At 73.6% G+C, this 230686-nt stretch carries 198 protein-coding genes and 2 pseudogenes (2 of these 200 running past the window's edge); 109 read left to right on the top strand and 91 right to left on the bottom strand.

Annotated elements, in window-relative coordinates; translation table 11 throughout:
- On the bottom strand, window positions 1-12090 hold the 5' portion of the coding sequence (locus tag ACWCXH_RS08560; RefSeq protein ID WP_449800613.1) for a type I polyketide synthase. It extends 15990 nt beyond the left edge of the window; only the first 12090 of its 28080 coding nucleotides appear in the window; the start codon lies at window positions 12088-12090; its stop codon lies off the left edge, out of view.
- 281 nt (window positions 12091-12371) lie between these two features.
- Here ACWCXH_RS08560 and ACWCXH_RS08555 point away from each other — a divergent pair, with 281 nt between their 5' ends.
- The gene (locus tag ACWCXH_RS08555) at window positions 12372-12686 is read left to right on the top strand and encodes a hypothetical protein (RefSeq protein ID WP_449800600.1); all 315 of its coding nucleotides are present in this window, start codon (window positions 12372-12374) and stop codon (window positions 12684-12686) included.
- 53 nt (window positions 12687-12739) lie between these two features.
- On the opposite strand, the gene ACWCXH_RS08550 is transcribed toward ACWCXH_RS08555, so the two are convergent.
- Both ACWCXH_RS08550 and ACWCXH_RS08545 read right to left on the bottom strand, forming a co-directional pair.
- Complete coding sequence (locus tag ACWCXH_RS08550; protein ID WP_449800599.1) at window positions 12740-13777, bottom strand: GDP-mannose 4,6-dehydratase; 1038 nt, start codon at window positions 13775-13777, stop codon at window positions 12740-12742.
- 63 nt (window positions 13778-13840) lie between these two features.
- Window positions 13841-16930, bottom strand: a complete 3090-nt coding sequence (locus ACWCXH_RS08545) for an amino acid adenylation domain-containing protein (RefSeq protein ID WP_449800598.1) — start codon at window positions 16928-16930, stop codon at window positions 13841-13843.
- A gap of 235 nt (window positions 16931-17165) precedes the next feature.
- Here ACWCXH_RS08545 and ACWCXH_RS08540 point away from each other — a divergent pair, with 235 nt between their 5' ends.
- From ACWCXH_RS08540 to ACWCXH_RS08530, 3 genes are all read left to right on the top strand, one after another.
- Entirely contained in the window at window positions 17166-18014 is an 849-nt protein-coding gene (locus ACWCXH_RS08540; RefSeq protein WP_449800597.1) for an AfsR/SARP family transcriptional regulator, read from the top strand.
- 47 nt (window positions 18015-18061) lie between these two features.
- Window positions 18062-18850, top strand: a complete 789-nt coding sequence (locus ACWCXH_RS08535) for an SDR family NAD(P)-dependent oxidoreductase (protein ID WP_449800596.1) — start codon at window positions 18062-18064, stop codon at window positions 18848-18850.
- 117 nt (window positions 18851-18967) lie between these two features.
- Window positions 18968-21295, top strand: a complete 2328-nt coding sequence (locus tag ACWCXH_RS08530) for a condensation domain-containing protein (protein ID WP_449800595.1) — start codon at window positions 18968-18970, stop codon at window positions 21293-21295.
- Window positions 21296-21399: 104 nt separating this feature from the next.
- On the opposite strand, the gene ACWCXH_RS08525 is transcribed toward ACWCXH_RS08530, so the two are convergent.
- Both ACWCXH_RS08525 and ACWCXH_RS08520 read right to left on the bottom strand, forming a co-directional pair.
- A complete protein-coding gene (locus ACWCXH_RS08525; protein WP_449800594.1) occupies window positions 21400-21792 on the bottom strand; it encodes a ribonuclease domain-containing protein in 393 nt (130 codons plus the stop codon).
- Window positions 21793-22053: 261 nt separating this feature from the next.
- The gene (locus ACWCXH_RS08520; protein ID WP_449800593.1) at window positions 22054-22347 is read right to left on the bottom strand and encodes a helix-turn-helix transcriptional regulator; all 294 of its coding nucleotides are present in this window, start codon (window positions 22345-22347) and stop codon (window positions 22054-22056) included.
- Between the two features lie 173 nt (window positions 22348-22520).
- Here ACWCXH_RS08520 and ACWCXH_RS08515 point away from each other — a divergent pair, with 173 nt between their 5' ends.
- The 3 genes from ACWCXH_RS08515 to ACWCXH_RS08505 are packed head-to-tail and all read left to right on the top strand — an operon-like array spanning window position 22521 to window position 23545.
- Entirely contained in the window at window positions 22521-22829 is a 309-nt protein-coding gene (locus ACWCXH_RS08515) for a hypothetical protein (RefSeq protein ID WP_449800592.1), read from the top strand.
- A 10-nt stretch (window positions 22830-22839) separates the two neighbouring features.
- Window positions 22840-23304 carry an STAS domain-containing protein gene (locus tag ACWCXH_RS08510; protein ID WP_449800591.1) on the top strand — a complete coding sequence of 155 codons (465 nt, stop codon included), beginning with the start codon at window positions 22840-22842 and terminating at the stop codon, window positions 23302-23304.
- A 7-nt stretch (window positions 23305-23311) separates the two neighbouring features.
- Entirely contained in the window at window positions 23312-23545 is a 234-nt protein-coding gene (locus ACWCXH_RS08505) for a DUF6296 family protein (protein WP_449800590.1), read from the top strand.
- Window positions 23546-23766: 221 nt separating this feature from the next.
- Here ACWCXH_RS08505 and ACWCXH_RS08500 read toward each other — a convergent pair whose 3' ends face one another.
- A complete protein-coding gene (locus tag ACWCXH_RS08500; protein ID WP_449800589.1) occupies window positions 23767-24357 on the bottom strand; it encodes a cation transporter in 591 nt (196 codons plus the stop codon).
- A 430-nt stretch (window positions 24358-24787) separates the two neighbouring features.
- On the opposite strand from ACWCXH_RS08500, the gene ACWCXH_RS08495 reads away from it, so the two are divergent.
- The 3 genes from ACWCXH_RS08495 to ACWCXH_RS08485 all read left to right on the top strand — a co-directional run bounded on the left by ACWCXH_RS08495 (window position 24788) and on the right by ACWCXH_RS08485 (window position 25783).
- A complete protein-coding gene (locus tag ACWCXH_RS08495) occupies window positions 24788-24943 on the top strand; it encodes a hydrophobic protein (RefSeq protein ID WP_449800588.1) in 156 nt (51 codons plus the stop codon).
- 93 nt (window positions 24944-25036) lie between these two features.
- Window positions 25037-25210, top strand: a complete 174-nt coding sequence (locus tag ACWCXH_RS08490; protein WP_449800587.1) for a CsbD family protein — start codon at window positions 25037-25039, stop codon at window positions 25208-25210.
- A 114-nt stretch (window positions 25211-25324) separates the two neighbouring features.
- Window positions 25325-25783 carry an SRPBCC family protein gene (locus tag ACWCXH_RS08485; RefSeq protein ID WP_449800586.1) on the top strand — a complete coding sequence of 153 codons (459 nt, stop codon included), beginning with the start codon at window positions 25325-25327 and terminating at the stop codon, window positions 25781-25783.
- A 227-nt stretch (window positions 25784-26010) separates the two neighbouring features.
- Here ACWCXH_RS08485 and ACWCXH_RS08480 read toward each other — a convergent pair whose 3' ends face one another.
- Both ACWCXH_RS08480 and ACWCXH_RS08475 read right to left on the bottom strand, forming a co-directional pair.
- Window positions 26011-26586, bottom strand: coding sequence for a hypothetical protein (locus ACWCXH_RS08480; protein WP_449800585.1), 576 nt, complete (start codon window positions 26584-26586; stop codon window positions 26011-26013).
- 53 nt (window positions 26587-26639) lie between these two features.
- Window positions 26640-27200, bottom strand: a complete 561-nt coding sequence (locus ACWCXH_RS08475; protein WP_449800584.1) for a hypothetical protein — start codon at window positions 27198-27200, stop codon at window positions 26640-26642.
- Window positions 27201-27767: 567 nt separating this feature from the next.
- On the opposite strand from ACWCXH_RS08475, the gene ACWCXH_RS08470 reads away from it, so the two are divergent.
- The 5 genes from ACWCXH_RS08470 (at window position 27768) to ACWCXH_RS08450 (ending at window position 36245) form a co-directional block, all read left to right on the top strand.
- Complete coding sequence (locus tag ACWCXH_RS08470) at window positions 27768-29555, top strand: thiamine pyrophosphate-requiring protein (protein ID WP_449800583.1); 1788 nt, start codon at window positions 27768-27770, stop codon at window positions 29553-29555.
- Between the two features lie 3 nt (window positions 29556-29558).
- Entirely contained in the window at window positions 29559-32651 is a 3093-nt protein-coding gene (locus ACWCXH_RS08465) for an FAD-binding and (Fe-S)-binding domain-containing protein (protein ID WP_449800582.1), read from the top strand.
- Window positions 32648-33163: a DUF1360 domain-containing protein gene (locus ACWCXH_RS08460; protein ID WP_449800581.1), complete on the top strand. Its 516-nt coding sequence runs from the start codon at window positions 32648-32650 to the stop codon at window positions 33161-33163. Before ACWCXH_RS08465 ends, ACWCXH_RS08460 begins: the two co-directional genes overlap by 4 nt.
- On the top strand, window positions 33160-34269 hold the full coding sequence (locus tag ACWCXH_RS08455) for an enolase C-terminal domain-like protein (protein ID WP_449800580.1): 1110 nt from the start codon (window positions 33160-33162) through the stop codon (window positions 34267-34269). The genes ACWCXH_RS08460 and ACWCXH_RS08455 overlap by 4 nt, the downstream gene beginning before the upstream one ends.
- Window positions 34270-34490: 221 nt before the next feature.
- Window positions 34491-36245: a glycoside hydrolase family 15 protein gene (locus ACWCXH_RS08450; RefSeq protein ID WP_449800612.1), complete on the top strand. Its 1755-nt coding sequence runs from the start codon at window positions 34491-34493 to the stop codon at window positions 36243-36245.
- Window positions 36246-36348: 103 nt separating this feature from the next.
- Here ACWCXH_RS08450 and ACWCXH_RS08445 read toward each other — a convergent pair whose 3' ends face one another.
- The 5 genes and pseudogenes from ACWCXH_RS08445 to ACWCXH_RS08425 form a co-directional block, all read right to left on the bottom strand.
- The gene (locus ACWCXH_RS08445) at window positions 36349-36864 is read right to left on the bottom strand and encodes a hypothetical protein (protein ID WP_449800579.1); all 516 of its coding nucleotides are present in this window, start codon (window positions 36862-36864) and stop codon (window positions 36349-36351) included.
- 586 nt (window positions 36865-37450) lie between these two features.
- On the bottom strand, window positions 37451-37849 hold the full coding sequence (locus tag ACWCXH_RS08440; protein WP_449800578.1) for a hypothetical protein: 399 nt from the start codon (window positions 37847-37849) through the stop codon (window positions 37451-37453).
- Between the two features lie 67 nt (window positions 37850-37916).
- Window positions 37917-38669 carry a metallophosphoesterase family protein gene (locus ACWCXH_RS08435; protein ID WP_449800577.1) on the bottom strand — a complete coding sequence of 251 codons (753 nt, stop codon included), beginning with the start codon at window positions 38667-38669 and terminating at the stop codon, window positions 37917-37919.
- A complete protein-coding gene (locus ACWCXH_RS08430; protein ID WP_449800576.1) occupies window positions 38666-38920 on the bottom strand; it encodes a hypothetical protein in 255 nt (84 codons plus the stop codon). The genes ACWCXH_RS08435 and ACWCXH_RS08430 overlap by 4 nt, the downstream gene beginning before the upstream one ends.
- Window positions 38917-39219, bottom strand: a pseudogene (locus tag ACWCXH_RS08425) (hypothetical protein); the annotation flags it as partial. The gene ACWCXH_RS08430 and the pseudogene ACWCXH_RS08425, both read right to left, overlap by 4 nt.
- Here ACWCXH_RS08425 and ACWCXH_RS08420 point away from each other — a divergent pair.
- The gene (locus ACWCXH_RS08420; protein ID WP_449800575.1) at window positions 39200-39595 is read left to right on the top strand and encodes a DUF5709 domain-containing protein; all 396 of its coding nucleotides are present in this window, start codon (window positions 39200-39202) and stop codon (window positions 39593-39595) included. The pseudogene ACWCXH_RS08425 and the gene ACWCXH_RS08420 overlap by 20 nt on opposite strands.
- Window positions 39596-39762: 167 nt before the next feature.
- Here ACWCXH_RS08420 and ACWCXH_RS08415 read toward each other — a convergent pair whose 3' ends face one another.
- Both ACWCXH_RS08415 and ACWCXH_RS08410 read right to left on the bottom strand, forming a co-directional pair.
- Window positions 39763-40683 (bottom strand): SigB/SigF/SigG family RNA polymerase sigma factor, encoded by a 921-nt coding sequence (locus tag ACWCXH_RS08415; protein WP_449800574.1) that lies wholly within the window; start codon window positions 40681-40683, stop codon window positions 39763-39765.
- Window positions 40684-41281: 598 nt separating this feature from the next.
- The gene (locus tag ACWCXH_RS08410) at window positions 41282-41755 is read right to left on the bottom strand and encodes an ATP-binding protein (RefSeq protein ID WP_449800573.1); all 474 of its coding nucleotides are present in this window, start codon (window positions 41753-41755) and stop codon (window positions 41282-41284) included.
- A 328-nt stretch (window positions 41756-42083) separates the two neighbouring features.
- On the opposite strand from ACWCXH_RS08410, the gene ACWCXH_RS08405 reads away from it, so the two are divergent.
- From ACWCXH_RS08405 to ACWCXH_RS08350, 12 genes are all read left to right on the top strand, one after another.
- Window positions 42084-42632, top strand: a complete 549-nt coding sequence (locus tag ACWCXH_RS08405) for a DUF6328 family protein (protein WP_449800572.1) — start codon at window positions 42084-42086, stop codon at window positions 42630-42632.
- Between the two features lie 55 nt (window positions 42633-42687).
- Window positions 42688-43704, top strand: coding sequence for an SDR family oxidoreductase (locus tag ACWCXH_RS08400; protein ID WP_449800571.1), 1017 nt, complete (start codon window positions 42688-42690; stop codon window positions 43702-43704).
- A 93-nt stretch (window positions 43705-43797) separates the two neighbouring features.
- Entirely contained in the window at window positions 43798-43971 is a 174-nt protein-coding gene (locus ACWCXH_RS08395; RefSeq protein WP_387622113.1) for a CsbD family protein, read from the top strand.
- 73 nt (window positions 43972-44044) lie between these two features.
- Window positions 44045-44293 carry a hypothetical protein gene (locus tag ACWCXH_RS08390; RefSeq protein WP_449800570.1) on the top strand — a complete coding sequence of 83 codons (249 nt, stop codon included), beginning with the start codon at window positions 44045-44047 and terminating at the stop codon, window positions 44291-44293.
- 176 nt (window positions 44294-44469) lie between these two features.
- Entirely contained in the window at window positions 44470-44961 is a 492-nt protein-coding gene (locus tag ACWCXH_RS08385; protein WP_449800569.1) for a hypothetical protein, read from the top strand.
- Window positions 44958-45215 carry a monovalent cation/H+ antiporter complex subunit F gene (locus ACWCXH_RS08380; protein ID WP_449800568.1) on the top strand — a complete coding sequence of 86 codons (258 nt, stop codon included), beginning with the start codon at window positions 44958-44960 and terminating at the stop codon, window positions 45213-45215. The genes ACWCXH_RS08385 and ACWCXH_RS08380 overlap by 4 nt, the downstream gene beginning before the upstream one ends.
- Window positions 45212-45505 carry a monovalent cation/H(+) antiporter subunit G gene (locus tag ACWCXH_RS08375; protein WP_449800567.1) on the top strand — a complete coding sequence of 98 codons (294 nt, stop codon included), beginning with the start codon at window positions 45212-45214 and terminating at the stop codon, window positions 45503-45505. The genes ACWCXH_RS08380 and ACWCXH_RS08375 overlap by 4 nt, the downstream gene beginning before the upstream one ends.
- The gene (locus tag ACWCXH_RS08370) at window positions 45502-45771 is read left to right on the top strand and encodes a Na(+)/H(+) antiporter subunit B (RefSeq protein ID WP_449800566.1); all 270 of its coding nucleotides are present in this window, start codon (window positions 45502-45504) and stop codon (window positions 45769-45771) included. The genes ACWCXH_RS08375 and ACWCXH_RS08370 overlap by 4 nt, the downstream gene beginning before the upstream one ends.
- The gene (locus tag ACWCXH_RS08365) at window positions 45768-46514 is read left to right on the top strand and encodes an MnhB domain-containing protein (RefSeq protein WP_449800565.1); all 747 of its coding nucleotides are present in this window, start codon (window positions 45768-45770) and stop codon (window positions 46512-46514) included. Before ACWCXH_RS08370 ends, ACWCXH_RS08365 begins: the two co-directional genes overlap by 4 nt.
- Window positions 46511-46855, top strand: a complete 345-nt coding sequence (locus ACWCXH_RS08360; RefSeq protein ID WP_449800564.1) for a sodium:proton antiporter — start codon at window positions 46511-46513, stop codon at window positions 46853-46855. The genes ACWCXH_RS08365 and ACWCXH_RS08360 overlap by 4 nt, the downstream gene beginning before the upstream one ends.
- Window positions 46856-46860: 5 nt before the next feature.
- Window positions 46861-48705 carry a complex I subunit 5 family protein gene (locus tag ACWCXH_RS08355; RefSeq protein WP_449800611.1) on the top strand — a complete coding sequence of 615 codons (1845 nt, stop codon included), beginning with the start codon at window positions 46861-46863 and terminating at the stop codon, window positions 48703-48705.
- 79 nt (window positions 48706-48784) lie between these two features.
- Window positions 48785-50014 carry an AI-2E family transporter gene (locus ACWCXH_RS08350; protein WP_449800563.1) on the top strand — a complete coding sequence of 410 codons (1230 nt, stop codon included), beginning with the start codon at window positions 48785-48787 and terminating at the stop codon, window positions 50012-50014.
- 226 nt (window positions 50015-50240) lie between these two features.
- Here the strand turns inward: ACWCXH_RS08350 and ligD are convergent, their stop codons facing one another.
- The 5 genes from ligD to ACWCXH_RS08325 form a co-directional block, all read right to left on the bottom strand.
- On the bottom strand, window positions 50241-51146 hold the full coding sequence (gene ligD / locus ACWCXH_RS08345; RefSeq protein ID WP_449800562.1) for a non-homologous end-joining DNA ligase: 906 nt from the start codon (window positions 51144-51146) through the stop codon (window positions 50241-50243).
- Window positions 51147-51174: 28 nt separating this feature from the next.
- Entirely contained in the window at window positions 51175-51309 is a 135-nt protein-coding gene (locus tag ACWCXH_RS08340; RefSeq protein ID WP_449800561.1) for an ATP dependent DNA ligase, read from the bottom strand.
- A 306-nt stretch (window positions 51310-51615) separates the two neighbouring features.
- A complete protein-coding gene (locus tag ACWCXH_RS08335) occupies window positions 51616-52224 on the bottom strand; it encodes a DNA polymerase ligase N-terminal domain-containing protein (protein ID WP_449800560.1) in 609 nt (202 codons plus the stop codon).
- On the bottom strand, window positions 52221-56771 hold the full coding sequence (locus ACWCXH_RS08330; protein WP_449800559.1) for an HAD-IC family P-type ATPase: 4551 nt from the start codon (window positions 56769-56771) through the stop codon (window positions 52221-52223). The genes ACWCXH_RS08335 and ACWCXH_RS08330 overlap by 4 nt, the downstream gene beginning before the upstream one ends.
- 25 nt (window positions 56772-56796) lie before the next feature.
- Window positions 56797-57225, bottom strand: a complete 429-nt coding sequence (locus tag ACWCXH_RS08325) for a hypothetical protein (protein WP_449800558.1) — start codon at window positions 57223-57225, stop codon at window positions 56797-56799.
- On the opposite strand from ACWCXH_RS08325, the gene ACWCXH_RS08320 reads away from it, so the two are divergent.
- Window positions 57214-57735, top strand: coding sequence for a hypothetical protein (locus tag ACWCXH_RS08320; protein ID WP_449800557.1), 522 nt, complete (start codon window positions 57214-57216; stop codon window positions 57733-57735). The two genes, ACWCXH_RS08325 and ACWCXH_RS08320, sit on opposite strands and share 12 nt — an antisense overlap.
- Here ACWCXH_RS08320 and ACWCXH_RS08315 read toward each other — a convergent pair.
- The 3 genes from ACWCXH_RS08315 to ACWCXH_RS08305 form a co-directional block, all read right to left on the bottom strand.
- Entirely contained in the window at window positions 57629-58969 is a 1341-nt protein-coding gene (locus ACWCXH_RS08315) for an NADH-quinone oxidoreductase subunit D (protein ID WP_449800556.1), read from the bottom strand. The two genes, ACWCXH_RS08320 and ACWCXH_RS08315, sit on opposite strands and share 107 nt — an antisense overlap.
- Window positions 58970-59401: 432 nt before the next feature.
- Window positions 59402-60787, bottom strand: a complete 1386-nt coding sequence (locus ACWCXH_RS08310; RefSeq protein WP_449800555.1) for a rhodanese-like domain-containing protein — start codon at window positions 60785-60787, stop codon at window positions 59402-59404.
- 197 nt (window positions 60788-60984) lie between these two features.
- Window positions 60985-62934: an Ig domain-containing protein gene (locus ACWCXH_RS08305; protein WP_449800554.1), complete on the bottom strand. Its 1950-nt coding sequence runs from the start codon at window positions 62932-62934 to the stop codon at window positions 60985-60987.
- A 227-nt stretch (window positions 62935-63161) separates the two neighbouring features.
- Here ACWCXH_RS08305 and ACWCXH_RS08300 point away from each other — a divergent pair, with 227 nt between their 5' ends.
- From ACWCXH_RS08300 to ACWCXH_RS08270, 7 genes are all read left to right on the top strand, one after another.
- On the top strand, window positions 63162-65501 hold the full coding sequence (locus ACWCXH_RS08300) for an RICIN domain-containing protein (protein WP_449800553.1): 2340 nt from the start codon (window positions 63162-63164) through the stop codon (window positions 65499-65501).
- Between the two features lie 100 nt (window positions 65502-65601).
- Complete coding sequence (locus ACWCXH_RS08295) at window positions 65602-66345, top strand: SOS response-associated peptidase (RefSeq protein ID WP_449800552.1); 744 nt, start codon at window positions 65602-65604, stop codon at window positions 66343-66345.
- Window positions 66346-66446: 101 nt separating this feature from the next.
- Window positions 66447-72314 (top strand): FxSxx-COOH system tetratricopeptide repeat protein, encoded by a 5868-nt coding sequence (gene fxsT / locus ACWCXH_RS08290; protein ID WP_449800551.1) that lies wholly within the window; start codon window positions 66447-66449, stop codon window positions 72312-72314.
- 17 nt (window positions 72315-72331) lie between these two features.
- Entirely contained in the window at window positions 72332-73612 is a 1281-nt protein-coding gene (locus ACWCXH_RS08285) for a CHAT domain-containing protein (protein WP_449800550.1), read from the top strand.
- Complete coding sequence (locus ACWCXH_RS08280; RefSeq protein ID WP_449800549.1) at window positions 73609-74679, top strand: hypothetical protein; 1071 nt, start codon at window positions 73609-73611, stop codon at window positions 74677-74679. Before ACWCXH_RS08285 ends, ACWCXH_RS08280 begins: the two co-directional genes overlap by 4 nt.
- 261 nt (window positions 74680-74940) lie before the next feature.
- The gene (locus ACWCXH_RS08275) at window positions 74941-75891 is read left to right on the top strand and encodes a hypothetical protein (RefSeq protein ID WP_449800548.1); all 951 of its coding nucleotides are present in this window, start codon (window positions 74941-74943) and stop codon (window positions 75889-75891) included.
- 290 nt (window positions 75892-76181) lie between these two features.
- Window positions 76182-77546 carry a sugar porter family MFS transporter gene (locus ACWCXH_RS08270; RefSeq protein ID WP_449800547.1) on the top strand — a complete coding sequence of 455 codons (1365 nt, stop codon included), beginning with the start codon at window positions 76182-76184 and terminating at the stop codon, window positions 77544-77546.
- 95 nt (window positions 77547-77641) lie between these two features.
- Here ACWCXH_RS08270 and ACWCXH_RS08265 read toward each other — a convergent pair whose 3' ends face one another.
- Window positions 77642-78445 carry an NAD-dependent epimerase/dehydratase family protein gene (locus ACWCXH_RS08265; RefSeq protein WP_449800546.1) on the bottom strand — a complete coding sequence of 268 codons (804 nt, stop codon included), beginning with the start codon at window positions 78443-78445 and terminating at the stop codon, window positions 77642-77644.
- A gap of 179 nt (window positions 78446-78624) precedes the next feature.
- Here ACWCXH_RS08265 and ACWCXH_RS08260 point away from each other — a divergent pair, with 179 nt between their 5' ends.
- The 4 genes from ACWCXH_RS08260 (at window position 78625) to ACWCXH_RS08245 (ending at window position 81900) form a co-directional block, all read left to right on the top strand.
- Window positions 78625-79548: a 5-dehydro-4-deoxyglucarate dehydratase gene (locus ACWCXH_RS08260; protein WP_449800545.1), complete on the top strand. Its 924-nt coding sequence runs from the start codon at window positions 78625-78627 to the stop codon at window positions 79546-79548.
- Window positions 79545-80720, top strand: a complete 1176-nt coding sequence (locus ACWCXH_RS08255) for a hypothetical protein (protein ID WP_449800544.1) — start codon at window positions 79545-79547, stop codon at window positions 80718-80720. Before ACWCXH_RS08260 ends, ACWCXH_RS08255 begins: the two co-directional genes overlap by 4 nt.
- Before the next feature lie 288 nt (window positions 80721-81008).
- Window positions 81009-81221, top strand: coding sequence for a DUF397 domain-containing protein (locus ACWCXH_RS08250; RefSeq protein ID WP_449800543.1), 213 nt, complete (start codon window positions 81009-81011; stop codon window positions 81219-81221).
- 121 nt (window positions 81222-81342) lie between these two features.
- Complete coding sequence (locus tag ACWCXH_RS08245) at window positions 81343-81900, top strand: HAD domain-containing protein (RefSeq protein ID WP_449800542.1); 558 nt, start codon at window positions 81343-81345, stop codon at window positions 81898-81900.
- Here ACWCXH_RS08245 and ACWCXH_RS08240 read toward each other — a convergent pair.
- Window positions 81884-82663, bottom strand: a complete 780-nt coding sequence (locus ACWCXH_RS08240; RefSeq protein ID WP_449800541.1) for an IclR family transcriptional regulator — start codon at window positions 82661-82663, stop codon at window positions 81884-81886. The genes ACWCXH_RS08245 and ACWCXH_RS08240 overlap by 17 nt on opposite strands.
- Window positions 82664-82857: 194 nt before the next feature.
- Here ACWCXH_RS08240 and ACWCXH_RS08235 point away from each other — a divergent pair, with 194 nt between their 5' ends.
- The gene (locus ACWCXH_RS08235) at window positions 82858-83718 is read left to right on the top strand and encodes a polysaccharide lyase (RefSeq protein WP_449800540.1); all 861 of its coding nucleotides are present in this window, start codon (window positions 82858-82860) and stop codon (window positions 83716-83718) included.
- Between the two features lie 158 nt (window positions 83719-83876).
- Here the strand turns inward: ACWCXH_RS08235 and ACWCXH_RS08230 are convergent, their stop codons facing one another.
- Window positions 83877-85100 (bottom strand): eCIS core domain-containing protein, encoded by a 1224-nt coding sequence (locus tag ACWCXH_RS08230; RefSeq protein ID WP_449800539.1) that lies wholly within the window; start codon window positions 85098-85100, stop codon window positions 83877-83879.
- Window positions 85101-85257: 157 nt separating this feature from the next.
- Window positions 85258-86496, bottom strand: coding sequence for a styrene monooxygenase/indole monooxygenase family protein (locus ACWCXH_RS08225; RefSeq protein WP_449800538.1), 1239 nt, complete (start codon window positions 86494-86496; stop codon window positions 85258-85260).
- Between the two features lie 288 nt (window positions 86497-86784).
- Here ACWCXH_RS08225 and ACWCXH_RS08220 point away from each other — a divergent pair, with 288 nt between their 5' ends.
- Window positions 86785-89145 carry a hypothetical protein gene (locus tag ACWCXH_RS08220; RefSeq protein WP_449800537.1) on the top strand — a complete coding sequence of 787 codons (2361 nt, stop codon included), beginning with the start codon at window positions 86785-86787 and terminating at the stop codon, window positions 89143-89145.
- A gap of 49 nt (window positions 89146-89194) precedes the next feature.
- Here the strand turns inward: ACWCXH_RS08220 and ACWCXH_RS08215 are convergent, their stop codons facing one another.
- Together ACWCXH_RS08215 and ACWCXH_RS08210 are read right to left on the bottom strand one after the other, a co-directional pair.
- Complete coding sequence (locus ACWCXH_RS08215; protein WP_449800536.1) at window positions 89195-89380, bottom strand: hypothetical protein; 186 nt, start codon at window positions 89378-89380, stop codon at window positions 89195-89197.
- A complete protein-coding gene (locus ACWCXH_RS08210) occupies window positions 89377-90039 on the bottom strand; it encodes a pyridoxamine 5'-phosphate oxidase family protein (RefSeq protein ID WP_449800535.1) in 663 nt (220 codons plus the stop codon). The genes ACWCXH_RS08215 and ACWCXH_RS08210 overlap by 4 nt, the downstream gene beginning before the upstream one ends.
- Window positions 90040-90297: 258 nt before the next feature.
- On the opposite strand from ACWCXH_RS08210, the gene ACWCXH_RS08205 reads away from it, so the two are divergent.
- Complete coding sequence (locus tag ACWCXH_RS08205) at window positions 90298-91158, top strand: NAD(P)H-binding protein (protein WP_449800534.1); 861 nt, start codon at window positions 90298-90300, stop codon at window positions 91156-91158.
- A 261-nt stretch (window positions 91159-91419) separates the two neighbouring features.
- A complete protein-coding gene (gene pstS / locus ACWCXH_RS08200; RefSeq protein WP_449800533.1) occupies window positions 91420-92544 on the top strand; it encodes a phosphate ABC transporter substrate-binding protein PstS in 1125 nt (374 codons plus the stop codon).
- A 466-nt stretch (window positions 92545-93010) separates the two neighbouring features.
- On the opposite strand, the gene ACWCXH_RS08195 is transcribed toward pstS, so the two are convergent.
- Entirely contained in the window at window positions 93011-94003 is a 993-nt protein-coding gene (locus ACWCXH_RS08195) for an alpha/beta fold hydrolase (RefSeq protein WP_449800532.1), read from the bottom strand.
- Window positions 94004-94478: 475 nt separating this feature from the next.
- On the opposite strand from ACWCXH_RS08195, the gene ACWCXH_RS08190 reads away from it, so the two are divergent.
- Window positions 94479-95246, top strand: a complete 768-nt coding sequence (locus ACWCXH_RS08190; protein WP_449800531.1) for an SPFH domain-containing protein — start codon at window positions 94479-94481, stop codon at window positions 95244-95246.
- 16 nt (window positions 95247-95262) lie between these two features.
- Here the strand turns inward: ACWCXH_RS08190 and ACWCXH_RS08185 are convergent, their stop codons facing one another.
- On the bottom strand, window positions 95263-95898 hold the full coding sequence (locus tag ACWCXH_RS08185; RefSeq protein WP_449800530.1) for a TetR/AcrR family transcriptional regulator C-terminal ligand-binding domain-containing protein: 636 nt from the start codon (window positions 95896-95898) through the stop codon (window positions 95263-95265).
- 133 nt (window positions 95899-96031) lie between these two features.
- On the opposite strand from ACWCXH_RS08185, the gene ACWCXH_RS08180 reads away from it, so the two are divergent.
- Together ACWCXH_RS08180 and ACWCXH_RS08175 are read left to right on the top strand one after the other, a co-directional pair.
- On the top strand, window positions 96032-96967 hold the full coding sequence (locus tag ACWCXH_RS08180; protein ID WP_449800529.1) for a carbohydrate kinase family protein: 936 nt from the start codon (window positions 96032-96034) through the stop codon (window positions 96965-96967).
- A gap of 54 nt (window positions 96968-97021) precedes the next feature.
- Window positions 97022-99124: an HAD-IIB family hydrolase gene (locus tag ACWCXH_RS08175; RefSeq protein WP_449800528.1), complete on the top strand. Its 2103-nt coding sequence runs from the start codon at window positions 97022-97024 to the stop codon at window positions 99122-99124.
- Here the strand turns inward: ACWCXH_RS08175 and ACWCXH_RS08170 are convergent.
- Together ACWCXH_RS08170 and ACWCXH_RS08165 are read right to left on the bottom strand one after the other, a co-directional pair.
- Window positions 99117-99644 carry a hypothetical protein gene (locus ACWCXH_RS08170; RefSeq protein ID WP_449800527.1) on the bottom strand — a complete coding sequence of 176 codons (528 nt, stop codon included), beginning with the start codon at window positions 99642-99644 and terminating at the stop codon, window positions 99117-99119. The genes ACWCXH_RS08175 and ACWCXH_RS08170 overlap by 8 nt on opposite strands.
- 130 nt (window positions 99645-99774) lie before the next feature.
- Window positions 99775-100785, bottom strand: coding sequence for a substrate-binding domain-containing protein (locus tag ACWCXH_RS08165; RefSeq protein WP_449800526.1), 1011 nt, complete (start codon window positions 100783-100785; stop codon window positions 99775-99777).
- A 309-nt stretch (window positions 100786-101094) separates the two neighbouring features.
- Between ACWCXH_RS08165 and ACWCXH_RS08160 the strand changes: the two genes are divergently transcribed.
- From ACWCXH_RS08160 to ACWCXH_RS08130, 7 genes are all read left to right on the top strand, one after another.
- Complete coding sequence (locus ACWCXH_RS08160; protein ID WP_449800525.1) at window positions 101095-103179, top strand: glycoside hydrolase family 27 protein; 2085 nt, start codon at window positions 101095-101097, stop codon at window positions 103177-103179.
- 82 nt (window positions 103180-103261) lie between these two features.
- Window positions 103262-104068: a DeoR/GlpR family DNA-binding transcription regulator gene (locus ACWCXH_RS08155; RefSeq protein WP_449800524.1), complete on the top strand. Its 807-nt coding sequence runs from the start codon at window positions 103262-103264 to the stop codon at window positions 104066-104068.
- Between the two features lie 284 nt (window positions 104069-104352).
- Window positions 104353-105393, top strand: a complete 1041-nt coding sequence (locus tag ACWCXH_RS08150; RefSeq protein ID WP_449800523.1) for a substrate-binding domain-containing protein — start codon at window positions 104353-104355, stop codon at window positions 105391-105393.
- A gap of 67 nt (window positions 105394-105460) precedes the next feature.
- Window positions 105461-107047, top strand: a complete 1587-nt coding sequence (locus ACWCXH_RS08145) for a sugar ABC transporter ATP-binding protein (protein ID WP_449800522.1) — start codon at window positions 105461-105463, stop codon at window positions 107045-107047.
- Entirely contained in the window at window positions 107044-108084 is a 1041-nt protein-coding gene (locus ACWCXH_RS08140) for an ABC transporter permease (RefSeq protein ID WP_449800521.1), read from the top strand. Before ACWCXH_RS08145 ends, ACWCXH_RS08140 begins: the two co-directional genes overlap by 4 nt.
- A gap of 263 nt (window positions 108085-108347) precedes the next feature.
- Window positions 108348-109508, top strand: coding sequence for an FAD-dependent oxidoreductase (locus ACWCXH_RS08135; RefSeq protein ID WP_449800520.1), 1161 nt, complete (start codon window positions 108348-108350; stop codon window positions 109506-109508).
- A gap of 53 nt (window positions 109509-109561) precedes the next feature.
- Entirely contained in the window at window positions 109562-110182 is a 621-nt protein-coding gene (locus ACWCXH_RS08130) for an L-threonylcarbamoyladenylate synthase (RefSeq protein ID WP_449800519.1), read from the top strand.
- 135 nt (window positions 110183-110317) lie between these two features.
- On the opposite strand, the gene ACWCXH_RS08125 is transcribed toward ACWCXH_RS08130, so the two are convergent.
- On the bottom strand, window positions 110318-111388 hold the full coding sequence (locus tag ACWCXH_RS08125) for a C40 family peptidase (protein ID WP_449800518.1): 1071 nt from the start codon (window positions 111386-111388) through the stop codon (window positions 110318-110320).
- A gap of 348 nt (window positions 111389-111736) precedes the next feature.
- Between ACWCXH_RS08125 and ACWCXH_RS08120 the strand changes: the two genes are divergently transcribed.
- From ACWCXH_RS08120 to ACWCXH_RS08110, 3 genes are all read left to right on the top strand, one after another.
- On the top strand, window positions 111737-112939 hold the full coding sequence (locus ACWCXH_RS08120) for an MAB_1171c family putative transporter (protein ID WP_449800517.1): 1203 nt from the start codon (window positions 111737-111739) through the stop codon (window positions 112937-112939).
- A gap of 121 nt (window positions 112940-113060) precedes the next feature.
- Entirely contained in the window at window positions 113061-113687 is a 627-nt protein-coding gene (locus tag ACWCXH_RS08115) for a hypothetical protein (RefSeq protein ID WP_449800516.1), read from the top strand.
- A 34-nt stretch (window positions 113688-113721) separates the two neighbouring features.
- Window positions 113722-113904, top strand: a complete 183-nt coding sequence (locus tag ACWCXH_RS08110) for a hypothetical protein (protein WP_449800515.1) — start codon at window positions 113722-113724, stop codon at window positions 113902-113904.
- 72 nt (window positions 113905-113976) lie between these two features.
- Here the strand turns inward: ACWCXH_RS08110 and ACWCXH_RS08105 are convergent, their stop codons facing one another.
- From ACWCXH_RS08105 to ACWCXH_RS08095, 3 genes are all read right to left on the bottom strand, one after another.
- Window positions 113977-114627: a hypothetical protein gene (locus tag ACWCXH_RS08105; RefSeq protein WP_449800514.1), complete on the bottom strand. Its 651-nt coding sequence runs from the start codon at window positions 114625-114627 to the stop codon at window positions 113977-113979.
- Window positions 114628-114948: 321 nt separating this feature from the next.
- Complete coding sequence (locus ACWCXH_RS08100; RefSeq protein ID WP_449800513.1) at window positions 114949-115587, bottom strand: DUF4360 domain-containing protein; 639 nt, start codon at window positions 115585-115587, stop codon at window positions 114949-114951.
- Window positions 115588-116112: 525 nt separating this feature from the next.
- Window positions 116113-116499, bottom strand: coding sequence for a nuclear transport factor 2 family protein (locus tag ACWCXH_RS08095; RefSeq protein ID WP_449800512.1), 387 nt, complete (start codon window positions 116497-116499; stop codon window positions 116113-116115).
- A gap of 170 nt (window positions 116500-116669) precedes the next feature.
- On the opposite strand from ACWCXH_RS08095, the gene ACWCXH_RS08090 reads away from it, so the two are divergent.
- The 3 genes from ACWCXH_RS08090 to ACWCXH_RS08080 all read left to right on the top strand — a co-directional run bounded on the left by ACWCXH_RS08090 (window position 116670) and on the right by ACWCXH_RS08080 (window position 119538).
- Entirely contained in the window at window positions 116670-117389 is a 720-nt protein-coding gene (locus ACWCXH_RS08090; RefSeq protein WP_449800511.1) for a hypothetical protein, read from the top strand.
- Between the two features lie 77 nt (window positions 117390-117466).
- On the top strand, window positions 117467-118156 hold the full coding sequence (locus ACWCXH_RS08085; RefSeq protein WP_449800510.1) for a response regulator transcription factor: 690 nt from the start codon (window positions 117467-117469) through the stop codon (window positions 118154-118156).
- Complete coding sequence (locus tag ACWCXH_RS08080; protein WP_449800509.1) at window positions 118153-119538, top strand: sensor histidine kinase; 1386 nt, start codon at window positions 118153-118155, stop codon at window positions 119536-119538. The genes ACWCXH_RS08085 and ACWCXH_RS08080 overlap by 4 nt, the downstream gene beginning before the upstream one ends.
- A gap of 162 nt (window positions 119539-119700) precedes the next feature.
- Here ACWCXH_RS08080 and ACWCXH_RS08075 read toward each other — a convergent pair whose 3' ends face one another.
- Window positions 119701-120393: a GntR family transcriptional regulator gene (locus tag ACWCXH_RS08075; RefSeq protein ID WP_449800508.1), complete on the bottom strand. Its 693-nt coding sequence runs from the start codon at window positions 120391-120393 to the stop codon at window positions 119701-119703.
- A 45-nt stretch (window positions 120394-120438) separates the two neighbouring features.
- Here ACWCXH_RS08075 and ACWCXH_RS08070 point away from each other — a divergent pair, with 45 nt between their 5' ends.
- The 3 genes from ACWCXH_RS08070 (at window position 120439) to ACWCXH_RS08060 (ending at window position 122829) form a co-directional block, all read left to right on the top strand.
- Window positions 120439-120861: a VOC family protein gene (locus ACWCXH_RS08070; protein WP_449800507.1), complete on the top strand. Its 423-nt coding sequence runs from the start codon at window positions 120439-120441 to the stop codon at window positions 120859-120861.
- Window positions 120858-121700 carry an SDR family NAD(P)-dependent oxidoreductase gene (locus tag ACWCXH_RS08065; protein WP_449800506.1) on the top strand — a complete coding sequence of 281 codons (843 nt, stop codon included), beginning with the start codon at window positions 120858-120860 and terminating at the stop codon, window positions 121698-121700. The genes ACWCXH_RS08070 and ACWCXH_RS08065 overlap by 4 nt, the downstream gene beginning before the upstream one ends.
- 469 nt (window positions 121701-122169) lie before the next feature.
- Window positions 122170-122829, top strand: a complete 660-nt coding sequence (locus ACWCXH_RS08060) for an isochorismatase family protein (protein ID WP_449800505.1) — start codon at window positions 122170-122172, stop codon at window positions 122827-122829.
- 277 nt (window positions 122830-123106) lie between these two features.
- Here ACWCXH_RS08060 and ACWCXH_RS08055 read toward each other — a convergent pair whose 3' ends face one another.
- From ACWCXH_RS08055 to ACWCXH_RS07975, 17 genes are all read right to left on the bottom strand, one after another.
- Complete coding sequence (locus tag ACWCXH_RS08055) at window positions 123107-124261, bottom strand: NADase-type glycan-binding domain-containing protein (RefSeq protein WP_449800504.1); 1155 nt, start codon at window positions 124259-124261, stop codon at window positions 123107-123109.
- Between the two features lie 3 nt (window positions 124262-124264).
- The gene (locus tag ACWCXH_RS08050; protein ID WP_449800503.1) at window positions 124265-124837 is read right to left on the bottom strand and encodes a phage tail protein I; all 573 of its coding nucleotides are present in this window, start codon (window positions 124835-124837) and stop codon (window positions 124265-124267) included.
- A 130-nt stretch (window positions 124838-124967) separates the two neighbouring features.
- Window positions 124968-126947: a putative baseplate assembly protein gene (locus tag ACWCXH_RS08045; RefSeq protein ID WP_449800502.1), complete on the bottom strand. Its 1980-nt coding sequence runs from the start codon at window positions 126945-126947 to the stop codon at window positions 124968-124970.
- Complete coding sequence (locus ACWCXH_RS08040; protein ID WP_449800501.1) at window positions 126947-127384, bottom strand: GPW/gp25 family protein; 438 nt, start codon at window positions 127382-127384, stop codon at window positions 126947-126949. The genes ACWCXH_RS08045 and ACWCXH_RS08040 overlap by 1 nt, the downstream gene beginning before the upstream one ends.
- Window positions 127381-127692, bottom strand: coding sequence for a PAAR domain-containing protein (locus ACWCXH_RS08035; RefSeq protein WP_449800500.1), 312 nt, complete (start codon window positions 127690-127692; stop codon window positions 127381-127383). Before ACWCXH_RS08035 ends, ACWCXH_RS08040 begins: the two co-directional genes overlap by 4 nt.
- A 63-nt stretch (window positions 127693-127755) precedes the next feature.
- A complete protein-coding gene (locus ACWCXH_RS08030; RefSeq protein WP_449800499.1) occupies window positions 127756-129534 on the bottom strand; it encodes a VgrG-related protein in 1779 nt (592 codons plus the stop codon).
- A complete protein-coding gene (locus ACWCXH_RS08025) occupies window positions 129531-130253 on the bottom strand; it encodes a CIS tube protein (RefSeq protein WP_449800498.1) in 723 nt (240 codons plus the stop codon). Before ACWCXH_RS08025 ends, ACWCXH_RS08030 begins: the two co-directional genes overlap by 4 nt.
- Window positions 130254-130304: 51 nt before the next feature.
- Window positions 130305-130730, bottom strand: coding sequence for a phage tail protein (locus ACWCXH_RS08020; RefSeq protein ID WP_449800497.1), 426 nt, complete (start codon window positions 130728-130730; stop codon window positions 130305-130307).
- Between the two features lie 40 nt (window positions 130731-130770).
- Complete coding sequence (locus ACWCXH_RS08015) at window positions 130771-131238, bottom strand: hypothetical protein (RefSeq protein WP_449800496.1); 468 nt, start codon at window positions 131236-131238, stop codon at window positions 130771-130773.
- A gap of 2634 nt (window positions 131239-133872) precedes the next feature.
- On the bottom strand, window positions 133873-134031 hold the full coding sequence (locus tag ACWCXH_RS08010) for a DUF6760 family protein (RefSeq protein ID WP_359971796.1): 159 nt from the start codon (window positions 134029-134031) through the stop codon (window positions 133873-133875).
- A complete protein-coding gene (locus tag ACWCXH_RS08005) occupies window positions 134028-134510 on the bottom strand; it encodes a hypothetical protein (protein ID WP_449800495.1) in 483 nt (160 codons plus the stop codon). Before ACWCXH_RS08005 ends, ACWCXH_RS08010 begins: the two co-directional genes overlap by 4 nt.
- Window positions 134507-134947, bottom strand: a complete 441-nt coding sequence (locus ACWCXH_RS08000) for a phage tail protein (protein WP_449800494.1) — start codon at window positions 134945-134947, stop codon at window positions 134507-134509. Before ACWCXH_RS08000 ends, ACWCXH_RS08005 begins: the two co-directional genes overlap by 4 nt.
- A gap of 45 nt (window positions 134948-134992) precedes the next feature.
- The gene (locus ACWCXH_RS07995) at window positions 134993-136525 is read right to left on the bottom strand and encodes a phage tail sheath family protein (RefSeq protein WP_449800493.1); all 1533 of its coding nucleotides are present in this window, start codon (window positions 136523-136525) and stop codon (window positions 134993-134995) included.
- A gap of 172 nt (window positions 136526-136697) precedes the next feature.
- Window positions 136698-138785 carry an ATP-binding protein gene (locus ACWCXH_RS07990; protein WP_449800492.1) on the bottom strand — a complete coding sequence of 696 codons (2088 nt, stop codon included), beginning with the start codon at window positions 138783-138785 and terminating at the stop codon, window positions 136698-136700.
- Window positions 138782-139495 carry a DUF4255 domain-containing protein gene (locus ACWCXH_RS07985; RefSeq protein ID WP_449800491.1) on the bottom strand — a complete coding sequence of 238 codons (714 nt, stop codon included), beginning with the start codon at window positions 139493-139495 and terminating at the stop codon, window positions 138782-138784. Before ACWCXH_RS07985 ends, ACWCXH_RS07990 begins: the two co-directional genes overlap by 4 nt.
- Window positions 139492-142773 (bottom strand): hypothetical protein, encoded by a 3282-nt coding sequence (locus ACWCXH_RS07980; protein WP_449800490.1) that lies wholly within the window; start codon window positions 142771-142773, stop codon window positions 139492-139494. Before ACWCXH_RS07980 ends, ACWCXH_RS07985 begins: the two co-directional genes overlap by 4 nt.
- 161 nt (window positions 142774-142934) lie before the next feature.
- Complete coding sequence (locus tag ACWCXH_RS07975) at window positions 142935-143687, bottom strand: response regulator transcription factor (RefSeq protein ID WP_449800489.1); 753 nt, start codon at window positions 143685-143687, stop codon at window positions 142935-142937.
- Window positions 143688-143899: 212 nt separating this feature from the next.
- Between ACWCXH_RS07975 and ACWCXH_RS07970 the strand changes: the two genes are divergently transcribed.
- Entirely contained in the window at window positions 143900-145267 is a 1368-nt protein-coding gene (locus tag ACWCXH_RS07970) for a COG1470 family protein (protein ID WP_449800488.1), read from the top strand.
- Between the two features lie 437 nt (window positions 145268-145704).
- A complete protein-coding gene (locus ACWCXH_RS07965) occupies window positions 145705-146994 on the top strand; it encodes an eCIS core domain-containing protein (protein WP_449800487.1) in 1290 nt (429 codons plus the stop codon).
- Between the two features lie 265 nt (window positions 146995-147259).
- Here the strand turns inward: ACWCXH_RS07965 and ACWCXH_RS07960 are convergent, their stop codons facing one another.
- From ACWCXH_RS07960 to ACWCXH_RS07920, 9 genes are all read right to left on the bottom strand, one after another.
- A complete protein-coding gene (locus tag ACWCXH_RS07960; RefSeq protein ID WP_449800486.1) occupies window positions 147260-148222 on the bottom strand; it encodes a phosphotransferase family protein in 963 nt (320 codons plus the stop codon).
- 84 nt (window positions 148223-148306) lie between these two features.
- Complete coding sequence (locus ACWCXH_RS07955) at window positions 148307-148771, bottom strand: hypothetical protein (protein ID WP_449800485.1); 465 nt, start codon at window positions 148769-148771, stop codon at window positions 148307-148309.
- Between the two features lie 382 nt (window positions 148772-149153).
- The gene (locus ACWCXH_RS07950; RefSeq protein WP_449800484.1) at window positions 149154-149345 is read right to left on the bottom strand and encodes a nuclear transport factor 2 family protein; all 192 of its coding nucleotides are present in this window, start codon (window positions 149343-149345) and stop codon (window positions 149154-149156) included.
- 78 nt (window positions 149346-149423) lie between these two features.
- Window positions 149424-149783, bottom strand: a complete 360-nt coding sequence (locus ACWCXH_RS07945) for a zinc ribbon domain-containing protein YjdM (protein ID WP_449800483.1) — start codon at window positions 149781-149783, stop codon at window positions 149424-149426.
- Window positions 149784-149825: 42 nt separating this feature from the next.
- A complete protein-coding gene (locus ACWCXH_RS07940) occupies window positions 149826-150020 on the bottom strand; it encodes a hypothetical protein (protein WP_449800482.1) in 195 nt (64 codons plus the stop codon).
- Window positions 150021-150028: 8 nt separating this feature from the next.
- A complete protein-coding gene (locus ACWCXH_RS07935; protein ID WP_449800481.1) occupies window positions 150029-150514 on the bottom strand; it encodes an ATP-binding protein in 486 nt (161 codons plus the stop codon).
- A gap of 22 nt (window positions 150515-150536) precedes the next feature.
- On the bottom strand, window positions 150537-152240 hold the full coding sequence (locus ACWCXH_RS07930) for a SulP family inorganic anion transporter (RefSeq protein ID WP_449800610.1): 1704 nt from the start codon (window positions 152238-152240) through the stop codon (window positions 150537-150539).
- A 56-nt stretch (window positions 152241-152296) separates the two neighbouring features.
- A complete protein-coding gene (locus ACWCXH_RS07925; protein WP_449800480.1) occupies window positions 152297-152491 on the bottom strand; it encodes a hypothetical protein in 195 nt (64 codons plus the stop codon).
- A gap of 288 nt (window positions 152492-152779) precedes the next feature.
- The gene (locus ACWCXH_RS07920; RefSeq protein ID WP_449800479.1) at window positions 152780-153877 is read right to left on the bottom strand and encodes an AAA family ATPase; all 1098 of its coding nucleotides are present in this window, start codon (window positions 153875-153877) and stop codon (window positions 152780-152782) included.
- A 127-nt stretch (window positions 153878-154004) separates the two neighbouring features.
- Between ACWCXH_RS07920 and ACWCXH_RS07915 the strand changes: the two genes are divergently transcribed.
- From ACWCXH_RS07915 to ACWCXH_RS07900, 4 genes are all read left to right on the top strand, one after another.
- Complete coding sequence (locus tag ACWCXH_RS07915; RefSeq protein WP_449800478.1) at window positions 154005-154241, top strand: hypothetical protein; 237 nt, start codon at window positions 154005-154007, stop codon at window positions 154239-154241.
- Window positions 154242-154361: 120 nt separating this feature from the next.
- Window positions 154362-157058: a glycosyl hydrolase gene (locus ACWCXH_RS07910; protein ID WP_449800609.1), complete on the top strand. Its 2697-nt coding sequence runs from the start codon at window positions 154362-154364 to the stop codon at window positions 157056-157058.
- A 137-nt stretch (window positions 157059-157195) separates the two neighbouring features.
- On the top strand, window positions 157196-157600 hold the full coding sequence (locus ACWCXH_RS07905; RefSeq protein WP_449800477.1) for a hypothetical protein: 405 nt from the start codon (window positions 157196-157198) through the stop codon (window positions 157598-157600).
- 245 nt (window positions 157601-157845) lie between these two features.
- A complete protein-coding gene (locus ACWCXH_RS07900) occupies window positions 157846-158235 on the top strand; it encodes an SCO5389 family protein (protein WP_449800476.1) in 390 nt (129 codons plus the stop codon).
- Between the two features lie 154 nt (window positions 158236-158389).
- Here the strand turns inward: ACWCXH_RS07900 and ACWCXH_RS07895 are convergent, their stop codons facing one another.
- A complete protein-coding gene (locus ACWCXH_RS07895; protein ID WP_449800475.1) occupies window positions 158390-158959 on the bottom strand; it encodes a Uma2 family endonuclease in 570 nt (189 codons plus the stop codon).
- A gap of 186 nt (window positions 158960-159145) precedes the next feature.
- Between ACWCXH_RS07895 and ACWCXH_RS07890 the strand changes: the two genes are divergently transcribed.
- Together ACWCXH_RS07890 and ACWCXH_RS07885 are read left to right on the top strand one after the other, a co-directional pair.
- Window positions 159146-160153, top strand: a complete 1008-nt coding sequence (locus tag ACWCXH_RS07890) for an NADP-dependent oxidoreductase (RefSeq protein WP_449800474.1) — start codon at window positions 159146-159148, stop codon at window positions 160151-160153.
- A 184-nt stretch (window positions 160154-160337) separates the two neighbouring features.
- Complete coding sequence (locus tag ACWCXH_RS07885) at window positions 160338-161720, top strand: amino acid permease (RefSeq protein ID WP_449800473.1); 1383 nt, start codon at window positions 160338-160340, stop codon at window positions 161718-161720.
- Window positions 161721-161819: 99 nt separating this feature from the next.
- Here ACWCXH_RS07885 and ACWCXH_RS07880 read toward each other — a convergent pair whose 3' ends face one another.
- Entirely contained in the window at window positions 161820-163400 is a 1581-nt protein-coding gene (locus ACWCXH_RS07880) for an ATP-binding SpoIIE family protein phosphatase (protein ID WP_449800472.1), read from the bottom strand.
- A gap of 304 nt (window positions 163401-163704) precedes the next feature.
- Here ACWCXH_RS07880 and ACWCXH_RS07875 point away from each other — a divergent pair, with 304 nt between their 5' ends.
- Window positions 163705-164304 carry a hypothetical protein gene (locus tag ACWCXH_RS07875; protein ID WP_449800471.1) on the top strand — a complete coding sequence of 200 codons (600 nt, stop codon included), beginning with the start codon at window positions 163705-163707 and terminating at the stop codon, window positions 164302-164304.
- A gap of 80 nt (window positions 164305-164384) precedes the next feature.
- Here ACWCXH_RS07875 and ACWCXH_RS07870 read toward each other — a convergent pair.
- The 3 genes and pseudogenes from ACWCXH_RS07870 to ACWCXH_RS07860 all read right to left on the bottom strand — a co-directional run.
- Window positions 164385-164564: pseudogene (locus ACWCXH_RS07870) on the bottom strand (hypothetical protein); the annotation flags it as partial.
- Between the two features lie 100 nt (window positions 164565-164664).
- Window positions 164665-166242 (bottom strand): LCP family protein, encoded by a 1578-nt coding sequence (locus ACWCXH_RS07865; RefSeq protein ID WP_449800470.1) that lies wholly within the window; start codon window positions 166240-166242, stop codon window positions 164665-164667.
- 382 nt (window positions 166243-166624) lie between these two features.
- Entirely contained in the window at window positions 166625-167563 is a 939-nt protein-coding gene (locus ACWCXH_RS07860; protein WP_449800469.1) for a class I SAM-dependent methyltransferase, read from the bottom strand.
- A 477-nt stretch (window positions 167564-168040) separates the two neighbouring features.
- On the opposite strand from ACWCXH_RS07860, the gene ACWCXH_RS07855 reads away from it, so the two are divergent.
- From ACWCXH_RS07855 to ACWCXH_RS07835, 5 genes are read left to right on the top strand one after another with little or no spacing between them, the layout of a single operon-like run.
- Entirely contained in the window at window positions 168041-169714 is a 1674-nt protein-coding gene (locus ACWCXH_RS07855; protein WP_449800468.1) for an ATP-binding protein, read from the top strand.
- Window positions 169711-170118 carry a roadblock/LC7 domain-containing protein gene (locus ACWCXH_RS07850; protein WP_449800467.1) on the top strand — a complete coding sequence of 136 codons (408 nt, stop codon included), beginning with the start codon at window positions 169711-169713 and terminating at the stop codon, window positions 170116-170118. Before ACWCXH_RS07855 ends, ACWCXH_RS07850 begins: the two co-directional genes overlap by 4 nt.
- A 19-nt stretch (window positions 170119-170137) precedes the next feature.
- A complete protein-coding gene (locus ACWCXH_RS07845; protein WP_449800466.1) occupies window positions 170138-170503 on the top strand; it encodes a DUF742 domain-containing protein in 366 nt (121 codons plus the stop codon).
- The gene (locus ACWCXH_RS07840) at window positions 170484-171098 is read left to right on the top strand and encodes a GTP-binding protein (RefSeq protein ID WP_449800465.1); all 615 of its coding nucleotides are present in this window, start codon (window positions 170484-170486) and stop codon (window positions 171096-171098) included. Before ACWCXH_RS07845 ends, ACWCXH_RS07840 begins: the two co-directional genes overlap by 20 nt.
- Before the next feature lie 58 nt (window positions 171099-171156).
- On the top strand, window positions 171157-172593 hold the full coding sequence (locus ACWCXH_RS07835; RefSeq protein ID WP_449800464.1) for a cytochrome P450: 1437 nt from the start codon (window positions 171157-171159) through the stop codon (window positions 172591-172593).
- Between the two features lie 146 nt (window positions 172594-172739).
- Here the strand turns inward: ACWCXH_RS07835 and ACWCXH_RS07830 are convergent, their stop codons facing one another.
- The 3 genes from ACWCXH_RS07830 to ACWCXH_RS07820 are packed head-to-tail and all read right to left on the bottom strand — an operon-like array spanning window position 172740 to window position 176721.
- Window positions 172740-174410 (bottom strand): purple acid phosphatase family protein, encoded by a 1671-nt coding sequence (locus tag ACWCXH_RS07830; RefSeq protein ID WP_449800463.1) that lies wholly within the window; start codon window positions 174408-174410, stop codon window positions 172740-172742.
- Window positions 174411-174458: 48 nt separating this feature from the next.
- Window positions 174459-175307, bottom strand: coding sequence for an SAM-dependent methyltransferase (locus tag ACWCXH_RS07825; protein WP_449800462.1), 849 nt, complete (start codon window positions 175305-175307; stop codon window positions 174459-174461).
- A gap of 55 nt (window positions 175308-175362) precedes the next feature.
- Window positions 175363-176721 carry an MFS transporter gene (locus ACWCXH_RS07820; RefSeq protein ID WP_449800461.1) on the bottom strand — a complete coding sequence of 453 codons (1359 nt, stop codon included), beginning with the start codon at window positions 176719-176721 and terminating at the stop codon, window positions 175363-175365.
- Between the two features lie 186 nt (window positions 176722-176907).
- On the opposite strand from ACWCXH_RS07820, the gene ACWCXH_RS07815 reads away from it, so the two are divergent.
- Together ACWCXH_RS07815 and ACWCXH_RS07810 are read left to right on the top strand one after the other, a co-directional pair.
- Entirely contained in the window at window positions 176908-178542 is a 1635-nt protein-coding gene (locus ACWCXH_RS07815) for an alpha/beta hydrolase (RefSeq protein WP_449800460.1), read from the top strand.
- A gap of 186 nt (window positions 178543-178728) precedes the next feature.
- Complete coding sequence (locus ACWCXH_RS07810; protein ID WP_449800459.1) at window positions 178729-179748, top strand: AraC family transcriptional regulator; 1020 nt, start codon at window positions 178729-178731, stop codon at window positions 179746-179748.
- A 340-nt stretch (window positions 179749-180088) separates the two neighbouring features.
- On the opposite strand, the gene ACWCXH_RS07805 is transcribed toward ACWCXH_RS07810, so the two are convergent.
- Window positions 180089-180763: a hypothetical protein gene (locus ACWCXH_RS07805; protein WP_449800458.1), complete on the bottom strand. Its 675-nt coding sequence runs from the start codon at window positions 180761-180763 to the stop codon at window positions 180089-180091.
- On the bottom strand, window positions 180760-181338 hold the full coding sequence (locus ACWCXH_RS07800; protein WP_449800457.1) for a sigma factor-like helix-turn-helix DNA-binding protein: 579 nt from the start codon (window positions 181336-181338) through the stop codon (window positions 180760-180762). The genes ACWCXH_RS07805 and ACWCXH_RS07800 overlap by 4 nt, the downstream gene beginning before the upstream one ends.
- 216 nt (window positions 181339-181554) lie before the next feature.
- Between ACWCXH_RS07800 and ACWCXH_RS07795 the strand changes: the two genes are divergently transcribed.
- Complete coding sequence (locus ACWCXH_RS07795; RefSeq protein ID WP_449800456.1) at window positions 181555-182361, top strand: SAM-dependent methyltransferase; 807 nt, start codon at window positions 181555-181557, stop codon at window positions 182359-182361.
- Window positions 182362-182373: 12 nt separating this feature from the next.
- On the opposite strand, the gene ACWCXH_RS07790 is transcribed toward ACWCXH_RS07795, so the two are convergent.
- Entirely contained in the window at window positions 182374-183492 is a 1119-nt protein-coding gene (locus ACWCXH_RS07790) for an alpha/beta hydrolase (RefSeq protein WP_449800455.1), read from the bottom strand.
- A gap of 119 nt (window positions 183493-183611) precedes the next feature.
- Between ACWCXH_RS07790 and ACWCXH_RS07785 the strand changes: the two genes are divergently transcribed.
- Window positions 183612-184049 (top strand): SSI family serine proteinase inhibitor, encoded by a 438-nt coding sequence (locus tag ACWCXH_RS07785; protein WP_449800454.1) that lies wholly within the window; start codon window positions 183612-183614, stop codon window positions 184047-184049.
- 8 nt (window positions 184050-184057) lie between these two features.
- Window positions 184058-184204 (top strand): hypothetical protein, encoded by a 147-nt coding sequence (locus ACWCXH_RS07780; protein ID WP_449800453.1) that lies wholly within the window; start codon window positions 184058-184060, stop codon window positions 184202-184204.
- A gap of 90 nt (window positions 184205-184294) precedes the next feature.
- On the opposite strand, the gene ACWCXH_RS07775 is transcribed toward ACWCXH_RS07780, so the two are convergent.
- The 4 genes from ACWCXH_RS07775 to ACWCXH_RS07760 all read right to left on the bottom strand — a co-directional run bounded on the left by ACWCXH_RS07775 (window position 184295) and on the right by ACWCXH_RS07760 (window position 189572).
- Complete coding sequence (locus ACWCXH_RS07775; protein WP_449800452.1) at window positions 184295-184750, bottom strand: hypothetical protein; 456 nt, start codon at window positions 184748-184750, stop codon at window positions 184295-184297.
- Between the two features lie 177 nt (window positions 184751-184927).
- Window positions 184928-186826, bottom strand: coding sequence for a putative Ig domain-containing protein (locus ACWCXH_RS07770; protein WP_449800451.1), 1899 nt, complete (start codon window positions 186824-186826; stop codon window positions 184928-184930).
- Window positions 186827-187244: 418 nt separating this feature from the next.
- The gene (locus ACWCXH_RS07765) at window positions 187245-188126 is read right to left on the bottom strand and encodes a geranyl diphosphate 2-C-methyltransferase (protein WP_449800450.1); all 882 of its coding nucleotides are present in this window, start codon (window positions 188124-188126) and stop codon (window positions 187245-187247) included.
- A 93-nt stretch (window positions 188127-188219) separates the two neighbouring features.
- Entirely contained in the window at window positions 188220-189572 is a 1353-nt protein-coding gene (locus tag ACWCXH_RS07760) for a family 2 encapsulin nanocompartment cargo protein terpene cyclase (protein ID WP_449800449.1), read from the bottom strand.
- A 399-nt stretch (window positions 189573-189971) separates the two neighbouring features.
- Between ACWCXH_RS07760 and ACWCXH_RS07755 the strand changes: the two genes are divergently transcribed.
- The gene (locus ACWCXH_RS07755; RefSeq protein WP_449800448.1) at window positions 189972-190463 is read left to right on the top strand and encodes a flavodoxin family protein; all 492 of its coding nucleotides are present in this window, start codon (window positions 189972-189974) and stop codon (window positions 190461-190463) included.
- A 188-nt stretch (window positions 190464-190651) separates the two neighbouring features.
- Here the strand turns inward: ACWCXH_RS07755 and ACWCXH_RS07750 are convergent, their stop codons facing one another.
- Window positions 190652-191041, bottom strand: coding sequence for a hypothetical protein (locus ACWCXH_RS07750; RefSeq protein ID WP_449800447.1), 390 nt, complete (start codon window positions 191039-191041; stop codon window positions 190652-190654).
- 200 nt (window positions 191042-191241) lie between these two features.
- On the bottom strand, window positions 191242-191784 hold the full coding sequence (locus ACWCXH_RS07745; protein WP_449800446.1) for a nucleotidyltransferase domain-containing protein: 543 nt from the start codon (window positions 191782-191784) through the stop codon (window positions 191242-191244).
- 231 nt (window positions 191785-192015) lie between these two features.
- On the opposite strand from ACWCXH_RS07745, the gene ACWCXH_RS07740 reads away from it, so the two are divergent.
- Window positions 192016-192486, top strand: a complete 471-nt coding sequence (locus tag ACWCXH_RS07740; RefSeq protein WP_449800445.1) for a GreA/GreB family elongation factor — start codon at window positions 192016-192018, stop codon at window positions 192484-192486.
- Window positions 192487-192957: 471 nt separating this feature from the next.
- Here the strand turns inward: ACWCXH_RS07740 and ACWCXH_RS07735 are convergent, their stop codons facing one another.
- Window positions 192958-193419 carry an ATP-binding protein gene (locus tag ACWCXH_RS07735; RefSeq protein WP_449800444.1) on the bottom strand — a complete coding sequence of 154 codons (462 nt, stop codon included), beginning with the start codon at window positions 193417-193419 and terminating at the stop codon, window positions 192958-192960.
- On the opposite strand from ACWCXH_RS07735, the gene ACWCXH_RS07730 reads away from it, so the two are divergent.
- The 3 genes from ACWCXH_RS07730 to ACWCXH_RS07720 all read left to right on the top strand — a co-directional run bounded on the left by ACWCXH_RS07730 (window position 193418) and on the right by ACWCXH_RS07720 (window position 194864).
- Window positions 193418-194434: a helix-turn-helix domain-containing protein gene (locus ACWCXH_RS07730; protein WP_449800443.1), complete on the top strand. Its 1017-nt coding sequence runs from the start codon at window positions 193418-193420 to the stop codon at window positions 194432-194434. The two genes, ACWCXH_RS07735 and ACWCXH_RS07730, sit on opposite strands and share 2 nt — an antisense overlap.
- Before the next feature lie 2 nt (window positions 194435-194436).
- Complete coding sequence (locus tag ACWCXH_RS07725) at window positions 194437-194622, top strand: DUF397 domain-containing protein (protein WP_449800442.1); 186 nt, start codon at window positions 194437-194439, stop codon at window positions 194620-194622.
- 62 nt (window positions 194623-194684) lie between these two features.
- The gene (locus ACWCXH_RS07720; protein ID WP_449800441.1) at window positions 194685-194864 is read left to right on the top strand and encodes a DUF397 domain-containing protein; all 180 of its coding nucleotides are present in this window, start codon (window positions 194685-194687) and stop codon (window positions 194862-194864) included.
- A gap of 34 nt (window positions 194865-194898) precedes the next feature.
- On the opposite strand, the gene ACWCXH_RS07715 is transcribed toward ACWCXH_RS07720, so the two are convergent.
- The 3 genes from ACWCXH_RS07715 to ACWCXH_RS07705 all read right to left on the bottom strand — a co-directional run bounded on the left by ACWCXH_RS07715 (window position 194899) and on the right by ACWCXH_RS07705 (window position 197632).
- The gene (locus tag ACWCXH_RS07715; protein ID WP_449800440.1) at window positions 194899-195645 is read right to left on the bottom strand and encodes a hypothetical protein; all 747 of its coding nucleotides are present in this window, start codon (window positions 195643-195645) and stop codon (window positions 194899-194901) included.
- Window positions 195646-195678: 33 nt separating this feature from the next.
- On the bottom strand, window positions 195679-196773 hold the full coding sequence (locus tag ACWCXH_RS07710; RefSeq protein WP_449800439.1) for a hypothetical protein: 1095 nt from the start codon (window positions 196771-196773) through the stop codon (window positions 195679-195681).
- A 166-nt stretch (window positions 196774-196939) separates the two neighbouring features.
- A complete protein-coding gene (locus tag ACWCXH_RS07705) occupies window positions 196940-197632 on the bottom strand; it encodes a ribonuclease H family protein (protein ID WP_449800438.1) in 693 nt (230 codons plus the stop codon).
- 162 nt (window positions 197633-197794) lie between these two features.
- On the opposite strand from ACWCXH_RS07705, the gene ACWCXH_RS07700 reads away from it, so the two are divergent.
- Window positions 197795-198697: a hypothetical protein gene (locus ACWCXH_RS07700; protein WP_449800437.1), complete on the top strand. Its 903-nt coding sequence runs from the start codon at window positions 197795-197797 to the stop codon at window positions 198695-198697.
- Between the two features lie 271 nt (window positions 198698-198968).
- Window positions 198969-199865, top strand: a complete 897-nt coding sequence (locus tag ACWCXH_RS07695) for a universal stress protein (RefSeq protein WP_449800436.1) — start codon at window positions 198969-198971, stop codon at window positions 199863-199865.
- A 92-nt stretch (window positions 199866-199957) separates the two neighbouring features.
- Here the strand turns inward: ACWCXH_RS07695 and ACWCXH_RS07690 are convergent, their stop codons facing one another.
- The gene (locus tag ACWCXH_RS07690; RefSeq protein WP_449800435.1) at window positions 199958-203149 is read right to left on the bottom strand and encodes a bifunctional cytochrome P450/NADPH--P450 reductase; all 3192 of its coding nucleotides are present in this window, start codon (window positions 203147-203149) and stop codon (window positions 199958-199960) included.
- 188 nt (window positions 203150-203337) lie between these two features.
- Between ACWCXH_RS07690 and ACWCXH_RS07685 the strand changes: the two genes are divergently transcribed.
- Window positions 203338-203991, top strand: coding sequence for a helix-turn-helix transcriptional regulator (locus ACWCXH_RS07685; protein WP_449800434.1), 654 nt, complete (start codon window positions 203338-203340; stop codon window positions 203989-203991).
- Between the two features lie 52 nt (window positions 203992-204043).
- On the opposite strand, the gene ACWCXH_RS07680 is transcribed toward ACWCXH_RS07685, so the two are convergent.
- Complete coding sequence (locus ACWCXH_RS07680) at window positions 204044-204940, bottom strand: alpha/beta hydrolase (protein WP_449800433.1); 897 nt, start codon at window positions 204938-204940, stop codon at window positions 204044-204046.
- A 118-nt stretch (window positions 204941-205058) separates the two neighbouring features.
- Between ACWCXH_RS07680 and ACWCXH_RS07675 the strand changes: the two genes are divergently transcribed.
- Both ACWCXH_RS07675 and ACWCXH_RS07670 read left to right on the top strand, forming a co-directional pair.
- Window positions 205059-206093, top strand: coding sequence for a helix-turn-helix domain-containing protein (locus ACWCXH_RS07675; RefSeq protein ID WP_449800432.1), 1035 nt, complete (start codon window positions 205059-205061; stop codon window positions 206091-206093).
- A 119-nt stretch (window positions 206094-206212) separates the two neighbouring features.
- Window positions 206213-206716: a hypothetical protein gene (locus ACWCXH_RS07670; RefSeq protein WP_449800431.1), complete on the top strand. Its 504-nt coding sequence runs from the start codon at window positions 206213-206215 to the stop codon at window positions 206714-206716.
- Between the two features lie 49 nt (window positions 206717-206765).
- On the opposite strand, the gene ACWCXH_RS07665 is transcribed toward ACWCXH_RS07670, so the two are convergent.
- The 4 genes from ACWCXH_RS07665 to ACWCXH_RS07650 all read right to left on the bottom strand — a co-directional run bounded on the left by ACWCXH_RS07665 (window position 206766) and on the right by ACWCXH_RS07650 (window position 210414).
- Window positions 206766-207383: a cytochrome b/b6 domain-containing protein gene (locus ACWCXH_RS07665; protein WP_449800430.1), complete on the bottom strand. Its 618-nt coding sequence runs from the start codon at window positions 207381-207383 to the stop codon at window positions 206766-206768.
- Window positions 207367-208089: a molybdopterin-dependent oxidoreductase gene (locus tag ACWCXH_RS07660; RefSeq protein ID WP_449800608.1), complete on the bottom strand. Its 723-nt coding sequence runs from the start codon at window positions 208087-208089 to the stop codon at window positions 207367-207369. The genes ACWCXH_RS07665 and ACWCXH_RS07660 overlap by 17 nt, the downstream gene beginning before the upstream one ends.
- A gap of 68 nt (window positions 208090-208157) precedes the next feature.
- Window positions 208158-209057 carry an endo alpha-1,4 polygalactosaminidase gene (locus ACWCXH_RS07655; RefSeq protein WP_449800429.1) on the bottom strand — a complete coding sequence of 300 codons (900 nt, stop codon included), beginning with the start codon at window positions 209055-209057 and terminating at the stop codon, window positions 208158-208160.
- 157 nt (window positions 209058-209214) lie between these two features.
- Window positions 209215-210414, bottom strand: coding sequence for a cytochrome P450 (locus ACWCXH_RS07650; protein ID WP_449800428.1), 1200 nt, complete (start codon window positions 210412-210414; stop codon window positions 209215-209217).
- Between the two features lie 172 nt (window positions 210415-210586).
- On the opposite strand from ACWCXH_RS07650, the gene ACWCXH_RS07645 reads away from it, so the two are divergent.
- The 17 genes in view from ACWCXH_RS07645 to ACWCXH_RS07565 are tightly spaced (at most 48 nt apart) and all read left to right on the top strand, a layout consistent with a single transcriptional unit that may run on beyond the window.
- Entirely contained in the window at window positions 210587-212239 is a 1653-nt protein-coding gene (locus tag ACWCXH_RS07645; protein ID WP_449800427.1) for a phage tail sheath family protein, read from the top strand.
- Window positions 212240-212268: 29 nt separating this feature from the next.
- Window positions 212269-212793: a phage tail protein gene (locus ACWCXH_RS07640; RefSeq protein ID WP_449800426.1), complete on the top strand. Its 525-nt coding sequence runs from the start codon at window positions 212269-212271 to the stop codon at window positions 212791-212793.
- A complete protein-coding gene (locus ACWCXH_RS07635; RefSeq protein WP_449800425.1) occupies window positions 212790-213530 on the top strand; it encodes a hypothetical protein in 741 nt (246 codons plus the stop codon). Before ACWCXH_RS07640 ends, ACWCXH_RS07635 begins: the two co-directional genes overlap by 4 nt.
- A complete protein-coding gene (locus ACWCXH_RS07630; RefSeq protein WP_449800424.1) occupies window positions 213527-214279 on the top strand; it encodes a hypothetical protein in 753 nt (250 codons plus the stop codon). The genes ACWCXH_RS07635 and ACWCXH_RS07630 overlap by 4 nt, the downstream gene beginning before the upstream one ends.
- Window positions 214276-215475, top strand: coding sequence for a DUF4255 domain-containing protein (locus tag ACWCXH_RS07625; protein ID WP_449800423.1), 1200 nt, complete (start codon window positions 214276-214278; stop codon window positions 215473-215475). The genes ACWCXH_RS07630 and ACWCXH_RS07625 overlap by 4 nt, the downstream gene beginning before the upstream one ends.
- Window positions 215472-217463 (top strand): ATP-binding protein, encoded by a 1992-nt coding sequence (locus ACWCXH_RS07620; protein ID WP_449800422.1) that lies wholly within the window; start codon window positions 215472-215474, stop codon window positions 217461-217463. Before ACWCXH_RS07625 ends, ACWCXH_RS07620 begins: the two co-directional genes overlap by 4 nt.
- The gene (locus ACWCXH_RS07615) at window positions 217460-217699 is read left to right on the top strand and encodes a hypothetical protein (RefSeq protein WP_449800421.1); all 240 of its coding nucleotides are present in this window, start codon (window positions 217460-217462) and stop codon (window positions 217697-217699) included. Before ACWCXH_RS07620 ends, ACWCXH_RS07615 begins: the two co-directional genes overlap by 4 nt.
- Window positions 217689-219695 carry an eCIS core domain-containing protein gene (locus tag ACWCXH_RS07610; protein WP_449800420.1) on the top strand — a complete coding sequence of 669 codons (2007 nt, stop codon included), beginning with the start codon at window positions 217689-217691 and terminating at the stop codon, window positions 219693-219695. Before ACWCXH_RS07615 ends, ACWCXH_RS07610 begins: the two co-directional genes overlap by 11 nt.
- Window positions 219692-220324, top strand: coding sequence for a hypothetical protein (locus ACWCXH_RS07605; protein WP_449800419.1), 633 nt, complete (start codon window positions 219692-219694; stop codon window positions 220322-220324). The genes ACWCXH_RS07610 and ACWCXH_RS07605 overlap by 4 nt, the downstream gene beginning before the upstream one ends.
- 24 nt (window positions 220325-220348) lie before the next feature.
- Window positions 220349-220663: a hypothetical protein gene (locus ACWCXH_RS07600; RefSeq protein WP_449800418.1), complete on the top strand. Its 315-nt coding sequence runs from the start codon at window positions 220349-220351 to the stop codon at window positions 220661-220663.
- Window positions 220656-221777, top strand: coding sequence for a hypothetical protein (locus ACWCXH_RS07595; protein WP_449800417.1), 1122 nt, complete (start codon window positions 220656-220658; stop codon window positions 221775-221777). Before ACWCXH_RS07600 ends, ACWCXH_RS07595 begins: the two co-directional genes overlap by 8 nt.
- The gene (locus ACWCXH_RS07590) at window positions 221774-222304 is read left to right on the top strand and encodes a phage baseplate assembly protein V (protein ID WP_449800416.1); all 531 of its coding nucleotides are present in this window, start codon (window positions 221774-221776) and stop codon (window positions 222302-222304) included. The genes ACWCXH_RS07595 and ACWCXH_RS07590 overlap by 4 nt, the downstream gene beginning before the upstream one ends.
- 48 nt (window positions 222305-222352) lie before the next feature.
- Window positions 222353-222658 carry a hypothetical protein gene (locus tag ACWCXH_RS07585; RefSeq protein ID WP_449800415.1) on the top strand — a complete coding sequence of 102 codons (306 nt, stop codon included), beginning with the start codon at window positions 222353-222355 and terminating at the stop codon, window positions 222656-222658.
- 16 nt (window positions 222659-222674) lie between these two features.
- Window positions 222675-223037: a GPW/gp25 family protein gene (locus tag ACWCXH_RS07580; protein ID WP_449800414.1), complete on the top strand. Its 363-nt coding sequence runs from the start codon at window positions 222675-222677 to the stop codon at window positions 223035-223037.
- The gene (locus tag ACWCXH_RS07575) at window positions 223034-225982 is read left to right on the top strand and encodes a putative baseplate assembly protein (protein ID WP_449800413.1); all 2949 of its coding nucleotides are present in this window, start codon (window positions 223034-223036) and stop codon (window positions 225980-225982) included. The genes ACWCXH_RS07580 and ACWCXH_RS07575 overlap by 4 nt, the downstream gene beginning before the upstream one ends.
- Window positions 225979-229260, top strand: a complete 3282-nt coding sequence (locus ACWCXH_RS07570; RefSeq protein WP_449800412.1) for a putative baseplate assembly protein — start codon at window positions 225979-225981, stop codon at window positions 229258-229260. The genes ACWCXH_RS07575 and ACWCXH_RS07570 overlap by 4 nt, the downstream gene beginning before the upstream one ends.
- On the top strand, window positions 229257-230686 hold the 5' portion of the coding sequence (locus ACWCXH_RS07565) for a hypothetical protein (RefSeq protein ID WP_449800411.1). It continues 673 nt past the right edge of the window; only the first 1430 of its 2103 coding nucleotides appear in the window; its start codon is at window positions 229257-229259; its stop codon lies beyond the right edge, outside the window. Before ACWCXH_RS07570 ends, ACWCXH_RS07565 begins: the two co-directional genes overlap by 4 nt.

Below are 230686 nucleotides of genomic sequence, written 5' to 3'. Positions count from 1 at the left end.
GGCGGTGCGCGGGCGCACGGTGGCGAGGGCCGTGAGCAGGTCGTCCTTGAGGAGTTCGACCTGGGCGGAGTGCGAGCCGTAGTCCACGCTGATCCGCCGGGCCCGCAGGCCCTCGGCCTCGAACTCGGCCATCAGCTCGTCGAGTTCACCGGCCGGACCGGCGACGACGACGGTCCGCGGCCCGTTCACGGCGGCGACGGCCAGCCCGCCGCCGCGCGAGCGCAGCCGCTCCTCGGCCTCGTCGGCCGGCAGCGGCACGGAGACCATCCCGCCGGAGCCCGCGAGGACGCGGCCGATCAGCCGGCTGCGCAGCGCGGCCACGCGGGCGCCGTCCTCCAGGGAGAGCGCCCCGGCGACGACGGCCGCGGCGATCTCGCCCTGCGAGTGGCCCACCACGGCGTCCGGGTGGATCCCGTGCGCGCGCCACAGCTCGGCGAGGGCCACCATGACGGCGAAGGTCGCGGGCTGGACGACGTCGACGCGGTCCAGCGCGGGCGCGCCCTCGGCCTGGCGCAGCACGTCGAGCAGCGACCAGTCGACGTGCGCCGACAGGGCCGCCGCGCACTCGGCGATGCGCTCGGCGAACACCGGCGACTCGTCGAGCAGTCGGGCGCCCATGCCGGCCCACTGCGAGCCCTGGCCGGGGAAGACGAAGACCGTCCGGCCGCCGTCCTCGGCGAGGCCGTGGACGGCGTTCGGCGCGGAGGTGCCGGTGGCGAGCGCGGCGAGGCCCTCGCGCAGTTCGGCGGCGTCGGCGCCGAGCACGACGGCCCGGTGCTCGAACAGGGCGCGGGTGGTCAGCAGGGTGTGCGCGACGTCGCGCGGGCTCGGGTCGTGCTCGGTGCCGAGGTGGTCGGCGAGGCGCGCGGCCTGGGCGCGCAGGGCGCCGGGGGTGCGGGCGGAGAGCACCCAGGGCACGACGCCGCCTGGCGCTTCCACGACCGGAGCCTCGACGGCGGCGGGCGCCTCCTCCAGCACGACGTGCGCGTTGGTGCCGCTGATGCCGAAGGAGGACACCGCGCAGCGGCGGACGCGCTCGCCGGCCGGCCACGGCGTCGGCTCGGTGAGCAGGGTGACGGTGCCCGGCGTCCAGTCGATGTGCGAGGACGGCTCGTCGGCGTGCAGGGTGGCCGGCAGCACGCCGTGGCGCAGCGCCTGGACCATCTTGATCACACCGGCGACGCCGGCCGCCGACTGGGTGTGGCCGATGTTGGACTTGACCGAGCCGAGCAGCAGCGGGCGCCGCGGGTCGCGGTCGCGCCCGTACGCGGCCTGGAGCGCCTGGGCCTCGATCGGGTCGCCGAGGGCGGTGCCGGTGCCGTGCGCCTCGATGGCGTCGACGTCGTCGGGGGTGAGGCCCGCGTTGTGCAGGGCCTGGCGGATGACGCGCTGCTGGGACGGCCCGTTGGGCGCGGTGAGCCCGTTGGAGGCGCCGTCCTGGTTGATCGCGGAGCCGCGGATGACGGCGAGCACCTGGTGGCCGTTGCGCTCGGCGTCGGAGAGCCGCTCCAGGACGACGACGCCGACGCCCTCGGCGAGGGTCATGCCGTCGGCGGCCTCGGAGAAGGCCTTGCAGCGGCCGTCGGCGGCGAGCGCGCGCTGGCGGCTGAAGGCGATGAAGGCGTTCGGGTTGGTCATGACGGTGGCGCCGCCGGCGAGCGCGAGGGAGCTCTCGCCGCCGCGCAGCGACTGGCAGGCCAGGTGCAGCGCGACGAGCGACGAGGAGCAGGCGGTGTCGACGGTGACGGCCGGGCCCTCCAGGCCGAACAGGTAGGCGAGGCGGCCGGAGAGCACGCTCGGGCTGGTGCCGGTGACGGCGTGCCCGGCGGAGCTGTCGTCCATGCCGAGCCCGTACTCCTGGTACGTGGACCCGATGAAGGTGCCGGTCGCGCTGCCGTGCACGGAGGTCGGGTCGATGCCCGCGGATTCGAGGGCCTCCCAGGTGGTCTCCAGCAGCAGGCGCTGCTGCGGGTCCATGGCGAGGGCCTCGCGCGGGGAGATGCCGAAGAACGCGGCGTCGAACTCGCCGGCCTCGTGGAGGAAGCCGCCCCGGGTGGAGTAGGTGCGGCCGGGGGTGTCCGGGTCGGGGTCGTAGAGGCCGGTGTCCCAGCCGCGGTTGTCCGGGAACTCGGAGATGGCGTCGGTGCGCTCCGCGACGAGCCGCCACAGCTGCTCGGGGTCGGCCGCGCCGCCGGGGAACCGGCATCCCATGCCGACGATGGCGATCGGCTCGTCCGGGTCGACGGCGGTGACCGGCGGCGCCGTCACGTCCTGCGGGCCGTCGAGCAGTTCGCCGCGCAGGAAGGCGGCGAGCGCGACGGGCGTCGGGTGGTCGAAGGCCATCGTGCTGGGCAGCGGCAGGCCGGTCAGCGCGGCGAGGCGCTTGCGCAGCTCGACGGCGGTGAGCGAGTCGAAGCCGGCGTCGCGGAAGGCGCGCTTCTCGGGCACCCCGTCGACGGAGCCGTGGCCGAGGACGGCGGCGGCCTCGCGGCGCACCAGGTCGACGAGCAGGCGGTCGCGCTCGGCCTCGGGCAGGCCGCGCAGGCGGCGGACGAGGTCGGAGGCGGCGCCGGCGTCGGCCGCGGCGCCGCGGGCGAGGGCGCGCACCTCGGGCAGCTCGTCGAACAGGACGCTCGGCCGGGCGGCGGTGAAGACGGGGGCGTAGCGCTCCCAGTCGACGTCCGCGACGGTCACGGCGACGTCCTCGTGGACGATCGCGCGGCGCAGCTCGGTGAGCGCGGTCTCCGGGGCGAGGAAGCGCAGGCCCTGGCGGCGCAGGCCGTCGGAGACGGCCTCGTGGGCGGCCATGCCGGCGCCGGCCCACGGGCCCCAGGCGATCGAGGTGGCGGTCAGGCCGCGGGCGCGGCGGTTCTCGGCGAGGGCGTCGAGGTAGGCGTTGGCGGCGGCGTAGGCGCTCTGGCCGGCGCTGCCCCAGATGCCGGCGACGGAGGAGAACAGGACGAGGAAGTCGAGGTCGTGGTCGGCGAGGAGGGCGTCGAGGTGGGCGGCGCCGTGCAGCTTGGCGGCGGTGAGCGCGGCGACCTCGGCGACCGGGGTGTCGGCGAGCGGGGCGGCCTGGCCGACGCCGGCGGCGTGCACGACGCCGGTCAGCGGGTGCTCGGCCGGGATCGCGGCGAGGACGGCGGCGAGCGCGTCGCGGTCGGCGACGTCGCAGGCGACGACGGTGGCGGTGGCGCCGTGCTCGGCGAGTTCGGCGACCAGCTCGGCGGCGCCGGGGGCGTCCGGGCCGCGGCGGCCGGTGAGCACGAGGTGCCGGGCGCCGCCGCGGGCCAGCCAGCGGGCCACCTCGGCGCCGAGCGCACCGGTGCCGCCGGTGACGAGGACGGTGCCGTCGGCGGTGAACTCCTCGGCGCGGGGCAGCTCGTCGACGGCGTACCGCACCAGGCGGCGGCCGTACGCGGCGGTGCCGCGCAGCGCGACCTGGTCTTCCCCGCCTCGGCCCCCACCCGCGAGGACGCCGACCAGGCCCTGCACGGTCGGCGCGTCCAGCACCGGCGGCAGGTCGACCAGCCCGCCCGGCGCCTGCGGGCGCTCCAGGGCGGCGACCCGGCCGAGGCCCCACGCGGCGGCCTGGACGGGGTTGGTGAGCGGGTCGGCGGGCCCGGTGGAGACGGCGCCGCGGGTGACCGTCCACAGCGGCGCGGCCGAGCGCAGGTCGCCGAGGGCCTGGGCGAGGACGACGCCGAGCGCGACGCCCTCCGGCAGGCCGGGCCCGGGGGTGGGCCGGTCGGCCAGCGGGAGCAGCGACAGGATGCCCGCGAGGTCGCCGAACCCGGCCATGCGGCGGGCGAGTTCGGCGCGGTCGCGGCAGTCCTCGTCGAGCGCCAGCCGCTCCAGGCGGGCGCCGTGGCCGCGCAGGGCGTCGAGGAGCTCGGCGTCGTCGACGGCGTCGGTGGTGACGACCAGCCAGGTGCCGTCCAGCACGGGCGCGGCCGCCGGGCGGACGGGCCGCCAGTGGACGCGGTAGCGGACGGCGTCGAGCTGCGCCTTCTCGTGCCGGGTGCGGCGCCAGTCGGCGAGGGCGGGCAGGAGGGCGTAGAGGCCGGCGTGCTGTTCGTCGCGCAGGCCGAGCAGGTCGGCGAGTTCGGCGGCGCTGCCGCGCTCGACGGCGCCCCACAGGGCGGAGTCGGCGGGGTCGGCGGCCGGGGCGGCGGTGCCGGCCTCGGCCTCGGGCCAGTAGCGCTCGTGCTGGAAGGCGTAGGTGGGCAGGTCGGTGCGGCGGGCACCGGTGCCCGCGTACAGCGCGGCCCAGTCGAGGGCGTGGCCGCGCACGTGCAGCGCGGCCAGGGCCAGGGCGGCGGTCCGCTCCTCGGACCGTGCGGCGCGCAGCAGCGGGACGGCCGTCACGGCGGCGTCCGCCAGGACGTCCTCGGCCGGGCCCTCCCCGGTCAGAACTTCCTCGGTGAGCGCGGACAGCACGCCGTCGGGGCCGAGTTCGAGGAAGGTGACGGCGCCGGCCGCGCGGGCGGTGCGGACGCCGTCGGCGAAGCGCACGGCGCGGCGGACGTGCTCGACCCAGTACTCCGGGGAGCACAGCTCGGCCCCGTCGGCGAGCTCGCCGGTGGTGTCGGAGACGATCGGGACGGCCGGCGCGCGGAACTCCAGCTCCGCGACGGTGCGCCGGAACTCCTCCAGCATCGGGTCCATCAGCGGCGAGTGGAAGGCGTGCGAGACGCGCAGCCGCTTGGTCCGGCGGCCCTCGGCCGCGAACTCCCCGGCGATGCGCAGGACTTCGTCCTCCAGGCCGGAGACGACCACGGCCCGGGGCCCGTTGACGGCCGCGACGGAGACGCCGGGCACCAGGCGCGGCAGCACCTCGTCCTCGGCGGCCTCGACGGAGACCATGGCGCCCCCCTCGGGCAGCGCGTCCATCAGCCGGGCCCGCGCGGCGACGAGCGCGCAGGCGTCGGCGAGCGAGAGCACCCCGGCGCAGTGCGCGGCGGCGATCTCGCCGACGGAGTGGCCGAGCAGCACGTCGGGCCGCACGCCGAGCGAGACGACCAGGCGGAACAGCGCGACCTCGACGGCGAAGATCGCGGGCTGCGCCCAGCCGGTGCGGTTCAGCAGCTCCTCGTCCTCGCCCCACAGCACGTCGCGCAGCGGGCGGTCCAGGCGGGGGCCGAACTCGCGCAGCACCTCCTCCAGCGCCTCGGCGAACACCGGGAAGCGCCCGGCGAGTTCGCGTCCGGTGCCGAGGCGCTGGGCGCCCTGGCCGGCGAACAGCACGGCGAGCCTCCCGGCGCCGGTCTCGCCCGCGACCAGCCCGGCGGCGGGCTCGCCCGCGGCGAGGGCGGTCAGGGCCGCGAGCAGCTCGTCGCGGTCGCCGCCGACGGCCACCGCGCGGTGGTCGAAGCCGGAGCGGGTGGTGGCGAGCGAGAGGCCGACGTCCGCGAGGCTCGGCTCGGGGCTCGCGGCGGCGAACGTGCGCAGGCGGGCCGCCTGGTCGCGCAGCGCGGCCTGGCTGCGGCCGGCCAGCGGCCAGAGCAGGACGGGCTCCGCGAGGGCCGGAGCGGGGCCGGCGGAGACGACGGCAGGAGCCTGTTCGAGGATGACGTGGGCGTTGGTGCCGCTGAAGCCGAAGGAGGACACGCCGGCGCGGCGCGCCCGGCCGGTCTCCGGCCAGTCCGCCTCCTCGGTCAGCAGCTCCACCGCGCCCTCGTCCCAGTCCACGTGAGAGGACGGCTCGGCCGCGTGCAGGGTGCGGGGCACGATGCCGTGCCGCATCGCCAGCACCATCTTGATCACGCCCGCGACGCCCGCGGCGGCCTGGGTGTGGCCGAGGTTGGACTTCACCGAGCCGAGCAGCAGCGGGAGTTCGCGGTCCTGACCGTAGGTGGCGAGGAGGGCCTGGGCCTCGATCGGGTCGCCCAGGGAGGTGCCGGTGCCGTGCGCCTCGACGACGTCGACGTCGGCCGTCGCGAGCCCGGCGCTCGCCAGGGCCTGGCGGATGACGCGCTGCTGGGACGGCCCGTTCGGGGCGGTGAGCCCGTTGGAGGCGCCGTCCTGGTTGACGGCGGAGCCGCGTACGACCGCCAGCACCGGGTGCCCGTTGCGGCGCGCGTCGGAGAGTCGCTCCAGGGCGATCACGCCGACGCCCTCGGCCCAGCCGACCCCGTCGGCCCGGTCGGAGAACGCCTTGCAGCGCCCGTCCGGGGCGAGGCCGCGCTGGCGGGAGAACTCGATCAGCGAGGTCGGGGTGGACATCACGGTGACGCCGCCGGCCAGCGCGAGCGTGCACTCGCCGGCGCGCAGGGCCTGCATCGCCCAGTGCATGGCGACGAGCGACGAGGAGCACGCGGTGTCGACGGTGACGGCCGGGCCTTCCAGGCCGAGCGTGTAGGAGACGCGGCCGGAGGCGATGCTCGGCGAGGTGCCGCTGCCCTGGTGGCCCTCGAAGCGGCCGTCGGCCAGCAGCGCGGAGTAGTCGTTGTACATCACGCCGGCGAACACGCCGGTGCGGCTGCCGCGCAGCGACACCGGGTCGATCCCGGCCCGCTCGACCGCCTCCCAGCAGGCCTCCAGCAGCAGGCGCTGCTGGGCGTCGGTGGCCAGCGCCTCGCGCGGGCTCATGCCGAAGAAGCCCGGGTCGAAGTCGGCGGCCCGGTGCAGGAAGCCGCCGAAGCGGGTGTAGCTGGTGCCGAGGTGGTCCGGGTCCGGGTGGTAGAGCGCGTCGACGTCCCAGCCGCGGTCGGTGGGCAGGCCCGAGATGGCGTCGGTGCCCTCCCGCAGCAGGCGCCACAGGTCCTCGGGCGAGGCGACGCCACCGGGGTAGCGGCAGCTCATGCCGACGATCACGATCGGGTCGTCGTCGGCCGCCGCACGCACGGGGGCCGCGGCGGCGGGCGCCTGGGCGCCCGTCAGGCCGTCCAGGACGTGCCCGGCCAGGGCGGTGACGGTCGGGTAGTCGAAGACGACGGTCGCGGAGGTGCGCAGGCCGGTGGCGGCGCTCAGGCGGCCCCGCAGCTCGACGGCGGTGAGCGAGTCGAAGCCGAGGTCCTGGAACGGGCGGTGCGGGTCGACCTCGGACGCGTCGGCGTGCCGCAGCACGGCGGCCACCTGGGCGCGGACCAGCTCGACGACGGCCTCGGTGCGGCCGCGCTCGTCCAGCCCGGCCAGCCGGCGGGTGAGGGCGCCCGCCGCCTCGGAGGCGGTCACGGCGGCGCGCCGGGCGGGGGTGCGGATCAGGCCGCGCAGCAGCGGCGGCACCTCGCCCCGGGCGCGCAGCACCGGGAGGTCGAGGCGGACGGGCAGCAGGACGGCCTCGGGGCGGGCGAGGGCGGCGTCGAACAGCGCGGTGCCCTCGGCCTCGGCGAGGGCCGGGGTGCCGAGCCGGGCGAGCCGGTCGAGGTCGGCATCGGTGAGCCCGCCGGCCATACCGCCGGTCGGGCCGCCCACCGGCATCCACGGACCCCAGCCGAGCGACTGTCCGGGCAGCCCGGCGGCACGGCGGGTGCGCACGAGCGCGTCCGCGAAGGCGTTGCCGGCGGCGTAGTTGCCCTGGCCGGCCGCGCCGGCCGTGCCGGAGAAGGACGAGAAGACGAGAAAGGCGGCGAGGTCGAGGGCCCGGGTGGCCTCGTGCAGGTGCCACAGGGCGTCGGCCTTGGGCCGCAGCACGGCGGCGAGCCGCTCGGGGGTGAGCTGCTCGACGACGCCGTCGTCGAGCACGCCGGCGGCGTGCACCACGGCGGTCAGCGGGTGTTCGGCCGGCACGCCCGCGATCAGGCGTCCCACGGCGGCGCGGTCGGTGAGGTCGCACGCCTCGACGGCGACCTCGGCGCCCGCCTCGGCGAGCTGCGCGGCCAGGTCGGCGGCGCCCTCGGCCGCGGCGCCGCGGCGGCTCGCGAGCAGCAGGCGCCGGACGCCGTGCCCGGCGACCAGGTGCCGGGCGAGGACGGCGCCGAGGCCGCCGGTGCCGCCGGTGATCAGGACGGTGCCGTCCGCGTCCCACGCGGTACCGGTGGCGGCCACCGCACCGGCGCGGGCCAGCCGGGCCGCGAGCACGGTGCCGCCGCGCACGGCCAGTTGCGGCTCGTCGCCGCCGAGCGCACGCTCGGGCAGCGGGCCGCCGGCCGGGTCGAGGTCGACCAGGCCGAACCGGCCCGGGTGCTCGGCCTGCGCGGAGCGCACCAGGCCCCACACGGCGGCCGCGGCCGGGTCGGTGACCTCGTCGTCCGCGGCGGTGGCGACGGCGCCGCGGGTCACGAAGACCAGCCGACCGTCGTTCGTGTCGTCGGCGAGCCACTCCTGGAGCCGGGCCAGGGCCCGGGCCGTCAGTGCGTGGGCCGAGCCGACCGGATCGGCCGGGTCGCCCGCGAGCGGCACGAGCACCACCTCGGCAGCTCCGCCTCCCGCAGGGCCCTCGCCCGCCGTCGGCAGCACGCCGAGGCCGAGCGGGTCCGCGTCCGGGACGGCCACCGAGGCCGGCGCCTGCGCGCCGCCGCGCGGGCGGGACCAGCGCAGCTCGAACATCGCGTCCCGGACCAGCCCTGCGCCCGCGCCGGCCAGTGCCGGGAGCGCCCGCAGCAGCAGCGAGCCGATCGAGGCGACCGGGCCGCCCGCCGCGTCGGCGACCTCGACGGAAACCGAGTCGTCGCCGGTCGCGGACAGCCGCACCCGCACCACCGACGCCCCGGCGGCGTGCAGGCTGACGTCCTGCCAGGAGAACGGCACCCCGCCGAGCCCGAGGAACGCCGTCGCGTGCAGCGCCGCGTCCAGCAGCGCCGGGTGGATCCCGAACGCGCCCGCCTCGCCGCTCGCGCCCTCGTCCAGCGCGACCTCGGCGAACACGTCCTCGCCGCGCCGCCAGGCCGCGCGCAGCCCGCGGAACGCCGGGCCGTAGCGGAAGCCGGCGCCGGCCAGCCGCTCGTCCAGGCCGTCCAGGTCCAGCCCCTCGGAGCCGGCCGGCGGCCACGCGGTGAACTCCTCGGCGGCGGCGCGGTGTTCGCCCGCCGTTTCGCCGGCCGCGAGGATGCCGTCGGCGTGCTGTGTCCACGGGGCGTCCTCGTCACCCTCGGGGCGGGCGTAGACGCCGACGGTGCGCCGCCCGCTCGCGTCGGCCCGCCCGGCCCACACCTGCACCTGCACGCCGCCCTGCTCGGGCAGCGGCAGCGGCGCGGTGAGCGTCAGCTCCTCGACGCGCTCGCAGCCGACCTCGTCGCCCGCGCGCACGGCGAGCTCCAGGAAGGCCGTGCCGGGCAGCAGCACGGTGCCGTCCACGGCGTGGTCGGCCAGCCACGGGTGGGTGCGCAGCGAGAGCCGGCCGGTCAGCAGCAGGCCGTCGGTGTTGGCGAGCGAGACGGCGGCGGCGAGCAGCGGGTGGTTGGCCGAGCCGAGCCCGGCGGCGCGCACGTCGCCGGTGCGGGAGAGCGCGCTCTTCGGCCAGTAGCGCTTGTGCTGGAAGGCGTACGTGGGCAGGTCGACGCGGCGGGCGCCGGTGCCCGCGAAGTAGGCGTCCCAGCGCACCGGGACGCCGCGCACGTGCAGGCCGGCGACGGCCTCGGTGAGCGCCTCGGTCTCGGCGCGGCCGGGGCGCAGCGCGGCGAGGGCGGTGCAGCCTTCGCCGGCCGACTCGTCGAGGCCGCCCTGGGCGAGCGCGGCGAGGGCGCCGTCGGGGCCGAGTTCGAGGAACAGCGTGGCGCCGTGGCCGCCGAGCCACCCGACGGCGTCGGCGAAGCGGACGGCCCGGCGGGCCTGGTCGGCCCAGTGGTCGGCGGAGGTGAGCTGCTCGACGGTGGCGAGCGTGCCGGTGAGGGTCGAGACGAGCGGGATCGCGGGCGCCTGCGGGTCCAGCCCGGCGACGACCGCGCGGAACTCGTCGAGCATCGGGTCCATGAGCGGCGAGTGGAAGGCGTGCGAGACGCGCAACCGCCTCACCTTGCGGCCGAGTTCGGCGAAGTGCGCGCCGAGGGCCTCGGCCGCGGCGCTCTCGCCCGCGACGACGACGGCCTGCGGGCCGTTGACGGCGGCCAGCGACACGCCGTCGCCGAGCAGCGGGAGGACCTCGTCCTCGCTCGCCTGCAGCGCGACCATGGCGCCGCCCTCCGGCAGCGCCTGCATCAGCCGGGCCCGGGCGGCGACCAGCGCGCACGCGTCGGCCAGCGAGAACACCCCGGCGACGTGGGCGGCGGCGATCTCGCCGACCGAGTGGCCGGCCAGGAAGTCCGGCCGCACACCCCACGACTCCAGCAGCCGGTAGAGCGCGACCTCGACGGCGAACAGCGCGGGCTGCGCGTGGCCGGTGCGGTTCAGCAGTTCCCCGTCGGCGCCCCACAGCACGTCGCGCAACGGGGTGTCGAGCCGCCCGTCGAGCTCGGCGAGCACCTCGTCCAGCGCGGCGGCGAACACCGGGAAGCGGTCGGCCAGTTCGCGGCCCATGCCGAGGCGCTGCGAGCCCTGCCCGGCGAACAGGAAGGCGAGCTTGCCACGGCCCTGGGTGGTACCCAGCACGGCCTGGCCTTCGCCGCGCCCGTCCGCGAGCGCGGCGAGCGCGGCAGCGGCCTCGGCGCGGCCGGGCGCGGTCACCACGGCGCGGTGCTCCAGGGCCGCCCGGGTGGTGGCGAGCGAGTGGGCGAGGTCGGCGTCGTCGCCCTCGGCGTCCGCCGCCAGGAAGGCGACCAGCCGCTGCGCCTGGGCCCGCAGCGCCTCGGGGGTGCGGCCGGAGACCAGCCAGGGCAGTGCCCCCGGCACGGTCTCCCCAGCCGCGGGGGTCTCCTCGGCTGCCGGGGCCTCCTCGATGATGGTGTGCGCGTTGGTGCCGCTGAGGCCGAAGGACGAGACACCGGCCCGGCGCGGCTCGGCGCCCTGCGGCCACGGCGTCGCCTCGGTCAGCAGCCGGACGGCGCCGGACTCCCAGTCGACGTGCGTGGACGGCTCGTCCACGTGCAGGGTCCGCGGCAACAGCTCGTGCCGCAGCGCGAGCACGGTCTTGATCACCCCGGCCATGCCGGCCGCGGCCTGGGTGTGGCTCAGGTTCGACTTCACCGAGCCGAGCAGCAGCGGGCGCTGCGGGTCGCGTCCGCGCCCGTAGGTGGCGAGCAGCGCCTGGGCCTCGACCGGGTCCCCGAGGACGGTGCCGGTGCCGTGCGCCTCGACCGCGTCGACCTGGTCGGCGGAGAGCCGGGCGTTGCGCAGCGCCTGCTCGATGACGCGCTGCTGGGACGGACCGTTCGGGGCGGTGAGCCCGTTGGAGGCGCCGTCCTGGTTGACGGCGGTGCCGCGCACGACGGCCAGCACCCGGTGCCCGTTGCGCCGGGCCACCGACAGCCGCTCCAGGACGAGCACGCCGACGCCCTCGGCCCACCCGGTGCCGTCAGCGGAGTCGGCGAAGGAGCGGCAACGGCCGTCCGAGGCCAGGCCGCCCTGGCGGGCGAACTCGACGAACGTGGTGGGGGTCGACATGACGGTGACGCCCGCGGCGAGCGCCATGCCGCACTCCCCCGCGCGCAGTGACTGCGCGGCCAGGTGGAGCGCGACGAGCGACGACGAGCACGCGGTGTCCACGGTGACGGCCGGGCCCACGGCGCCGAGGACGTAGGAGAGCCGGCCGGAGATCACGCTGGTGGCGTTGCCGGTCAGCACGAAGCCCTGGACGTCGTCGTCCGGTCCGGTGCGGTAGTCCTGCGGCATCGCGCCGACGAAGACCCCGGTGCGAGTGCCGCGGACGCCGCTGGGGTCGATGCCCGCACGCTCGATCGCCTCCCACGACGCCTCCAGCAGGACGCGCTGCTGGGGGTCCATGGAGAGCGCCTCGCGCGGCGAGATGCCGAAGAAGCCCGGGTCGAAGTCGGCGGCGCCCTGCAGGAACCCGCCCCGGACGTCGACCGGCCCGTCCGCCGGGTCCAGCTCCCATCCGCGGTCGGCCGGCAGGCCGGTGATGCCGTCCTCGCCGGCGACGAGCATCGCCCAGAGGTCCTCCGGGCCCGCGACCCCGCCGGGGAAGCGGCAGCTCATCCCCACGATGGCGATCGGCTCCCGGGCGGCCGCCTCCAGCTCGTCCACCCGCTGCCGGGAGCGCTGGAGGTCCGCGCTGGCCCGCTTGAGGTAGTCCCGGAGCTTCTGTTCCTTGTCCATCATCGACGCAACCCATCTGGAAGACCGGCGAACGGCAGGGATCCGCTGTGGACGGCCCGCGTGCCCGGCACGCGCGGCGCTCGCATTCCCGCACTCCAGCGCCCAGTCTCGATCGGGGCCGCGCCGAATTTCCCTAGGGTCTGTCGATCTTCGGCGAACGGCCGCCGGACTCTAGGGAATTGCCGGGCCGTTCGGCTGGATCGTCAGTTGCGCGAGCCCTGGGTTGGGCCCGACCGGGCCTTTCGGCACCCGGGCCCTTGACGTCGAGAAGGATCACCGCCATGCCCGACCCCTTCCCGCACGGCGACGCACCGAGACCGCCGCGGCCCCCCGCCGAGGGCGCCGCGGACTCGGCGGCGGCCGAGCTCAGCGAGCTCGACGAGCAGCTGATCGCCCAGCTGGTCCAGCGGATCCGGCTGGCCCGCGGCCACCAGCTCAGCCGCCGCGCCGCCGGATTGCCGACCACCAGCCTCGCCCAGGAGAACGCGATGCTGCGCCGCTACGCCGCCCGGCTCGGCGATCAGGGCGCCGGGATCGCGCTGGCGATCCTGGAACTCTCCCGCCCGCCCAGCGGGCCCGTCTCCGAACGGCGGTAGGGCGGTGGGGACTTCGCGTCCCCACCGCCCTACCGCCCTTTCCGGCCCGGGTGTCACCAGCGGGCGCCGGCCAGCACCTCGCCGTAGTCGCGGGCGAGGCGCGCCTGTTCCAGGTCGGACTCGACCATCATCCGCATCAGCTCCGGGAAGTCGACCTTCGGCTCCCAGCCGAGCTTGCCGCGCGCGTTGTCCGCGTCCGCGCAGAGCGTCTCCACCTCGGCCGGCCGAACCAGCGCGGGGTCGACGGAGACGTGGTCCTCCCAGTTGAGCCCCACGCACTCGAAGGCGATCCGGGCCGCGTCGCGCACCGAGTGCATCTGCCCGGTGCCGATCACGTAGTCGCCCGGCACGTCCTGCTGGAGCATCAGGTGCATCGCCCGGACGTAGTCCCCGGCGAAGCCCCAGTCGCGGACGGCGTCGAGGTTGCCGAGCAGCAGCCGGTCCTGCAGGCCGAGCTTGATCTGCGCGACCGCGAGGGAGATCTTCCGCGTCACGAACTCGGCCCCGCGGCGTGGCGACTCGTGGTTGAACAGGATCCCCGAGACGCCGTACATCCCGTAGGACTCACGGTAGTTGCGGGTGATGTAGTGCCCGTACGTCTTCACCACCCCGTACGGGCTGCGCGGGTGGAACGTGGTCCGCTCGTTCTGCGGGGTCTCCGCCACCATGCCGAACATCTCGGAGCTGGAGGCCTGGTAGAACCGGATCCGGCCGGGGCCGCCGGCGGCGCCGGCCGGCTTGTTGATCCCGCTCACCATCCGGATCGCCTCCAGCACCCGCAGTACGCCGGTGCCGTTGACCTCGGTGACGAGTTCCGGCTGGCGCCAGGACATCGGCACGAACGAGATCGCCCCGAGGTTGTAGACCTCGTCGGGCTGGATCGAGTCGACGGCGGAGACCAGGCTGCCCTGGTCCATCAGGTCGCCGTCGACGAACCGCAGGTCCGGGATCAGCCTGCTGACCCGGTCCTTCCGCGGATTCGCCTGTCCCCGGGTGAGGCCCCAGACCTCGTACCCGAGGGAGATGAGGTGTTCGGCCAGGTACGACCCGTCCTGGCCGGTCACCCCGGTGATCAGTGCACGCTTGGACATCCGTTCCCCTTCAGCCACTGCTCGCGGGCCGTTCTCGGCACAGCCAGCGAACCAGAGGCACCGCTAAGGAATTTGCGAGACTTCCGGCCCGATGTGCCCGGGCCCGCCGCGCTCCGGCCCGGCTTCCGCGCGCCGCGCGGCTTCGGCGAGCGCCGCGACCCGGGCCAGCGTCGGCCGGGTGACGACCTCCCGCAGCCGGGCGGCCAGGCGTGCCTCGCCGTCCGGTCCGGCGACCTCGCGGGCCACGTCGGCCAGCATGGCGATCATGGCCGGGGAGTCGCCGCCGAGGTCGTGGAAGTCGCTGTCCGGGCCCAGCTCCCCGGCGTCGACGCCGAGCACCCGCGCCCAGATCCGCGCGACCTCCCGCTCCGCCGGGCCCAGCGCGACGGCCTCCGGCGGGGCGTCCGCCCCCGGCCCGCCGAACGGGTCGGGCAGCGCGTCCACGGCGACCTTGCCGTTGACGGTGCGCGGGATCCGGTCGACGAGCGTGAGCGCGGCGGGCACGAGGTAGGCGGGCACGCGCGCGAGCAGGTGGCGCGCCAGGTCGGCGGCGTCCGGCGGGCGGGCGCCGGAGCGGGGCAGCACGTAGCCGCACAACGCCTTGCCGGGGCGCCCGGGCCGGCTCCTGGCCACGACCACGGCCGCCGCCACGTCCGGGTGCTCCTCCAGTGTCCGGGCGATCTCGGCGGGCTCGATCCGATGCCCGTTCACCTTGACCTGGTCGTCGATCCGGCCGAGCAACTCCAGTTCCCCGGAGGGCAGTCGGCGGGCGAGGTCGCCGGTGCGGTAGATCCGGGTGCCGTCGGCGAGGTGGACGAAGCGCTCCCGGGTGAGGTCCGGACGGCCGCGGTAGCCGCGGGCGAGCTGGCGTCCGCCGAGGTACAGCTCGCCGGTCGCGCCGGGGGCGACGAAGCGCCGCTCGGCGTCCAGCAGGTACATCGCGACGCCGTCGCCCGGCAGCCCGACCGGAACGCTCGCGCCGTCGTCGCGCGTCTCGTCGAAGACGTGGTGGCTGACACCGACGGTGGCCTCCGCGGGCCCGTACAGGTTGACGATCCGGCAGTCCGGGCCGAAGCGCTCCCGGGCGCGCAGCGCGAGCGCGCGCGTGAACTGCTCCCCGATCACGAGCAGGGTGCGGACGTCCCCCGGGCCGAGGTCCAGCCGAGTGATCAGGTCGAGGTGGGTCGGGGTGAGCGCGAGCGTCGTGGCGCCGGCGGCCAGCACCTCGCGCAGCGACACGTGGGTGAGCTCCTCGCCCATCACCAGCAGGGTGCCGCCGGCGAGGAAGGGCAGGATGAGCGAGATCTCCGCGACGTCGAAGGAGAGCGAGCACAGCAGCGGGATCCGGGTCTCGTGGCCGATGCCGTGCTCGCGGACCGCCCAGGACGCGTAGCCGGCGAGGGCTCCGTGCTCGATCTCCACGCCCTTGGGCTTGCCGGTCGAGCCCGAGGTGTAGACGACGTACGCGAGGTCGGCCGGGTCGGGCCCGCCCGGGGGCAGCTCCGGGGCGGGCCGGCCCGGCAGTTCGTCCAGTGGTTCGTCCAGCCGCAGCCGCGCGCAGCCCGGGGGCAGGAAGTCCCGTTCCGCGTACGGCCGGTGGGTCAGGCAGAGCGGCGCTCCGGCGTCGGCGAGCAGTTCGCGGATTCGGGTGTCCGGGTGCTTCGGGCCCATCGGCAGGTAGGCCGCGCCGGCCAGCAGGGCGCCCCACGCGCCGGCCGCGGCGGCGGCCGAGCGGTCGGCGAGCAGGCCGACGACGGTGTCGCGGCCGACGCCGCGCTCACGGAGCCGGGCTGCCACCACTCGTGCCCTGCGGTCGAGTTCGGCGTAGGTCACGTCGCCGTCCGGGCCGCTGATCGCCACGGCGGCGGGCCGGGCTGCCACCTGGGCGCGGAAGCGCTCCACGACCGTCCGGGCGTCCGAGGGTCTGTCCGGCGCCGCGGGCAGCAGTGTCGCGCATCTACGGGCCTCGGCCGGGGAGAGCGCCTCGCACAGCCCGTCGAGCAGGTCCTCGGCCTGGGCCGCGCACGCCGGGTCGGACCACCAGGCGAGGGTCAGTTCGGTGCGTCCGTCGTACTCGACCACGCTGAGGCCGGGCGGGCTCGCGGGTTCCCTCGGGCACAGCAGGTACACCGCCGTCGGCCGGTGGCCGGGGGTGGCGAACTCCCCGGGGTCGACGCGGCCCAGACTGGTCACCGACCCGACCGAGGCGAACCGGCCGGTGCGGCGCGTCCCGTGGTCGAGCCTGCGGACGATCATCCGCAGCAGCCCGAGCGGCGCCCGCAGGATCTCGGGGCCGGGGGTGCGGACCACGCCCCGGCGCTCCGCCAGGACGCCCAGCAGCTGCCGCTGGGTCTCCTGCCACTCCTGCCCGGCGGGGATGTCGAGGCTGACGGTCAGCGCCAGGTTGCCCGTCGACTCCACGCCGGGGTGGAACTGCCGCAGGTCGACGGGGATCCCGACGGTCGCCACGGGCTCGCCGGAGCGGCGGGCCAGTTCGGTGGCCAGCCGGGCCGCGACGGCCGGGTAGGTGCCGTCCACCGTCCGGCGCCACCAGCGCTGCCCGTGCCGGCCGGCGCCGCTCGGCACGTCCAGCACCGGGCGCAGCGCGAACTCACCGTCCACCGCGCCGCCTTGGCGCAGCAGCGGTTCGTCCAGCTCCGTGACGGCGGTCGTGGACCGGGCGCCGAGCGGCTCCTCGCCGCGCAGCGCCCGGAAGACGTCGGCGGCCCAGCGGCGCAGCCCGCGCGCGTCCATCACCGCGTGCGAGGCGCGGAAGGCCACGGCCGGGCGCGGGCCGTCGAACAGCACCGCCTCGCAGTGGGCGCCGCGCACCGGGAGCGGACGGCGCAGCTCGGCCGATCCGTCGGGGGCGTCGTGGCCGGGCACGACACGGACGGGCGGCGCCTGGCGGCCGTCCACCCAGCGCGTGCCGCGGCGGGTCAGCCGGGCGCCCGGGCAGGCCCCGGAGGCTGCTGCGACTGCCCGGCGCAGCTCCGCCTCCGTGATCCCGCCGACGCCCTCGACGACCAGGTTGAGCACCGGGGACAGCACCCTCGGGAACCCCGAGTACCAGTGTTCCAAGGGCGCGACGGCCCGTTCGAACCGCCCGGCGGCGCCCGGGCGCCGCCGGGTCGAACTCCTGATCCAATTCATTCCCGGATCGAACTACCGCGCACCCTGGGAGAACCCCTAGAAACCGGCCGCCCGGCACGCCCCACAGCGGGCCCGGAAACAGGCTCGACGCGGACTAGAGAAAACCCGCCGTCCCGGCGGCGCGGGCTTAGGGTGCGGACGAATCCGCACACGCCTTCGACACCGACACCGACACCGTCGTCACCGCCGGCGCCACCACCGACCGGACGCCATCGCCACCAGGGGGAGAACCGCCATGCGCATCAAGGTCCTCGGCCCACTCACCGCCGACCTCAACGGCATCTCGATCGTCCCCACCGCCGCCAAGCAACGGCAGATCCTCGCCCTGCTCGCGCTCTACCCGAACCGGATCCTCCCCACCAGCACGCTCATCCACGAGATATGGGGCGACCACCCACCGCGGCGGGCCCTGACCACCCTTCAGACCTACATCCTCCAGCTGCGCCGCCGCATCACCCACGCCCTCGCCGGGGCGTCACCGGCCGGCCCGGACACCACCGCCAAGGACGTCCTCACCACCAGACACTGCGGCTACCAGCTCACCGTCCCGCCCGTCGGCCTCGACCGCCCCGCCCTCGACCTCCAGGCGTACAACGACCTCACCACGCGCGGCCAGGAGGCCTTCAACCGCGGCCACGACCTCGACGCCAGCGCCCACTTCCACCACGCGCTCGCCCTGTGGAACGGCCCCGCGCTCGTCGACATCAGCCCCGGCCCGATCCTCAGCACCGAGATCATCCGGCTGGAGGAGAGCCGCCTGGTCACCCTCGAACGCCGCATCGACACCGACCTGCGCCTCGGCCGGCACAACGAGCTGATCCCCGAACTCACCCACCTCACCCACCAGCACCCGCACCACGAAGGCCTGCACGCCCAGGCGATGGTGGCGCTCTACCGAGCCGGGCGGCAGACCACCGCCCTCACCACGTACCACCACCTGCGGCACCGCCTCACGGCCGAGCTGGGCATCCAGCCCTCGCCCCACCTCCAGCACCTGCACCACGCGATCCTCACCCTCGACCCCACCCTCAACACGCCCGCCACCAGCCTCCACCCGACCACCTACAACCTGTATCCGGCCTGAGCACCCAAGCCCTGACGGAATCGCCCTCACCCCACCCAGGACCCGCCATGACGCCCACATCCGACACACCCCTCGCCCTCATCACCGGCGGGACGCGCGGAATCGGTCTCGCCATCGCCCGCGAGCTGGGCAACCGCGGTCACCGCGTCTTCATCTGCGCCCGCACGGCCCAGGACATCACCGACACCCTCGACACGCTCCGCGAGGAGGGCATCCAGGCCGACGGCGCCCCCTGCGACGTCCGCGACCCGGCCCAGGTCACCAGACTCGTCCAGGACGCCGTCAGCCGCCACGGGCCCATCACCGTCCTCGTCAACAACGCGGGCCGCACCGGCGGCGGTCCCACCGCGACGACCACCGACGACCTCTGGTACGACGTCATCGACACCAATCTGAACGCCGTCTTCCTCGTCACCCGCGAGACCCTCAGACACGGGCACATCACCGGCACGGCCCACCCGCGCATCATCAACATCGCCTCCACCGCCGGGAAGCAGCCCGTCACCCTCGGCGCGCCCTACACCGCGAGCAAGCACGCCGTCATCGGCTTCACCAAGGCCCTCGCCAAGGAGCTCGCCCCCACCGGCACCACCGTCAACGCGATCTGCCCCGGCTACGTGCACACCCCGAACACCACGCGCATCCACCACGAGTACGCCACCGCCTACAACACCACGCCCGAGACGATCCACCAGCACTTCCAGACCCAGATCCCACTCGGCCGCTACACCACCCCCGAGGAGGTCGCCGCCCTGGCCGGGTACCTCACCACCGCCACGGCCGCGAGCATCACGGCCCAGGCCCTCAACGTCTGCGGCGGCCTCGCCACCCAGTGAGGCCACCAGGCCTCCCCTCCCTCTCCCGGCCCCCAGCACGGCCACCGCCCTGGACGGCCGCCGCCCAGCACGGCCACCGACGGAAAGGAACCCGGGCCCGGTGCCCGCTGATCAGCGATGACGATCCGTCAGTTCTCCAGCGCGCCCGTCACCTTGCTCGTCGCCGACGCCCCGGCGCCGTCCCCCTGCCTGCCCGCCCGGCGCCCGCCGCGGCGCCTCGACGCCGGGTCCGTCAGCGCCGCGCTGGCACGCACCGCCACCCGCCAGTGGTGCCCGCCGACCGCCGAGGAGCGGCAACCGCCGCGAAGGGCGGCCGAGTTCCTTCTCGTCGAGCTCTACCAGGCCTACGACAGCACCGTGCTGCGCACGGCCCTGCGCGCGGTCGAACCCGGCGCGGGGCCGGACGTCCTGTGGGAACGCGAGACCCAAGGCCCGGACGGGCTCGACGGCGTCCTCGCCGAGCTCGGCCGCAGCCTCGCGTACGGCCCGCGCGTGCGCGCCGTCGCGGTCGGCCGGCCCGGCGCGGCGCGCCGGCTCTTCGTCGGGATCGCCGCCGGGCCGCTCGCGCGCACCCTCGGCGTCCTGGAGGAGCTGCGCTCCGCGCTCTCCCACCCGCCGGCGCCGGTCACCGTCCCCACCAGCGCCCTCCAGCGCGAGCTGCTGCGCGAGGTGACCGGCCGCGCCGACCACGGCGGGCGGCACGTCGAGCAGCTGTCCTGGAACTGGCACGGACCGCTCGACACCGAACGGTTCACCGCCGCCTGGCAGTCCGTCTTCGACCACGAGCTCGTCCTGCGGGCCGCCTTCGACTGGACGGAGGACGGGCACGACGACCCGTGGATCGTCCTCCACGACCGCGCCGTCCCCGAGGTGACCCGCCACCCGGACGGCGCGGGCGCACCCGGCTGGGACGAACTCCTCGAAGCCGACCGGCGGCGCGGCTTCGACCTGCGCCGGCCCGCACTGCTGCGTGCGACGCTCGTCGACACCCGGCCGCCCGCCGGCCGTCCCGCCGAGGCCGACGCCGCCGAGGGCCCCGTCACCCGCGTGCTGCTCACCTACCACCACGCCATGCTCGACGGCTGGAGCGTCCGCCTGCTCCTCCGGTCCTTCTACCGCGCCTACCTCACCGGCGGATCCCTCCCCGGCGGCGAGCGCCGCCCCGACCTGCGCGACCACGCCCGCTGGCTCGGCGCCCAGGACACCGACCCCGCCCGCCAGTTCTGGTCCACCCGGCCCGCCGCCACCGGCACCCGCCCCGCCGCCACCGCCGTCCTCCCGGCCGGCCTCGCCGCGGACGGCCACGGCAGCGGGCGGGCCCGGCGCCGGCTCACCCCGTACGAGGCCGTGCGGCTGCGCGGCTGGGCCGCCGCGTGGGGCGCCGGCGAGAGCAGCGCGCTCCAGGCGGCGTGGGCCCTCCTGCTGTACCGGGCGGCGCAGGCCCCCGACCCGCGCCTGGCGCCGCGGGCCGTCCGGGTCGGGTTCGCCGTCACGGTGTCCGGCCGCGGGATCCCGCTGGACGGCATCGACCGGCTGCCCGGCGCCCTGCGCAACCCGCTGCCGATCACCGTCCGGGTGCACCCGGGCACGACGGTCCCCCAGCTCCTCGCGGCGCTGCGCGACGGGGTGCTCGACCTCTCCGCCTACGAGTGGGTCTCCGCCGGCCAGGCGCACCGGTGGAACGGCACACCGCACGGCAAGCGCCCGCAGAGCCTCGTCGTCCTCGAACACCTGCCGCTCACGCCGCACCACCCGCGCCTGGACACCGACCTGGCCGCCCACGGCATCCACGTCGAGGCCCCGACCCCCGCCGGCACCTTCACCTCGTACCCGATCACGCTCACCGCGCACTACGACGCGACGGGCGGGCTGGTGCTCACCACCGTCCACGACCGCGCGCTGCTCGCCGACCGGGACGCGACCGAACTCCTCAGCCAGAGCGCCCACCTGCTGCGCAGCTTCCCCGACCTGCCGAGCGGCCTCGGCACCACCGAGGTCCTCCGCACCACCCTCGCCGGCCACCCGGCCCCGCACCCGGGCGGCGGTGACACGGCGAGCCCGCCGAACGCGCCGGACGCCGACCCCGCCGTCCGCCTGGACGTCCTGCGCCGGGCCACCCGCCCCGGCGCCGGCTGGGTGCTCCTGCTGCCCCCGCCCGGCGCGCCGGACACCGGCTTCCCCGCCACCGCCCGCGGCTGGCCCGGCCCGCAGGCCCTCGGGGTGCTGCGCCCGCTGCTCGGCGACCCGCCACCCGCCGCCTACCGCCCGCTGCTCACCCCGCTGCTGAAGTCGCGGGCACCCGTCACCCTGGTCGCCGCCACCGGCAGCGGCGTCACCGCCTACGAGATCGCCCGCCTCGGGCCGCCCGCGGCCACCCCCCTGGTCGTCCTCCTGGCCGACGACACCAGCCTGCCCGCCCTCGCCACAACCGTCACCCGCACCTGAGCCCCACGGCGGCGCACCGCCTACGAGACCACCCCGCCCGTCCCCACGCGCGAACGGCCCCGGCGGACGGGTCGCCGCGCCGGGGCCGTGAGCCGATTCCTCTGTCAGCAGCCGAAGTTGATCAGCCGGAACGTCGCGTAGTGGTCACTGGTGTAGTAGTCCTCGTGGTACCGCTTGCCGGTGACGATCCGACGGGCGCCGCGGGTCGGGGCGCCCGGGGTCACCACGGTGTACTCGTGGTAGTAGCCGTACGACCGGCTCGGCAGCACGCCGCCGTTGTTCTGGAAGACGATCCCGTCCTGCCGGTACGGGAACGGCCCGTTGGACGCGATCAGGTCGAGCGTGGTTCTGGCCTGGGGCGGCAGGGCGGAGAGGCACACGTTGCCGCTCACGGCGGCGTTCGCCTCGGTGGCGACGGCGACGGGGGCGAGGGCGATCAGGGCGACGGTGGCGGCGGAGGCGGCAGTCATCTTCCACGCGCGTAGAGTGCTGGTCATGCCCATGAGTGTGCGAGCCCCGGAGCCGCACGGGAAGCCCTCCGACAAGTCTTCATTTCCGGGTAACTCCCGGTACGTCCGGGCGACTTGAGCACGTCGGCACCGATCCGCCGGCCCCCTGCCCGCCCCGGCCGACGGCCACCGCGGCCCTGTCGCCCACGAGACGGCACTCAACGCAACATCAACCACCCTGACCGAAGCCGCGTAGCTCGTGTCCCGCGTTCGAGGTCAAGGCCGGGTCCCGCTGTTCGTCGGCGGGTGTCAGCGCAGGAGGGCGGCGAGGAGTTCGGCGACGGTGGGGCCGGCGTCGGCGGGATGGCGCAGCTGTTTGCTGGCGATGACGCTGTAGTGGTTGGTGCGGCCGCGGCGTTCGTGGCTGAGGTACCCGGCGTGTTCGAGGTCGGTGATGATGCGCTGGACGGCGCGTTCGGTGAGCAGGCAGCAGGTGGCGATGTCGCGCACGCGGATGCCGGGGTCGCGGGCGATCTGGACCAGGACGCGGGCATGGTTGGTCAGGAAGGTCCACTGCCGCTCGGTGGTCGTGCCGTTGTCCATAGTCTCCACGATAGGACGAAGTTTCACGGTTGCCGAAACACGACAGCGAATTCGCGCATTGGTTGACATGTCGGGCGAACAGGCGAACAGTGGAGGAACAGCTCCCGCATCGCGTTCGCGGCGGATTCGTGCGGTGGCTCCACGTACGTCTGGAGGTGGTTCGCATGGACCCAATGAGCAGGGAGGGACTGGAGCAGCTCAGGTCCATGCTGGCCGAGCGGATCGGCGCGCCCTGCGAGCACGGTGCGGACGCGGGCCGGGTGGAGCCTTTGCGTCGGCAGGTGCGCCACGCGGTCACCGGCATAGACGCCTATCTCAGCGCGGTCGAGGCGGGCAGCCGCACCACCATGGGGCTGCGCGAGCAGGCTCTGGACCTGTGGCAGGGCCTGGGGCGGATCGCGTCCGCGTGGCCCGGACACGACACCGCCGTCACGGTCGACGACGTCGTCCGGGTGCCGACGCAGGCCGATCCCGTGGTCTGAGGAGAGGACCGTGTTGCCCTGCCTGAATTCGGAGACCGTCCGGGTCGGGCACGCGCTGGTGTGCTCCTTCGCCGGGGACATGATCCTGGACAGCGAACCGGTCGCCGTCCGGGCCCTGAACGCCGCCCTCGACCAGCGCCCGGCCCTGCTCGCCGTGGACCTGGCCGGTGTGGAGCTGTTCACCTCCACCGGCCTCAACCTGCTCCTGACCGCCCGGCGGCGCGCCATGGCGGAGGGCGTCACGCTGGTGCTGGTGGGCCCCTCGCAGCAGACGCTGCGGGTGCTGGAGCTCACGGAGACCGCGGTCCTGTTCGTGGTCTGCGCCACCGCCGAGGACGCCCTGCTGAACCATCCGCCGCGCAGGCCGCCCGTCTGGGGGCATGGTCCCGGCGCGCCATTGGGTAGCCGTCCCGGAACGAGAGCACCGGAGCAGCATCTGGGCTCGCCATGCACACCGCCACCGACAGCCGAGTGAGACGACCATGGGCCTTCCGCAGCGGTACGCGGTCACCTTGCCCGGCACCCCCGGCGGGCACGCGCCGCCGGAAGTCGTCGTCGTCCACGCCACCGGCGAGACGACCGCCGATGGCGTCCCCGTCTACGCGGACGCGGACAGCGTGTTCCTGGTGGAGATCCAGGACGACGTGGCCCGGCCGCTGGACGCGGTGTCGGGGCCAGGCCGGCACACCTGCCTCCACGCCACGCCGCTGCCCTGAGCCCGGGCCGACGGGCAGGCGCACGTCCGTCGGCCCAGCACCGGGTGCGGGACGCCCGTGCGGCGGCGAGTTCCGCACCCGCTGGGGCGCCCACAACGTCCGCCACCAGGCCCAGCTCAGCCCCGCAACACCAACGGCTTGGTCGGCTCTTTGTGACCGGTGCGAAGTTTCACCAGTCTCAGCGGAGTTTGGCTGACGGCGGTCTGTCTCATCGAAGTCGATCAATGCTCGCCGAAGAAGATCTCGTGGACCTCGCGGGCGGCGTAGTAGACCAGCACGTAGCCGGCGACCGGGTCGGCCCACCACCAGCCGAGGGTGCTGTTGAGGACCAGGCCGAGCAGGACGGCTGCGGCGAGCAGGCCGTCGATCAGGGTGACTCGGCCCTCCGTCTTGAGGACGGGGTTGTTGAGGGCGGCGCCGGTGCGGGCCTTGCCGAAGGCGAGGGTGAACATCACGGCGGCGGTGATGGCGGTCCAGGTGATGCCGAGCGGGGAGTGGTGTGGGTGGAAGCCGCTGATCAGGACGATCGTGGACTGAGCGAGCAGGTAGAGGCCGAGCAGTCCGAAGCCGGCGCCGATCAGCCTCATTGCTCGCTTTTGGCGCTCCTCGCCGGTGCCGGAAAGCTCCCAGATCACGACGGTGGAGGCGCCGATCTCGATCAGGGAGTCCAGGCCGAAGCCGGCCAGCGCGACCGAGCGGGCGCTGATCGCGGCGATCGCGAGGACCACGATGCCGATCACGTTCCAGCCCAGGGTGGCGTATTCGAGGGCGAAGCCCCAGCGGAGCAGGGTCTGGCGGGAGATCTCGTTCACCGGCGGATTCTCCCAGCTTTCCGTTCACGGTTCAGACCCGCCGTCGGCCCGACGGCCTCGGTGACGTCCTGCTCGCCCTGCTCGCCGAACCCGCCGTCCGGGCGGCGACCGACCTTGCTGGCTCGCCCCCCTTGCCCGCCTGACCAGGTCATCAACACCTCTCACCCGGCGGACAGCGCAACGAGCTCCGACGGACCAGCCCTCAGGGCGCGCGACGTCAACCATGTCGCCGCACACTGGAGGGAGGCACTGAACCAGTTGTCCCTGTTCTTCGAGGGCCGGCCCAGCATCCAATGGCTGACGGAGACTTACACGGAGTCAATAGATCGTTCCAGCGCCCGGTCTGACCGCCTCCCGCCGTACGACCGGGGCGGTGTAAGCCCCGTTGTACGGGGCAGGCGCGGTGGGTGATGAAAGGAGGTTGTGGATCATGTTGCTCCTGGTTCTGGTCCTGCTGCTGGCTCTCGTGCTTGGGGGTGCGGGATTCGCGGTCCATGTGCTGTGGTGGGTCGCCCTCGCCGTACTGGTGCTGTGGATCCTGGGCTTTGCTCTGCACGGGGCCGACCGCCGTTGGTACCGCTGGTGACGAGCGGCTGTGAGACCGACTGGTTGACACGGATGCGTTCACGCCGGGACCTGCAAGCCGTACGGCTGCGCGAGGACGAGGAGGGCGGTGCTCATGGGCACGAAACGCAAGGCGGAGAACGCCAGCGAAGCGCTGAAGGGGAAGGCGAAGGAGACCGTCGGCAAGGCCGTCGGTGACCGACGGATGACCGCCGAAGGGAAGGCCCAGCAGAGCATGGCCGCCGCCAGGCAGGCGATGGAGAAAATCAAGGATGCCGCAAGGCATTGACACCGAGCAGCGCGGCCCGGGTCATCCGGGCGCCCGTCAGGGGTGCTCGGGCCGGGCCTCGCCGGCTTCCACCGGACTGCCGAGGCGGTGGTCCCCGTTTCCCGGAGGTGTCCCATGAGCATGGTGACGCAGTCGATCGACGTCGAGGTGCCGCTGCACACGGCGTACAACCAGTGGACCCAGTTCGAGGAGTTCCCGCAGTTCATGGAAGGCGTGGAGGAGGTCCGTCAGATCGACGACCGCCACAGCCACTGGAAGACGAGCATCGCCGGTGTGGAGCGCGAGTTCGACACCGAGATCGTCGACCAGCTGCCCGACGAGCGGGTGGCGTGGCGCACCGTGTCCGGTGAGGTCACGCAGATGGGCGTGGTGACGTTCCAGCGCCTGGACGCGGATCACACGCGGGTCAAGGTGGCCATGGACTTCGAGCCGGAGGGGATCGCGGAAAGGAGTGCGGACGCGCTCGGTGTGCTCGATCGCCGCGTGAAGAGCGACCTGAAGCGCTTCAAGGGGTTCATCGAGGAACGCGGCCTCGAGAGCGGCGGGTGGCGCGGCCGGATCTCTCCGGGATGAGGGGCGGATCACGGGCAGTCGGCCGAAAATCCTTCCCCTGGGGACGATGATGGCCGCGCACCGCGGGGGCGGAGGCTACGCGGTCGGCGTGGCCCAGGCCCTCTCCTGCGTGGCCGTCGGCCGAGGGAGGTGACCCAGAGGGCTTGGCAGCGCGGCCGGGAGGAGTCGCAAACCGCTGCTGCGCTGGCCGATGTCGGTCAGCGCAGCAGCGGGGTGCCGCCGGTGGCTCAGCTGCTGAGCAGCCGGTTGAAGAAGGAGCGATACTGCTGGAGTGCCAGCCGCAGGTCCTCGGTCTGCACCTCGCCCCCACGGTTCCACTGCTGCTCCAGGCCTCGCTTGTGGTCCGAGAAGGAGGCGGCCAGGCGCTGCATCAAATCGGCGACCAGTGCATCCGCCGAGCGCACCGCCTTCTGGGGATCGTCGACGAACTGGCTCTGGATCTCCTGCCAGCGGGACCTGAACTCATGCTCGTCCTCCGGGGCGAACAGCGGTTCCTCACCAGCGTCCCGCGAGCTCTCGCTCGGCTGTTCCGCGTTCTCCCGTTCCCCAGCGGTTCCGCCCGCGTCGGCGGTTTCCCGGCCCTCGGGCTCCCCCTCCGCCGGTCCGGCTTCCTCCTCGGCGCCCACACCGGCAAGTCCACCGGTCGCCTCGCCCGGGTACACCGGCCTCTCCTCCGCCGTTTCCGTCTCCTGCCGGTCCTGGTCCACAGGTTCCTTCCCCGTCTCGGGGGAACGGGCCAGATCCTCGGTGGTCAGGGGCTCTTCATCATTCCTGGCGCTGCCCTCGTGCTTCATCTGCTTCATTCGCTTTCATGGTATTGGTGACCATCGTCTCTTTACGCGGTTCGGACGTCGTCTCACCTCCGGCCGCTGGCCGACCCGCGATGACCGTTACCGAGCAAGTCGTCGAAGAGCTCGCGATAGTGCACCATCGCGCCGCGGAGTTCCTCGGTGGTCGCATCGTGGTCACGGACGTGCTCGTTCACCGCGTGGGCGGCCCGGAAGTGCTCCAAAGTACGTCCATGCTCCACGGACAGGTCGCGGAGCTTCTGCTCGTAGCCCTCCGTTGGGTATCCGCGCTCGTGCATGAGCACAGTGACGAGCCGGTCGGCCTGCTGCACCGCCTCGCCCGGCCGGTCCACGAACTGCCGCTGCACCCGTGTCCAGTCCTCGGCGTACCGGTCCCGCGCCGCGTCCGGCAGCGGCTTGATATCCAGGTGGTCGTGGCGCTGCTCGCGGGCACGCAGTTCCCGCTCCGCGGCGAACCTGCTCTTTGAGCGCTGGACGGTCCGGTCGTATTCGGGTCCGAAGCGCTCCTGGAGCCGGCGGTGCCGGATGAGGTACCACGTCGCGACGGCCAGCAGAATGAGAACAACCGCGATGGGAACGAAAATCGCAATAAGCGTCCCTGTGGACATCGGGTCCTCCCTGAGGCTCTGATGGCCAGCGGCTGCCCGGAATCGGCCACTCAAAACTCGGTTACCGGGCCTGCCGCGGTGGCGAGGGTGCCCGCTCCGGCGTGGCGCTGCCCGGGGCCGGCCGGCCACCCCAAGGCGTGGGATCGAACGCTTCCGCAGCTGCCGGCCGTTCACCCGGTCGGACGATCCCATCCGGGGCCTCGGCCGCGCGCGTGCATATGCTCGATGAACGGCAGCCGACTTTCCCCACCGCCCGGAGGCGGTGGCCGGGCCCGACTGCCGGGCCGCAGAGGGGAGCCGGTCGTGTACGACATGCATGCCGAGCCCGTGTTCGACGGCCCGGCGCTCGCCCTGCGCAGGCACGCGGTCCGGACCGGTGACACGCTGGTCGCGGTCTGCGGGTACCGCCCGCTGCCCCTCGTCCGGCCCCAGGACCCGGGCAACCCTGACCCTCTGCCACCCCGCTTCGCACCGGGCGGGTTTCACACCAGCGCCGACGGGTTACCCGCGCACACGGGCCCCACCCCGGTGCCCAGGGCCAGAACCGCGCTGTGGAGGAGTTGCGTGATGAAGGTTTCCGACTACGTGCTCGAGCGGCTGCGCGACTGGGAGGTCGACTACGTCTTCGCCTACCCTGGCGACGGCATCAACGGGCTGCTGGCCGCCTGGGGCCGCGCCGAGGACCGGCCGCGGTTCATCCAAGCGAGGCACGAGGAGATGGCCGCCTTCCAGGCTGTCGGATACGCCAAGTTCTCCGGCCGCACTGGTGTCTGCGCCGCTACCTCCGGTCCGGGCGCGATCCACCTCCTCAATGGCCTGTACGACGCCAAGCTCGACCACGTCCCGGTGGTCGCGATCGTCGGGCAGACCGACCGTAGTGCCATGGGCGGCTCCTACCAGCAGGAAGTCGACCTCATGACCTTGTACAAGGATGTGGCCTCGGAGTTCTGCGAGATGGTCACCGTCCCCGCCCAGCTGCCCAACGTCCTCGACCGGGCCATGCGCATCGCCGCGACACGCCGCGCGGTCACCGCGGTGATCATCCCCGCCGACGTGCAGGAACTCGACTACGAGCCGCCGACGCACGCCTTCAAGCAGGTTCCCTCCAGTCTCGGCATCCCGCACTACGCCCCGGTACCGGCCGACGCGGATCTGGCGAAGGCGGCGGAGATCCTGAACGCCGGCGAGAAGGTGGCGATGCTGATCGGGCAGGGCGCCCGGCACGCCCGCCCCGAGGTCGAGCAGGTCGCCGACCTGCTCGGCGCCGGCGTGGCGAAGGCACTGCTGGGCAAGGACGCGCTGCCCGACACCCTGCCGTACGTGACCGGCTCTATCGGCCTGCTCGGCACCCGGGCCTCCTACGAGATGATGCGCGACTGCGACACCCTCCTCGTGGTGGGCTCCAGCTTCCCCTACACCCAGTTCCTGCCCGAATTCGACCAGGCGCGGGCGGTGCAGATCGACCTCGACCCGTCCATGGTGGGCCTGCGCTACCCGTTCGAGGTCAACCTCGTCGGCGACGCCGCCGAGGCCCTGCGCCGGCTGATCCCGCTGCTGGAGCGCAAGGCGGACGGCAGCTGGCGCAAGACGGTGGAGGACAACGCGGCGCGCTGGTGGGAGGTCATGCAGCGCCGGGCCGAGGTCACCGCGGACCCGGTCAACCCGGAGTACGTCGTCCACGCGCTGGACGCGCTGCTTCCCGAGAACGTGATCGTGGCCGCGGACTCCGGCTCGGCCGCCAACTGGTACGCCCGCCACCTGCGCTTCCGCGACGGTATGCGCGGCTCCCTCTCCGGCACCCTCGCGACCATGGGGCCGGGGGTGCCGTACGTGATCGGCGCGAAGTTCGCCCACCCGGACCGGCCGGCGATCGCGATCGTCGGCGACGGCGCCATGCAGATGAACGGCCTCGCTGAACTGATCACCGCCGCCAAGTACTACCAGGAGTGGGCCGATCCACGCATGGTCGTGGCGGTGCTGAACAACCACGACCTGAACCAGGTCACCTGGGAGATGCGCGCCATGCAGGGCGCACCGCAGTTCGAGCCCTCGCAGAGCCTGCCCGACGTGCGCTATGCCGACATCGCCCGCACGTTCGGCTTGGACGGGGTCCGGGTCGAGACGCCCGACCGGGTGGAGGCGGCGTGGCGTCAGGCGCTCGCCGCGGACCGGCCGTTCGTCATCGACTTCCGCACCGACCCCGCGGTGCCGCCCATCCCGCCCCACGCCACCTGGGACCAGATCAAGGCCGCCGCCTCCGCCGTTCTGCACGGCGACAGCGACCGGGCCTCCGTGGTCCAGCAGGGTGTGAAAGCCAAGATCCAGGATTTCCTGCCCGGCAGCGGGCGGAGCTGACCGATGCCCGACCGTGGGAAGGGAGACCTCGCCGGTCAGGAGGTGGACCTCGGCGCACTGGAGCGCGCGCTGCGCGCGGAGGTGGACGGCGAGGTCCGGTTCGACGCGGGCAGCCGCGGCGCGTACGCGACCGACGGCTCGAACTACCGCCAGGTCCCGCTCGGCGTCGTGGTGCCCCGCACGGTGGAGGCCGGAGCCGTCGCGGTCGCCGTGTGCTCCCGGTTCGCCGCCCCGGTGCTCTCGCGCGGCGGGGGCACCAGCCTCGGCGGGCAGTGCACCAACACCGCCGTGGTCATCGACTGGACCAAGTACTGCCACCGGCTGGTCTCGGTCGACCCGCGGGCGCGGACCTGCGTGGTCGAACCCGGCATCGTCCTCGACGAGCTCAACCGCCGGCTCGCCCCGCACGGGCTGATGTTCGGGCCGAAGCCCTCCACGCACAGTCACTGCGCGCTGGGCGGGATGATCGGCAACAACAGCTGCGGCGCCTCCGCCCAGGCGTACGGCAAGACCGCCGACAACGTCCGCCGCCTGGAGGTCCTCACGTACGAGGGCGCCCGGTTCTGGGCCGGTCCCACGAGCGACGAGGAGCACGCACGGATCGTGGCCGCCGGCGGGCCGCAGGCACGCCTGTACCGGGGGCTGCACGACCTCACCGCCCGCCACATGGCGGAGATCCGCCGCGGCTACCCGAAGATCCCGCGCCGCGTCTCCGGCTACAACCTCGACGCCCTGCTGCCGGAGAACGGCTTCAACCTGGCCCGCGCCCTGGTGGGCAGCGAAGGCACCCTGGTGACCGTCCTGCACGCCGAACTGGAACTGGTCGACGTGCCCGCCGCCGAGGCGCTGCTCGTCCTCGGCTTCGACGACATCTACGCCGCCGCCGACGCCGTCCCCACCCTGCTCGAACACAGCAGCCCCGCACAACTGGAGGCCATCGATGGGCGCATGGCGCAGCTGATGCGCGAGGAGCACGCCTACCTGGACTCCCTGGAACGCCTGCCCGCGGGCGACAGCTGGCTGATGGTGCAGTTCACCGGCGACACGAAGGAGCAGGCGGACGCCCAGGCGTACGAACTGCTGCGGGCGATCGGCCGGGACGAGGACGATGCGTCGGTGGCGCTGTCCGACGATCCCCCGCGCGAGCACGAGATGCTCAAGGCCCGCGAGGCGGGCCTGGGGGTGACCGCACGGCCGCCCGACGGGTCCGAGACGTGGGAGGGCTGGGAGGACTCCGCGGTGGCCCCGGAGAAGCTGGGCGTCTACCTGCGCGATCTGGAGCGGCTCTTCGACCGCTACGGCTACCAGCAGGCTTCCCTGTATGGGCATTTCGGGCAGGGATGCGTGCACACCCGCATCCCGTTCGCCCTGCGCGAGGGCAAGGGCATCGAGGCGTTCAGGGCGTTCCTGTTCGACGCGGCCGATCTGGTCGCCTCCTACGGCGGCTCGCTGTCGGGCGAGCACGGCGACGGGCAGGCCCGCGGCGAACTGCTGCCCCGCATGTTCACCCCCCAGCTTGTCGAGGCGATGGGCGAGGTCAAGGCACTGTTCGACCCAGGCAACCGGATGAACCCCGGCAAGGTCGTCCACCCCCACCGCGTCGATGCCGATCTGCGCCTGGGCGCCGACTGGCGCCCCGCACCCCGGCAGACGCACTTCGCCTTCGCCGACGACCGGCACGACTTCTCCCAGGCGGTGCTGCGTTGTGTGGGCATCGGCAACTGCCGCACCCACCGGGGCGGAGTGATGTGTCCCTCCTACCGCGCCACCGGGGAGGAGGAACACTCCACCCGCGGCCGGGCCCGGCTGCTGTTCGAGATGCTCGGCGGCCACGACGACTCCCCGGTCACCGCCGGGTGGCGCTCCACCGAGGTCCGCGACGCCCTCGACCTGTGTCTGGCCTGCAAGGGCTGCAAGTCCGACTGCCCGGTCGGCGTCGACATGGCCACCTACAAGGCCGAATTCCTCGCCCACCACTACGAGGGCCGGCTGCGCCCGGCCGCTCACTACGCGATGGGCTGGCTTCCCCTGTGGGCACGGCTGGCGCGCACGGCTCCAGGCCTGGCGAATGCCGTCCTCCAGGCCCCCGGCCTGGGGCGTGTCGGGAAGATGCTCGCCGGCGTCGACCCGCGCCGCACCGCACCGCTGTTCGCCGACCGGTCGTTCCAGCAGGACTGGCGCCGTTCGGGCAGGCCGCAGCCGGATCCGCACGATCCGCACACCGTGTTGCTGTGGCCGGACACCTTCACCAACAACTTCCACCCGCACATCGCCCAGGCGGCCGTCCGGGTCCTCAAGGACGCCGGCTTCCAGGTCGCCGTCCCTGACGGGCCGGTGTGCTGCGGCCTGACCTGGATCTCCACCGGCCAGCTCGTCACCGCCCGCCGCGTCCTGCAGCGGACCGCCCGGATCCTGCGACCGTGGCTGGAGGCCGGAACACCGATCATCGGCCTCGAGCCCTCCTGCACCGCGATCTTCCGCGACGACGCCCCCGACCTGCTCGCCGGCGACCAGGACATCCGGCGCCTGGCCACGCAGATGCGCACCTTCGCCGAACACCTCGTCCACCACGCCCCGGACGGCTGGCGTCGCCCGCAAGCCGGCCGGGCGGCGACCGTGCAAACGCACTGCCACCAGCACGCCGTCCTCGGCACCGGTGCCGACCGCGAACTGATGCGCCGCGCCGGCATCGCCGCGAACGTCCTCGACGAGGGTTGCTGCGGCCTGGCCGGGAACTTCGGCTTCGAACAGGGACACTACGACCTCTCGCAGGCCATCGCCGAACAGGGCGTCCTGCCCGCAGTGCGCGACACCGCCCCCGACGCCTTCGTCCTGGCCGACGGCTTCAGCTGCCGCACCCAGATCGACCAGGCCGACACCGGACGGCAGGCCCTGCATCTGGCCGAAGCCCTCGCCCTGGCCCTGGACGGAGAGCTGCCCGACGGCCACCCCGAGCAGACGGTCCCCCGGCCGCAGCCTCATCCCGCAGCAGCCCGCCTGCTGAGCGCAGGGGTCGTCGGCGCCGCGGTCGGCCTGGCCGCGGGAGGAGTGCTCGCGGCCCGCCACCGCCGCCACACCCGGAAGGCGACACGATGAGATCCCTGCACGAGCGGCTGCACCGCGAGGCCCGCGCCTACAGCGGCGATGACGACCGCCCCCTCGCCTCCTACGCCGGTCTCATGGGCCTCTACGCCACCGCCACCGCCGGCGTTGTCGCTGCCGCCCGGGCCACCGGCCGTGCACTACCGGATCCGACCCCGTGGGACGTCACGCTCACCGCGCTGGCCACGCACCAGCTGTCCCGCCTGATCGCCAAGGATCCGGTCACCAGCCCGCTGCGCGCACCGTTCACCCGTTTCGAAGGCACCACCGGGCCGGCCGAACTGGCGGAGGACGTGCGCGGCACCGGCGCCCGCAAAGCGGTCGGCGAGCTGCTGACCTGCCCGTTCTGCACCGGCCTGTGGGTCACCACCGCCTGCACCGCCGGGTCGATCTTCGCGCCGCGCGCCACCAGACTCGCCACCGCCGCACTCGCCACCCTGGCGGCGGCCGACTTCCTGCAGTTCGCCCGCACGGCGGCCCAACACGCAGCTGACGACGCGTCATGACCACCGATGCCACCGCGACCGTCGAGGATCTGCGCGCGCAGGTCCTCGAATTCCCCACCGACGCCCCGGAGGCCGACGGCACACTCACCTGGGAATCGACCACCATGGTCCTGGTCCACGCCCGCAGTGGGGACACCCTCGGCCTGGGCTGGACCTACGGCGCTCCCGCCACCGCCCAGGTGATCACCGGTCAGCTGCGCGACCTCGTCGTCGGCCGTCCGGCCTTCGACATCCCGGCCGCCAACGAGGCGATGAGCCGCGCCGTACGCAACACCGGCCGCCCCGGCCTGGTCGCCGGTGCCATCTCCGCCGTCGACATCGCCCTGTGGGACCTCAAGGCCCGCCTCCTCGACATGCCACTGGTCGACCTGCTCGGCGCCGCCCAGCGCGAGGTGCCCGTCTACGGCAGCGGCGGTTTCACCACCTACGACCACCGCCGGCTGGCCGAGCAGCTGCGGGGCTGGGCAGGGCAGGGCTTCACCCGCTTCAAGATCAAGATCGGTGAGGGGTGGGGCGCCCAGGAACGGCGGGACCTGGAGCGTACCGAGCAGGCCCGACAGCTGATCGGCGACGACGCCGATCTCTACGTGGACGCCAACGGCGCCTACACCCGTAAACAGGCCGTCCGTCTCGCACGCTCGCTCGCCGGGTGGGGGGTGAGCTGGTTCGAGGAGCCCGTCTCCTCCGACGACCTGGCCGGTCTCGCCCTCGTCCGCGACGCGGTCGCTGCCGACGTCGCGGCCGGCGAGTACGGCTACGACCTGCCCTACTTCGCCCGCATGGCCCCGGTCGTGGACTGCCTGCAGGCCGATGCCACCCGCTGCGGCGGCATCACCGTGTGGCTGCGTGCCGCCGCCCTCGCTCAGGCCCACAATCTCCAGCTGTCGGGGCACTGCGCCCCGCACGTCCACGCCCATGCCGCCGCCGCGGCGCCGAACCTGCGCCACCTGGAATGGTTCCACGACCACGTCCGCATCGAAAACCTGCTGTTCGACGGCGCCCTCAGCCCCGACGGAGGCATCCTGCGCCCGGGACGGGAAGGCCGGCCCGGCCTCGGGCTGATCCTGCGCGGCAAGGTTGCCGAGCGATTCCGTGCCCCGGGCTGAAGCGGACCGGCGTGCCCTGGAGCGGGCTCGCTCAGTACGGCAACGGACGGCCCGAGGGGGTCCGCAGGTCGAGCGGAGGCCTCGGGCGCTGCGGGGCGGGACGCTTGACCACCCTGATCCCGGCCATCTCCGTCACCTCCTTGAGCACCGAGCGTGTGCCCACCCGGGACCGCTTCCACGCCTGCCACCGACCATCCGTCGCCTTCGAGGGAGATGAGCCGTTGACCGCCCCCACCGCAGGCCCGCCCGCTCCCCATGTCCTGCGCGACTACGTGCTGCTCGCCGACGGCCAGCGTGGAGCCTTGGTGGGGCCGCGGGGCGACATCGCGTGGATGTGCGCACCCGGCTGGGACAGCGACGCCGTCTTCGCCGCCCTGATCGGCGGTGACGGCTGGTTCACCGTCGCCCCCACTCAGTCGTACGTGTGGGGGGGCTACTACGAACCGGGCAGCCTGATCTGGCGCCGCCGGTGGACTACCACCGGCGGCATCGTCGAGTGCCGCGAGGCCCTCGCGTACCCCGGGGACGCGCACCGGGCGGTGGTGCTGCGCAGGATCATGGCCGTCGACGGTGACGCCGACCTCGACGTGCAGCTGAACCTCGCCGCGGGCTTCGGCGCGCACCCGCTGCGGGGGATCAGGCGAGACGAGGCCGGTTACTGGACGGCGCGGGCCGGCGATCTGCACGTGCGCCTGCGGGGCTGCCCTGACGCCCGGGCCGACGGCTCGCTGTTGCGCAGCGGTGTGCGTGTGGAGGCCGGCAGGTCTCGCGACCTGGTGCTGGAGGTCTCCGACCGGCGGCTGCAGGACCCCGAGCCGGCCGGAGCGCTGTGGCGGTCCACCGAGGCCGAGTGGGCCGCGCGCGTCCCCGGCCTGCACGGCGTGCTGGGGCAGCGGGACGCCCGGCACGCCTACGCGGTCCTCACGGGGCTGACCGGCCTTGACGGCGGGACGGTCGCCGCGGCCACCACCAGCCTGCCGGAGCGGGCGGAGCAGGGCCGCAACTACGACTACCGGTACGTGTGGATCCGCGATCAGGCCTACATCGGCCAGGCCGCCGCCGCGAACGGCCTGCGCCCGCTGCTTGCGGACTCGCTGCGGTTCGTCGCCGCCCGCCTCCTCGACCACGGCCCCGACCTCGCCCCCGCCTACACCACCACGGGCGGCCCGGTTCCCGACCCGCGGAGGCTGGACCTTCCCGGTTACCCGGGCGGCTTCGACGTGGTCGGCAATCGAGTCAACCGCCAGTTCCAGCTCGACGTGTTCGGCGAGAGCCTGCTCCTGCTCGCCGGGGCCGCCCGCCACGACCTGCTGGATGCCGACGGGTGGCGCGCCGCCCGGATCGCCGCCGACGCGATCACCATCCGCCATGGCGATGAAGACGCCGGGATCTGGGAACTCCATCCGGACCGGTGGGCGCACAGCCGGTTGACCTGCGCGGCCGGGCTGCGCGCCATCGCCACCGCCCACCCCGCACAGGGCCGGGGCCTCGCGGCCCGCTGGGAGGCGCTCGCCGACCGTCTCATCGCCGACACCGGCGCCGACTGCCTGCACCCCAGCGGCCGCTGGCAGCGCTCGCCCACCGATCCGGGGGTGGACGCGTCGCTGCTGTTGCCCGCCGTGCGCGGCGCCCTGCCCGCCGACGACCCGCGCAGCCGCGCCACCCTGGATGCCGTCCTCTCCGACCTCGCCCAGGACCACTACTGCTACCGCTTCCGCCACGACCGCCGCCCCCTGGAAGACGCCGAGGGCGCGTTCCTGCTGTGCGGATTCCTCGTCGCCCTCGCCCACCACCAGCAGGGCAACCAAGCCGAGGCGGTGCGTTGGTTCGAACGCAACCGCGGCGCCTGCGGACCGCCCGGCCTGTACGCCGAGGAGTTCGACGTCGCCCAGCGCCAGCTGCGCGGCAACCTGCCCCAGGCCTTCGTCCACGCGCTTCTTTTGGAGGCAGCCGCCACGCTGGCCCGCACCCGGTGACCGTGGCGCCGCGTCACCGCCCGGCCGTGTCGCCCGCCGGCAGGCCACCAGGGCTCGGCAAACCCGGCCGGACGGATGGCGTATCGCGAACGGCAGGTGTGTGTCAGGGCAGCGCGGCGCTGTCGGCGTCCAGGAGCGCAAGGAGCGTGTCCCGGTGGAGGCCGGCGATGCCTTCGAGGAGATCGGGATGGCGCAGCAGGGCGGCAGCTTCGCTGTCGCGGGGGCCGGGGACGGTCAGGCGGCGTAGACCGCCGGCCTCATCGCGGTGCTCGGTGCGCTGAAGCGCCTGGTGAGCGCGACCGCTCAGGGAGGGGTCAGCCAGGAGGCACGCCGCCCAACTGACCACGGTCTCGTCGACCCAGGTACGCCACGCCATGCCGTCGTCGTCACCGAGGTCGGCCGCAGTGAGCCAGTCGAGCCTGCCGGTGCCGCCCGGGCCGAGGAGGTCGAGCAGCTGCACGTCCAGGGCGGTGGGGTGGCGCAGATGGGCGGCGAGGGTGGCGGCCTGGCGGGCCTGAGCCTCGGCCAGGGCGTAATTGAGCGCGCCTGCGGGCGGCGGGTAGGCGGCCAGGAGCCAGCGGGTGCAGGCGGCTATGACGGGTGTCAGATCGGCGGGCACGGCGGTCGGTCCCTCGGAAACGTGCTCGCCTTCCCGGCGGATCGGGTGCGCGAGCTGGTGCGCGGGGGCGGCACTGCCACCGCTTCGTAGGCGACCAGTGTAGGCCGGGCCTGGCAGGGGCCGGCATGCGGCCCGCGGTGTCCGGTCAGGGGTGAGATCTACGGTCGGCGGTCCGGGCTGCGGGCCCGGCAGGACCGGCCTGGGCTCCGAGCCGGGTGGCCGTGCGGGTCTGCCCTTTTCGCCGGGCAGGCAGCCGCCCCGGCATCCCCCGCCGAGCAGACAGTTCTCGGCTGCCGGAGTCGGTCCCAGGACGGGGAGCGCGCTCAGATGACGACCAATACGACCGCCCGAAGGACGCCCGCACACGCTGGTGGTCACCGAGGCCCCGCGCGACCCCGGACCTCCCGCCGGCGGACGCGACGCCAAGGGCATCGCGCGGCTCCGGGCCTGGCCGAGAGTGGCGGCCATCACGCCCAGGTCCGAGCAGGGGGCGGCTGCACAAAGGAGCTCCGGGTCCGGCCAGGTGTTTGCGCCTCCCTCACCTCTTAGGTGTGCATGATCGCCCTATGTCCCGCGCGCGGCGCCGTCAGTGTCCGAACAGGTGCCGGATCCGGCCGCTCCGCGGGGGCTGGACCGGTGCGCCGACGGCCCGGTCGCCTTGTTGGGCGGCCCGTTCCTCCGGCGGCGCCGCCTCGTCGGCCTCCGACGCCGCGGGGCGTGCGGACACCGGCGGCACGGTTCCGGCCCTGGTCGGCCGCGTGCCCACGAGCCAGGCGTGCCGAGCCAGCGACATCAGGGCCACGCCCAGGCAGAAGATCAGCGCGAGTGCCACACCAGACAGGAAGACGCCCAGGGTGTTGAGCGTCACCAGGTGGTTGCCCAGGATCGTCACCTGGTACTCGGGCCCACCGGCGAGGTTGTCCGCGATCAGCAGCCCGACGAAGGCGCCGGATGCCGCCATCAGCAGGAGTCCTAGCAGCAACATGGTGGAGTCCTTTCCGTTCCGGTTCGGTCGCCCCCGCCGTCTCGCGCGTACCCGGACCGGTCCACCCCTAACGCGTTCCGCCGCCGGACCGCTCGCCCGGTCCGTGTAGCCGGTAGACCGCGAACGCGCGGCCGATGACCGGCTGGGCCACGTTGCGCACGCGCACGCCGCACGCAGTGAGGCCGTGCTCCGTACCGAAGTGCGCGTGGCCGTGCACGACCAGATCGGCCCCGGCCTCGTCGATCGCCTCGGCGAGGAGGTAGCTGCCGAGGAACGGGTATATCTCGGGCGGCTCCCCGGCCAGCGTGTCCGGCACCGGGGCGAAGTGCGTCAGCGCGATCCTCACGTCGCAGCCCTCGGCCGCCAGCCGTTCCAGCGCGCTCCGCAGACCGTCCGCACACCGCCGGGTGTGCCGGATGAAGGCCTTCATCTCGGGCTCGCCGAACTCGCCGCCGCTCCGGCCGGCGAACCCACCGCCGAAGCCCTTCGTACCGGCCACGCCGACCAGACGCCGGTCCACCCGGACCACGGTCGCAGTGCGTTCCAGCACCCGGACCCCGTGAGCGGCAAGGATCCGCGTGACCTCGTCCGTCCGGTCGGCGTCGTAGTCGTGGTTGCCGAGGACGGCGATCACCGGAACGGGCAGACCGGCGACCTCCTGCGCCACCACCGCCGCCTCCTCGGGGGTCCCGTGCCGGGTGAGGTCGCCGGCCAGCAGCAAGAGGTCGGCCCGGTCGGCGAGGGTGGCGAAGGCGGGCCGCAGGAGTCCTCGGCCGTCGGGGCCGAGGTGGATGTCCCCCACGGCGGCCACCCGGATCACGGCAGGTCCTCCGCGCCGACCGGGGGACGGTCGTCGGCCAGGGCGATGTCGGTGTACACCGTCAGGTCCGCCAGGGCGTCGGCCACGATGCGCCCGACGGCCGCCCGACGTTCCTCGGTCGGCACGGTGCCGCGCACGGTGACGTGGGCGCCGTGCAGTTCGATCCGCAGGCCGAGTTCGCCGGCCTCGTCGTCGGCGAGGCGCTCGCGCAGGTGGGCGAGCCGGTACTCAGTGGCGTCGGCGCCGGTCATCGGTCGGCCTCCTCGGGTTCGATCACCTGGAGCCGTTCCAGGAGGTACAGGAAGGCGGCCGGCATCGGCGCGTCGCCCTGCTCGGCGCGCACCTGGCGCCAGTCGATCTTCTCCCGCAGGGGTCGGACCACCGAGAGCACCGCACCGAAGTCGCAGTGGTGCTCGGAGAAGGCCGCGAGCAGGCCGCTGACCAGGTCGGTTGCGGAGAGCACCGGCATCTGCACGGAGTCCACCGGCAATGCCTCGGCGCGGTCCAGCAGCTCCGAGGTGACCGGCCCCGTGGCGAGTTCGAGGATCAGATGCAGCTACGACGACCTGCTGGACGAGGGCTATTCGCCGCCGGAGAAGCCGCTGGGCGTCGACCGGGTGGGTGTGACCGCAGCCGAGCAGCGTGACGGCGAGACGCTGGATCAGCGGATCGCCCAGGAAGAGCCCGACATCACGCCTGTCGAAGGGGACGGGACCGGCGATCTGTCCGGCGGAGAGGGAGAGCCTATTGATCCGCAAGCGGGCGGTCGGCCGACCGGGCGGCTGGTGGCTCCCGAGGAAGGCGCCGGCTCGGACACGGAGAAGGGGCTCGTCGCATCCGACGTCGGCGTCGATGGCGGTGCCGCGAGCGCGGAGGAAGCGGCTGTGCACCTCATTCCGGAAGACGACGGCGACACGTCCCGCTGAATTCCCGCTCTCTCGCGCCCGCGGACAGGAGCGGACGATCGCGGGTTATTCGCACCCGCGGTGCGCCACAGCGGAGTACGCGGTCAGGTGACTCAGCGCAAGAGAGCGGACGGGAGTTAAGCGGGACTCGCCTCCAGGCGGTGCCGGATCGGCGGCCCGTATCCGTGTCAGCCCGACCCCTCTGGACCGTCGTCGTGCCAGCCGCGGGCCTCGCGGTCCTCCAGACGCTCGCGCAGCCGGGCCAGAATGGCGCTCAGCAAGCGGGAGACGTGCATCTGGGAGACGCCGATCCGCGCGGCGATCTCCGATTGCGTCCAGCCGTCCCAGAAGCGGAGCTTGAGCACGGTCTGTTCGCGCTCCGGCAGTTCCGCCAGCAGCGGGCGGACGGCGGTGCGGAAGTCGGCGAGTTCGATGCCGGGGTCGCAGCAGCCGAGCCGGTCGACCATCGCGCTGCCGGTCTCGTCGGTGTCCTGGTCGCGCAGCGCGTCAAGGGAGTTGGGGCGGTAGACGCGGCCGGCGACCAGTCCCTCGGTGGCCTCCTCGACGGTGATGTGGAGGTCCTCGGCGATCTCCTCGGGGTGTGGGAGGCGGGCGAGTTCCTGTTCCAGCCGGTCGGAGCCGCGGGCCACCGTCAGGTAGAGCTCCTGCATGCTGCGCGGGACGCGGACGGGCCACGAGGTGTCGCGGAAGAAGCGCTTGATCTCGCCGGTAATGGTGGGGATGGCGTAGGTGACGAACTCGACGCCGCGGTGCGGGTCGTAGCCGTCGACGGCCTTGATCAGGCCGATCGTGCCGACCTGGAGGATGTCGTCCATGTCCTCGGCGCGGTGGCGGAAGCGGGCCGCGATGAAGCGGACCAGCGGCATGTTGAGTTCGATGATCGTGCCGCGGACGTAGCTGTAGGCGTAGGTCTCGCGGGCGAGCCCGGCCAGGCGCTCGAACAGCGCGTCACTGAGTTCACGTGCCTCGGCCTTGCTCATCGCCCGCAGTTCGGCCTCGGTGAGGCGCGGTGGCAGATCGGACAGGAGGCCGGAGGGCGGGCCGACCGTCTGCTCGGCACGGCCGGCGGTTTCGATTGGGGTGAACACTTACTTCTCCTGGGGTTCGGGTGAACGCCCGGCGTCATCCGCCGGCTTCTTCCCCTGGGACCTGTGCCGGCTTCTTCAAGCGACGGTCCGGGTGGCACCCGATGGGTGCGGATGCGGCCGGTCGAGAACAGCCGCTCCACCAGCCTTTTACCCGTCATCGAATACATGAATCATGTTTCGGGTGATTTATGGGTTTTCTCCGGGTACACGCGCCCGTGCAACGACCTCCGTGGGAAGAAAGGAGCGTTGGGGTCCAGCCCCAAGCGCAAGCGCGTGCGAGCACATCAAGCCGTGCGAGCACATCAAGCAGAGCGCGCTCCACCGGGACCGTTCGAAGTGAACAAGCGCGAGCCGGCGAATGCGCTCGGTCGCTGAGCGTGCTCTCCGCGCCTCCGATGAAGGTGCCACCATGACGATTCCGACACCCCCCGACCCGGACACCGGGCCGATCCCGCACCCCAATCCCGCACCGCGGCCGGGCGAACCCCACCCGGCACCGCCGCCCGTTCCTCCGTTCCCTTCTCCGGAGCCGTACCCGGATCCCGATCCGGCGCCACCTCCGGAGCCGCACCCCGGACAGCAGTGACGCCGCCGGCCGTCAGTCCCGGCGGACGTGCAGTGGGGACGGAACCTCCAGCCAGACCAGCTTCCCGTCCCCCTCTGGCAGCGAGCCCCAGGCGCGGGCGAGCCAGTCCACCACATGCAGTCCGTGCCCGCCCGGCCGCGCCGGGTCGGTGTGCAAGCGCAGCTGCGGCGGCACGGGGCTTGAGTCCGAGACTTCCACCCGCAGTCGCGTGCCGTTCCAGTTCAGCCGCAGCTCGCGGGGGCCTCCGGGGGCGTGCAGGCAGGCGTTGGTGACCAGTTCCGAGACCATCAGCAGGACGTCCTCGGTGACGGCCTGCTGATGGTCATCCACGGTGGGCAGCCAGTGCCAACGTTCCAGGGCCTGCCGACTGAACTCACGGCTGCGCTGCACGGGGCCCTCGCTGCCGCTGAGCGCGAGCCGTCTGGTCTGTCCGGCCCCCGACACCCGGTCGGGGCCCGGCAGCGGGCCGTCCCCGGAGCAGTACATGACCGGCCTCCTCAATTCGGACTCGGACGAAGGACCACCGCCGGCGGCTTCAGCGCCGGATCCCGGCAGTCTCGGCGTCCAGGCAGCGTGCAGGAGGAGGTTCAGTCCCGTCGAGTCTCAGAACCGCAGCTCCGCGAGATCGAGATCGGGACGGCAGGGGCCGTCGCCGTCATCCCGCGCGGCACCGCGGACCGCGCGGACGACCGGCGCCTGCGGCGCTGTCCCGGGTGCGGCCCGGCACTCCGTCTGCTGGTCGTCCATACCGCGCGTTTGCCCACCCCCAGTGCGGCTACACGCACGGACGGAGTGGAAGGCGGAGGCGATGACCATGACGAGGCCGGATACCGGGCGCGACCCTTCCGTGCACCGGACCGGCCGGCGGGAGTCGCCCGACGAGCGGGCGGACCGGCGCTGGGGCGACCTGCTTCAGGAGGTGCGGGTCGCGCAGACCGGCTCGCAGATCCTTTTCGGGTTCCTGCTGAGCGTGGTCTTCATGCCGCGCTTCGCCGAACTCGGCGGCTTCGACCGGGGACTGTACGTGGCCACGGTCGTCCTCGGGGCACTCGCCACCGGAGCGCTGACCTCCCCGGTCGCCTACCACCGGATCTTCGCCGGGCACCGCCTCAAGCCCCAACTGGTGGACGCGGCAGCCCGGTTGGTGGCCATCGGCTTGGTGCTGCTGGCGCTCACCGTAGGCTCGGCCCTGCTGCTCCTGCTGCGGGTGGCCGTCGGATCGACGGTCTCCGGCTGGATCACCTCGGCCGTCATGCTCTGGTTCGTGTCGTGCTGGCTGCTGCTACCCGTCTGGCGCCTGCACCGGAACAACGGCAAGTGCACGCGGCCACCGGCCGACGCCGATCCGCGCCCTCGCGCGTGACGGTCCGGGCCCCTCCGTGACGTTTCGGCGGCGCCCGCCCGGCAAGACGCCCGCCATGACGATCAACCTGTGTTCGAAGCCCCGCACCGTGGTCATCACCGGCGCCACCGCGGGAGTCGGCCGGGCCTGTGTACGGGCCTTCGCCGCCAGGGGCGACCGACTGGTGCTGGTCGCCCGGGGCGCGGCCGGGCTGCGCGCCGCATCCGCCGAGGCGGAGGCCGCCGGCTCGCCGGTGCGCACCATCCTGGCGGACGTGGCCGACCCGGCGGCCTGCGAAGCGGCGGCCGCCCGGGCCGAGGCGGAGTTCGGCCCGATCGACGTCTGGGTCAACGACGCCTTCGTCTCGGTGTTCGCGCCCTTCACCGAGATCAGCGCCACGGAGTTCCGCCGGGTCACCGAGGTCACCTACCTCGGCTACGTCAACGCCACCCGGGCCGCGCTGCGCCGGATGCTGCCGCGCGACCACGGCACCATCGTGCAGGTCGGCTCGGCGATCGCCTACCGGGGAATCCCGTTGCAGAGCGCCTACAGCGGCGCCAAGCACGCCCTCCAGGGCTGGCACGAGGCGCTGCGCTGTGAGCTGCTGGCGAGCGGATCGGGCGTGCGTGTGACCATGGTGCAGCTGCCCGCGGTCAACACCCCGCAGTTCGACTGGGTGCTCAACCGGCTGCGCGGCCGCGCCCGGCCCGTCCCGCCGGTCCACCAGCCCGAGCTGGCCGCCCGCGCCGTCCGCTACGCCGCCGACCACCCCGGGCGCCGGGAGTACTGGGTGGGCGCCGGCACAGCGGCCACCCTGATCGCCAATGCGATCGCCCCCGGCCTGCTCGACCGCTACCTCGCCCGGACCGGGATCGACGCCCAGCAGGAGGCCGGGACGAGCAGCGCGCAGGACCGGGCCAACCTCTGGACACCGGGCGACGCCGTCGAGGACCACGGTGCCCACGGCCGCTTCGACGACGAGGCCCGCGAGCACAGTGCCCAGCTGTGGGCCTCCCAGCACCACGGCCTGCTCGCCACCGGCGGGGCGGTGCTCCTCGGGGCCGCCGCCCGCGCGCTCGCCCGGGGGCGGTGAGCGGCGATGCCCGTGACGTGGTGTGGAACCGCCGGCCCTGGGCAGGCGCGGCGCGGAGCGGATGTCGCCCCCATCACGAGAGGAATGCACGCCATGGGTACCGAGGAGAAGCTGCGCAACGCGGCGCAGAAGGCCCACGGCAAGGCCAAGGAGGCCGCCGGAAAGGCCATGGGCGACCGGGTCGTCGAGGCCGAGGGCCGCGGCAAGCAGATCAAGAGCGACCTGAAACAGGCCGCCGAGAAGGTCAAGGACGCCGGGAAGGACTGAACCGCGAGCGAACAGGACGGCACGGTCAAGGTGCGCTTCCGGCCCTGACCGGCCGCCCCAGGAGGTGGATGCGATGAGCCGCCCGGGAAAGCCCGTCCCGAAGGACCCGCCTGTGCCGGTCGAGACACCGGAGTCCCGGATGACCGGTGAGGGCGGACCGCCACCCGTGCCGGAGGAGGGGAAGCGGCCGAAGGACGGCCCGGAGTACGACGCCACGGAGACGGCCCACATGCTGGAGCCGCAGGAGGTGACGGAGCCGTCTCAGGAGCCGGAGGCGACCGGGCCCGCCCACGAGCCGGAGCCGCACGAGTCGCCCGACTGAACCGGCCGGGCGGATCATCGGAAGGTTCGGCTCTGCCGTCCGGCGAACGGGTGGTCCGGTACGGCGATCGCGCGTCCGGCGGCGTTGCGCGCGCCACGCGTCCGCCGACCGGGCGGTAGACCTGGGGCGCCCGCCACGGCGGCGGGTGGCCCGGGGCCTGTCTTGAGGGTGGTGCGATGCGGACGGCGGTCGAACTCCTGCTCTGGTGGGGAGTGTTGCTGCTACTGAACACTGTACTGATCAGCTCGGTGACACCACTGGAAATGGCGGTCGGCGGCGGCATCGCGCTCCTCGCGGCCGTGGGTGCCGTCGCGGTCCGGCATGCCTCGGGGGCAGCACCGGGCGGACCGACGCGGCTGGCCCGGACGCTCTGGGCGTTCCCGTTGACCCTGCTGGCCGACACCGGCCGGCTCGCGCTCGCCGTGCTCGCGCCGCGGTACCGGCGGGGCGGATTCCGGACCGTCCGGCTCGCCCCCGGCGCCGGACCGGCCTGGGCCGCGGCGCTCCTGTCCGCGACGCCCGGAGCGTACGTCGTGGACGTCGCGGACGTCGCGGACGTCGCGGACGTCGCGGACGCGAAGAAGGGCGCGGCCGGCAGCCTGACCGTGCACGCACTCGGCGGTGAAGTCTCCGCGCTGGAGCGGGCGTTGACCGGAGACGCCCGGTGAACGCCTGGCTGCTGGCGGCCGCCCTCCTCGCCGCCGGCGGGATCGGACCCTGCCTCTCGCTCGGGTTGCGCGGCGCGCCGCAGCAGCGGCTGGCCGCGCTCAACCTCGCCGCGACGGTGACGTCGGTCGTCCTGCTGCTCCTCGCCCAGGGGTTCAGCCGCACCTCGTACACCGACCTGGCGCTGGACCTCGCCGTCCTCGCCCCCGCCGGGACGCTGGTGTTCACCCGCCTCCTGGCCGGGAGGCAGCGGTGACGGGCCGGCACGCCGTCGCGCTGGTCCTGCTGTGTGCGGGCACCGCCGCCCTGCTGCTCTCCACCCTCGCCCTCATCGTGCTGCCGGGCCCGTACCTGCGGCTGCACGCCCTCTCCCCCGCCGCCGCCCTGGGCGCGCCGCTGGTCGCCCTCGCCCTCGCGGTGGACACCGGGCCGGGCCGGGCTGCCGCCAAGCTGCTGGTGATCGGCCTGCTGCTGGCGGTCGGCGGCACCGTCACGACGATGGCCGTCGCGCGGACGACCGTCCTCGCCGAGCAGGAGGCGAAGTGAACAACGCCCTGATCGTGATCACGCTGCTGCTCACCGCCGTCACCGCGACCGCCGCCGCGCTCACCCGCGACCCGGTCCGGCAGGCCGCCGTCCTCGCCCTGCTCGGGTTCTGCCTCGCGCTGCTGTTCACCGTGCTCCAGGCCCCGGACGTCGCGCTCTCCCAGCTCGGCGTGGGCAGCGCGATCACCCCGCTGCTGATCCTGCTGACCGTCCGCCGGGTGCGCCGCGAGGAACACTCCGACAACCGCCAGGACCGCACCGAGTGAGCCGCACCGCCCGGCTGCGGCTCTTCCTGACCGCCGCCGCCGTCCTCGGCGCCGCCCTGATCGCCGCCGCGACCGAGCTGCCAGGCTTCGGCGGTGTCCGACACCCGTACGGTGAGCGGGCGGTGACCGCCGGACTGGCCCGGCGCACGGCCAACATCGTCTCTTCGGTCAATTTCGACCAGCGGGCCTTCGACACCCTCGGCGAGGAGTCGATCCTGTTCGGCTCGGTGCTCGGCGCCGGCATACTGCTACGCCTCGCCCGGGACGAGCACAAGCACCGGGCAGCCGCCGAACCCGTCCTGCCCACGACCCGGCTGTTCGGGGCCACCCTGCTGCCGGTCACCCTGCTGACCGGCGGATACCTGGTCGCGCACGGCCAGTTGAGCCCCGGCGGTGGGTTCCAGGGCGGCGTCGTACTGGCCACCGCACTGCACCTGGCCTACGTCGCCGCCGACTACCTGGTGCTCAAGCGGATCCGCCCGCTCGCGGTGCTGGACGTGGCGGACGCCCTGGCCGCCGGGGCCTTCGCCGCACTCGGTCTGATCGGCCTGGCGCATGGTGTCGGCTACCTCGCCAACACCCTGCCGCTCGGGAGCTTCAACCAGCTCTCCTCCAGCGGGCTGGTGGCCGTGGTGAACGCCGTCGTCGGCGTGGAGGTCGGCTCGGGCGTGGTGGTGCTGCTGGCGCACTTCCTGGACCAGGCGGTGGAGGTCGTCCCCCGGACCCCGAGGAGAGACCGTTGAACGTCTTCCCCTATCTGGTCGCCGGGTGGATCCTGCTCGCCGGCCTGTACGGCCTCGTCACCAGCCGCAACCTGGTGCAGGCGGTCGGCTGCCTGGCCGTCGCGCAGTCCTCGACCTATGTGCTGCTGCTCGCGGTCGGCTACCGCCGGGGCGCCACCGCCCCCGTCTTCTCCGACCTGCCCACCGACGCTCCGGTGGTGGACCCGGTGGTCCAGGCACTTGCGCTCACCGACATCGTGGTCGGCGCGACGGTCACCGCGCTGCTGCTGGCCCTGGTGATCCAACTGCGCAAGCGGCACGGCACGGTGGACCCTGAGGAACTCACCGGGCTGCGGGGGTGACAGGCCTGAACGTCTCCGACCTCCTCCCCCTGGCCGTCGCCATCCCACTGCTGGGCGCCGCCGTCCTGGCCGTGGCCGGCCGATGGCTGCCGCGCCTGGGCCGCGACGTGCTCGCCACCGCCTGGGCCGCCGTGGACGTCGTCTGCCTAGCGCTGCTGTGGGCCCGGACGAGCCCGGACGGGCGGGAGGTGGCCTGGCTCGGCGGCTGGAGCCCGCACGGCGGCCACAGCGTCGGCATCGTCCTGGTCGCCGACCGGCTCGGCAGCGGCCTGGCGCTCCTCGTCGCCGTCCTGGTGCTCGCCGTGATCTGCTACGCCTGGCGGTACTTCGACGAACCCTCCGGCGAGCACGGCGGGATGTTCCCCGCCCTGCTGCTCCTCTTCGAGGCCGGGATGTGCGGCTTCGCTCTCACCGGAGACCTCTTCGACGCCTTCGTGTTCTTCGAGCTGATGGGCGCCGTCGCCTACGCGCTGACCGGCTACCGGATCGAGGACCCGCGCCCGCTGCACGGCGCCCTCGCCTTCGGCCTGGTCAACTCGGCCGCCGCGTACCTCTCGCTGCTCGGCATCGGCCTGCTGTACGCCCGCACCGGTGAGCTCGGTCTCGCCCAGATCGGCGCGGCGCTCGACGAACGGGCCGCGGCGGGGCACGGGCGGGACGCCCTGGTCGTCGTCGCGTTCGTCCTGGTGCTGGCCGGTCCGCTGGTGAAGGCCGCGACGGCGCCCTTCCACTTCTGGCTGCCGGACGCGCACGCGGTGGCGCCGAGCCCGGTGTGCATGCTGCTGTCCGCGGTGATGGTCGAACTAGGCGTCTACGGCGTCGCGAGGATCCACCGGGTGGTGTTCGGCGGCGTCGGCGGTCTGCCGGAGGCCGTCGTCCGGGACACGCTGCTCGCCGCCGGTGTGCTGACCGCACTGGTCGGTGCCGTCATGTGCTGGCAGCAGCGGCACCTGAAGCGGATGCTGGCCTTCTCCACGGTCGGGCACGTCGGTCTGTTCCTGGTCGGCGCGGCGCTGCTGACCCCGGCCGGACTGGCCGGAGCCGCGGTGTACGTGGCCGGCCACGCAGGCGCCAAGGCCGCCCTGTTCGGCCTCACCGGCGTCCTGCTCGACCGCTACGGCTCCGTGGACGAACACGGACTGCACGGCCGGGCCCGCGAACTCAAACTGCCCGGGCTGCTGTTCCTCCTCGGCGGGCTGACCCTGGCCGGGCTGCCGCCATTCGGCACCGGACTCGGCAAGGCCGTCACCGAGGAGGCCGCCGGACGCGAACACGGCTGGCTGCCGGCCGTGTTCGTCCTCGTGTCCGCACTCACCGGCGGTGCGGTGCTGCGCGCGGGCCTGCGGGTCTTCGGCGGCGTCGGCGCCCCGCCCTCCGAACGCCCGGAGGTGGCCGCGACCACCGGCGAGGGCGAGGAACCCGAGATCCGTTCCCCCGACCGCCGACTGCCCCCGCCGATGCTCGTCGTGCCGGGGCTGCTGCTCGCCGGCTGCCTGGCCGTCGGCATCCTGCCCGGCATCGGCCGGGCGCTCGCGGCGGGAGCGTCGGCCTTCGCCGACCGCGCCGGCTACCTCGCCGATGTCGTCGGACAGCCGGGAGCACCCGTCGCTTCCGCCCCCGACGCGTCGTGGACCGCTTCCGGGGTAGCCCTCGGCCTGCTGTCCGCCCTGCTGGCCGTCGGCTTCGCCACCGTCGCCGTCCGCCGCACCCCCGGGCGCGGCACCGGCAGGCTGTACCAGGCGGCGGTTTTGCCGCTGCGCCGCCTGCACTCCGGGCTGCTCGGCGACTACGTGGCCTGGCTGGCCGTGGGCCTGGCCACGCTGCTGGTCGCAGTGGCGGCGCAACTGTGAGCACACCCGTTTCCCGCACACCCGCCCGGGTAGCCGCAGGACACCGGACGGAATCCGGCCGAGTACGAGGAGGCGGCCCGTGCGAGTGAACGGCACCGGACCGGACCGGCGCCCCCCGCCGCTCGGCAGCCGCCGCCCCCGGGTGGCCTCGCCTCGGACCCGGCCTGCGGCACCTGGGGACCGGGTGCCGCGCGGGCTGCGGACGGCCGCCGGGTACACGTGGCGCCTGCTCCTGCTCGGCGTGGCCGCCTACCTGACCGTCACCGTGCTCGCCCGGCTCGAACTGCCGGTCATCGCGGTGTTCCTGGCGCTGGTCATCACCTCCGTCCTGCGGCCGCTCGTCGACCTGCTGGCCCTGGTGCTGCCCCGCTCGCTCGCCGTCCTGCTCGCCTTCGTCCTCACCGTCGTGGTCCTCGGCGGGGTCCTCACACTGGTGGGGACGACCGTCGCCGGCGAGTGGAACGGGCTGGGCGCCGAGCTGCACGGCGGCCTCGGCCGGATCGACCACTGGCTGACCGGTGCGCCCTTCCACCTGCGGGCAGGCACCGTCACCGGCCTCCGGGCGAGGATCGAGGAGTTCGTCAGCAGCCACCGCTCGGCGCTGCTCAGCACCGCGTTCAATGAGGCGAGCCGGGCTGTCGAACTGCTCACCGCGCTGGCCCTCGCGGTCTTCTGCTCGGTGTTCTTCCTGCACTCCGGCGACCGGATGTGGTGCTGGGCGCAGCGCCAACTCCCGGCCCGGGCGCGTCCGGTGTGCGACCTGGCGGGGCGCGCCGCCTGGCGTACGTTCGCCGGTTACACGCGTGGAGTGCTGATCGTGGCGGCAACCAACGCCGCGCTGGTGGGCATCGCGCTCGCCGTCCTGGGGGTGCCGCTGGTCCTGCCGCTGATGGTGCTGGAGTTCGTCGCCGCCCTCATCCCACTGGTCGGCTCCCCGATCGCCCTGGCCGTCGCCGCACTGGTCGCCCTGGCCGCCCGCGGACCGGTGGTCGCCCTGCTCGTACTCGCCCTGATCGTGGTCATCGGCCAGATCGAGGGCCATCTGCTGCACCCGCTGGTGCTCGGTTGGTCCGTACGGATCCACCCGGTGGTCATCGCCCTGTCCGTGATCGGCGGCGCCGTCCTGGCCGGGGTGCTGGGTGCGCTGGTGGCCGTGCCGGTGGTGTCGGTCACCTGGGCGGTCCTCGGCGAGCTGCGGGACCACGGCCGGTCACCGTCGGATTCCAATCCAGCGGGCGATCAGCCGCGCGCCCGCCAGGACGAACGGCGGCACCCGCACCGGGCTGAAGACGACGAGCACGGCAGGTGAGTGGCGTCGGACCTGACCGGCAGAAGGCCTCCCGAGGGGGCCGTCGGCCCCGACGGCCGTCGCCGCGTTTGCGCGCCGGATGCTGAAACGTCATCCCCTCACGCCTCACCATCCGGTATCCCCGCCCCACCGGCCCCGCCCTCGGAGCCGGAGGGCCTCGTCGGCCTGTGCCGCAGCTCCCGGTGTGCCTGCGGCTCTAGCGTGCCCCAGCCGGGCCGGGGGCGCGTCATCCCCGCAGGGCGGCGAGGCGGCGGCGGGCCGGGTCGAGGGAGCGGCCGCGGCGCGAGGCGTCCCGCCAGGGGTCGTCCTTGAGGAGCCCGTCGACGGTGGCCAGGGTCCAGCGCTGCGGGGTGAGGTCCGGGTCGTCCACGTCGGCCCAGCTGATCGGCGCGGCGACGGGGGCGCACGGCCGGGCCCGTACGGCGTAGGGGGTGACGGCGGTCTGCGCGTAGGCGTTGCGCTGGACGTCCAGGTAGAGCCGGCCTCGGCGGGCCTGCTTCCGGGTCTCGGTGGTGAGTCGGTCGGGGTGGCGGGCGACCAGGAGATCAGCCAGGTCGCGGGCGAAGGCGCGGACGTCGTCGAAGGCGGCGCGCCGGTCCAGGGGCACGAGGACGTGCAGGCCGCGGGAGCCGGTCGTCATGACGGTGGACGGCAGCCGGAGCTCGTCGAGGAGTTCGTGGAGCAGGCGGGCGGCCCCGCGGACCGGGGCGAAGTCTTCGTCGGGAGGGTCCAGGTCGAAGACCAGCCGGTCGGGATGGTCCGCCTCGTCGGCGCGGGAGAGGAACCGGTGCGGGGTGATGCACGCCTGGTCGGCCAGGTAGAGCAGGGTGGCGGTGTCGTCGCAGACGGCGTACGTCACCGTGCCGTCCTCCTTGGGCAGTTCGACCCGGTGGACCCACCCGGGGAAGTGGTCGGGGACGTCCTTCTGCATGAAGCCGTGGTCGTCGATGCCGTCGGGGTGGCGTTCGAGCATCAGCGGACGGCAGCGCAGGTGCGGCAGCATCCGGCGGGCGACGGCCCGGTAGTAGTCGGCCAGTTCGGCCTTGGTGATGCCGTCCTCGGGGAACAGCACCTTGTCGGGGCGGCTGAGTTCGACGGTCCGGCCGCCGACGCGCAGCTTCCTGGTGGTCATCGTTCCTCCCTGGATGGCTGCTCACGGATCACCTCGCGGGCGGGCTTGTCGTCGCGCTGCCGGGGTAGCGGGGGTGGCGCAGCCTGCCCGCGCGGGTCCATTCGGCGAAGCCGATCTGGGCGACCAGTTCGGGGCGCACCCAGTGGACGGTGCGTTCGCGCACCTCGTCGGCGAACGGCGAGCGGCGCCGTTCGAGGCCGTCGAGCCGTTCGCGCAGGCCTGATCGGCGATAACGTCGACGATCTCCGGGTAGGTGGCGTTCAGGTGCTTCCCGTTGCGGGAGAGCAGGAGGGTGTCCCGGCCTTGACGGGTGGCGAGGACGCGGATGCCGTCCGGTTTGCGTTCGAAGATCCAGCTGTCGTCGAAGTCCCGGCGGTCGGAGAGCACCGCCGGCATGGGGGTGCCCGGCGAGGCCCGGGCCGGGGGGTCCGGCGCTGTTGGCGGCCCAGAAGGCGGTCGAGCGGATTCGTCATGGCGCGCCGCCGACCGTCTGGGCGGTCTGCTTCAGGGTGTGCCCGGAGCGCACCGAGCGTGCCCGGGTCGGGTCGGGCGTGCCGTCGGTGGCGGCGCCGGCGTCCGCGTGCTTGACCAGGAGCCAGGCCTCCCGGCCGTCCGAACGCTTCGTGCGGATGCGGGTGAGGGAGTAGCCGCCGTGGAGCTTGTGCCCGTACAGACGGAAGGAGGCGTGTCCGCGCTCCAGCGCGTCGGCGAGCGGGAGGTCGTGGCCGGCCCGGTCGGTGGAGAGGTTGCGGTAGCTGCCCTCGTCCCAGACGATCACGGTGCCCGCGCCGTACTCGCCCTCGGCGATGACACCCTCGAACTCGCGGTACTCCAGCGGGTGGTCCTCGGTGGGCATGGCGAGGCGCTTGTCGTGCGGGTCGCGGGACGGGCCCTTGGGCACGGCCCAGGACCTCAGGACGCCGTCGACCTCCAGGCGGACGTCGAAGTGCATGGCCGTCGCGTCGTGGATCTGTACGACGAACGAGGGGCGCGCGCCTGGATCGGTCCGGCCTCCTTCGGGCTCGGCGGTCTTCGAGAAGTCCCGGCGCCGGTGGTACTCGGCGAGGGTGTCCTTCATGGCGTGCTCCTTCGACCGGACGACCGCGGACCGGCCCTCCGCACCTCCGCCACGGCCCGGGCGAGGGCCAGCAGCAACAACCGCTCGATCTGCGGGATGAGCGGCGGCGCCGCCACGGCGACGGCGATCGACGCTGCGACGCCCGCCCAGGCCACCGGGCCGAGCGGGGTGCAGCCGAAGAACCGGCTGACGCCCGGCGTCTGGATGACGGCCGCGAGCGCGGCGGCGGAGCCCAGGACGGTCGCCAGGACCAGGGGGCTGCGCCGCCGTCCGGTCAGGGTCTGGGCGAGCTGGGCGCCGACGACGCCGCACAGGGCCATGGTGCTGGTGCGCCGGGCGGAGCCGGGGGTGGCGGTGCCGATGAGCCACGCGGTGGTCGCGCCGAGGGCGGTCACCAGGCCCCGGTGCCGGATCTGCCGGGCCAGCGGCGCGTCGAGGGGCGCGGTGCCCGCGCGCGGGGCGCTCTCCCCCGTCGGCTGGTCGTCCCGTGGCGTGACGGCGACGGCCATCGCCGGGAACATGTCGGTGAGCAGGTTGACGAGCAGGATCTGGCGGGTGGACATCGGGGCGCGCCCCGACAGCAGGGTGCCGAGCAGGGAGAAGCCGATCTCGCCGGCGTTGCCCCCGATCAGGATGGTGATCGCGTCCGCCACGCTGCGCCACAGGGCGCGGCCCTCGTCGACGGCGTCGGTCAGGACGGTCAGCTCGTCGTCGGTGATCACCAGGTCCGCCGCGTTGCGGGCCGCCGCCGAGCCGCGGGCGGCGATGCCGATCCCGATGTCGGCGGAGCGGATGGCGGCGGCGTCGTTGGCCCCGTCGCCCACCATCGCCACGACCCGTCCCGCCTCCCGCAGCGCCTCGACGACCAGCACCTTCTGCTCCGGCGCGACCCGGGCGACGACGTCGCAGCCGCGCAGCCGGCGGGCTCGGCCCGTCCGGTCGAGGCCGGCCAGGTCGTCGCCGGTGGCCAGTTCGAGGTCCTCGGGCCAGCCCAGCGCGACGGCCACCGCGCGGGCCGTGGCCGGGTGGTCGCCGGTGAGCATGACCGGCCGCACCCCGGCCCGCCGCAGTCCCTCGACCAGCGCGGCGGACCCGGCGCGCGGAGTGTCCGCCAGGGCGACGAAGCCGACGAGCTCCAACCGCTCCAGCGGCCGGTCGACCGTCTCGTCACCGTCGACGAGGGGCCGGTTGGCGACGGCGAGGACCCGCAGGCCCTCCGCGCCCAGGGCGGCCACGGTCGCGGCCTGCTCCTTCCCTGCGCCGGGGCAGGCCGGCAGGACGCTCTCGGGTGCGCCCTTCACCACGAGCAGTTCGCGGCCCTCCTCGTCGGCCCCGGTCGCGGCGGCGTAGCCGCGGCTGGCCTCGAACGGGAGCACCTGGTCGGGCGCCCAGCCGAGTTCGTCCGGCGCGGCGGTGAGAACCGCCTCGTCGGTGGAGTGGGCGTGCACGGCCGTGCGGTCGTCGGCGGGCGGGCAGGCGCGGGCCGCCATCCGCAGGACGGGCGTCGCGGCCGGGTCGTCGGCGGGGTGCAGGGTGCCGTCGGCCGCGCCGACGCGGGTCAGCCGCAGGCGGTTCTCGGTGAGGGTGCCGGTCTTGTCGAAGCAGACGGTGTCCATCCGGCCGAGCGCCTCCAGGGCGCGCGGGGTGCGAACCAGGACGCCGTGCCGGCTGAGCCGGCGGGCCGCGGCCAGCTGGGCGACCGTCGCCACCAGCGGCAGGCCCTCCGGCACGGCGGCCACCGCGACCGCCAGCCCGCCCCGGACGGCCTGGCGCACCGGGCGCCCGCGCAGCACGGCCAGGCCGGCGACGGCGGCTCCGCCCAGCAGGGTGAACGGCAGGCTGCGGTTGGTCAGTTCGCGCAGCCGGGCCTGGACGCCGGCCGCCGGCGGGGTGCGGGCGGCGAGGTGCGCGGCCCGTCCGGCCTCGGTGTCGTCCCCTGTGCCGACGACGGCGGCACGGGCGTGGCCGGCCACGACGGTGGTGCCCTCGAAGACCATGCAGCGGCGGTCGGCGACCGGGGCCTCGGGGGTCGCGTCCACCTGTTTCGCGGCGGGGAGGGACTCGCCGGTCAACGAGGACTCGTCGACCTCCAGGTCGTGGACGTCGAGCAGCCGGGCGTCGGCGGGCACCACGTCGCCCGTGTTGAGATCGATCACCTGGCCGGGCGCCAGATCGGTGGACCTGACCCTGCGGGTCCGGCTCCCGTCGACCACCCTAATTTTCTGATGTTGCGTCACTTCCAGGGCAGCGAGCGCGTGTTCGGCACGCAGTCGCTGCACCGAGCCGATCAGCGCGTTCACCGCCAGCGCTCCGGCGACCAGCAGTGCGTCCACGGTCGAGCCCAGCAGGGCGGAGGCGGTCGCCCCGACCAGCAGGACCGGCGTCAGCGGATCGTCGAGTTCGGAGCGCATCGCGCCGATCAGGCGGCCCGCCAGACGCACGGGGGCGAACGCCGGCAGCCGCTGCACCCGGCGGAGGGCGTCCGACGGTGCCCGCAGGCCCTCGGGGCGCGCCGAGCGGCGGATGGAATCGAGCCGGGCCAGCGCCTCCCGGGGCCCGAGGGCGTGCCACGGGGTGCGCGGCGGCGGGTGGGGCGCGCTCCGCGTGCTGACGCGCAGCGCGGCGCGCCAGCCCGAGACGAGGGCCGCGGCGGTCGCGGCGTTGACGGGCGAGAGGCGGATGCCGACCGGGAGGGTGCCGTGCGGCCGCCGGCCCCGGGTCACGACCAGGAGCCCGGACAGCGCGGCACTCGCCTCGGCCAGGATCCTGGAATGCCGGGCGACGGCGCGGGCGGCGGGAATCGCGGCCAGCAGCCGCCAGGCGGATTCGAGACCGTTCAGCAGGAGGAGGTCCGCGCCCCACACCACCGCGCTGTCGCCGTCGGTGACCGCGACCGCGAGGTCGCTGCGCAGCAGTCCGGCGAGCAGCTCCTGGGCACTGTCCGTCAACTCGGAATCATCGCCGGCCGGAACACGCGCCACCGTGAACACCACCCGCCCGCTGCGCTGGAGTTGACGCACGACCTCGATCAACGGCCGTTCAGCGCCGACCAGTTCATCGGCGAGCGCGCAGAAGTCGCCGAGCGTGCCGTCGTCGGCCACCACGACATGCAGCCCGGCGCGCCGGGCGGCGTCCAGCGCGGCCTCCGCGAGCGGGGCGATCTCCCGGCCCACCAGGACCGTACCGACGTCCTCACCGTCGGCAGCGGCGACCATCAGACCCGTCTCTGATCCCAACTGGTCCGGCACCGGGCGAAGTTCAAGGCCAGATTCAGCCGTTGAAGGATCCAGGGCAGCGGCGGCGGCCTGCCACAGCCGGTCGTGGTCCCAGCCGGGTGCGTTGGGGTGGGCCTCAAGGACCGTTCTCGCCGTGCCGCGCAGTGAGTCAGGGTGCAGGACAACGGTGTCGACCAGCTCCAGTCGGCGCAGCCGCTCCGGGCTGCGGACCAGGACGCCTTCGCGGGCGAGCTCGGTGCCCAGCGCGGCGGTGAACGCGGCCGGGCCGTAGCGCGCGGCCTTCGGGTTTCCCGCCACCAGCCCCTCGGCCGCCTCCGCGAGGTTGCGGGTGAACAGCAGGGCCGCGGCGGAGCCGAGCAGGGTGCCGCCCACCGCCTGGTCCTCGTACTCATCGCAGGGCAGCGGACGCAGCGCCGGGCGACGGATCCCCTCGCCTGCCACGCTCAGCCGTTCGGGCGCGCAGACCGTGTCGTGCGCGGAGTCGAAGGCGGCGGCACCGGCGATCGTCTCCATCAGCCGGCCGGTGCGCAGCACCGCGTCCAGGGCCAACGCGGTGGGCGACTGCCCCACCCCGTAGGCCGCCGCTCCGGCGGCAGCCAGCACCAGGTCGGCGGCGGTGTCGCCGAGTCGGCGGCGGAGCCGTGTGCGGACCTCCGGGTCCTCACGGAGCAGGGCGAGCATGGCCGTGGCCGGCCGTGGCGCGGTCCTCAGCGAAATCGCCCGCGCTCCCATGGCGGTCGCGAAGCCCACCACGTCGCAGCCGAGGGCGATCGCCTGCGCGCGCACGCTGCCGGTCCGGCCGGGGTGCGCGCTCTCCAGGACCTCCTCGTCCACCCGCTCCAGGCGCTGATCGGCGGCGAGTTCGGTGGCGCGGTCCACGACGCGCTCGGTGACGGCGTCCTGGGTCAGCTGCACCACCAGCCGGGCGAGGCCGCCGTCCCAGTAGGCGGCGACCACGTCCGGCCGCTTGGCCAGCCCGAGCGCCACCTTCCGCGCCGCCGCCTCCAGGTTCCGCGCTCTGCTGGCGGCTGCGCCCGCGCGCGGGCGCAGCGGTAGCTGAACCCGGGATCCGGCCTGCCAGTAGCCCCGGCCCGCCTCAGCCGCGTTACGGGTCACCCGCCCCACGCGGCGCGCCGTCGCAGCGGCCGCGGTGGCGGTGTACGCGGTTGTGCGGACCCCGGCCCCGGCGGCCTCGACCGCCACCCGGGCGGCGGCCCGGGCCGTGGGAACCGCCGAGCGCGCGACGGCCACCGGCACGGCTACGGTCAGTCCGAGACCGGCCGCCGACAGTCGGGTCAGGAGGCGCAGCACCGTGGCTCATCCTCGGGCGACCGCGTCACGCGGCCTTTCGTCCGGGGGACCGGGCCGAGGCAGTCGTACGGCGTTTGCTCGACGTCCTGCGCCTCGTACCGGCGCTCGGTTTGCCGGCCGGCTTACGCCGTGCGGACTTCGGTGCCGGCGTCGGAGCCACTGTGCGCGTCGGTCGCGACTGGGTCAGCCACACGGCCGCCGCGCCGGCCGCCGCGACCGGCCAGTCGACCGCCCCCAGCGCACCGAGCAACCCGGCGCCGGTGTAGGCGGCGATACGGCGCGCCTGCGGCGACACGAGTCCCACGGTGTCGAGCACGCCGTCGACCACTCCCCCGACGGTCCTGGCACCCGGCGCGCGGCGCACGACGGACGCCGCCGTGTCGACCGGCCGAAGCAACAACGCACCCGGCGAAGAGGCGGATGATCCGGCTGAGGTGGATGCGTGCTCGTTCATGGTGGTTTTCCGATCAGCTCTCGAACGCACAGGCCGACCCTGGAGGTCTACCAGCGCGTTTGTCCTACCAGCGTCTACCCAACGACACCCGGACAAACAGGCGGATCACGCACCGGCCGTTGGACCTGGCCCGGACCGGGCAGGCGCGCCATCCTCGGCACCCCGGGGCCGGAAGCCGACTACCGCGCTGTACCCCGGGTCGCTTTCACCGACCCCGAGATCGGCGCCGTGGGCCTGACCAAGGGGACCGCCTGCCGGCAGGGCCTGCGAATCCGCACCGGCACCGCCTTCCTGCTCGGCGCGCGGCTGGATCCACAAGGCGGGCAACGAGGGCCTGATCGAGCTGATCGAGGACATCGACCGCGGCGTCCTCGTAGGCGCCACCTCCGCGGTGCGGCGGCTCTCACCGGTCCACGCCCCCCATCACCGGGTCGATGCTCGCCACCGCGACGACGACGTCCGCGACCTGCCCGCCCTCGCACATCGCGGCCATCGTCTGCAGGTTGGTGAAGCTCGGGTCGCGGAAGTGCACCCGGTACGGCCGCGTGCCGCCATCGGAGACGACATGCACGCCCAGCTCACCCCTGGCGGACTCGACCGCCGCATAGGCCTGCCCCGGCGGGACGCGGAAGCCCTCCGTCACCAGCTTGAAGTGGTGGATCAGCGCCTCCATGGACTCTCCCATGATCTTCCGGATGTGGTGGAGCGAGTTGCCCAACCCGTCAGGGCCGACGGCCAGTTGGGCGGGCCAGGCGATCTTCTTGTCGCCCACCATGACCGGGCCCGGACGCAGCCGCTCCAGGCACTGCTCGACGATCCGCAGCGACTGGCGCATCTCCTCCAGCCGGATCAGGAACCGACCGTAGGAGTCCGCGGTGCAGGCCACCGCGACGTCGAACTCGTAGTTCTCGTAGCCGCAGTAGGGGTCGGTCTTGCGCAGGTCGTGCGGCAGGCCGGTGGCCCGCAGGATCGGCCCGGTGGCGCCGAGCGCCAGGCAGCCGGCCAGGTCCAGGTGGCCGACGTCGACCAGTCGGGCCTTGAAGGCCGGATTGTTGGTCGCCAGCTTGTCGTACTCGTGCATCCGGGAGCGCAGCAGCTTCACGCCTTCGCGGATCTGATCCGGTGCACCCGGGGGCAGGTCCTGCGCCAGGCCGCCCGGCCGGACGTAGCCGTGGTTCATGCGCAGGCCCGTCACCAGCTCGAAGATGTCGAGGATGACCTCGCGGTCCCGGAAGCCGTAGACCATCAGCGTGGTGGAGCCGATCTCCATCCCGCCGGCGGCCAGCGCCACCAGGTGCGAGGAGATCCGGTTGAGCTCCATCATCAGCACCCGGATCACGCTCGCCCGGTCCGGAACCTGCTCGGTGATCCCGAGCAGCTTCTCCACCGCGAGGCAGTAGGCGGTCTCGTTGAACAGCGGGGTCAGGTAGTCCATGCGGGTCACGAAGGTCGTGCCCTGGACCCAGTTGCGGAACTCCATGTTCTTCTCGATGCCGGTGTGCAGGTAGCCGATGCCGCAGCGGGCCTGTCTCACCGTCTCGCCGTCGATCTCCAGGACCAGGCGCAGCACGCCGTGCGTGGACGGGTGCTGCGGACCCATGTTGACGATGATCCGCTCGTCGTCCGCCCGTTCTCGTCGCTGCGCGTCACCGGCGACCTCGTCCCAGTCGCCGCCGGTGACGGTGTAAACGCGGCCCTCGGTCGTGTCCCGCGCTCCTGCCGACTCGTGCTCGATGCCGCTCATCAGCCGCTTGGCCTCCGCTCGGGTCGCCGGTCGCGTCTGTGTGTCCGTGTCGCGGCGCGCGATCGGGCGCGACGTGCCGTAGCCCGTCTCGGCCGGCCGGGCCTCGCGCCAGCCGCACGGGCACGACTTGGCGGCATGGGCTGCTCAAATCCAGGATCGCGCACATCTGCCATGAACACCCGGCCGGACCGGCAGCGCACCAGCCACGGCCATACCGCGGAACAGTCAGGGGGTTCCGGGCCGGGCAGACCGTTTTCGTGATCGGCACGCACCACGCCGAAGGCCCGACGGGACGGCCCGCTCAGCCGGGACGCAACGGCTTGCCGCCTGCGGCGTGAAGGGCGGGCACATGGACTGGCTGCCGCTGGATCGGCCGCGGGATCGGCGATTCATCACGTCCCGCGGCCCGGTGGTGGGCCGGGACGGCTGGGTTCAGGCGCGGTCGGGGTGGGTGAGGGTGTGCCAGGCGTTGTAGCCGCCGAGGAGGTCGGAGACGTCGGTGTGGCCGTGGTGGCGCAGCAGGCTGGCGGCGATGGAGGAGCGGTGGCCGCTGGCGCAGTGGACGACCAGGGGGCGGTCGGTGGGGATCTCGTTCAGGCGGCGGGGGAGTTCGGCCAGGGCGATGTGCAGGGATCCTTCGATGAATCCTGTTTCGCGTTCGCCGCAGGTGCGCACGTCCAGGACGGTGGGGGGCTGCTCGCCGGCGAGTGCGGTGCGGAGCTGGTCGGCGGTGAGGCGGCTGGCGGCGGTGACCTCGTCGGCGAGGGCGGGCAGGGCGTTGCCGGGGTTGCGCAGGTAGCCGGCGATGTGATCGAAGCCGATGCGGGCGAGGCGGGTGACGACCTCGTCCTCGCGGTCCTGCGGGGCGATGATCGCGATGGTGCTGTCGGGGGTGAGGACGGTGCCGGCCTGTTCGGCGAAGCGGCCGTCGACGGGGACGTTGATGGCCCCGCGGACGTGTCCCGCGCCGAAGTCCTGGGGGCTGCGGGCGTCGAGGACGACGGCGCCTGCGGTGCGGACCTCCTTGAAGCTTTCGGGGCACAGGGGGCGGGCGGCGTTCGTGCGGTCGAGCAGCGGGTGGTCCTGCCGGTTGAGGGCGGCGTCGTGGCCGAAGTAGGCGGGGGTGGCGGACTGGCCGGCGGTGACGATGCGGACGAAGGCGTCCTGGTCCATGGGCTGGCAGGCGTAGTTGGTCAGGCGCTGCGTGCCGATGGTGGACTGCTTCTCGGTGGAGAGGTTCTTGCCGCAGGCGGAGCCGGCGCCGTGAGCGGGGAAGACGCGGACCTGGTCGGGCAGGGCCATGAGCTTGTGGTGGACGCTGTCGTAGAGCATGGCGCCGAGATCCTCGGCGGTGACGCCGGCGGAGGCGAGCAGGTCGGGGCGGCCGACGTCGCCGACGAACAGGGCGTCGCCGGTGAGTACGCCGTAAGGGGATTCGTCGGTGGCGTGCTCGTAGACGAGGATGCTGATCGACTCGGGGGTGTGTCCGGGGGTCTCCATGATCTGGAGGGTGACGTCGCCGAGGGAGATGCGTTCGCCGTCGGTGAGGTGGCGGATGGGGTACTCGGTCTCGGCACGGTGGCCGTAGCCGATCCAGGCGCCGGTGCGGTCGGCGAGTTCGAGGTGGCCGGCCAGGAAGTCGGCGTGGAAGTGGGTGTTGATCACGGCCTCGACGGTGAAGCCGCGGGCCTCGGCGTCGGCGACGTACTCGTCGACGTCCCGGCGCGGGTCGACGACGACGGCTCGGCCGGTGCTCTCGTCGGCGATCAGGTACGAGGCCTGGGAGAGGCAGTCGAGGTAGAACTGGGCGAAGTACACGTGGACCTCCTGGGCGGTGCACTGCGGCGCCGCGAGATGATCTCGATACCCCTCTCGGTATGTCTACCAGCATACGACCGCCACGGCCGAATACCAGCGGGGGTATAGTCGAACGATTTCGACAACACCCCCGGGGGGTACTATGCCGTTGCGCGTTCCGGGGCCCCGCCCACATCGACGGGACCCCGGAACCCGGCTCAGGTCAGCTTCACCGACGCGTCGTCGACCAGGAACGCGGTCTTCCCGCTCGGCGAGTGCGCGACCAGCTTGATCCCCACCGTCGACCCGAACTCGGCCGTCACGTACGGCGTCAGGTCGAAGGACTGCCACTGGTAGCCGTTGGTCGCGTCCAGGTTGGTCCACGTCTTGACGGTCGCCATGTACTTGCCGCTCCACTGGTCGTACAGCTCCAGCGAGAGCGTGTCCGCCGCCGAACCGCCGGGCGCGGAGGCGCCTTGGGCACTACCCGTGATGTTCAGCCAGAAGGAGAGGAACTCCCTGCTGTACCCGGGGGTGGTCTCCACCCACTGGGTGATCGAGTCGTCCGTCGCGGTGTTCTGCCCGAGCCACGCGTACGTCGCGCCGCCGTGCGCCTGGTGCGCGGTGGACGGCGTGATGATGTTGTAGCCGGACGGGTTCCAGACGCTGTGGTCGGCGGTGCCGTTCTCGAAGCCCGGGTCGTTGAGCTGCTCGATCGCGGCGCAGCCGTACTGCGGGCCCTTGAAGAACCCGGCCCAGAAGGTCTGGCTCTGGGTGTTCCCCCGGTCGTCCTGGCCGGTCACCGTGACGCTCTTCCAGCCGGTCGCGTGCGTGGTGCCGGTGATGTGGCCGGCGGCCGGGTCGATCCGCAGGCCGGCGGGCAGGCCCTTGGCGCTGTAGGTGATCGGGCGCCCGGCGCGGTCGGAGGCGAGGACGGGGATGTCGACGGGCTTTCCGCTCTCGATCGTCTGCGTGCAGGGCTGGGTGACGAGGAGCTGCGCGTTCGCGAACACCGGGTCGTCACCCATGCACAGGTGGTCGTAGTTGGACCACGTGGTCTGGACGGGGAACGCACCGGTGGACAACTGGAGGTTGAACATCCCGCCGTTGCGGCCGACCGGGATCCAGGAGCACTTGTCGCCGTTCTCCTGGCCGGTCGCGTCCGTCCAGGCGCCGGAGGCGTTCTGGTCGGTGATGGTCTCGGCGTACTCGTGGCCGCCGATGATGCCGTAGCCGTCGAGCCGGCCGCGCGCGCCCGGGTTGATCCAGTTGGTGCCGCAGGCGGGCACGTCGGTCAGGTACGGCATGAGGGTGTAGGCGAGGGTGCCGGCCGAGCTGCGCATGAAGGTGTGCCAGGCGCAGTAGCCGAGCTCCTTCCACTTGTCGGAGTCCAGGCCCTGCCCGGTGTTGATGATGTACTGCACGTCCCGGTTCCGGTTCGGGTCCGTGTTGCCGAAGTGCTTGGCGGCGGCGACGACTTCGGCCGCGATCTCCGGCTCGGTGGCGGCCTTCGGCGCGGGCGCCGCGTTGTCCACCCACACGCCCGCGAGGGTCTGGCCGGCCACCGGCATGCCGACGTGGTTGGCGTCGGACGGGCAGTAGGACGAGCCGGGGGCGATGCCCTCGCAGTACTGGGTCATCACGCGGGACCACGTGTCGGTGCTGCTGCCCAGTCCCTTGAAGAAGTCCTGCTGGTAGGGCGCGGCGCTGTCGGGGTCGCCGGAGAGCGTGACGTTGCCGGTGGCCGCGTCGGTGCCCGGGGTGCCCCACTGGCTGCCCCAGTAGATCAGGTAGACCTTCGGCTGGCCGGTGGTGACGCCGATGGAGTCCTGACCTCCGCGGTAGGTCATCTGCAGGTCGTAGTTGTTGCGCGGGGCGGCGGTGGCGCGGGTGGCGGCGGTGGCATTGGCCGCCTGGCGCTGGGCGAAGGTCGTGGCGTTGGGCATCACGTGCGGCCGGGTGGCGCCGACCTGCACCCAGGTGCCGTCGATCTGCCGCCAGCCCTCGGCGGCCGGGTGCGGGTCCGCGGGCACGGGCGCCGGGGTCGGCGACGGCTCCGACCGGGCGAAGGCCGTACCGGCGGTACCGGTGCCGACGAGGCCGAGGACGAGCGCCCCGAGCAGGAGTTTCCGGAGCGATCCGGCGAGACGTGAGCGTGCGGTAGGCACAGGGAGGTCCTGACTCTCGGTCGAAGGGAGCGGGAACGGACGGCCGCCCGGACGCACCCGTTGACGGGGCTCGGCGACGGCATGTGAAATGACACATGTCACCGGTCACATGGGTCAAGACCTGCGGGCCGAGGTTCGCGCCCGTACTTGTCCCGGCGGGATTTGAACGTTCAACACCGTTCCCCGCCACCCACCGCCCACCCCCGTCGGACGCCCAGGAGCCCCACATGCCCCCCGCACTGCCTCCCCTACGCGGCACCCTGTCGTCGGGCCTCGCCGCCCTGGCCGTCCTCGCCGCCACCGCGGCCCCGGCCCGGGCGACCGGCGAGGAGCCGGTGGACGGCGGAACCTACGTCATATCGGCTTCTTCGGACCGAAGTTGCCTCGGGCCGCGATTCGCCCGGTCCGCCGTCGGCACCCCGGCCGTCACCGCAGCCTGCCAGGGCCTGCTCAGCCAGCGCTGGCAGCTGCGCCGCAGCGCCGACGGCCACCTCCTCGTCAACGCCGCGAGCGGAGCCTGCCTGGCCGCCGACCTCACCGCCGCCGACTGCACCGGCGCCGCGCGCTTCACCGTCTCCCCCGCCCCGGGCGGCTACACCCTCGCCACCGACGGCCGCTGCCTCACCGCCCGCCACGACGGCCCGGTCCGCGCCCAGCCCTGCACACCGAGACCCGCCCAGCGCTGGACACTCACCCGCACCGAGCCGCTCGTCCTCACCGACCCCGGCTTCGAACAGGGTACCGACGGCTGGACGTTCACCGAGCACACCGGCGTCGCCACCAACAACCCGCACACCGGCACCCGCCTCGCCTACCTCGACGCGGGCACCGGATACCGCGTCAGCCAGGAGGTCAGCGCCGTCACCGACGGAACGTACGACCTGTCCGCGTGGATCGCCGGCGGCGCGGCGGGCGGCACGTTCTCCGTCGCCGTCAACGGCGCCGTCGTCCGCTCCCTCACCCTCCCCGACCAGCCCGTCTACGCCAAGTACACCCTCCCCCGCGTGCACGTCGTGCCCGGCGACCGGCTGACACTCGCGATCGGCTCCTCCCCCACCGGCTGGGTCAACGTCGACGAGGCCTCGGTGGCCCCCTCCGCCCCCAACGACCCGCTCATCAGCTCCTCCGACCCCGAGGTCGTCGCCCTCTTCGACTGGGCCAAGACCAAGGCCAACAGCTGGGTCCAGCAGGCCGGGGCACCCGGCGTCCTCAACCTGGACGAGAACGATCCCGGTGGCACCGGCACCGCGTCCTACGACACCACCTACTGGGCCGGGTACCCGTTCCGCTCCGACTTCTACAGCCGCGACTTCGCCCACCAGCTCGCCGGTGCCCACCTGCTGGGGCTCGACGCCCAGAACAAGACCATGCTGCGCGCCTTCGCCGCCTCAGCGACCGACGCGAACGGACTGTACCCGGTGTGGTCCGTCAACTTCGACGCCAAGACCCCCGGCAGCATCGACTACCGCAGCCCCAGCAGCTTCGTCCGGGAACTCCCCGCTCCCTTCGAACTCGTGGAGAAGACCGGCGAGGCCTACCGCTGGACCGGCGACCGCGACTACACCGACGACCCCGCGCTCACCCGCTACGTCCGCAACACCCTCGGCCCGTTCATCGCCCGCCACCCCGGCCCGATCGACAACGGCGGCCTGCCGATCCCGCAGGCCACCAGCCGCAACATCTTCAAGGGCACCGCGAGCTACGCCGAGAACGCCACCACCACCTACGCCGAGGCCGGCGACGCCCTCGCCGCCCAGTACCAGGCCTACCTCGCCGCCGCGACCCTCGCCGACGCCCGCGGCGACCACCCCGCGGCCACCACCTACCGCCGGGCCGCCGAAACGCTCCGCGAGTACGCCAACTCCACCTGGACGGTGGACCCGCAGCACCCCGACGCCGTCGTCCACGGCTACGACACCACCGGCCGCCCGCTCACCGACTGGGGCTACGAGGCGAGCATCCTGATGCCCGCGAAGCGCCTCCTCGACCCGGGCCCACGCCGGGACGCCCACCTCGCCGCCATCGACGCCCAGGACTCCGGCCCGCAGCGCTCCGACAACCTGGAGGCCTACACCTACCTCCCCGACGCCTTCTTCGCCGCCCAGGACGGCGACACGGCGTGGAAGTGGATGCGCACCATCTACGAGGCCGTGCCCCAGGTCCACACCAGCGGCCGCATGCTGAACGGCGACTACCCCGAGATCCCGTTCACCCTCCTCTCCCAGACCGTCCAAGGCCTCCTGGGCCTCACCCCGAACGCCTCCACCGGCTCCGTCGTGACGACCCCCCACCTCCCCGCGTCCATGGGCTGGCTCCAGGTCACCGACATCCCGATCGGCGACACCCACATCACCCTCCGCCAGGACGCCCACCACAGCACGACCCTCACCAACACCGGCCGCACACCGCTGACTTGGGAGGCCCGTCTCCCCGGCGCGCACCCCGCCCTCACCATCGACGGCACTGCGCACCCGGCCCGGACCACGACGGCCGACGGCACCACCTACACCACCATCACGCTCCACGTAGTCCCCGGCCGGAGCACGACCGTGGCCGTCTCGGACTGAGGCACGACGAGCCGGTCACTCCCCGACGGGCCCGACGGTGGAGACCGGGGCCGGTGCGGGAGGTGAGCGTTTGCCGGTCGGGAGTGGCAGGGTGGGGAGCATGTGCGGCCGTTTCGTCTCCACCACCACTCCCCAGGACCTCGTCAGCCTCCTCGGCGAGCTCCGCTGGGACCCCGCCGAGGCCCTCGCCCCGAGCTGGAACGTCGCCCCGACCGACCCCGTCCCGGCGGTGCTCGAACGGGTCGACCGGGAGACCGGCGAGCTGCTGCGGCAGTTCCGCCCGCTGCGCTGGGGACTCGTCCCGTCCTGGTCCAAGGACCCGTCCGGCGGCGCCCGCATGATCAACGCGCGCTCGGAGACCGTCCACGAGAAGCCCGCCTTCCGCAAGGCCTTCGCCACCCGGCGCTGTGTGGTCCCCGCCGACGGCTACTTCGAGTGGCGCGAGGTCCCGGCGGAGGCCGACCGCAAGAAGTACAAGCAGCCGTACTTCCTCAGCACCGGCTCGGTGATGCTGATGGCCGGCCTGTACGAGTTCTGGCGCGACCGCACCCGCGACGAGGACGACCCCGCCGCCTGGCTCGCCACCACGACCATCATCACCACCGACGCGACGGACACCGCCGGGCGCGTGCACGACCGCATGCCGCTCACCATCGCCCCGGACGACGTGGCCACCTGGCTCGCCCCCGACGTCACCGACCCCACCGAGCTCCACCACCTGCTCCGCCGCCCCGCCGACGGCGCCCTGCGCGTGCGGGCCGTCTCGACGGCCGTCAACAGCGTCCGCTCCAACGGCCCGCAGCTGCTCGACACCGCCGAGGACCCGCTGGGGCTGGCGGACTAGCAGTGGATCTGCCTGGGCAATTTCGCTGACAGCCCGCTGATCCCCCGTTACGGTTGGCGAGCAAGCCGACAACAGGGGGTGGCGTCACAGTGATCACGTCGATGACGACGCACGCCCGACCCGAGGGCGGCCTGCCCGACCAGGAGGCGTTCGAGCAGCGCCGCCGCCCGTCCGCGCCCTCCGCCACCGCCGTCAACCCGCACACCGAGCAGCGCAGCGTCGTCCTGCCGCCCGCCGCCGCGCGGGCCGCGCTCAGCGTCGAGGCCACCCCGCCCTGGCACAACCTCCCGCCCCGCTCCGGCGGCGGCTTCGTCGGGCGCGACGCCGCGCTCCAGGCCATCGGCGAGGCGCTCGCCGACGGCGACGGCAGCGGGCTCGTCACCCAGGCCACCACGCTGCACGGCCTCGGCGGCGTCGGGAAGACCACCCTCGCCCTGCACTACGCCTACGACCACGTCGACGACTACCGGATCATCTGGTGGATCACCGCCGAGTCCGAGGAACAGCTCGCCGAGGCCTTCGCCGACCTCGCCGTCCACCTGTACCCGTCCTGGGCGCTCACCGCCTCCCCGGGCCAGCAGGTCGAGTGGGCGCTGGCCTGGCTGCGGGCGCACGACCGCTGGCTGCTCGTCTTCGACAACGCCGAGGACCCGCTCCACCTCACGCCCTACCTCGGCCGCCTCCTCGGCTGCGGCCACCAGCTCGTCACCAGCCGCCGCGCGAGCGGCTGGCACCCGGGCATCCGGCGCGTCCGGATCGACGTGCTCGACGCGCCCGAGGCCGCCCGGCTGCTGTGCGACACCGCCTACCCGGGCGCCACCGTGGACGCGGCCGAGCAGGCCGAGGCCCGGTCGCTCGCCGACGAGCTCGGCCACCTCCCGCTCGCCCTCGCCCACGCCGGGGCGTTCGTCCAGCAGACCCGCACCACCTTCGCCGCCTGCCGACGCCGCCTGCTGCGCTCCGCGAGCCCCGGTGGGACCGCGCGGCCGACCACCCTCGACACGGTCGCCCGGCTGTGGCAGACCACGCTGCACACCGTCCAGAGCACCGCGCCGTTCGCCGTCGAGCTGCTGCGCACACTCGCCTGGTACGCCCCCGAGGCGCTGCCGCGCGAGGCCCTGGTGCCGTTCGGCGCGCGCCGGCCGGAGGAGGTGGACGCCGCGCTCCAGCTGCTCGCCGACTACAACCTGATCACCCTCGGCCGGTCGACGGTCGCCGTGCACCGGCTGCTGCAGAACGTGCTGCGCGGCGCGGACGGCGGACGGAAGGTGCGCGGGCGGGCCGAGCAGCAGCTCGCCGAGGCGGCGGTGCGGCTGTGGCCGGAGGCCGACCTGCGGATCCGCCGGGCGCTGCTGCCGCACATCCGGGAGCTGGCCGCCACCGGCCCGTCCGAGCGGCCGACGGCGGAGACGGTCGCGCTCTACCGGCTGGCGGCCGAGGAGTTCACCGACAAGGCGCAGCGGGTGTTCGCGATCCCGCTGGTGACGGCACTGGCGGACGGTCAGGCGCGGCTGCTGGGCGCCTACCACCCCGACACCGTCACCACCCGCGGGCGGCTCGCCGAACTGCACGCCCGCACCGGCGACCCGGCCCGGGCGATCGCCATGACCCGGTCCGTGATCGCCGACCGCGTCCACCTCCTCGGCCCGGACCACCCGGCCGTCCTCGGCGACCGCAACACGCTCGGCCACGCGTACCGGAGGTCGGGCCAGCACTCCCTCGCCGTCGACGAGTTCACCTCGGTGGTGGCCGACCGGAGCAGGGTGCTCGGCGCCGACCACCGCGACACCCTGTCGAGCCGGGCCGGCCTCGCGTACGCGCTCCAGACGGCCGGGCGCCACGCGGAGGCGGTGGCCGAGTTCGAGCGCGTGCTGGCCGACGCGGCCCGGGTGCTCGGGCCCGACCACCCGGACACGCTGACCCGCCGGATCGGCCTGGCCTTCGCCCAACTCACGGCGGGCGAGCACCGGTTGGCCGTCGCCCTGTACGAGGAAGCGGTGGCCGACCGCACCCGCGTGCTCGGCGCCGACCACCCCGACACCCTCACCAGCCGCGGCTGGCTGGCCGCCGCCCACGCCGTCGCCGGCGGCCACCCGGCGGCGGTCGCGGGCTACGAGGCGGTCGTCCGCGACCGCACCCGCGTCCAGGGCCCGGACCACCCGCAGACCCTCGCCGCCCGGTGCCGCCTCGCGCTCGCGCGCAGCGACGCGGGCAGCCCGGCGGTGGCCGTGGCCGAGTACGCGGAGGTGGTCGACGACTACACCCGCGCCCTCGGCCCCGACCACCCCGAGACCCTCGCCGCCCGCACCGGCCTCGCCCGCGCCCACCGCGAGGCCGGCCGGTACCGCCGCGCGGTCGAGCTGCATCGTGCTCTGGTGCAGGACCGGGCCCGCGTCCAGGGGCCCGACCACCCCGACACCCTGGAGGAGCGCGGCGACCTCGCGTACGCCCTGCGCCTCGCCGGGCCGGCGGCGCGCGAACTGCCGGAGCGGGAGCGGCTGGTGGCGGACCGGATCCGGGTCCACGGCCCGGACCACCCGCACACCCTGGCGGAGCGGGCCCACCTGGCGTGGGCGCTCCAGGCCGCCGGGCGCCCGCGCGCGGCGCTCGCGGAGTGGGAGCGGCTGGTCCAGGAGCGCACCCGGGTCCACGGCCCCGACCACGTGGAGACGCTGAACGCCCGGTCGGGACTCGCGCAGGGGTGCGGTGAAGCCGGCGACCAGCTTCGCAGGGTCGAGCTGTGCGACGCGCTGGTCGCGGACCGGCTACGGATCCAGGGGGCCGACCATCCCGACACCCTCGGTGCCCGTCGCTGGCAGGCGCTGGCCCACGGGGACGCCGGGGACCACCGCCACGCGCTGAGCCTGTTCGAGGCGCTCGCCGCCGATACGGCCCGGGTCCAGGGCAGGGACCACCCGGACACCCTCAACTGCCGCTCCTGGCTGGCCGCCGCCCACCATCGCGTGAGCGACCACCGAGGGGCGCTGGCGCTGTACGCCATGCTCGTGGCCGACCGCACCCGGGTACTGGGCCCGGACCACCCCGACACCCTGGACGCCCGGTTCTGGCTCGCCGCCACGCACCGGGACAACGGCGACCCCCGGCGGGCCGTCGTCCTGCACGAGGAACTGGCCGCCGACCGGACCCGCGTCGAAGGTCCGCACCACCCGGAGGTCCTGACCGACCGCCTGGCGGTGGCCCGCTCGCTGACAGCCGCGGGCGAGCACGTCCGGGCGCTCGGCCGCTACCCGGCCCTGATCACCGACAGCTCGCGCGTGCTCGGCCCCGACCACCACGACACGCTCAACACCCGCTGGTGGCAGGCCCTCGCGCACCGGGACGCCGGCGGCCACGCCCGCGCGCTCGAACTCCTCGACGCCCTCGTGGCCGACTGCACCCGGGTGTACGGACCCGACCACCGCACCACGCTCAACAACCGCTGGTGGCAGGCCCTCACACACCGCGGCACCGATGACCACGCCGGCGCGCTCGAACGCTTCGACGCCCTCGTCACCGACAACACCCGGGTGCACGGCCCCGACCACCCCGACACCCTCCAAGCCCGCGACGGGCTGCTCTGGACCTGCTGGGCCGCCCGCGACCTGCGGCGTGCGCTGGACCTCGCCGGTGCGCTCGTGGCTGACCGGACCCGAGTCCTCGGCCCCGATCATCCGGAGACCCTCGGCACCCGGTTCACGTTCGCCTGGATCGTCCGCGAGACGGGCGACCACCGGCGGACGGTCGCACTGTTCGAGGCGTTGGTGCCCGACCGCACACGCGCGCTCGGCGCCGACCATCCCGCGGTACTCGGCGACCGGGGGTGGCTCGCGGCCGGGTATCGGGAGGTGAACGACTTCCCACGGGCGACGGAACTGTGCGAGGCCCTGCTCCCGGACCAGCTGCGCCTGCTGGGACCGGACCACTCCGGCACCTTCAACACCAGGTCCGTCCTCGCCTCGATCCACCAGATGGCGGGCCGGCCCGGGCTCGCGGTCACGCTCGTCGAGGAACTGCTCCGGGACCGTGTCCGGGTCCAGGGCCCCGACCACCCGGCCACCCTCGCCGAGCGCGCCGCCCTCGCCACCGCCCGGGAGCTGGCGGGCCTGCTCCACCAGGCGCTGGCGGACCGCGAGCTGCTGCTCGCCGACCGGATCCGCATCCAGGGCCCGGAGCACGTGGACACCCTCGGCCAGCGTTCCGCCGTGGCTGCCACGTACCGGGAGCTCGGCGAGGCCGAACGGGCCGTCGAACTGTACGAGGCGCTGGTCGCCGACCGCGTCCGCATCCAGGGCCCGGACCACCCGGACACCCTCCACGAGCGCTGCGGCCTCGCGACCGCCCTGGCCCGGACCGGCCGGACGCGTTCGGCGATCGCCGAACGCGAAGCCGTCGCCGCCGACCGCGCCCGTGTGCTCGGCCCCGACCACCTGGACACCCTCACTGCCGCCGCCTCGCTCGGCCACGAACTCCGCCGGTACTGGCAACACGGCCGCGCTGCCGCGGTCTACGAGCGTGTCCGGTCCGGCCGCACCCGGGCCCTGGGCGCCGAGCACCCCCTGACGCTCGACGCCTGGGACGAGATCGCGCGCAATCACTACACCGCGGGCCACCGCGACGAGGCCGTCTCCTGCTACCAGGAAGTCCTGGCCGCGAGGGCGGCGGCCCTCGGGGAGAGCAACCGCCAGGTACTGCTGGCGCGCCACAACCTCGCCAACGCCCGGCTGCTGGCCGGGGACCACGACACCGCCGTCGCCGACTGCACCGCCCTGGTCGCCGACGCGTTCCGGTTCGTCGGCGCCGCCCATCCCATGGCCGTCCGGAGCGAGGTCGGCCTCGCGCTCGCGCACCGGGCGAGCGGGGACCAGGAGGCCGCCACGCGTCTGGCGGCCGAGCTCGCTGCCAGGACCCGCGAGACCATGGACACGGCCGACCACCGGTCCCTCATCGCCCGTGAGGTCCACGGCCTCGTGCTGGCCGACGGCCCCCGCCCGCTGCGGGCCGTCGTCCTCCTGGAGGAACTCGCCACTGACGCCACCGAGGCGCACGGCCCACGCCACTGCGGCACCCTGAGCATCCGCCAGAGCCTCGCGTACGCCCGCCTCCGCGCAGGGGATCACGCCGGGGCCGTCCGGATCTACACAGGCATCGTCGCCGACCGGCTTCCGCTCGCGGGATCGAGTGCCGCCGCGCTGCTGGCTGTCGGGCACCGGAGGCTCGACGATCGGGCGCTGTCCGTCGGCGCCGAGCAGCCTCGTGTCATCAGCCTGTACCCCACCCTCGCCGTCGGCCTCGGGCAGGCGCTCGCCGGGGCGGGGCGCCAGGAGGCCGCCCGGGACCTGCTCGCCGCCGTGTGCGCCGGGCGGGACGTCGTCATGGGGGCCGGGCATCCGCTGGCCGTGGAAAGCCGGGCGGCCCTCGACGGGTTAGCGGAGCTGCCCGCCGCCGCCGTCCTGCCGGCCGCACCGGACCTGCCCCTGCCCGCGCGGCGGGCGCGGCGAACGGCCGTGACGGTGTCCCGCACGGCGTGGCGCCCCCGGCTCACCCTGCTCGACGAGCCCGCGCCCGGAACCACCCTGCGGCTCGAACTGCGGCTGGAGCCCGACGCGCCCGGCGCCGACCCCCGCGAGCTGCCGGACCTGCGGCTCGTCGCCGCCGTCGCCTCGGACGCCGCGCTCGAACCGCCCGTCGCCGCCTACACGCCCGGTCGCGAGCCGGCCGTACTCGCGCTGACGCCCGCCGTGCCGGGGCGGCACCGGGTGCGGATCACCGTGTACGACGCCGGCCACGGCGCCGCCCTCCAGGACCTCACCGCCGTCGTGGACGTGCCGCCGGCGCCTCGGCGCGGCGACCACCGGACGGGCGGCCACCAATCGGGCGGCCACGAGATCGCCGGCCAGGTGACCATGAACACGGGCCCCTCCTTCGGGCTCGCCGCCCGCGCGAACCCCGACCTGAACCCCCGGATCTGACCGCAGGAGTGACCCACGTGCCCCAGGAGCTCCTCGTCGAGATCCGGCAGAACCCGTCCGCCGACTACACCCGGCTGCCCCGCCAGGCCGACCCCCGGGACCCGAAGGACCCGCTCCCCCTCGACCTCATCGTCTCGCTGCGCCGCCAGCGCGACGACACCCTGCACATCTCCGCGTTCCGGCCCGGCGAGCGCACCCCGCGCACCCGCCCGCACCGTGCGGACCTCGCGATCACGGGCACGAGGCTCCTCGCCAAGGCCGCCCGGCTGCGCACGACCTGGCGCGACCAGCTGGTCCGCTACGCGACGGTCGACGACTTCGGCATGCCGGACGACTACCCGTTCGCCTCCGCGGTCGACGTCTCCCACCTGCGGCCGGTCGCCGAGGGCCGGGCGGCCGAACTCGCCGAGGAGGGGCGGTACTTCCTGGAGACGATGCTCGAAGGGCCGGGCCGGGAGCTGGCGGTGTTCCGGGAGTACCTCAACCGGACGCTCACCGAGCACGGCCCGCTCCGGGTCAGCTTCGACTCCGACCTGCACCTGCCGTGGCCGATGCTCGCCGTCGACGGCGGCCCGGGCCACGACGGCCACCCGGCCCCCTGGGCGGACTTCCTCGGCCACCGCCACCAGGTCGAGCAGACCGGCACCGCCTACCCGCCGATCCAGCCGCCCCACCCGGCCCGCCCCCGGCCGGTCACCAGCCTCAACACCGACGACACCCTCGAATCCATCGGCCGCGCCCCCGACGTCCGCAAGCTGCTGGAGGACCGCTCGCACCTCACCGTCCGCACCGAGTCCCGCGGCCTGCTCGACGCGCTGTCGCGCGCGGTGCTGGACGAGGACGTCATGTACTTCTGGTGCCACGGCCAGTTCGTCGCCGACGGCTCCGCCTTCAAGCAGCTCGCCGTCCGGCTCTCCGACGACCGGCACATCGACGCCGACCTCGTGCGCCGCCACCGGCGCCGGCACCTGGACGCGCCGGAGGCGATGTTCCGGCCCTTCGTGCTGCTGAACGCCTGCCACACCGGGCAGTCCACGGAAGGCGAACTCGAACACCTGGGGCGGGCGTTGGTCGACCTCGGGGCGGAGGGCGTGCTCGGGCCGCAGATCGAGATCCCGCAGGTGTTCGCCGCCGAGTACGCGTTCGCCTTCCTCGACCTCTACCTGACCGGCGGGCTGACGGCGGGCGAGATCACCCAGACCCTCGTGCGGCGCTTCGCCCGCGAGCACGGCAACCCGCTCGCGCTCACCTACTCCCTGCACTGTGGCATCGACAGCATCCTGGAGCTCACGCCTTGACCCGCCCCGCACGGACCCTGCCGACGCGAACCGCGCCCGCCGTCCGTCCCGCCACCGTGGACCTCGACGAGGACGGCCGACTGCTCGTCCCGGGCACCCGGACCCCGGTGCCCGAGGCACGCGTCGCCGACCACCTCGCCCGGCACCTGCGCGTGCCGGAGCGGGCCACCGACATCTACGTGTACGTCCACGGCTGGCAGACCAGCGCCGCGGCTGCCGACCGTGCTGCTGCGGCGCTGCTCTCGCGCGCCGCCGACCTGCACCGGGCCCGCCCGGGCGCCTACCCGGGTCTGGCGCGCGGGTACCGGCCGTGGTGCGTCGTGGTGCGCTGGCCCTCGTCCAGCCTCCCCTCGCTCGGCGGGTACCGGCGCATCCGCGAACGGGCGCACGCGATGAGCGCGCCGGGACGCGGCCAGGCCGGGTACGTGCTCGGCCACCTGCTCGGGTACCTCGACGCCGGCCGCGGCCACCCGGCCGACCCCGCGGTGCTGGCCAACCGCAACGGCCAGTACCTGCACCTGGTCGGGCACTCCTTCGGCGGGCGGTTCCTGTGCGAGGCCGTCCAGTACGCGGCCGAGCGGCCCGCCGGGCCCCGGGTGCTGAGCTGGAGCCGGCCGGGCGATCCCGCGCGGCCGTTCACCGTGGACAGCGCGCTGCTCTTCCAGATGGCCGCGCCCCGGGACGCCTTCGACCGGCTCTTCCCCCGGCTGTTCCCCGAGTCCGCGGTCGGCTCCCGGCGCGCCGCGCCGCTGCGCGGGCCGCTCGTGCTGACGCACTCCCGCTGGGACCGCGCCACCGGCTTCTGGCACCTGCGGGCCGAGGGCCGGCCGGGCATCGGGCACTCGGGCACGGGCGTCGCGCCGGTCCACCAGTTCTCCACACCGCTGCGCCCGACCGGTTCGCCGTACCCGCACGAGGTGCTGGACCACCCGATCGTGAACGTCGACGCGAGCGAGGTGTACCGGGGCGGCCCGGCCACCCGGCTGGCACCGGCGGGCGCGCACTCGGACTTCCAGCACCCGGAGTCGGCGCACCTGGTGCTGAGCCTGGCGTCGCATTCGCGCTGACAACCCGTTCGGGGGCGTCCGGCAGGGCGGCGAATCGTTTCTCCGACTGGCCGGGATCCCCGAGGCCTTCGTGGCACCGGGCACCTTCGTCGCGCCTTGGGAGTGCTACGACTTCTCGGACTGACGGTGCCTTCGGAGGCCGGGTCCTTCGCCTACCGAAGATCTCGGGAAAGCGGCAGTCTGATCATCGGCTATATTCGCCGGGCGGCCCGCCGGGAGCGGGCCCTTCGCCCACCGAACACCCCGGGGAAAGCAGCCACCGTGTCACGGCCCATTGACGACCCGTCCGCCGAACCCGCCACCGGTCCGTCGGCCGACCAGCCGGCCCCCGACGTCGTGCCGAAGCCGAGCGCCGAGCCGAAGCCGCAGGACGCTCGGCCTGCCGCTGCACCCCCCGCTCCGGACGTCAACTCCAACCCGTACGCCACCGGCCCGGCCGGCGCCGGACTCGCCGCCGGGCGGCAGTTCGGGCCGGTCGCCGGGCACCAGGCCTGGCCGCCGTACGTGCCCGGCGTGCCCGGTGCCCCCGTCCCGCCGCCCGTCGCCCCGCAGCCGAAGGCCAAGGTCAGCGGGATGGCCGTCACCTCCTTCATCCTCGGGCTCATCGGGTTCCTGCCGCCGATGTCGCTGGTGTCGGTCGGCCTCGCCGTCGGCTCGTTCCGCCGGATCTTCCGCCGCCGCCAGGGCGGTTTCGGCTTCGCCGCCGCCGGCCTGGTGCTCTCCGTCACCTGGACCCTCGTCCTCGCCATGGTCGGCGGCATCATGGCCTTCGCCTACCGCGACCTGACGTCGGGCCCGACGCGCGGCGCCGACGGCCACCCGGTCGTGGCGGGGCGGGCCGGCTCCTGGTACCTGAAGGCGGGCGACTGCGCCGCCGACGACATCCACGCGTACCGGAGCGGGTCGGACCACTACCAGGTCGTCCCGTGCGCCCAGCCGCACCGGCTGGAGGTCTACGCCGCGGTGACGCTCCCCGGCGGCGGCTCCTACCCCGGAATGGCGAGCGTCGAGGAGAGTGCGCGCCGGCTGTGCCAGGCCCGGACGAACTCCGCTGACGTCCCGGAGGGCGGCGCGATCGGGTACTTCTACCCGAGCCAGGGCCGCTGGTGGCTGTTCGACGACCGCGAGGCGCTGTGCGTCTACACCTCCCTCACCCCGTGGTCGGGCCTGGTGAAGCCCAGCGACTCCGCCAAGCCCGGCAGTCCGGTCTAGGCGACGACCGAGCCCTCGACGGCCTCTGCCCGCACCCGGGCAGGGGCCATCGTCGTTTCCGCGCATCCCGAGCGCCCCAGCGTTCCGAATCCGGTTTGCAGTTCATTCATTTGAACGGGCGAATCGCCAAATACCGACCCACACAATCATATTCAGCGCCATGAATATTCGCGGATGTGGACAAGAGGTCTTGACCTGTCCCCCGCCGCCCGCTTCACTCCGGGGGTACCGCACCTCCCTCGCACGGCACCCACCACTCGCACGCCACCCCCGAGACGAGGCGATCCCCCATGAGTCGGCCCGACCCCACTCCCCGCAGGATCCATCCCGTCACGCTGTACGCCTTCGGCGCACTCGGCGGCATCCTCTTCGGCTACGACCTCGGTGTGATCGCCGGCATCCTCGTCGTGATCGCCAAGTCCTGGCAGCTGTCCGGCTTCCAACAGGGCGTCCTGACGGCCTCCCTGTCCGCCGGCGCCGTGCTCGGCGCGGGCCTGGCCGCGCGGCTGACCGGGCGGATCGGCCGCCGGCGCACGATCACGGCGGCCGGCGGCGTGGTGATCGTCGGCACGCTCGCGTGCGCCCTCGCACCCGGCTTCGGTGCGCTGGTGGGCTTCCGGACGGTGCTCGGCCTGGGGGTCGGGCTCTCCTCGGCCACCGTGCCGACGTACCTGTCCGAGCTCGCGCCCGCGCGGATCCGGGGCGCGATGGGCTCGCTCAACCAGATCTTCATCGTCAACGGCATCCTGATCGCGTTCCTGGTCGACTACTGGCTCCAGCCGCACCGCCTGTGGCGCTGGATGTTCGCCGGCGCGCTGGTGCCCGCCGTGATCCTGGTCGCCGGGCTCGCGTTCCTGCCCGAGACACCGCGCTGGCTGGTCAACCTGGGCCGGGAGGACGAGGCCCGGGCCGTCCTCGCGGCCACCCACCCGGCCGGGGAGATCGAGGCCGAACTCGCCTCCATCCGCGAGGTGATCCGCCTCGACGCCGCGCAGACCATCTACCGCGTAAGGGAGTTGTGGGCGCCCTGGATGCGACCGATGCTGCTGGTGGCCCTGCTGCTGGCGGTCGGGCAGCAGTTCAGCGGCGTCAACGCGATCAACGCCTACTTCCCCACGATGCTCGTCTCGCTCGGGCTCACCACCAACACCGCGCTGTTCTCGGCGATCATCCTCGGCATCACCAAGCTCGCGTTCACCGCGTGGGTGGTGTTCGTCGTGGACCGCTGGGGCCGCAAGCCGCTGCTGCTGATCGGCAGCGCCGTGATGGTGGTGACGCTGGGCCTGACCGGCTGGGTCGTCACGCACGTCCACGACAAGGGCACCCTCGGCACGCTGACCGTCGTGCTGCTCGTCCTCTACCTCGCCGGGTACGAGCTGGGCTGGGGCGCCGTCGTGTGGGTGATGATGGCGGAGGTGTTCCCGCTCAAAGCGCGCGGCGCCGGGATGGGCGTCGGGGCGGTGGTGCTCTGGGCGGCGACCGGCGTGGTCACCGCCGTCTACCCGATCATGTCCGACCACGACCACCTCGGGACCGGCACCTCGATGTACGTCTTCTCCGGGGTCAACGCGGTGCTGCTGGTGCTGACCCTCCGCCTCGTGCCGGAGACGAAGGGCCGCACGCTGGAGCAGATCGAACTCGGCCTGCGCGCCTGACCCTTGCCCACCCCCTTGCGGGATCACCGCAGGTCCGGCGGACGGAGCGCGGGCGGGCAGTCCTGGGCGGCGGCGTACGTGGTCACTACGGGTCCTCACAGGTGGTCGGCGTCGAGGTCGGGGAAGGTGAAGTGCCCGCCCAGGTGGGCGAAGACGGGGTCGTCGTGGGCGGGCTGCCCGTGCGCGGCGTGCACGGCCCCGGCGTGGACCTCGGCGTCGTCGGCCGGGGCGTAGCCGAGCGCGCGGGCCTCGTCGAGGGAGACCCAGCCGCCGCGCGTGTTCGGCGAGACGCCGTAGACGATGCGGTAGCCGGGCTTCTCGACGGCCAGGCAGGCCTCCAGGAGGCGGGCGCAGTCGTCCGGGGAGAGCCAGGTGGAGAGGGCGCGGGGGTTCGGCGGTTCGGCGAAGCAGGTCATGATGCGGACACAGACGACGTCGAGGCCGTACCGGTGGTGGTAGAGCGCGCCGAGGGCCTCGCCGGCCGCCTTGGAGACGCCGTAGTAGGTGTCGGGCAGCGGCGGGGTGTCGGCCGTGAGCGGGTACTCGGCGGGCGTGCGGTAGCCGACGACGTGGTTGGAGGAGGCGAAAACGACGCGCGGCACGCCGGCGCGGCGGGCGGCCTCGAAGACGGTGTAGGTGCCGTGGATGTTGACGTCGAGGATCCGCTCCCAGGGGGCTTCGAGGGAGATCCCGCCGAGGTGGATCACGGCGTCGACGCCCTCGCAGGCCGCGCGCATCGCGTCGGCGTCGGTGACGGAGGCCTGGACGGCCTCCTCGCCCTCGCCGGGGTCGAGGGGCACGAGGTCGAGCAGCCGCAGGATGCGGCCGGAGCGGGCGAGCCGGGGTCGGATGAGGGTACCGACGGCGCCTGCCGCGCCGGTGACGAGGATGCGGGGCACGGTGACTCCCTTGGCCGGGGACGGGTGTCCGGGTCCATGGTCACAGAGGTTGAATATAGTTCACAAGAATGACTGTCATTCAGATATGAGAACGCCGATCCCTTGACCTCCGCGTGCGGGCCCTCCTACGCTCCTCGGTGTTCCCACCGCTGGACGCTCTCCACGAAGGGACCCACCCCGTGCCCGCACGCACCGGCCCGCCCCCGCTCGACGGGCTCCTCTTCTTCCCCGTCACCGCCTTCGGCGCCGACGGCTCCTTCGACCCCGGCGCCTACCGCGCCCACCTCGACGCGCGCCTCGACGACGGTCCCGCCGCCGTGTTCGCCGCCTGCGGCACCGGCGAGTTCCCCGCCCTCGCCCCCGCCGAGTACGAACGCTGCGTCTCCGTCGCCGTCGACGCGGCCGGCGCACGCGTGCCCGTCGTGTCCGGCACCGGCTACGGGACCGCGATCGCCGTCGAGTACGCCCACGCCGCGCAGGACGCGGGCGCCGACGCCCTGCTCGTCCTGCCGCCGTACGGCCCCGACGGCGGCCAGGACGGCCTCGTCCGCCACATCACCGCACTCGCCGAGGCCACACCGCTCGACCTGATCCTCTACCAGCGCGACCGGACGGCGTACGAACCCGACACCGTCGCCCGCCTGGCCGAACTGCCCGGCGTCATCGGCTTCAAGGACGGGCTCGGCGACCTCGACCGGATGCTGCGCACCGTCAGCGCCGTCCGCGCCGCCGGGCACCCGGACTTCCTGTTCTTCAACGGCATGCCGACCGCCGAGATGACCCAGCTCGCCTACCGGGCCATCGGCGTGCCGCTCTACTCCTCCGCCGTCTTCTGCTTCGCCCCGGACGTCGCGCTCGCCTTCCACCGCGCCTTCGCCGAGGACGACCGGGCCTCGCTGACGACGCTGATCGAGGTCTTCCTGCGCCCCTACGTCGGGCTGCGCAACCTGCGGCCCGGCTACGCGGTGTCCCTGGTCAAGGCCGCGACGCGGGCGGTGGGACACCCGGTCGGAGGCGTGCGCGCGCCGCTGACGGAACCGGCGCCGGAGCACGTAAGGGCACTGCTGGACCTCGTCGACCGCACGCGGGAGGCGCTGGCGTGACCGGAGCCGGGCGCGGGCCCGTCGAGGTAGGCGCGTACCTCTACCCCTGGGACGCGGACGGGGACCCGGCCTGCGGCGAGCGCCTCACCGGGCTCGGCATCCGCCGGGCCGCCGTCGCCGCCGCGTACCACAGCGTGCGCGCACTGACGCCCCGCCACCCGCGCCACAAAGTCGTCACCGCGGAGCACGCCGCCGTCTACTACCGCCCCGACCAGGACCGCTGGTCCGGCGCCGGGCGGCCCCGGCCCGCGGAGGCGCCGTGGTCGCCGCGCTCCTTCGGCCGGGCCGCGAAGTCGCTGGCCGAGGCCGGGGTGGAGGTGTACGCCTGGGCGGTCCTCGCGCACGGGCAGCGCCTCGGCGTACGCCACCCCGGGGTGGCGGTGCTCAACGCCTACGGCGACCGCTATCCGTGGGCGCTGTGCGTCTCCTCCCCCGCCGTGCGGCTCTACTGCGCCACGCTGGCCGCCGAGGTCGCCGCCCAACCCGGTCTGGCCGGGCTGGAGTTGGAGTCCTGCGGCTGGTACGGCTTCGACCACCTGCACGCGCACGACAAGGTCGCGGGGGTGACTCTGCCGCAGTCGGCCCGGCTGCTGTTCTCACTCTGCTTCTGCCGGCACTGCCGGGACGGCTACCAGGCGGAGGGCGCCGAGCCGTGGGCCCTGCGCGCGAAGGTGCGGGACGCGCTCGACCCGGTCTTCGCCGGCACCGCCCAGGACGCGGCGCTCGACCCCGAGGCGGCCGCGGCCGTGGCCCGGATGCGGGTGCGCGCGGCAGCCGAGCTGCGACGGTCCGTCCTCGCGGCCGTAGCGGCCGAGCGCCCGGGCCTCCCCGTCCTCCTGCACGCCCAACCGGACCCACTCGGCTTCGGCCCCTCCCCCGGCCTGCCCCCCGAGGACGCCCACGCCGCCGCACCCGTCCTGCTCACCCCCACCCGCTCACCGGCCGCTCTCGACGCCGTCCGCGCCTACGCCGCCCCCGGCCGACGAGTAGCGGCCACCGTCGGCGCCGTCGCCGGCCTCGGCGGCGACCCCGCCGACCTGCCCGCCTGGTGCACCGACCTGGCGGAAGCCGGCGCGACCGAACTGCGCTTCTACCACCTCGGCCTGGCCTCCCACCGGGACCTCACCGCCATCCGCACCGCCGTCGAGAAGGTAGGTTCAGGCATGCCATAACACCCGTCATGGTGACGCGAGTTGACGGATGCAGAAGTCACCCTCGCCAACCCCGGACCGCCCTTGCCGAGCTTCACGTCCAGTTGGCCACACCAAATGCCGAGCAGGCCGTCTGGCCGAACGTGAAGGAGCTCCTCCCCCGATCCGGAGGAGGAGCTCCTTCGCATTTCAGGCCGGACGAGACCGCTCGGGCCTGGGAGCGGGACTACCATCAGCTTCAGGTGGAAGCGCTGCCCAAGGCCGCATCACTGGAGATAATCCGCAAGTACAAGGCGTGAGAGGAATGTCATGATCCCCCCTGTAAGCCTGGTTGACGCCGCGTGGTTCAAGAGCAGCTACAGCAACAACGGCGGTACCTGCGTCGAGGTGACAGCAGACTTTCCCGGCCTCGCTCCCGTCCGTGACTCCAAGGACCCCCAGGGCCCCGCCCTCGTCTTCCCGGTGGAGGCCTGGCGGTCGTTCGTCGCCGGTGTCCGGGCCGGCGAGTTCGGCGAGGTCTGAACCGACCCGAGCACCGAGACGCGCTCGGCCGGGCTCCCCGGCCGAGCGTCTCGTAATTCCCTCGCCACCAGCGGCCCAACACGGCTACCGTCCCTGAAAGATCACGGAGGGGGGTAGGCCGATGCGGCCGCTGCTGCTACTGGACGTCGACGGACCGCTCAACCCGGCCGCCCGCAAGCCGCACCGGCGGCCGGCGGGTTACGAGACGCACCGGATCCTCACCCCTCGCTGGGAAGCCGCCGAACGGCGGCGGCTCACCGAGTGGGGGCTGCCGAACAAGCCCCCGAAGCCGCTGCGGGTCTGGTTCAATCCCGAGCACGGCGCGGAGCTCGCCGCGCTCCCCTTCGATCTCGTGTGGGCGACGACGTGGGAGGACGAGGCCAACGACTTCATCGCGCCCCTCCTCGGGCTGCCCGCGCTGCCCGTCATCACCTGGTCCGAACCGCGGCCCGAACCACCAAACGGCGTGTTCTGGAAGACGCCCGAGATCGTCGCCTGGGCCAAGGGCCGCCCGTTCGCATGGGTCGACGACCAGATCACCGACGCCGACCGCGCCTGGACGCACGCCCACCACGGCGGCCCGGCCCTCCTCCACCGGGTGGACGACCGGACCGGGCTGACGGCCGACGACTTCGCCGCCCTGCGGCGATGGGCCGACGATCTCAGAGGTGACGCGTAGCCAGCCCCAGCCGCTCGCGGGCCTCGAACAGCGCGTCGCGGATCATCTGCTCGCGCCCCGGCGTGAGCCGCGCGACCGGGACGGAGCAGCTGACCGCGTCCCGGGCCGGCGTGCGGTAGGGCACGGCGACGGCGTAGCAGCACAGGCCGAGCGTGTTCTCCTCCCGGTCGGTCGCGTAGCCGCGCTCGCGGATGGCGCGGAGGTCGTCGAGGAGGGCGGCCCGGGAGGTGTGGGTGTGGTCGGTCAGCGGCTCAAGGCGCTCGGGCAGCAGGCGTTCGATCTCGTCGTCCGGGAGCGTCGCCAGCAGCGCCTTGCCGAGGGCCGTCGCGTGGGCGGGCAGCCGCCGGCCGACCCGGGTGAACGGGCGCAGGTAGTGCTGGGAGGCGCGGGTGGCGAGGTAGACCACGTCGGCGCCGTCGAGGCGGGCGAGGTGGATGGTTTCGGTGGTGTCGTCGGCGAGCCGGTCGAGCGCCGGGCGGGTGGCGGCGACGGCCTCGTCGCCGTCGATGTAGGCGGTGCCGACCAGCAGCGCCCGCACGCCGATGCCGTACCGGGTGCCCGTCAGGTCGGTCTCCACCCAGCCGAGGTCGACGAGGGTGCGCAGCAGCATGTACAGGCTGCTCTTCGGGTAGCCGAGGGCCTCCTGGACGTCGGCGAGGCTGTGCAGTCCGGGGCGCTCGGCGAAGTACTCCAGCACCTCGATCGTGCGGACGGCGGACTTCACGCCCGCTGCGGCGGTGGCGGCGGGGCTCGGCTGCGCCATCGGAGGCCTCCCTGTTCACGTGCGCGGCGTTGGCTGCGAGCAATATAGCCGGGCCGTCGGCACCGAAACCCCGAAAGTGTTCACATTCTTGAACTTCGTCCAGACTCTTGACTGGAACACGTCCACGGTCGTGTCATGGTGAGCGGCCCCTGCACGACGCAGCACGACTCCCCGCCGTCAGCCAAAGGATCGTCATGAAGCGCTTGCTCACCGCCCTGTGCACCTCCCTCGCCCTCCTCGCCGCCGCTCCCCTTCAGACCGCCACCGCCGTAGAGGCAAAGACCACCGACGCACCCGCCTGGACCGGCGACTTCACCGGCTACGGCACCGACACCTGGACCTCCGCCTGGGGCACCCTGGGCACGGGCCAGTGGGGTCAGCAGAACCTCAGCCTCGTCAACGACCCGGCGGCCCCCGGCGACGGCTCCGCGCTCCAGGTGTTCTACGGCGCCGGCTCCTCCGCCAACTCCTGCTCGGACTGCCCCTCCAGCGGCGGCGGCCAGTTCTACACCGACCTCCCGGCCCTCGGCCTGGGCGACCTCGCCAACTCCACCACCTTGGACCTGAAGTACAGCCTCAAGCTGCCCTCCGGTTTCGACTTCGGCAAGGCCGGCAAGCTCCCGGGCCTCTACGGCGGCTCCCCCGGCGAGGCCTCCGGCGGCAACCACGGCAACGCCTGGTCCACCCGCTACATGTGGCGCAACCCCGGCTCCGGGATCGGCAACGGCGAGGTGTACCTCTACACCCCGACCAACTCCGGCCCCACCGGCTACGGCGTCGACCTCGGCCTCGGCTCCTGGCAGTGGCCCGCCGACGGCGCCTGGCACAGCGTCGAGCAGCTGGTCGACCGCAACAGCGGCGACATCACCGTCTGGCTCGACGGCAGCCAGGTGTTCACCCAGCCCGGCGCGGGCGCCCCGGACCTCGCCTCGATCCCGTTCAGCGGCGTCTTCTTCTCCACCTTCTACGGCGGCCACGACACCTCCTGGGGGCCGTCCACCGACCAGTACGCCTACTTCGCGCACTTCAGCCTCTCCACCGGCGTCCAGCACTGACGGCGCCGACGCCCGGTCCGCGACCACGGAGGCCGAGTTGAGAACGTCGTGGCGCGACCGCCTCGCTCTGCTCGCCGCCGCCGGCGTCACGGCGGCCGCATCCGTCACCGGTGCGGCCGCCGTGTGGCATCCGGGTGACGACCGGGATCGAGGACGGCTCAGGGCACGACGTCGACCAGATCGCCGTCCTTCAGATAGTTGAAGAACTGTTCCGCGGCCTCCATCGACAGGTGTACGCACCCGTGCGACCGGGTCGACAGCGAGCCGGCGTGGAAGCCCACCTTGTCGGTGAAGTTGACGTAGTACGGCATCTTTGCGTGGTACAGGCTGCTGACATGGTGCTTGTCATGGAAGTGGACCTTGAACTTGCCGACCGGCGTCGGGTGGCCCTCCCGCCCGCCGAGCGCCGGTACCGACGACACCACCTGCCGGCCCGGCTTCAGCAGCCAGGCCCTGCGCCGACTGATCGAGAAGCAGGCCTTCGCGCTGTCCCGGCACTCCTTCGGCACCGTCGACTCGGGTGCCTTGTGGCCGGTCTTCGGCTTCCGCCGCAGCACGGGTGCGGTACCGCCCTCCGCCAGTCCCTTGCGGTACTGGGCCACGTGAACCAGCTCATGGGCGAGCAGTTCCCGCCTCCCCGCGGTGCCGGTCGCGTGAGAGCTGCCCAGAACCACATGCTCGCCGAGGGTGAACGCTCTGGCGTCAACCGCCTCGGCGGCCCGCTCGGCGGACGGGCCGGAGTGGACGCGCACCTGGGACAGGTCCGTCCCGAGCCTGGGCCCGAAGTACGCTCGCTCCGGCGCCGCGAGCGGCGTCCCTCCCTGGCCGAGCACCTGCGTCGCGGTCACCGGCACCGGCCCCCCACCCCTGCCCTGCTCCGCCTTGCGCAGGAGCAGGGCGTCCTCGGACCGCCCGTCGCCCGCCTCCGAGAAGCGCCGGAGCGTGCCCGGCCCGGCCGACGCGCCGGGATCCGGTCCCGGCGCCACGGGTGCCGCCGAGACGGCGAGGCGGGTGGCCAGCCGGGCCGCCTCGTGCTCCAGCGGGTCGTCGACCGAACCGACCCGGGCCTGCGCACGGGCCGGGACGAGACTGAAGTCCGCTCCGAACCGGCCGACCGGAGCAGTCTGCGCCTCGGCGTGTTCAGCAGCGTCAGCGGACCGACCGCGCTGCGTGAGTGCCGCTGCGGGAACAGCGATGCCCGATGTGCGCTCGACCCGTGCATGGACGTGACTCGAGTAGTCCATCGGCTCCTCCCGATCCACTCGGCACTGATTCCGATTGTCCTCGCGTCGGGGGCACTCCGCCCGCCGCTCGCAGCTCCCGCATCGGGACGGCGCGGTGGCTCTGTCCCGTAATCGGCGGTAGCGCTGTGTGGTGACCACCGGGGGAGGGTGCGGTGGCGGAGCAAGGGGAACCCGGCTCGGCTGTGCATCTGCCTCCTGATCCGCCTTTGTGCTGGGCGGTGTGCATCGCGCTCTTCGACCTCACCACCGGGTGAGTCGCCGCTGGCGAACCGCCGCCGACTCACCGACTCGCCGCTCAGCCCTGCGGGGTGACGGTCGCCAGGTAGGCCGCGGCCTTGTCCGGGTCGAGGAGCCAGCGCTCCCAGTCCCCGGGGTCGTTGAAGCCGTTGGCGAACCGGTCGGCCACGGCGGGCAGTCGGCCGGCCATGGCGATGACGTTCGCGACGTACTCGGGCGCCGGGTCGAGCATCGCGTTGGTCCACTCGGTGACGGCGCGGGCGTCCTGCCAGAAGCGGTCGAATGCGGCCTGCATGAACGCGCGGTCGAAGGGCCGGTCGCCGTGGGCGAGGATCGCGTCGAGGTAGACGGCGGCGCACTTGGCGGCGTTGTTGGAGCCCTGGCCGGTGATCGGGTCGTTGGTGACGACGGCATCGGCGACGCCCAACACCGCGCCACCACCCGGCAGTTCGCCGATCGGCCGGCGGACCACCGGGGTGACCCGGCCGACCAGCGTGCCGCCGGCGTCGGTCACCTCGACGCCGCCCCGGGTGCGCTCGTACTCGCCGGGTGCGAAGGTCCGCATCAGGTCGACGATCCCCCGCAGGACCTCGTCCGGGTCCGTGACCCCTCCGAGGACGTCCGCCGGTCCGCCCGGGAGCGCCTCCCAGAGCAGGACGTCGCAGGGCCCGGCGGCGGTCAGCGCGGGCAGGACGAAGAACTCGCCGACCTCGGGCACGAGGTTGAAGCCGACGACGGGGACGTCGCGCCCCGGGCGCGGGCCGAGCCCGTCCACGTACGCGGCGGCCAGGGCGCGCCGGGGCCGGTCGAACGGGGAGCGGGCGGCGTCGCGCTCGAACAGCGAGGCAGGCTCGCCCTTGCCGACGGCGACGAGCACCAGGTCGTACTCCGGCGCGAGCCGGTCGAGGTCGGCGACGGTGGCCTGCCGCACCTCCACCCGGCCGCCGCGCGAGGCGAAGGTCTCCAGCCAGGTGGACATCTTGAGCCGCTGGTCGACGGACTGCGCGCTGCCGTCCAGGCGGCCCACCCAGTCGATCGCCCGCGCACCGTCCGGACCGAGCACGGTGACGCCGATGCCCTCGATCTGCGGCGCGTCGTCCGCCCACAGGTCGAGCCCGAGGGCGCGCTCGGTGCGCAGCGCCGCGTCGAACATGCACTGGGAGGACATCACCCGGCCGTCGCGGATCGCCTCCGCCGGGCGGTCGGTCATCACGGTCACGTCGTAGCCGTGGGCCTGGAGGCCCAGGGCGAGCTGGAGGCCGGCCTGGCCGGCGCCGACGATCAGGATCCTGCGCATGCTCCCCGCTTCCCGGTTGTCCTTCTGCGCTTCGTGAGTCGTGCACGTGCGTGTGCCTGCCGGTGCCTGGATACCAGTCGGCCGACCCGGCGTCCACGGTCCCGGCACACTCCGTGCGACTCGGTTGACGCCCCGCCACTCCGGCGCGCTCCTGAACGCCCGTGCACGAACGGGATGTTCACGACGGGTCATCCGCAATGGGAACCGTTTCCAAACAATCACCCATCAGTTGGTCAATCTCTCGTGCAACCGGTGAGTAAGACGTCCCAGGTCAGGCAGGGTATGCACATGAAACGCAAGAACTCCTCCGCCGCAGTGCGCATGCCAAGGAAGACGTCCCGCCGGACGCCCTTCCGCGCCCTGCCGCTGGTCGCGCTGGCCACCGCCGGCGTGGTGATATCCCTCGGCACGGTCGTGCCCGCCTCGGCCGCGACCTCCCGGGTGGACCTCGACGTCCTCGTCGTCACGGACGGCAACCCGTGGGTCGAGGGCATCCGCAGGCAGTTGGTCTCCGAGGGCGTCCCGACCACCGTGGTCGACCTCACGAGCTCCAACCGCGCGACCATCACGTCGGCCTTCCTCGCCGACACCCTGGCCGACGGCACCCCGCACGGCCATTTCGAGGGCGTCGTCCTGCCCAGCGACTCCCCCGGCCAGCTCTCCGCCGCCGAACTCTCCGCCCTCACCGGCTACGAGACGGCGTACCACGTCCGCCAGGTCGACTCGTACGTGTGGCCCGGCGCCAACACCGGCCTGAGCGCGCCCACCTGGACCGGCTCGCTCGACGCCACCACCGCCACCGCGACGGCCTCCGCCCGCGGCGACGCCTTCCGCTACCTCAACGGTCCCGTGCAGTTCGAGGGCACCGCCGGCGGCAGCGGCTCGTACGGCGCGCTGCCCACCGCGCTGCCCGACGACCCGGCCACCGGCTCGCACTTCGAGCCATACGTCACCGAGACCATCCCCGGCACGTCCACACAGGGCGTCGTCGCGGGCGTGTACACGAGCGGCGGCCGCCAGCAGCTCGTCCTCACGTTCGCGTACAACTACTACCAGCAGCAGTTCCAGCTGCTCGCCCACGGCATCGTCGACTGGGTGACGCGGGGCGTGCACCTCGGCTACTGGCGCAACTACTTCTCGGCGCACATCGACGACCTGTTCAATGCCAACGCCCGCTGGAGCCAGAGCGGCAAGTGCACCCCCGGCGAGGGCGACTGCGCCGCCGGCGTGCCGGCCACCAACCCGATCCGGATGACGGCCGCGGACGTCTCCACCGTGGTGAACTGGCAGCAGCAGAACAACTACACGCTGGACTTCCTGTTCAACGCCGGCCCCGGCATCGAGTACGCGCAGGCACAGGGCGGCACCGACCCGCTCAGCAACGCGCTCCTCGCGAACAAGAACAGCTTCATGTGGGTCAACCACACCTATGACCACCCGTTCCTCGGCTGCGTGCAGGACTTCTCGGTCATCCCGTGGCGGTGCCAGACCGACGCCTCCGGCAACATCCAGTACGTCGACCAGGCGTACATCAGCTCCGAGATCGCCCAGAACATCCAGTTCGGCCAGGCCAACGGCCTGCCGTTCCGGCCCAACGAGCTGATCGCGGGCGAGCACTCGGGCACGGTCATGCTCCCGCAGCAGCCCAACGACAACCCCAACTTCCTGGCGGCGCTGAGCGCCAACAACATCCAGTGGCTGGGCGTCGACGCCTCCCGCGAGACCGGCCAGCGCCAGATCGCCTCCGCGCTGGGCACCCCGCGCCACCCGATCAACGTGTTCTACAACCTCTCCACCCAGTCCGACGAGGTGAGCGAGTACAACTGGCTCTACACCTCCAAGGCCAACGGCGGCAGCGGCAACTGCGAGGCCAACCCGGCCACCACGACCTGCATCTCGCCGCTGGACCTGAACACCGGCTGGTCGAACTACGTCCTGCCGCTGCAGGCCAAGATCACCCTCGGGTACGTGCTGTCCAACGACCCGCGGCCGTTCTTCATGCACCAGTCCAACCTGACCGACGACCAACTGGCGCTGCAGACCCTCACCAGCATCCTGTCGACCTACCGCACCTGGTTCACCGCGGACACCCCGGTCGTCGACCAGACCCTCACCGACTCCGGGACGGTCCTGAAGAACCAGGCCGCCTGGCAGCAGACCCAGAACGCCGGCTCGGTCACCGGCTACGTCCAGGGCGGCGTCGTCACCGTCAACGGCCCGGCCGGCACCAACGTCCCGGTCACCGTCCCGGCCGGCACCACCGTCACCGGCGGCGCCACCTTCGGCGCGGCGTACGGCGGCGAGCAGTCCGCGTACACCTCGCTCGGCGCGACGGCCACCGGGCTGACGCTGCCCACCAGCGTGTTCGGCACGGTCGCCGACTCCACCCCGACCGGCCTGGGCGCGGAGCTCGCCTCCTACGCCAAGGGCTCGCCGCACGACGTGCGCCGCAACGGCGACGCCGTCGTGATCACCGACCCCACCGGCACCCACGTGCTGCCGAAGCTCGCCGGCAAGCCGGAGGAGCAGCTGACCATCGGCGCCCACCACCACAACCCGTACAACGTCCTGCCGCCGAGCCTCGCCGCGAAGGCCGCGAACGTGAAGAACCCGAGCACCGCGAGCACCACGAACACCGCCAAGAAGTAACACCTCGGCCCGGCAAGCTGCGGCCCGCGTTCGCGCGGGCCGCAGTGTTTCAGCTCGCGGCGCGTCGGCCCGCGGCCGTCGCCGCCCCGGCCACCACGGCGCGGGCCCCGAGCGAGGCGAGCAGCGGTCCGGTGGCCGAACGGGCGCCCTCGTACACGTGGTCCGCCGGGGGACTGACGATGCCGAACCGGACGACGAACCGCCACGGGCTCGTGGACGGCACTCCCCTGCTCACCCGCTGACGATGCGCCGTCCGCTGATCCGGTCGGGCCGGATCCGCACCCACAGCGGCCGGTCGCCGCCCGCCCACGGTGTCGAGCCGGGCAGGCCCGCGAGATGGCGGACCTCGTCCTCGTCCCCGACGTGGTGCGCGGTGCCGAGGACGAGGACGGTCCAGCCCCGGCCCAGGTACTCGTCGAGGTGGTCGACCTGAAAGGACGCCTCCGCGCCCTCCTCCGGGTCGGTCGCGCTGCCGACGGCCGTGCGGTACGCGAACGAGCCCGCGTCCACCACGTAGTTGACCGGGAACACCACCGGGCCCGGCCGCACCGGCAGGCCGACCCGGCCCACCCCGCGGGTGCCGACCAGTGCCCAGCACTCGGGCTCGCTGAGGCTGAGCAGCCGCGGGCGCGGCCCGGGCCCGCCCTGCCCGTGCGGGGCGTCGGCCCGGCCCTCCACGAGGGCCGCCCGGGTGGTCCCGAGCGCGGCGGCGATGCGGACGAAGCCGCCCGGGTCGAAGCCGGGGCCGGCCGTCAGCAGGTGGCGCAGGTAGTTCGGCGCCATCGCCGCACGCTGCGCCAACTCCTCCTCGGTTAGGCCGAGTTGCTCACGCCGCTCGGTGATCCGGCGGGCCGCGGCGGCGGGGTCGGGTTCGGCGGCGGGGGTGTCGGTCACGGTGGCGGCTCCTCGGCTGGGCTGTTCCGGCTGGGCTGTTCCGACTGGGCCCCTCGGCACTGGCGCGGGCCCATCCAAGCGCTCGGCCGCCGCCAAGTCGAGGAACGAGGGGCGCCGTGCGTGTCGCCGCCCGGGGCGCCGCAGGTGCCGACCACCCGTCGGACCCGCCTTGATCCGATTCCCGTCGAACTGCAATCATCGGGTCCGCTGTCTGACGCGGAATCAGGTACGCGTCGGGAACGGGGAGGAGAGACATCCATGATCGTTGTGACGGGTGCCACCGGTACGGTCGGGTCGAAGATCGTCGTGGGGCTGCGGGAGCGCGGTGAGAGCGTCCGCGCGCTGGTCCGCAACCCGGCCGAGGCGCCGGCGGAGTGGGACGGCGCGGTCGAGAAGGTCGCCGCCGACTTCTCCGACCCGGCCTCGCTGGACGCCGCGCTGGCGGGCGCCGACGTGATCTACCTGCTGGTCGCCGTCCACCCGGAGATGGCCGGCCACGAGCGGAACGTGATCGACGCGGCGGTGCGCACCGGCCGCCGCCCGCGCATCGTGCTGCACGCCGCCGCGGGCGTCGAGCAGCGCCCGGACGGCATCCGGTTCGTGGCCTCGCACGTCGCGGGCCTGGACCACCTGCGGGAGAGCGGCCTGCCCTGGACGGTCATCGCGCCGAACGGCTTCTACCAGAACTTCCTGGGCATGGCGCAGGGCGTGCGGGACGGCCGGCTGGCCGTGCCGGGCGGTGAGGGCGCGGTGTCGTACGTCGACGCGCGCGACGTCGCCGCGGCGGCCGTCGAGGCGCTGGCGACGGAGGGCCACGAGGGCGCCGTCTACACCCTGACGGGCCCGGCGGCGCTCTCCCACGACGCCGTCGCCGAGCAGCTGGGCACCGTCGCCGGCCAGACGGTGGAGTACACCGCCGTCGCCCCCGAGGCCGCCCTCGCCGGCATGCTCGACGCCGGCTGGGACCCGTGGCGCGCCGAGGGCATGGTCGAGCTCTACGGCCTGTACGCGGCCGGGTACGCCTCGGCCGTGAGCCCGGACGTCGAGAAGCTGACCGGCCGCCCGGCCCGCTCCTTCGCCGAGTTCGCCGCCGAGCACGCCGCGGTCTTCACCGCCTGAGCACCGCGACCCCGACCACGTCAGCGGCCGGCCGCCGCCGTCACCCGGACGGCGGTGGCCGGCCCCCGCGATCACCGCCCCATCGGACCGCGCCGCTTAACCTTGGATTCAGAACAGGCGGAAGAACCGTTCACCTCCTCCGCCTACGTTCGTCATCGTTCTTCATCCCGGGGATCACCGGACCCCCGGATCCCACAGCCGCGTCCCTGCGGCCGGGACCCGCGTCGAGCGCGGGCCGTGAAAACGAGGGGAAACAAACAGATGCTCCAGCGGAACCGCCGGTCCAGCAGCATTGCCCTGAGCGCGGTGGCACTGGTCGGCGCCCTGTCGCTCACGGCGTGCGGCAGCGACGACAACAACGGGTCCAGCGCTGCGAGCGGCTCCGCGGCCGCCGGCCCCTCCGCCAAGTGCGGCAAGAACGGCTCGCTCCTCGGCGCCGGCTCCACCGCCCAGGCCCCTGCGATCGACGTGTGGAAGAACACCTACAGCGCCTCCTGTTCGGGCACCACCGTCAACTACAGCGGCGGCGGCTCCGGCGCGGGCGTCCAGCAGTTCAACCAGGGCAAGGTCCAGTTCGCCGGCTCCGACTTCGCGCTCAAGCCCGCCGACGTCGACGCCTCCAAGGCCGTCTGCACCGGCGGCAAGGCGATCGACCTGCCGATGGTCCCCGGCCTCGTCTCGCTGGTCTACAACGTCGACGACGTCGACAGCCTGGTGCTCGACGGCCCGACCGCCGCCAAGATCTTCGACTCGCAGATCACCAAGTGGAACGACCCGGCGATCGCCGCCCTCAACCCGGGCGCCAAGCTGCCGGACGCCGACATCCAGTCCTTCCACCGCTCGGACGACTCCGGCACCACCTACAACCTGACCTCCTACTTCGCCAAGACCTCCGGCGGCGCGTGGAGCGCCGCGCCGGACAAGGCGTGGAAGGGCAAGGGCGGCCAGTCCGCCAACGGCAGCGCCGGCGTCTCCGCCCAGATCAAGCAGGTCAGGAACTCCATCGGCTACGCCGAGCTGTCCTACGCCCGGACCAACAACCTGAAGAGCGCCCAGATCGCCACCGGCGCCGCCAAGCCCGTCGAGGCGACCGCCGCCAACGCCGCGCTCACCCTCTCCACGTCCACCGTCGCGGGCGCCGACGGCGACCTCGCCCTCTCCCTGGACTACGGCACCAAGGCCGACAACGCCTACCCGATCGTCCTGGTCACCTACGAGATCGTCTGCGACAAGGGCAACAAGGCGGACACCCTCGACACCCTCAAGTCCTTCCTGGCCTACACCGTCAGCGACGCCGCCCAGCAGACCATCGGCGAGAAGGGCTACGTCCCGATGCCGGCCGCCATCGGCGACAAGGTCAAGGCCGCCGTCACCAACCTGGCCTGACCCGCGCTCCGCGCGCACCCGACCCGCACCGCCGGCACCGACACCCGGGGCCGGCGGTGCAGTCGTCCTCCCTCGACGGGAGATCGGCGGGACACCGGCCCCGGGAGGGAGACATGATGTGGATCGGACCTGGTACCGCCCCCGAGGTGACGATGCCCGACGTGGTCGGGCTGCTCGTGCCGCACGCGCGGAAGGTCGCGTGGGAGGCCGGCCCTGGTCATCGCGAGTGACGACCCGGACGGCCCGCCGGTCCGGGCGCTGACCTGGCCCGGGGTCCGGGTGGTCACCGCCCAGCACCCCGCCCCCGGCTCCCGGATGCGCCGCCGGGGCTCCCTCGTGATCGAGTTCGAGGAACTGCCCGGCGGCAGCGGCCCACAGCCGCCGCAGTAGTGCGGGCGGCCAGGCGAAGCCCCTTCCTCCCTCGGGGGTCCCACGGGGAGGAAGGGGGAGTCCGGGGCGCGGACGGTCAGGCGCGTCCGCGTGTCGTGCCCGGCGACACGGGTGCGGTGACGGCCCAGCCGGCGGCCAGGGAGTCGACGAACTCCCCCAGCAGCTGGCCGACGTGCTGCGCCACCGCCCAGTGGGTCACCAACTGGTTTCGCGGGGCGTCGAGTTCGCGGTGCACGGCGGTCGGCGCGGCCTCGCAGTACTCGCGCTGGAGGCGCAGCCGGTCGCGCAGGTCCTTCGAGCGCCTGCCGGTGATCACGATCGTGGGCACGTCGGCGCGGGGCAGCCGGCCCTCGTGCCGCAGGAACCGCGCGCGGGCGCCGCGCCACTCGCGCCGGACCGCCGCGCACGTACGGGCGTCGGCGTCGAGGCGCAGGATCACGCCGTCCGGGGCCGCGCTCTCGCCGTCGGCCTCGTCACGACTCAGGGGCTCGCCCGGGTGGGAGGGGTCGACGAGCCCGAGGGCGAGCACGTGGCCGGGCAGGCGGCGGGCGGCGGTGGCGGCGAGGTAGCCGCCGAGGGCGTGGCCGACGAGCACCACGGGCCGGTCGCCGGCCACGTGCCGGACGAGGTCGGCGAGGTCGGCGGCGGCCGCGTCGATGTCGAAGTGCCGGCCGCCGGTGTAGCTGCTGCGGCCGTAGCCGGCGCGGTGGTACGTCACGACCGGCCCGGTGGCGGCGAGTTCGCGCAGCAGCCACCCGGCGTGCTCGGCCCCGTCGCCGAGCGCGCCGTCGAAGACGACGACCGGCGCGAGCAGGTCCGCCGGGACGTCGTCCGACGACTGGATCACGCGGTACGCGAGCACGTTGCCCGCCGTGGTGGTCATCGTCCGCTCGTCGCCGGCCGCGGCCGGGACCGGCCCGACGCCCGGCACGGCGCGGCGCCGCCGCACGGCCTCGACGGCGCCGCCCGCCAGCACCCCGGCGAGCACGGCTGCGGCCAGGGCGGCGGAGCGGCCCACCGCGGGGGGTAAGGAGGCGGCAGGCCGGAGGCGGAGCGGCAGACGGGCCATGGCGAGGGTCCCTTTCCCGGTGCTGGCGGAGCGGAGGTGGTACCGGCCCCGGGTGCGCCCGAACTCGGCCGACGGGGGTACGGCCGGGCGGGCGCACCCGGGGCCGGTGGCGGCGACCGGCGCGCCCGAGGCGCGGGCGGCTCGGTCGCGTCCGGCGCCGGGCACCAGCATTCGCTAACCACTGCCACACTGTCAACTGGTATGGATCAACTGTCTCCTGAGGTTCATCCTGGCTGAATCCGCCATGGTCTGGACGGCCCCCGGGACCACCGTCTCCGTGCTCAACGCACCGGCGGGGCGGACCCGTTCCGGGGCGACCGCATTGCCCCGCAGGTAACAGTTCGTCAAGGTCGGATCCGTTCCCTGTCGGACGCCGCGACACCGGCGCATACTGTGCTCCGCGGCTCGCACCCGTGCGACAGGGCCACTCCGGTCCCGGCCCGTGCTGCGCCGCGACGGGGGAGGTCGCAGCACCATGGCGATTGTCGTACTCATCGTCGTCCTGGCCCTGTTCTGGTTCGTCACCGGCGTCCGGGTGGTCCAGCAGTACGAGCGCGGCGTGGTCTTCCGGCTCGGCCGCGTCCGCGACCGGGCCCGCCAGCCCGGCCTCACCCTGCTGGTGCCCGTCGTCGACCGCATGCGCAAGGTCAACGTCCAGGTCGTCACCATGCCGGTGCCCGCCCAGGAGGGCATCACCAAGGACAACGTCTCCGTCAGCGTCGACGCCGTCCTGTACTTCCGCGTCGTCGAGCCGATCAAGGCCACCGTCGACGTCCAGAACTACAGCTTCGCGATGCTCCAGGTCGCCCAGACCTCGCTGCGCTCCATCATCGGCAAGAGCGAGCTGGACGACCTGCTCTCCGGCCGGGAGCAGCTCCACCGCGGCCTGGAGATCATGCTGGAGAGCCCGGCCACCGGCTGGGGCGTGCACATCGACCGGGTGGAGATCAAGGACGTCACCCTCCCCGAGACCATGAAGCGCTCGATGGCCCGCCAGGCCGAGGCCGACCGCGAGCGCCGCGCCCGCATCATCACCGCCGACGGCGAGTTCCAGGCGGCCGCCAAGCTCGCCGAAGCCGCGACCACGATGGCCGAGACCCCGGCGGCGATGCAGCTGCGCCTCCTCCAGACGGTGGTCGAGGTGGCCGCCGAGAAGAACTCCACGCTCGTGCTGCCGTTCCCGGTCGAGCTGCTCCGCTTCTTCGAGGCCGCCGCGGACCGCGGCACCGGGGACGGCGCCTGACGGTGCCCGGAGGCCCTCAGGTCCGGACCAGGGGCAGTAGGACCTCGTCCACGATGGCCTCCGGGTCGAGCCGCACGGGCGCGCCGCCGCACACCTTGATGCGGTAGAGCATCAGCGCCGGGACGACGTCGGTCACCAGCGGCGTGACGGCGGCCGGGCGGACCTCGCCGCGGGCGGCGCCCCGGGCGAGGACCTCCGCGATCAGGCGGGTGGTGGGTTCGACCACGCGCGCCAGCACGATCTCCAGGAACGCGTGCGCACGCTCGTGGTCGAGCTCGCTCATGACGGCGCGGACGGCCGCGCCCGGCTCGCTGAACATCGCCGCGCGCAGCCGGGTGACCACCTCGACGAGGTCGCCGCGCAGGCCGCCGGTGTCGGGGGCCGGTCCGGGCGGGGGCAGGCAGGCGCGCAGGGCGTCGATGACCAGCTCCTCCTTGGACGACCAGCGGCGGTAGAGCGCGGCCTTGCCGGTCTGCGCCGCCGCCGCGACGCCCTCCATGGTGAGGCGCGCGTAGCCGTCCGTGACGAGCTGCTGGAGCGTGGCCTCGAAGATCGCGCTCTCCAGCACCTCGCCGCGCCGGCGCAGCGGGACGGCCGCAGCCGCTCCGCGCGTGGCCCCGGATTCGCGCGTTTCCTCGGGTTCGGTGGGCATGCCGCCCCCTCTCCGCTGTCCCTGATCCACTCCTGATGTTAGTAAACGAACCCGTTCTCTCCCACTCCCCCGTTCTTGACGCGGTCGTGCCGTTCTCGTCCCCCGGCGCCGCACGGGACCCTATGCTCGCCGGATGAGGTCGAACGGGACGTTGCCGCCGCGTGAAGTGCTGGTTGTCGGCTCCTACTTCGCGGACCTGGTGTTCCACGGGCTGCCCCGGCGGGTCGAGCCCGGCAGCGAGGTGTTCGCCGACGGCTTCGCGTGGGTGCCCGGGGGCGCGTACACGCCCGCGATGGCGCTGCGCCGGCTCGGGCACGACGTGGTCTGGAGCGCGGACTTCGGCACGGACGCCTTCAGCGCCCAGGTGCTGGCCCGCGCCCGGCAGGAGGGGCTGGACGCGTCCGCCTTCCGCCACCACCCCGTCCCGGTACGGAGCGTGACGGTCGCGATGGCGTACGCCGGCGACCAGGCGATGGTCAGCTACCAGGACCCGGTCGAGCCCGTGCCGCTCGTCCCCCTGCTGCGGCGGTACCGCCCGCGCGTCCTGATGGTGCCCCAACTGCGCTGGGACGACGAGATGGTGGCGGCGGCCGACACCGCACGGCGGCTGGGCACGCAGGTGGTGATGGACTGCCACGACGCCCCCGCGACGCTCGACGACCCGGCGGTCCGCCGCGTCCTCTCGCTCATCGACGTCCTCACCCCGAACGCCGCCGAGGCGCTGCGCCTGACCGGCGCCGCCGACCCGGACGACGCGATCGCCGAACTCGCCCGTCTGGTGCCGACCCTGGTGGTCAAGCGCGGCGCGGACGGCGCCACCGCCGTCCGCGGCGGCGAGCGCCACGACGTCCCGGCCGTCCCGGTGCGGCCGCTCGACACCACGGGGGCCGGCGACTGCTTCAACGCGGGCCTCGTGCACGGCCTCCTCGACGGCCGGAGCCTGCCGGAGTGCCTCGCGGCAGCCGTGGTCTGCGGAGCGGCGGCGACCACCGGTCCCGGCTCGGACGCGGCCCTGCGCGCCGACGAACTCGCCGTCCGGCTGGCGCTCGCGGCCGTCCCGCACACCTGAGGTGAACACTTCACGCTGCTGAGCGATCGTGCTAGCGTCCGACGGATGTCACGGATGTCACCGGTCTCAGGGGTTCTGGTCACCGATCTGGACGGCACCTTACTCGGCGGCACCCGGGAGGAGCGCCGTCGCCTGCGCGACGCACTGGCCCGCCACCCCGAGGTGACCCTCGTCTTCGCCACCGGCCGGGGACTGTCCTCCGTGCGCGACGTGCTGCGCGACCCGCTCGTCCCGCGCCCGCGCTGGATCATCGCCGACGTCGGCGCCACCGTCGCCGACGGGACGGACTTCTCCCCCGTCGACCCGCTCCAGGAGCAACTGCGCGCGGGCTGGCCGGGGCCGGCCCGCATCCGCGCCGCGCTGCGCCGCTTCCCCGGGCTCACCTACCAGTTCGGCGTCGTCCAGGAGGGCCGCTGCTCCTACCACGTGCCCCCCGAGCGGCTCACCCGCGAGGTCACCGACGCCGTCCGGGCGCTCGGCTGCGGCTGGGAGTACTCGGCGGGCCGCTACTTCGACGTCCTGCCGTCAGGGGCGTCCAAGGGCAACGCCCTCCGGGCCCTCGCCGGGAAGCTGGGCTGGACGCCGCAGCACATCCTCGTGGCCGGTGACTCGCTCAACGACCTGTCGCTGTTCCGGATCGGCGCGCACGGCGTGGTCGTCGGCGGCGCCGAGGCGGCCCTGCTCGATGCGGTCGCGGCGGACCCGCTGGTCCGCCGGCCCCGGCAGAACGGCGCGGCCGGGATCCACGCGGTGCTGCAGGACCTGGGGTGGGTCTCCCCCGACCCGGACCGCCCCCGGCGTCGGCACTCCGTGGTGGTGGCCTACCACCGGCCGCCGATGCACTGGAACGGCACCACGTGGCAGCCGCCCGGCAGCCCCAACGGCATCCTGCCCACCCTGACCAGTGCCTTCACCGACGGCCTGCCGGGCGTCTGGGTCACCGCCCTGGCCGGCGGCGACCGGGCGGCCGACCGCCCGCACCCCACCGGGCTGCCGCTCTCCCTCGTGCCGCTCAGCGCGGCGCAGTGGACCGGCTACTTCCACCGGGCGTGCAAGGACACACTGTGGCCGGTGCTGATGTCCGAGCCCGAGCGGTCGGTCCTCGACCGGCGCGCCTGGGCCGCCTACCGGGAGGTGAACGCGCGCTTCGCCGAGCACATCACCGCCGAGGCCGCTCCCGGTGCCACCGTCTGGCTGCACGACTACAACCTGTGGCTCGTCCCGGGCCTCCTGCGCTCCGCCCGCCCCGACCTCCGGACCGGGCTCTTCCACCACACCCCGTTCCCGTCGCCGGAGGTCTTCGCAACCCTGCCGATGGCCGCCGAACTGCGCGCCTCCCTCGCCTGCCTGGACTGGGCGGGCTTCCACACCACCGCATTCGCCGACCGCTTCCGGCGCGCACTCTCGCCGCACTCCCCCCGCACCGAGGTGCACCCGCTCGGCATCGACCGGAGCGCCGTCGAACGGCTCGCCCGGCTCCGCCGGCCACGGCCGCGCCCGGCCGCCGCCCGGGTGGTGCTCTCGGTCGAACGCCTCGACTACGCCAAGGCGCCGGTCCAGAAGGTCGACGCCCTCGACCGCCTGCTGGAGCGACGGCCCGAGCTGCGCGGGCGGCTCGTCTTCCGGTTGGTCTGCCCGCCGCCGGAGCCCGGCATCACCGCCTACGACGCCACCCGCCGGCACCTGGAACAGCGCATCGACGAGGTCAACGACCGTTGGCGGCACCATGGTTGGCAGCCGGTCGACTACCTGCCGGGCATTCTGCCCGCCGCCGCGGTCGTCGACGAGTACCTGACGGCCGACGTGCTCTGGGTGACCTCACTCCAGGACGGGATGAACCTGACGGCCAAGGAGTTCGTCGCCGCCCAGGCCGCACTGCCCGCCCGCACGCCGGGCGTCCTGGTGCTCTCCCGGCACGCCGGCGCCGCCACCGAGCTCGGCGACGCGGCCCTCCTCACGGACCCGCGCTCACCCGACGACCTGAGCACCGTCCTGGCCCGGGCCCTCGCCCTCTCCGCCGCCGAACGCCGGACCCGCATGGACCGGCTCTCCGCACTCCTCGGCCACGAACGCCCCGCCGACTGGGCCACCCGGATCGTCCGCGCCATCCAGGGCTCCGCGCCGGAGTCACTCCCGCCCCGAACAGGAGTCAATTGATCCAGTCGAGCCAGAACATGAGGCACCGCTGGATCGCGCCTGGCGCCCCGGCACCGAAGGCCACCACCATGGCCTGGCCGATCGCGACGTCGGTCGGGTCGACGCCCGGCGACCACGTCACGACGGCGTCGATCCCGGGGATCCCGCGGAAAGGGGAGTACGAGCGGAAGGTGCCCTGCGCCCGACCGATGACCACGCCGTCACGCCGCAGCTCGGCCCGGCACAGCGCGGTCGGCCGCAGCTCGTAGCCGCGGGCGCCGACGAGGGCGGTGCGGGTGCGCGCCTTCCGGCGCGGATCCCAGCCGCGGGTGCCCAGCGCCGTGGGCACGTGCTGCCCGTTGATCGTCAGCCCTCCGCGGTCGCGGTCCGGCAGCGCCGTGACGGCGGGTATCCCGGCTCCGCTCACGCGGGCGATGACGGATGGCCAGCGGTCGTGGCTGATCTGGACGGGCCCGAACGGGCTGCCGACCACGCGTTGTTGCGACAGGTTGACCTTGCGGCGCTTCGCGGGGGCGGACATGCGCGATCGACTCCTGATTGCCAAGGGTGTGCCGGAGCCCGGCTGGGCCGGAGCAGCCTACAGCGCTGCTCAGCGGCCCTGTCGGCGGGTCCGGTCCGGTGCAGGCCCAGGCGCGGACCCGGGTACGGACTCAGGCACAGGAGAGGCCGGACGCCTGCCAGTTGGCGGGATCGACCATGGTGGTGGGGACGATGGTCTCGTGCGGGAGTTCCTTGTTCTCCCGCAGCCGGTCGGCCATCTGCTGCACGGCGAGCGCGCCGACCGCCGCGCCCTTGATGAGGAGCGCGGCCCGCATCGCCGCCGGTTTGCCGGACCGCCAGTCCTTGCAGGCCAGGTACGCGCCGATGCCGACGCCGACGACGTTCTCCGGCCCGAAGCCCGCGTCCGCCAGGGCCTTGATGCCACCCTCCACGTCCTCGTCATTGCAGCCCCACACCACCCAGTGCCTGACGCCGGGGCTCGTGGAGAGGGTGTAGGCGGTCCTCTTGCGCGCGTCATCGACGGTGTTGGCGGCCCAGACCTTCACGTTCTTCAGGACGGCACCGGCGTGGGCGGAGAACGCGGCCGCCGCCGCGTTCACGCGGTCCCGGCAGACCGGGATGTCGTCGTTCGCGATCGACAGCGTCCAGGTGTCGGCGGTCTTCCAGCCCGTCCTCCCGTACTCGACGGCCGCGCGCTCGCCGACCGCCGCCCCCATGCCGGCGCCGTCGAAACCGACGCGCGGGACCAGTCCGTTGGCGAAGCACGCGCCGGGATCGGGGTAGTCGGCGCAGAGCTGGTCGTCCGTCGAGAGCAGCGGGACGTCGGCCTTGCGGGCGAGGGAGACGAGGTCGGGGCCGACGGACGGGTCGGGCACGACGGCGATGAGGCCGCGCGTCTTCTTGTCGACCGCCGCCCCGGCCTCCTTGAGCGCGCGGTCGCGGTCGTTGCCGAGGTCGACGACGGTCAGGTCGACGCCGAGTTCGGCGGCCTTGGCCTTGGCGCCGGCCGCCTCGTCGACGAAGTAGCCCTGGTCGCCCTGCTTCTGCAGGAACGTGATGGTGAGCGGGCCGTGCGCCGCCGGGGCGGGCGGGTCCGGCGAACACCCCGTCAGCGCGAGGGCGAAGGCGGCGACGCCGGAGGTGCACAGGCGCAGGCGCATGGATGCTCCAGGGTGGGGGCTTGGTGATTTGAACGTTCAAACACTCATAAACGAACGCGATCGAACGTGGCGGTGACAGGAAACGCCACGTTCACCCGCCCGTCAAGGCCTGACGCCCAGTGAACTTCTGGCCGATACCAGCTCGTTATCCTGCTGTGCATGCCCCTTGAGCCGAATCGGGTCGAGCCACTAGCCTGCGCCTACTCCTGTTGAAACCTGAGCACGGCCTTGTCGACTCCCGACACGACTCAACACATTCCAACAGGAGTTCGCTCTGGCACCCCACCTGCCCCCCACCTTGGAGCACCCATGCGTCCACGCATGCGCACATTCGGCGCGCTGCTGTCCCTCGCCCTCGCGACCTCCGGCCTCGGAGCCGTCGCGCTGGGCACGGCCACCCCCGCCGCCGCCCTCGACAACGGCACCGCCCTCACCCCGCCGATGGGCTGGAACTCCTGGAACTCGCTCGGCACCAACGTGACCGAGCAGCAGGTCAAGCAGACCATCGACTTCATGTCCGCCAACGGCCTGGTGGCGGCCGGCTACAACACCGTGACCATCGACGACGGCTGGTCGCTGTGGCACCGCGACGGCCAGACCACCGACATCGTGCGGACGTCCTACGGCTCGATGCAGCTCTACGACGCCTCCGGGAACCCGGTCAGCGGCACCGACGGCACCGGCAACGACCCCACCTCCGGCCACCTCGCCCCACGCCCGGACACCTTCCCGTCCCAGACCGTCAACGGACAGACCGTCAACGGAATCCAGTACCTGTCCTGGTACGCCCACAGCAAGGGCATGAAGCTCGGCCTCTACGGCACCGACACCTACCTCACCTGCCAGATGCACCCCGGCAGCCTCGGCCACGAGAGCACCGACGCGAGCGACTTCGTCGCCTGGGGCGTGGACTACGTCAAGTACGACGACTGCCCGTACGGCCCGCAGATCACCGGTCCGGACGGCCACAACTACTACACCCAGGGCGAGGGCAAGGAGCTCACCCGGTCCATGTACGCCCGGGTGCAGACCTTCCAACGCGCCCTCGACGCCGCCTCCGCCGCGCAGGGAAGGCCGAAAGTCACCCTGAGCGTCTCCGCCCAACCCGTGCACACCGGCGTGCCGTACCTGCTCGACGCCAACGACCCGGCCCGCACCGACCCGGTGATCCGGGCCGCCGGCACCCCGGCGTACCAGTCCCCGGGCTACGCCCCGACCGGCGTGTGGTGCGGGCAGGTCGCCAACCTCTGCCGGATCGGCGGCGACCGCGGCAGCGACCTGAACGGCGTGCTGTACGGCGGACAGCTCCAGACGGCCCTGCAGTACCCGGGCAACGTCCGCCCGGGCAGCTGGAACGACATGGACATGATGTTCGCCGGTTGGCAGGACGTCTACGGCTCGTGGGGCGTCTCCGACACCTGCGCGTGCCACAAGCCGTTCACCGACGACGAGTCGCGCACCGAGCTGTCGATCCTGTCGATGATGGCCTCCCCGCTCATCTCCGGCGCCGACCTGCGCAACTACGCCGACGCCTGGCACACCGACAGCACCGGCGCGAGCTGGTCCACCGGCATCACCGCCTCCAGCCTCGCGATCATGAAGAACGCCGACGTCGTCCGGGTCGACCAGGACACGCTCGCCAAGCCCGCCACCCTCGTCGGCGCCCCGCCCGCGAGCAGCACCGCGCCGGTGGTCCTCAAGCGGCCGCTGGCGGGCGGCGACACGGCCGTCCTGCTGGTCAACCAGGACCCGAACAACTGGCAGATGATCGGCAGCACCCTCGCCTCGCTCGGCCTGAACGGCGGCTACACGTACAAGGAGCTGTGGACCGGCGCCACCGGCACCGTCGCCGCCGGCGGCACCGTCGGCGGGAACTGGGTCGCCGCGCACGGCGTCGCCATGTTCCGCCTCACCCCGCAGGCCGCGTCCACCCCGGCGGCGGTGACCGGCGACGGCAGGTACCACGCGATCAGCGCGGGCGGCACCGGCGGCGAGGCCCTGGAGGTCCAGGGCACGTGCAGCTCGGCGGACGGCGCGGCCGTCGACGTCAACACGTGGTGGAACACGCACACCTCGGAGCAGTGGAACTTCGCCGCCAACGCCGACGGCACGGTGCGCATCACCGACAACTGCTCGACCGGCACCCAGGTCCACGGCACCCTCACCGCCCCGGGCACGGCCGGTGCGGCCGCGTACGTCACCAACGGCTACGACCCGAACAACGCCTACCAGAAGTGGCGGGTCCTCCAGAACACCTCGACCGGCGCACTGGCCGTCACCAACGTCGCGACCGGCCTGGCGCTGGACGCCGCCAACCCGGCGGCCGCCTCCGCGGTCCTCACCGACCAGCCCAACTCCGCCGCGGCCGGCCAGTCCTGGACGACCCTGTCCTGACCCTGCACCATCCCCGTCCGCACACCGCCGGGTGGGCGCGGCCCCGGCCGCGTCCGCGTGCATGCGCGCTCAGGAGTGCCACGTGACCGACAACGCACAGCTGCTGGCGCGGCAACGGCGCGCGGTGATCCTCGAACGGCTCCGGCAGCGGGGCGGGGTGCGGGTCAACGAACTCACCCGGGAACTCGGCGTCTCGGACATGACCGTCCGCCGGGACCTCGACGCCCTCGCCCGCCAGGGCCTGCTCGACAAGGTGCACGGCGGCGCCGTCCCGGCCGGCGCCCCGAACAGCCAGGAGCCCGGCTTCGAGGCGAAGTCCTCCTGGCAGCTGTCGGCGAAGGAGGCGATCGCCCGGGCCGCCGCCGAACTCGTGCGCCCCGGCATGGCCGTGGGCCTGGGCGCGGGCACGACCACGCACGCCGTCGCCCGGGAGCTGGCCGCGGTGGACGGGCTCACCGTGGTGACCAACTCGCTGAGGATCGCCGAGGTGTTCGAGCACCCCGGGCCGGCCACCGGCGCCGGGATCACCGTGCTGCGCACCGGCGGGGTCCGCACGCCCTCGGACGCCCTGGTCGGCCCGCTCGCCGACCAGGCGATCCGCTCGCTGCACGTCAACGTGCTGTTCCTGGGCTGCCACGGCATCTCCGCCGAGGCCGGGCTGACCTCGCCCAACCTCGCCGAGGCGGAGACCAACCGGGCGTTCATCGGCTCCGCGCGGCGGGTGGTCGTGGTCGCGGACCACACCAAGTGGGACACCGTCGGGTTGGCAAGCTTCGCGGCCCTGGACCAGGTGGACGTGCTGGTCGCCGATGACGGGCTGTCCGGCGAGCGCCGGGCCGCCGCGGCCGAGCTGGTGGGCGAGGTCGTCGTCACCGATGCCGTCAACTGAGGCTCCACCGGCTGTAGTTGCACCCGCCCCGCTCTCCCGGCCGGGAGAGCGGGGCGGGGCCTGCACGGCCCCTGCGGATAACGGGAACGTCTCGAATTGACGCGAGCGCATCGAAGACCCTTGACGAAAGTCCGGACCGGGAGTTTCCTGTGCGAGCACGTTTGATCAAGTTTGCTTCTGATCGATTATGTTTGATTCAAGTGCTGCTGTTTCACAAGCTCGGACCGCGGGAACTGTTCCGCGATCACTTCCCCCATCCTCCTCTCCTGACCGGGAGTCTCCGCATGTTCATCCGCCGCAGTCGTGTCCTGTCCGTCGCCGTCCTGGGCTGCGTGTCCCTCGTGGGCGCCGTCGGGTGCTCGACCGGCCAGGAGTCGTCGTCCGGCACCGTGGCGAAGGTCGACGGCAAGATCTCGCTGACCTACCTGCAGAAGCAGGGCGACCAGGAGTACTTCGTCGGCGAGGCCGCCGGCGCCAAGGCCAAGGCCGCCGAGCTCGGCGTGGACCTCAAGGTCGTGAACCTGGGCAACGACGCGAACAAGACGGTCAGCGAGGTCCAGTCGGCCATCGCCCGCAAGAGCAACGGGCTGATCGTCGTCGTGCCGGACCCGGCCGTCGGCCCCCAGGTCGTGCAGACCGCCAAGGATGCCGGCGTCGCCCTGCTCACCTCCGACGACCAGATCTGCGCCACCGGCCCCGCGCCCGCCTCCTGCGGCAAGGGCGACCTCGTCGCCCGGGTCGGCTTCTCCGGCGAGCAGATGGGCGGCGAGGTCGGCAAGCGGGCCGCCGCCGAGTTCAAGAAGGCCGGCTGGAACCCCGCCGACACCCGCACCATCTCCGCCTGGAAGCAGGACGTCACCGTGTGCGGCGACCGGATCAAGGGCGCCAAGGCCGCCTTCGCCGCCGCCGGCGGAGCCGACGTCAAGAACATCGACGTCGCCACCGACAACACCCCCACCGGCGCCCAGGACAAGACCGCCGCCACCCTCACCGCCAACCCCGGCGTCAAGCACTGGGTGGTCTGGGGCTGCAACGACGAGAACGTCCAGGGCTCCGTCACCGCCCTGCAGAACGCGGGCGTCAGCCCCGACGACATCGACGGCGTCGGCCTCGGCGCCTACCTCGCCTGCAAGGACTGGACCAGCGGCAAGCCCTCCGGCATGAAGGCCGCCCTGTTCATCAACGGCAAGGACGTCGGCGCGCTGGCCGTCCAGACCATGTACGACAAGCTCAAGAACAGCAAGGACTTCCCCGCCGAGGCCTTCGCCCCCACCACCATGGTCGACGCCTCGACCTGGCAGAGCACCGGCATGACCTGCAGCTGACGCCGCCGCACGGCCCACCGCACCCACGAAACCCACGGCACCCCCCAGCACCTCCAGCGAGGCACGAATGACCGCACCCGAGTCCCCACCCGGCTCCGGGCCGTCCCCCCGGCCCGGCCGGGGCCTGGTCGCCGAGAACGTCGGCAAGACCTTCGGCAGCGTCCGGGCGCTGCACGACGTCACCGTCGAGTTCCCGCCCGGCCAGGTCACCGCCCTGATGGGCGAGAACGGCGCCGGCAAGTCGACGCTGCTGCGCATCCTGAGCGGCGACCACCGCCCCACCGAGGGGCGGGTCCTGCTCGACGGCGCCCCGCTCGACCTCTCCTCCCCCACCGACGCGCGCCGCGCGGGCATCCGGATCATCCCGCAGGAGCCGGAGATCATCCCGCACGTGTCGGTCGCCGAGAACGTCTACGCCGGCAGCCTGCCGCGCAGGGCCGGCCGCCGGCTCGACCGGGCCGAGCTGCGCCGGCGGATCACCGCCGACCTGGCCGAGCTCGGCTTCGACCAGGTCCTCGACCCGGACCTCCTCGGCTCCGAACTCACTGCCGCACAGCGCCAGTTGGTCGAGATCATGCGCGCGCTCACCGGGGCCGTGCCGCCCCGGGCGATCGCCTTCGACGAGCCCACCTCCTCGCTCTCCGAGCACGAGGTGGAGGCCCTGTTCGCCCTGATCGGCCGGCTGCGCGACCGGGGCATCGCGGTGATCTACGTCTCGCACCGGATGAAGGAGATATTCCGGCTCGCCGACCGGATCGCCGTCCTGCGCGACGGCACCCTCACCGGCGTCCTGCCCGCCGACGGCACCGACGAGCGCGAGCTCGTCCGGCTGATGGTCGGCCGCGACCTGGCCGGCCTGTTCGTCCGTCAGGACGTCGCCACCGACCGCGTGGTGCTCGACGTGCGCGGCGTCACCACCGACGACGTGCACGACGTCAGCCTCCGGGTCCGGGCCGGCGAGGTCGTCGCCCTCGCCGGGCTCATCGGCGCCGGCCGCTCCGAACTGGCCCTCGCCCTCGCCGGGGACGCGCCGATCCGCTCCGGCGAGGTCCTCCTCGGCGGCACCGCGGTGCGCCTGCGCTCGCCCAAGGACGCGATCCGGGCGGGCCTCGGGCTCGCCCCCGAGGAACGCAAGGCACAGGCGCTCTTCCTGCACCGCACCATCCGCGACAACACCTCCCTGGTCAGCCTCGACCGGCTGCGCCGCCGGCGGTTCGTGCGGCGCGGCGCCGAGAAGCAGCTGGCCCAGGAGTACGCCGACCGGCTGCGGGTCCGCGCCCCCTCCATCGAGACCGAGGTCCGCACGCTCTCCGGCGGCAACCAGCAGAAGGTCGTGCTCGCCCGCTGGCTGGCCCGCCGCCCCGAGCTGCTGATCCTCGACGAGCCGACCCGCGGCGTCGACATCGGCGCCAAGGCCGAGATCTACCAGATCATCGCCGACCTGGCCCGCGACGGCGTCGCCGTCCTGGTGATCTCCTCCGAGCTGCCCGAGGTCCTCGGCCTGGCCGACCGGATCCTCGTCATGCAGAACGGCCGGATCACCGGCGAACTCGGCCGCGCCGAGGCCTCCGAGGAGGCGATCCTCGCCCTGGCCATGTCGGAGGACCTCGGCCCCTCCAGCACCACCGACCCCACCACCGGAGTTGCCCGATGACCACCCCCTCCGCCACCGCCGACCAGCGGCCGCAGGCCCCCGCCGGGCCCGCCCGGCCGACCGGTGCGCGGGCCGTGCTCGGCGCCGTCGGTGGCCAGAACCTCATCCTGCTGCTGGCCCTCGCGGCCGTGCTCGCGCTGTTCGGCTCGCTCAACCTCAACTACCTGGGCTGGAAGAACATCCAGGTGATCGCCGAGGCGGTGACCATCGCCGGGCTGCTCGCCGTGGTCCAGACCGTGGTGATCATCTGCGGCGGCCTGGACATCTCGGTCGGCTCCCAGGCCGGCCTCGCCTCCGTGGTCAGCGCGATGGTGTTCACGTCCACCGGCTCCAGCGCGGCGCTCGGCATCGGCGCGGCCGTACTGGCCGGTGCCGCCGTCGGCCTGCTCAACGGCGTCGTGATCATCTACGGCCGGGTCAACCCGACCATCGCCACCCTGGCCGGGCTCGCCGCCTACAAGGGCGTCGCCCAGCTGATCTCGGACGGCCGTGCCCAGGGCTACGTCCTCGGCGACCCGCTGTTCGTCTTCCTCAGCCGCGGGAAGATCGCCGGCCTGCCGACCATGGTGTGGATCCTCATCCTGGTCGCCGCCGCCGTGCACGTCCTGCTCACCTACACCGACATCGGCCGCAACATCTACGCCCTCGGCGGCAACCCCACCGCCGCCCGGCTGGCCGGCATCGACCTCAACAAGTACCTGCTCTCGGTGTACGCGCTCACCGGCATGGTCGCGGCCGTCGCGGGCGTCCTGCTCACCGCCCGCACCGGCTCGGGGCAGCCGACCTCCGGCAGCGAGGGCCTGGAGCTCCAGGCCATCACCGCGGCCGCGCTCGGCGGCTGCGCGCTCAAGGGCGGCAAGGGCGGCATCGCCGGGACCCTCCTGGCCGTCGCCCTGCTCGGCGCGCTGCAGAACGGGCTCACCGTCCAGGGCATCAACTCCTTCTGGCAGAACGTCGCCCAGGGGCTCCTGCTCGTCGTCGCCGTCGTCATCCAGCAGCGGCGCGGGCGTGAACGGGCCGTCGGCCTGCCCGCCTGAACCACCGTCTCCCCCACGCCGATCCCCCATGCCAATTCCCCCAGGAGGCCGCCTCCGTCCCCCACCGGAGGCGGCCTCCGCCATGGGCGGCGCCGGTCGTTGTCGCGTCGCCGCCGCGGAAGGCCGAACCACGAAGAAGACCACCGCCAGGCTCGCGGACCGAGGCCGCCGCCCGGCGCCCGCGGGACGTGTGACACCTGTCATGTCCCACCGATGACGCGATGTCCTGCCGCCCGGTGCCCCGCTCCGACATGCTGATGCCCATGAACGATCACGAGGAGCGCAGCATGAGGGTGGTCGTGGCCGGGGCCGGAATCGGCGGCCTGTGCCTGGCGCAGGGGCTGGTCCGCGCCGGGATCGACGTCCGGGTGTACGAGCGCGAGGGGGCGGCGGACAGCCGGTACCAGGGATTCCGCATCGGCCTGAACGAGCACGGGCTCGGAGCCCTGCGCGAGTGCCTGCCGCCGCGCCTGTACGGACTGCTCGACGCCGTCACCGGGCCCCTGGCCGGCGAGCGGCGGGTGGTCGACCAGCACCTCACCGAGCTGCGCCGGCTCGGCGCGGCCGACGGCGGGGCGGCCGCCGACCGGCGCGTCCTGCGGGAGATCCTCCTCGCCGGGCTGGGCGAGCGCGTCGAGTTCGGCAAGGCCGTCACCGGCTACACCGAGCGGCCGGACGGCACGGTCGAGGCCCGCTTCTCCGACGGCACCGGCGCGGTGGGCGACCTCCTCGTCGGCGCGGACGGCGTCGGCTCGGCCGTGCGCCGCCGGCTGCTCCCCGACGCCAAGGTGGTCGACGTCCCCGGCAACGCCCTCCTCGGACGCACCCCGCTCACCGACCGCTTCGCCGCCCTCGTCCCGGGCTTCGGCACCCTCGTGCAGGGCCCCGGGCTGAGCATGCTGCTCGGCCGCATGGAGTTCCGCCGCCCGCCGAAGCTCGCGGCCGCCGAGCTCGCCCCCGACGTCGCACTCCCCGACACCGACAGCTACCTGCGCTGGGTGGTCACCCTGCCCGAGCCGCTGACCACCGCCCGCGTCCGCGACGACTGGGCGACCGTCCGCGACCGGCTGCTCGCCCTCCTCGACGGCTGGCACCCCGACCTCGTGGAGCTCGTCCGCCGGTCCGACGTCGTCAACAGCTCACCGCTGACGGTGCGCTACGCCAAGCCCGTCCCGCACTGGGGCACCGGCCCGGTCACCCTCCTCGGCGACGCGGTCCACACCATGCCCCCGAGCGCCGGCCAGGGCGCCAACACCGCCCTGCGCGACGCCGCCCTCCTCTGCCGCACCCTCACCACCGTCCACCGCGGCGAGGCCGACCTGCGCACCGCCGTCGAGGCGTACGAGCACGAGATGCTCGCCTACGGCTTCGCCGCCGTCGCCGAGAGCCTCGAACGCCTCACGGACTTCACGCCGTCGCGCTGAGCCCCCCATCGTGGCTGCGCCCGTCGGCCGCCGGGATCCCGTAGGGTCGGCCAATGGCAAAGTACTTCGACGTGCACCCAGAGTCACCCCAGCCGCGCACCATCAGCACCGTGGCTGCCAGCCTCCGGTCCGGGGCCCTCATCGCCTACCCGACCGACTCCTGCTTCGCGCTGGGCTGCCGGTTGGACAACCGGGACGGCCTCGACCGGATCCGATCGATCCGGCGTCTCGACGAGCACCACCACTTCACTCTGATGTGCGTGGACTTCGCGCAGCTGGGGCAGTTCGTCCAGCTCGACAACAACGTCTTCCGTGCCGTCAAGGCCGCGACGCCGGGCGGCTACACCTTCATCCTCCCTGCCACCAAGGAGGTTCCCCGCCGCCTGATGCACCCGAAGAAGAAGACGGTGGGAGTCAGGATCCCCGACCACGCCGTCACCAGGGCCCTGCTCACCGAACTCGGCGAGCCCCTGGTCTCCAGCACCCTGGTTCTCCCCGGTGAGGACGAACCGATGACACAGGGATGGGAGATCAAGGAGCGCCTCGACCACGTGCTGGACGCCGTGGTGGACTCGGGCGACTGCGGCACGGAACCGACGACGGTCGTCGACTTCTCGGGCGGCGAGCCGGAGATCGTCCGACGGGGGGCCGGCGACCCCACGCGCTTCGAGTGACGGTCCGGGCGCACCCGCAGCGTTCCGTCGTGGTCGCCGCCGGCGGCGACCTGGACGCGGTGCTCGACGGCCACGGCTGACGCGGCACCGCGCGGGCGACGGCCGCCGCCGCCACCCGCGCGGTGTCCGCAGCCGTCAGGCCGAGACGTGGTACCAGTAGCCGCCGGTGCGCAGGCCGACGTAGTGGACGTCGGTGCCCGTCTCCTTGGCTTCGTACATCATGTCCGCGCCGGTGGCGGGGTCGGTGCCGGCGTAGAGCACGACGTGGACGGTGGTGTGGGCGTCCGTCCCGAAGTACTCGACGTCGCCGGGCCGGCGCTGGGACTCGGCGATCGGTGTGAGGTGCTGGTCCCGGGTCTGCTGGTTGGTGTCTCCGCCGCCTGCGAGGTCGATGCCGGCGCCGAACCAGTAGGCCGCGCGGACCAGGCCCGAGCAGTCCAGGCCGACGGTCGTGTTGGCCGGGCAGGGCTGGATGGAGCCGTTGTAGCCGTCGCAGGTGCCGAGCGACGGGCCGGGGCCCTCGCCGCGCAGCGAGTGGCCGCCGCCCCACACGTAGGGGACGCCCAGGTAGGACTTCGCCGCGTTGAGGACCTTGGCGGGGTCGATGGGGCCGCTGGGCCGCGGGGTGGGGGTGCTGCCGTAGAGGGCGTTCTTGGTGGCCGTGCCGACGATGCCGTTGATGGTCAGGGCGTGCGAGGCCTGGAAGTTGCGCACGGCCGTGTCGGTGGCCGGCCCGAACTGCCCGTCCGTGGTGAGGCCGGCGCCGAACTTGTTCAGCATCGTCTGCAGGGTCGTGACGCACGGGCCGGTGGCGCCGGTCTGCAGGTCGCCGCACTGGGTGCGCAGGTCGACGGTGCGGGAGGCGGCGGCCGCCGAGTCGAGCGCCGACTTGGTGGCCGGGCCGACGATGCCGTCGACGGCCAGGGCGTGCCCGGCCTGGAAGGTGCGCACGGCCGTGTCGGTGGCCGGCCCGAACTGCCCGTCCACGGTGATCTGAGCGCCGGTCAGGTTGAGCTCCAGCTGGAGCTGGGTGACGCAGCCGTCAGCCTCGCCCTGCTGCATGTCGGCCGGGCAGGACGAGGAGGTGAGGGCTATCGGGGTCGGTGCGGAGGCCGCGGAGGCGGTGTACGCGCCGACGCCGGTAAGGACGGCCGCCAAGGCCAGGCCCAGCGACAACCGGCGCCGGGCGGGGAGGAGGGTTCGCACAGGAGGTTCTCCAGGTCCGTGATGATTCGTCGAACGAGAGCCGCCGGCAGGACGTGATCCACTGCCACCGGCCCCGTCAGTCTGCCCGAACACCGCTGCGGCGCAAGGCCGGTCGCGCGCGTCCCATGCCGTCCCACACCGCTGACCGGGACTTTGACACTGCGGCCTTCCGTCGATTGGAGACACCGTCACCGAAGCGGACGCCGGCGGACGGGGCCCGCATCCCCGTCCGTCAACCGCCCTGGAAGCGCCGGAGCTTCGGCGACTACCATGGGTGTCCAGGCAGTTCCGTCGGGTGGGGAGGGAGACGATGGCCATGGCGGAATCCGACCCCGCCCGGACGGCCCCTTGAGCAGCACCGTCGACTACCTGGTCTGCGCGCTCGCCGTGCTGGCGACGGCCGCACGACTGGTGCTGACCCGCGGGCTGTCCCGGCGCCCCGGAGAACGCCGGCTGATGTCATTCATCCTCGGCATCGGCACGGCCATCGCGGTGCTCGCCCCGGCCACCCGGGCCGCCGTGCCGTGGGAGGCCGCCGCGCGGTTCGTCCCGCTGCTCGGCAACTCGCTCAAGCTCGGGGCGGAGTGCGCCATCGCCCTCCTCGGGTACGCGGTGCGGCCGGCCGCGTCGGGCCCGGCCGCCGTCCGGCGGCAGGCGCTCGGCTCGGCGGCCGTCGTGGCGGCGACCGCGGCGGCGTACCTGGCGGGCGGGGTCCGGCCGGTGGGCGCCGAGCTGACGGCCGGTCCGGGCGGGCGGCTGCCGCTGACGCTGTACGACACGCTGTTCACGGTGCACGGCTGCTGGTGCGTCGCGGTGTTCGGCGTGGCGATCCTGCGGTCCGCCGGGGACGTCGCGCCCGGGCTGCCGCGGATCGGCCTGCGGCTGGTCGTCGCCGGGGCCGGGTTCGGACTGGCCTGGTCGGCGCTGAGCGTGGTGCCCCTGGGGGAGGCGCTGACGACGGGACGCCAGGAGATCGCCGAGGACGCCGTCGCGGCGCCGATCGCCCTGCTCACGCTGCTCTTCGGCATCGGCGGCATGACGCTCGCGGTGTGGGCGGCCTTCCTGACCCGCTCGGCGCGGCGGGTGGGGGCCTGGCGGGACTACCGGCGGCTCGAACCGCTATGGTCCGCGCTGCACTCGGCGGTGCCGGAGATCTCGCTCACCGCCGAGGTCGGGGTGCTGGGCCTCGGCGGGCCGCTGCGCAACCCGGAGTTCGCGCTGTACCGGCGCGTCATCGAGATCCGCGACGGCCAGCTCACGCTGCGGGCCCACGTCGATCCGCGGGTACCGGGGTGGGCCGCCGAGGCGAGCGCGGGGGACGCGGCCGTCGTGGAGGCCGCCGTCCTCGCGGCGGCGCTGGAGTCGGCGGCCGCGGGGCGCCGTCCCGCCGTGGACGGCACGGGCTATTCGCCGCGCGAGCTCGCGCCCGACCTCGCCGCCGAGACCGCCTGGCTGGTCACGGTGTCGAGGGCGTTCGCGCGCTCGGCGGTGGTGGCGCAGGTGCGCCGGGGGGCACACGAAGGAGAGTCGACATGGCATCAACTGCCGTGAATTTGAATCTCCTTGGGATTCATCTCAGTTGACACCCTCGGTGCACGCCTCCATGCTGGACGCGCACCCTGCGCCGTACCCGACGGGGTGCCACGACCCGGCTCACCAGAGGAGCCCCGCAGTGCAGTTGTCCGGCTTCACCAAAGGCGCACTGGTCCTCGCGGGGCTGTGCGCGCTCACCGCCCCGGCGGCAGCCGGTTGCGGACCATCGGCGCCACGCGCGCCCCGCCACCCCGCCGACCAGCTCATCGACGCGGGCGACGTACCGCCCGGTTTCACCAGGTCCGGGCAGTCGGTGCCGGAGTCACTCGGCTGCCCCGCCCTCGACGAGGCCCTGCGCGCGACCGGCGAGCAGGCCACCGTCGACTTCCGGAGCGACGGCGACCACATCACCGAGCGGATCACCGCGACGGCCGGTACGCCCGAGGCCGGCGCCGTCCTGAAGGCGGTCGCCGCGAGCGTCCACGCCTGCCCGTCCAGCGGCTCGACCCGGGACCCGGCCACCCACGTCATCACCGGCGAGGTCCGCGGTTACGCCACGCTCGCCCCGCTGCCGTCGGCCGGCGACGGCTCCGTGGTGGTCCGGGCGAACCAGGGCACCGGGCCCCTGGTCTTCTCCACCGAGCTCATGGTGATCCGCCAGGGCGCCACGGTGGTGGAGCTGCGGCACGAGGCCGTGTCCCTCTCGAAGAACGCCGACATCCCGGGCCCCGAACTCGCCGGGAAGGCCCTCGCCCACCTCGGCTGACCGTCAACCACTTACCGGCCGACAGGAGTTCACCGTGCTCGACATCATCTTCATCGCCCTGTGGCTGACCAACCGCAGCCGCGCCAGGACCGCCATCGACCCGTACGACCGCGAGAAGTACGCCAAGCGCGCCAAGATCTTCGGTTGGCTGGAAATCGCGAACATCGTCGTCGGGGTCCTGCTCGCGATAGCCATCATCAACAGCAGCCCCCGCTGAACGACGGCCGCCGGCTCGGCGTCGCACCGCTCTCGCGACGCGACGCCGAGCCGGCGGCCTACGGACGGAGCGTCAGGCCCGCACGAGGACCCAGGCGCCGAGTCCGTGGCAGCCGGCGGGCTGGTAGCTCGCCGACCGGAAGCCGGCCGGGACCGGCGACCCCGGGCACGCCCACAACCCGGCGCGCGCGGTGTTGTGCCGCCAGGCACCGATACCGCCGCAGCCGGCCTGGAGGTGGTCGGTGATGACGTACCCCTGGACGACCGGCGAGCCGGAGCACGTCCAGATGCCGTCACGCGCGACGTTGTGCCGCCAGGCACCGATGCCGCCGCAGCCGCTCTGCTGGTGGTCCGTGATGACGTAGCCCTGGACCACCGGGGAGCCGGAGCACGTCCAGATCCCGTCATGGACCAGGTTGTGCCGCCAGGAGCCGATCCCGTTGCAGCCGCTCTGCTGGTGCCCGGTGATCACGTAGCCGGGGACGACCGGGGAGCCGGAACACGTCCATATCCCGTCCGAGACCGGCTGCTGGTACCACGAGCCCGCGAAGTTGCAACCCTTGCTGTCGTAGCCCGTGATGACCCAGCCCGCGGGCACGGGCGCACCGGAACAGGACCAGTGGCCGTTGCCCCAGCCCCACGCGGGCTTGGCCTCGGCGGTCGTCGCGCCGCTCATCGTGCTGCCCACGATGACCGCCGCGACGAGCGCGAACGCCGAAAGCACGCGCGTCCATAACCGACGGTTCCTCATATCCACACCACTCCGTTCGATTTCGGGAATCCGGTTCGGATCGTCCCGGGCCGATCGCCCGGAACGGAGGCTCACCCTACGGGCAGGGACTGACAGCCGACAGACGGGAACGCGCCAGCCGTCCGAGGTGCCCGGGCGTCTTCCCCTGAGCATGCGGGTCCTCCCCCTTCACGGCCGCCGGCGCGGCGACGTTCCGAACGTGCCCGCAGATCCCGGCAGATGGCACCGACACCGGACGAGCCGGAGCGCGAACGCCCGTCCCGGAGGGCCGGGACGGGCGTGGGCTCGGCGGGGTCAGGGGCACTGCTTCCAGGCGAGGTGGTAGACGGTGTTGATGCTGCCGTCGGTCGAGTCCATCGTCATGAAGCTCGTGGTGCTGGTCGGGTCCGAGGTGCCGGCGGCGACCCGCAGTTCGGTGTTGATGTTGAAGTTGCGCTCCTCCCCGCAGGGGGCCCAGACCAGTGCGGCGACGTCGACGGTGTCCGTGGCCTGCCAGTTGTCGTCGCGCGGGCCGTTGAAGCGGTGGGCCTGGTAGGTGGTCTGCGACTGGCCCTGGAAGTAGTAGCCGGCCCGCTGGATGCCGCTCGCTCCGTTCTCCAGGTGGGCATAGCCGCGGTAGTCGGTGGAGGCGATCGCGTAGGTGAAGCCCTGGGGCACGTGCACGCGGAGGTTGAGCTGACAGTTCTTCCGGAAGTCGGTGGGCTTCGACCCGACGCCCACCTGGGCGAGGTAGGTGCTGTAGGTGACGGTGAAGGCGGTGTTGTCCGGCGAGACGGCGATGGCGGTCGTCCCCACCGGGCAGCCGGAACCGTTGACCGTCGCGACGTCGATGACGATCCGGTCGGGCGGTGTCGGGAGCGAGTCGGCGCCGAACGCCGGTGAACCGACGAGCGATGCGGCGATACCGGTCGCGGCCAGCACGCGGAGCAGCATGGGCTTTCCCTTCGATCGTCCACGGGACCGGGGCGGGCGCGGTCGTCCCGGGCCCCACCCCGGAATCTGACGCGAGCATGTCACCACAGGGTGCCCGCCCGTGTACAGGGGGTGAGCGCGACGAACCTGCCGCGCGCAACGGGTCCGCGCAGGTGGATCGTGCCACCGGGGCCACCATTTCGAGCCAGGTCGAAGGACGGAACCGGCCCCGGCGCAGCCGGCCGCAGCACCGGGCGGGCGCCCCGACAACGGGGCTCGGGCGAGCCCTGACCAGGGACGGCACCACCCGAGCAGCCCCCGCCCCGGTCGACGGGCCGCCCGCGGATCCGTCCAACCGTGCGCCCGGTCGCCGAGGAGACCGGTTCAGCTCCGTCAGGAGGTCGTCCGGGCAGAGCTCGTACAGGTCCCCCCACCAGCGCCCGATCTTGGTGTTCCAGATCCGGTAGCCACCCGGCACGCCCCGGGCCACGTAACGTCGTTTGCTCATCGGCCCGACGCCGGCAGCGGGGGTGGGCCGACCGGGTGTCAGTCTTCCAGGGCGCGGGCGATGGGGAGGGTGTCGGAGGTCTGGCGGAGTTGGGTGATCCGGCCGGCCCGGAGGGTGAAGAAGTGGGCGAAGCGCGAGGTGACCTGCTTGCCCTTGGTGGTGGTGCCGAGGTAGCGGCCGAGGACGATGACCTGGTCGCCGTCCTCGTAGAAGGCGTCGCCGATGCACTGGAACTCGCTGAAGTCGGCGAGGAAGGGGAAGAAGTCGCCGACGATGCGGTCCAGGCCCTCGTAGACGCCCCCGTTGGGGAATCCCACCGTCACGTCCCAGCGGGCGTCCTCGGCCACGACCGAGCGGATGACGTCGAGGTCGCCCCGGGCGTCGTAGAAGCGACGGACGACGTCGATCTGCGGGGAGTCGGACATGGTGGTTCCTCTCTCGGCGGGTGAGGCTGCCATGACGGGTACGCGACGGACGTTACTCCGTCGGCCCTTCGGCTGAACCGGTTCTTAGGAAGTGGTCCGGCAGACTGCTGCCCGTTGTCGGCGCGCCAGCGGCCGGTGACGCACGGTGAATCGGTCGAAGGGGCGGGCGGGTGTCCGGAATCGGTAGCGGGAACACGTCGGGCGGGATGGCCGTCCAGGACACGGGCCCGGAGGGGAACAGGCGGCTCACCGCCCTCGTCGGGTCGGTACTGCTGGTGCTGTTCGCCGCCCAGGGCGTGACGATCCTGTTCCTCGACCAGTTGCTCACCTGGCACTTCGTCATCGGGCTCGCCCTCATCGGGCCGGTCGCGCTCAAGGCGGCCGTCACCGGCTACCGCTTCGTGCGCTACTACGCCGGCTCGCCCGCCTACCGCCGCCAGGGACCGCCGGCCACGCCGCTGCGGCTGCTGGCCCCGCTGGTCGTGCTCCTCACCGTCGCCGTCCTGGCCACCGGCTGCACGCTGGCGCTCGGCGGGCGGGACGCGTTCGGACTGCCGGTGCTGTTCCTGCACAAGGCGAGCTTCTGGTGCTGGGCGGGCGTCACGGGCCTGCACGTGCTGGCGTACGTCTGGCGGCTGCCGCGGCTGGTCGGCGCGGACCTGCCGGGACGGCGGGCCGCCCGGCGCGGAACCGCCCCGGTGCGCGGGCGGAGCCGGCGGTGGTCGGTGCTGGCACTCGCGCTGACCGCCGGTGCGGCGCTGTCCCTGTACGGGCCCGCGCTGGCCGGTCACTGGGACAGCGGGAAGCCGCAGCACGTCGCCCACGCGCACGACGGACACCACCGCGCGTCGGGGCCCGACGAGACCGGCACCTCCCGCCCGGGATTCTGACCGATGGCCGCGCACCAGGCACTATGTCGGTGGGCGGCGAACGGGCCGCCGCGTGCGACGGAGACGATCGGAACGGGATGAGTGCGGCGGCGGAGACCGGCTCCCTGCGGGTGCTGGTGGTGGAGGACGACCCGGTGATCGCGGACTCCCTCGTGCGGGGCCTGCGGCAGGCCGGGTACCGCGCGGAGAGCGTCGGCACGGGCCGCGCCGCCCTGACGGCCCCCGCCCCCGACGTCCTGCTCCTCGACCTCGGCCTGCCGGACCTGGACGGCGTCGAGGTGTGCCGGCGGATCCGGCAGCGCTCGGACGCGGCGATCATCGCGGTCACGGCGCGCGGCGAGGAGGCCGACCGCGTCCTGGCCCTGGACGAGGGCGCCGACGACTACCTGGTGAAGCCCTTCGGCCTCGCCGAGCTGCTCGCCCGCCTGCGCGCCGTGCTGCGCCGCACCCGCCCCTCGGAGCAGGAGCCGGTGCGCCACGGCCCGCTCACCGTCGACCGGCGCACCCGCCGGGTGACGGTCCACGGGCAGGAGGTCGCCCTGACGCCCAAGGAGTTCGACATCCTCGCCTGCCTCGCGACCGACCCCGGCCGGGTGGTGACCCGCCAGGAGATCCTGGAGAGCGCCTGGGACGCGCACTGGTACGGGCCGACCAAGGTCGTCGACGTCCACGTGGCCGCCCTGCGCCGCAAGCTCGCCGTCCCGGGCCTGATCGAGACCGCGTACGGGCGGGGCTTCCGGCTCGGAGAGGTCGCGCAGACGCCGTGACCCGCAGGATCGTCCTCGCCCTGCTCGTGCTGTCCGTCGTGCTGGTGGCCGCGGCGGCGGTGCCGCTCGGCCTGTCCATCACCGAGCGCGAGCGCCTCGCCTTCCGGGACGAGGCGCAGGCCGCCGCCCGGGTGATCGCCGCCTCGGCGGAGGAGCACCTCTCGGACCGGGAGCCGACGACCGGGATGTCCGCGGACCTCGCGGCCGCGGCGAAGGCCGGGGACTGCGCCGCCGTCTTCGACGCGCACGGGCAGCTGATCGGCGCGACCCCGTGCCCGGTGCTCCCGCACGACCGGACCGAGCAGCTGGTGCGCGAGGCGCTGGGCGGACGGGAACCCGCGCCGCCCGAGGCGCACGGACGGCTGCTGGCCACCGAGCCCGTCGGCACCTTCCGCCAGCCGACCGGCGCCGTCGTCCTGTCCCGCTCCACCGACCCGCTGGACGACCGGATCACCATCGCGTGGGCCTGGATCGGCCTGGTCGCCGTCGCCGGCGTCGCGGTCTCCGCCCTGGTGTCGGTGCGCCTCGCCCGCTGGGTCGGGCGTCCGCTGACCACCCTGGACACGGCCGCGCGGCAGCTCGGCGAGGGCCGCCTGGGCGAGCGCGCCGCGGTGTCCGGCGGCCCGCCGGAGGTGCGCCGCCTCGCCGCCACGTTCAACACCATGGCCGCCCGGACGGAGGCACTGATCCACGGCCACCAGGCCGTCGTCGCCGACGTCTCGCACCAGCTGCGCACCCCGCTCGCCGCCCTGCGGCTGCGGCTCGACCTCCTGGCCACCGCCGCGCCCGACAGCGCGCCGGAGCTGCTGGCCTCCGCCCAGGACGAGGTGGCCCGGCTCTCGCGGCTCGTGGACGGGCTGCTCGCGGTGGCGCGCGCCGAGCAGACCGTGCCGAAGCCGGTGGCGGTGCGGGTGGACGAGGTCGCGGCGGACCGGGTGGCGGCCTGGGAGCCGGTCGCGCAGGAGAAGGCGATCCGGCTCACGTTCCGCGGCGCGGGCGGCGGGCCTGGCGGAGGACCGGGCGCCGGGCCGGTCGTCGCGCTGGGGCCCGACCACCTGGAGCAGGTCCTGGACAACCTGCTGGCCAACGCCCTCGACGCCGTCCCCGAGGGCGGCACGGTGACCGTCGACAGCACCCGGGGGCCGGACGCCGTCCGGCTGAGGGTCGTCGACGACGGCCCCGGTATGACCCCCGAGGCCCGGGAACAGGCCTTCCGCCGCTTCGGCAACACCAAGGCCCGCGGCACCGGGCTCGGCCTCGCCATCGTCCACCGGCTCGTCACGGCCAACGGCGGGGGCATCCGGCTGGAGGAGACGCCCGGCGGCGGTCTCACCGTCCTCCTGGACCTTCCGCTGTGGCGGGACGCCGAGCGGGCGTCGTGACCACGGGCGGTGGCGATCACCGCCGGCCGGCCCCGGTCGCCCTCGGCCGGTCGCCCTCGGGAGGGGGCCTCGGTCGGTGGCCTCGGGAGAGGGCCGACAGTCCGCGCCTCCCGCCCCGAGCAGCCCGGTGCTCGCCGCCGACCAGGGCCCGGAGGCCCCCGCTCAGCCCTGGTCGGCGGCCTCCGGGAGGAGCGCCAGCAAGCTACGCCGGGCGACATCGACGTGCTCGGCGGCGAGCCGGTCGAGCTCGTCCTCGGCGCCGCCCGCCCGGAGCAGCCGGGCGAGTTCGCGGTGCTCGTCGACGACGAGTGCGCGGTACTGACCGCGGGCGAGCGTCACCCGCTGCAGCTGGAAGAGGAACACCTGGGACCGCACGGCCTGCCAGGCCTCGGTCAGCCGGCGGTTCCCGGCGGCCTCGTAGATCCGGTCGTGGAAGGCCATGTCGAGGGCGAGCAGGCGCGGCACCCCGGCGCCGGCGGCGAGTTCGGCGGCCATCTCGTCGACGAGCCGGTCGAGTTCGTCGAGCTGCGGCGGCGTCGCGCGCCGCATCGCGGTGACGGCCGCCAGGCGGTCGAGCGCGGCGCGGACGCGGTAGACCTCCTCCACGTCGGCGGCCGTCGCCTCCACGACGGTGGTCGGACGGTGCCAGCCGGTACGGATCAGCCCCTCGCGCTGCAGCTGGGCGAGCCCCTCGCGCACGGCGCCGCGGCTCACGCCCAGCGACTCGGCCAGCTCGACCTCCCGCAGCGCGGCGCCGGGCGGGAAGCGCCCGTCGAAGACCGCCTCGCGGACCGAGTCCGCGACCTCGTCGGCGAGCCCGCGCCGAACCGCCTTCCGCAAGGGTTCATCCGTCATGTTCCAATGTTGACATCAGGACATGACGCGGATCAAGGTGGGGGCATGACCCGTCCTGCCTTTCATCTCGCCATCCCGGTCGACGACTTGGCCCGGTCCCGCGCGTTCTACGGCGACGTGCTCGGCCTCCCGGAGGGCCGCTCGACCGACCACTGGGTCGACTGGGACTTCCACGGCCACCAGCTGGTGACGCACCTCGTGGCCGGCCCCCGCCCGGACGCCGCCGGACACGGCACCGTGGACGGCCACTCCGTCCCCGTACCGCACTTCGGGCTGGTGCTGAACGTCGACGCCTTCCACGCACTCGCCCGGCGGCTGACGGAGGCCGGCACCGCGTTCGTCATCGAGCCGACGCTGCGCTTCGCCGGGCAGCCGGCCGAGCAGTGGACGATGTTCCTGCTCGACCCGGCCGGGAACGCCCTGGAGTTCAAGGCGTTCCGCGACGAGTCCCGGATGTTCGCCCGATGAGCCCGATGAGCCCGGCGAGCCCGGCGAGCCCGGCGAGCCTGGCGAGCCCGGCGAGCCTGGCGAGCCCGGCAGGCTCGCCGAGGGGCGTCCTCGTCACCGGCGCCTCCCGGGGCATCGGCCGAGCCGTGGCCCACGCCTTCGCCGCCCGGGGCGACCACGTCGCCGTGCACTACGGCTCGGACGCCGCCCGGGCCGAGGCGACGCTGGCCGCCCTGCCCGGCGAGGGGCACATCATGGTGGGCGGCGACCTCGGCGATCCCGACACGGCCGAGCGGATCGCCGAGACCGCGGAGACACGGCTCGGCGGGGTGGACGTCCTGGTCAACAACGCCGCCGTTGCCACCTCGGCGGCGAACGCCCACCCCGTGGCCGAAGTGTCGTACGAGGACTGGCAGCGGGTCTGGCGCCGGATGGTGGACGTCAACCTGCTGGGCGCCGCGAACCTCAGCTACTGCGTCGCCCGCCGCCTCGTCGCCCGCGGCGCCCCCGGCCGGATCGTCCACATCGGCTCGCGCGGCGCCTTCCGCGGCGAGCCCGACCACCCCGCGTACGGCGCGAGCAAGGCCGCCCTGCACGCCCTCGGCCAGTCCCTCGCCGTCGCCCTCGCCCCGCACGGCATCGCGGTCACGTCGGTCGCCCCCGGCTTCACCGCCACCGACCGCGTCGCCGACCGCCTGACCGGCCCGTCCGGCCAGGCCCTGCGCGAGCAGAGCCCGTTCGGCCGGGTCGGCACCCCGCAGGAGGTCGCCGCCGCCGTGCTCTACCTCGCCTCCCCCGAGGCGACGTGGGCCTCCGGCACGATCCTCGACCTCAACGGGGCGTCGCACCTCCGGCTTTGACGAAGGTGCGGTCGCCGGAGGGGTCAGGCGGATCCCGGGCGATGCCCGGGGCCCGGTCGGCCTGGACGGTCGGAGCAACCGGCCACCATCGATGAGCCGGTAACGCCGCGCTCCGGCACTTCGACTCACCCGTCGGGCAGTGCGGAGGCAACCGATCATGCCAGTTCGCACTGCATTCCGGCCGGCCCCGCGTCCGCCCGGTTCTCGGCCACGGCCGGGCTGCACATCCGCCAGGTCGTGGCGCGCCGCCGACGGGCGGGCCGGACGACGGGGCGCACCCGGGGCGGGCTTCGGCGTGTCCGGCGGCGCCGGTGACCCACCGTGGTGAGCCCGCTGAGCCGGTCGGCGGCGCGCCGGTCTCCCGTGCGCCGTCGGCGCGCCATAGGCCGCGCGTTCCGGGCGGGCACACACTCTCCGGAAGACGGGCCGTGCGCGGACACGCGCTCGCGTCCCGCTGGAGGAGAACCGCATGCCCCTGCCCCGAATCGAGCCCTACGACCTGCCGGACGCGCGCTGCCTCTCCTTCAACCGCGTGGACTGGAGCCTCGAACCCGCCCGGGCCGTCCTCCTCGTGCACGACATGCAGAACCACTTCCTGCGCGCCTTCGGCCAGGACCACCCCGGCGGACCGGCCGCCCGCAACATCGGCCGCCTGCTCGTCGCCTGCCGCCGCGCCGGCGTCCCGGTCGTCTACACGGCCCAGCCGCCGCGCCGGCCCGCCTCGGCGCACGGTCTGCTCACCGAGTTCCGGGGACCGGGCCTCGGCCACCTGCTTGACGACCACCGGATCACCGGCCTCCTCGAACCGCTGCCGGGCGAGACCGTCGTCACCAAACACCGCTACAGCGCCTTCCACGGCACGATCCTCAGCGCCCTGCTCGCCCTGCACGGCCGCAACCAGCTGCTCGTCACCGGCGTCCACGCCCACCTCGGCTGCCTGCTGACGACGGCGGACGCGTTCGCCCTCGGGCTCCAGGCCTTCTTCGTCGCCGACGCGCTGGCCGACTACGACGAGCAGCGGCACTGGCACGCGCTGCGCTACGTGGCGGAGTCCTGCGGCGTGCTGACCGTCACGGAGCAGGTGGTCGGCGTCGCCGCCCGGAGCGGACGCGGACGCGAACACCGCTGACGCTCAGCACAACTCCCGTGCCGGGAGGGTGGCGAACAGCCCGGCGAGCCGAGCGGGCACCGGTGACGTCGTCGAGCTGGAGGTCCCCGTCACCTGCGCCTTCGTCGTGGAGGACGGCTGGTCCGAGGTGCCCGGGGGGGGATCACCGCACGCGTGCGGCTCCAACGCCAGCCCGATGACGGTTACCTGAGCTCCGCCCTCGACACGGCGACGTACGACATCCCGACGCTCACCGCCCCAACGCCGCAGTCCTGAAAGGGACTTCGCGCAACGGAGCTCACGTGCGCTTGAAGAACTCCACCTCCGCCAGGGCGATGGTGCGGCCGGGGCCGGTTCCGGCGGCCTCGCGGACGGTGAGCTTCACCTGGATGACGTCGCTGATCCCGGTCGCCACGGTCTGCGGGCCGGGCTGGTCGTTGAGCGTCACCTGTCGGCGGTGCAACTCGCCGTCCGCGGAGGTGACTTCCAGGGACAGGACGAGGGGGCGGGCCTGCTCCTGGAAATGCTGCGGGTCCGCGGAGCCGCCGGTGTGGACGATCAGGTCCACCAGCCGGAACGGGGTCCGGAAGTCGAAGGTGACGGAGTCCCCGATCGCGGGGGCTCCCCAGTAGGTGTTGGTGAGGCCGTCGTCGGCGGCGGTCGCCGGATGGCCCTCGACCGAGGCGCTCGCCGAGGCCCGCGAGGGGGTGATCGGCGCGGTGCTGCCGAGCTTGTCCAGCACGTCCTCGAAGGCGTTCCGGCCGGCCGGGTACAGCAGGACCGCCGCGATCACGACTGCGACCAGGGCGAGCAGCGCGATGGTGCGGCGCAGCGCGTTGCCCGCACCTCCGATGCGCACCCGGCGTCGGAACGGCCAACGGGTGCGCCACCAGGGCAGCTTGGGCGCGGGTGCGGTGCTGGTCAGCGGTGCCGCACAGCGGCGGCAGAACCGGCGGTCGGGCAGGTTGGGCGTGCCGCAGCGGGGGCAGGGCGGGCCGTCCGGGGTTTCGTCGGCTGCGGAGGGCCGGACGACGGGGCGGGCCGGGATGGGTTTGGCGGGCTCCACGGCGACCGGATCGGCTTGCGGGGCGGGCGCGGGGCCGGGCGCCGGAGTCGGAGCCGGTTCGGGAGACGGGGGCGGTTCGGGGGCCGGGGTGGGTTCGGGGTCCGGGACCGGCATCTCGGCGTCCGGGACGGGCGGCTGCTCCTTCCTGGCGCGCGTCACCCGTCGCGACACCGCTCGCCAGGTGGATCCGGTGCGCGCGGTCCCGGGCTCGGGCTCGGGCTCGGGCTCGGGCTCGGGCTCGACGGGGGCAGGCTCGGGGGCAGCCTTCGCGGGCTCGGGCGCAGGCTTGACCGCGGCGCCGCGCGACCAGCCCAGGTACGCACCGCAGTTGCCGCAGAAGTCGTCCCCCTCCGCGTTGGCCGTCCCGCAGTCCGGGCACACCGGCATCCGTCAGCCCTCCGCTCGTCCGGGTGGTCCAGGTGGTCTGGGCAGGATCTCCACCCGGCAGGTCAGGTGAACCGGGCAGCCCGCCCTGACGACGGACAGCACCTGGTCCGCGTCCGGCTCCGCACCGTGCAGGGGCCAGACCCGGATCAGCACCTCACCACTCGCCACAGGCGGCGCGGCGGCGCCGGACGCGGTCGTCCAGGAGACACCGCCGCCGTCCGTGATCTCGGCGCCGGCTCCCAGCACCAGCCGCAGCCGCTCGGTGAGTCCGCGCCGGGTGCCGCGCCAGCGGTGGAGTTCCATCGCGCGCCCGACCACCGCGCGGCGCACCTCCTCCGGCCAGGCCGGGTCGACGTCCACCGCGACCCAGGAGGCCAGCCAGTCGAGGAAGTCGGCCGGCGCGAGGCGGGGCCGGAAGTAGGCGGGCAGGTTGTCCAGGGTGGCGAAGACCGGGGCGAGGACGGTGTCCAGGCCGGCCGTGAACCGCTGGGCGAGGTCGTCGTCGGCGAAGAGCGCGGGCAGCAGCTCGCCGATGGGGTGCGGACTCGGCAGCCCCGGGACGGCGGCACGGGTCATGCTCCCACCTCGCTCCGCTCGGCAGGGGCATTGACCCGTGCGCGCCTTCCGATGACGAGCTCTCCCCCAGCCTCCGGCCCGGGGGCTCCTCCCGGCCGCCGGGCTGGAGGCGGCTGCTCCCACCGCCCGCTCATGACTGCCCGTCCTCGGCCGACGCCGACGCCGACGCCGACGCGGTGACCACGACCTGGTGCTGGTGGGAGAAGACCAGGGCGTCCGGCGGGACCTCCACCCGCTCGGCGGGCGCGCCCCGGCGCCCGGTGATCGGGTCCGCCGGGAACAGCCGCAGCTCCTCGACCCCCGCGACGGCGGCCACCCGCTGGAGCACGGCGAACACCTCCCCGTACTGCACCGCCCGGCCGAACGGCCAGCCCGTGCCGTCGGCGCCGCCGCGCAGCGGGTTGAGGTGGCGGTACAGCGCGGCGAGCACCGCCTCACGAACCCGGTCGGGGTCGGGAGCGCGGGTGGTGAGCCGGGCGACCACCGTGACTCCCTGGTACGTGGGCGGCTGCACGACGATCCGGGTGCCGATCAGCCGTCGTTCGTCGAGGGCCGTCGCGACGGCGGCCAGCACCTGTTCGTCGGGGATCAGCTGCTCGAAGCGCAGCCGGTCGCCGTCGTCGGCGACCGCGTCGGGCACCACCAGCACGCGCACCGCGCCCGCCTCGCCGCCGACGCCGGGCACGCAGCTGATCCGGGCGGCGGACGGCGCGGCCTGCCGGGCGATCAGCTCGAAGTCCCCGGCCGTGACGGCGCGTTCCTGCAGCCGCAGCTGGTGCGGAGCGCGCAGCTTGGCGTTCTCGACGGTCTCGCCGTCGACCCCGCCCCTGGCCGCCTCGCGGTTGTCCACCCGGGCGATGTACGGGACGGAACTGCGCAGCACCGTGATCGTGCTCCGGGCGACGTTGCCGGCGGTCCCGCCGCCGGTGCGGTAGTGCGGGACGCGCAGCCGGGCGCCCTTGGGCGGCACCGCGCCGAAGGAGCGCAGGCTGCCGTCGGGTTCCCGTACGGCGGGCGGGAGGAGGAACTCGCCGGTGGTCGCGTCGAGCACCACGTGCCGGTCGGCCGGGGAGGAGTCGCCGAAGTGCTCGACGACCGTCCACCGCTGCCAGCCTTCGCCGCCCGAGGCCTCGACCACCGGAGGCTCGCCGTCGAGCAGGACCGGCGCTCTGGCGAGCCGGAAGTGCTGGCCCGCGACGCCCTCCGACGTGCCGAGCGGCGCGTCAGTGACCGTCTGCGCGTGGACGACGGTCGCGGTGCCGCCGACGGTGAACACCTCGGCCCGGCGGACGGTCGGGGACTCCGAGTAGAACGGCTGGCCGGGCTGCGGCTCGGTGACGCGGCAGCGCAGCCAAGCCGCCCGCCGGCCGCCGACGACCGACGCGGTGTGTCCGGCGGGCACGAACACCACCACCTCGCCGGGCCGGTTGAGGCCGCCGGTGGTGTCGCTGCCGGTCTCGCAGCCGATCCAGCGCGCGCCGTCCCACACCTCCCAGGCCAGCGGCGGCTGGCGCGGGTCGACGCCGACGCCCTCCACCCGGCTGTCGAGCCGGACGACGAGGATGCACCGCGGCACCACGGCCGGCAGGGCGAGGAACATGGCGTCCCCGGCCTCCGGGCGCGGTTGGAAGCACGGCACGTCCGTCCCGTCGGCCAGCCGGTCCGTGACGTCGGACTGCTCGCCGGAGGCGGAGACGGTGACCAGCCGCTCCAGCGAGCCGGGGACGATCGGGAGGTCCTCGGCGGTGGAGAAGACCACCGCGTCGTCGGTCTCGGTGCGCAGCGTGGAGACCTCGGTGCCCGCCCGCAGCAGGACCGTTTCGGACTGCGGGGCCGACAGCCAGAAGTCGACCTCGGCGCGGGCCGCGGCGGGCGGGAACAGCCGGATGCCCAGCAGGTCGAGGAAGGCGGAGTAGTTCTTCTCCGGTACCCGGTTCAGCCGGTAGAGCAGTTGGTCGACCAGGTAGGCGAAGGTCTCGATGAGGGTGACGCCCGGGTCGGAGACGTTGTGGTCGGTCCACTCGGGTGCGCGCTGCTGGACGTACCGCTTGGCCTCGTCGACGAGTTGCTGGAAGCGGCGGTCGTCCAGGTTCGGGGAGGGCAGTGCCATCAGCTCGCGCCCCCGTCCGCCGCGGCCGCCGGTTCCGGGTCCGGGTGTTCCGGGATGGTGTAGAAGGGGAAGACGAGGTTGCGGCGGTCGTTGGTGGCACGCACGGTGTAGTGGACGTCGATGTAGAGCGTGCCCTCGTCGACGCTGTCGAAGGCGATCGCGACGTCGTCGACCTCGATCCGCGGCTCCCAGCGTTCGAGGGCGGTGCGCACCTCGCGGGCGATCCGCCCGGCGGTGGTGCTGTCGCCCGGGGCGAAGACGTACTCGTGGATGCCGCAGCCGAACTCCGGGCGCATCGGCCGCTCGCCGGGGGCGGTGCCGAGGATCAGCCGGATGGCTTCCGCGAGCTCCCGGTCCCGGTCCACCATGCCGATGCCGCCGGTGGCGTTCACCCGCAGCGGGAAGGCCCAGCCGCGGCCGATGAAGTTGCCGGTCATGCGACGCCTCCGATCAGGACGTTGAACGCGCCGGACGTGATGGTGGCGCCGCAGGTGGTCTTGTCCCCCATGCGGGCCGCGGGCAGCCCGCCGATGAGGACCACTCCCCTGGTCACCGACCCGAGTTGGGGCTCGACGAGGTTGGCGGGGCCGAGCTCCACGTGCGGGACGCACGCGTGCACGCTGCCGACCACGGCGGCGGGCCGGCCGCCGATCAGCACGGTCTCCACCGCGACGGCGCCCGGCGGCGGCGTGGTGAGGGCGCCGCCGTGATCGGTGAGGTCGCCGGTCCGGGCTGCGGGGGGCATGTGCGGTCTCCAATCCGATGGTGCCCGTCGGGGTCGCAGGCACGTTCCTTATGTGATGCCCTGTCAGTTGATGTGCACGAACTCACCCTTGAGGACGGCCTGAGCCCCGCCGTCCACGGTGACGGCCGTCGTGCCGCGGACGGTCACCGATCCGCCGCGCACGTTGACCTCACCGGTGCCCGCGTCGAGGGTGATGCCGGAGGCGGAGAGGCGCAGCATGCTCCCCGCCGCACCGCCGGCGCCGTGGACGGTGAGGACGATCTCCCCGTTCTGCTGGTCCAGCCTGACTTCCAACTTCCCGTCCCCGCTGGCCAGGCGGACGCCCGAGGCGCCGCCGGGCACGTCGAGCAGCTCCAGGCGGTGGCCCGAACGGGACACGACGGAACGGCGGTTGACCGTGCCGGCCGCCGCGTCGACGAGCGGCACGTCGTGCGGCGAGGGCCGGTCCACACCGTTGTAGAGCCCGCCGAGCACGTAGGGGCTGTCGAGGTCGCCCTGCTCGAAGCCGACCAGTACCTCGTCGTTGACCTCGGGGCTGACCACGCCACCGCCCCCGTGGCCGCCCCACTGCACGGTGCGCACCCAGTCGGAGACGTAACTGTCGTCCAGCCAGGGGAACTTCAGCTTCACCCAGCCGCGCCGCCCGTCGCCCGGCTCCCGGACATCGGTGACCACGGCGACGGCCAGGCCCGGCATCCGCGGCCCGCGCGGCGGCGCGTTGCCCCCGGTGACCAGCCCGGCCAGGGAGCGGTCGGGCGCCGCGCTGACGACGACGGTGGTCCGGTAGCCGCGGAACGGTTCGAGGAGGTGGCGCACCCCGGTGGCGGTGTAGCGGCCGGAGAAGGCGGCGCCGACGTTCCCCAGGGCGACCGCGGTGCCCGCCCGCAGCCGCGGGTTGCCCTCGACGACCGCTTCCAGCTCGCCGAATCCGGCGGCCACCGAGGCGGCCAGTGACCGCGCCGCGGCGGTCGTCTGCGCCTGGGTGCGGTACGGGGTGTCGGAGACGGTCAGCCGGGCCGGGCCGGGGAAGGCGGAGGCCGCCTGCGAAGGGCTCATGCCCGGCTGCACGGTCAGGGAGGTCACCGACGGTTCGGCGGCGACCAGGGCGCTCTTGGTGGTGACGTTCCAGCCGCGCGCCTCGACGGTGTCCGCGCCCGCGGCGCCGGTCAGCACGCCGCGCAGTTCCAGCAGGTTGCGGCCGTACTCCAGGACCATCGGGCTCTGCGGCGCGGGGGTGGAGGGGGCCGGCGCGCCGGACGCGGGATCGGGCCGGACGAACTCCAGCCGCCCGTCGTCGTCGGCCCGCACCTGAGCGCCGCTCTCCTGCGCCAGGAACTGGAGGAACTCCCAGTCCGGCACGTTCGCCTGGGACAGCTGCTGGTGGACGACCGGGAAGGAGTCGACCCGCCCGCAGGTCAGGCCCGCGCCCGCGGCGACCTCGCGGACGATGTCGGCGGTCGTCATGTTCCGGAAGGCCTTCACCCGCCGCCCGCGCATCAGCCGGTGGGTGACCGCCGACGCCCGCACCACCGTGTACGAGCCCGTGGTGTCCACCTCCAGCTCCAGCGCGGTCACCTCGCCGGTGAACAGCCGCACCCGGGTGTGTCCCTGCACGGTGACCACGGACACCCGCGCCTTCGTGCCGATGGTGATCCCGGTCGTGGCGAGGAAGGTGTGGTCGGCGTCCCGGAAGGTCAGGACGGCGGTGCCGGGCAGGCCGACGCTCTCCTCGATGTCGCAGGAGACCAGCTGGGCCGCCCAGGCCGGCGGCAGCGGTCCCGGCGCCTCGACGACGGGATCCGCGGCGAACGGGCGGCCGCCCCGGGCCTCGGGGGTGGTCACGGCCGCCCGCCCCGGGTGAGTTCGTCGATCCCCGGCACGATCAGCTCCGCGCCGGGGACCAGCGCCAGCGGATCGTCGATGTCGTTGGCATCGGCGATCGTGCGCCAGGCCGTCGCGTCCCCGTAGGCACGCCAGGCGAGCAGCGGCAGGCTGTCGCCCGCGATCACCCGATGGGTGCTGCGGGCCTCCGGCGAGCCGGAGGTCGGGTTCTGGCCGGCCGGGTCGACGCTGGCCTCGTCGATGGTGAGCGAGCAGACCGCGCGCAGCGGATTGCCGTTCACGTCGAAGAGCGTGTAGGTGACCGAGAGTCCGGTCAGCACCCCGTTGAACGAGGTGGTCTTCAGGGTGCCCCAGTCCAGCCGGATCCACGGGCTGGCCGGCGTCTTGCGCGCCAGGCTGGTCGGGGTGGGCACGCACGCGGTCATCAGCTGCTCCACCGCCCGCTCCACCGAGTCGTCGTGGGTCGCGGTCGAGTCCAGGAACACGTCGAGCGAGAGCGAGCGCGGACCGCTGCCGACGAACTCGGGCAACGCGGACTGGCCCGCCATCCGGGACGGCGTGCGCCGCCACTCCGTCGTCTTGCGCAGCACCAGGGTCGCCGGGTTGAACTGCAGCGGAAGCCGCGCGATCGCCCCGCCGGGCTGGGCGCCGACCGTGGCCGGGGGCTCCATGATGGTCAGTTGGGCCCGGGTGACGCTCGCGGGGACCGCGGGGGACATCCTGGTGCTCCTTACGTGGGCGGGGCGGGGACGGACTGCGGTGGTGTGGCGTCAGGACGGGCGCAGGCCCGCGTGGGCGATCTCCAGGGTCTCCACCGCGGCCTGGGAGTTGCCGGGGTCGAAGGACGGGCCCTCCCACCGCACCGGGACGATCCCGAGCACCTGCCAGCCCACGATCCGGCTCAAGTCCGGCCGCAGCGCCACGATCTCGCCGTCCTTCGGCTCGACCTTCCGGACGATCTCACCCAGCCAGCGCGCGATCTTGGCGGTGTCCGCGGTGACCGCGCGGGTCAGCGTGATGTTCGACCAGGTGATCCGGCCCGGCAGTTGCCAGGCGAACCCGTTGTTGCCGCCCTCCGCGTACTGCTCGATCTCCACCTGGGCACCGAGCCCCGAACAGGTGGCGAACTCGCCCAGGTCGTTGCCGCCGATGGTCAGGCTGAAGAACACGCTGCTCGCGAAGATGTTGTCGGTCATCGGTCCCGCTTCCTGTGTCCGGTCATGGTGCTGTCCGTGCTCAGCGGCGCATGTCGTACGGCCTCCCGGCACGCTCCCTGCCCCTGCGCAGCTCGGTGCGCAGCAGGCGGCCCACCGGCTCGACGAGGCGCCGGGCCAGGTCGTCGAGGTCGGCGGGGCCCGGGGCGGTGGTCTCGGTGGGTGGAGAGGCCCCCTGCGACGGCGGGGCGGCTTGCTGTGGCGGGACTGCCTGGACGGTCGTCGGCTTCCGCGCCGGCACCGCGGTCAGCGGCACCCCGGTCAGCGGCACCCCGGCCGGACCCGCCTGTTCGGCCACCCGCTGGAGCATCCGCGCCGTGACGGGCGACGGAGGTGCGGCCGAGAGGGTGCGCTGCGCGACGGGCGGGGGCGGCGCTGCGGGCGGCTGTGCCGGGGACGGCTGCGGGATCCGGGCCACGGCGGGCAGCCGCTGGAGCGCCGGGGCCACGACGGGCGCGGGCCGGACCAGCGGGAGGCGCTGGGCGGTCACCACGGCGGACGACGGACCGGATCCGGTGGGGGTCGGGCGCGGTGCGGGGGTGGGCGCGGGGGCAAAACCGCGCGGGATCGTGACGGCATTCAGCGGCAGCGTCGCCGGTGCGCCGGCGATCGGCGCCGCGGCGGGTGGCAGCGGACTCCCCTGCGGCGCCGGTTGATCGTCCCCGCGCTCAGGCGAACGCGCGGAGGGTGAGCGCTGCACGACAGGTCCACCGCCGGGCACGTCCGAACTCCGCCGAGACAGTCGGCGATCAGTGGCGCTCTGCCTCGACGAACCTCGCGAACGCAGTCGTTGAATCGCCGCCACGACCCCTCGCCCACCTGACGACCGCCCCGGATCGGCCACGCCTTCGGCTGTCGTCCAGCCGTCCGCGCCGGACCGGACGCCCGCGCCGTCCGCGCCGGACCGGACGCCCGACCCCGCCGTTTCACCGGGAGTCCCGGACGGCGTTGGACTCTCCCATGGCAAAGGGCGATCGACCGCCACTCGTTCCTCTCGGTCCTGCGACGAACCTCGCGACCGCGAACGTCGGACGGCGGCCACGACCGGACGCCCACCGGACGCCCGACCCGACGTCGGCGCGTCGCCGCGCCCCACCGAGCCCCCCTGCGCCGACGGGCGATCGCCGGCCGTCCGGCCGTTCCCGGAAACCGCCTGGACCTGCGCCCGAGACCCGAGCGCATGGGGCCAGGCCGCCGGAACCACCGGCGGGGCGGGCGCTGCGGCGGCACCGGCGGGAGCGCTGCTGCCGGTCGTCGCCGACGGCCCAGCGAGGGCGACGGTCATGCGACGAGCGCCGAGCAGCCCTCGCCTGGAGCCGACGAGTTCGGCGGCTCGCCGCACGGCCGGGCCGCCGCCGACCGGACGCACCGGAACCGTCACGGAAGGCGCCGGGCCGCCGGCGTGTCCGAGTGGAACGGGATCCAGGTCACCGGGCCGGGACGCAGGGGCATTCAGCGGTCGCACGGTCGAGCCACCCGTCGCGTTCGCGCTCCTGGCTTGCCGGCCGTCGGCGACACGGCCGTCCAGGCCCGCCGGTCGTTCGCCGACAGGCGCAACAGGGAGGTCTGCCGGCCCCGTTGTGTCGTTGACGGCGCGCTGCACGGGCAGTCCTTCGTCCGATGCCGACGCGGTGGGAGCCGGCGCACCCCGTCCCACCGCCCTCTCACCGTCTCGACCCGCGTCCGGGCCCACGACCCGCCGAACAGGCCGTCGCCCGCCGAGCAGCGGTGCCGCGCCACCCGGCGCAGCCGCAGCAGTGGGCGCGCCCTGCTCTGCTGCCGTCCCACCATCTCGCCCGACGGGCCGTCGCCCGCCGACCAGCGGTGCAGCGCCACCCGGCGCAGCCGCCGTCGGCGGCAAGGCGTCGAGGGGTGCGCCCAGGCCCCCGCGCGTGCGGGCGTGGACCGGGCCGGGCCGTGTCCGTCCCGACGGCGCCCCCGACGGCGTGCGCTGCACGGGCACGTCACGGGCGGACCCACGCTGAGGGCGGGACGGCACCGGGCTGCCCCGGTCGGGGGCGTCCGCGGGTGCGCTCGTCGCAGGGCCGGTGCCTGCCGCGTCGGCCGGGACCACGGGCATGGCCGGTGCACCCGAAGCAGTCTTGGACACGAGGGAACCGGTAGCGGTCGGAGGTGCGGCGCTCGCGGGCAACGCCGCCATGGGCTCGCCGAGAACCGGGCGCGCAGGTCCACCCTCGTTCGTCACGGCGGCACGCTGGACCGGCCGTTCTGCCTGCTCCTCCGGCACCGGCGCGCGGCGGGCAGGAACCTCGGCGCTCCCAGCCGCCGGCAACTCCGCCGCCGCCACTGGCCGCGATGCTCCCATGCCCAGGCTCGACGGCTCGCCACCGGTCTCCGGCGTCCTACCCGACCCGGGAACGACCGCAACGGGACGCGCGGTCAGCGAACGGGGACGCCGTGCCACGGTCAGCGGTTCACCGACGGGCCTCGGCCGCACCGAACCGTGAACCGAGCGCACGTCGTCGCTCCGACTCTCACGCGCTGCCCCCGCATCCGGCTCAGGCGTGCCGACCGTCGACCTGGCGGACCTCGACGCACCCGGCACCAGGCCGGACGTCGACGGGCCACCACCGTCAGCGCCTTCCGGAACGGCCCGCCCCTCCGGCGCACCCGCCCGTGCCACTCGCTGCACCGCCCGTACGGGAAGCCGTCGTACCGCTGCACGACGCTGAACGGACCGCTGCACCGACCGGGCGTCACCGGGCTCCGGCGGCTCCGGCGGCTCCGCCGGTTCCTCCGCCCCGACCGCGCCCCACACGTCCGGCAGCACGAGCTCGTCCCCGCCCTCGACCGTCGACGGGGAGCCCGGTACCGCCACCACCCGCAGGATCCCCACCGGAGCAGTCGGGAGGACGGCGTGCCCGAGCGGGCCGCACAGCGAGGGGTCCTGCCAAGAGGCCAGCCGGGAGCGGAAGTCCAGACCGTCGCTGACGCCCCGCGCCGCCCCGCCCAGGGTCGGGACCAGCGGCGCCACCTCGCGCCAGCCCCCGTCCCCCGCCACCGGCGGACGCCGCCGCTCGACTCCACCAGCGCCGACGTCCTCGCCGCCCTCAGTCCCCCCACCGCTCCGCCGGGCGATCCAGTCCCGCAGCCCCATGCGCCCTCACCCACCCTCGCTGATACGGGTGTTGAGCCGTGCGATCTCGCGCACCCACTGCCGGCGTTCGTGGTGGGTCAGGTCGAGGATGTCTTCCCGCTGCCAGTGGAAGTGGTAAGCGATGTACGCGATCTCCTCGTGCAGCCGAGCAGGCGCGTACGTCACGATTCCCCCAGGCGCCCACCGGCGAGGTCGACTTCGAAGGCGCCGTCGCAGTGCGGGCACGTCACCGCGGCGCGGGTGTGGCCTTCGCTGTTGACGCGGTGGTACAGGTCCTGGAGGAACGCCACGTCGGTGGCGTACATCCGCTCGACGACGCCGGCGTGCACGTCGGTGAGATCGCCCAGCCTCGTGATGACGTGGCTGAGCAGCACCACACTCAGGTAGGCCGGGTTCTCCTTGACGCGCAGGTCGATCTGCGGCATCAGTTCGTCGCGGGCGGTGGCCCGGCGCATGGCGCCGTACCGGTGCACGGTGCCTTCGTCGTCGACGTAGCCGAGCGGCAGCTCGAACTCGAACTCGGTGTGCGGCACCTGCCTGCGGGGCCCGGCCGGTCCGGTCCCCGGGCCCTGCTGCTGCGGCGCGGTGTTCTGCGGGGCCGGAGCCCGTTCCAGCAGCTCTTCCAGACCGATCTTCCGCCTCACTCGACGCTTATCTCCTCGAACACGATGGTCACGGTCTCGGTCGCCGGGCTGGACTCGCCCGCGCTGAGCGTGGGGCCCTCCCAGCGGCTCGCCCAGGCGTTGGTCAGCTGGATGCGCCGCAGGGTGGCGCCGGTGGTGTCCTTGACCTCGATGGTGAGGTTCTGCCGCGCGGTGTTGATCGCCCCGTTGTTGAGGGTCTCCTTGATCCAGTCGGTGAACGCGCCGCTCTTGTCGAGGCCGCGGGTGATCGTCACCTCGCCGGGCAGCCGGGCGCCGGGCTGCTTGCGGACGATGAGTTTGCCCTCCTGGGTCACCTGCTTGTACTCGACGACGTCCTGTTCGACCGTCAGGTTGCTGACCTCCTTGACGGACTCGACGTTGTAGCCGCCGAGTTGGACGCCGAAGATGTGTGTGGAGAGCGGATCGCCTTCAGCCATGGCGTGCTGTCACCTTCCCAATCCGGTAGTGGCCGACCGTGCCGGTCACTCGTTGACGAGGCTCGTGCTGTCGGAGAACTGGGCCAGCCGGAACACCACGAACTCCGCGGGCTTCACCGGCGCGACCCCGATCTCGCACACCACCTGCCCGAGGTCGATGGACTCCGGCGGGTTGTTGTCGCGGTCGCACTTGACGTAGAAGGCCTCGGCCGCGGTCCGGCCGAACAGCGCCCCGCGCCGCCACTCCTCGGTGAGGAACGCGGTGATGTTCCGGCGGATGCTGGACCACAGCCGGTCGTCGTTGGGTTCGAACACCACCCACTGGGTGCCGATCAGGATCGACTCCTCCAGGTAGTTGAAGAGCCGGCGCACGTTCAGGTAGCGCCAGGCGGGGTCGGAGGAGAGGGTGCGGGCGCCCCAGATCCGGATGCCGCGCCCGGGGAACGCCCGTACGCAGTTGACGCCGATCGGGTTCAGCAGGTCCTGCTCGCCCTTGCTGAGGCGGATCTCCAGGTCGACCGCGCCGCGGATGACCTCGTTGGCCGGCGCCTTGTGCACGCCGCGTTCGGCGTCGCTGCGCGCCCACACCCCGGCGATGTGCCCGCTCGGCGGGACCAGCACGTTGCGGCCGGTCGCCGGGTCGAACACCGTGATCCACGGGTAGTAGAGGGCGGCGTAGCGGGAGTCGAAGCCGGCCTCGTCGTTGCGCCAGGTGCGCATCTGCTGGGCGTTGAGGCCGGGCGGCGGGTCGAGTACGGCGATCCGGTCGCCCATCTGCTCGCAGTGCGACATCACCGCCAGTTGGACGGTCCGCAGGCCTTCGTCGTCGAGGTCGCCGCGCTGGTGAGCGCTCATCAGGTCGGGCACGGCGACCATCGTGATCTCGTCGATCGCCTCCAGGCCCGAGAAACCCGTCCTGGCCGCGGCGTCGCCGACGTATTCGGCGGGGTCGAGCCGCGCCGAAGAGGCCACGGCCGGTGCGGGGGCCGCGGCGAGGGCGTGGGTCCGGCGCTCGGGGCGGCTCGGCGCGGTGCCGGGCTGTTCGGTGACCGCGACCAGCCCGGACTCCCGCAGCTGGGTGACGACGTATCCCTTGGTGTTCCGGCGGGTCGAGACGTCGTACGTCTCCACGACCTCGGCGCCCCGGCGGACGAGCAGGCGGAACCGGTCCTCGGGGACGTTCTCGCCCTCCGCGTCGGTGATCTCGACGGACACCTCGCCGCCCGCCCCGGGCAGGGCCGAGAAGAGGAAGCCCGCGACCGCGACGGGCGGGGGCGCGACCGGGCCCGGGACGACGCCGGAGGCCCGCCGGGCCGGGTCACCGACCCGCACGACGTAGGCGGAGCCGCCGCCGTTGGCGAAGAAGCCGTACACGGCGTGCGCGAGGTAGGTGCCCTCGGTGAAGCCGCCGAACCGCTGGACGTACTGGTCCCAGTTGGTCACCAGCGTGGGCTCGTGGAACGGACCGGCCCCGGCGAAACCGACGAAAGCGGCGACGGCCGTGCCGACACCCTCGATCGGCCGGGCACCGGACTGGACCTCCTCCACGTACACGCCCGGGGTGAGGTACGACGGCATACGCGCTCCTTCGGGTGGCCGGTCGGTCGCCCCCGAGTCTGCTGCCCGGGCGGTGTCCGGGGACATGTCCCGCGGTCCCGCACCGGGGGCAGGATCGACTGTCCCCGGCGGGCACCCACAAGCGCCGCAGACGGCACAGCCGGCACAGGAAACCCCGCCGCCCCGGGCAGGGTCAGACGTGCCCGGCGTCCCCGAGGACGCCCAGCCACGGCCCGAACTCGCTCTCCAGCACCAGCCGGCCGAGCTTGCGGTACTCGCCGACCACCGCGGCCACCAGCTGCGCCATGCCCAGCGCAGCGCCCGTCCCCGCGGCCAGGTAGGCCGCGGAGACCGCGCAGGCCCGGATGGAGCCGCCGGTGAGCTCGAAGTTCCGGGCGCAGAAGTCCAGGTCGAGGTCGTCGCCGCGGGGCAGCCGCGGCCCGAGGCAGCGGTCCCACAGGAGGCGTCGCTGAGCCTCGTCCGGCAGCGGGAACTCCGCGATGACGTCCAGCCGCCGGGTGAACGCGTCGTCGAGGTTGGCGCGCAGATTGGACGTCAGCACCGCGATGCCCTCGAAGGACTCCATGCGTTGGAGCAGGTAGGCCGTCTCCAGGTTGGCGTGGCGGTCGTGGGCGTCCTCGACCTTCGAGCGCTTGCCGAACAGCGCGTCCGCCTCGTCGAACAGCAGGACGCCGTTCACCTGCGCGGCCTCGGTGAAGACGCGTTCCAGGTTCTTCTCGGTCTCGCCGATGTACTTGTCCACCACGGTGGACAGCTCCACGACGTACAGCTCCATGCCCAGCTCCGCGGCGACCACCTCGGCCGACATCGTCTTGCCGGTGCCCGACTCCCCGGCGAACAGGGCGATCACGCCGTTCCCCCGGCCGCCGCCCGGCCGCATCCGCCACTGCCCGAGCACCTGGTCGCGGTGCCGGGCCCGCAGCACGAGCTCGCGCAGCCGGCCCTCGGTGGGCGGCGGCAGCACAAGGTCGGCCCAGCCGACCGCGGGCTCGATCCGGTGGGCGAGGCGGGCCAGACCGGCCGCGTTCTGCGCCCGTACGGCGACCCGCAGGTCGTCGGCGCGCACCGGCCGCCGCTCGGCGGCCGCGGTCCTGGCCGCCACCGCGGCGGCGCGTTCCAGCTTCTCCCGGTCCACCCGGTAGGCGGCGACCGCCTCGGCCAACTCCTCACTCAACGGCGGTGGTTCACGGTGCCCCGGCACACCACCCAGCGCGCGGGCCCACTGCTCGGCCAGTCCGCGCGCGTCCGGTGGCGGAACGGTGACCACCACCGGGCTCTCCCGTGCCCAGGCCGGGTCCCACCCCTGCGGACCGTGCACGATCAACGGGACACCGGTGAGCGCAGCGCACAGCTCCCGCAACAGGGCGGCCCGCTCGGGCCGTTCGGGTTCGAGGCGGTCCAGCGGTCCGAGCACCACGCCGCCCCCGCCCAGCCGCGCCTCGCGGGCGAGCACCCGCACGACGGCCCCCGGCGGGCGGGCGGCCAGCGCGGCGGCGTCGACGACCAGCGGCGGCCGCCCGTCGGCCGCGAGGGCGGCCACCGCCAGCGGGGCGGCGTGCCCGGCCCGGTCCAGCAGGTGCACCAGTCCGCCGTCCGCCGCGAGCGCGCGCAACTGGTCGGCGGGTTCCGTGACCGCGTTGGAGGTGGCCGCACGACGGGCCAGCCCGGCGAGCGCGTCGTCCGGCTCGTCGTCGCCGAGCAGGTGGGCCGTCACCCGGTCCGGCACGCGCAGGGCGCGGGAGAGCAGCGGGCGCTCCGGCTCGGTGATCTCCAGGAGGCCGCCGGCGATCAGCGGGGCCCGCGCGGAGAACCGGAGGCGGCCGGCGCCGGCGCCCCGCAGTCCGCACAGTTCGAGGGCCAGGCCGATGGTCGCCCGGCGCTGGGTCAGGTCGTCGTGGAGGTAGCCGTAGAGCTGTTCGAAGCGGGTGTCGAGGTCGGGGGCGAGGGCCACCAGCAGGAGCTCGACGTCCACCGGGAGCAGCCCGAAGGCGGCGCTGAGCCGCGCGAGCCGCGAGCCGGGCGGCGGCGGGTCGTCGAAGGTCGCACGGCCACCGCCGGCAGCCGCTGAGGCCGCCAGGATCCGCTCGACCGCCTCCGGGCCGAGGTACTGGCCGCGGTACGGGTCGTCCGGGTCGGGGTCGTCGGCCCGGCGCTCGTGCACGGCGGCGCGGACGCGCTGCTCGACGCGGTGCAGCCGTTCCCAGAGGTGGTCGGGGCCGGGCGGGGCCCCGGCCGGCGCCGACCCGACGTCCAGGCTCATCGCGCCGCACCGCCCCGCGGCCGACGGCCCGGCGGCAGCGGGCGGTCCCGCGGCGCGGCGAAGCCGTCCGGGCCGGGGCCCGCGCCGCCGCGGTAGCGCAGTCGACGGCCCGGGTCGTCGGCGGGTGCCGGGCGCTCCCCGGTGGTGTCCTCGGCTCGCACCACGAGCCCCTCGGTGACGGGCGGTCCGGCGGGGCTGAGCGCGCCGGGCAGCGGCGCGAGCACCCTGAGGTCGATCGAGGGCCGCAGCTCCCCGCCGAGCGCGGACCACACGTCGGACACCGACGGCAGGCCCGTGTCGCGCCCGGCGATGTCGAGTCCGACGGTGAGCCCGAGCCGGGCGAGCGTCCCGGTGAGCACCCGGGCGGGCAGCGCGTCCACGGCGGTCAGGCACTCCAGCACCTCGGCCAGCAGCCGGTGTTCGTCCTGCGGCCGGCTGGTCCAGACGGTCACCAGGTAGGCGAGTTCGAACCAGCGGGGCGCGGCGCGGTGGCCGACCACCACGCCGTCCGCGTCGTGCTCGGCGACGGCACCGGCCTGCCGACGGCCCGTCTCCTCGCGCATCCCGTAGAGGAAGACGTCGACCGTCGGCGCGACGCGCCGGGCTGCCAGATCCCTGGTGGGCGCGTCGAACACCACCTCGACGCCCCGCTCCGGCAGACCGGCCTCGGCGAGCAGCAGCCGCAGCGCCTCGTCGACCTCGTGGATCACCGTCGCTCCACCTCCCCCGGCGGGCCGATGCTGCCCTCCACCACGAGGAACGGGCAGGTCACCGGGGAGAATCCGGGGCCGTCGGCGGTGATGGTCCGCGGGCCCGTCTCGTCCTTGGGGAGGATGAGCAGCTGGCCGGCGAAGGTCCCGTCGGCCCGCGGGTGGGTGGGCGCCGCCGCGGCGGTGATGCCGGGCTGCCACGTGAACCGCACCGGCGCGCCGGGCGGGAAGTCCACGCCGCGGACGGAGGTGACGAAGCCGGGCTTGCCGATCGGCGGCACGGCGACGATGCGGGGCTGGAGGATGCGCAGCGGGGTGCTCGCCCGGTGCGGGCCCGGCTCGGCGTCGGTGCCGGTGGTGGTCAGCTCGGCGGTGATGGTGGTGTCGAGCGCCGCCACGGGGGCCAGCACCACCCGGACCACCTGGCTGCCGCCCGGGCGCAGGTCGGCGAGGGCGCAGGTCCCGCCCCGGCAGCCCGGGGGCAACGCCCCGGTGGGCACGCCCGCGGGCAGGCCGAGCGACAGGCGCAGCCCGGTGGCGAGGGCCTGCCCGCTGTTGCGCACGGTGTAGCTGACGGTCACGTGGCCGCCGACGTAGCCGGGATCGGGCTGGGCCGCGATCGCCACTCCGGGGCCGGCCGGCTGCCCGGGCCGCCCGTGGGGGGCGGCCGAGCCGGGCGGTGGTGCGGCGGTCGGCGAGGGGCTCGGTGCGGGGCTCGGCGTGGTGGACGGTGTGGGTGAGGGCGACGGTGACGGGCTCGGCGATTCGGTCGGCGATGCGGTCGGCGAGGGCGTGGGCGACGGGGTCGGCGTGTCCAGCACCGGCAGGATCGTCTCGGCGGAGTCGTCCTCGGGGTTCGGGTCGACGACCGTCCCGGTGACGCTCCAGCCGAACTGCTGCGGACCGCTCCGGGTGCCGATCAGGGTGGCGGTCACGCGGACCTCCGCGCCCGGTGCCAGGGTGCCGAGGTCGCAGCGCAGCGCCCCGGCGTCGCACGTCCCGACCGGGGTGGTCAGTCCGCCGAGCCGGGCGCCGGTCGGCACCGAGGCCGTGAGGACGGTGCCGGGCGACGGCGCGGGGCCCTTGTTCGTGACGGTGATCGTCACATCGGTGGCGGTGTCGACGGGGACGTCGGGAGTCCGGGCGGGCGCGTCCAGCGCCAGGTCGACGGACTGCTGGACGGCCGGTTCCTTCTGCCGTCCCGGCATCCGCCGGTCGAGCGGGGTGAGCGTGCCCGTGGCGAAGTCGTAGACCCCCAGTCCCTCCGGCGAGTTCGGCGGCAGGGCCCGGCGGGAGGTGAGCACCAGCTGTGCGCCGTTCGCGGTCCAGGCGACGTCCCGGGGCTGGTGGGGGCCGGTGGCGGAGGTGTCGGGCAGCGGCCTGGTGCACGCGCCCTCGTCCCCGCGGAGCCCGGCGGGCAGGACCACCGTGCAGTCGGCGCCGGTGGGCGAGGTGACCAGCACGCCGTCCTGCTGGTTGTTCCCGCCGTCGCCGGCCTTGCGGTTGAACGCGATGCGCCGGCCGTCGGGCGAGAACACGGGGCTGTCGTCGATGACGTTGCAGGTTCCCGGGCACACCGCCTCGCTCAGGTCGGTCTGCCGGGTGAGGTCGGCGGCGGGCACGGTCCAGACGTGCAGGTTGCCCGCGTTGCCGTTGATGACGGCCGTCCTGGAGAAGGCGATCAGCTTGCCGTCGGGGGACCAGAAGGGCTCCCCGTCCGAGGCCCCCGGCTGGCCGGCCGACGGCTGGACGGTGCCGACGACCGCGCCCGTGGACACGTCGGCGATCACGATCCGCCCCGGGCGCGCCGGCGCCTGGCCGCCGCCCGGGGAACTGCGGCTGAACACGACCAGCTTGCCGTCCGGCGAGAAGGAGGGGTCGGTGTCGCGGTCGTCCGGGCCGCGCCCGGCCAGGTTCATCGGGTGCGGGTTCGAGCCGTCGGCGTCGGCCAGCCAGATCCGTTCGATCCGGCCGGCCGGCGAGTCCTCGTAGCGGGTCACCACGATCTGCCGGCCGTCGGGCGTGTAGGCCTGCCGCTCGTACCAGGGGTCGTAGCCGGGACGGGGGTGGAACAGCGGGTCGGCCGCCGGGTCGGGGTCGGTTCTGGTGTCGGCGGCCGGGTCCTCCTTCAGCACGCTGATGCTGAGGTCGCGCGGGTCGGCGCCGTCGGGGCGGACGTCCTGGAGGTCGGCGACGTCGGCGGCAGAGGCGCTGGTCTGCTCCACCACCGGCCCGCCGTCGGCCTGGGTGCCCAGCCAGGTCGGAGTCGCGATCAACCGGTCGGCACTGTAGAGCAGTTGGGGATCGGTGCAGTCGCAGGTCGGCGCGCGGTAGAGGTTCACGACCGGCGGCTGGGGCGGGTCCGCCCGCGGCGCCGGGGGCTTGGGGGTGAGCAGGTCGGGGCTCAGGAAGAGGACGCCGGTGCCGTCGGCCAGCCAGGAGGCGGAGCCGGTCTTCCAGGTGGAGCCGGTGCCGGGGAAGAACGCCTTCTCTCCGCCGGTGGGCGAGGTGAGGATCAGGGTCCGGCCCTTGTCGCCCTGGTCCCAGGTGTAGACGATCTGGTTGCGGTGCTCGTTGTCGTCCAGCGGGTTCCAGGTCGGGTCGAGGGCGTTCCCGCTGGTCACGTTGGTGATCCTGGTCGGGGCGCCGCCGGTGAACGGCCGCAGGTAGATCTGGGTGTGCGCCGGGTCGCCGGTGCACGCGTACGCGACCCACCGGCCGTCGGGCGAGACCGTCGGATGCGTTTCGTCGGCCGCGCCGTCGGTCAGCCGGCGCAGCCCGCCCCCGTCCCGGTTCACCACCCACAGGACGTGCTGGGACGTGCTGCCCGTCCCGGTGGGCTCCAGTGCCTCGAAGACGACGGCCTTGCCGTCCGGGGCCAGCGCGGGACGGGCCGTGTCCATGCCGGTGGTGAGCCGGTGCACCGCGCCGGCCGCGTCGCGGAGATACACCTGAGGCAGCGGGCCGTCGCGCAGGCTGGTGAAGACCAGCTCGCCGCCCCGGGCCGAGGGGTCCTGGTCGAAGTGGACCGGGCCGGGGCCGAACAGCGGCGTGCTGGCCGCCGTGCCCGTCACCCGGCCGAGGCCGCGGTGGTTCGTGCCGGCGAAGACGATCCGCCCGCCGGGCGGGTCGGCCGTGACGGCCGGGGCGGCGCGGCCGCCCTGTCCCCCGGGGGCGGAGCCCAGGGTCAGCACGGCCGCCGCCAGCGCGAGCAGCACCGCGACGGCGGCCCGGGCCGGCCGCCGGATGGAGCGGGGAGTGCCGGTGGCGCCGATCACGCTCGACCTCACAGGTTGGCAGGGGCGGTCTCACCGGCAGTCTCACCGGCTCGGGCGCCCGGGCACAGGGCCCGGGCACCCGAGCCGGGGGTAACAACCTGTGTCCCCGGAGGGCAGGACGCGGCGGTCGTGGACGGTCACGACCCCCGGAGTCACGGCTCTCAGATCAGCCCGCGCCGCATGGCGAACCCCACCGCGTGCGCCCGGTTGCGCAGGCCCAGCCGCGTGATGATCTCGTGCAACACGTTCTTGACGGTCCGTTCGGAGTAGGAGGTCTTGGCGGCGATCTCACTCGTGTCGAAGCCCTCGGCGACCAGCCGGAGCATCTCCACCTCCCGGGCCGTCAGGGTCGACAGGGTCAGCCCCCGCCCGTCGAGCATGGTGCGCTGGAGCACCCCGATCCGGTCGAGCAGTTCACCGAGCAGGTCCCCGGGCATCACACCCTCACCGTTGGCGAGGGCGGTGATGAGGTGCACCAGCCGGTCCTGGTCCGCCTCCGAACGGCGCAGCACGGCGGCGACCCCGCACTCGACGATCGTCTGCAGCCCGCCGGCCTCGAACTGGCCCACCACGAGGCCGATTCGGCCCGAGGTCGCGAGCCGCAGCCGGCGCAGTCGCTCGGCCACCGCCTCGGTCAGGGCGTCGACCACCAGCAGGGAGACCTCCGCCCTTCCCGCCTCGGTCCCGCTCAGCAGCTCCACCTCGGGCCGCTGGCGCAGCTGTTGGACCACGCCGGTCTGCAGGATGAGGTCCTCCGCGTACACCGCCACGCGCACCCGGTCCGGCTTGCCGCGCACCGCCTGGACGGGGACACGCGGCTCGGACGGACGGGCGCTGCCGGACCGCGGTGCCGCCGGGGTCCGCCGGGTGGTGACGGCTTCCTCACGGGACGTATCGGTCGACGTCGACGTCATCGAACACTCCATTCTGCAGTGGACCTGCGGTGTGACGGCCGGCCGCCACGGGGCGGAGCCGGCCAGAGGTCTGAGTGGGAGCGCCCGGATCGCGCACTACTGGGCGGCGGCACCTGGCGGGGGGCGGCCTGTCCGCGCGGGGCAAGGGGTGTGCCCACGGCTTGCCCGCACGGCCCTCTGCGTGGACGGGTCGGCGGTCCTACCGTCACGCTATGACCACATCCGCCGAACTCGGCCTGCCCACACTGACGGTGGCGCCCGGTGGCGTGGCCACCACCACCCTGACGGTACGCAACGGCCTCGACATCGTTGAGGCGTACTCGCTGGAGGTGGTCGGGGACTGCGCCCCGTGGACGACGGTCGAGCCGGCCCGGGTCTCGCTCTACCCGGGGACGTCCACGACGGTGACGGTACGCCTGGCCCCGCCGCGTTCGCACGCCGCGCGCGCCGGTGAATTCCCGCTCGGCATCCGGGTGTTGCCGACGGAGCGCCCCGAGCTGGTGGCGGTTCCGGAGACCACGGTCACCGTGACGCCGTTCCACGAGTTGCAGGCCGCGCTCGCGCCCCGCCGCCGTCGCGGCTGGCTGCGCGGACGCTACCGGACGTCGGTGCGCAATCTCGGGAACGCTCCCGGCACCGTGGTGCCCACCCCTGGACAGCCGGGCGAGGAACTGCGGTTCAAGGTCACCCCGGAGCGGCTGCGGCTGGAACCCGGCGAGTCCGGCGAGGTGCGGCTGCAGGCGCGCACCCGCAAGCTGATCTGGTTCGGCAAGCAGGCGACCTGGCCGTTCGAGGTCACGGTGGGCCCGGAGGAGGGCGCGGCCGGGAAGGACGCGGGCGGCAAAGCCGAGCCCGACCCGCCTGCCAAGCCCCTGACGACCATCCGGCATCCCACTCTCGACGGGGAGTTCATCCAGCTCCCGATCTTCCCCAAGTGGCTGCTCGCCCTCCTGGCGGCGCTGCTCGCGTTGCTGCTGGCCTGGTTCGCCCTGGTCCGCCCGGCGGTGCGCAGTTCGGCGAAGCAGGCAGCCGAGCAGGCCGTCGCCCAGCAGAGCGCCACCCCGAACCCGACCGCCGCCGCACCCGCCGACGGTGCACCGGCGGCCCCCTCCCCCGGGAGCACCAACGGCCAGGGACAGCCGGGTGCCGGCCGGCCGGGCGGCGGGCAACCGGGCAACGGCGGCCCCGGCCCGGGCCTGGCGGCGCCGGGAACCGGGCAGCAGAGCTCCGCCACGATCGACGTGCAGACCGCGAACAGCGCCTCGTCGTCGGGCAGTTACCAGGTGCCGCACGGCAAGGTGTTCGACATCACCGACATCGTGGCCGCCAACTTCCAGGGGGACCAAGGGCTGTTGACCATCACGGCCGGCAAGCAGACGATCACCACCATCGCGCTGGAGACCTTCCGCAACCAGGACTACCACTGGGTGACTCCCCTCCAGGTCCCGGAGGACCAGGCCGTGACGGTGAACGTGACCTGCGAGTCACCCGGCACCCCGGCCTCGGGCAAGCAGGCGTCGACGTGCCACGAACTCCTCAACATCAGCGGAACGTTGAGCGACATCAGGCAGGGGAACTGACTCGGCGCGCATGATGACGCCTTTCCCCCGGGAAACCGGACCGGAAAGGTGCACCCGACGCCCCAACGATGTCAACGGGCCCCTTCCACCGGAACCGACCCGCCGGCCTCCGAGGCATCCCCCCTTCCGCACCTCCCCTCACGTCCCGTGATCATGTCAACACCCGGTGGACACCCTTACCGGTTCGGACACTTACCGACAACCCCGTCGAACCGTCCCGCCGGCCCGGCCTGCCCTCCCGGGGAAGCCGACCGGGTCCCGGCAGGGCAGCCGGTCCGCCCCCGCGGACGGTGGAGCCTGCCCCGACGCACTGCTGACGTTCCGTCGATCCGGAAGTAGCGTTGCGCTGTTCCCGCACCAAAGGCGCCACCAAGGCCGTATGTACACCAAATCACCACAAGGCCGGACCGTCACGAGGAGGAAGGAACCCGATCGCCGTGCGCGCTCACGAACCGGACCGACAGGCCGACCGGGGACCCTCCCCCGCCGCGACCCGGGCGGTGCGACCGGGCCCGAGGTCCGGCATCGCCCTCGCCCTGCAACGGACCATCGGCAACGCCGCGGTGACCCGCCTGGTCGAGCGGACGCGACGCGAGTCCGGCGGCACCGGCGGGCAGGACGAGCTACCACTCCAGCGTTCCCTGGTGCCCCAGGTGCTACGGACCGCCGGACAGCCGCTGGACACGACCACCCGCCGCGAGATGGAGTCCCGCCTCGGGGCCGACTTCTCCGACGTGCGACTGCACACCGGCAGTACGGCGCGCGCCTCCGCCGCCGAGGTCGGCGCCCGCGCCTACACCTCGGGCAGCCACGTGGTGCTCGGAGAGGGCGGCGGCGACCGGCACACCCTGGCGCACGAACTCACCCACGTCATCCAGCAACGCCAGGGCCCGGTCGCCGGCACCGACCGCGGCGACGGCCTGCGGATCTCCGACCCGTCCGACCGCCACGAACGCGAGGCGGAGGCCAACGCCGTCCGCGCCCTGTCGGCCCCGCTCGCCCACGGTAACGCCGGCCCGCCCTCCCGCCCCGGAGAAGCGGTGCAACGGATGCCTGCCAAACGGGACGCGGACACGGCGGGCGTCAGGGGCAGCAGCCCGCCCTCGGGCCGCAGCACCCGCGCCAAGAGCCGCGCAGCGAACCTCGACCTCAACCGGCCGGTGCTGGAGTTCAGGTCGGGCTACGAGGGCCCGACGAGCCAGAAGCTGCACGACGCCCAGAACATCGGCTTCTGGCAGGCGGCCACCCTGAAGAACCCGCAGGGCGCCCCGCAGCGGGTCTCCACCAACTACCACTTCTGGCAGGAGGTCACCGACTCCAACGTGCAGATCGTCGAGTCGAAGAACGGGTTCGGCGAACACCCGTCCAACCGCCAGTGGACCCAGGACGGCCCCTACCGGCCGCCCTACACCAACGCGGTCATCGACGACGGCCAGAACGAGATCAAGTTCCACGACAATCCCGGCTTCTCCACCTCGGCGAAGATGACCTCCGGGTACTGGCTGAAGTCCTACAGCGTGTCGTTCCGCTGGAAGGTCGCCCGCCGGACAGACCCCTGGAACCGCACCATGCCCGCCTGGACCAGCCCCGAGGTCACCCACACCCTGGTCTCGGAGTTCGACCCCGACAACCCCGACCAGGCGGCCCCCATCATCGCGGACCCGGCCGGCGACGTCACCTGGAACGTCGACCTGTCCACGGTGACCACCGACACGACGGACGCCTGACCCCCGGAACCCGCCGGCCCCGACCCGGCCGGTGGCGAGGTGCCACCCGCGAGGGGCCCCTGCCGTCCGAAAAGAGGAATCCGACGCAGCGTCGGAAACGTCCGCCAAGGACACCAGGCCTCACATGCTCACCATCTCGACATGCCGCCACGTTCACGCTCAGCGGACGACCGCCACTCCGTCGGCCGCCGGCCCCGTTCACGGCGAGACACGGGGCCGGCACCCGGCAATACCAACAGCACTGCCGCTGCACGGGGCCGCCGGCTCAGCCCAGCGTGTCCATCAGGGCAGTGACATAGGCGTCCAGCCGCTCTTCCACGGCTCGCGTCGTCAGCTCCGCCCTCCCTGCCACCCGCCATGCCCGCGCCACCAACTGCACTTCTTCCGAGAACGCCAGCCCGTCCCGCACCCGCCAGTACAGCCGCTCGCGCGCGGCCGCGGCCAGCACCCCGCCGGCCTCCTCGTACGCCTCGGCGAACCGCAGACCCCACGCCGGACCGTGCAGCAGCGCGAGATTGGTGGAGCAGTGCGCCACATCGAGATCCGCCGGGCCCCAGGAGGTCCCCGCCCAGTCGACGACACCAGTGATCCGCGCACTCGCTGACCTTGAGGGCGGCACGTCGAACAGCACATTGCCGGGTTGGAAGTCCCGGTGCAGGAATCGCCCTTCATAGGGCGGCGCCGGTTTGCGGATCACGTCGATCGCCGCGGCCCATGCCGCCGCGTCGGCACCCTTCGGAACCACGACGGTGTCGGCGGTCGTCAACGCCGCATACGCCCGGGGCCGCTCGGCGGGGCGCAACGCGTGGATCGCGACGAGTTGACGGGCCAGCAGAGGGACGCGCGTCTCCAGCCCCTCATCGTCGAGGATCGTCCGGCCCGCCAGACGTGTCATCAGGAGCGACGGATACTCGCAATGCGCGGCGGTCGGATCGACCGCGACCAGTCCAGGAGCCGACACGCCGGTCCCCGCCAGCAGCGTCAGGGCGCCGGCTTCCCTGTTCAGCCAGTCCTCGGCGTGCTCCACGTAGAACGGGTCGACGAAGGTCCGCAGCACCAGGTCACGGGTGCCTCCGTCCCGCATGCGGATGGTCAGCCTCCGCATCTCGGCAGTGATGCCGCCTTGCAGCACCTCGGTTCTGACGATCCGTTCGCCGACGTCCAGGTGCCGGCTCACCCAAGCCAGTGTCAACGGCCGGACGGCCGCCGCCTCATCGTGGTTGGTCACCGTGCCACCTCATCATCCGGACGGCAGCACGCGCAAAGGCCGTCAACGGCGAGCCCTGCTGTGGGGCGAGCCCCCGCACGGCGCTCAGTACTCGCCCTTGATCACGAAGAAGGAGCCGCGGATTTCTCCGGCCAGCTTCGACTTCTGGCGCGCGAACTTGAACTTCGACGCCAGTTCCTCGGGAACGTCCATGCCTTCCGAGAGCTTGAACCCCACAGCACGCTTCGTTCCGTCCTCGATGCCGTACATCACGTTGACCGCCAGGCCGGACTCGTAGAACACGTAAGCCATCCGGAATCCGCCCACCTCGAAGGAGGTCACCTCGAGCGGGCGGGCGGAGATGACGATGCCGCGCTCCTCGGAGAGGATGCGGGTCACCAGGTCGAGCACCTCCGGCGCCTCGCTCGCGGGCCGGACGGTGAATTCGTGGTCGTACTTGTTCTTGTAGTAACGCGCCTCGTTGGCGCGCAGCCCTGCAAGCGCCTCCGTTACCGGGGACGATTCCAGGCCGATGGTGGACACGTTCTTGAAGTCGACGGTGTACGGCATGGGTCCTCCTGATGATGTCGTCCGGCTGTGGACCACCGGTGCCGGATCTCCCGGCGACGTGTTCACGCTACGTCCCGCGCCGCCGCCCGGCTTCTCGGTTCCTGATCGATCGGAGCAGGAGCGTTCCGTCGCCGCTTCCCGGGCGCGAGCCTCGAAACGTTCGGCACGGTGCCCCGGCCGACGAGGTCCCGGTGTGGATCCGGACGATGGCCTCGGCCGATCCCGGGGTGCGAAAGAACGCCAGGAACGCACCAATGGTGAGTCCGGGAGTTCGAGGGGAGGCTGACTCGCTGGGTCCGCTTCAAGCACCCCCACCCACCTGGGAACAGTTCCGGCGCCGCTTCCACGAACCGGGCCGGCCTTCGGGCCCGTACGGTGCCGCTCAGGCCGGGTCGGGGAGGTGGGAGACCTGGTAGTGGGCGATGGCCCAGCCGTCCGGTGTGCGCTGGAGGAGGACGGAGAGACGGAACGGCTCGCTCTCTCGGGGGAGGCCGACCCTTGGGGAGCCCGACAAGCTCACGAACACCCCCACGGTGACCGCAGCCGCAGCGATCTCCCTCAGGCGCTTTCGCATGAGGCTCCCCTGGAGCAAAAAGGCCGCGGGCCGATCGTCGCTCGATCGGCCCGCGGGCTCCTGGGTGGGCGGAGGGGCTCAGGCCTTCTTGACCACGCTGGACTTCAGCTGCATCGCGCCGAAGCCCTCGATGCGGCAGTCGATGTCGTGGCCGTCGACGCCGTCGACCAGGCGGATGTTGCGGACCTTGGTGCCCGCCTTGATGCCGGAGACGCTGCCCTTGACCTTGAGGGCCTTGATGACGGTCACGGTGTCGCCGTCGCTCAGCACGTTGCCGACGGCGTCCTTGATCACGCGCTCGCCGGCCGCGGCCGGAGCGGTCTCGCCGGCGTCGGCGGGGACCCACTCGTGGCCGCACTCCGGGCAGACCATGAGGGCGTTCATCTCATAGGTGTACTCGCTGGAGCACTGCGGGCACGGGGGGAGGTTGTCGCTCATGTGTTCAGGATATCCAGTCGTTTTCAGGGGTGTTTTCCGAGGTCAGCGGGTCTGCGAGGCCGCTGGTTCAGTGGCGGCTGCGCAGGGGCGGGCTTCTCCGGGCTGGGGGCGTATGTGCAGGCGCAGGCCGGTGGTCGCGGCTTCGGCGAGGAGGGCCCGGAGCGTGGGCAGGTCGACGGTCTGCGGGGTGGTGGGGGTGCCGTGGTCGTCGTCGTAGGAAGTGATGGTGAAGCGCAAGGGCGGCCTTACTGCGGGGTCGCGGTGGACGGGCTGAGCGGCAAGCGGACGCGGACGGTCTTGCCGCCGTCGGGCGCGGGCTGGACCGTCAGGTCGCCGCCGAGGTGGTGGGCGAGCTCGGCTATGTCGGCCAGGCCGCCCGGGTCACCCGGGCGCGGGGTGTCGAGCAGGCCGGGGTGACCGTCGCGGACGCCGGCTTCGAGGTGGGTGTCGGTCATGGCCAGCAGCAGTTCGAAGAACGGGGAGCGCGAACCGGCGTGGCGGACGACGTTGGTGACCAGTTCGGTGACGGCGAGGACGACGGCGTCGTGCACGACGGTCCTCGGCCGCACGCCCCACCCGGTGAGGACGGTCACCGTGATCCGGCGGCTCGTCCGGGCGGCCGGCCAGGTGCTGGCCAGGCTCATCCGGTAGCCGCGGTGGTGGTCGGCGGGCCGGGCGGGCTCGGCGGAGGCGTGGTCGCGCTGCCGACGATCGCGCCAGCGGCGGATCACCGCAGACTCTCGGCGGGTTCGGTCAATGCGAGGCTCCGGAGAGACGGCCGAACACGGCTCGGCCGTGCAAGTGGCTGCGGGCGTAGTCGATGGCGTCCGGCGTGCTGCCGAACACTCGCCCGTCGGCGCGGAGCTGGTCGAGTACGCCGAGCGCGTCGAGGGCGCGGTGGTGCTCGTCGCGGATGCCGGAGACGAGGACGAGCGTGCCGCGCCGCTGGAGTCGGGCGATGGCGTCGCCGAGGACGGTGGCACCGCTCGCGTCGATCGCGCTGACCCTCGACATGCGCAGGATCACGACCTTGGCCTCGGCGGCCTCGGTGAGCTCCAGCAGGAATCGGTGCGCGGCGGCGAACAGCAGCGGGCCGTCGATCCGGTAGGCGACGATGTGCTCGGCGAGCAGGGCCTGCTCCTCGTCGTGGTGGTCGGCCGGGGGCAGGTCGGCGTGCAGCGGGACCTGCTCGACCCGTGCCGCCTTCGCGACCGCGGCGAGCGCCAGGACGCCGGAGACGAGCAGGCCGATCGCGACGGCGGTGACCAGATCGAACGCGAGCGTGGCGGCGGCGGTGAGGACGAGGACGGCGGCCTCGCCGCGCCCGGTGCGGGCGAGCGCGCGCAGCGAGCCGACCTGGACCATCCGTACGGCGGTGGCGGTCAGCACCCCGGCGAGCGCCGCCAGCGGGATTCCGGCGACCAGCGGTGCGGCGGCGAAGACGATCACCGCGAGGACGCCCGCGTGGACGAGGGCGGCGAGGCGGGAGACGGCGCCGGAGCGGACGTTGACGGCGGTGCGGGCGATCGCACCGGTGGCGGCGACGCCGCCGAAGAGCGGGGCGGCCAGGTTGGCCAGGCCCTGGCCGAACAGTTCACGGTCGCTGTCGTGGCGCTCGGAGACGCTCATCGCGTCGGCGGCGGTGGCGGACATCAACGATTCCAGCGCGGCCAGCGCGGCGACGGCAAGGGCCGAGGGCAGCAGGGCGGGGACGGCCGAGAGGTCGAGGAAGCCGAGCGAGGGGGCCGGGAGACCGGCGGGCAGGTGGCCGATGGTGGCGACGGGCAGATCGGCGAGCTCGGCGGTGACGGTCGCGGCGACGACGGCGATCAGCGAGAACGGCAGCGCGGGCCGAAGCCGTACGCCGACGAGCATCACGGCCGCCACCGCGAGGGCCACGCCGATCTCCGCCCAGTGCGGCGCGGCGGCGAACGCCCGGACCGCCTTCGCGGCGACGACGGCCGGGTTGTCGCCCTCGGGCTTCTTGACGCCGAGCGCGCCGGGCACCTGCTGGAGGGCGATGACGCCGGCGATGCCGAGGGTGAAGCCCTCGACGACGGGTACGGGGACGTAGGCCATCCAGCGGCCGGCCCGCGCCAGGGCGAGCGTGATCAGGATCGCCCCGGCGAGCAGGCCGACCGTGAGCACACCGCCGGTGCCGTAGCGGGCGACGATCGGGACCAGGACCACGGTCATGGCGCCGGTCGGCCCGGAGACCTGGAGGTTGGAGCCCCCGAAGACCGCGGCCAGCGCGCCCGCGACGACGGCGGTGGCCAGTCCGGCCTCGGCGCCGGCCCCGGAGGAGATGCCGAAGCCGAGGGCCAGCGGCAGCGCGACCACGGCCACCGTGAGCCCGGCGAGCAGGTCCTTGCGGGGCGAGCGGCCCATGGTCGTGAGGATCTGCCGGGTGGGCAGCACGGATCTCGTCCGATCGAGGACGGCGGCGGCGACGGCCATCACGCTGCGGCCTCCTGGGTGGCGGTCGCGACCCGGTATAGCGGGACGGCCATCGGTCAGCTCTCTCCTTGCTCTTCCTCGGCGGTGTGCGGCAGGTCGATCCCGTGGTCCGACGCCGTGCGCAGCAGGGCTGCCACGCGTCCGGCGTAGGCCTGGGCGCCGTCGTCGTCCCCGTCGGCGCGGGCCTGCCGCAGTGCCTGGCGGGCCCGGGCCAGCTGCTCGCGCAGCTCCTCGTCGAACACCGCGGTCACGACCACCCCTTTCCCCTGCCGGAGGCGGACGCCGCCAACAGCTGCCGGACGCACCGTGTGCCGGTCCAACGACATGACAGCATGTATGGATATGAAGAATTTTTCAAGTCGCTGGTTTCGCATGTGATGGATTCGGATAGTAGCGATCACTTGTGATCAGTAACGGTTGGTGTTCTGAGCGGCCGCACCGAAGGAACGGTCGGTCGCGGGCGGGACCCTCCGGCCGGATCCTTCCGGTGAATCTTCCGGTAGACCGTCCCGCACTGATCTTGCAGGGTATCCCCGGCTTCAGCCGGGGAGGGAGTGCATCCTTGGCCCGGAGCCGCGAAGCGGCGGAGTTCTCTGCGGGATCTCCGGGGCCCCTCGCTCCACCCCGTTGTCGGCCAGGGTCCGCAGCAACTCGCGCAGCAGCAACGGGTTGCCCTGGCACGCCTCGGCGCACGCGGCGACGAACCGCGGTTCGGCGTCGTGCCCCAGGCTCTCCCCCACCAGCCGGGCCACGCTGTCGGTGCCCAGCGCGGGCAGCTCGACGGGCAGGCAATCCGGCTGTCCGGCGCTCTGCTCCAGGAGCGGCTCGACCCCGGTCCCGCTGTCCGGCCGTGCGGCCAGCACCAGGAGCAACGGGAGCCCGCGCAGGCGCCGTGCCAGGTGGTCCAGCCACCGCACGGAAGGGCCGTCCGCCCAGTGGACGTCGTCGATCACCAGAGCGATCGGCCCGCCATCCGTGACGTGCACCATCAGCCAGTACAGGCTGTGCAGCACACCCAGTGACGCTTCGGGCGACAAACCTCCGCCCTCGCCGGTTCCCTCCACGCGCAGGACGTGCGAGGACAGCTCCGCGGGGCCCGACAACAGCCGCTCCCGCCCGGCACCACCGGCTCGGGCGAGCAACGGCTCGGCCAACTGCCGCAGCACGGCGAAGGCGAAGTCCCGCTCCAGCTCTCCCCCGGCGGCCCGGACCACCCGGAACCCCCGCGCCTGCTCGGCGGCGGCCCAGGCGTTCAGCAGCGAGGTCTTCCCCATTCCCGCACTCGCACGGACCAGCACGACCGCGCCCCGGCCGGCCCGGGCGTCAGCGGCCGCGCGCTCCAGGATCGCCAACTCGCCGCGACGACCGAGCAATCCGGGTCCCGTCACACCGTCACCGGCGGGAGAACTCCCCTGCCGGCCCCTGCGACCGGCAGCGAGCAGCGCGGCGGCGTCGGCCTGGGCCAGCCCCAGCGCCGACACCAGCACCTCCAACGTGCGGCGCTGCGGCCGCTCCCGGCGGCCCCTCTCCAGATCCCTGATCGATCTGGCCGCCAACCCGGCGGCCTCGGCAAGTTCCTCCTGGGTCAGTCCCGCAGCGCGGCGAAACTCCCGCAGCAGCTGCCCTAACGTCGTCACCCACTCACCCCCACAACCCAGTTGTCCACACCGAAACGCCAAAGAGCTGCGACGATGTGTCGCCGCACCGACTACTCTCCGGTAACGAATCGGGACCCTACCGGGAGATCCGATCTTCCGGGGCCACTTGAAGAGAACCCGCCGGGCGCGGGCCGCCGTCCGCCACGCAGGCGGCTCCGACCAGGGCCGATATTCCACGGCGCCGCCCGCCGAGATCGACGCGGCCGGCAGCGGCGTCGACCACTTCATCCCGGGCTTCGGCGCCGACCACGCCGCCGCCGGCTCGACCACCAAGCTCGGCCCGCACTACTACGTCCATCCGAACGCCAACTGCACTCTGTTCTCCTTCAACTTTCTTCACTGATTTGGTTTTAGGTATTCGTTATGCGCGCCCCCTTCACTGCGGTCCCGTGACACGCCAAGCTTCGGTCTGTTTCCGCCGGGCAGCGCGACCGCGCGACCCGCCGCATGGGGAGGACCCACCATCGTGCCCAACAGGCAACGTCGACGACTGCTGCTTCCTGCCGTCACCCTGACCGCGCTCGGACTGACCACCACCCAGGCCCTCGCCGCGCCGACCACGGCGCTCCCCAACCCGGCGCAGCACCTGGCCGAGGTCGGCCACCAGCACGCCGCGAAGGTCAAGGGCACGGGCACCGCCCGGCCCGCCTTCGCCGCCAAGGCCGAGTCGGCCGGCGGGGACGACGGCGGCGCGGACGAGGCGGAGAACTCCGCCGAGGGCACCGCGCAGTACACCGAGGCCCGCACCGCCCCGGGCGTCGTCGCGCCCGGCGCGTACGGCGCGGCCTGGGCGCAGCTGCAGTCGATGCCGCACACCGACGGCAACTGGACGCACGTCACCAAGAAGCCGTACAACGAGGACGACCCGCGCTACCGGGACGCCAACTCCAACTCCAGCGGGGGCGCCGGGTACACCACCGGCCGGATCACCGGCATCGCGGCCGACGACGACGGCTACGTCTACGCGGGCGGCGCGAACGGCGGCGTGTTCCGCTCGCGCACCGGCGGCGGGCGGTGGGAGCCGATCGCGGACAAGCTGCCGTCGCTGTCCACCGGCACGCTGAACCTCGACGGGGGCGGGCGGCTCTGGTACGCCACCGGCGAGTCCAACACCGGCGCCACGTCGTACGTCGGCACCGGCGTGTACGTGCTGTCGGACCCGAAGCACGGGAAGTTCCAGCCCGGCAACCGGGTCGGCGGGGCCGAGCTGGAGTCGACGATCATCCACGCGCTGCGCTTCGGCGGCGGCCGGGTGTGGGCGGCGACGAGCCGCGGCGTGTGGAGCCACTCCACCACGGACCTGTCCGGCCCGTGGACGCTGGAGTTCGCGCCCAACCCGGACTACCTGCCGGGTGGTTCGAAGGCCAAGGACCCGAGCGCGCCGTACAAGAACATCGCGAACGACATCGCGATCGACCCCAAGGACCCGTCCAAGGTGATCCTCGCCGTCGGCTGGCGCGGCGGTGACACGTACAACGGCTTCTACAGCAAGGCGGCGGACGGCAGTTGGCAGCGGGTCGCCGCGCTGGGTGACCTGCCGACGGACGCGGCGAACGTCGGCAACGTGACCTTCGCGCGCTCGGCGGACGGCTCGCGCTACTACGCGATCGACCAGTCCCCGGACCTCACCGCGCACAACCCGGACTCCGGCCTGAAGGGCATCTACGTCTCCAAGTCCGGTTCGCCGTCCGGCCCGTGGACGCTGATCGCGGACAAGGACAAGATCAAGAACTCCGGTTCGGCGCTCCAGGGCGCCGGGTACCAGCCGGGCATCCAGTCCTGGTACAACCAGTTCCTGCAGGTCGACCCGGCCAACCCGGACCACCTGTACGCGGGTCTGGAGGAGGTGCTGGAGACCAAGGACGGCGGCGCCGACTGGAGCGTCCCCGGCCCGTACTGGAACTTCCCGTTCCCGTGCTGGAGCATCGACCCCACCAAGGTGACCGGCACCTGCTCGCCGACCACCCACTCCGACCAGCACGCCGTCGCCATCGGCACCTACCAGGGCAAGCCGACCGTGTTCGTCGGCAACGACGGCGGCATCTACAGCCGCCCGGTCAACGGCTCGGCCGACGCCTCCGGCCACGCCACCGACTGGAAGTCCCTGGCCGACGGCACCATCGACACCCTGCAGTACTACTCGGTCGGCGTCGGCAAGGACCCGGCGGACAAGTCCGGCCGAGGCGTCATCGTCAGCGGCGGCCTGCAGGACAACGGCGAGTCGATCCTGCGCGCCCACGACAAGGTGATGGGCTCCAACTTCGGCGGCGACGGCGCCGACACCCTGGTGGACCCGGCCAACGGCTGCAACATCGCCGAGGAGTACGTCTACCTCGACATGTGGGTCACCCAGAACTGCGCCGTCAACGACGGCTCCGGCAACAGCGACCCGAGCAAGGCCACCTCGTACGAGGTCGCCCCGCCCGACAAGGCCACCAGCTCCGCCCGCTTCATCGCGCCGATCACCAGCGACCCGAAGGACGTCAACACCTGGATCGCCGGCGGCCAGCACGTGTGGGTCCAGCACAAGGGCTACGCGATCCGCAGCGGCAGCGAGTGGACGTCCGCCTACGACCTGGGCACCGGCCACTTCGCCACCGCCGTCTCGACCGTCAACGGCACGGTGTACGCGGGCTGGTGCGGCCCCTGCAACAACCAGGGCTTCACCCGCGGCATCGCGGTCGGCAAGACGGACGGCACCGGGTGGCACCAGCTCAACCTGCCGGCCGACGGCACCCTGCCCAACCGCTACGTGTCCTCGTTCGCGGTGGACGAGAACGACGCCCAGCACGTCTTCGTCGCCATGAACGGCTTCTCCCGGACCTGGACCGAGGGCCCCGGCGCCGGATACGGCCACCTCTTCGAGACCCACGACGGCGGCGCCACCTGGACCGACGTCTCGGCCAACCTGCCGGACGTGCCCGCGACTTCGGTGAAGCTCCTGCCGAACGGCGGGCTCGCCCTCGGCACCGACGTCGCCGTCTTCTACCGGGCGCCGGGCCGGACCGACTTCTCGGTGCTCGGCAGGAACCTGCCCACCACCTCGGTGCAGCAGCTGAAGACCGGCCCGGACGGCCGCCTGTACGCGGCCACCTTCGGCCGCGGCATCTGGTCGATCAACCCGTGCGAGCTGTACGAGGACGACGACAGCCAGGGCTGATCACGACACGCGCAACCACCGGTGCCCGGCCCGCTCACCCGAGCGCGCCGGGCACCGGCATGGCCGGAACCCCCGGACCAGCGCGCACGTCCAACCGCGGACAGCAGCGGACAGCACGAGACCGGAGACCACCACCCGTGAAGAGAACCGCCGCCCTCCCGGCAGCCGCCCTGCTCCTCGCCCTCACCGCGACCGCCTGCGCGTCCGGCAACGGCACCTCACCCGCCCCGGCCACCTCCCCCGCCCGGAGCACGACCCCGGCGGCAGCAGGTACCCCCAGTCCTCCGCCCGGCGTCGCCCCGGCCCCGCCGACGACGGCACCGGGCGCGGCCTCGGCCGGCGCGAGCACGACCGCGCGGCCGCTCGCCACCGGCCGCAGCGCGGCCCCGAGCCGGTCAGCCTCCCCGGGGACCGCTGCCACGCCGGACCAGGCACCTCCGCCGCAGGCGAGCCCCGACCCCACCTTCCCCCCGAACGACGGTGAGAACCCGGTCGACCTCCAGCACCGCCCCGGCCCCGCCCCCTCCCGCCCGACGGGCTGACGCTCGGGCGGCCACCTGAAGTGGCTGGTCGATCCGGCATCGGCGGCGACGTGATGGCAGCCCGGGCGCCGGCAGGGGGATGAACGGGGGCGCGCGCCGGAGTTGGCCGCACGGCGCTGCACTTGACAGGACATCAGGGTGTCCTGGACAGTCCATATAGCAATGGTTTTCATCTTCGCTAACCGTTGACGTTTTCCGCGCCACCCTCCCCACCCGTCCCGTGAACCCCCGCGAAAGGGGACCCCATGTCGCTCGACGTCTCCCCCGCCCTCCTCGCCCAGGCCGCGCACGGCGAGGTCGACGAGGCCGACTTCGTCGAAACCGTCCGCACCTCGCTCCCCTACGCCTACCGAGTGGTCGCCGGCCTCAGCACCGAACTCGCCGCCACCGATGAGGAGTTCGTCAACGACAACACCACCCCCACCGACGAGGAGCGCGCCCAGCTGCTCCGCGCCCTCGCCAGCAACGCCATCCGCGGCAGCCTGGAGCGGCACTTCGGCGTGACGCTCGCGTTCGTCAACTGCCACCGCGTCGGCGCGTTCCGACCCGGAGCCGAGGACAGCGCGGCGTACCGGGAGTTCACGTCGCTGCACAACCAGATCCGCAACCAGAGCCCGGAGCTGCGCAGCTGCTGACCGCTCGACAGCGACGGGCCTCCGCTCCGTGAGCGGGGGCCTCGTCGCGTTGTGCCGCATGGCGGGCCGGTTACGGATGCGCGTACGGTCCCTCGGCGATCTTGTCGCCGGCGGCCACGGCGAACTCGCCACCGAATACCCGGCTTTGTGACCCTCAGAACTCGTCGGTGTCCAACTCCACGTCGAACGGCACCGGGAGCCGCAGCCGGACACCGAAGGGGTGCGGGCCCTCGACGAGGGTGTAGCCGAGCTCGCCGGGCTGCGAGAAGAGCGTGCAGGTGCGCTCCTGGCGGTCCACCAGGAGGTAAAGGGGAGCGCCGTACTGCGCGTAGCGGCGACGCTTCACCGTGCGGTCCGTATCGGCGTTCGACGGTGAGGTGACCTCCACGACGAGGAAGGTCTGGTCGGGGAGCAGCGCCCCCTCCGACGCCTTGGCGAGTTCGGCCGACACGACCGCCAGGTCCGGCTGATAGAAGTTCGCCGTACCGGGCAGATCGAGGTTGCCGGAGCCCGAGCGGAGGCCGAGTTCGCGCATGCGCGGACGAATCTGCTCGCGAATCACGTCAATGGCGTTCTCATGTGCCCAGGACGGCGACACAGGGGTGATGACTCCCTCGATGATCTCGACGCGGGGACCTGCGATGTGCTGGATCGCGTACTTGAGCGCCTGCTCCGGGTTGGGTACGTGGCTGTAGTCACCCGGGCCGGCGTGCGCCGTGCTCACTCCGCTGCCCTCCTGTCCGGTGGCGGCGCGACCCGCAACGGACCGGCCTCGCGGCAATACTACCGGTGCACGGAGTCGGACTCTGCGTCACCATCCGGATACCGCCACACCCCTCTGGCCAGATGACTAAGCGCTTGCTTAGACTCGCCTTCACGTGTCATCGCCGTGTCGACTGGAGGCGCCCCCATGTCCGCTGTCAATCGCCAGGTCCTTCTTGCCCGCCGTCCGGTCGGGGAGGTGCGCGACGAGGACTGGGAGCTGGTCGACGGGGCGGTCGGGGTGGCCGGGGACGGTGAGTTCGTCGGGCGGACGCGGTACGTGTCGCTGGATCCGGCGATGCGCGGGTGGCTGGACGACCGGCCCTCGTACCTGCCGCCGGTGGGGATCGGCGAGGTGATGCGGGCCGGGTCGGTGGTCGAGGTCGTCGAGTCGCGCCACCCGGAGTTCAAGGTCGGCGACCACGTCGTCGGTGCGTTCGGCGTGCAGGAGTACGCCGTGTCGGACGGGAAGGGCGCGCTGCGCGTCGCCCCGGCCCTCGCGCCGCTCTCGACCTACCTGGGCGCGCTCGGCATGCCCGGGATGACCGCCTACTTCGGCCTGCTGGACGTCGGCGCGCTCAAGGACGGCGAGACGGTCGTGGTGTCCGGCGCCGCCGGGGCCGTCGGGACGATGGTCGGCCAGATCGCCAAGGTCAAGGGCTGCCGGGTGATCGGGATCGCGGGCGGGCCGGAGAAGTGCGCCCTCCTCACCGAGGAGCTCGGCTTCGACGCCGCCGTCGACTACCGCGCCGAGGACGTCCGCAAGGCCCTGCGCACGCATGCGCCCGACGGGATCGACGTCTACTTCGACAACGTCGGCGGCGACATCCTCGACGCCGCCCTGACCCGCCTCGCGATGCACGCCCGCGTCGTGATCTGCGGGGCGATCAGCCAGTACAACAACGAGACCGCCGTCCAGGGCCCCTCCAACTACCTTTCCCTGCTGGTGCGCCGGGCCCGGATGGAGGGCTTCGTCGTCTTCGACTACGCGCGCCGCTACGCCGAGGCGGCGGCCGAGATCGCCGGCTGGATCGGCGAGGGCCGGATCAAGGTCAAGGAGCACGTGGTCGAGGGCACCGTCGACGACTTCCCGCGGACGTTCCGGATGCTGTTCAGCGGCGAGAACACCGGCAAGCTGGTACTGCGCCTGCCGTGATCATCGCGGTGAGCGCCCCGCCGGACGAGTGCCGGTGCCAGGGGCGCCCGACCGGAAATCTTGCGGCGACGGACCGGGGTCGGCCGGACGAAAACCACCGATTTGGTACGAGCCGGTACCTCTCTGTGAGCATGGGCGGTCGCTCCACCGAGCGCAGCAGGACCAGGAAAGGCGCACCACCCTCATGCAGACCAGCCCGGCCGTACCCTGGCAGGCTCCCCGGCCGACCCCGCCCACCGACGCGGAGCCGGCCGCCCCCTCCCCCTCACGGCCGGGCGGGCGGTTCGGTCTGCCGACCGCGACCGCGCTCGTGATGGGGAACATCATCGGCGGCGGCATCTTCATGATCCCGGCCGCCGTGGCGCCGTTCGGCACGGTCAGCCTGGTCTCGTTCGCCGTGCTGACCGTGGGCGCGATCGCGCTCGCGCTGGTCTTCGGGCAGCTGGCGCGCCGCAACCCGCGCACCGGGGGGCCGTACGTCTACGCCCGCGAGGCGTTCGGCGACTTCGCCGGGTTCATCTCGGCCTGGTCGTACTGGATCACCACGTGGGTCAGCAACGCGGCGCTCGCCGTGGCGGCCGTCGGGTACCTCGACGTGCTCGTTCCCCTCGGGCACTCCACCGTGCTCACCATCGCCGCCGCGCTGACCGTGCAGTGGCTGCCCGCGCTGGCGAACCTGGCCGGCACCCGGTACGTCGGGGCCGTCCAGCTCGTCTCCACCGTCCTGAAGTTCATCCCGCTGGCGCTGGTCGCGGTGGGCGGCCTCGGCTTCTTCGACCCGAAGAACCTCGGCCCGTTCGACGCCTCCGGCCAGGGCGTGGTCGGCGGCATGACGGCCGCCGCGGCGATCCTGCTCTTCAGCTACCTGGGCGTCGAGTCGGCCGCGATGAGCGCGGGCGAGGTGCGCGACCCCGAGCGCAACGTCGGCCGGGCGAGCGTGCTCGGCACGGCCGGCGCGGCCCTGGTCTACCTGCTGGGCACGCTGGCGGTGTTCGGCAGCGTCGCGCACGACCGGCTCGTGCACTCCACCGCACCCTTCTCGGACGCCGTGAACGCGATGTTCGGCGGTTCGTGGGGCGGTACGGTGATCGCCGTCGCCGCGCTGATCTCGATGACGGGCGCGCTCAACGGCTGGACTCTGCTGGCCGCGCAGGCGCCGTACGCGGCCGCCAAGGACGGGCTGTTCCCGGCCGCGTTCGCCAAGGAGAAGCGCGGGGTGCCGGTGTTCGGCGTCGTGGTCAGCGTGGCGCTGGCCTCGGTGCTGACGGTGCTCAACTTCGCGTCCGGCGCGAAGGGCGCGTTCGACGCCCTGGTGCTGATCACCACCTTCACCGCGACCGTCCCCTACCTGCTCTCGACCGCCGCCCAGCTCTACTGGCTGGTGCGCGGCGGCCGCGAGGTGGCGACCGCCCGCCTCGTCCGTGACGCGGTCCTGGGCCTGGGTGCGTTCGGCTTCTCGCTGTGGCTGGTCGCCGGCGCCGGGTACGCGGCCGTCTACCAGGGGGTGCTGTTCCTCTTCGCGGGCATCCTGGTGTTCGTCTGGATGGCCGGTCGACGCAAGGACTGACCCCCCTCAAGCCGGGAGTGCCCGGTGGTACTTGTCCCCTGCAAGTATCACCGGGCACTTCCTTGTTCCCGCTGCTTGGGGGCGCTCCTTCGAGGGCGCTCAGCCGGCGCTGGGAGAGGGGACTTGGCCCAGGGGGAGGGTGAACCAGGTGATCTTGCCCGCCTCGGCGGGGCGGGTTCCCCAGCGGCGGGCGAGGGCCTCGACGAGGGTGAGGCCGCGCCCCGACTCCTCGTCCGTTTCGGCGAGCCGGGGATGCGGCAAGTGGGGGCTGTGGTCCGTGACTTCGACGACCAGTTCGGTGCAGTGGCAGCGCATGTGCAGGCGCACGGGCCCTTCACCGTGCTGGATGGCGTTGGTGAACACCTCGGAGGTCAGCAGTTTGACGTCGTCGACCAAGTGATGGTGGCTCCAGGAACCGAGGACCTTCTCGACGAAGGCTCGCGCCTCGGCGACGGAGGTGGGGACCGCGGGCAGCTCGATCGCGGCCGTGACGTCCGGGGCCGCGGGGACCTGGGCCAGCAGGAGCGTGACGTCGTCGTCGTAACCGGGGACGGGCGGGAGCAGGGTGGACAGAATGTGGTCGGCCACGGCTTCCAGGTCGCCGGCGTCGGGTGCCGTGTCGATGGCGTCCATGAGGGTGTTCAGGCGGTCCTCGATGTCGTACCCGGGGGTTTCGATCAGGCCGTCGGTGAACAGGGCGAGCAGGGTGTGAGGGGGCAGGACGGCGGAGGTCTGCTGGTGGGGGATGCCGCCCACCCCCAGCGGCGCGCTGATCGGCGCGGGCAGGATCCGCGCCCGGCGACCGGGGGTGGCGACCAGGATCGGAAGGTGGCCGGCCGAGCAGACGGACACCTCCCGGGTGTCGGGGGCGATGACCAGGTAGCAGCAGGTGACGAGCTGGTCGGGGACCGCGAGGTCACCGACGACGGTCTCCAGCGACTGCATCAGGTCGCGCGGCTCCATGCCGGTGATGGCCAGGGCATGGGCGGCTGAGCGCAGCTGGCCCATGACCGCAGCGGCTTCCAGGCCCCGGCCCATGACGTCCCCGATGAGGATCCCGACCCGGCCCGCGCCCAGGGGGATGAGGTCGAACCAGTCACCGCCGACACCGGCCCCCTGGGTCGCCGGCCGGTAGCGGTGGGCGGCGGTGAGCCCGGGGATGGCGGGCGGGGTGCCCATCAGGCTGCGTTGGAGGGTGAGGGCGATGTGCCGTTGCTGTTCGTAGAGCACGGTCAACTCGGCCTCTGCGGCTTTGCGGTCGCTGACGTCGCGGACGGCGGCGGAGAACAGCAGGCCGTCGCTGGTCTCCAGGGGACTGAGGCTGATCTCGACGGGGAACTCGGTGCCGTCCTTGCGCAGTCCGCGCAGGTCCAGTCCCGCCCCCATGGGCCGTACCTGCCGGTTGGCGGCGTAGTCACTGCGGTGCCGGGCATGGTGGGCGCGGAACCGGCCCGGGATCAGCAGTTCCACCGGCCGCCCCAGGAGCTCCTCGCGGCCGTAGCCGAACAGCGCCTCGGTCTGGGCGTTCACGAGTGTGATCGTCCCCGTGACGTCCACGATGACCATCGCGTCCGGGGCCGCTTCCAGCAGCCCCCGAAACCGCTCCTCTGCGGCCGGAGAGGCGTCCTCGCTCTCCCGCCTCTCCCGCTGGGCCGTCGTTGATCTGTGCCCCTTGCCCATGTCGACCCCATGTGCGTCGTGCCGTACGAGTTTCGAAAGCCAATACCACCGCAACCGGACTGCTCCGCAAGACAGTTGACTCCATTTGCCGCATGGCGAGCGAACCTGGCCCGACCTGACCGGAAGTGACCGTTCACGCAAGGCCGAGGCCGACGACGCCCTTGCGGCGGTTCGGCGAGTCGGCGGATTGGGGGCGCGGCGGGTGAAGGCGCGGCAGGTGGAGGCTCGGCGGGTGGAGGCGCGACGCGTTTCCGTCGACCGGTCGCAGTAGGAGAGACTCGACGGGACAGTGAGGAGACGGACCATGGCGCGACCCGCGGTCGGAGCGGAACTGCTCCGCTGCGCCGAGTGCGGCGGGTACGAGTACGGCGGCGCACCCGCCTGCACGGCCTGCCGCGCCCTCGTCGACGGCATCGTCGAGGACGAATGGTCCGCGCTCCTGGCCCGTCTGGGCGCCAACGGCGAGCGCGATGCGGTGGCACTCGCCGAGATGGTCGTGGCCGAGCCGGATCGACACGACTGGCGCGTGGTCGACGCCGCGTTGGACCGTCTGACCTGCCCCGACTGCGGCGACCGGCTCGCCCGGGGCCCGGTCGGCTGCGCCGCGTGCGACCTCGCGCACGGCTTCCGCTACGCCGCGATCGAGACGGACCGGCCGGGCGTGCCGCGGGGCAACGAACACGGCGTCCGGGTCAACGTCTCGGTCGTCCGCCGCCCGCACGTGACCTCCGCGGACGAACTCCTCGCCCGGCGCCTGATGCTGCCGCTCCTCCTGATGGGCCGGCTGCCGACGACCGAGGAGGCGCAGCGGATGAGCGCCCGGATCAGGCGGACCCCCGCCGCGCAGCGGCCCCAGGTCATCGAGCAGGCCGTGGAGGAGCTGCTCCGGAGGGCGGCGGGCTAGGGCCGACTCGCACTGCGCGTTCGCCGGGGCCGCATCAGGCACGCCGAACCGGCACCTTCGATCGGGTTCCGGAGTAGGCCCTACTCCAGCGTCTCGGCGACGCCCGGCGTGAGCCAGTGGAGGCGGTCGGCGAGGCCTGCGGCGGTGAAGAGGGCGGTCGTCTCCGCGCGGCCCTCGGTGAAGTGCTCCCACGACGTGTAGTGCACCGGAACCACCCGGCGCGCGCCGAGGGAGCCTGTGAGGGCGGCGGCCTGGGCCGCATGCGGAAGCGGCGCCGGTATTCGGTCGGGGTGGCGCCGACGTGGTCGCGGAAGACGCGGTGGACGGTCTCGACGGAGCCGAAGCCGCCGCCGAGCGACGTCAGAAGACGCAGGGGATCCCGCCGTCGGACTGGGCGTCGACCTTGGGGCCCTGCATCGGGATGTCGGCGGCCGGGTCGCTCGGAGCGGCGCTGGGGGTGGCGGGCCGGTCGGACGCGACACCGTCGAAGGAGGTGCCGAGGGTGACCACGACCCGGCCGGCGCCGGCCGAGGCGGACTCGGTGGCGGTGACGCCGTAGCGGGCGGCGATCTGGTCGGCGGCCTCCTTGGCTCCCTTGCCGTAGGTGACGGTGGTGTTCTTCTGCTTGGTGGCGGCCGGGCCGGTCCGCCCCTCCTTGAAGCCCATGCCGACCAGGACCTTGGCCTCGTTGGAGGAGGAGACCCCGGCGGCGGAGGAGGCGTTGAGCACGTCCACGGTGGCCGGGGCGGCCGCCTGGGTGGGCGTGGCAGTGGGGGTTTGCGTCGGGGTGGCGGCCGGGGTGTCGGTGGGTGCGGGCGCGGGGGCGGCGGCGTCGGCGTAGCCGAACACCTGCTTGACCACCTTCTGGATCTTGGCCGGGGTGACGAGGTTGACGTCCTGCGGCGGGTCGCCCTTCTTGCCGCCCGTGTCGTAGGTCAGGGTGTTGAACTCGACGTTGCCGCCGGTCAGGGCCGGGGCCTGCTGGGCGAAGTCGAGGATGTTCCACTCGTTGTCGATGACCAGGTCCTTCTGCACCACACCGAACATCTTCTGCATGGCCCCGAGGTCGCCGATGACGCCCTGCTGCTTGAGCTTGTGCATCACCGAGGAGATGAAGGCCTGCTGGCGGTGGGTGCGGGCGAAGTCGTCATTGTCCCCGTGGCCGTCGTTCAGGTTGTGGCGTTGGCGGACGAAGGAGAGCGCGTCGGCGGCGTTGAGCTTGCTGTGTCCGGCCGGGAGCTTGAGTCCGGTGCCGCCGCCCTCGTGGCCGGGGGTCCTGGACTTGATCGGATCGTCCACCGGGTGGGTGAGGCAGACCTCGATCGGCTCGAGCTGCTTGGCGATGTCGTAGAAGCCCATCAGGTTGACCTCGGCGATGTGGTCCACCGGTTGGTCGAGGAACTTCTGCACGGTGCGGATGGTGGCCGCGCGCCCGATGTCGCGGCCGGCCTTCTCCAGGTCCGCGCCCTTGAGCCCCTTGGCCTTCGAGCTCTTGTCGAACTGGTCCTTGGCGTTGCCGTAGGCTTCCTTGATCTTGGCCCAGCCCATCTCGGTGCCGTCCCCGTTGTAGGTCATCACCCAGTCATCGCGCGGGATGGAGACCGCCTGCACCCTGCCGCCGTTCGCGGGTATGTGCAGCAGGATCAGCGAGTTGGTGTTGTAGCCGCCGATGCTGGAGTCATGGCCGGCGTGCAGCTCGTTCTCCACGATCGATGGGTCGACGTTCGAACCGTCCATGTTCTTGCGGCTGTCCAGGCCGATCAGCAGCAGGTTGACCGAGTTGTCCAGGTGCTTGGGCGCGTCCTTCTTCGTCTCCGCGATGGCGTTGGACGTGGTCATCCCGTCGGTCAGGGACGTGTACTCGTACCAGACCACCCCGCTGGAGACGAACACCGCCAGCCCGACCGAACAGGCCACCACCCGGCCCGCGATCAGCACCGGCGACCGCCGCCCGGCCGGCCCGCGCCCCGCCGCACCGTCAGTGACCTGTCCACCGTTCCGCCTCCGGCCCACGCTGCTTACCCCGTCCTCGAACGACAACTCTCCTGACTCCCAGAGGCGCTGACAGAACGTTCGTGTTACGCGATGTGTCACAGATCACGTGTACCGGGCAGGAGCCGCGAGTTCGCTTGCTCCGCGGGTGGCAGGCGAGCCGGCGCTCGACGGTTGCCGTGGCGAGGTCGCCGAGACCTCTCACGACGACCTCGGTCACCGGCGCGGGTGGATCCCCGCTCAGGCTCCGGAGCTCGTGAGGGCCGCGGCTGTCTCGTGGACGCGCTGCCAGGTGATGCCGGTGCGCTGTTCGACGGCTTGGCGCCGGTCAGGTCGACAGGCGGACACGGGTGCACCTGGTCAGGTACGGCATGGCGATCTCGTCGCGGCCGACGAGGTCGGGGTGGGTGGCGAGCAGGTGCTCGACGTCCGCGAGGAGGCGGGCGCGCTCGGCGTCGGGCAGGGTGATGACGTAGCTGCGCGAGGCCACCATGTCGAGGAGCCCGACCCTGGTCGTGGCGTGCTCCCAGCGGATCTCCAGCCGCTCGGGCGTGCCGAAGGGGGCGGGGACGACGGGCCGGGTGTCGATCGCCTGCTTCGCCGAGCGGTGCATCAGGGCGCCGAGGTCGGCGGCCCACGGCTCGGACTCGTCACGGACGTTCCAGATCAGGGAGAGCGTCCCGCCGGGGGCGAGGACACGCGCGATCTCCGGGACGGCGGTGTTCTGGTCGAACCAGTGCCAGGCCTGCGCGACGACCACCGCGTCCACACTGCCGTCCGGCAGCGGGATCCGCTCGGCCGAGCCGGCCCGCACGGCCGCCTTCGGGACGGCCGCCGCGAGCTGGTCGCGCATCGCCTCGTCCGGTTCGACCGCGACGACGTCCAGGCCCGCGTCCACCAGCAGGCGGGTCAGCTTGCCGGTGCCCGCGCCGAGGTCGAGCACCCGGCGCGCCTCGCGCGGCACGGCCGAGCCGACCAGCGCCTGCGGGTAGCCGGGCCGCCCCTGCTGGTACGCGCCGGCCGCGGCGCCGAACGAGCGCGCCCGCAGCTTGCCGGACCAGCGCCGGGTGGCGCCCTGGCGGGTCATCCCGCAGGCGCGGCCGATCTCCTCCCAGGTCGCGTGGCGGCCGCGGCGCAGTTCGTCGATCAGCGCCGTGCGGCGGTCCTCCAGGGTGGTGATCACTTCGGACACCCGGTGCAGGCCGGCGAGGCCACCGTCGCCCGCGACGTCGGCGGCGATGCGCCGAGCAAGATCATCGATAGTCACGGCCCGCACTCTAGGGCCGCCACGCAAGGGTCGTCAACACTCATTGCTCGGCAAGCAACAGATGTTGCCTCTCGGCGCGGCAGCCACTCCCTGCAAGCTCGCGACGGCACCACCCCCACTCTTTCGAGTGGTTCACTCCCCTGCCTTTGACCATCCGATAGCACGAACTCCCCCTCAGCCACGGCTACTTCGCGCAGAAACCCTCCGCATGAGCGAATCCCGGGCGGGTTGCCAGTGCGACCGCCCCGCGGCGAGAAACCTGGTGCGGGCGCCGACCCCGCAGGGGCGGGCGGCGGGCCGGGCAGCAGGTGTCGCGCACCCGTGCGACCTGTCTGAAACGTCCGGCAAGTTCGCACAAGTCGGCATTGGTGCAGGGATTTTGAGTTTCAGTCAGAAATGTCGAGACCCGGCTATGCTGCCTCGGACCACCGCCCCCACCCGCTTCCGATGTCCCCTTCCGACCGTTTGAGGATGCTGATGCTTCGAGCTGGATCGTCCCCCGGCAGACGGCCCCCCGTCCTCCCGCCCGGGTGGCTGCTGCCCACGGCCGTGCTCGCCGCCGCTGCGGTCGCCGCCGTGGCGATCGCGGCCTCCGGTGCCCGTTCCGAGGTGATCTGGAGCGGGCTCGCAGGCACGGCGGCGGTGGCCCTGGTGGCCGCCGAGGCGGGCCGCCGGGGTCGGGCACTGTCCATCCTTCGCCGGCAACACGCCTGCCAGACGGACGAGTTGCGCCAGAAGATGCTCCGGCAGGACGCCACCATGGTCGCCCTCTCGCGCCAGGAGCTGCCGGCCGCGCTGGCCCGGCTGCAGGCCACCAACTCGGTCGACACCGCGATGCACGCCTACGAGTCCAGGGACCCGATGCTCAGCCCCGAGTACCGGGCCGCCCGGGACGAGCTGCTGCACCGCGTCCTGCGGGCCGTCGACGACGAGACCTCCCAGCGCGAGGCCTCCCAGCGCGCCTTCGTGAACATCGCCCGGCGCGTCCAGGCGATCATCCACCGCCAGGCCCGCGACCTGCGCGAGATGGAGGACCGGCACGGCAACGACCCGGCCGTCTTCGACGACCTGCTGCGCCTGGACCACGGCAACGCGCTGACCGGCCGCCTCGCCGACTCCATCGCCGTCCTCGCCGGCGCCCGCCCCGGCCGCCAGTGGAGCCGCCCGGTCGCGCTCTACAGCGTGCTGCGCGGCGGCATGTCGCGCATCCTGGAGTACCAGCGCGTCGACCTGCACCCCACCCCCGAGGTCGCCGTGATCGGCCCCGGCGTCGAGCCGCTCATCCACGCGGTCGCCGAGCTGCTCGACAACGCCACCCGCTACTCCCCGCCGCACACCCACGTGCACCTGACCGCCTCCGAGGTGCAGACCGGCATAGCGGTCGAGATCGAGGACGGCGGCCTCGGCCTCAGTGAGGACGGCTACGCGCGCGCCGAGCAGGTGCTGCGGCACGCGCAGGGCGAGTTCGACCTCAACGACCTCGGGGAGACCCCGCGCCTCGGCCTGGCCGTGGTCGGCCGGCTCTGCCGCGCGTACGGCTTCCAGGTCACGCTGCGCCCGTCCGCGTACGGCGGGATCCGCGCGGTGCTGGTCGTGCCGCGCGAGCTCATCACCACCGCGCCCGCCACCGGCCGCGCGCACGGCATCGGCAGCATCTCCGGCCCGCGCCCGCTGCCCGCCAACCAGCCGCGTTCCAGGACCGCGTCGCGGCCGTGGGGTCCGCCGCCCCTGTCGGTCACCAGCCCGGCCTTCGCCAAGTCGCCGTGGGCCGGCACCGGTCCGATGCCGTCGGGCCCGGTGCAGCCGGGGCCGACGCACTCGAATCCGATGCAAGGGGCACCGATACGGGCGAACGGGCACGGGCCCGGGCCGACGGACGACCTCCCGGTGGTGACCGAACGCACCGCCACCGGGCTGCCGCAGCGTCGGCGCCACCGCCCGACGCTCGGCCGCGCCGGCTTCCCCGGGCCCGCCCGGGACACGGCGGTCCCGGCCCAGGAGGCGGCTGCCAAGGAGCCGGTGCAGCCCGGCATCTGGCTCACCGCCTTCCTGGAGGGCATCAACGGCGAGGCGACGCCCACCGGTTCGGGCGAGCGCCCCGGCGAGGCCGACCAGACCAGTGAAAAGACGGCAGGGAAGGGCGAGCAGTGATTCAGCAGCGCACCAACATGGACTGGATGCTCAAGGACCTGGCGCTGAGCGTCCCGTACGCCCGCCACGTGATCGTCCTGTCCGCCGACGGCCTGCGGATGGCGCAGTACGGCACGGACCCGGACGCCGCCGACCGGCTCGCGGCCGCCTGCGCCGGCCTGCAGAGCCTGGCCACGGCGGTGGCGCACGAGTTCCCGCACGGGGACGGCGGGATGCGGATGGTCGTGATCGAGGTGAGCGGCGGCTTCTTCTACATGATGGCGGCGGGCTCGCGCGCGTACCTCGCCGTACTGGCCGACGAGGGCGTCGACGCCGGGTTGGTGAGCTCGCAGATGCGGGACCTCGTCGCCCGGATCGGCGAGCACCTGACCACGCCGCCGCGCAAGGGCGAACAGGTCGCATGAGTGGGCGGAAGGTGGACTCATGACTGACCCAGGCCCGGGCGGGCGCGGGGACGAGGACGATCCCGAGCGCCTGTACGTGATCACCGGCGGGCGCAGCGGTCCGGCCGGTCCGGCCCCGTTCGACCTGGTGACGCTGATCATCGCGCGGGCCGAGCCGAGGCCCGCGATGCAGCCGGAGCACGCGGCGATCCTGCGGATGTGCGGCTCACCGCTGTCCGTCGCCGAGATCTCCGCCTACCTGCGGCTGCCGACGAGCGTGGTCACCGTCCTGCTGGCGGACCTGCTCGGCGACGAACTGATCGAGGCCCGCTCCGCCGTGCCCCCGGCGGACTTCCCCGACCGTGCCCTCCTGGAGGCGGTGATCCATGGACTGCAGCGACTCTGACACGCTGGTCGGGCCGGCGGCCGCGGACCTGCTCCCGGCCACCACGGCCGCGGCGGTCAAGGTGGTGATCGTCGGCGGTTTCGGGGTCGGCAAGACGACCCTGGTCGGTTCGGTGAGCGAGATCCGTCCGCTCACCACCGAGGAGACGATGACCCAGGAGGGCGAGGGCGTCGACGACGTCGCCGGGGTCGAGCGCAAGACCGAGACGACCGTCGCGATGGACTTCGGGCGGATCAGCATCAGCGACGAGCTCGTCCTGTACGTCTTCGGCACGCCCGGGCAGGAGCGTTTCTGGTTCCTCTGGAACGGCCTGTTCGAGGGCGCGCTCGGCGCGGTCGTGCTGGTCGACACCCGCCGGCTGGAGGTCAGCTTCGAGGTGATCGGGCGGCTGGAGGACCGGGGCGTGCCGTTCGTCGTCGCGATCAACAGCTTCCCCGAGTCGCCGGCCCACCCGGTCGAGGACCTGCGGTCCGCCCTCGACCTGCCGCCGGACGTGCCGATCGTCCTGTGCGACGCCCGGCGGCGCGACTCCTGCCGGGACGTCCTCATGGCCCTGATGCGCTACCTGTACGACCTCTCCGCGAAGCGGGCGTGAGCCCCCGCGTCCGTCCGTTGCCCCGTCCGATCCGATCCCGTCCGATCCCGGAGACCCCGTGACAACTCCGCAGTCCGACAGCACACTTCCCGACGACCTCGCGGTGGCCCCGCCGCCCGCCTGCCCCGTGCACGGCCTCGCCGAGATCGGGCCGACCGGTCCGGGCGGCGTGCGGCGCCTGTACGGGCCCGAGGCCGAGGCCGACCCGTGGGCGGTGTACGAGAAGCTCCGCGCCGAGCACGGCGAGGTGGCCCCGGTACTGCTGCACGGCGACGTGCCGGCCTGGCTGGTCCTCGGCCACGCGGCGAACCTGACGGCGATGCGCACGCCCTCCCTCTTCTCGCGGGACTCCCGCCTGTGGACGAAGTTCAAGGACGGGACGGTCGGCCCGGACTCGGTGCTGATGCCGGTGCTCGCGTGGCAGCCGATGTGCGTGTTCGCGGACGGCGAGGAGCACCGGCGCCTGCGCGGCGCCGTCAACGACGGCCTCGGCGGCTTCGACCAGCGGGGCATCCGGCGCCACGTCATCGGCTTCGTCGACGCGATGGTGCGGGACTTCGGCCCGAGCGGGCACGCCGAGCTGGTCGCCCAGTTCGCCGAGCACCTGCCGATGCTGGTGATGACCCAGCTGCTCGGCATGCCCCGCGAGTACGGTCCGCGCCTGGTCGAGGCGGCCCGGGACCTCATGAAGGGCACCGAGACGGCGATCGCGAGCAACGACTACGTCGTGGCGAGCCTGCGCCGGGCCATCGAACGCAAGCGCATCGAGCCGGGCGAGGACCTGGTGACCGCGCTGATGCGGCACCCGGCCGGGCTCACCGACGACGAGGTGCTGGAGCACCTGCGGGTCGTGCTGCTCGCGGCGAACGAGACGACCGTCAACCTGATCGCCGACACGCTGAAGATGGTCCTCACCGACCCCCGCTTCCGGGCCCACCTGTCCGGCGGGCACATGACCCTCGCCGAGGCGCTCGACCAGGTGCTGTGGGACTCCCCGCCGATGATCCTGGTGGCGGGCCGCTGGGCCACCGGGGACACCGAGCTCGGCGGGCAGCAGATCAAGGCGGGCGACCTGCTGCTGCTCGGCCTCGCGGCGGGCAACTACGACCCGGTCGTCCGGCCCGACCCGACCGCGCCGCTGCACGGCAACCGCTCCCACCTGTCCTTCGGCAGCGGCCCGCACGAGTGCCCCGGCCAGGACATCGGCCGGGCCATCGCCGAGACCGGCATCGACCACCTGCTCACCCGGCTGCCCGACCTGCGGCTGGCCGTCGAGGAGGAAGAACTGGTCTGGACGTCGGCGTGGCTGTCCCGCCATCTCGTGCGACTCCCGGTCGAGTTCACGCCCAAGACGCTGCCGGAGCCGAAGAAGGACGACGAGCCGGCCGCCGAGCCCGTGACGCCGGACCCGGTGCCCGAGGAGCCGGTCGCGGTCACCATCCCGCGCCAGCGCGGCGGTTGGTGGAGCAGGCTCACCGCGTTCCTCCGCCGCTGACGGACGCCCGCTGTCGGACGCCCGACCGGCAGGGTGGCCGCCTCCCGTGGGAGTCGGCCACCCCGGCTGTCAGAATCCGACGATCTGCAGATTCGAGAGGTTCTCGGTCATCGGCCCGCCGAGCACCGACCCGGGTACCGGCGGGTTCAGCGGTCCCGGGCGTCCGCTCGCGTGCGCTCCAGCGTGAACGTGTCGACCGGGATGAGGTCGCCGTGCGGACCGTCGAAGGTGTAGTAGGTGACCGTCATCCGGGTGCGGCCGCCGCGGCGGTCGCCCGGGTCGACGTCGAAGGCCGCGAAACCGTGGGTGTGCTGCCGGTCCTGGACGGCGGCCCACGGCGCGTCCTCGGTGACCCAGATCGACTCCCGGTACGGCGCGCCCGGGCGCGGCTTGTCCTCCAGCGCGACGACGACCCGGCCCTGCGGCGTCTCGAACAGGTCGTCCTGGGTGGTCGCGGCGTTGCCGCCGGCGCCGATGATCATGTGCACGGTGCCGCAGTCGGTGTCGGCCAGCTCGGGGTCCGTGCCGGTCGGCACCGGCGTGCGGGTGTCGTTGGGGAGCGTCCCGCGGACGGGGTGGGAGCGTTCGTAGTAGTGCTCGTGGCCGCTGACGACGAGGTCCACGCCGTACGCGTCGAACAGCGGGCCCCAGGCCTCGCGGATGCCGAGATCGCTGCCACTGCCGTGCTTGGAGGTCGAGATCATCGGATGGTGCATGCAGACGACGATCCAGTCGATCGCCCGGCTGCTCCGGGCGGTCCGCAACTCCTGCTCCAGCCAACGCAGTTGGGCGCCTCCGGAGTAGCCGCGCAGGTAGCTCTCGCCGCTGTTCTGGATCGCCACGTCGTCGTTGGCGAGGCTGATGAAGCGCACGGCGCCGACGGTGAACGCGTACCACATGCCGGCCGTCTCCTCGTCGGAGGAGGCGGTGGAGTCGGGCAGGTCGAAGTACGTCTGGTAACCGAGGGCGCCGATCGGGCCGTTGCCGCTCTCGTTCTCGTGGTTCCCGGCGCACGGCATCCACGGGCGCAGCCGGGTGGAGCGGCTGTTGCTGATGAACCAGTCCGCCCACGTCGCCGTGCGGCTCTGGCCGTGCCGTCCGCTGTAGGAGGCGTAGCAGAGGTCGCCGTTGACGAGGTTGAACAGCGGGCCGACGCGTTCGACGGCGGCGACGATGTCGGCGGAGGCCGGGGAACCGATCTGGCTGCTGGTGTAGACCGGGTACTTCCCGAGCGGGGAGGGGACGCCGTCGGGGAAGTCGACCTTGCGACGGAGGTTGGGCGCGCCCTGGTCGCCGAAGCTGGTGAACGTGAAGGCGGCCCGCCCGCGCGGGGCGGTGGTGAAGGACCCGGTCTCCGGGTTGGCGCCCTCGTGCCCGGCGGCGTAGAGATAGGTGGTGGCGGGCCGCAGCCCGCTGATGCGGGCGTGGTGGACGTACACCTCGTCCTTGGAGAGCGCGTCCCGGTAGGTACGGGTCTCGGCCTCGACGACCTTCCCGAGCCCGCCGTCCGGCGAACCGACCCGCACGTGCGGGCGGCCGACCGACTGCGGGGTGAGCCAGGAGACGGTCATCTCGGAGGAAGGATCGCCGCCGAACTGGAGGTGGATCCCGCTGACACTGGGCGCGCCGAGCCGGTGCGGGGTGGACTGCAGCAGCGGGGTGGGACCGGCCGCGGCGGGCGTTGCCGTGCCGACGCCGGCGACCAGGACGGCTCCGGCCGCCGACGATCCTCTGAGTAACTGCCTGCGCGCGATGCTCACCGAACTCCCCCTGAGTTCCTGGACGGTGGTGTCGCAGCACTCTAACCGCATGATCATGCCAAGTCGAGATCTTCGCCGTGGCCGCTCGCCCGCGGCGGCTTCCGGCTACGGCTTGCGGGCCACCCCCGCGTAAGCCGCCACCTCGTGGTCCGCGAGCGCGGGTGCGTCGTCGAGCTCGGGGCGCCAGCGGTTGATCAGCGTCACGCCGGGCTCCTCCAGCTCCAGCCCGTCGAAGAAGCGCGCCACCTCGGCGCGCGTGCGCAGGTGGTTCTCTATCCCGGCCTCCGAGTACCGCTTGGAGCCGATCGACACCAGCTCGGGGATGGTGTCGGCGGTACCGGCGGTCAGGGCGAGGAAGCTGCCGGAAGGGAGGGCGTCGAGGAGCTTGCGGACGGGCGGGTGCGCGGCCTCGTCGGAGAGGAAGTGCACGAGGTTGACGAGCATCAGGGCGATCGGCCGGGAGAAGTCGAGCGTGCCGGCGACGGCCGGGTCGGCGAGGAAGTGCTCGGGGTCGCGGAAGTCGCCCTCGACGTAGGCGGTCCGGCCTGCGGGGCTGCTGGTGAGCAGGGCGCGCGAGTGGGCGAGCACGATCGGGTCGTTGTCGACGTAGACCACCCGGCAGGCGGGGTCGACGGACTGGGCGACCTCGTGCAGGTTGGGCTCGGTGGGGATGCCGGTACCGATGTCGAGGAACTGTCGCACGCCCCGCGTCTCGGCGAGGTGACGCGTCATCCGGTGCATGACGGCGCGGGCCGCGCGGGTGGCGGCGCGCGAGCCGGGCCACTGGGTGAGGATGTCGTCGCCGACCGCGCGGTCCACCGGGAAGTTCGTCTTGCCGCCGAGCAGGTAGTCGTAGACCCGGGCGGGGTGGGCGCGGTCCGTCCTGAGGTCCACCGAGGGCAGCGGCTCCGACGTGGTCCGGCTCAGCCAGTCGTCGGCTTCGCGCTGTGCCATGGTTCCTCCCGATGTGACCTGTTCGGCCGGTTCGGTTGCGGAAGATGACCGAACATCAGCCGGTCTCGGACTGTACACGACCACCTGCTGTCCGGGGGCCGGAGTTCCGGATTGCGGCGAACGCGGGCACGCGCAGCACCGTGAAGGTCGCGAACAGCGGGCCGAGCGAGCAGAGCGCGACGTAGTACGGGATCACGCCGAGGTGGTGGTTGCCGCCCAGCCACTCGGCGAGCAGCGGGAACGTGCCGCCGAACGCGGCGATCGTGGCCGCGTTGACGACGCCGAGGCCGACGGCGCGCACGGCGGTCGGGAACAGCATGCCGGTGAAGACGTTGAGGGTGCCGAGGGAGGTGGCGACGAGCATCCCCATGACGACGGCGACGAGTTGGAAGGGCAGCCAGCCGTGCCGCAGCGCGGCGAGCAGCGGCAGCACGAGGAGCACGGTCAGGGCGAAGGCGGTCCGCATCACCGGCAACAGGCCCGCACGGTCGGCGAGGACGCCGCTGAGCAGCATGGTGGCGAGCACGACGGCCAGCACGAGCGTCATGAAGGAGGCCGCCTCCTCCTTGCCGATCACGCCGTACGCGGCGGCGTACTGCGGCAGGTAGACCAGCGCGAAGTAGTAGCCGATCGTGCCGCCGAGGGTGTGGAGGAAGACGGTGAGCACGGCCCAGCGGTGGCGGCGCAGCGTGCCGAGGAACGGCGGGCGGTCGTCCGCGCGGCCGGTCCGGTCGCGGCGGAACTCCCCGCTCTCGGGGGCGGCCCGGCGCACCCACACGGCGGCGAGGCCGAGCAGGGCGGCGACGACGAAGCCCCAGCGCCAACCGCCGTGCTTCAGGCCCTCCTTGCCGAGGGTGTGCAGCAGCACGGCGAGCACGCCGTAGGAGATCAGCGAGCCGATGATGATGCCGCCGTAGGACACCGAGCTGAACGCGAACCGGTGCCGGGGCGGCGCGGTCTCCGTCACGTACGCGGCCACGGTGGGCGTCTCGCCGCCGAAGGCGAGCCCCTGGACGACGCGCGCGCCGACGGCGAGGACCGCCGCCCACACGCCGATCGTCTGCCGCCCGGGCAGGAGCGCGATCCCGAGGCTGGCGGCGGCGATCACCGACATGCTGAGCGTGAGCCCGAAGCGCCGGCCGCGGCTGTCGCTCAGCCGCCCGATCAGGAACGAGCCGACCGGCCGCGCGACGAAGCCGACCGCGAACCCGACGTACGCCGCGAGCAGCCCGCTGACCCCGCCCTTGCCGTGCCCGAAGAGGTCCGCCGCGAAGTACGGCGCGAGCACGGCGTAGACGTTCCAGTCGAAGGACTCGACCACCGATCCGACGGTGGCGGCGGCCAGTTCGCGCCGCCGTCCGCCCGCGGCCGGTACGGGGTCGCGCAGCGGCAGGGCCGCGGTCTGATCTGTCATGACCTCAGAATCCCACCGATCGACAGGGGCGGGAATGGAGTTCACGGCAACCGGTGCGCCGTTCCGCGACCGCATGCGGACGGGGCCGGGACACGCTTCGTCGCGCTTTGTCCGCCTTTTACCGCGAACCCCGGCACGGGAAGGTCCCTCCCCGTACGATCGATGTCGCAGTCGGATGATATGTGTGTGCCCGTGAAGATCATCCGGACCTCCCGACGCGCCCTTCCCGTGGCCGTCAGCGCCGCCCTCGGGGCGGCCCTCCTCGCCGGCTGCACGAGCTCCGGCGGCGGCACGACCGCCGCCTCCGGCACGCCGGCCCAGTCCGCACCCACGACCACCGGGGCCCCGACGGCAACCGCCACGCCCACCCCGACCCCGAAGCCCACCGGTGCCAACGACCCGGCGCTCAAGGCGTTCTACGGCCAGCAGCTCGCCTGGGCCGCCTGCCCGCCCGACCCGCAGACCGGCACGACCGACGACTCCCCCGTCCAGTGCGCCACCCTCAAGGTGCCGCTCGACTACGCCGACCCGGCCACCGGCACGCTCGACGTCGCCGTCGTCCGCGACCCCGCCGCCAAGCCCGACCAGCGCGTCGGCTCGCTGCTCCTCAACCCCGGCGGCCCGGGCGGCTCCGGGGTGACCATGGTCAAGGCCGGCGCCAAGCACGCCAAGGGCACCACCCTGCACGACCGCTTCGACATGGTCGGTTTCGACCCGCGCGGCGCGGGCGCCACCAGCCCGATCAACTGCCTGGACGACAAGGCCCGCGACGGCTGGATCACCACCGACCAGCCGGGCGACGACCACGGCAAGTCGCTCGCCGACGCCTGCAAGGCCAAGTACGCGAGCATCCTGCCGTACGTCGGCACCCGCAACACCGCCCGCGACATGGACGTGCTGCGCGCGGTCCTCGGCGACCAGAAGCTCAACTACCTCGGCATGTCCTACGGCACCTACCTCGGCTCGCTCTACGCCGAGGAGTTCCCGGACCGCGTCGGCCACCTGGTGCTCGACGGCGCCACCCTCCCGTCCGTCTCGCTCGTGCAGCACAACGTCGAGCAGCAGGCCGGTTTCGAGCGCGCCCTCAAGGCCTTCGCCGCCGACTGCGCCGGCAAGGACGGCTGCCCGCTCGGCCAGGACCCGGACCGGGCCCCGCAGAAGCTCGCCGACTTCCTCGACGGCCTCAAGGACAAGCCGCTCACCACCGCCGACGGCCGCACCCTCACGGCGACGGCCGCCTGGAACGGCGTGCTCGACAACCTGTACGGCGGCGAGCAGGACTGGAAGCCCCTGCGCGAGATCCTCAAGGCCGCCATGCAGCGCGGCAAGGGCGACTACCTCTACCAGCTCGCCGACGGCGCCTCCGGCCGCGACAAGAACGGGCACTACAAGGCCTCGGCGGACGCCTACACCGCGATCCACTGCGCCGACGGCGCGACCAGCGGCCCGACCGCAGAGCAGCTCCAGGCCGCGCTCACCGACCTCGCCGCCAAGGCGCCGCTGGTCAGCAGGCACAACCCGACGGCCGCCCTGTTCGACCCGGACTGCCGCACCTGGCCGGCGCCCTCCGCCGAGAAGCCGCACGTGATCAAGTCGGCCGCCGCGACCCCGATCGTCGTCGTCGGCTCCACCGGCGACCCCGCCACGCCGTACGCGTGGGCGGAGCGCCTCACCTCGGAGCTGGGCAACGCCGTGCTGCTGACCCGCGAGGGCGAGGGGCACACCGGGTACGGCGCCAGCAGCTGCATCCGGACCGCCGTCGACGCCTTCCTGGTGGACGGCACCGTCCCGGCCGCCGGGACGCGCTGCCCGTCGGACTGACACTCCACCCCCTGGGAGGTGCCGCCCCTCGCGGCACTTCCCAGGGTTTTCTCATCTCCGGCCCCGCCAATGATCTGTCATGTCCACGCTATCGTTGGGCGATCCGACAACTTTCAACAGCTCTTACGACAACGCCTGACGATTCCTGACCATGACTGACGACCATTCAGGGGAGGCCGGGGGGCCATGCCAGCTGACTTCGATCCCGGCCCGCACGCCGACGACGCGCGTGGGGGCCTGCTCTACCAGGGCAGCGACATCGAGGAGTTGCACTCCCTGGTCGCCGCGCACTTCTCACCCCACCGCCTGCGCGTCCTCGACCGCGACCGGCCCGTCGACGGCCAATTCCGCCGGATCTGGGCCGGACCCGTCTCCGTCTACGACCTCGGGTACGGCACCGACGTGGAGATCGACCCGGGCGAGCTCGCCAAGTTCTACAACGTCCACATCCCGCTCGCCGGCCACGGCACGGTCACCGTCGACGGCACGGAACTGCCGACGACGCTCAGCATCGCCGGACCCGGCCAGCGGCTCGCCATGGCCTGGAGCGGCGACAGCCTCAACCGGGTGCTCCTGATCACCCGCCAGACCCTCGACGACGCCCTGGCCGTCCGGCTCGGCGACACGCCCTCGGGAGTGACCCGCTTCGACCCGGTGCTCGACCCCGGCTCGGGCGCCGTCGCCGCATGGCTGAGCACCGTGCAGAGCTTCACGCGCTCCGCGCAGGCCGGGCTGCTCGACCGGTCGCCGCTGGCCCTCGGGCACTTCGAACAGCTGCTGGTGCACGGCCTGCTGGACGTGCAGCCGCACCGGATCAGCGCCTGGGAGTCCTCGGAACGCGCGGCGCCCGCCGGAGCCGTCGGACGCGCCCTCGCGTACTGCAGCGACCACGCGCACGAGCCGATCTCGGTCGCCGACATGGCCGTGGCCGCCCGGGTCAGCGTGCGCAGCCTGCGGGCCGGCTTCCGCAGCCGCCTCGGCACCACCCCGCTCGCCCACCTGCGGCACGTCCGCCTGGAGGCGGCCCACCGGGAGCTGCTCGCGATGGCCCGTGGGGAGGCCACCGCGAGCAGCGTGACCGAGGTCGCCCTGCGCTGGGGTTTCACACACCTGGGCCGCTTCGCCGAGACGTACCGCAAGACGTACGGACGGACGCCGTCGGCGGTCCTGCGCGAGAACCGGCCCCCGCGAGAACGCACCCATTAGACCGCCGGCACCGGGCCCGGCACTATCCATCCACGGCAGCGGCGGCGCGGCCGTTTCCGGATAGCCCGCCCCGGCCGGGCTCGGCAAGGCTTGCCTCATGGGCAACACCGGGTCGAGCCGCACACCGTCCGTGCGCAACTCCGCCATCCGGAAAGGGACGTGCCGTGGTCGTTCGCCAGAAGGTCCCGGACACCCTCGCCGCCCTCACCCGCACCACCGGACCCACCCCCTCCCACCCGGCGCCGGGCCTGCGCGCATGCCGACCCCACACGGCATTCGCGGCTGACCGGTGTCCGAACGGCCCGTGCCGCCCCTTCCGCAGCCGGGGGCGGCACGGGCCCTACGCCCGCTTCGGGGCGGCGAGTTCGGCGACGAGGGCCGAGCGGGGCTGCGGGATCTCGCCGTAGTCCTCGTCGTCCGCCGTGACGGTGAGGCGGTTGACGACGGCCTCCAGGGCGACCGGGAGCCTCGGGTGGAGGCCCTCGTGGCAGCGGGCGAGGATGTCGTGCCGCACGTCGTCCGGCAGCAGGGGCGCCGTGGCGCGGTAACTCCGGCGCGTGCGACGGGGGTTGGCGGCGAGCAGTTCGGCCTGGTCTCGCCAGTGGCCGGCGTCCCGCGTCTCCCCCAGGTGCAGGTGGTGCAGGTGCAGCAGGTACGCGGCGGTGGCGCTGCCCGAACCGGCCGCGAACTGCCACCAGAACTGGGCCGGATCGTCCCGGCCGGTGACGGCCAGCAGGCACCCGAAGACCAGCGCGCCCTCGGGGTGGATCCGGCGGCTGTTCACCAGCAGGTCCAGCGAGTGCCCGGCCTGCGGCGCGCCCAGCACGAGCGCGGTGGCCAGGTCCAGCTCGTGGGCGGCCTGCTCGTGCTCGGACGGGAACGGCGCGGGCGCGGCCGTGACGCGGTCGGACAGCGACGGCGCGGCGGCCACCGCGCACGGGAACACCCGGACACGCCGGGCCCCTTCGTCCGCGCCCCCGTCCATCCAGTCCAGCAGCCCGTACACCCAGGTCATCGCCCCTCCCCCCGAGCCGCTTCCGACAGGACCGGACGCGCCCCCGCGAAGTCCGGCCGTGCGACCGCCCGCGCGATGCGGCGGCGCGCCTGGCGGCGGTGCGCACGCAGCGTCGCGGGCGGGATGCCGAGGTACTCGGCGGCCTCGCCGTCCGCCAGGCCGAGGCAGTAGGCGAGCACGACGGCGTCCCGGTGGCGTTCGGGCAGGTCGAGTACGGCCCCGAGCAGCGCGAGCTGCTCCGCCAGGGTCTGCGGGCGCAGCCCGGCGCGGTGGCAGAAGCGGTCGATCGCGGCGTCCATCGCGGCGGTCTGCACGGCGGCCGGTTCGGCCTGCGTGGCCAGCCAGGCGGCGAGGTGCTCCTTGAGGAGGCGCCAGGCGTAGGCGGCCGGGACCTCCTGGCGCAGCGCGATCGCCCAGGTGCGGTGCAGGTGCTCCCTGGTGCGGCGGACCACGAGGGCGGCGGCGTCGCCGTGCGGGCCGACCTGGGTGCGGGCGAACGCGGTCCAGGCCGGCTCGTGGGTGCCGCAGAAGGCGTCGAAGGCGAGTCTCAAGCGGGCGCCCCGGTTGACGGTCATGCCGTGACCTTCCCGTGTGGTCGAGGGGGAACGTGCGCGCCCCCGTGACACATGCAAGCGCATCGGGGGGCCCGTTGTGCAAAGGCGGCGAGGGGATCCGGTGGAGCGGGCGAAAAAGTGGGACCACGGCGGGAACTGACAGTGCGTCACTTATCCTTGGTTCCCGAGCATCGTGGCGAAGGGGGAGCGGTGACGGCGGGCAGCGACGGTGCCGAGGTGGATCTGCAGCTGTACCGGGCGCATTCGGCCCGGATGTACGACTACTTCCTGGGCGGCACCACCAACTTCGCCCCCGACCGGGAGGCGGCCGGCCGGGCGATGGCCGTCTTCCCGTGGGCCCGCACCGCCGCCCGGGCGAACCGGGCGTTCATGCACCGCTCCACCCGGCTGCTCGCGGAGCACGGCATCGACCAGTTCCTCGACGTCGGCACCGGCATCCCGACCCCGCCCAACCTGCACGAGGTGGCCCAAGGGGTGAACCCGCGGGCGCGCGTCGTCTACGCCGACAACGACCCCGTCGTGTACGCCCACGCGCAGGCGCTGCTGCACTCCGCCCCGCAGGGCCGCACCGCCTACGTCCAGGCGGACGTCCGCGACCCCGAGGCCATACTGCGCTCCGCCGCGCTGCGCGACACGCTCGACCTCGGCCGGCCCGTGGCGCTCAGCCTGGTCGCGCTGCTGCACTTCGTGCCCGGGGCGCACGACGCCCACGCGATCGTCGAGCGGCTCAAGCGGGCCCTGCCCCCCGGCAGCGCGCTCGTGCTCAGCCACGGCACCCCGGACTTCGCCCCCGCCGAGACCGGGCGCGTGGCCCAGGTGTACAAGGCCGCCGGCACCGCGGTGCGGATGCGCACCCGGGAGGAGATCGCCCGCTTCTTCGACGGCTGGCAGCTGCTCGACCCGGGCCTCGTCGCCAGCCACCGCTGGCGCCCGGACCTCGGCGAGGAGGATCCGGGCGCCGGCACGGGTGGGGCGACGGACGCGCAGATCTCGGCGTACGCGGCCGTCGCCGTCAAGCCCTGAGGCGTCGGCGCATCAGCCCGTCTTCCCGACGGCCTGGGTCAGCCACGCGAACACGGACGGCACCATCGGCTCCCACGTGGACGTCAGGTGCGGCCCGTTGACCTCGACCGGGGTGACGGCGGTCGGTGCCTTCGCGGCCTTCTGCAGCGCCACCGCGTCCTCGTAGCCGTCGCCCTTCTTGCCCGTCACGTACAGCGCGACGTTCGGCGGGGTCTGCGCGTGCTGGAGCATGTAGACCGGGTTGGCGACCTCCCGCAGGTGCGGGTCCTTGGCGGTCAGCGAATCGGACTCGCCCATCGGGTCGTTGTAGCCCGACATGCTGACGGCCGCGTGGAAGCGGTTCGAGTGGGCCACGCCGAGCCGCACCGCGCAGTGCGCGCCCGCCGAGTAGCCGGCCACCGCCCAGTGCTCGGGTCCGGGCTCGGCGCGGAAGTTGTCGAGGACCATCTGCGGCACGTCGCGCGCCAGCCAGGTCTCGGCGTTGACCTTGCCGGGCACGTCCGCGCAGCCGGTGTCGACGTGGCCCGGAAGCAGCACGACGCGCGGCGAGACCAGGATGAACGGCGCGACCTGGCCGGACTTCATCAGCGGCGCCAGCTGCTTGGAGGCGTTCATGCTGCCGAACCAGGCGCTCGACGAGCCCGGGAAGCCGGCGAGCAGTTCGACGACCGGGAACTTCTTGTCCTTGTACGCCGGATCGTCGTACTGCGGCGGCGTCCAGACCAGCACCTCGCCGTCCACCCCGGAGACCCGGCCCTTCAGGTCGGTCGTCCTCACGTCCTTCGGCACGGCCTTGTCGTCCACCGGCCCGAACTGCTGGATCACCTGGGGCTGCCCGGGCGGGTTCGCGGCCGCCGCCGCGTCGTCCGCGGGCGGCACGGGCACGGCCCGGACGTGGTTGCCGGTGCCGAGCAGGTCGTCCCAGCCGCCGTAGAGGTGGTTGTCATTGTTCACCAGCACGAACACCAGCGTCACGGCTGTGAACTGGGCGAAGCCCACCATGACGAACCGCGTCCCGAAACGGAGCGGCTGCGGCCCGCGCACCCGGTTCCAGAAGTACATCAGGAGACCTATGGAGAGCGGGACGAGGACGAGCGAGAGGATGAAGAAGGGCGTGCCTGTCAGTTTCACACCATTGTTGACGGTGGGAACGGGTGTCCGGTTGCCTCCGATGGATCACAGGATCGTGTCCTCGGGGGCGGGCCGGTCGTTGGCTGTCCGGCCGTCACCGCCCCCGAGGGAGCTCCCCCATGTCCAAGCCCCGCACCACCGCCGTCGCCGCGGCCCTCGCACTGCTCGCCCTCGCCGCCCCGGCCACGGCGGCGAACGCGGGGACGACGGCCAACTGGATGAACGTCGCGGTGTTCTCCGGCGAGAAGGAGCTGGTCGGCCGGGCCAGCGCCACCCTGCACTGCCCCGACGGCGGTACCAGCACCGGCCACCCGCACGCCGCCCAGGCCTGCGACGACCTGGCGGCCGCAGACGGCGACATCGCCCGGATCGCCCACCGGAACGGCATCTGCTCGATGGTCTACAGCGCCGTCACCGCGAAGGCGTACGGCACCTGGAACGGGCGGCACGTCGAGTACAGCAGGACCTTCGCCAACGACTGCGTGATGAAGGCGCAGACGGGCGCGGTCTTCGACCTCAGGGTGCCCGCCGCCGACCGGCCCTCCCCGACCCCGTAAAACCGCTGGTGGAACGGACGGAAGGACGGCATGCTCGGCCGCTCCCCCACCGCGCACTGCAACTCGGCCTCTCCGGCAAGGCCGCCCGGGCGCTCCTGCCCGAGGAGCTGCCGTACCCCGTGGAGGACGGCCTCCTCACCTACCTGCGTGGCTGAACCGGCACGGGGTGCGCCGACGCACCGGTGGCACACCGGCGGCGCGCTGGCGGCGCGCCGGTTTCCGCCGCACCCCGCGGACCGTCATGTTCAGCCAGTGACCTCGACGGTGACGTCGTAGGTGCGCTGGTCGGGCCCGCACGCGAGGGCCTCGCCGCAGACGGTGCGGGTCGCGGTGAGGTGGGCGGTGCCGGCCGCGTGGGCGGTGAAGGCGGTCGTCACGGTGCCGCAGCCGGCGCCGGGGCGGCAGGAGGGGGACGGGGCGGTCGTCGGGGTGCCGCTCGGGGCGGCGATGTCGGCCGCCGAACTGGTGGGGGCGGACCAGTACGTGCTGTGGAGCTCGACGGTGACGGTCGAGCCGACCGGGACCTTGACCGTGGTGTGGTCGGCGTGTTCGTCCACCGTGACGGCTGCGGGGCTCGGGGTGGGCGAGGCAACGACGGTCGTCGACGGGCCCGCGCCGGTGGAGGCCCCGGTGGAGGCGCAGCCGGTCAGGGCGAGGAGGGCGGAGGCCAGGGCCAGGGTGGCGGGTCTTCTCAGGTTCACGGTGGGGTTCCCTCGTGCTGGTGGGGGGCTGCTGTGGTGCCGATTGGACGCGGCCGGGGCCCGATCGGATCCATCCTGAGCAGGAAAGAAACGGGAAAGGAACGGGAAAAGCGCCGCACCGGGGCGGGCGCGTGGCCCACCCCGGTGCGGTCGGTGGTGATGACGATCAGGGGAGCGTCAGGAGACGGTCACGTCGTCGTAGTAGGTGAAGGTCGGGTCACCCGGGTAGTTGTCGTCGTGGTTCGACAGGGTGAGGGTGTAGCTGTGGCCCGGGGTGACGGTCGCCGTCTTGTTGGTCCAGGCCGCGCTGGCGGCGCAGGTCTTGGCGAGGACCGTGGTGGTCGTGCCGGTGGTGTTGTCCTTCAGGGTGGCGGTGGCCCAGTCGTAGGTCACGGTGTCCGGGCAGGTGTTGCTGTACCAGAAGGACAGCCGGCTGGAGCCGGCCGGGGCGGTGAAGGTCTGGGCGAGGCTGGAGTCACCGGTCGGGTTGGTCGAGCCGACCATCGCGCCGTAGCTGCCGGAGTGGGCGGCGGAGGTGGAGGCCGAGGTGGAGCCCGCGGCGGTCCAGCCGGAGGTGTTGCCGGTCTCGAAACCGCCGTTGGTGATGGCGCTGCCGCCGCCACCGGAGGTGTTCTCGGTCCAGCTGAAGGAGGTGTTGCCGGCGGCGCCGGTGGTGTCGGTCGCGGTGACCGTCACGCTGGAGGTGCCGGCGGCGGTCGGGGTGCCGGAGATCAGGCCGGTCGAGGAGTTGATCGACAGGCCGGCGGGCAGGCCGGTGGCCGCGTAGGTCAGGGTCTGGCCGGAGGCCGAGTCGCTGGCGCTGATCTGCAGGCTGGCCGCGGTGCCGACGGTGCCGGACTGGCTGCCCGGGTTGGTGACGGTGACGGTGTTGCCGTGGGTCAGGATGGCGTGCGAGATCGCGCAGGAGTTGGTGTCGTTGGACCAGCTGGCCTGCTCGGCGAAGGTGCCGTAGGAGCCGAACGAGATGTTCGCGGCGCCGCCGGTGGTGCCGGGCTTGAGCCAGGCGCACTCGTCGGAGTTCTCCTGGCCGTTGTAGCTGCTGCCGGACACGTGGTTGGTCCAGCCGCCGGCCGGGTTCTGGTCGGACATCATCTCGTGCCACTCGTGGCCGAGGGTCATCGTCCAACCGTCCAGCGTGCCGGGCGAGTTGACGAAGCCGACACCGCAGTTGGCGCCCGCGTCGATGTTGTACGGCTGGTTCGAGAAGGCGATGTCGCCGTAGGGCGAGGTGGCCGCGCCGCCGGTGAGGGTGGTGTCGCCGTTCCAGTCGTGCCAGGCGCAGTACCCGGTGGTCGGGTTCTGGTAGTCGTCCGGGTTGGTGCCGTGCGGCGACAGGACGATGTAGTAGGCGTCCCGGTTGGCGGCGGCGGTGGTGTTGCCGAAGTGGCCGGCCGCCTTGATGGCCTCCTGGGCCAGCTGGTTGCCGGTGGCCTGCGCGGGCGAGGCGCCCGAGTTGTCGTACCACACGCCGGACAGGACGCCGCCGCTCTGGTACGGGATGAAGTTGGCGTTCGACGGGCAGCTGACCGCGCCGGAGGCGACGTTGGGGCCGTCGCACCACTGGGTCAGGTCGGCCGACCAGGTCTCGCCGTTGGTGCCGATGCCCTTGAACATCTGCTGGGTGGCACCGGCGGCGCCGGCCGAGTCGCCGGAGAAGGCCGCGTTGCCGTTCGAGTCGGTGCTCTGGGTGCCCCACTGGTTGCCGTAGAACACCAGGTAGACCTTGGAGTGGCCGCTCTGCACGCCGATGCCGTCGACGCCGCCGCCGTAGGACAGGGTCTGCTGGCCGGTGGCGGCCGCCTGCTGCTGCGCGGCGACCCACTTCTTGTAGTTCTCGTGCTGCTTCATGCCCGGCACCGCGCCGTGGCGGTACGGGTGGCCGTTCTGCGGGCTCCAGGGGTTGAACTCGCTGCCCGTGTCGGCCTTCGCGCCGGAGATGTCCTGCGCGAAGGCGGGGCCGGTGGCACCGGCGAGACCGGCGGCGGCGAGCGCCAGTGAGGCGATGCCGGTGAGGGCCGCGTACTTGGCGCGGCGAATTGTGCGGGAGTGACCCATGGGGTGAGGGTGCCTCTCTCGTTCCGATCGCCCGGCACGGCCGTGGGGAGGCCGCGGACGATCCCTTGTGGGGAAGGGGCTGACGGGGAATTCGGGCATGCCGTTTCGTCGGGTACGCACACCCTCGGGAATTGACTGTGCGTCGAATCCGCCGCCTGCTGGGAGAGAAGGAAAGCAGAGCTGATGAACGCGGGTCAACGGCGAAGAGTAAGGAACGATTAAGAGAGGCGTTCCAGCAGGTGAAGGCCCTGATCAGGCCCGGATCCGGGCTCTGTGGCACGAAGTTGACGCGTGTAGCTATTCACTGTTTTAGCGGCCATTCACTGTTCAAAAGGCCCGTTGATCCCCCCCTTCGCACAAACGGCGACGGCCGCCCCGCGCGTGCGGGGCGGCCGTCGGCGGCGTCGGTGGCGGCCGGTCACACCCGGTCGGCGGCGATCAGGACGTACTGGAACGAGCCGTCCTTGTAGGAGTTGATGAACGCCTCCTCGATGCCGGTCACGAGGGAGGTGGTGGCGCGCAGCTCCCAGTACGGGAGGGTGTCCGGGGTCAGGTCGATGACGGCCTGGGGCACGAGGCGGTTGTCCGCCATGGCACGCAGGTACTCGCGGCGGGAGTGGATGTTGCACTCGAAGTGCGCGTTGATCTGCGAGACCCACTTGGAGGGCTGGCCGTACCTCGGGTTCCAGCAGCCGGTGATGGTGACGTACCGGCCGCCGACCGAGAGGACCCGGGAGTGCTCGGCGAACAGGTCGTGCAGGTCGACGTACATGCTGGACTCGTTGTTCCACGAGCCCGCCACCGAGCCGGTCTCGAACGGCATGTCGAGCATGTTGCAGACCCGGGAGCGGACGAAGTCGCCGATGCCGAGCTCGCGGGCGCGGTTGTTGCCGAAGTCGGCCTGCTGGGTGGAGAGGGTCAGGCCCTCGACCTTGCAGCCGAATCGCTGGTGGGCCATCACCATGGACCCGCCGCGCCCGCAGCCGGCGTCGACGAGCGTGTTCTCCGCGGTGATGCCGCCGAGGTGGTCGAGCAGCACCTCGGCCTGGGCGGACTCCAGGCGGTGCAGCTCGGCGATGACCTTCTTCTCGCGCTCGCTGTCCTCCGGGGTGCCGATCGCGGACCCGTCGATCGCGCCGATGCCGTAGTGGTGGTGGTAGAGACCGTCGACGTCACCCAGGCGAAGGTTCACGGGCCGAGCCTCATGGTCCCAGTAGCGTGCGATGTCGCCCTGGTACGGAGTCGCCGGGCGGGGGATCGTGGCGCCGGCCTGGGTGGCGAGGTCGTCGGTGAGGGACATGGGTCAAGCTCCTTGCATGACAGGCGAACAGGGGTGAACAGGGGTGATCGGAGTTGGTCAGGGGTGATCCGGGATGGCCCGGGGCGGTGCGCGTCACCAGAAGTCGGGCAGCGTGTACCGGAAGGTGTTGGTCTGGTGCCAGTGGTGGTTGCCGTCGAGCCACACGGCCACACCGCGCAGGAAGCGGATCAGCGCGGGGACGGGGCAGGCGGCGGCGAGGGCGGCCGACTCGGCCTCGAAGGCGTGCATGAGCTCGTTGTGGACCTCGACCGCCTTGAGGTAGCCGTCGCGGTCGGAGAGGTTCTCGCGCTCGGACAGCACCACCGGCAGGTTCAGGTGCCGGCCGGGGCCGACGAGCTCCTTGGTGTAGGAGTACAGGTCGTTGACGATGGTGGTGGCATTGCCGGCGAGGGCGATGACGCGCTGCATCGCGGGCAGGGCGTGCAGGTCGGACGGCAGCTCGTAGGCGCCGACGGTGTCGGTGATCGTCGGGCACGGGCGGAAGTTGTTGAACTGACGCATCGTCAGGTACTCCCACACCTCCGGGACGTGGCCCGTCTCGGCCCACGACGCCTCGGCGAGATACCCGAGGTGCAGCCGCGCCATGTCGTGCCGGAAGCGGTCCGACTGCGAGGGCGTGGCAGCACGGGTGAAGTAGTCCATCGCCGACCGGTACGCCCGGCGCGGGGCGTCCGAGGACAGCGACTCCTCCCACGGCCCGTGGTACTCGGCCGTGGTGTGCAGCGGGTCGAGCGCGGTGTGCGCCATCAGCAGACGGCCGCCGAGACCGATCGGCGAGCCGCCGTGGTCCTCGCAGTAGCAGTCGTCGACGGCGTTCTCGGCGACCATCAGCCGGGCGGCGAGCATCAGGTGGTCCACGCTCGGCGCGTCGGGGTGGCAGGCCACCATGTAGCGGCCGGTGGAGAAGCCGTCGAACTGGTCCTCCCACTCCTCCGGGTAGAGCTGGACCTCGTCGATGGCCCAGGCCTTGATCTTGAGGCTGAGCTCCTCGACCCGGACGGGGTCGGGCTCGGCGATCGGGTGGTGGTAGAGGCCCGGGACCGGGTCGCCGACCTTCGGTTTGCCACCTCCGGCCGGGGGTTCGGCGGTCTGCGCCACCGTACTCGGCGCCGGCGCGCTCGTGCGGTCCGCAGTGGGCGCGCTCGCGGTCTCGCCGGCCGGGGACGACTCCTCCACGGCCACGGCCGGGCGGGTCGGGTAGAGGCTCGCGGTTCCGAGGCCGCTGGGGCCGCGCAGGATCCGGTCGATGGCGGATTCGGTCGTGGCCGCGGCGTTCATGGTCGCACCGCCGCGAGGGTGGCGCCGGGCCGGCGCCGCGCCGCCGACGGCGACTCCGGTGTGGTGCCCAGGGGCATGGAGGGGCCTCCCGCTGTTGCGATTCCGGTGATGGTGATGACGGGTCCTCGGTGACTGACGTACCGTCACCTCTCCCTGCAAGCACGGGAACTCCGAACGGATCCATCCGGAGGCCGCCCTCTCGCTCGCCCCCAACCGTAGGCTGGCGGGCCCGTCCTGAAATGCTCCGGACGATCTTCTACACCCGAATAGGTGAACGTTCGGGTCTACCGCGTTTGAAAACCCCCTCCCTCGGGCTATCGGGGCCGCGCGCCCTGCCGGACACGACGAAGCCGCCGGGCGACCACGTGGAGGTCGCCCGGCGGCTGTCGTCCGGGGAGGGAAACGGAGGGGTCGGCAGGCGGTAGAACCCCCGGCTCAGGACGTCGATGTCACGTCCTCCGGCCGTGCCCGGTCTAACCGTCGGGTGTGGCCGTCGCGCGAGGCTGCGGCCGCACCGGGACGGAACTCCGAAGTGGAAGGGGAATCGTGAAGGCCATCATCGTGTGCGCCTCCGTGTCGCACGGGAACACGAAGCGGATCGCCGACGTCATGGGCCAGGTCCTGTCGGCCCCGGTCGTCGAGCCCGAACAGGTCGGTGCGGCCGAGCTCGCCGCCCACGACCTCGTGGGCTTCGGCTCGGGGATCTTCTCGGGCCGGTTCCACCCGCGGCTGCGCCGGTTCGTCCACTCCCTCCCGGGGGATGGACGGGCCCAGGCGTTCGTCTTCGCCACCAGCGGCCTCCCCGAGCCGGCGTTCCGGCCCTTCACCGGCCCGCTCGTGCGGCTTCTCGCGCAGAAGGGCTTCGAGGTGCGCGACACCTTCTCGTGCCGCGGCTTCGACACCTGGCTCCCGTTCCGGCTCGTCGGCGGCATCAACAAGACCCGCCCCGACAGCGGCGACCTCGCCGCGGCACACGCCTTCGCCGAAGGGCTGCGGGCCCGGTCGGGAGCAGCCGCCCGGCACGGTCGCACAACGTGAGGGTGGCGCTCCCGGCGTCGACGGCGGTCGGGCGCCCTCCGGGGCGTCCGGATGCGCGAACTCCTCGGCCCAGGCGGTGCACCACTCGCGGAACCACGGGTGCGTCCACGCCGGCGGGACGATGGTCCGCGCCGATGCACGGCCGTGGGGTCACGCGTACGGCTGCCGGACCCCACGGCGCACGGACATCAGCCCCAATAGGCCGCAACCTGGAGCGGACGCTTGCCGTTGTGCGTGCTGACGTGGGCGTAGTACGCGTAGCGGCTGTTCAGGTGACTGAAACTGATCGAGCGCCAGCGACCGTCGCACGGCAGGTTGTCGAGCCCGCCGACCGTCACGCCGATGCCGGACTTGCGGGCCTCGATCTTGTACGTGCCGCCGCCGGTGCACTGCACGTCGAACCGCACGGCGCTCCCGCCCGGCCCGATGCCGACGTTCTTCGTGGACCAGCCGGTAGTCGGCGTGTGCGAGTCGAACCAGGCGTAGTGCCACGACGCCGCCGAGGCCGGGCTCGCGTTCAGCGCGAGCCCCAGCATCGCCGTGCCACCCACGACCATCACCGCGATCTTCGTCCTCATGATGTCCTCCCGTTGCCACCGCCGAACGCGGTGGATGGGAAGAGCGTGCCAACCAGCCCCTCGCCCCATCGTCAACTCCAGGGTGGAATCCCGGGTCAACCTCTGCGGTACGGCCGGGCGGAAGGACACACCGCCGGGGTACGTCGAGAGTCACGCTTCTCCGGCCTCCGGCCCCCTGGTGATGGCCGGTGGCACCGGAATCACCGCGCGGGGTCGGGGCGTTCCCCCAGGGCCGCCTCCAGCCGGGCGATGTCCTCGGCGTCCTTGGGGCGGCGCGGCCGGCCCGGTACCCACACCGGCATCATGCGCTTGATCTCGATCTGCGCGCGGGCGTTGACGATCCGGCACCGCACCTCCCCGATGCGGCCGGGCGGGCCGTCGAGCATGCCCTGCGGCCACGGCTCGCCCGCCCACGGGCCGCCGGCGACCACGACGCGTCCGGCGGCGTCCCGGTCGAGGAGGGCGAAGCTGCTCTCCTCGCCGTCCTTGAGGAAGTCGAGCTGCTGGCCGGCGGGCGGGCCGGGCAGCGGCTCGTGTCCGGAGCGCAGCAGGGCGGCCGTCAGCGCGGGGGCGTCCTTCGCCCAGGCGAACCAGTCGACGTCCTCGTGGTCGCGGGTCGCCTCCCCGAGGAAGAAGTCCATGGCCCACCCCCCGCGCAGCCACACCCCCACCCCGACGCCCTCGGCGATCCTCACCGTCTCGGCGATCAGCCGAAGCTGCCGAGTGCTGCGTTCCCTGTCCACAACCGCGCAGACTACGCGGCGACCCCGGTGGCAGCAGCTCGTTTTCCGGCGGCCGACGCGGGCCGTAACCCGTACGCACACCGGCTACGAGGCGGGGAGGCACCGGGATCTCGACGAGCCGCCGTTCCGATCGCCCGCTCCCCGGCGGACTTGCCGCGGCCACCCCGCGATGAGGTAATGGAAACGGCGTGCACGTCCCGTCCCGTCCGACCCGCACCACGGGAGCACGACATGACCGACGGACCCGAGCCCATCAGCGCCGACGCCCTCCATGCCCTCCAACAGGAGCTGACCGACCTGCGCGCCGACCGGGACACGGTCGCCGCGACCCTGCGGGAGGGCGAGCCGTCGGGCGACCGCGCCGACGAGGCGGACGAGCTGCGGCGCGCCGAGGACGTCACCCGCATCGACCGGCGGATCGCCGAGATCGAGGAGCGCATCCACGAGGCGGCGACGGCCGGTCCGCCGTCCACCGAGGCGGTGGGGGTGGGCAGCACCGTCACCGTGCGGTTCGCGGACGGCGAGGAGGCGACGTACCACCTCGGCGAGCTGGCCGAGGAGCTCGACGAGGCCCTGATCACCGCCGACAGCCCGCTCGGCCGCGCCCTCCTCGGCTGCCACGCCGGCGAGACGGTCACGTACGACACCCCCGACGGCACGACCCACGCGCAGCTCCTCTCCCTCGGACCGCGCGCCCGATGAGCGTCACGAGCCGGTACCGGGACGCCTGGGAGGGCTTCTGACGCGACGCGCCGGACGAGCCGGGCCGCCGTCACCCGGGCCGCGGACCCGGCCCGCACGACCCCCACCCGGCGGCCCGCTGCTGTGGGGGGATGCGAACGGACCGCCGGGGGCGCGCCGGCCGGAAGGGGAGTACCACCGACGCGGTGGAACCGAACGCGATCGGGGCAGCCCCATCTTGCAATTCCCCGCACCCACGCCGCACACCCTCCAGCTGCGACGGGGGCCGCGCTCGGTCCCACGCCTTGGAGACCCCACGCGGCGCAGCGGATAACACTTTTTGTTCAGCGGTTCGTGGGGGCGCTTGTCGGGGCGGGCTTGGGTGCCGGCCCGTAGCGGTGGTGATGGGCGACGGGGCAGACCCACGCGAGGAGGGCGACGACGAGGCCGATGGGCAGAACCGTGTAGGCGGTCGCGGTGGCGGGGGTGACGTCAGGCCGCATGGCCGCCGGCCAGGAGGTCGAGTTCGGCCCAGATCGTCTTGCCGTTGGGGTGGCGCGGGATGGTGCCCCAGCGGTCGGCGAGCGCGTCGACGAGCGTGAGGCCGCGCCCGGACTGGGAGTTGGGGAGGAGTCTGGCCGGGAGGACGGGGAGGTGGTCGCCCCGGCAGTCCGAGACTTCGATACGGAGGGTGGTGCCCCGGCGCGCGGTGGTGGTGAGCGAGAGGTGCAGCTCGAACCCGCGCCCCGGAACTCGGCCGTGCGTGATCGCGTTGGCGGCCAGCTCGCCGACGATGAGGAGCGCGGCGTAGTACGGCTCGGTGGCGATCAAGTTGAGCTTCCAGGCGGTCAGTTGGCGACGGGCGATCCGGCGTCCGATCGCCGCGCCCTTGGGAGAGGCGGTGAGGACGGAGGTGAGGGAGCGGGGGTTGTCGAGGGGGATTTCGGTCGTCATGGGGAAAAGCGTGACGGCTGCGACGTACGCTGACCATGAGTCCAGCGAGCACGGAGAGTGCTTGTACAGGCGCGGAGGGTTCGCCTGTCGGGGCGTCCCACATCAATCGGTCGAAGAGAACGGCAAGGGGCGGGTGATGGCCATGGGCGGCGTCGAGAACACGGTCTTCGACGACGGCGAGACGGCGGAGAACTCCGACGGCGTCGCCGAGTTCTACAGCGCGGTCGGGAAACTGATCAAGCTCTTCCGGGAGCGCGCCGGCCTGACGCAGCGCGAGATGGCGGCAAGGATCGGGTACAGCGAGGACATGGTCGGGGCGATCGAGCGGGGCCACCGCACCCCGAGAGTTGAGTACCTGACGGCTGCGGACGAACTCCTCAACGCTGGCGGCGCGTTGAAGGTTGTTGCCGACGACGTCATGAAGGCGAAGATCCGGGTGAGCACGCGGCACCCGGCCTTCTCCAAAGCCTTCACGTCCGAGGAGGCGAAGGCGATCGAGATCCACGAGTACAACAGCCTTCAAATCCCGGGCCTCCTCCAGACAGAGGCGCACGCGCGGGCGCTGTACGAGATGCGTCGACCATGGCTCGCGATCGAGCAGATCGACGAGTGGGTGGCTGCACGGATGGTACGGCAGGAGATTTTGAGCCGGTGGCCGTTGCCGGTAATGAGCTGGGTCATTGACGAGAGCGTCCTACGCCGACCCCTGGGGGGCTCGAATGTTCACCAGGAACAGCTGCGCCACCTGCTGAAGGTCGCCGAGATTCGCGGTCTGGAGCTACAGGTAATGCCCCTCAGCAGGACAGAAAACGCCGGCATGGGCGGCTCGTTCACGGTGCTTACCCCGCCCGGACGGTCGCCGATCGCATACGTGGAAGTGCAGCACGTCAACAGGTTGATCACGGATCCCGAGGAAGTCCGTAAGATGGCTGCACGATACGGCACCCTCAGGGGGCAGGCGCTCACCATGAGGGAGTCCCTGGCCTTGATCGAGATGATCCTGGGAGAGCAGTAAGCATGGCTGAGCTGGCGTGGTTCAAGAGCAGTTACAGCAGCAACGAAGGTGCCCAGTGCATCGAGGTGGCGGAGACCGCCAACGTCATCCACGTGCGCGATTCCAAGGACAAGAGCGGCCCGCAGCTGGCGTTCGAGCCGACCGCGTGGAAGGCGTTCGTGGAGTTCGCCGCGACCGCCGAGGTCTGAGATTCGGCCTCCTGACGGCCCATCGCTAGGCAGCGATGGGCCGTCGGCGTACCGTCAGGAACATGACCGAGCTGACCTGGTTCAAGAGCAGCCACAGCGGCAAGGAGGACTACTACTGCGTCGAGGTCGCCGAGACGACCGCCGCCGTCCTCGTCCGCGACTCCAAGGACAAGGCCGGCCCCCACCTCGCCTTCTCCCCCGCCGCCTGGCAGGCCTTCGTCGAGTTCGCCCGCACGCTCTGAGCAACTCCCGCCCGACAACCACCCCTTGTACGGCTCAGACCGTGCTGCTGTCCTGGTTCTGAACGAGCGCCGCCGCCAGGGCGTCGGCCTGTTCCGCCGTGATGCCGAGGGCGAGCGGGATCTGCCGGGGGCTGTACCCGGACGAGCACACCGCGATCGGGCTGCCGTCGGCCACGCTCCACCTCGGCTGCATGGCCCGGCCGGGTTCGTCCAGCAGCGCGGCGGCCAGTTCCTCCACCGACTCCGGCCGGAAGCCCACCCGGGCGAGCGCCTTCGCGACGATCCCCTGCGCCTCCCCCGGCGTGTCCGCGTCGCCGAGTGCCGGGAGCAGGGCCAGCAGGCGGTGGGCCGGGTCCGCCAGCCCGTCGGCGCCGTCCTGCGGGCTCCCGGCCAGCTTCACCAGTTCCCGCCACGACAGCCCCGGGCCCGAGCCGTGCGGGCCGTCCTGCGCGAGGAACCCGAGGCGGCCCCACGCGGCGTGGTGGACGAAGTAGTCGACGGTGCTCTCGTCCTCCCAGTTCTGCCAGGCCACGTACGCCGTGTGCCCGCCGTCGAACGGCACCCGCAGGACGAGCCCCGGCTGCTCGACGTCGCCGAGGCGCTCCATCACCGCCTGGTAGTCGGCCTCGTCGACGCCGCACTCCTCGGCCCGGTCGTCCTCCACCCCGAAGGAGATCACGAAGTGGGCGAACCAGAACGCCGTGTCGCGGGCGAGCTCCTCCCCCGCGACCAGTTCGCCGTCCTCCAGGAACGCGGGTATGCGCACGTGAACAGCAGTCATGCGACGCAACCTAGCGTGCGGCTCCGACAGCTGTCACAGCGGGATGATCTGCAGGTTCGCTGTTGAGGCGACGGTGCCGCCGGCGTAGAGGGTGTGGCCGTCCGGGCCGACCGCGAAGCCGTTCACGTTCTCCTCGTTCAGTGCTTGGGCCTCGCCCGGGACGGGGGTGTCCGTCGCGGTGTCGAGGACGAACACGGACGGGCCGTTCCCGCCGATGGTGTTGTCGACGACGTAGAGCCGCGTGCCGTCCGGGCTCACCTGCGGGTAACGGAGGTTGACGCTGTTGGTGGTCAGCGTGAAGTGGGTGGTGACGGTGTCCGTCGCCGGGTCGATCTCGTCGCCCGCGCCGCCGGACGCGCCGTTGAGGGCGAACAGGCGGCGGCCGTCCGGGCTGAAGGCCAGCTCCGAGTCCTGGCCCGCGGCCGTGCCCGGCACGACGCGCGCCACGGCGGGCGCGGCGCCGGTGAGGTCGAGGTGCACGACGCCCGCCTCGCTGCCGACGTACAGGTCGCGTCCGCCCGGGCGGACGACCACGTTGCCGGGGATGGCCGCGGGGAACTCGACGGCCGACGTGAACGCCCGCTGCCCGGTGGCGAAGGACAGCACCCGGCCGTTCCCCAGGTGGCCGACCGTCTGCGCGCCGGACTGCGACACGTACAGCGTCGCCCCGTCCGGGCTGAGCGCGATCCCGGCGGGCCAGCCGACGCTCCAGCCGGACGGGCGCGGCTGGTCCGGCAGCGCGACCGTGCCGAGCACGGTCATCGACGGGACGTCGACCACGCTCAGGGCGAGGTAGTCGAGCACGTACAGCCGGGATCCGTCCGCGCTCAGCGCCGCGAACACGAACCAGCTGTTGGCCCCGAGGGCCGGACCGCCGGAGGTCGCGCCGCTGCGGGTGTCGACGGTCCTCAGGACGAGGCCGCCCTGCGGGGTCGCCGTCACGACGTGGGCGGTGGCGCCGTCCGGGCTCACCACCGGGGCGGCCACCTGGCTGCCGACGGCGATCACCGCCTCCGTACCGGACACCGGCCCGGCCGCCTCCGCGGCGCCGCTCGTCAGCGCCAGCACCGCTCCGGCGGCGGCCAGTGCGACGCCGATGCGCGCCGCGGCCAAGGCCTCGATGGACATGGAATCCCCCCTCCTCGGCACCGCACCGTGCGGTGTGGTGGGGGCAGACTAACGGCGGGCGTTGACCAGGGCATGACCGCGTACCTCGCCGGCCCGGGGCGCCATCGACTTTCGGACAGCCGGTGCGGCGAGGCAAGGGGGCGGCCGCGGCTCGGTGGCCGTCGGCTCAGGCGTGGGTCGCCGCGCACTCCGGGTGGCCCCAGCTGCCGCCGACCTTGGTGATCTTGTCGCCCTTGGCATACGGCCGGGTGCACGGGCAGGTGCCGGGGTAGCGCGCGGCGAGCGTCCGGGAGGTGCCCGACGAGGGCTTCCTGGTCGCGGGCTTCGACGCGCGTGCGCGCGGGGCGGAGGCCGTGACCGGGTCCGGCACGGGCAGGTCGGCCGCGGTGCCGCCCGCGCCCTGCTGCGTGCGGGCGGCGTCGCTGGCGGCCTTGTCGGCGATGGCGTTCAGCGGGTCGCCGTCCACCTGGTGGGCGGGGACGTACACGAAGGCGACGTCCCGCCCTTCGAGCAGCGCGTCGATCTCCTGGATCAGCTCGCGGTTGGCCACCGGCTTCCCGGCGGCCGTCTTCCAGCCGTTGCGCTTCCACCCGGCGAGCCACTTCGTGACCGCGTCCCGGGTGTACGTGCTGTCGAGGCGCACCTCCAGCGGGGCGGCGGGGTCGGTCGCGGCCAGCAGCTCGCGCAGCGCCGTCAGCTCGCCGATGTTGTTGGTGCTGTGCCCGAGCGCGCCGGACTGCCAGCGCTGCGGCGCCCCGGCGGCGTCCGCGACCACGTACGCCCAGCCCGCCGGACCGGGGTTCCCCTTGGCAGCTCCGTCACAGGCTGCGATGACTCGTTCGTGCATGCCCACGATCATGCCAGGGTCCGGCGGGCCTCCCGACCACCCCATTCGCCCACCTCCCGGGGCTGCCGTTCCGGTCGCCGCCGCGCCAATTTTCGTTATCGCGGCCCGCGTCGGCGGTCTCCTCCTCAGGCGGCCGAAATCCCCCGGCCCGCCCGTCACGCGAAGGACCCACCGATGATCGCTGCCCGACGTCCGTTCTCCCGAGGCTGGCTGCTCGCGTCCTGCGTGCCCACACTGCTCGTGCTCGGGATGGCGCTGTCCGTTCCGCCGACGCCGTCGCAGGCGAATGCGGCGCCCGCGCCGTCACAGGCGGACGCGGCGGCCATGCCCGGGATGGCCGGCATGGCCCCCGCTCAGGCCCCCGGACCCGCCCGCGGACTCGCCGCCGAGGAGGACGGCTACCGGCTGACGCTGGAGACCACCGCGCCGCCCGCCGGCCGTCCCGCGCCCGTCCGCTTCACCGTCACCGGGCCGGACGGCAGCCCGGTCACCGACCTCGCCGTCCACCAGACGAAGAAGCTGCACTTCTACGCGATCCGCACCGACCTCACCGGCTTCCAGCACCTGCACCCGGAGCCGGCGCCGGACGGCACCTGGACGGCCGACCTCTCGCCCCTCGACCCGGGCACCTGGCGGCTGTACGCCGACTTCATCCCGAACACCGGCTCCCACAGCAAGGAGTACGTCCTCAGCCGCACCGTGACCGTCCCCGGCGAGGCCACCCCCGTCCCGCTGCCCGCCCCCGCCGACCGCACCACCGTGGACGGCTACACCGTCACCCTGCACGCCCAACCGATGGCCGGGGCGCACCAGTTGACCGCGACGGTCGAGCAGGACGGCCGCCCGGTGACCGACCTCCAGCCCTACCTGGACAGCTACGCCCACCTCAGCGCCTTCCACGAGGGCGACCAGGCCCTCGCCCACCTCCATCCCGCGAACGCCGTGACCGGCGACCACGGCGGCCCGACGCTGACCTTCCAGGCCATGCTCCCCGAACCCGGCAGCTGGCGGGTCTTCCTCCAGTTCCAGACCGCCGGCAGCCTCCACACCGCCCAGCTCACCCTGCGGGTCGACTGACGCGGCCGCCGCTCAGGGCTTTGCTCGACGCGGGGAAGCAGCACCGACTGCACGAGCTCCCGGCCCGTTCCGTCGCCCAGGACCGGGAGGCCCGAGCGAACGGCACCGGCCGCTGACCCCGCCCGGCACCCCGGCGGACGGCCCGCCCCGCAGGGGCCCGAAGTCCCGTCCCACAGTGCCCGTTGGGCTCTGGGGCCGGTCCGGCGTGTGCCGGAACAGTGGTGGGCACAGACCGGCGGACCCGGCCGGCCACAGCCCACGGAGGGCTCCCATGGCGACACGACACGTACTCACCGGCATCGACGGCTCCCCCGAGAGTGAGACGGCCGCCCACTGGGCCGCCCACGAGGCCCGTGAGCGCGGCACCGTCCTGCGTCTGGTGCACGTCTGGCCGTGGCTCGCCACCGGCGCGACGGCCGACGCCGGCACGCCGCACCCGAGCGGCCTGCGCCCGGCCGCCCTCGACGCGCTCACCGGCCTGGCCGAGCGGCTGCGCGCCACCCATCGCGGGCTGACGGTGGAGACCCTCCTGACCGGCGACGACCCGGTCGACGGGCTGCTCGACGCCGCCGGTGCGGCGGAGCTCGTGGTGCTCGGTTCACGCGGTCTCGGCGGTTTCGCCGGGCTGCTGGTCGGCTCGGTCGGACACGCGGTCACGGCCCGCTCGCGCGTGCCCGTCGTCCTGGTCCGCTCCCGGCGGCCGGCCACCGGCGAGGGCGGCATCGGCAGCTCCCGTGGGGAGGTCCTGCTCGGTCTGGACGTCCGCCAACCGGCCGGGGCACTCCTGGAGTTCGCCTTCGCCGAGGCCGGCCTCCGGGGCGTCCGCCTGCGCGTGGTGCACAGCTGGCAGCTCGTCCCGGCCGGTTCGTACGCCGGGCTGCTGCCGCCACTGGCCGATGCCCCCGTCCAGGAGCGGGCGGCTGCGGCGGCGCTCGCGCAGGCCCTCGAACCCTGGCGCGACAAGTACCCGGACACCGAGGTGATCGAGGAGCTGCGGCTGGACGGCGCCGGCTGGTCGCTCGTCCACTCCGCCGCGGAGCACGGCGCCGCCCTCGTGGTGGTGGGCCGACGGGAGCGCCCGCTGCCCGTCGGCCCGCGGCTCGGCCCGGTCGCCCACGCCGTCGTGCAGCACTCCCCCGCGCCGGTCGCCGTCGTCCCGCACCCCTGACCGACCTCGCCACGGCGTCGGGGACGGACGGAAGGAACGCCCGGGAGCGGGAAGTCGGCCGCACCGACCTCCCGCTCCCGGGTCTCCGCGCGTCAGCGGGCGGCGTAGACGTCCTGGACATAGCGGCCGGCGTCGATCAGGGCCTGCAGCCAGGCCTCCGCCTGCTGCTCGTCCGCGCCCGGCGTCCGGCTCAGGTACAGCTCCCGGAAGGCCGCCCGCACGCCGGGGGCCATCCGCGCGCCGTCGCCGCACACGTAGACCTCGGCGCCGTCCGCGAGGAGCTGCCACACCTCGTCGGCCTCCGCCGCGACGCGGTCCTGGACGAAGCGGCGGCCGCCCTGCGGCGCCTCGCTGAACGCCGGGCGCAGCGCGACGGCGCCGGCCCGCTCGGCGGCCTCCAGCTCGGCGCGGTGCAGGTAGTCGGCGTCGGGCAGGTCGCAGCCGAAGTAGAGCAGCGCCGGGGCGAGTTCGCCCCCGTCGCCGGCCTGCCGGCGGCGGTCGGCGACCGCGCCGCGGAACGGGGCGAGGCCGGTGCCGGCCGCGATCATGATCACCGGGGTGGCGCCGTGGCCGATCCGGAACGCCTCCCGGCACGGCTGGACGCGCGCGAGGACGGTGTCCCCGACGGCGACCCGGGCGAGGTGGCCGGAGCCCGTGCCCCGGAAGGTGCCGCGGCCGGAGCGGGCCGGGGCGCTCAGCACCGACACCATGAGGTCGACGTGGGCCGGGTCCTCGCCGGGCGAGGAGGAGATCGAGTAGTGGCGCGCCCGGATCGGCGGCAGCAGTTCCAGCAGCACCGGCCAGGTGAGCACCTCGCGCAGGGCCGGGTTGTCCTCGACGAGGTCGAGGAGCGTGCGCGGGTCGTCGTCCGGCAGGGCCCGCAGCGCGGCCTGCTCGGGCGGGCACGGGTTGAGGTCGGCCAGCAGCGCGCGCTGCTCGGCGGTCGGGCGGTCCTGCAACTCGACGTGGTGGGTGAGCAGTTCGCGTACGCTCAGCGGGCGGTCCACGGAGAGCCCGGTGCGGCGGTGGGCGACGATCGACAGGACGGTGTCGAGGTCCGCGCCGAACAGCTTCGCCGCCCGCTCGACGAGCGCCGGGTCGTTCTGCGGCAGCACGGTGAGGTGGTCGGCGGTGCGGTACTCGACGCCGTCCGGCAGGGCCAGCCGCACCAGGCGCTTCACCCGGGGGTAGCCGGGGTCGGTCAGGCTGCCGACCGCGGTGACCGTCAGCGCCGTCATCCCGTGCCGCGCGGCGAGGGCGTCCAGCGGGCCGCCGACGACCTCCGTCACGGTGAACGCCGCCTCCGGCCGCCCGGCGGCGGGGGCGTCCGTGTCGCCGTACCGCTCCAGCAGCAGGCCGCGCAGGCCCGTGCCGAAGGCCCGCACGCCGCCGGCCAGGTCGCCCGAGGCGTCGGCCTCGCCGGTGGCGAGCAGCCGGGTGCCGCCGAGTGCGGCGAGGCGCTCGGCGATCAGGGTCGGGACGCGCTGGTAGGTGGCGGCGTACGTGCGGTCGCCGATGCCGAGCACCGCGTACTCGACGCCGTCCGCCGCGGCGGCGTCGGCCTCCTGGAGCCACCGGACGAACCCGGCCGCGTCGTCCGTCGGCTGCCCGTTGTACGAGGCCGCGGTGATCACCACGGGACGGCCGGTGGGCAGCTTGCCCGCGTAGGCGTCCAGCGGGGCGACCTCGGTCTCGCACCCCAGCTCCCCGGCCGCCTCGGCCAGTTGCCGGGTGATGTCGCGCGAGGCGCCGTAGTTGGAGCCGTGCAGGAACAGCACCCCGGTGCCCTGGCGGACCCGGCCGGGCAGTTCGGCGGTGCGCGCCGGCGCCTCCTGCGCCGCCGGCGGCCTCGGCGTGCGCGGGGCGAGGGCGAGGGTGAACCCGTCCGGCTTGATGGTGAGCATCTGCTTGATGGTCAGCCGGTAGTCGGCGTGGTCGATCAGCCGGTAGCGGTGCACCAGCATGCCGAGCAGCATCGTCGCCTCGTGCAGTGCGAACTGCCGTCCGATGCAGGCGCGTTCGCCGGTGCCGAAGGGCTTGAAGGCGTGCGGCGAGCGGGCCTCCTCCGCCTCCGGGTCGAAGCGGGACGGGTCGAACAGTTCCGGGTTGTCGCCCCAGGCCGGGTCGCGGTGCAGCATCGTGGTCGCCACCGTCACCGTCTCCCCGGCGCGCAGCGGGATCCGGCCGCCGAGCAGGGTGTCCCGACGTGCCTCGCGGCTGAACGCGGGGGCCGTCGGCCACAGCCGCAGCGCCTCGTTGAGCACCTGCCGGGTGTGGCGCAGCCGCCCGACGTCCTCGTACGACGGCTCCGGGTCGGCCTGGTCGCCCCAGAGCGCGTCCACCTCGCGCTGGACCTCGCGCAGCACCGCCGGGTGCTTGGCGAGGTAGTACAGCGCGAAGGACAGCGCGCCCGAGGTGGTCTCGTGGCCGGCGATCAGGAAGGTGATCACCTGGTTGCGGATGTTCTCGGCGTCCAGTCTGCTGCCGTCGCCGGGGTGGACGGCACCGAGCATCAGGCCGAGCAGGTCCTCGGCCTCGGCGTTCTGCGCGCCCTGGTCGGCGGCCTCGACCCGAGCGGCGATCACCTCGTCCACGACCCGGGCGAGGTACGCGGCGTCCTCCCGAAACGCCGCGTCGCGCTCGCCGTGGTCGAGCTCGGGGTCGCGCCCCAGCTTGTCCATCGCCCACTCCAGGCACTGCACCATCGCCTCGACGAACGGGTGCGGCTCGTCGCGCTCGAAGGAGCCGAAGTCGAAGCCGAAGCCGGCCAGGCCGATGGTGTCCAGGGTCATCCTGGTCATGTCGCCGGGCACGTCCACCGGCTGCCCGGCGGCCGACGCGCGGTCCCACGCGTCGATCAGGCGGCGCGCCACCCGCAGCATCACCGGGTGGTAGGTGCGCATCGAGCCGAGCGCGAAGGCGGGCATCAGGATGTCGTGCGCGCGGGCCCAGTTGGGCTCGTCGTTGTAGGCCGTGAACAGGCCGTCGCCGGTGAACTCGCGGACGTTCACCAGGCCCGGGCCCACGGACTTGGTGAACCGCTCCTCGTCGGCCAGCTCCTCGACCAGGTCCAGGCCGCCGACCCACAGGAGGTCCCGCCCGTGCAGGCGCTGGACGTAGGCCGGGCCGTGCTGCCGGGCCAGCTCCATCACCCGCAGCACGGGCGCGGCGATCGGCGGCAGCGCGGAGATGTCGACGAGCGGGACGGCCGACGCGGCGCCCGAGGGGACGTTCACCTGGGCCTCCGGCAGCTCGGCCCGGGTCTCGGGCAGGGTGTCGGTCATGGGTGATCCACCTTCCGTGGTCCGTGGCGTTCCATCACAGGTGTTCCGTGACGGGAGAGGCTTCGACGTCTTCCACTGTGCGCCCGGCACCCACCGTGCCCAGCCCCGTCGACTACATGATTGTGTAGTACCCGGCGGCGTCCCGAGTCTTGCCCACACACCGTCAGGTCTGCTGAAGGAGGCACCGCGTGTACCCCAGCGACAGCGCCGTCGTCTGGCGCAACCGGACGCTGCGGCTGCTGGACCACGTGCCGGTGCCGATCGCCGTGTGCGAGTACGGCGGGCGGATCCTCATCGTCAACCGCGCGATGGCAGCCGAGTTCGGCCTGCTCACCGGGCAGCTGCACCACCGCAAGATCCTCGACTTCTTCACCCTCCGGGGCAGCGCCGCCGCCACCCTCCCGGCGCTCGCCGAGTCCGTCCGGCTGCACCGGCGCTCGCAGTACACCGTCGGGGTCTCGTGGACGGCCGCCGACGGCGCCGAGCGGCAGGGCGAGATGGACGTCGCCCTGGTCAGCGACACCCCCGACCAGACCCCGAACCTGCTGCTCTCGCTGCGCATCCTCGCGGACCCGTCCGTCGAGCCGCCGCCCGAGGAGCCCGGACCCGCCGCGCCGCACGCCGAGGTGAGCCCCACCGAGGCCCGGATCCTGGCGGCGGCCGCGCGGGGCGCGACCACCGCCCAGATCGCCCGGGAAATCGGCCTCACGAGGGACGGCGTCAACTACCACCTCACCCGTCTCTCCCGCCGCTGGCACGTCCCCAACCGCACGGCACTGGTCGCCCGCGCGTACGCGTACGGCATCCTGGCCACGGACACGTGGCCACCGGAGCCGGCCTGAGCCGGGCGGCGGGGCGGCGGGCCGACCCGCCGCCCCGGCGGGAACGTCCGCCTCACGCCGCCAGGGCGCGCCGCAGCGCCGCGCCGAGCTCGGCCATCTGCCGCTGCGACACGTCGGCGGACAGGAGCGCCTGCGAGCCGTGGAACGTCCCGGCCCACTGGTGCAGCTCGACGGGCACGCCCGCCCGGAGGAGGCGCAGCGCGTAGTCGATGCCCTCGTCGCGGTTCGGGCAGAACTCGGCGGTGGCCAGGTAGGCGGGCGGCAGGCCGGTCAGGTCCTCGGCCCGCGCCGGGGCCGCGTACGGCGTGGCGGGGGTGGTGCCGAGGTAGTGGCGCCAGGCGGCGGTGATCTTGTCGCGGGTCATCCACGGCGTGTCCGTGAACTTCCGCGCCGACCAGGTGTCCTGCCGGTCGTCGAGCCCGGGCTGGTTGAGCAGCTGGAAGCGGATCGACGGCCCCTGCTCGTCGCGCGCCCGCAGTGCCACGGCGGCGGCGAGACTGGCGCCGGCGCTGTGGCCGCCGATCGCGATCCGCTCGGGGTCGATGCCGAGTTCGGCCGCGTTCCGCGCGGTCCAGGCGAGGACGGCGTAGACGTCGTCCAGCGCGGCGGGATACGGGTTCTCGGGCGCGAGGCGGTAGTCCACCGAGATCACCACCGCACCGGAGTCGTCGGCGATCCGGGCGGCCCACGGGTGCTCGGTGTCCAGGCCGCCCATGACGAACCCGCCGCCGTGCAGCCAGATGACCGCGCCCCGCGCCTCCCGGGGCCGGTAGATCCGCACCGGGACGCCGGGGTCGGCGGGCACCGTGCGGTCCTCGACCACCATGCCGGGGACGTCCGCCGCGGGTACGCCGCCGGCCAGCGCGGCGAGGCTCTCCCGGGCTGAGGCGGGGTCGGTCAGGTCGACGTTCGGGAAGAAGGGGACGAATGCTTCGAGTTCGGGATCCATGCCGACCATCGTCCCGGCCGCCGTCCGCCCGGTCCCCCGCCAACCGTCGTGCGTTCCGCCGGGATCACGCACCGACCGGCGCGCCCACGGTCCTCCGCGCCCGCATATCCTCACCCCCATGGAGGCACTGGCCGTACGCATGTCACAACTGGGCTCGGACGTCGAGGGCGCCGTCCGCCTCGTCATGTTCTACGACACCCTGATGCGCCGCCGGGTGGACCTCCCCGCGCTCGCCCGCGCCTCGGCGAACCTGGCCGAGTGCGTGGCCGGGATCCGGCTCGCCGGCACCGGCCGGACGATCCGCGTGACGCCCGACGGCCGTGAGGCGCCCGGCCCGCCCCCGCCCGCCTCCACCGCCGCGCCGATCACCCTCGACGAGGAGGAGATCGGCACCGTCTGGCTGGAACGCCCCGCCCCGGCCGGCCCCCTCGACGAGCTGCTCCTGGACCGCCTCGCCATCGCCGTCGCCACGGCCGTCGAACGGTACGGCCCGGCCCACACCACCATGGCCGACCCCGCCCTCGTCGAGCTCGTCATCGGCGCCGGGACCGACGAGGCCGCCCGGGCCAGGGCGCTGCGCCTGCTCGGCTTCGCCGCCGACCTGCCGGTGCACGCCGTCGCCGTCCGCACGCCGCTCCAGCTCGACCGGGTCGGCACCCTCCTGTGCCCCGGCCGCCCGGTGAAGGCGGCCCAACTCGCCGACGCGGGCGCGATCCTGGCCACCACCATCGACGTGACCCGCCTGCCGCCCGACGTCCGCGCGGGCATCGGCGCCGCCGGAACCCCGGACCGCTCCTGGCACGAGGCCCGCACCGCGCTGCGCTTCACGACCCCGCGCCGACCGGTCGTCCACCACGCCGACCTGGGCGCGCTGACCCTCCTCGCCCGGCTGCCGGAGGACGCCGTCCGCGCCAACCCCGACGTGGCCGCGATCGCCCGGATCGCGTGCAACCCGGACGACCTGGCCACGCTGGACGCCTACTGCGCCGCCGGCTCCCTGCGCCGGGCCGCCACCGTCCTCCACCTGCACCACACCAGCGTGGCCCGCCGCCTCGACCACATCGGGAGCGCCCTGGGCGTCGAACTCACCGATCCCGCCGGCCTGTTGCGGGCCTCCCTCGCCCTCGCCGCGTGGCGGCTGCTCGGATCGTAGCCCGCTGGAGACCCCGGAGCGGTTGCCCGATTTGTGGTCTACACCTCCGGGCCGACGCGTGCGACGATGCCCGTCGGCCGTCCGGCCAGTACACCGATCCGGCACAGGGGGAACAACTCGTGAAGGCCCGTCATCGCATACGCGCCGCCGTCGTCGCCCTCGGCGTCGCGGCCTCCAGCGTCACCATCGCCACCGTCGGCGCCACCCAGGCCAGCGCCTGCGGCCTGTCCTCCCTCGGTCCGACCAAGAACATCTGGGCCGGCGGGCGCACCATCGGCATCTACTACCTCGCGTGGAACAGCTGCTCCAACCCCGGCCAGGCCTACGCCGAGGCCCACATCACCAACACCAACTACACCGGTGTCAATGGAATCATCCTGGTGAAGAACTACAGCGGCGCCTCCTGGAAGTCCAACACCAACCCCCCGGTCCGCGTCAACGACGGCACCGCCTGGTGGGACTCCGGCTTCCTGCCGATCAACTCCTACCCGAGCAGCGAGCGCCGCTACCAGGGATACGTCGAGTTCGACCACGGGGACGGCAGCTTCTGGTGCTCCGGCTACACGCCGATCTGGAGCTTCAGCGGCTTCCTCTACTCCAACAGCAGCGACATGTACTGCTGAACCTGTCGGGGCGCCCCCGCCCGGGGCGCCCCGCCGTGCCGCACGGGGTTCAGCTGCCCTCCGGCTCCCACTCCGGCTCCCACTCCGGGTGCTCGCGTGCGGCCCACGCCGGGTCGACCAGGCCCGTGCGCATGCCGTGGCGGGCCTCCGGGTCGCGCAGGGCCATGCGGATGTGGCCGACCGTCACGATCGCGATGGCGGCGGCCAGCCAGTCGTGGACGAAGGTCGCGCCGGTGCGCCAGGACGCCGGGGCCAGGTGGGTCAGCCACATCAGCAGGCCCGTGCCGACGATGACCAGGATCGCGCCCAGCGTCCACTGGGCGTACAGCTTCTGGCCCGCGTTGAACTTGCCCGCCGGGCGGGCGGCGGCGCGGCTGCGGAGGGCGCGCAGCCAGGCCCAGTCGGCCGGGGTGAAGCGGCTCAGGCGGGAGACGTCCGCGCGCAGGGCGCGGGAGGCGAGGCCGAGCAGCAGCGGGACGGGCAGGGCCAGGCCGCACCACACGTGGACGGTCACCACCAGCCGTCGCCGGCCCACCAGTTCGGCCAGCGGTGGGACGTAGAGGCAGGCCGCCGTGGCCAGGCAGACGAGCATCAGGGCGGACGTCACGCGGTGGACCCAGCGTTCGGCGCGGGTGAAGCGGAGCAGGAGGTCAGGCGGTCGGTGCATCGTCACGTCCGTTCGAGCGGCCGACCCAGGCGTCGACGTCGTAGCCGTTCTGTTCCCAGTACCCGGGCTGCACCGCGTCGGTGACGGTGATGCCCGAGAGCCACTTGGCGGACTTGTAGAAGTACATCGGCGCGACGTACAGCCGGGCCGGGCCGCCGTGGGAGTGGGAGATCGGGGCGTCCTGCATGCGGAGCGCGACGAGGACGTCGTCACGCCGGGCCTGGTCGAGGGTGAGGCTCTCGGTGTACGCGCCGTCGAAGCAGCTGAACCGCACCGCCCGCGCCCCCGGCCGCACGCCCGCCGCGTCCAGCAGGTGGGCGAGCGGGACGCCCTCGAACGGCGTGTCCGGGACGCGCCAGCCGGTCACGCACTGCACGTCGCGGACGATCCGCCGCTGCGGCATCGCCTGGAGCTCGGCGAGGCGGAAGCTGGCCGGACGGTCGACCAGGCCGTCGATGCTCAGGGTGTACGTCTCGGCGGTGCGCTCGGGGACGGACGCGGTGATCGAGTAGTAGCGGAAGCCGCCGCCCCCGGGGAGCAGGCCGGTCAGACCGGTCGGGTCCTTCCCGGCCACGGTGTCCTGGGCCTTCTGCAGGTACGGCCCGGCGGCGACCCCCACCGCGCCGAGTCCGAGCAGCCCGAGCACGACCCGCCGGCCGACCGGGGTGCCCTTCGTGTGTTGCGCTGTACTGTCCACGCCGCCGATTCGACCAGGCCCGCCCCCGTCTTGACCAGGGGCGCAGCCGAGTCGTCAGGGTTTCGTCACATCCGGGCTCAGCAGGTCTTGCGGACGTTGCCGGACTTGCCCTGGGGCAGCACGTTCTTGTCCCGGCGGACGATGCTCAGCTTGTCGCCCCAGCCCTTGCAGGCCTTGGACAGGCCCTTGTCGGTGTACTCGATGACGTAGACCCGGTCGCCGAAGGCGTCGACGTAGCCGTTGCACTCGTCCTGCTCGCCGCACTCCTCGGCGACGGCGAAGTCCAGCCCGACCTTCTGGCGGTCGCCCGCCAGCTCGACGGTGTTCTTCTGGCCGATGGCGAGGTTCTTCTCGTGTGCGTGGGCGGCGATCGTCGTCTGGAACGCCTCCACGTCGGCCGCGGTGAGGAGGTTGTTCGAGCGGGTGTAGCTGTCGTAATTGTCCGGTTCGACCGCGTTGAAGCCCTTGGCCGCGCACTCGTCGATCCAGCCGCCCACCTTCTGGGCGATGCGCAGGCGCTTGGCGTCGGTGCGGACGTCCAGCAGGGCCTCGTTCCAGTTCGTGTCGTAGACGACCTTGCCGTCCGCCCCGCGGAGGAGCAGGTCCGGGTCCCAGTCCTTCTCGGCGCCGGGCTGGGCCTGGAAGGCGTTGACGTAGCAGATGTTGTACATCCCGGCGGCCGGCGTCGCCGCGTGGTCGCGGCTGACCACCCGCACGCCGGCCGGGGGCTGGTAGGGCGCGGAGATCTGGTAGTCGAAGCCCGTGTGCTCGGGGGGCAGGGTGACGCCGGTGGGCGGCGGCAGGGACGGGCCGCCGGCGGTGGCCGTGTCGGAGGTGTCCGGGTCGGAGTCCCCGTCGTCGGAGGAGGAGCTGCACGACGAGAGCACGAGCGCGGCCGCCGCCGAGACGGCCAGCGCGGCGGCGGCCCGACGGCGGGTGCGGCCGGAACGGCCGTGGCGGGCAGGGCGGTCGGACATCGTCGGTCTCCTGGGAGGGCGGGCGGAACTGAGGCTCACCTTAGCGGCCGGTGGATCGCCTCCGGGCGCCCGTACGGGACTGGGACGAAATCCCAATGATCACTTAATGCTCCGTTCACGCCCGACCGCGTGGCCTGCCCGCGATTCCAGGAGCCGGTCACCACGCCACCGGGAGGTGTGACGGGCTGCGCGTCGTGCCGCCGAGCTGCCAGCCGATCGGGTCGGCGGGACGGGCGAGGCGCAGGCCCGGGAGCGCGGCGGCCAGGCGGTGGAGGGCCTCGCGCATCTCCAGGCGCATCCGCCAGGCGCCCAGGCAGTAGTGCGGGCCGGCGCTGAAGGCGAGGGTCGGGGCGGCGAGCGGGGCGGCGAGGTCGGCGTCGATGCCGCCACCCGGGAAGACCGCACCGTCGCGGTTGGCGCTGCCGAGGCTGACGGCCACGACGGCGCCGGCCGGGATCGCCACCTCGCCCAGCTCGACCGGCTCGACGGCACGCCTGGTCGACGTGTCGTCGTCGCCGAGCGGGATGTAGTGCAGGAGCCGCTCGGTGGCGAGTTCGGCGGCGTCGGGATCGGCGAGGCGGGGCCAGCACGAGGCGCGCTCGCCGAGGAGGTAGACGAAGGCGTTGCCGAGGGCGCCGGTGACGCTCTCGTTGCCGCTGGCCGCCAGACCGCAGACCAGGTACACGAGCCAGGTCTCGGGGATGCCGCCGTCCGCGGCGGCGGCCCGGACCAGGCCGCTGACCAGGTCGTCGCCGGGTGCGGCGCGCCGACGAGCGACCAACTCGGCGGCGTAGTCCGTGAATTCCGTCAGTTCGGCCTCGTCCCGATGGCCGCCCTCCGCCAGGATGGCGCGCGACCAGCGGTGGAGCCGCGTCTCGTCGACGCCGTCCAGGGCCATCAGCCGACTGGTCACCGCGAACGGCACCGGCCGGGTGAAGGCGGCGACCAGGTCGGCCGGCGGTCCGCCCGCCACCAGTTCGTCCACGGCACGCTGGACGGCCTCGGCGACCCACGGCCGCCAGGCGTCGACGGCGCGCGGGGTGAAGGCGCGCTGGACGGTGAGGCGCAGGCGGCGGTGGTCCGAGCCGTTGAGGTTGAACATCGAGGCCGGGTTGCCGGTCACCTCGGCGTTGCCGCCGCCGGTGCCGACGGCGTGCAGGTCGTCGCGGGTGAAGCGCGGGTCCGTCAGGACCTTGCGGACGTCGTGGTAACGGGTGACCAGCCAGGCGGGGGTGCCGTCGGCGAGCGTGGTCGGCCGGGGCGCCCGGGCGGGGGCGAAGGGGAGCCGATGGAGCGGGGGGAGGGTGGGGCCGGTGGCAGCGCGTGTGATGGGGGCCTCCAGATCCGGGCTTTTCACCCAGATGCTACCCAAAGGGGCAATCACCCCGGGGAGACGCGGCGCGCCCGTCACCGCCGCGTCACGCCCGCCGTTCCGCGCCGTGCGGGGACGGTGACGCCGCCGTGATGGCGGATGCGGACCGTGGGCGGTGACTGCGGGCGAAACCGTTGCCCTCGCGAAGGGAGCCACGATGCCCATCAGCCCCACCTATCCCGGCGTCTACATCGACGAGCTGCCGAGCGCCGTGCGCACGATCGTCGGCGTGCCGACGTCCATCGCCGCGTTCGTCGGGACGGCGCCGCGCGGATCGGTGACGGATCCGGTGCACATCACCAGCTGGGCCGACTACGAGCGGGAGTTCGGCGGTCTGGACCGCGGCTCCGACCTGAGCTACGCCGTCCACCAGTTCTTCCAGAACGGCGGCGCCGAGGCGCAGATCGTCCGGATCGTCGCCGTGAAGCCGCAGGACGCCCCGGCGGACGGGCCCACCTACCCGGCCTCCGCCGCGCTCGTCCTCGCCGCCGCCTCGGGCGCCCCGGCCGACGCGGTCACGCTCACCGCCGTCAGCCCCGGCGACTGGGGCAACCACCTGCGGGCCCGGGTCGACTACCAGACCCGCGACAAGGCCGCGGACCCGGCCGCCCAGAAGAGCTTCAACCTCACCCTGCGCGACACCGTCACCGGCGTCACCGAGAGCTACCTCAACATCAGCGCGGTGCCCGGCAGCGCCGAGCGGCTCAGCGTCGCCCTCGCCGCCTCCGCCCTGGTCACCGTCCCGGCCTCGGCGGACGGGAAGCTGCTCGCGGCCGACGCGGACGTCCCGCCCGGCCAGGACCCGTTCCCGGACGACAAGGGCCCCGGCCACGGCGACTGGTACGTCGACGCCAAGGGCGGCCTGGACGGCACCGCGAGCCCGGTCGCCGCCGACTACCTCGGCGACAGCTCCCCGGTCAAGGACGGCAAGCAGGGCCTCTACCAGCTGCTGAAGACCGACATCTTCAACATCCTCTGCCTGCCCGGCCCGCCCGGACAGGCGGGCCCGGCCGGGATCCTCGCCCAGGCCGCCAAGCTCTGCCTGGACCGCCGGGCGATGCTCGTCGTCGACCCGCCCGACGCCTGGCACGGCGTCGCGGACGTCGCCGGGGCCGCCGCCCCGGGCGGCACCGGGCTGCCGCTCGCCGGCGACCCGGCCGCCCGCAACGCGGCCGTCTACTTCCCGCGCGTCCTGATCGCCGACACCGAACAGCAGAACGTCGTCCGCGACTTCCCGCCCTGCGGCGCCGTCGCGGGGGTGTGGGCCAGGACGGACGTCGCGCGCGGCGTGTGGAAGGCCCCGGCGGGCACCGACGCGGGCCTCGCCGGCGTCGTGGCGCCGCTCGTGCCGATGACCGACCCCGAGAACGGCATCCTCAACCCGCTCGGCGTCAACTGCCTGCGCCAGCGGCCGGTGTTCGGCAACCTCGTGTGGGGGGCGCGCACCCTGCGCGGCGCCGACGTCCTCGCCGACCAGTGGAAGTACGTCCCGGTGCGCCGGCTCGCGCTGTTCATCGAGGAGAGCCTGTTCCGCGGCACCCAGTGGGTGGTGTTCGAGCCCAACGACGAGCCGCTGTGGTCCTCGATCCGGCTCAACGTCGGCGCGTTCATGAACACGCTGTTCCGGCAGGGCGCGTTCCAGGGCCGCACGCCCAGGGACGCCTACCAGGTGGTGTGCGACGCGACCAACAACCCGCAGAACGACATCGACCGCGGGATCGTCAACATCCAGGTCGGCTTCGCCCCGCTCAAGCCCGCCGAGTTCGTGATCATCCACATCCAGCAGCTCGCCGGCCAGATCCAGGTCTGAGGTCCGAGGGATCCGAGGGAGAAGCCGTCATGGCCGACAGCAGGACGAAGCGCCGCGACCCGTACAAGAACTTCCGCTTCCGGGTGAAGTTCGGCGGCGGCACCGACTACATCGCGGGCGTCACCAAGGTCACCGGGTTCAAGCGCAGCACCGAGGTGATCAAGCACCGCAGCGGCGGCGACCCGGCGACCAGCTCCAAGCTCCCCGGGCGCACCGAGTACGACGCGATCACGCTGGAGCGCGGGGTCACCGGCGACAAGGTGTTCGAGCAGTGGGCGAACCGGGTCTGGAGCCTCACCAACTCCGGTGGCGGGCTGGAGTCCTCACTCAAGGACTTCCGGCGGGACATCATCGTCGACGTCTTCAACGAGGCGGGCCAGAAGGTGCTCTCCTACCAGGTGTTCAACTGCTGGGTGTCGGAGTACCAGCCGGTCTCCGACCTCGACGCGAACGCCAACGCGGTGGCCATCCAGCACATCAGGCTGGAGAACGAGGGCTGGGTGCGCGAGGACCTGCCGGAGCCGGTCGAGCCGTCCTTCGAGGACCCGGCGTGACGACGGACCTCCGCACCCCCTCGGAACCGCTCACCGAGGAGGGCCTGCTCGCCGTCTGGGAGGCCGGGCGCGGCCAGGACCCGGTCCGGCGCGCCCTGGTCCTCGCCGCGGCGGGCGGCGGCGATCCGGCGGCCGTCGCGGACCTCGCCGTCGGGCGGCGGGAGGAGCTGGTGCTGGGCCTGCGGGTGCGGTGCTTCGGCCCCGGCCTGCCGTGCGCCGTCACGTGCCCGTCCTGCCGGACCGAGCTGGAGCTGGACCTCACCGCGCAGGACGTCACGCCCGCGCCGCCGGACGGCGAACGCGTCGTGCGGGCCGGGGGTTTCGAGCTCGCGTTCCGGCCGGTCACCACCCGGGACCTGCTCGCCGTCCGCGGCGCCCCGCACGCCGGCGCCCGGCAGGCGCTGCTGGGGCGGGTGCTGACCTCGGCCGTCGCCGACGGCCGGCCGGTGGGCGTCGACGCGCTCCCGGCCGACGTCCTGGAGGCCCTGGCCGGCGCTCTGGCCGCGCAGGACCCGCAGGCGGACGTCCGGCTGGACCTCGACTGCGCGGAGTGCGGCCACACCTGGACGTCCCCGTTCGACGCCTCCGGCTACCTGTGGGCCGAACTCGACGCCCATGCCCGGCGGCTGCTCCACGACGTCCACACGCTGGCCACCGCGTACGGCTGGACGGAGCCGGACGTCCTCGCGGTCGGGCCCGAACGGCGGCAACTGTACCTGGAGTTGGTGACAGGATGAGCGACTTCGTGAGCCGCCTGCTGGGCGCCGGCGACGCGGACGCGCCGCCGATCCGGCCGTCGATCGGGTCGCTCTTCGAGCCCCGGCGGCCGATGCGGCTGCGGCCTCCCCACGACGAACCGCCGCTGCTGCCGGGCAGGTTCGAGCCGTCGAGGAGCGATCGTGCGGAGGCTTCGCCGCCCGCCGGGGCGCACGGGCTGCCCACGGAGCCGTACGACGTCCCGCCACCTCCGGCCGGCCTCACCGCCGAGCGCGCCGCGCCGGAGCGCGCACCCGAACGTCCGCAGGCCGTCGGGGCGGGGCCTCCCGCCGTGCCCGAACGTCCCACGGAACCCGCGGCCTTCGCCCTCCCGAAGCCCCGCCGCTCCGGCACCGCCGCGCCCGACGACGCCCCGGACGTCCCGCGGGACGCCACACGGGACGCCCCGGAAGGCGTCCCGCAGGGCGTTCCCGAGGAGCAGCACGCCACGCCTGCCGAGCCGCGCCTTCCGGACACCCTGACAACGACCGCACCCGACCCCGTCCGCGCGCGCCCCGTCCCGGCATCCCTCGTCGACCCGCTCCTCGCCCCCCGGCGCGAGCGCGCCGCGGCGGCGCCGAACGTGCGGATCACCATCGGCCGCGTCGAGGTCCGGGCCAACCGCCAGCCCCCGGCCCCGCAGCCGCCGCGCCGGATCCCCGGGCGGCGCCCGGCGATGAGCCTGGAGGACTACCTGCGCACCCGCTCGGAGGGAGGCGGCGCGAGATGAGCGACGAAGAGGCCATCGCCGCCGTCACCAGGACCCTCAGCGGCCTCGTCCTCAGTGCTCTCGCCGACGTCCCCGGCGCGGGCGTGGACACCCGTCCGCTGGACGAACTCGCCGACAGCACGCGGGACAAGCTCGTCAACCTCTACCTCTTCCAGGCCGACGTCGACGGCTCCCTGCGCAACGCCGACCGGCCCGACCTCGCCCCGGGCGAGACCGGCGAACCGCCGTTCCCGCTCACCCTGCACTACCTGGTCACGCCGTTCGTCAAGCGCGACCCCGGCCTGGACGCGCACCGGCTGCTCGCCCGCGCCGTCCGCGTCCTCAACGACAACCCGGTGCTCCAGCGCGGCGAACTGGCCGCGTTCGCGCCGGAGAGCGACGTCGCCAAGCAGCTCGACCGGATCCGGATCACCTGGCAGCCGTTCGGCGAGAAGGACATCTACTCGCTCTGGACGGCGTTCCAGACCCCGTACCGGATGTCGGTCGCCTACGAGGTCGGCGTGGTGCTGATCGACGGCCACCGCCCGCCCACGGCGCCGGTGCCGGTGCTCACCCGGGGCGCGGACGACCGGGGGCCCACCGCGCAGGGCTTCCTCCCGCTCGGGGCACCCGCCCTCGACGCGGCCGTGCCACCGGACGGGCAGCCCGCGGTGCGGCCCGGCGAGGCGGCCGTGCTGCACGGAAGCGGCCTCGCGGGAGATTCCGCCTCCGCCGAGGTCCGCCTGAGCCACCCGCTGCTCCCCGCGCCCGTCGTGGTCGCCCCGGACGAACTCACCGACGCCGAGGCGCGGTTCACCGTGCCCGCCGGGACGGCGGCCGGGCTCTGGTCGGCCGGGCTCTCCCTCGCCGGCCGGATCACCAACGAGGTGCCGCTCGCCGTCGCGCCCCGGATCACGCACCTGCCCGCGCAGGTCGTCCGGCACGCCGACGGCAGCGCGCTGATCGAGCTCCGCCACTCCCCCGCCGCGCTGCCCGGCCAGCCGGTGCTGCTGGTCCTCGACGGCCGCGCCGTCCCGCCCGACCCGCCGGCCCCCGGCGTGCCGCGCCCGCCCGGCCACGCCCGGTTCACCGTCCCCGACGCGACCCCCGGGCGGCACCTGGTGCGGCTACGGGTCGCGGGCGTGGACAGTCTGCTGGTCGACCGCTCGGGCGCCCGGCCGGCGTTCGACCCGAGCCAGGCGGTGACGGTCCTGTGACGGCGCAGAAGGCGGACCAAGCCGCCAACGGCCGGTTCCTCGCCGCGTCGCTCGCATGGTTGCGGCTGCTGCTGCAACGGGCGATCGCGGACGGTCCGGCGCGGCCGGAGCCCCCGCGCACCCGGGGGTTCCGCCGCGCCGAGACCACCCCCTCCGTCACGAAAGTGACGGACAGTCAACTCGCGGCAGAGGCGGAAAGGGTGGCCGAAGCCGAGGCGACCTCCACCCCACCCCTCGCCGAACTCGCCGACCGTCTCGGCCTCACCCGCTTCGAGCGCGACACCCTGCTCCTCTGCGCGGCCGTCGAGCTGGACCCGTCCATCACCCGCCTCTACGCCCTCGCCCAGGGCGACGAACGGCTCACCCACCCCACCTTCGGCCTCGCCCTCGCCGTCCTGCCCGACCCCGCGTGGGACGTCGTCTCCCCGCAGGGCGGCCTGCGCTACTGGCAGTTGGTCGAGATCGCCCGGCCGCCCGGCCAAAGCCTGGTCGGCAGCGCCCTGCGCGCCGACGAGCGGATCGTCAACCACGTCAAGGGTCTCAACGACCTCGACGACCGCCTCACCCCGCTCGTCGAGCGCCTCCGCCCCGGCTCCGCCGCCGACCTGCCGCCCTCCCAGCAGGCCGTCGCCGACGAGATCGCCCGCACCTGGCGGCGGCCCGGCGCTCCCGTCGTCCAGCTCGTCGGCCCCGACGCCCCCGGCAAGCGGCTCACGGCCGCCCGCGCCGCCGCCGAGAGCGGGCTGCACGTCTGCCGCCTGCCCGCCGCGCTGCTGCCCGCCGACCCGGCCGCGCTCGACCACCTCGCCAGGCTCTGGCACCGCGAGGCCGCCCTCCTCCCGCTCGCGCTCTACCTCGACGCCGAGGACGCCGACCCCGCCGACCCCCTGCCGGAGCGCTTCCTCGCCCGGGCCGGCGGCGCCCGCCTGCTCGCCGCCCGTGAGGGCCGCCCCGACCCGGACGGCGAGGCGCGGCTGCTCGACGTCGCGCCCCCGACCCCGGCCGAACGGGCGCGCGCCTGGCGGGAGTTCTTCGGCCCGGGGCCGGACACGGACGCGCTCGCCGCCCAGTTCGGCCTGGAGCTGCCCGCCATCCGCGCGGCTGCCGCCGTCGCCGCCGGGGACCCGGCCGCCGCCTGGCGGGCCTGCCGGATCCGCACCCGGCCCCGCCTGGACGCCCTCGCGCAGCGCCTGGAGCCCAAGGTCACCTGGGACGACATCGTCCTGCCCGAGGCCGGCCGCCTGGCGCTGGAGCGGATCGCCGACCAGGTCGCGCACCGCACCACGATCCACGAGACCTGGGGCTTCGGCCGGCGCATCACCCGGGGCCTCGGCGTGGCCGCGCTGTTCGCCGGGCCGAGCGGCTCCGGCAAGACGATGGCCGCCGAGGTGCTCGCCCACCACCTGCGCCTCGACCTGTACCGGGTCGACCTGTCCGCCGTCGTCAGCAAGTACGTCGGCGAGACCGAGAAGAACCTGCGCCGCCTGTTCGACGCGGCCGAGGACGGCGGCGCGATCCTGTTCTTCGACGAGGCGGACGCGCTGTTCGGCAAGCGCAGCGAGGTGCGGGACGCGCACGACCGCTACGCCAACATCGAGGTCAACTACCTGCTCCAGCGCATGGAGGCCTACCGGGGCCTCGCCGTGCTGGCGACCAACCTGCGCTCGGCGCTGGACGGCGCTTTCCTGCGGCGGCTGCGGTTCGTCGTCGAGTTCGAGTTCCCGGGCCCCGAGCAGCGCCGGGCGATCTGGGCCAAGGCCTTCCCGGACACGGCCCCGCGCAGCGGCCTCGACCTCGACCGGCTCGCCCGGCTCCACGCCAGCGGCGGCATGATCCGCAACATCGCCGTCAACGCCGCCTTCCTGGCCGCCTCGGCGGGCACGCCGATCACCATGCCGCACCTGCTGGCGGCCGCCCGCAGCGAGTTCGAGAAGCTCGAACTTCCCATGACCGAACGGGACTTCGCCTGGGAGGAAGAGCGCCCGTGACGATCGAGCTGCACATCGACCACCTCGTCCTCGACGGCGTCGACGGCGACCCCGACACGATCTCCGCCGCCCTGCGCACCGAACTGACCCGCCTCCTGGCGTCCGCCCCGGCGGAGACGTGGCGCCCCGCGCGGGCCGGCGTGCTGCGCGCCCCCGAGGTGACCGTCACGGGCGCGGCGTCGACCGGCCGCGGCCTCGCCGGATCCGTCTACCGGGCGGTGCGCGATGGGCGCTGAGCACGTCCTGCGACGCTGCGGCGCCGAACCCTGCGGGTGCGAGACGGACGAGCCGCACCTGCGGCGCCACGCCACCGGCAGCGGCCCGGCCCTCGCGCCGCCGGAGGTCCACGCGGTGCTCGGCTCCGCGGGCGCGCCGCTCGACCCGGAGGTCCGCGACCTGCTCGAACCGCGCTTCGGCCAGGACTTCAGCGGTGTGCGGATCCACACCGACGACCGCGCGGCGGCATCGGCGGACGCCGTCCGCGCGCGGGCCTACACGGTCGGCGCGGACATCGTCTTCGCGGCCGGCCGTTACGCGCCCCACACGACCGAGGGCCGTCACCTGCTGGCCCACGAGCTCGCGCACGTCGTCCAGCAGCGGCAGACGGGCCCCGGGCTCGCCGCCGCGCCGCTGGAGGTCGGCGCGGCGGACGCCCCGGCCGAGCGCGAGGCCGAGCAGGTGGCGCGCTCCGTCACCGCCGGGTCGGCCACGCCCTTGCGCCCGGCCGCGCGCACCGCCGGCGTGGTGGCGCGTCAGACGCCGCCCGGCGGCCCGGCCCCGGCGCGCACCGTCTTCCTCGACCCGAGCGTGTTCGACCAGATCGCCCGCGGCAACGCCGGGGCCGCGAACGCCCTGCGGTCGATGCTGTCGTCCGGGGTCCGGGTGCTGGTGTCGGAGCAGGCCTACCAGGAACTGATCGTCAATCGGGCGATCCCGCGCCAGGCCGTCTCGAACCAGCTGCTCCTCGACGACCTGGGCATCGGGCGCGCGCCCGCGCCCCCCGCCGGTCGCGTGCAGGCGTTCCTCCAGCAGGTGAGGGCCGCCAAGGTCCCGATCCAGCCCGCCGACGCCCTCGTCGCGGCCGAGGCGACGGCGGCCGGGGGCGAGCTGTGGACCTTCGACCGCGTGGTGCGGACCAACCCGGGCAACCTCAAGCCCGTCGGGGTCCGCGTCGCGCCCGAGACCACGAGCGTTCCCGTGGTGGCCGGCACCAAGGACTACCGGGTGGCACGGCGGCTGCTGAACCTCCAGCCCGTGGACGTCTCCTTCACCGGAACGGTCACCCGCGGGCCGGGCGGAGGAACGCCACCGGCGGGCGGAACGCCCCCGCCGGGCGGCGCGGCGCCTCCCGCCGGAGGAGCCCCTCCCGCCGGTGGCGCGCCTCCCCCCGCAGGCGGCGGGCCCGCGGCCGCACGGGCCGTCCCCGCGCCCGCCACGGGCCGCGTGCCGCCGACCGGCCGCGGCGCGACCACCCCGTCCGCGGAGGCCGTCGAGCTCGCCGCCGAGGCCGGGCGGACCGCCCGGACCAACCTGCGCCTGCTGGCGGCCGCCCGGGTCTTCGTCATCGCCACCCAGGTCCTCCAGGCCAAAGGAGCACTCGACCTCCTGGACAGGTTCATCGCCATCGCCCGACGCGGACTGGCCGGCCAGGGCCTCGTCCTGCCCGACGAAGTGGCCGGGGCGGCGCGGCTGGCCACCGAGGCCGCGGCCTGGCGGGACGCGGCCGCCGAGTTCTCCGACCGGTTCCAGGGCGAGTCCTTCCGGCTGATCCCCGCGGGGGCCGATCCCGTCTCGGCGGGCCGGACGGCGGGCCGGCTCTCCGAGCGGGTGGACCAGCTCACCGCATCCCGCTGGGACCTGCCCGCCCGGATCGCGACGGTCGAGAGCGCCCTGAACGCCGTCCGGGCCCGGCGCCGGGCCGCCGTCGCGATCCTGGAGTCGCAATCGGCCAGCACCGCGATCGCGACCGCCACCCAGGGCACCGCCGAACTCGCCGAGCTGTTCGGTGCCTCCGTGGACCTCGAACGGATCGAGACCTCCCTGGAGAACACGCTGGCGGCCCTGCGCGCCGTCGACTCGACGGTCTCCGCGGACATCGCGTTCGGCACCGCCTGGAGCACCGCGCTGTTCGACGCCTGCGTCCGCGGCGGGGCCTGTTCCCAGCGGACCCTGGAGATCCCGTTCGTCGGCACGTCCACGCTGCGTTTCCTGCCGGGAGAGGAGGGCCCGTGAGTGCGTTCCCCGAGGCGTTGAACCCGGTGCGCGGCGGGTTCGTGCTGGTCGACCCCGGCCGGGGCACCGTGCTGCGCACGATCCCGTTCCAGTACAACCCGGACACGCTCACCCGCACGCTCACCCCGCAGGGCATCGGCGGCGAGCCCGGCGACCGGCTGGAGGTGCTGCGGCTCAAGGGCCCGGCCCACGAGCAGTTCCGGTTCGACGCCGAGTTCGACGCCGCCGACGCGCCCGAGAAGTACCCGGACGGGCTCCACCCGGTGCTCTCTGCCCTGGAGTTGAGCATGTACCCCACGGTCGAGCAGCTGCGCCACGAGGACGCCCTGGCGCGGGCCGGCCAGATCGAGGTGGCACCGATGGAGTCGCCGCTGCTGGTCCTGGTGCTCGGCCCCAGGCGGGTGGTGCCGGTGCGGATCACCGAGTTCACCGTCACCGAGGAGTTCTTCGACCGGGCGCTCAACCCGGTCCGGGCAAAGGTCGGGGTCGGGGTCCGGGTGCTCACCGTGGACGACCTCGGGCACCAGCACCACGGCGGGGTGCTCTACCTCACGTACCAGGGCCGCAGGGAGGGCTTCGCCCAGTCCGTCCGGAACCCGGTCTCCGACGTCGGCACCCCCAGGGTGTAGCCGCAAGTCCCCGAGAGGAAAACCGTGTTCGCCCTCACCAGCCGCTACCGCGCCCTGCCGACCGCCACCCACCCCCTGCCGGACGGGCGCACGGTGACGTACGTCCGCCGGCGGTTCCTGCCGCACCCGGAGGACCTCACCCCCCTGCGCGAGCACGTCGTCGCGGCGGGCGAGCGGCCGGACCGGATCGCCTTCGCCGAGCTGGGCGACGCCGAACTCGCCTGGCAGCTCGCGGACGCCAACCGGGCCACCGACCCGGACGAACTCGCCGTCGTCGGGCGGAGGTTGCGCGTCACGCTCCCGGCGGCCCCGCTGCCCACGGGAGCGCTCAATGGCTAGGAGCGTCCAACTCCTGCTCCGGATCGGCGACATCGTCACCGCGCCCGCGCCGCAGCCCCTCATGGACGCGCTGCAGTCCGTGCAGGTGACGTCGAGCGCCGGAGCCCGGAGCGGCTTCCAACTCACCTTCGCCGTCAGCAAGAAGTCCGTCATCACGCGAACACTCCTGCCCGCCGGCCTGCTCGACCCGCCCGCCCGCGTGGTGATCGCCGCCATCGTCGCCGGCTCCACCGAGGTGCTGATGGACGGCGTGATCACCCGGCACGAGCTCAACCCCGGTGACGCGCCCGGCACCGGCACGCTCACCGTCACCGGCGAGGACCTCACCCTCCTGATGGACCTGCGCACCGAGCACGCCTGCTACCCGGCCATGCCGCACAACGTCCGCGCGACGCTCGTCCTGCTCAAGTACGCGCTGTACGGGGTCGTGCCGGTGGCGGTCCCGCCGATCATCCCGACCGTCCCGAACCCGCTCGACCAGATCCCCGTCCAGTCCTCCACCGATCTCGCGTACCTGCGCAGCCTCGGCGAGGAGGTCGGCCACACCTTCTACCTCGTGCCCGGACCGGCCCCCGGCGCGAGCATCGCCTACTGGGGCCCCGAGGTGCGCATCGGCGTGCCGCAGCCCGCCCTGACCGTCAACTCCGGGGCGGCGGACAACGTCGAGCAGCTGTCCTTCACCTTCGACGGGCTCGCGCGCACCCAGTACACCGTCCGGATCACCGAACCCACCACCAAGATCGGCATCTCCGTCCCGATCCCCAGCCTCAGCCTCCTCAAGCCGCCGCTCGCCGCCCGCCCGGCCGTCGCCCTCCGGGAGGAGCCGATCGTCAAGCTCACCGACCGCTCGCTCACCGACGCGATGCTGCGCGCCGTCAGCGTCACGTCCCAGGCGGCCGACGCCGTCACCGGGCAGGGCAAGCTCGACGTCCTGCGCTACGGCCGGGTGCTCGCCGCCCGCGGCCTCGTCGGCGTGCGCGGCGCGGGCCTCGCCTACGACGGCCTCTACTACGTCAGCAGCGTCACCCACGACATCAAACGCGGCGAGTACACCCAGAGCTTCACCCTCGCCCGGGACGGCTTCGTCCCCTTCACCGACCGGGTGGCACCGTGACCGCGCCCAGCGCCAACCAGCAGCCCGACTTCCGCGACCTCTACCGCGGCGTCGTCGTCTCCAACTTCGACCCGCTGCAACAGAACCGGATCATGGTCCGGGTCGACGACGTGCTCGGCGACGACCCGTGCATCTGGGCCGTCCCGCAGTACGCGACGGCCGGGATGCACGTCGTGCCGGCCGTGCAGTCCGGCGTGTGGATCAAGTTCGAGGACGGGGACGTCAACCGGGCCGTGTGGACCGGGTTCTGGCGCGGCGGCACGATCGAGCAGCCGCCGGTCGCCGCCCTCGTGCCGCCCGAGGTGCCGCAGGTCGTGCTCAGCACCCCGGCCGGCAACTACCTGCTGCTCACCGACGCCACCGAGCCCACCGGCGGCATCCGGCTCCAACTGCACGGCGCCGCGGGGCCGTACATCAAGCTCAGCGAGGCCGGGATCGAACTGTCCTGCGGCCCGGGGCTCGCGAGCATCCGCCTCGCCGGCACCGCCGTGATCGTCAACAACGGCACGCTCGTCGTGCCGGAATAGCACTTGGGGGACCACATGCCCGGCCTCGCCCTCCACACCGGAGCGACCATGACCTGCCCGCACGGGGGCACCGCGACGATCCTGCCCGCCGGGCCGCCCGGGGCGCTGGTCCGGGGGATGCCGGTCGCGACCGGTGCCAACCCGATCGTCGTGGCGGGGTGCGTCGTGACGCCGCCGTGCGTAACCGTGCAGTGGACGAACGTGTCCTCGGTGCTCGTCAACGGCGCGCCCCTGCTCACCCAGGCACCGCCGCCGACCCCGCCGCCCGTACCCGGCGGCGGCGTGTGCGCCGGATCGCCGACTCCCGGGCCCCCGCTGGTCCTTGCCATGCAGCTGCTCGTCACCGGGCTGTGAGCGGGAGGACGGAACCATGGACCTCGCCTTCCCCTTCCGCGTCGACGCCCGCGGCCGAACCGCCGAGGCCGCCTGCCCGGACCACGTGCGCGACATGATCGAGCAGCTCCTGTTCACCACCCCCGGCGAGCGCGTCAACCGCCCCGACTTCGGCTGCGGCCTGCTCGACCTCGTCTTCGAGCCCAACAGCGTCGAACTCGCCGCCGCCCTCCAGGTCTCCGCCGAAGGCGCCCTGCACCGCTGGCTCGGCGACGTCATCGTGGTCGACTCGCTGCAGGTCACCGCCGAGGAGAGCACCCTGCGCATCGAGCTGCGCTACCTGCTCATCGCCACCGGCGAGGTGCGCACCGACGTCCTCGAAGGGAGCGTGCCGCAGTGAGCCAGGACGCACTGAGCCAGGACGCACTGAACCCGGACACGGTGAACCGAGCGGCAGCGAACCCCGGCGCAGTGACCTGCGCGGACGAACGGCGCCGAGCGAAGCTGCGCGCCAGCGACCTCAACGGCATCGACAGCGTCGACGTCCTCGACGACAACGTGGTCGTCCTCCTCTTCGGCAAGGCGCCCGAGGGCCTCGCGCCCGCCAACTTCCGCATCGACGGCGGCGAGCGGACCACCGGCATCACCGTCCTCGCGGTGCGCCGGGAGACCGACGAGGAACGGGAGCTGGCCGACCGCCTGGTCCTCTCCGTCGACCGCCCTGGCGACCTCTCCGCCTACCGCCTGAGCATCGTCCGCGCCGACCCGCACGGGCGGCCCGGCACCGAACCGTACCCCGGCTTCGACCCCCGGTACGCGAGTGCCGCGTTCACGTTCCGGCCCGAGTGCGCGACGCTCGACTGCGCCCCCGCCGGTGACTGCGCGCCCGCGCACCCGGCCGCGCCCGAGATCGACTACCTCGCCAAGGACTACGCGAGCTTCCGCCAACTCCTGCTCGACCGGCTCAGCCTGACCACGCCGGGCTGGACCGAGCGGCACGTCCCCGACCTCGGCATCACCCTCGTCGAGCTCCTCGCCTACGAGGCCGACCGGCTCAGCTACCGCCAGGACGCGGCCGCCACCGAGGCCTACCTCGACACCGCCCGCCTGCGCGTCTCGGTGCGCCGCCATGCCCGGCTCGTCGACTACGCGATGCACGACGGCTGCGCCGCCCGGGCCTGGGTCTGCCTGCAGACCGACGAGGAACTCGCCCTGCCCGCCAGGGACTTCCGCTTCATCACCCTCGCCCCCACCGTCCTGCCCGATTCCGGCGCCGCCCTGCTCGCCACCGACCTCGACCGCCGCCACCTGCCGCCGTACCAGGTGTTCGAGCCCGTCCACGCCGAGGACGTGCGACTGCGCCCCGCCCACAACCTGATCCACGTGTGGACGTGGGGCGACGCCGAGTGCTGCCTCCCGGCCGGTGCCACGTCGGCCACGCTCGTCGACGGCGTCCCGGGGCAGCGAGCCCTGTGCCTGCGCCCCGGCGACGTCCTGGTCTTCGAGGAGATCCTCGGCGCGAAGACCGGCGCCCCCGCCGACGCGGACCGCACCCACCGCCAGGCCGTCCGGCTGGTCTCCGTCACCGAGGACGTCGACCGGCTCTACGACCAGCCCGTCCTGCACGTCGCCTGGGCCCGCGAGGACGCGCTGGCCTTCCCGCTCTGCGTCAGCGCGCGCGGCGGCCCCGACTGCGCGGACCTGGAGGTCGGCGTCGCCCGCGGCAACACCGTGCTGGTCGAGCACGGCGCACGCATCGACTGGTGCCACCAGCCGCCCGAGACGATCGACGTGCCCGTCCTCCCCCCGCGGGAACCCGGCTGCCCCACGCCCTGCGGCCACCCCGGACCCTGCGGCTGCGCCCAGGACGACGACGGCCGCCCGGCCTACCCGCCGCTACCCGTCCGGTTCTCCCCCGTGCTGCACCAGTCGCCCGTGACACAGAGCGCCCCCTTCCCCACCGACGCCGTCATCGCCGCCGCCCAGGCCGCGCGCCTCCTCGGCCTGCCCGGGCGGGCCCGGCACCGCCTCACCGCGATCTGGCACCGCCTGCCCCCGCACGACGGCCGGCTCACCCCGGCCGAACGCGCCTACCTGGTGGTGCTGTTCGGCGAAACCGTCCTCCAGCGCGTGCGTGCCGACGACAGCCCGCGCGGCGCGCTGCGCACCCTGCTCGCCCGCTTCGACGACCTCCTCTCGGCCAAACTCGCCCGCTGGCGCGAACTCGTCCGCCGCGCGCGGGCCGGCCAGGTCCTCCGGCACGACGCCGAGGGCTGGGAGCTCGGCCAGAGCTGGGGCGCGGACGAAGCCGAGCGGCTCCGGGAGGACGACCCCGCGTTCCGCGGCCCGGCCGCGCTCGCCACCGCCCCCGACCCGCGCGACGCGCTGCCCGCCGTCCGCCTCACCGACCAGGACGGCCACGACTGGCGGCCCCGCCGCGACCTGCTCGACAGCGGCCCGGCGGACCGCGACTTCGTCGGCGAGACGGACGACGACGGCGTCCTGCGCCTGCGCTTCGGCGACGGTCTGAACGGCGCCGCGTTCCCGCCGGCCGACGCGCCCGGCGTGCGGTGCACCGTCCGCTACCGGGTCGGCAGCGGGACGCCCGGCAACGTCGGCCCCGAGGCGATCAGCCGCATCGTCTTCTGCGCCACCCGCCCGAACGGCATCCGCCTCGTCCGCAACCCGCTGCCCGCCACCGGCGGCGTCGACCCCGAACCCGTCGACGACGTCCGCCGCCTCGCCCCGGTCGCGCCGACCACCCGCCTGCTGCGCGCGATCACCGCGGACGACTACGCCGTCCTGGCCGCCACCGTCCCCGGCGTGCGGCGGGCGACGGCGGACCTCCGGTGGACGGGCAGCTGGTACGAGGCTCAGGTGGCCGTCGAGGCCTTCGGCACCGAGACGGCCCCCGACTCCCTGCTCGACGCCGTCCGCGCGTCCCTGTTCCGCTACCGCCGGATCGGCCACGACCTCGCGGAGTCCGGCGCGACGCTCGTCCCGCTCGACGTCGCCCTGCACGTCCAGGTCGAGCCCGACCACGTCGCCGGGCACGTCCGGGCCGGGCTGCTGGCCGCCTTCGCCGCGCTCTTCGCCCCGGACGCACTCGTCTTCGGCGACCCCGTCCGGGTCAGCCGCCTGGTCGCGGCGGCGGTGGCCGTCCCCGGCGTGCGGCACGCCGAAGTCACCCGCCTGGAGCGCCTGTTCGCCGACCCCGCCGACCGCGGCGACGCCCTCGTCACCGGCCTGCTGCCGATCCGGCCGCTGGAGGTCGCACAGCTCGACAACGACCCGTCCCGGCCCGAACACGGCCGCCTCGCACTCGACTTGGAGGGCGGCCGATGACCTGCGCGTGCGGCTGCTGCACCGGCGTCGAAGCCGTCACCCCGACGCCGATCCTCAACCCGCCCGGCCTGCCGGCGCTGAGCTACCGCGCCGGCACCTACGCGACGTTCCGCGCGTCCATGCTCGCCCGGCTCTCCAGCCGCCGGGCCCTCGACCCGCTCACCACACGCGCGCCGGACGACCCCGCGATCGCCCTGCTCGACTGCTGGGCCGTGGTCGGCGAGGTGCTCACCTTCTACCAGGAGCGCATCGCCAACGAGGGCTACCTGCGCACCGCCACCGAACCGGAGTCCCTCGGCCACCTCGGCCTGCTCGTCGGCCACCGGCCCCGCCCGCCGCTCGCCGCCGGCACGTACCTCGCGTACACGCTCGACCCGGGCGCGCACACCCTCGTCCCGGCCGGGTCCGCCGTGAAGGGCCAGGCGGCGGCCGGTCGGCTGCCGCAGACCTTCGAGACGAGCGAGGACCTCGTCGCCCGCGCCGAGTGGAACACCCTCGCCGTCCGGCTCGCCGACCCGCCGGACATCACACGCGCCGACGTCGACACCCTGGGAACCCTCGCGGTCGACGGCACCACCGCCAACCTCCGCAAGGGCGACCGGCTGCTCTTCACCTTCGCCCCCGGCGGGCTCGCGCCGGACATCCACGCCCGCACGGTCGCCGACTCCACCGTCGACTTCACCGCAGGACGCACCCAGGTCACGCTCGTCTCCCCCACCACTCCGCTCGACGCCTTCACGGCCGCCGTCGCCCTGCTCGCCGACGACGTCCGCATCGCCACCGCCGACACGGTCACCCGAACGGACCCGGCGGCGGCCCGCATCGTCGACGACATCCTCACGCCGCTCGCAGCCCTCCTCCTGCCCGCGCTCACCCCGGCGGGCGCGCTCGGCGAGGTCGCCGACTCCCTCCAACGACTCACGGAGGCCGTCGCGTTGGCCGCCCGCGGCGCCGGCTGCGCACTCTCCGACTGGCTCGACGGCGATGTCGGCACCGTCCGGACCGACGGCCACGCCCTGCTGGCCCTCGCCGCCCAGCTGGCCCGCCGCACCGATCCTGAGCTCGCCCAACTACGGGCGCTCGCACGCTCATTGGTCTGCCCCGAGAGCTGCAGCTCCGGCCTGACGGACGACGACTGCGGCGGCGACTGCGGCTGCGACTGCGACTGCGACTGCCCGGACCCGTACCAGGCCGCCGGGCTGGTCGCGCTCACGCCCGTCCTCCCGGCGCTGCGCCGCGAGCCGTCCCGCCCGCCGCGCTCGGCGCGCGCCCTCGACACACCCGTCCAGCAGCTGTTCCAGCCCGACTCGGACGCCCACGTGCGACTGCTCGCCGCCGCCGACCCCCGGCTCACCCAGGTCTACGACGCGTGGCGGCGCGAGCAGATCACCGACCCGCCGCAGCTCGCCGGGCTCGCGGTCCTGCGGGTCCGCGCCGCCATCGCCCTGGCCCGGCGGAAGACACCCGCCGGCGACAACCGCGTGGACCAGATCCTCCTCGACTCCGTGCACGACACGGTCCTGCCCAAGCGCCCGGTCCTCGTCGGCACCGGCGACGGCACCGCCACCCTGGTCCTGATCCCCGACCGCGTCCTGCCCGCCCAGCTCGACGTCACCGACCCGAGCGGCCGGAAGATCGGCGAAGTGACCGTCACCATGCTGGAGTTCGACGATGCGGTCGACTCCTCGAAGCTCGCCAGGGGCACCCCCGTGTGGGCGCAGGGCGAGCCGCTCACCCCCGTCGGCGCGCCCGTCCCCGACGACGTCGGCGCCGCCACGATCGACCTCGCCCAGGGCTACGACGGCCTCAAACCCGGCCGCTGGATCGTCGTCTCCGGCGAACGCACCGACGTCCCGCACACCAGTGGCGTCCGGGCCGCCGAACTCGCCATGGTCGCCGGCGTGAGCCAGCGGCTGGACCGGACGGTCGACGGCCGGCCGGTGCTCCAGCGCGGCCAGGGCCCGCAGACGCGACTGCTGCTCGCGGGCGGCCTCGCCTACACCTACCGGCGGTCCACCGTCACGCTCTACGGCAACGTCGTCGCCGCCACCCAGGGCGAGACCCGCGACGACATCCTCGGCAGCGGCGACGCGGGCGTCCCTGGCCAGGCGTTCCCGCTGCACTTCGTCTCCGACGCGACCCCGCTCACCTGGACCGCCGCCGACAACCCGCTCGGCGCGCAGAACTCGCTCACCACCCGCGTCAACGGCGTCGCCTGGCAGGAGACCCCCGCGCTCGCCCTCGACGGCCCGAACGACCACGCCTACGAACTGCGCGGCGCCACGGTCGCGTTCGGCGACGGCGCGCACGGCGCCCGGCTCCCCTCCGGCGCCCAGAACGTCACCGCGCGCTACCGCACCGGTGCGGGCGCCTCCGGCAACCTTCCCGTCGGCCAGGTCAACCAGCTCGCCGCCCGCCCGCTCGGCGTCAGCGCCGTCACCAACCCGCTCCCCGCCACCGGCGGCGCCGACGGCGACGGCCCCGACGACGCCCGCACCGTCATCCCGCTGCGGCTGCGGGCCCTCGACCGGCTGGTGTCCGTCCAGGACTACGAGGACTTCACCCGGGCGCGGGCGGGCATCGGGAAGGCGAGCGCGGTCAAGCTCTTCGACGGCGCCCGGGAGGTCGTGCACGTCACCGTCGCGGCGGTCGGCGACGCGCCGATCGACCCGCTCTCCGACCTGTTCACCGCGCTCGAACGGTCGCTGGTGGACTTCGGGGACATCGGGGTCCCGGTCCGGGTGGCCGCCCGGGAACTGCGGCTGATCGTGCTGGACGCGGGCGTGAAGGTGCTGCCCGACCACGCGTGGGAGTCGGTGGAACCGGCCGTCCGGGCGGCACTGGCGGCCGAGTTCGGCTTCGCCGCACGGACGCTCGGGCGGCCCGCGCACCTGAGCGAGGCGATCGCGACGATCCAGGGCGTCGAGGGCGTCGACCACACGGAGGTACGCGTCTTCGCCGACGTGCCCGGTGACGTCACCCCGGTCCAGCTCGCGCAACTGGCAGCCGGTCTGACCACGGCCAACGCCTGCCTCCCGGCGCTCCCGGCACACTTCGAGCAGATCGAGCACGAGGCCCGGCGCGGCGACACGCTCACCACGGTCGCCCAGCGGTACGGCCTGCACCTCGACGAACTCGCTCTGCTCAACCCGCAGTTGACCTCACCGAAACTCCACCCCGGCCGCCACCTCACCGTCTACAAGGGCATCCGCCCCGCCCAACTCGCCGTCCTCCCGGCCGACGTCCCCGAGGCCCTCACCCTCCGGAGGATCCCGTGACCACCGACCGCCTCTACGACCTCCTCCCCGCCGTCGTCCGCACCCGCGACGCCGAACAGGGCCGGCCGCTGCGCGCGCTGCTCGACGTCATCCAGGAGCAGGCCGACGTCATCGAGGCCGACATCGAGCAGCTCGCCGACGACTGGTTCATCGAGACCTGCCAGGCCTGGGCCGCCCCCTACCTCGGCGAGCTCGTCGGCTACCGCGTCCTGCCCGGCTCCGCCGAGGCCCTGTCCGCCCCCACCGAGGCCGCCCGCCGCCTGCTCGCCGCCATCGCCGGCCGCCGCGACGTCGCCCACACCGTCGCCAACCGCCGCCGCAAGGGCACCCTCGCCCTCCTGGAGCAACTCGCCGCCGACGTCGCCGCCTGGCCCGCCCACGCGGTCGAGTTCCGCACCCTCCTCGGCCTCACCCAGCCCGTCCGCCTCCTCGGCCGCGACCCGCGCGCCGACCGCCGCCGACTCGCCCGGGGCCGCACGGCGGACCTCCACGCCGTCGACGAACTCGACCGCCTCGACGGCCCGTTCGACCGCATCGCCCGCACCGTCGATGTCCGCCGCATCAACTCGGCCCGCACCCAGGGCCGTTACAACATCCCCGAGGTCGGCCTGTTCCTGTGGCGGCTGCGCCCGTACCCCGTCACCCGCGCACCCGCCCACTGTGACGACCGGGCCCGCACCCACTTCACCTTCAGCGTGCTCGGCAACAGCGCGCCGCTGATCGTCCACCCGATCGCAGGCCCCGCCCCCGCGCGCCTCGCCGACGAGAGCACCGTGCCCGCGTTCATCCGCCGCCTCGCCTTCGCCGAGCGCACCGCGCAGTTCTACGGCCCGGGCAAGAGCCTGTGCGTCCACGTCGGCGACGAGCCCGTCCCCCTCCACCGGATCGTCCCCGCCGACCTGACCGACTGGCACCACCACCCCACCAACGACCAGGTCGCGATCGACCCGGTCCTCGGCCGGATCGCCTTCCCCGCCCGCCACGCCCCGACCGAGGGCGTCTGGGTGGACTACCACTACGGCTTCAGCGCCGACCTCGGCGGCGGCCAGTACGTCCGGCCGCTGGACCTCCGGCGCCCGCCCGCGCTCTACCAGGTGGGCAAGGACCGCGAGTTCACCGGGATCGACGCGGCCCTGCGCCGGTGGCAGGCCGACAAGGCCGCCGACCCCGGCGGCCGGCACGAGGCGGTCATCGAGATCACCGACAACGGGGACTACCTGGAGCACCTCGCCGTCACGCTCGACCCGGACGACCGCCTCACCATCCGCGCCGCCCAGCAGACCCGCCCGCTCCTGCGCGTCCTGGACTGGAGCAGCAACCGCCCCGACGCCCTGCACGTCATCGGCCCACGGCCCTGCGCCAAGCCGCCGCGCATCACCTTCGACGGCCTCCTCGTCGCCGGGCGCGGCCTGCGCGTCCGCGGCGG

The organism is Kitasatospora sp. NPDC001660 (assembly GCF_053596725.1).
This window is presented reverse-complemented; position numbering and strand designations above follow the sequence as displayed.

Coding starts and splice junctions, on each gene's coding strand:
- ACWCXH_RS08555 (WP_449800600.1), top strand. CDS start 12,372: ATGCCCGACCCCTTCCCGCACGGCGACGCACCGAGACCGCCGCGGCCC.
- ACWCXH_RS08550 (WP_449800599.1), bottom strand. CDS start 13,777: ATGTCCAAGCGTGCACTGATCACCGGGGTGACCGGCCAGGACGGGTCG.
- ACWCXH_RS08545 (WP_449800598.1), bottom strand. CDS start 16,930: ATGAATTGGATCAGGAGTTCGACCCGGCGGCGCCCGGGCGCCGCCGGG.
- ACWCXH_RS08540 (WP_449800597.1), top strand. CDS start 17,166: ATGCGCATCAAGGTCCTCGGCCCACTCACCGCCGACCTCAACGGCATC.
- ACWCXH_RS08535 (WP_449800596.1), top strand. CDS start 18,062: ATGACGCCCACATCCGACACACCCCTCGCCCTCATCACCGGCGGGACG.
- ACWCXH_RS08530 (WP_449800595.1), top strand. CDS start 18,968: ATGACGATCCGTCAGTTCTCCAGCGCGCCCGTCACCTTGCTCGTCGCC.
- ACWCXH_RS08525 (WP_449800594.1), bottom strand. CDS start 21,792: ATGACCAGCACTCTACGCGCGTGGAAGATGACTGCCGCCTCCGCCGCC.
- ACWCXH_RS08520 (WP_449800593.1), bottom strand. CDS start 22,347: ATGGACAACGGCACGACCACCGAGCGGCAGTGGACCTTCCTGACCAAC.
- ACWCXH_RS08515 (WP_449800592.1), top strand. CDS start 22,521: ATGAGCAGGGAGGGACTGGAGCAGCTCAGGTCCATGCTGGCCGAGCGG.
- ACWCXH_RS08505 (WP_449800590.1), top strand. CDS start 23,312: ATGGGCCTTCCGCAGCGGTACGCGGTCACCTTGCCCGGCACCCCCGGC.
- ACWCXH_RS08495 (WP_449800588.1), top strand. CDS start 24,788: ATGTTGCTCCTGGTTCTGGTCCTGCTGCTGGCTCTCGTGCTTGGGGGT.
- ACWCXH_RS08490 (WP_449800587.1), top strand. CDS start 25,037: ATGGGCACGAAACGCAAGGCGGAGAACGCCAGCGAAGCGCTGAAGGGG.
- ACWCXH_RS08485 (WP_449800586.1), top strand. CDS start 25,325: ATGAGCATGGTGACGCAGTCGATCGACGTCGAGGTGCCGCTGCACACG.
- ACWCXH_RS08480 (WP_449800585.1), bottom strand. CDS start 26,586: ATGAAGCAGATGAAGCACGAGGGCAGCGCCAGGAATGATGAAGAGCCC.
- ACWCXH_RS08475 (WP_449800584.1), bottom strand. CDS start 27,200: ATGTCCACAGGGACGCTTATTGCGATTTTCGTTCCCATCGCGGTTGTT.
- ACWCXH_RS08470 (WP_449800583.1), top strand. CDS start 27,768: ATGAAGGTTTCCGACTACGTGCTCGAGCGGCTGCGCGACTGGGAGGTC.
- ACWCXH_RS08465 (WP_449800582.1), top strand. CDS start 29,559: ATGCCCGACCGTGGGAAGGGAGACCTCGCCGGTCAGGAGGTGGACCTC.
- ACWCXH_RS08460 (WP_449800581.1), top strand. CDS start 32,648: ATGAGATCCCTGCACGAGCGGCTGCACCGCGAGGCCCGCGCCTACAGC.
- ACWCXH_RS08455 (WP_449800580.1), top strand. CDS start 33,160: ATGACCACCGATGCCACCGCGACCGTCGAGGATCTGCGCGCGCAGGTC.
- ACWCXH_RS08440 (WP_449800578.1), bottom strand. CDS start 37,849: ATGTTGCTGCTAGGACTCCTGCTGATGGCGGCATCCGGCGCCTTCGTC.
- ACWCXH_RS08430 (WP_449800576.1), bottom strand. CDS start 38,920: ATGACCGGCGCCGACGCCACTGAGTACCGGCTCGCCCACCTGCGCGAG.
- ACWCXH_RS08410 (WP_449800573.1), bottom strand. CDS start 41,755: ATGTACTGCTCCGGGGACGGCCCGCTGCCGGGCCCCGACCGGGTGTCG.
- ACWCXH_RS08405 (WP_449800572.1), top strand. CDS start 42,084: ATGACGAGGCCGGATACCGGGCGCGACCCTTCCGTGCACCGGACCGGC.
- ACWCXH_RS08400 (WP_449800571.1), top strand. CDS start 42,688: ATGACGATCAACCTGTGTTCGAAGCCCCGCACCGTGGTCATCACCGGC.
- ACWCXH_RS08395 (WP_387622113.1), top strand. CDS start 43,798: ATGGGTACCGAGGAGAAGCTGCGCAACGCGGCGCAGAAGGCCCACGGC.
- ACWCXH_RS08390 (WP_449800570.1), top strand. CDS start 44,045: ATGAGCCGCCCGGGAAAGCCCGTCCCGAAGGACCCGCCTGTGCCGGTC.
- ACWCXH_RS08385 (WP_449800569.1), top strand. CDS start 44,470: ATGCGGACGGCGGTCGAACTCCTGCTCTGGTGGGGAGTGTTGCTGCTA.
- ligD (WP_449800562.1), bottom strand. CDS start 51,146: ATGACCACCAGGAAGCTGCGCGTCGGCGGCCGGACCGTCGAACTCAGC.
- ACWCXH_RS08335 (WP_449800560.1), bottom strand. CDS start 52,224: ATGAAGGACACCCTCGCCGAGTACCACCGGCGCCGGGACTTCTCGAAG.
- ACWCXH_RS08325 (WP_449800558.1), bottom strand. CDS start 57,225: ATGAACGAGCACGCATCCACCTCAGCCGGATCATCCGCCTCTTCGCCG.
- ACWCXH_RS08315 (WP_449800556.1), bottom strand. CDS start 58,969: ATGAGCGGCATCGAGCACGAGTCGGCAGGAGCGCGGGACACGACCGAG.
- ACWCXH_RS08300 (WP_449800553.1), top strand. CDS start 63,162: ATGCCCCCCGCACTGCCTCCCCTACGCGGCACCCTGTCGTCGGGCCTC.
- ACWCXH_RS08295 (WP_449800552.1), top strand. CDS start 65,602: ATGTGCGGCCGTTTCGTCTCCACCACCACTCCCCAGGACCTCGTCAGC.
- fxsT (WP_449800551.1), top strand. CDS start 66,447: ATGACGACGCACGCCCGACCCGAGGGCGGCCTGCCCGACCAGGAGGCG.
- ACWCXH_RS08270 (WP_449800547.1), top strand. CDS start 76,182: ATGAGTCGGCCCGACCCCACTCCCCGCAGGATCCATCCCGTCACGCTG.
- ACWCXH_RS08250 (WP_449800543.1), top strand. CDS start 81,009: ATGATCCCCCCTGTAAGCCTGGTTGACGCCGCGTGGTTCAAGAGCAGC.
- ACWCXH_RS08245 (WP_449800542.1), top strand. CDS start 81,343: ATGCGGCCGCTGCTGCTACTGGACGTCGACGGACCGCTCAACCCGGCC.
- ACWCXH_RS08240 (WP_449800541.1), bottom strand. CDS start 82,663: ATGGCGCAGCCGAGCCCCGCCGCCACCGCCGCAGCGGGCGTGAAGTCC.
- ACWCXH_RS08235 (WP_449800540.1), top strand. CDS start 82,858: ATGAAGCGCTTGCTCACCGCCCTGTGCACCTCCCTCGCCCTCCTCGCC.
- ACWCXH_RS08225 (WP_449800538.1), bottom strand. CDS start 86,496: ATGCGCAGGATCCTGATCGTCGGCGCCGGCCAGGCCGGCCTCCAGCTC.
- ACWCXH_RS08220 (WP_449800537.1), top strand. CDS start 86,785: ATGAAACGCAAGAACTCCTCCGCCGCAGTGCGCATGCCAAGGAAGACG.
- ACWCXH_RS08205 (WP_449800534.1), top strand. CDS start 90,298: ATGATCGTTGTGACGGGTGCCACCGGTACGGTCGGGTCGAAGATCGTC.
- pstS (WP_449800533.1), top strand. CDS start 91,420: ATGCTCCAGCGGAACCGCCGGTCCAGCAGCATTGCCCTGAGCGCGGTG.
- ACWCXH_RS08195 (WP_449800532.1), bottom strand. CDS start 94,003: ATGGCCCGTCTGCCGCTCCGCCTCCGGCCTGCCGCCTCCTTACCCCCC.
- ACWCXH_RS08190 (WP_449800531.1), top strand. CDS start 94,479: ATGGCGATTGTCGTACTCATCGTCGTCCTGGCCCTGTTCTGGTTCGTC.
- ACWCXH_RS08185 (WP_449800530.1), bottom strand. CDS start 95,898: ATGCCCACCGAACCCGAGGAAACGCGCGAATCCGGGGCCACGCGCGGA.
- ACWCXH_RS08180 (WP_449800529.1), top strand. CDS start 96,032: ATGAGGTCGAACGGGACGTTGCCGCCGCGTGAAGTGCTGGTTGTCGGC.
- ACWCXH_RS08175 (WP_449800528.1), top strand. CDS start 97,022: ATGTCACCGGTCTCAGGGGTTCTGGTCACCGATCTGGACGGCACCTTA.
- ACWCXH_RS08170 (WP_449800527.1), bottom strand. CDS start 99,644: ATGTCCGCCCCCGCGAAGCGCCGCAAGGTCAACCTGTCGCAACAACGC.
- ACWCXH_RS08165 (WP_449800526.1), bottom strand. CDS start 100,785: ATGCGCCTGCGCCTGTGCACCTCCGGCGTCGCCGCCTTCGCCCTCGCG.
- ACWCXH_RS08160 (WP_449800525.1), top strand. CDS start 101,095: ATGCGTCCACGCATGCGCACATTCGGCGCGCTGCTGTCCCTCGCCCTC.
- ACWCXH_RS08150 (WP_449800523.1), top strand. CDS start 104,353: ATGTTCATCCGCCGCAGTCGTGTCCTGTCCGTCGCCGTCCTGGGCTGC.
- ACWCXH_RS08145 (WP_449800522.1), top strand. CDS start 105,461: ATGACCGCACCCGAGTCCCCACCCGGCTCCGGGCCGTCCCCCCGGCCC.
- ACWCXH_RS08140 (WP_449800521.1), top strand. CDS start 107,044: ATGACCACCCCCTCCGCCACCGCCGACCAGCGGCCGCAGGCCCCCGCC.
- ACWCXH_RS08135 (WP_449800520.1), top strand. CDS start 108,348: ATGAACGATCACGAGGAGCGCAGCATGAGGGTGGTCGTGGCCGGGGCC.
- ACWCXH_RS08130 (WP_449800519.1), top strand. CDS start 109,562: ATGGCAAAGTACTTCGACGTGCACCCAGAGTCACCCCAGCCGCGCACC.
- ACWCXH_RS08100 (WP_449800513.1), bottom strand. CDS start 115,587: ATGCTGCTCCGCGTGCTGGCCGCGACCGGTATCGCCGCATCGCTCGTC.
- ACWCXH_RS08095 (WP_449800512.1), bottom strand. CDS start 116,499: ATGTCCGACTCCCCGCAGATCGACGTCGTCCGTCGCTTCTACGACGCC.
- ACWCXH_RS08085 (WP_449800510.1), top strand. CDS start 117,467: ATGAGTGCGGCGGCGGAGACCGGCTCCCTGCGGGTGCTGGTGGTGGAG.
- ACWCXH_RS08075 (WP_449800508.1), bottom strand. CDS start 120,393: ATGACGGATGAACCCTTGCGGAAGGCGGTTCGGCGCGGGCTCGCCGAC.
- ACWCXH_RS08070 (WP_449800507.1), top strand. CDS start 120,439: ATGACCCGTCCTGCCTTTCATCTCGCCATCCCGGTCGACGACTTGGCC.
- ACWCXH_RS08065 (WP_449800506.1), top strand. CDS start 120,858: ATGAGCCCGATGAGCCCGGCGAGCCCGGCGAGCCCGGCGAGCCTGGCG.
- ACWCXH_RS08060 (WP_449800505.1), top strand. CDS start 122,170: ATGCCCCTGCCCCGAATCGAGCCCTACGACCTGCCGGACGCGCGCTGC.
- ACWCXH_RS08055 (WP_449800504.1), bottom strand. CDS start 124,261: ATGCCGGTGTGCCCGGACTGCGGGACGGCCAACGCGGAGGGGGACGAC.
- ACWCXH_RS08050 (WP_449800503.1), bottom strand. CDS start 124,837: ATGACCCGTGCCGCCGTCCCGGGGCTGCCGAGTCCGCACCCCATCGGC.
- ACWCXH_RS08045 (WP_449800502.1), bottom strand. CDS start 126,947: ATGGCACTGCCCTCCCCGAACCTGGACGACCGCCGCTTCCAGCAACTC.
- ACWCXH_RS08040 (WP_449800501.1), bottom strand. CDS start 127,384: ATGACCGGCAACTTCATCGGCCGCGGCTGGGCCTTCCCGCTGCGGGTG.
- ACWCXH_RS08035 (WP_449800500.1), bottom strand. CDS start 127,692: ATGCCCCCCGCAGCCCGGACCGGCGACCTCACCGATCACGGCGGCGCC.
- ACWCXH_RS08025 (WP_449800498.1), bottom strand. CDS start 130,253: ATGTCCCCCGCGGTCCCCGCGAGCGTCACCCGGGCCCAACTGACCATC.
- ACWCXH_RS08020 (WP_449800497.1), bottom strand. CDS start 130,730: ATGACCGACAACATCTTCGCGAGCAGCGTGTTCTTCAGCCTGACCATC.
- ACWCXH_RS08000 (WP_449800494.1), bottom strand. CDS start 134,947: ATGGCTGAAGGCGATCCGCTCTCCACACACATCTTCGGCGTCCAACTC.
- ACWCXH_RS07995 (WP_449800493.1), bottom strand. CDS start 136,525: ATGCCGTCGTACCTCACCCCGGGCGTGTACGTGGAGGAGGTCCAGTCC.
- ACWCXH_RS07990 (WP_449800492.1), bottom strand. CDS start 138,785: ATGAGCCTGGACGTCGGGTCGGCGCCGGCCGGGGCCCCGCCCGGCCCC.
- ACWCXH_RS07975 (WP_449800489.1), bottom strand. CDS start 143,687: ATGACGTCGACGTCGACCGATACGTCCCGTGAGGAAGCCGTCACCACC.
- ACWCXH_RS07970 (WP_449800488.1), top strand. CDS start 143,900: ATGACCACATCCGCCGAACTCGGCCTGCCCACACTGACGGTGGCGCCC.
- ACWCXH_RS07955 (WP_449800485.1), bottom strand. CDS start 148,771: ATGCCGTACACCGTCGACTTCAAGAACGTGTCCACCATCGGCCTGGAA.
- ACWCXH_RS07950 (WP_449800484.1), bottom strand. CDS start 149,345: ATGCGAAAGCGCCTGAGGGAGATCGCTGCGGCTGCGGTCACCGTGGGG.
- ACWCXH_RS07945 (WP_449800483.1), bottom strand. CDS start 149,783: ATGAGCGACAACCTCCCCCCGTGCCCGCAGTGCTCCAGCGAGTACACC.
- ACWCXH_RS07930 (WP_449800610.1), bottom strand. CDS start 152,240: ATGGCCGTCGCCGCCGCCGTCCTCGATCGGACGAGATCCGTGCTGCCC.
- ACWCXH_RS07900 (WP_449800476.1), top strand. CDS start 157,846: ATGTCGCTCGACGTCTCCCCCGCCCTCCTCGCCCAGGCCGCGCACGGC.
- ACWCXH_RS07890 (WP_449800474.1), top strand. CDS start 159,146: ATGTCCGCTGTCAATCGCCAGGTCCTTCTTGCCCGCCGTCCGGTCGGG.
- ACWCXH_RS07885 (WP_449800473.1), top strand. CDS start 160,338: ATGCAGACCAGCCCGGCCGTACCCTGGCAGGCTCCCCGGCCGACCCCG.
- ACWCXH_RS07880 (WP_449800472.1), bottom strand. CDS start 163,400: ATGGGCAAGGGGCACAGATCAACGACGGCCCAGCGGGAGAGGCGGGAG.
- ACWCXH_RS07875 (WP_449800471.1), top strand. CDS start 163,705: ATGGCGCGACCCGCGGTCGGAGCGGAACTGCTCCGCTGCGCCGAGTGC.
- ACWCXH_RS07855 (WP_449800468.1), top strand. CDS start 168,041: ATGCTTCGAGCTGGATCGTCCCCCGGCAGACGGCCCCCCGTCCTCCCG.
- ACWCXH_RS07845 (WP_449800466.1), top strand. CDS start 170,138: ATGACTGACCCAGGCCCGGGCGGGCGCGGGGACGAGGACGATCCCGAG.
- ACWCXH_RS07840 (WP_449800465.1), top strand. CDS start 170,484: ATGGACTGCAGCGACTCTGACACGCTGGTCGGGCCGGCGGCCGCGGAC.
- ACWCXH_RS07830 (WP_449800463.1), bottom strand. CDS start 174,410: ATGATCATGCGGTTAGAGTGCTGCGACACCACCGTCCAGGAACTCAGG.
- ACWCXH_RS07825 (WP_449800462.1), bottom strand. CDS start 175,307: ATGGCACAGCGCGAAGCCGACGACTGGCTGAGCCGGACCACGTCGGAG.
- ACWCXH_RS07820 (WP_449800461.1), bottom strand. CDS start 176,721: ATGACAGATCAGACCGCGGCCCTGCCGCTGCGCGACCCCGTACCGGCC.
- ACWCXH_RS07810 (WP_449800459.1), top strand. CDS start 178,729: ATGCCAGCTGACTTCGATCCCGGCCCGCACGCCGACGACGCGCGTGGG.
- ACWCXH_RS07805 (WP_449800458.1), bottom strand. CDS start 180,763: ATGACCTGGGTGTACGGGCTGCTGGACTGGATGGACGGGGGCGCGGAC.
- ACWCXH_RS07800 (WP_449800457.1), bottom strand. CDS start 181,338: ATGACCGTCAACCGGGGCGCCCGCTTGAGACTCGCCTTCGACGCCTTC.
- ACWCXH_RS07785 (WP_449800454.1), top strand. CDS start 183,612: ATGTCCAAGCCCCGCACCACCGCCGTCGCCGCGGCCCTCGCACTGCTC.
- ACWCXH_RS07770 (WP_449800451.1), bottom strand. CDS start 186,826: ATGGGTCACTCCCGCACAATTCGCCGCGCCAAGTACGCGGCCCTCACC.
- ACWCXH_RS07765 (WP_449800450.1), bottom strand. CDS start 188,126: ATGTCCCTCACCGACGACCTCGCCACCCAGGCCGGCGCCACGATCCCC.
- ACWCXH_RS07750 (WP_449800447.1), bottom strand. CDS start 191,041: ATGAGGACGAAGATCGCGGTGATGGTCGTGGGTGGCACGGCGATGCTG.
- ACWCXH_RS07740 (WP_449800445.1), top strand. CDS start 192,016: ATGACCGACGGACCCGAGCCCATCAGCGCCGACGCCCTCCATGCCCTC.
- ACWCXH_RS07730 (WP_449800443.1), top strand. CDS start 193,418: ATGGGGAAAAGCGTGACGGCTGCGACGTACGCTGACCATGAGTCCAGC.
- ACWCXH_RS07735 (WP_449800444.1), bottom strand. CDS start 193,419: ATGACGACCGAAATCCCCCTCGACAACCCCCGCTCCCTCACCTCCGTC.
- ACWCXH_RS07725 (WP_449800442.1), top strand. CDS start 194,437: ATGGCTGAGCTGGCGTGGTTCAAGAGCAGTTACAGCAGCAACGAAGGT.
- ACWCXH_RS07720 (WP_449800441.1), top strand. CDS start 194,685: ATGACCGAGCTGACCTGGTTCAAGAGCAGCCACAGCGGCAAGGAGGAC.
- ACWCXH_RS07715 (WP_449800440.1), bottom strand. CDS start 195,645: ATGACTGCTGTTCACGTGCGCATACCCGCGTTCCTGGAGGACGGCGAA.
- ACWCXH_RS07710 (WP_449800439.1), bottom strand. CDS start 196,773: ATGTCCATCGAGGCCTTGGCCGCGGCGCGCATCGGCGTCGCACTGGCC.
- ACWCXH_RS07705 (WP_449800438.1), bottom strand. CDS start 197,632: ATGATCGTGGGCATGCACGAACGAGTCATCGCAGCCTGTGACGGAGCT.
- ACWCXH_RS07700 (WP_449800437.1), top strand. CDS start 197,795: ATGATCGCTGCCCGACGTCCGTTCTCCCGAGGCTGGCTGCTCGCGTCC.
- ACWCXH_RS07695 (WP_449800436.1), top strand. CDS start 198,969: ATGGCGACACGACACGTACTCACCGGCATCGACGGCTCCCCCGAGAGT.
- ACWCXH_RS07690 (WP_449800435.1), bottom strand. CDS start 203,149: ATGACCGACACCCTGCCCGAGACCCGGGCCGAGCTGCCGGAGGCCCAG.
- ACWCXH_RS07680 (WP_449800433.1), bottom strand. CDS start 204,940: ATGGATCCCGAACTCGAAGCATTCGTCCCCTTCTTCCCGAACGTCGAC.
- ACWCXH_RS07675 (WP_449800432.1), top strand. CDS start 205,059: ATGGAGGCACTGGCCGTACGCATGTCACAACTGGGCTCGGACGTCGAG.
- ACWCXH_RS07665 (WP_449800430.1), bottom strand. CDS start 207,383: ATGCACCGACCGCCTGACCTCCTGCTCCGCTTCACCCGCGCCGAACGC.
- ACWCXH_RS07655 (WP_449800429.1), bottom strand. CDS start 209,057: ATGTCCGACCGCCCTGCCCGCCACGGCCGTTCCGGCCGCACCCGCCGT.
- ACWCXH_RS07645 (WP_449800427.1), top strand. CDS start 210,587: ATGCCCATCAGCCCCACCTATCCCGGCGTCTACATCGACGAGCTGCCG.
- ACWCXH_RS07640 (WP_449800426.1), top strand. CDS start 212,269: ATGGCCGACAGCAGGACGAAGCGCCGCGACCCGTACAAGAACTTCCGC.
- ACWCXH_RS07630 (WP_449800424.1), top strand. CDS start 213,527: ATGAGCGACTTCGTGAGCCGCCTGCTGGGCGCCGGCGACGCGGACGCG.
- ACWCXH_RS07625 (WP_449800423.1), top strand. CDS start 214,276: ATGAGCGACGAAGAGGCCATCGCCGCCGTCACCAGGACCCTCAGCGGC.
- ACWCXH_RS07610 (WP_449800420.1), top strand. CDS start 217,689: ATGGGCGCTGAGCACGTCCTGCGACGCTGCGGCGCCGAACCCTGCGGG.
- ACWCXH_RS07595 (WP_449800417.1), top strand. CDS start 220,656: ATGGCTAGGAGCGTCCAACTCCTGCTCCGGATCGGCGACATCGTCACC.
- ACWCXH_RS07585 (WP_449800415.1), top strand. CDS start 222,353: ATGACCTGCCCGCACGGGGGCACCGCGACGATCCTGCCCGCCGGGCCG.
- ACWCXH_RS07580 (WP_449800414.1), top strand. CDS start 222,675: ATGGACCTCGCCTTCCCCTTCCGCGTCGACGCCCGCGGCCGAACCGCC.
- ACWCXH_RS07570 (WP_449800412.1), top strand. CDS start 225,979: ATGACCTGCGCGTGCGGCTGCTGCACCGGCGTCGAAGCCGTCACCCCG.